Source organism: Paenibacillus sp. VT-400, from assembly GCF_001029205.1.
Taxonomy (GTDB): Bacteria; Bacillota; Bacilli; order Paenibacillales; family Paenibacillaceae; genus Paenibacillus; species Paenibacillus amylolyticus.
Genome location: NZ_LELF01000067.1, coordinates 3,171,926 through 3,402,611 on the forward strand (window position 1 = coordinate 3,171,926; position 230,686 = coordinate 3,402,611).

Genomic DNA, 230,686 nt, shown 5'->3' on the forward strand with positions numbered 1-230,686 from the left:
CTCTGAACTGAGGGTGGTCGGCATTGCCTGATTGAACAGTTACAACCCGATCAATGTATGCGCTTACTTCTTGAACTCATCATAGTACATCTGAACTACGTTTGCAACACTTATTTTTATTAATTTCACAAATACATTTGAGTGACCGAAAATGAAAAAAAGAGACCACTTCGAAAACATCAAAGTGGTCTCTATAAAGCTAATGTTCAGATTAATAAAATTCGCACTAAAGCAGAATTAACCTATAACCGTAACCAATTTATCCTTTTCTTGCACTTCACGACTTGTTGTTGCAACCACGTCCAAATAATCAGCCGTATTAGTTACAATAATCGGTGTTACGGTCTCATAACCCGCCTCAATAATGGCCTGCAGATCAAATTCAACGATCAGATCGCCAACACTCACACGATCCCCATCTTTCACATGTGCAGTGAAATGTTGACCTTTGAGCTGTACCGTATCCTGACCGATATGGATCAAAATCTCTACACCTTGATCATCTACAAGACCAATTGCATGTTTGGTACGATAAATCGTCTGTACCACACCATTAATCGGGGATACAACTCTCCCACTGGTTGGGCGAATAGCGATCCCTTTACCCATATGTTCACCAGCAAATGTAGCATCATTAATTTCTTGCAAAGGAACTACCTCACCCGTCATCGGGCTAGCAATTTCGTAGCGATTGTTAGGATTAGGCTCAAGTGCTGCCTTCTCTTTTTTTACTGGCTCTGGAGCCTGTTTGGCAGCCTCCGGATTAGCAGGATCTTTGAATCCTACAAAATAAACGAGAACAAAACCTAGTACAAAAGCAATGATAGTGGCAATCATGGCCATCCAGAATTCATAGTTGATCCCCTCTGTGGGACTAATCAGCGCTGGAACACCAAAGATTCCTGAAGCAAATACAAACATTTTGGAACCTGCAAATCCAATAATACCACCAGCGGTTGCAGAAGCAATACAACTCATAATAAATGGTTTTTTCAATGGCAAAGTAAGGCCATAAATAGCAGGCTCAGTTACACCAAAAATCCCGGACACAAAGGCAGGAACACCCAGTGTTTTGAGTTTGGTATTTTTCGTTTTAAGCATAACGCCAAGAACCGCACCAATCTGAGCAAACGAAGCAGCAAACATCATAGCCAGAATCGGGTCTGCTTTCAGTGTGGACAGATTCAGCAGCATAATTGGTACGATACCCCAGTGTAACCCGAAGATCACCAACACTTGCCACAATCCACCAACAACAATACCGGTTACCAACGGACTCAAGTCATAGATGCCCGATACCCCGGCACCAATCAGCTGACTTGCCCATGTCGCAATTGGACCAATCAAGAGGAATGTTACAGGGACAACAATCAGAATTGTAAAGAATGGCGTGAGGAACGTTCTCACAACAGATGGAATGATCTTTTTGAAGAACGCTTCTACCTTTGCTCCAAAATAAGCAGCAATAATAATCGGAATGACGGATGAGGAATAACTCATCAAGATAACGGGAATACCCAGGAACGTGATATGAATCGGTGATTCAAACAATGTGCCTGCAAACAGCGTATAGAGCGGTTCCCCACCACTAAGACCGGATAAGGTCGGATATACTAGTGATGCTCCGATGGCCATCCCGAGGAATGGAGATCCACCGAATTTTTTCATAGCTGTGTAACCCAGGAAGATCGGGAAGAAGTAGAACAGACAGTCTCCTGCAGCATTCAACAATTGATATGTTCCTGAAGCCGGGTCCAGCCATTCGAGAGAAGTAAACATGGACAGGAAACCTTTGATCATCCCTGTTGCAGCTAGCAATCCGAGAATTGGTGTAAAGACACCTGAGATCAAGTCAATAAACTGACCCAAGAGACTCTCCTTTTTACCGGAAGATTCTGAATCATCACTTGAGACCGGTTCATCCGCATTCATATTACCCACCTGTAACAAGGCTTTATAAACATCAGACACTTCGTTACCCACAACGACCTGGTATTGCCCCCCGCTTTGCATTACCGTTATGATTCCAGGCAGATTTTTGAGTTCGTCTGTTTTGGCATTATTGTCATTTTTTAATTTGAAACGAAGTCTGGTCGCACAGTGCACCACGCTGTTAATGTTCTGTTTTCCACCAACGCCAGACAGAATGTCTTTGGCTAATTGCTCGTGTTTCATGAAGTCTTTTCTTCCTTTCTGGCTAGACACGGATTCAAAGCATATTGGAGAGAATAAAAAAACCTGAACATCTGAATGTATGGAACAACCGGTTAACGGTATGTTCAGTCATTCAAGCGTTCAGGTTTTGCCCTAGTGGTTGCAACCCTGCAAGCTGATCTATGGGATTATTCAGAAGTTGCATTCACAACTCTCTCAATATGAATCGTTAAGTACATCAATTCTTCGTCAGTTAGTTGATACGTGTAGTTGCTTTCAATGAATTTCTTGATTTTCTCCGAGCACTTGTGCGCTGCTGGATACTTTTTCTGAATCATCAGGAACAATTCATCATCGTTGTTGCTCTTGTAATGTTTTCCCTTAACCAAACGTTGGGCGAAAAACTTCAAATGCGTCACAAAGCGATAAAATGTCAGTGAGTTCTCATCAAAATCAATCTTGAAATGATACTTGATGATTGTCAAGATTTCCTGCATGACCTGCGTCATACTCTTGATGTTGGGCATTTCCTCGTTCAAAGCTGCATTGACAAAGTGAAGTGCCATAAAACCGGCTTCGTCCTCGGGCAAGATCACACCAAATTGATCACAGATCATATTGAGCGCTTCCATTCCGACTTCATATTCCTCTTTGTATAACTGCTTTGTCTCCCAGATTAAGCCGTTGCGTATAGGCAGATTCTTGCGATACCGCTCAATGGCAAAGTGAATATGGTCTGTGAGATGTAAGTAAATGCTCTCATTTAATTTCTTGCCAAGTTTTAATTTGGCGTAAGCGATGATTTCCTCGGATACTTTCATGTATTCCAGAGGAATGCTTGAGATTAATGCCTTGAAGTTTTCCTGAATATCTTCATTCTGTAAAGTAAATATCTTGTCGATATGCTGCTCGGAAACCATATCACCCGCCCGCTTCTGATAAGCAATCCCCCGGCCAATGATAATAACTTCCTGCTCGTCATTCATTGCAACTACAGCATTATTGTTCAGCACCTTCTCGATTTTCACTTTATCACTCCAATATACAGAAAAAGACAAACCAATCCCTTTTCTCAAGGTATACGGCTTTGCCTGATTCAACAGTTACAACCCGATATGTTGTACGCGCTTCCCTCATATTATTACAAATTTCTACACAGTGCAACAAAAAGTTAATATCGAATTAGCATGACTCCTGATCTAGGTAAATATACTCACAGGAGTGAGCAAATCAAGAATTATTTTACAGGTATTCACGGTTTATTGTTTTTGTTGTCTTTCTCCAGGTCTGCTTCAATTTTTCGATTAATCATGTCCATTTCTTCTGAATCCAAACGATCGACTTGAGTGTATTCTTTATCCATTTCGTACTCCTGCGCCTCGCCTTTGTTCATTAGGCCCAGGTGATTCTTAATATCCCGGATATCTTCACGCATATGCATCGTCTGACGGTAATGATCTATCACAAGTGCGAAAACAATGCCCCCAGCCAAAATCGGACCGAATGGGATCAGATAACATAGAACAAGTCCTATGAGCAAAAATATAACAAAGTACATGATGTAGTGCCCCTCTCATATAAAGTAACTTATCTCCTAAGTTAGACGTTTCTCAGATTACAAATTAAAGCGTTCCTGAATTAACTTTGCCACCTCATCCGGGCTCTTGTGTGTGTTCTCAATCCTTATGTAGTGCTCATGCTTGATTTCTCCCGGTTCCGAATTCAATCGATAATGCTTCATCGTATCTAGCAAATCTCGCTCAGACCACGCAATGTCACGCTTTGTTGGTTTATGTAACAGACGATGCGGACTTTTATTGCGCTCTAGTCTTTCCGATGCATCGGCCTCCAGTTCCACATAACAGACCTGACCTCCTTGAGATGTAAACAACTCACTGATCTTACGGATGTATTCACCATCTGACTCTGCGTCCAAAGCCCACACAAATGTAAAAATCAGACCCGGCAAATCACTCTTTGCCACTTCTTCAAAAATCTCCTGCCGGAACAGACTCACCAGTCTTTTGCCTTGTGGTGTGCCATAGCTGAAATAAGGAGACACCAATTCAATGGTCATATGGTTATGAAACAATTTAAGCTTTGTTATCTTCTCCAGTTCTTGCCCAACCGTCATTTTGCCCACAGCCTGCGGACCAAAAATAATCACCAATTTCATTTGATCACTCCTGACAAGGTGGTGTTCATTCCATTAATTCAATTTTATGGACATTAAACTCTATAATAACTTCTTTAGGGCAAATAAAAAAGAGGTTTCAAGTGATTCCCTCAACGCGTGAGGGCTTGAAAACTCTTATCTTTAATTAAATATATTTATTCTAACTTAACGTCCAATCAGTACCCATCCCCACTTCATCCGGCGCAATCCCATCGCGCAGATCCATGAGATCAGGAGCGCCACAATATAAGATAGAATGATGCCCACGCTGAAGTGGCGAGCCAGGTCATCTGTGAATTCACGTCTCCAGAAGAGCAATACGAGTGGATGCATTAAAAATACACCGAACGCAACTGTACCCAAGGAGTCCAGAATACGAGTAGCTTTACGAACCTCGGTATGTTTTCCTGTGCCGATTCGTTCACTAAAGATCAACAGGAGCAAGCAGGCTGACAAGGTAAACAGATTACGGAACAGGAACAGCACGGTATAGGTAATAACCGGGTATGCAGCAAAAGTGGTTTTGATATAAGCATTACCATATATAAAAATGGCACCTCCACCTAACAACGCAGCTATGAGCACATAACGGTGAGTATACAGTTTGTTCAATGCCCACTCAAAGTTCAACCCAACCCATGCGCCAAATCCAATCACGATCAGATAACTGGGTAACAAACTTCCTGTCCGTTCGAAGTGAAACTGCAAATGTAGAGCATAGAAGATCGCTTGGCCCGCAATAAAAAATAATGGCAAGTACCGATTAAACAAACGATGGCGTGTAAGGGACAGAAGCCATGGAAAAACGACATAGAATTGAAGAATAATCAGAAAAAAGTACAAGTGCGTATGAGCGGTTCCCATCACTAATTGTTTGGCAAATTGAACACCATGGGTCAAAGGTTCTTTGCCCGCAAGCAACTGTTTAATGGCAAAATAGATAAGGGACCACACCACATAGGGAACAAATACATTAAATAAACGCTTCTTATAAAAAGCGAGCATCCAACCCTTCTCATTCACCTTGGAGCTGTAGTTGTAGAACAAGACCAGGGATGACAGGAACAGAAACGCTGGAACGGCAAATTGCAAAAACGTGTTCCAGAAGTAATACACATCATGATCTAATGTATGCTTGGGGTAATGCGCAACTGCTGTTGAAGTTGCATGAATAGCTACCACTGCCATGATGGCAAAAGCACGAAAGAGATCCAGATACTCAATTCGCCGGGGCCGATTAACCGGTTGATTCATAAAGATAACCTCACTTGTGCCTGATATGGGATGATAGTTTCCGGCCGCAATCCAGATTCTATGCTTCATTTTAATCAGCACACGAGGGTAATACAATCATAATCCATATTATTTTCGTTTTATTTCATCATTATTCTGCATTATTCGACAATCTCTATCCAGAATCGTTCAACAACGTTGCCATTGGACTCCACATAGTCTTCATCCCGAATGCCACCATTTCGAAGGATAACCCTTCTGGAAGGCTCATTAACCGCATCGCATACGATCAATACTTTGGTGATTCCAAGCTCTCTCGTTTTCTCCAAAGAAAGCCTGAGAATTTCGGAACCATAGCCATTGTGCCGCTCTCCTGGACGAATACCATATCCAATATGTCCTCCACTGTTGAACAATTTATCATTAAGCTCATGCCTTATATTCACAGCACCCACGATTTGTTGACTCTCCGTGACCAGCCAATATGTACTGTCTTTGACCCAGCCCTCCGGGATGTCGATCCCTTGTTCATTACGCTGCAAAAATGCCAACATCTCATCGAACGCATAAGGATCTTTGGAAATGACCCAAGGAACCATCAATTCTCCACTTCTGACCCAGTCTTCATAAAATGCCAAATACGCATCCTTATAGGCTTTTGATGGTTTAATTAATCTAACGTGTTCTTTCCCCATGATCATTACATCCTCCCAATAGATATTGATATTGCCACGTTCTCTCTTCCAAGACACGACGTTCTTGTTCTTCCATCAAAGAGTCATAAAAGATAGCTTTCACTGCATAGGTTGCGGCATGTACCGCATGGCCTTTGACATGGGCCGTTGCAGCTGCGTGTCCCGCCGCACGAGAGGCAGCAGAGGCAGCGACATGATCGGCTTCCCGTGCAGCAGCATGAGCTGCAAAAGCCGCCTTTCGTGCATCAACCATGGCAATCTCTCCACGGATCCAACCTCTTCCTGCATCAATGGCATCATGGGCCCGGAGATCCTTCGTCTTCTTCTCAAATATATACAAGACACGTGCCGCACACTCCGCAGCCCAACAAGCCAATGTATGGTGATCCTGTTGCTTAGCCAAATCCTCTATTTCACTACGTAAAGGTGCATCTTTGAATGCAGGTTTTGCCATGATCATGCTCCTTTCATTGTTCAAAAACTACAAATTCACTCTCAGACAAGTTCGAAAAAGGACCTGCGTGTGTGCAGATCCTCTTCAAGTGTACCTCTTCCCGCTTATTCTATCATTATACGGACTCTGTCAATGCAGACTGTTGAACATCCTGATCCTTCTTAGCGTCTGTGTCTTTGTAAGTGAATTGGTAACTCCCAGATCCAAGTGTGACTTCAACATCGTCTCCAATGTTTTGAATATCCTGAACTCCACTCATCTGATCCAACGGTTTCCCTTGCTCTAGAACGATCTGTGCACCTGCTCCAGGAAGACGTACCGTACCTCTCGTGTTGGCGGGAATATGCACCCGAATCTCCATTTCACCCTCCGCCAGCCGGTGCCAGCTTGAAGCAACTTGACCATACATCGTCTCCAGACTCGCTTCCACCCAATCCAGTCCAGGTCCGGGTTGCGGCTCGATATGCACCATTCGGAATCCTGGCTGATGTTCATCGGACCGAATGCCAGCAACATAACGATACAACCATTCTCCAATCGCACCGTACGCATAGTGGTTAAATGAGTTCATATCAGCACTCCAGAGACTTCCATCCTCTTTGATCCCATCCCAATGTTCCCAGACAGTCGTTGCGCCTTGAGTCACCTGATACAGCCAGGACGGATAATCCTCTTGAAAAAGTAATGTATATGCCAGGTCGTGAAGACCTGCATCACTCAATACCGGATTTAGATAAGGTGTGCCCACAAAGCCTGTAGTAAGATGATTGCCCGCCTCTTTCACGAGTTTTGCCAATTGTCCAACAGCACGAGTTCGAGCAGTGGCGTCCAGCAGGTCAAATTGAAGCGCAAGAACATGCGCTGTTTGCGTTGGAACAGCAATTTTCCCAGCTGGAGTCACAAATTCATTTCGAAACGCATGAACAATGTTTGTATGCAACTGCTTGTAATATTCAGCATCGTCTGTCTTTCCAAGTGCCTCAGCTGCCTTTTGAGTTAAAGAAACCGAATAGGCATAGAATGCTGTTGCCACATAATCCGTGTCCGTTGCGCCGACATAACTATCAGGCTTGGAGTCCAGCCCCAACCAATCGCCAAAGTGGAATCCCGTGTTCCACAGGTACGGATTGTCACCCTGCACGTGAATGTATTCAACCCACCGCTTCATACTCTCATATTGTTCGGCCAGTAATCTGGCATCCCCATACATCTCATAGATAGTCCAAGGACAGATGACTGCTGCATCACCCCAAGCGGCGGAAGAATGACTGGTGTCTCCCCACCCTTCTGAGGTGGAACTTCTCAGATCCGGAACAAAGAATGGAATACCGCCATCTTCTCCCTGATCGGCTTCCAGATCCCGCAGCCATTTAGTGAAGAAGGGAGCCGTATTCATCAGGTAGGAGGACGTGCGGACAAACATCTGTGCATCCCCGGTCCATCCGAGCCGTTCATCCCTCTGTGGACAGTCTGTCGGCACATCAAGGAAATTCCCCTTTTGCCCCCACAATATATTGTGATGCAGTTGGTTTACCAGCGGACTGGAGCATGAGAACTGACCTGTTTGCTCCATATTCGAGTGCAGTACTATTCCGGTGAATTCATCCAGACGAACGTGTTCCGGAAAGCCAACCAGCTTCACATAGCGGAACCCTTGGAACGTAAAATGTGGTTCAAATGATTCCACGCCATCCCCCTTGCACGTGTAGCGAATACACTGCTTGGCGGCGCGAAGATTATCGGTGTAAAAGTTGCCTTCATGATCCAATATCTCAGCATGGTGCAGCTCAACCGTCTGACCCGCCTCACCTTGAATGCTGAATCTCACCCTTCCCACCATATTCTGCCCCATGTCTACTACACGATCTCCCTGTGGGGTTGTTAACAAAGCGATTGGCTGTAGCTGTTCTACTTGGGTAACGGGTACGTTCTCCTGAGCAACGATGATATCTTTGGGATGATCCAGTACGTTCACGGGTGACCAATTCGTCTGAGATGAATCCGACCAGTCGGACTCCATTTGTGCATCATACGTCTCCCCCATATAGATGTCCGACATACGAATGGCACTAGGAGCAGCGGTCCAATCCCCATTGGATATAATACATTCCTCTGATCCATCTGCGTATTTCATATGCAGTTCCAGCAGCAATGCGGACGTTGAACCAAATATCTCCCGTTCTTTGTTCCAGCCAAGATATCCTCGGTACCAGCCATCTCCCAGATTAGCACCTAAAGTATTCTGTCCATCCTGAAGCAGGTGGGTAACATCATAGGTTTGATATTGTAATCGCTTACGATAAGAGGTCCAACCAGGTGTAAAATAATCTTCTCCTACTCTTGTGTTGTTCATATGCAACTCGTATAATCCAAGTGCTGTTACATATATGCGGGCAGAAGTAACAGGTTGTTTCACATTAAACTGCTTGCGCATACGCGGGCATGACGTATCTCCATCATCTGATGGTTTAGCTGTGATCCATTCTGCTTGCCACTTGTTATGACTATCCATAAGTCCCATCTCGAAATAAGCCGATTCGGACCAGCCCGAATCACTTCCTGCATCATCCCATGCCTGAATCCGGTAATAGTATCGCGTTTGCCGGGAAGGCTGAAAATGGTTTAATTCCACATGTATGGATTGATCCGTACTTATCTCGCCAGAATCCCATGCAATTCCATCAAAATCTTCTGACAGGGATAGCTGGATCTGGTATGCGGATTGCATGCAATTTCGACGATCGGATTGCAGCTGCCAGCTTAAACGCGGTGATTTGACATCAAGGCCTATCGGATTAATTCTATACTCACAGCGAAGGTGACTAACGTTGAACATTAGCAGATCGTCCTTTCCATCTTGGCTTCCCATTCGGGGTTACGATATAATTATATCGATCCTGTTGCCCTAAATACCCGGTAATCAGGACTATTTCATCCGGTGATTCAGCCATCTGTGCGAGGAGGTTGCTTGTGAATTCATCTGTACAACTCATGAAAAGTGAATATTTTCTGCATAATCATTTGCAACTTTTTGTCAATCGTTGCTCTGAAGATTTTGTGCTTCCTTTTCACGCACATGATTTTATTGAATATAGCTACGTTGCCGAAGGAAAGGGCTTTCATCATATCGGTGAAGATGTCATTCCGGTGACAAAGGGGATGCTGTTTGTCATTCCTGTCGGCGTTCCTCATGTCTTTCGTCCTGTCAGCACCAACGTAACCGAGCATCCGTTAATTATATATAATTGCTTATTTAATGCTGAATTGATCCACACGCTGACAGCAATCATTCAGGAAAAAGAAATCATTCAACATCTGATGGATCTGGAACAAAATCAGGTTCCTTATATATCCGTTGTGGATCACAACGACCGGATTGAAGAACTAATGGTGAAGCTGTACCGTGAATCCTCCGTTCCGGGAATCGGTTCGTCTACCATGTTATACACCTTGGTAAGCCAGTTGGTATTGATGACCTACAGACAACTTTATCAAAAGGATCATGATGAAGAGCATCATTCCACCGGTTTTGATTACATCCTTCACTATATCAAGGAACACGTGAGCAACCGTATTCGAATGTCTGATCTGGTACGTGTATCGGGCTGGAGCGAGAAGCAAATTGGGCGAATGTTTCTGCGACATACCGGACAGAACTTTAGCGGCCACCTGCAACACCTCCGTATACAAAAAAGCTGTGAACTGCTTAAGAGTTCACAGCACAAAGTCAGCCTGATTGCAGAGCTGGTTGGATATCGGGATTTGGATTCATTCTATGCTGCATTCAAAAAAATAACAGGCGAAACACCTCTCGCCTATCGCAAAAAATCCAGAGCACAGCACTCTGGACAATAAGATTTACTTTCAGACACCAACAACCTGTAACACTTCATCTATGTATGCCTTGGCCTCTTTCCATGAAGACATCAACGGAAAGTTGTATCGCTCACGCTCCTGTATGTTCCATGGATGTGGGATACAGATGACCTTTTTGCCGTCCTCATGCGCGGGAATCAGGTTATGTGCTCCATCATCAATGAGCAAATCAAAAGCGAGCAGGTTTTTTCTTTTGCATGTAATAAACTGTTCTGCGGTTATAAAAGGCATATGCTGCTGAAGCCAGTTCCACTTCTCAACGACTGTTCTTGGTTCTGCTGCCGTCACAACAATAACATCATAAGCATCGTTCAACTTTCGCATCTCATCTACAACATACTCGTCGTATAATTCCAATTCCTCGAACAGACCCGGCCGACCATAAAATACATCATGCGTGCTCTCTGGATGACGCAAATGGGATGTATCCCAATGAATCATATCCTCATAGCGCAACGGATGGGTCGGGAAGTTGAGGTTGTTGTGATATATAGCCCGCTTGACCAGATGACATATCGTGTCATCCATATCTACAGCAATAATAGGCTTCTTCATGGTTATCCCTCCCCCAATACGAACACAGTATACCATCCAGAATGTTATGTAGTCATCTTTTTTACCTTGAAATGCCAATAGCGTTGATGAGAATTCTACCTGATCATATTAAAAAGGCGCCCCGGCGCCGTAATACCAGCTACGCCCGGAGTGCCTTTATAGATTAATCTATTCCAAGTTCTCACCATTCGAGGCAATGACTTTTTGGTACCAGCCAAAGCTCTTTTTCTTATAACGATTCAATGTGCCTTGTCCGTTGTCATCCTGATCCACGTAGATCACGCCATAACGTTTGGACATTTCCGAAGTGGATGCACTGATGATATCAATCGCTCCCCAGTTGGTATATCCCATCAGGTCCACTCCGTCCATAACGGCTTCTTTCATTTGTGTAATATGTTTTCTCAGATAATCAATCCGGTAATCATCGTTGATGGAACCGTCTGCTTCAACGGTATCTTTGGCACCAAGGCCGTTCTCTACCACAAACAATGGCAGTTGATAACGGTCATACAGCTCTTTCAGTGCAACGCGCAGGCCGATCGGATCAAGCTGCCAGCCCCACTCTGTACGCTCCAGATTCGGGTTCTTAATTGTACTGTACAGGTTACCTCCAGTTACTCCATATTCCTCTGGGTTCACTGCGGACACCAAGGATGTGTAATAACTGAACGAGATGAAATCAACCGTGTGCTCACGCAGGATCTGCTCGTCCCCAGGTTCCATGGCAATCGTAATCCCGTTCTCTGCCCAATACCGAGCCATGAACGTTGGATAACTACCACGAACTTGTACATCCGTATGCAACAGGTTCAGCTGATTATCGATCTGTGCTTGCAGCACATCCTCTGGCTTCGATGTCGCCGGGTAGTGAATCATACGCGCAAGCATACATCCGATCTGGAAGTTCGGGTTAATCTGACGTGCTTTTTCTGTCACCAGGCTGCTGGCTACAAATTGATGATGAAGTGCCTGATAAGAAGCCTGCATCGTGTTCTCAACCCGGTCTTCAATAATACCGCCACCTGTGAACGGTTCAATAATGGTTGTGTTAATCTCATTAAACGTCAACCAGTATTTGACCTTGTCCTTGTATCGGTTCATCACGGTTTCCGCATATCTTACAAAATGTCCAATCACTTCGCGCCCAGCCCAGCCGTTGTATTTCAGAACAAGTGCCATAGGCATCTCATAATGCGAGAGGGTTACAAGTGGTTCGATATCGTATTTCCGGAGTTCATCGAACACTTCGTCATAGAAACGCAGTCCCTCTTCATTCGGCTCGGCATCATAACCATTCGGAAAAATACGCGGCCAGTTAATGGACAGACGGAATGTCTTGAAGCCTAGCTCAGCGAACAGCGCAATATCCTCTTTGAAACGGTGGTAAAAATCAATCCCGTAACGCTTCGGATAACCTTCTGCACTGTGATGTGCCATTGCTTTCTCAACCGTTGCACTGGTAACATGCATCAGTTCTCTAAGGTTGGTGTAGTCCTTTTTCTCAAAATAAGGAACCATGTCGGCCGTCGACCATCCTTTGCCGCCAGCGTCGAATCCACCTTCAGCCTGGTTGGCGGCAATAGCGCCGCCCCATAGAAAACCTTCCGGAAACCCTTGTCGATTAATCATTCGAATCTCTCCTTCTTTTGTTGATATGGTTAGTCCTAAGACGAACAGTTTAGATTTCAGCTTTCAAGACGTCTTCACCCATCGTGATTTCGCCCAATTTCACAGGTAAAACCTGCTTGTAATCAGCCGTATTGGTAACAACCATAGCAGTTGTAATGTCGTATTCTTTTGCAATCTCGGCCAGTTCAAACGTGAGTAACTTGTCTCCAGCCTGTACACGTGCTCCTGTAGCAACATGTGCATCAAAATACTGTCCACGCAGCTTCACCGTGTTGATACCAACATGAATCAACAATTCCATTCCGTTATCACTGCGGACAACGATCGCATGTTTTGTTTTGAACACATTCATGATGGTACCTGTCACTGGAGATACCAATTCGCCCACCGTTGGAACAAATGCCACACCTTTACCCATCAACTCATCACCAAATGTTGGATCGTTGACTTCTTTGAGCGGGATGGATTTACCTGTCATCGGTGCAACAGCTACTGCATCACTCGTTGGTGTTGGATCACCCATGTCGTCCACATTTACGGTTGCAGCATCGTTGGAAACAGCTTTCGCTTGTGCTGTAGAAGCACCCGGTGAGAATTGAGCCAACGCCTCTGCGTCTCCTTCTTCTTCCTTGATACCAAATATCGTAGACATGATTGCACCCACGATAAAGGCCAAAATCATACCCCCAAAGGAATACCAGAAGGTTTGTCCGATCAGGGAAGGAAGTCCCGGGAGACCACCGTTACCCGCAAGCACATACGCTTTCGCGCCAAAAGCAAGGGCGAATCCGCCACCCACTGCACTACCAATCATGGCTGCGGCAAATGGTTTTTTGTATTTCATATTTACGCCGTACATAGCCGGCTCCGTTACACCCATGAGTGCGGTGAAGCTCGTTGACAATGCCACGGTTTTGAGTTTTTTATCTTTTGCCCGGAAGAATACGCCGAGTGTTGCACCAGCCTGACCCATATTGGAGATAAAGGTCAATGGCAAGAATTTATCAAAGCCCAGTGTAGCGATATTACTCAGGATGATCGGCACAAGTGCATAGTGCATTCCTGTCATAATAATGAGCGCCATCGCGCCGCCAAGAACAATACCTGCAATCAATCCGCCTTCATTCAGCAGCCAGTTGATGCCGCCAGACAATCCGCTACCTACAAATGTACCCAATGGACCGATCGCAATCAGCGTTACCGGCACCATAACAAGTAAGGTAATCAGCGGCACAAGCAGTAGCTTGAGTGCAGCAGGGATAACACGGTCAACCCATTTCTCAACATAGGACATCAACCATACTGCAAGAAGAATCGGAATTACCGATGAAGCATAACTTACAGCCGTAACCGGGATTCCCAAAAATCCAACCGATTCGCCGCTAGACAACAATGCTGTCATGTCTGGATACATGAGTGCCGTACCTAGTGCAATCGCAACAAACGGGTTACTGCCGAATTTACGAGCAGCGCTGACTGCAATCAGTAAAGGCAGGTAGTGGAATACGCCGTCACCAATTGCTGAAAGAATACGATACGTATCCGTTCCAGCAGACATCCAACCTACGGACACAAATAGTGCAAGTAATCCCTTGAGCATACCTGCCGCAGTAATCGCTGGAAGCATCGGGGCAAAGACACCTGCGATTGTTTCAAAAATTTTCAATACTACATTTTGTTTTTTATCCGACTTTGGCTCTTTGTTTTCTGTAGTTTGCTGGATTGCCGGATTTTCCTTCACCATAGCATCGAATACTTTCGACACGTCATTACCGATAATGACCTGGAATTGATCGCCGGAAATATTCGTTCCCATGACTTTATCCAGTTTTTTGAGTGAGCCGTTATCAACTTTATCGTTGTCTTTCAGATCAAAGCGCAGTCGAGTAACGCAGTGATACACCGAGTTAATATTGTTTGTTCCCCCAACGGCTTTGATGATTTCCTGTGCCGTTTCCTGATGTTTCATGATGTTTTCCTCCTCATTTTTCCAATAAAAAATACCCGAACGAATATAGCGCACATTGATGGCGCCATCTCATTCGGGTATTGCCTGATTGAACAGTAACAAGCCCATAGGATATCCAGTTGTGATTTCATTCTATTGCGCGAACTTTATACGTCCCGCTTGGTTTTCATCAGACGTTCCAGATGGAGCGTTAGATATAACTGCTCAGAGTGAGTCATGTCATACTGATAATTCTTATGGATAAAAGTCTCGATCTTGCCAATACATTTGAATGTCTCCGGATAGTTTTTCCGAACCACTTCATATAAATACTCCTCAGCATCATCATGTGAAGAATGGGTAATGACACGCTGACAGAAATATTTCAAATGGGTGATGAAGCGGAAATAGTTGACGCTATCTTCATCCAATTCGACGTTGAAGTGATATTTGATGATATTCATAATCTCCTGCAACAGCTGCATCAGATGAGTGACATCGTTCATGGAATCATTCACTTCCGCATTGATGAAATGTAAGGCAATATTACAGATTTCATCTTTGGGAAACTCAATATCCAGTCTTTCCTTCAGCAAGGTCAGTGCTTCTCTGGCCACATCATACTCCGCCTTATAGAAGTGCTGAACTTCCCAAGAAAGTGGATTACGAGTAATCATTCCTTTTTCCAAGCGTTGAACAGCAAAGTGAATGTGATCAGACAGCGAGACATAGATCCCGTCACTGATGGTTTTGTTCAATTGCGTTCGTGCCAGTGTCACAATATCATCTGTTGCCTGCAGAATCTCAATCGGCACTTCAGCTACGATGGATTTGAATTTCTCATAAATCGATGCATCCTGAAGACGAAATACCTTCTCAATCCGCTCTTCATCAATCTCATCGCCTGCTTTGAACTTAAATCCGATACCCCGGCCGAGGATCAGTAGTTCCTGATTTTTGTCATCCACGGTACTGACAATATTGTTATTAAATATCTGTTTAATAATCATTATGGACCCACCTGGTTTTTTTTGAGGAATAAAAAAGGGCAAAACCAAAACAGAAATAATAAAATCATTTCCATAGTGGTTTTGCCCGCATTACCGGTAACAAGCCTCGGATATAATTTATCATAACCTGAAAACGGTGTCAACCCAAAAATACTACTATTGCTATTCCACTTCATTCCCTTACATGAGTCTTTTCCCTAAGCTTCCACGTTTAAGGGTACATATGCTTTAGTATTCACATTTTGGAGCAGATTCAAACGAAATCAACCAATAAGCATCACTTGATCACTTGCTTCGAACAAAAAAGACCCTTCTCTCGAAGGGCCCACCGTATTATTACTGAAATGTAACATTAATCTGTACAATCTCCGAACGACTACTAGTACGAATTGGAGGTCCCCAGAATCCAAATCCTGATGTTACGATGGAGTGCATAGAGCCCTTTTGCAGATAACCCCAATCGTTCTCATAAATGGCCTGTGTGATGAACTGAGCCGGTGCGATCTGACCACGATGGGTGTGACCAGATACGACCAGATCTACATTATTCTGCTCCGCAATATCCAGATCATACGGCTGGTGATCCATCATAAGTACCGGTTGGGTCAAATCAGTGCCTTGCATTAAAGTAGCTACTTCTGCCCGATCCTTCTCTGTTCGGTCTTTCCGACCAATGAGGGTGATCTTGTCATTCAGCACGATCTTGTCATCGTACAAAACTTGCATGTTGCTCTTCTCCAGCGCAGCAATCAGATCTTCAATCGGACCATCGAACTTATCGTGATTCCCGAGTGAAGCATAGACGCCGTATGGAGCCTGAATGTCACTGATAATATCGGCAATTCCGCTATTGAGGTACATATCCAGATTGTCATCAATAATATCTCCAGGATACAGCACCAGATCCGGCTTCAGTGCATTAATTTCCTCCACCATGCGTTTGGCATGTGCAGGGCCAGATAGAAGTCCAAAGTGCATATCGGCAGCCATGACAATGTTGAGCTTGTCTACACCTTCTACTTTTTTATCAATCTGGATATTATATGTTCTGACTACAGGGCTGTAAGCGTTGAAAATTCCGTAACCCAATGTGGACACTAACAGCACCAGCGTAACAACTCCCGCCCATTTCTGTGTGTGATGTCTTGGAATACGGGTTAATCTCAGCAACCACATCGTGAGGTGGACGACGGGCAGGATCAACAATAACAACGAGAAGATTGCCAGCCAGTAAGAACCGATGATACCGAGGAACGAAATGCTTCCAAATACCCGTGCCAAAATGAAGGAAACGGCAAGGAACACAATCGCTATAATATAAAACCATCGAAATCTGGCGGACACAACTGGTTTCATCCAACTCCAACCGCTCCAACCTATGTAGAACACTAATAAACCGTATACGACCAAAAACAATATACCTGCTAATACAAACATGCCCGGTCTAACCTCCACGTCAATAAGTTGTATTCTGAATTTTCATCACGGACACAGGTCCGTCTGAACAAGTATAACGTAGTTGAAGGGTCAGTTCATCTGTTTGCCAAACCCAGATTCGTACATTTTATTACAATTTGATGATATTCAAATTCGAACCATTAACGAGAAAAAGCATTCCCGCTTCCGCCCTGAATAGCTAAATTCAAGGGCAACTGCAGGAATGCTATATTTTCGGAATTAAAATTACTCGTTTGTGTCCATCCACTGGAAGTGGAATGAACCTTCTTTGTCCACACGTTTGAATGTGTGAGCACCGAAGTAGTCACGTTGTGCTTGCAGCAAGTTGGCTGGCAAACGTTCTGTACGATAGCTGTCGTAGTAAGACAGTGCGCTGGAGAATCCAGGTACTGGAATACCTTGTTTTACAGCAGCCGCTATAACTTCACGCCATGCACCTTGATAAGATTCAACGATGTTTTGGAAGTAAGGATCCAAGAGCAGGTTTTTGAGTTCTGCATCTTTGTCATATGCTTCTTTAATGTTTTGCAAGAACTGCGAACGGATGATGCAACCACCACGGAAGATCATGGCAATGTTACCGTATTTCAGATCCCAGCCGTATTCATCGGAAGCTGCACGCATTTGTGCAAATCCTTGTGCATAGGATACGATTTTACTTGCAAACAATGCTTTACGCACGTTCTCGATGAACGCTTTTTTGTCGCCAGAGAATGCTTCAGTTGCTGGTCCATTCAGGATTTTGCTAGCTGCTACACGCTCGTCCTTCATCGCAGAGAGGAAACGGGAGAATACGGATTCCGTAATCATGGACAATGGAACGCCGAGATCCAGCGCACTTTGGCTTGTCCATTTACCTGTTCCTTTTTGTCCAGCCGCGTCCAGAATAACGTCAACCATTGGTTTGCCTGTTTCTGGATCGTATTTGGAGAAGATATCTGCCGTGATTTCGATCAGGTAGCTGTCCAGCTCCCCTTGATTCCACTCATTGAAGATCTCATGCAACTCTTCAACGGAAACGTTCAATACGGATTTGAGCAAGTGATAAGCTTCACCAATCAACTGCATATCTCCGTACTCGATACCGTTATGCACCATTTTCACATAGTGTCCGGCACCGTCTGGTCCGATATATGTGCTGCAAGCGTCATCGCCAACTTTGGCAGAGATCGCTGTCAGGATCGGTTCTACCAACTGATAAGCACTTTCCTGACCGCCTGGCATGATTGCCGGGCCTTTCAGTGCGCCTTCTTCACCACCGGATACACCTGCTCCGATGAAGCGGAAACCTTTTTCTTCCAGTTCTTTACTGCGACGTTGTGTGTCAGGGAAGTAAGCATTACCTCCATCGATAATAATGTCGCCTTGATCCAGATGAGGAAGCAGTTGCTCGATCGTTGCATCTGTTGCTTTACCTGCTTGCACCATGATCAGAATTTTACGCGGAGACTCCAGGGATTCCACGAATTCTTCAATAGTGAACGCACCTGTCAGGTTTTTACCTTCTGCTTCTTTCAGAAGATCGTTCGTTTTCTCTGGGGAACGGTTAAATACCGATACCGAGAAACCTTTGCTTTCAATATTCAAAGCCAGGTTTTTACCCATTACTGCCAATCCAATAACACCAATCTGTTGTTTACTCATTATGTCCTCCCAATGCTCCATGATTTATATAGTTTTATTGTAAGTTGAAACGAATATATGTTCAGTGATTATTGTACTGTTTTTTTCCAGTCCGCTGCAAATTTGTCCATACCTTGATCTGTCAGCGGGTGTTTGGAGATCTGTTCAATGACGGAGAATGGAACAGTAGCAATATGTGCTCCAGCCATCGCTACACGTGTAACGTGATCCGGATGTCTTACAGAAGCCGCAATAATCTGTGCATCCAGGTTATGTGTACGGAACAATTCAGCAATTTTGGTAACCAATTGTACGCCATCTTCTGAGATATCATCAAGACGTCCCAGGAATGGGGATACATATGTCGCACCAGCACGAGCAGCCAGAAGCGCCTGGTTCACCGTGAAGATCAACGTTACGTTGGTTTTCACGCCTTTTTTGGTCAAGTAACGGCAAGCTTCAAGTCCTGCAAGTGTCATTGGCAATTTGATCGTGATGTTTTTGTCGCTGTTGTTAATTTTGATCAATTCGTCTGCTTGCGCAATCATTTCTTCAGCAGTAAGGGCATCTGGTGTCACTTCCGCAGAAACGGACTCCACTTCAGGTACCAAACGCAAGATTTCTTCAATACGATCTTCGAATTTCACGCCTTCTTTAGCTACCAAAGATGGGTTTGTTGTTACACCAGACAATACGCCGATTTTGTATGCTTTTTGGATATCTTCCACGTTAGCTGTATCGATAAAAAATTTCATGATTAAATTACCTCCAGATATATTTTTTATTTTGGTTTAGAGATTTGCATTAACCGCCAAGGGTATGCTATTTGTAACTACAGACTCCTGATCCGCCGGCTCATCAAACCACCAGTGGTGACCTTCTTCTTCAAGCATAATATCTGACTCAGTCGGTCCATAGCTACCCGCAGGATACAGGTGAAGTGGTAACAGATTTTCCTGGAATGCATCCAGAATTGGCTGCACCCACGCCCATGACAATTCTACTTCATCCCAGTGGGCAAAGAAGGTTGGATCACCCAGCAAAGCATCACGAATCAGATTCTCGTAAGCTTCCGCAAGGTCACCTTTGTCCGGAGAAAGATCAATATGAACCGGTTTGAATTCACCTTTATTCTCAGGATCACTTGCATTCAGTTGCAATGTCATGCTCTGATCCGGACTCATCTCAATGACGAGCAGATTTGGCTTGGAACCCTTGTTTTTCAGCACATTTGTCTGTCCGGAAGGTTCTTTGAATTCAATCACGATACGTGTTGATTTCTCCTTCATTCTTTTACCCGTGCGAATGTAAAACGGAACACCACGCCAGAAGAAATCATCAATTTGCAATTTGGCAGCAATGAATGTGTCATTCATCGTATTCTCGGCTACACCCGGTTCAGCAGTATAAGCATTTACCGGTTTACCTTGAATGTTACCTGCTGCATACTGTCCACGGATGATGTTTGCGCCCACAGTTTGTTTTTGTAACGGCTGGATCGATTCCATAATGTGTTTTTTCTTCAATCCAACTTTTTCGGAAGTACTGTTGTAAGGAAGCTGAATCGCCATCATCATGAGCAATTGCAACATATGATTCTGGAACATGTCTCGCACTGCACCAACATGATCATAATAGGATGCACGTTCTTCGACACCTACAGTCTCATTCGCCGTAATTTGCACATTGGAGATGTAACGGTTGTTCCATAAAGCCTTCATGATTGGGTTACTCTGATGCAACGTCTCCAGGCGCTGTACCATCGGTTTGCCCAAATAGTGGTCAATCCGATAAATCTCTTCCTCCGTGAACGATTCGCTTAATTTGCGATTAAGGTCTCGGGCGGATTGTAGATCGTGACCAAATGGCTTCTCGATGACGAGGCGTTTCCAGCCCTCTGTGGAACCCAGCCCACTTTCTTGAATATTCTCGGCAATCGGTTCGAAAAATTCCGGACCAACCGAGAGATAAAACAAGCGATTGGACGGAATGCCAAGCTCAGCTTCTCTTTGTTCAACTAATCCCAACAGCTTTATATAATCTTCCTTATGGCTTATATTCAATACACTGTAGCGGAAAGCTTTCACAAATGACTTCACAACTTCAGGATCAGCTTGGCGTCTGGAAAATTCATTAAGTGATTTTTCCACTTGTGCCTGAAAGAATTCATCAGACCAATCTCTACGCCCCAGACCAATCAATGAGAAGGTTTCAGGAAGCTTCTGCTCAAGATATAAGTTATATAAGGCAGGATATATTTTTCTTTTGGCTAAATCGCCAGTAGCACCAAATAAAACAATGGTAGTTGGTTCCATCTCACCGTTCTCCTTCCAAGTAACTCTGGTTTCTTTGTTGTAGTTACACTATAATACGTTTTATAGCTATACAAGTAATTAATATATTTCACAGGAGCTATAGACCACATCTATGACTACAAATTACGAACTATATAAAGTCTTTTATTGGGCCGCCAAAACGGGAAGTTTGACACAGGCTGCGAAAGCACTGTATATCACTCAACCCAGCGTCAGTCATGCCATTAAGCAATTGGAAGAGAGCTTTGGTCTTACCTTGTTTTATCGAAATTCCAAGGGTGTAGCGTTGACACAGGAAGGTGCCAGTCTATATTCCTATATTGAACAATCCCAGATTCTGATCTCACTTGCGGAAGAAAAAATGGCCGCACTGAAGAATCTCGACAATGGTGAATTGAGAATTGGTGGCAGTGACTCCCTGTTCAAGCATTACATGCTGGCGTATCTAGAGGAATTCCACACCTTGTACCCTAACATCAAGCTACATCTGAGTCATGGAACCACGCCGGAAGTGATTACCTTTCTGAAAGAAGGCAAGATTGATCTTGGTGTTGTGCGGATGCCCATTGTTGATCCACAGCTAGAAGTCAGGGAAAGTATTCAGTTGAAGGACTGTTTTGTAGCCGGGGAACGTTATGCTCAGTTGAAGGGGAAAGTCATGACACTTGAGATGCTTCTGGAGCATCAACTGATTCTCTTCTCCCGAAACAGCCGGGTTCGGATGGCTATAACCGAGTTGTTTAACAGCTATAATTACACGTTGAAACCTGAGATTGAGGTTGGTAGCGTTGATCTGTTAATTGAGTTTGCGCGTCGAGGACTGGGGATTTCCTATGTTACACGTGAATTTATATCCAAAGAGCTGGAGGAAGGTTCTCTCTTCGAAATTCAGCTTGATGTCCCGCTCCCCCCTTCCCATGTGGGGATTATGACCAAACGCAATATGCCGATTTCTCTGGCTGCCAACCGGTTTATGGATCTCATTTTCAAATCCTGAGTGGTCACAATGTCAAAAGGTACAACAAAGAGCCCCACCGTCCAGTTATGGAGGATGAGGCTCTTTGGCCTGCATAATGTTTGTGTTTATCTAACGATTAAAGACTCACCAGATAGGACGCATCCAATATAAGGGCAACCTTACCATTACCGAGGATCGTTGCGCCAGATAGATGGTTCAGCGCTCCCAGATACGTACCAAGCGTCTTAATAACGACTTCCTGATTTCCTATAATCTCATCTACTGCGTAAGCTGCAATTTTATCAACAGAACGCACGATCACCAATGGAATAGTTTTGGACTTACGGTCCGTTCGTGGATAGTTGAGCCTGTCGCACAGTCGGTGAAAAGGTACAATTCGCCCATGATTCAGGATCGCTTGTTGCCCCTGAATCATCTGAATATCTTCAGGTGAGATTCGAACAATCTCAGCAACATTATACATCGGCAAGATCAGCACACGGCCCGACACTTTGACTAACAAACCTTTAATAATCGCCAGTGTGAGTGGTAGACGAATCGTAAACGTGGTACCCACACCAACCTCCGTATCAATATCAATGATACCGTTGAGTCGCCCGATCTGACTACGCACGATGTCCATTCCAACGCCGCGTCCTGATACTTCACTGACAGAAGAAGCCGTGGAGAAACCAGGCTCAAATATGAGATGGACAGCTTCCTGTGTTGTTAGGCGTGCAGCCTGTTCCTCACTAATGATACCTTTGCCCAAGGCGGAAGCTTTGATCTTCTCACCATCGATACCTTTGCCATCATCCGAATAACGAATGACAACATGATTTTCTTCATGAAATGAAGTTAAGGTAATTCTTCCTTTGGACGGCTTGCCGAGCTCCGCTCGAATCTCTGCACTTTCAATGCCATGATCTGCACTGTTGCGGATGAGATGGATCAGCGGGTCACTCAATTCTTCAATAATCATACGGTCAAGCTCAGTCTCTCCACCTTGGATAACCAGTTCCAGATCCTTACCCAGCTTCTGTGATAGGTCACGAACCAATCTCGGGAAGCGACTGAATAGTTGATCAATAGGTAACATCCGTGTCTTCATTACACCTTCTTGGAGTTCCTTGATTACCCTGCCCATATGATCGGATACACCACTAATACTCCGGATGAGTGTTGAAGACTCCTTACGCGCACCCGTGCCACTCAGATCTGCAAGGGATGTCTGATCAATTAACAGTTCACCGACCAAATTCATCAAATGGTCCAGACGCTCAACACTCACACGAACTGTAGGTTGAGCAGCTTTCACTTTCTCATCTGGCCCAGTTGTATTCACGGTAGGTAAGCTTTGTTTCGATTGCTCTGTTTCAGAGATTAATTCAAGTGGTGCAGAAGTCGCTGCAACCTCATTGGATTCCAGCAGATATGGATCTATCTCCAGCATATGAATATCCGAGTCTGAAGACAGCTCTGCCTTAAGCTGCTGTGGGTCCTTCGACGTTGCTACGATGATGATGAACTGACCATAATGATCATCTTCATTTTGCGCGCCCGGTTGACTCTCCATGAGCGCAGTAGCGACAACCGTACCACAGATGTCCTCGATACGTTGTCGTAAAATATGATATCTGGCCGCTTTCATCATGCACTTCTGCTCCAGCACAACATGAATGGACAATAACTGCTTGCCTGACACTATAGCCACCTGTGCCACAATCGATTCTGCTGGTTGCAATTGAGGTACTTTAAGTTGCCCGACTACTGCCGGGGTCTGAATTAAATCCTTTATTTCTCGTACTACCGCTCGAAAGTCTGCATAGGCTTCCCCACGGATGTACTGATCACGAAGCACCTTCATGGCGTCCAAAGAGCGGAACAACGTATCAATTAGCTCCGAAGTCATCTCCGGTTTTTTCTCCCGGACCCATTCAAGAGCATACTCCACTTCATGCGTAAGGTCGCTTAATTCACGGAAATCCATAGTGGATGCCGATCCCTTGATGGTATGGGCTGCCCGAAACAGCGTCTGAACCAGTTCTACAGAAGGCGAAAGCTCCAATGCCAATAAAGACTGATCCATACGTTCCAGTTGATCATTCAGTTCTTCGATAAAGATGTCACGGTAGGCAGACAAATCCATCATTCGTATATACCTCCCTAACCGCCCAATATTTCGTCCAGTTTCAAAATGCCCACAAGCTTGTCTTCCTGTTGACCCACACCATGGAATAAACCTTCACGGTTACGACCATATCCGCCGGTTGGCGGATGAATTTCGGAATATGTGGTTACCTTGTTCACCCGATCCACGATCAAGCCAATATATTCTTCCTGATGTCGAACTACGATAATACGCGTCGCTCTGGTGTCCGGTTCATCCGGCATACCCAGCAGGTTCCGCAGGCTCATCACACATACAACCTTGCCACGCAGATTAACTACCCCTTTGATCTCTGGGCGGCTGAATGGGATATCTGTAATGCTAAGCATTTTAATAATTTCGTGAATTTCTTCGATTCGAATGGCGCAAGTCTCTGCACCTACAGACAGTTCAATATATTGTTCCTTCTGAAGTGAAGACATCGATTCACCCTCAATTCAATTTTATTAATTTGTTTTGAAGGCAGCTGCCGAATTCGCCAGTTCTTCCGCAAGATGTGCCAAAGACTGGCATGTTGCCGCTGTCTCTTCAGACGCTGCAGCGGATTCCTCACTGGAAGCCGAGATGGATTCAACAGAGCTCATCACCTCTGCGGCTTGGGCTGCTTCTTCTTCACATGCAGCAGCAATTTCGTTTACTTTCTGTGAAGAGTTATTGACCATATCAATGATCTGATCAAACGCCTGTCCAGTCATGGAAGACTGCTCAACACTGGCCACTACAGCCTGTACACTTTGTCTCGTATTTTCCTGCATTGCTTTGATGATGGCTGTAATTTCTTTGGTCGCCTCGCCACTTCGTTCGGCAAGCTTCCGGACTTCATCTGCTACTACGGCGAATCCTCGTCCTTGTTCTCCGGCACGTGCCGCTTCAATTGCAGCATTCAGCGCTAGCAGATTGGTCTGCTCAGCAATATCGTCAATCACTTCAATGATGTCACCGATTTTACGAGAATCATCTTCAAGTTTAGTCATTTTTGTATTAACAGCTTGCATACCTTCCAATGAAGTCTGTACAACAAGTCCACCTTCACGAGCAGTCTTCACCGTATCGTTGGACAGTTCAGCCGCTTCTTCCGCACTTGCAGCGACGGAGTTAATGGCAAGTGAAAGCTCCTTGAACAATTCGGAGATATTTCCCGCCTCACTGGATTGGCTTGTGCTGGTGCTCGCAATTTCCTGTGTGCTGGCTGAGATCTGTTCCGAAGAAGCAGCAACACTTTGGGAGTTCATCACGATATTGTTAATTAACTCTTTCAGATTATCGACCATCCGATTCAGTGCCGCGGCTAGTTGACCCACTTCATCTTTGCTGGATATGTCTGACTTAAGGGTGAGATTTCCGTTGGCAACTTCCGTAGCTAGACCCAGCATAGCCATGAGCGGCTTCGAAATGGAGCGAGAGATGATATATCCAATGAGAATACTGAAGAGTACGGACAGAACCACAAGAATTATCGTTACTTTAAATGCTTGTGAATAGGCAGCCTGAGATTGTATATTCGCCTGTTCAGCCATACTTTCATTAAGGTCGATCAAATTGGTAAGGAGTTCTACAATCCTGTCTCCTTGTGGTTTAAGCTCAATTTTAAGGTAGGTATTAAAGGCACTTTGATCATCTGCGACAGCCAGATTAGTTGCTCGTTCAAACATTGTTAAATATCCTGGATATTCCGCATCAAAATTACGGAGTAACTCTATTTCTTCAGGGGTTGTTGCAAGCGGACGATAGATGGTCAGGCGATCATTCACACTCTGACGGATCGAAGCGATGTTCTCCGTGATCCGAGTTTTTTCGGTTTCAACGGTTTCAAAGCTCAAATCACGCACGTTCACACGCATTCTTTGATAATCAATCTGAGCAGAGGATAATTCTTTCACAGAGATTAGATTGTTGTTATACATCTCTTGCATTCGTTCATTCGTACTTCTCAATGTTACTACAGAGTAGACGCCAAGCGCCGCAAGGATTATCGACACAACTAAAAACGCTGAGATAATCTTTGTTGCTGTTTTCATATTTCCAAACCACTTCATGTAATCTCCTCCTAGGCATCGTAGTGTCCAGTTATGTATATAACGCTTGGTAAACCCTTCTCTTGGTCGCGCTCCAGACAACTTACGATCTATTTCGACATAAATATATTAAAACTGAATAGGAGATTTTTATTTCTATAAATTTGCACTATTATGAATTTTTATTTCAGATATAAAGAATCTTCTTTTTAATATAAATTATACTTTTTACCTATTAAATTGCTTTTTTCATTTACATATATACGTATAATCAACATTCTGCATTGAATTACACATACATCTCCACACAAAATTTCATGTGACATGATCTTCTTTTATTTATACAAGAAGTTATATAGTTCTTACGTCTAACAAATATCATTTTCCACACAAAAAATTATGTATTTTTTCTGTACAGACTCAACATTTCAAGACCTAAGTCTAATAAATGATTACTTATACTGAGTCCATTTTCCCATAAAAAAACCAAACCCGAATCAACAAAGTTTGGTTCTGAAGCGAAAAAATACACTTTAAATTAACATAAAACCCGTTTAAAACTAATTATTTATGTGTTATATAGCTGCTCCAGTTCCATTAGGCGGTCCTTAATCCTGTGCGGAATAATTCCAAACAGATTATCCCACGTCATGAACATCTCCGGTTTTAGTAAATATTCTTCGAACTCCATGGTAGGTACAAACGCTTTGGTCTGTAGATAACGCTCCACCTGAGCATCGATATGTTCATTCGTTTCAAAATAATCTTGAAACAACTCATTAACAAGTAGTCCATCACATCCAGCTTCGGCACCTGCTGCACTATACAGATTTGGCAATAACTCAAATACAACCGGAAGTGGTGAGAAAGCATGTTTGCCAGGCTGTGAGTACAGACATACATGATGTCCAACCACATTGACCCGTTCCTTCAATAATCCGCGCAGCACCTTCCCATGAAAACTGGCTTCACAGTCTACTACCTCTCCGTCATGACCCACATAAACCCATACATGCTCCATTTCATACAGATGTCCAATCTCATAATCCCACCAGATTGCATATTCAATTACATATTGTACTACCTCGGTCGGAAACTTAATGTCCCTTCTGAACGATGGTGAAGGCCCAGATTGATGCAACACAGAAATGCCAACAAAATCAGGATAAAAGGGTTCGGCTCTGTCAAACATCAAAATCGGTGCATAACTCATTGCAGTTTCAAGCGTTTTCATTTCTGACATGTTCATTCATGAGTCCTCCATTTTTGTTGGATGTTCATACTATACTAACAGAGAACGTAACCCACTGACTCAGGCATTTTGAATTTTTATCATACGATTATTACATCGACACATCAAAAAGCCTGCAACTGATATTCTCCAGTTACAGGCTGTGTATTTTGATAATGAATAAGGAATCTTGACTTAAGATTTCAGCTTATTGGATGGTGACACGGACGTCTTGGAAGGCGAAGTCGATTGATCAGAAACCTGTGTATCACACCCTATTGGCGGGCCCAGAATCGCATCATTTTTAATGGAAGCAATAGCTCTCGCATATGCTTCTTCATCCAAACAGTACGCGCGGTGAGCCACTTCCGGCGGTGTAGCTGCCAAGAAATCCGCTCCAAATACAATATCAGGCGTTGGTTGATCAAAGATTGTTAAGACATATACATCATCTGTCTCAGCGACAAACCAGTGAAACCAGCCTTTCGGAAATACCACAACCTGACCTGGTTTCAGACGATATGTCAATCGTTCACGCGTAAACGGATTGAAGACTGACGCTGTAATTTCACCGGTGATGACCACAACCATCTCCGTGACATTGGTGTGCCAGTGCGGCTGCACAATGATTCCTTTGCTTAAGTATACGTTGAAGAACCCATTCGCAATGGTCGGCAGCTGTTCTCCAAACAACTGGGTTACATAGTTGCGTGAATCCCTCTGATAATTGACAACCGCATTGGAATCGGCTGCCAGCGGAACATTCGGGGCTTGTAAAATCGGATTCATCATTCGATCATTTCTCCTCCTTGGGCATACATCTCATTGTTGTACTGTATGCCGGAGAATAGAAAGATAATACCGTTGACACATGTTATATATTGTTTTTAATCCTGAACTTTAGGTTTCTTAGAATCTTGTATAAACGAACTAGACTTGACCAGGGAATCTGCCTCCGGCTGCAATGCCTTGGGGAGATATGTGATCAATCTGGTTCATCTCATCATCCGTAAGTGAAACCTGTAGCGCTCCCAAGTTCTCGTGAACTCTTTCCAGATTGCGAGTCCCCGGGATCGGAACGATATGTTCTCCCTTTCCAAGCAACCAAGCCAGAGCAAGTTGAGAGACCGTACATCCTTTTTGCTTAGCCATCTCTTGGATCAATCCAACAACCTCCAGATTTTTCTGAAAGTTCTCACCTTGGAAACGCGGATAGTGACGACGATAATCATCCTCCGGCAGATCGTCTATAGATCGGATCTGACCTGTCAGGAAGCCCCGCCCCAATGGACTGTATGGAACCAAGCCAATGTTCAATTCATGCAGGACAGGCATAATCTCATCCTCAAGCTCTCGACTCCATAATGAATATTCGGTCTGCAACGCTGTAATCGGATGAACAGCATGTGCACGCCGAATGATCTCTACTGGCGCTTCGGACAAACCAATATATCGAATCTTCCCCTGTTGAACCAGATCGGCAAGCGTGCCTACCGTCTCTTCAATGGGTGTATTCGGATCAGGACGATGTTGATAATACAGATCGATATAATCCATTCCCAGGTTGTAGAGACTCGCATCTACTGATTTTTTGATGTAGGCTGGATCTCCCTTGGGGCCCTGAGTGTGTGTTATACCAAATTTGGTGGCAACGATTGCCTTGGATCTTCGACCTTGAAGCGCGCGTCCAAGCAGTTTTTCATTCCCTCCAAATCGCTGTTTTTCATACGCTCCGTACAGGTCCGCCGTATCAAACATGGTAACTCCTGCATCCAGCGCACCCTGAATGGTATGTACCGATTCGTCATTATCCGGCATCATCATCACACCCAGGCCAAGCGCAGATATTCGTAATTTATCATTTCCTAGTGTTCTTGTTATGAGCATGAGGCTCCCTCTTTTCATCTTGAAATAGAAACGTTAACTAGATACGTATGAACTTGAGTTCATTCTATTTCACTTCCGAGACCCCAACCACACGCTGTTTATGCTAGTAAAGAAATTACCAGTTTGATTAACTTTCTATATGGCAACAGGAACGTAAATACAACAATGAATGCCTGATTGGCTGTTCAGATTATTCATGGAAAAGATATCGTATGCATGCACAACGCCATCTGCCCGATCCGTCGTTTCAAGCAGGACACGATTGACTTGTTTTAACTCAACTTGGTGCAGGCTCCAGATCGTTCGGAAGTCTACACTTTCGTCAATCAATTGTTTCACGATTCTGCTAAATTCGGGGTCACTCGGATACTTGTCATAATACGTACGGAATACGGCTACCGAGTGCCGCGCGAATTCATCCCAGTTGTGCATACGCTCCCTGAGCGCTGTATCCAGAAATAAAATCCGCATCATTAAACGCTCATTCACATTCATCGACGAGAAGTTGAAAAGGTTCGTATCTGCAGCTTCATTCCAGGCAAGTACCTCAGAACGTTCATTGGTAATAAAGGAAGGATGAGTCAACTGGCCAATAATACTATGCCACCCTGGCTCCAGTTGCGAATACGAAGCAAGGAATTCATGTTCCGTATTAGGGTCCCATAAGTCAAATAGATGACTCTTCTCTTCCAGGGTTAAACGGAGCGCATCCGCTATACTCTGCATCACTTCTCGTGAAGCCGCCAACTCCCTACCCTGTTCGAGCCACGTGTAATACGTTGCACTGACACCAGCCAATACCGCTACCTCTTCCCGCCGTAGACCGGGTGTTCTTCGCTGTCCATAAGATCCTGACAATCCAACCTGTTCCGGTTGAATGCGGCTTCTCCGCGATTTCAAAAACTCACCCAGTTTTTTGTTACGGCTCATACTTGTATCCATAGACATCGTTCCTTTTTATAAAAGTATTCAAGCCTATTCGACCCTATCCCAAAATGGTAGTCTCTGAATGACTTTGATATAATTCATCTATTATTAGTTCTGCAGAATACTTGGTTTACAAGTAGCTTAGCATCGATTGGTGCAGAACGAAAGGAGCATAACATGATCCCCAATGTTGGAGATGTATACTGCGTATACGTCGAAAAATTACAACAATATACAGCCTGCCAGGTGATTGGACTGAAAGAAACGGAGAGTAAAACTTCCGATACGCTCGCCTCAGTTCTTCAGTTGGATTGGACTGGTGATCAACTGCCTAATGAAATGCAGCTTCATCAGATGAAACCGTTGATCTGTAACTTCTATTTCTGGCATGATCGACTTGCCCATAGTTTCGTGAGTGCTAATGTTCCTTCACAGTATGTGCTTGCAGGCAATATCCCTCCTCTCTACACCGAGGAAACAAATACGTATGGCGGAGGCTGGCCGATCGGAGAAAGTCTCTATCTCCAGCGTGAATGGGAAGGTATCGATGCGATCCGAAGAGCGCAGTTCAAACAAGCTGCGGATGATGACAAAGAAGTGATGGTTGGCGATCGTGTAATGCGGCGCAGTACGAGTACACTCCGTGATTTCAGCCCTAGATCTTCTAAAGATGTAGCCGAACTCGCAAAACTACCTTGTCTGACACATATTGAAATGGATGGATATACGGAATCGATCTTTACATTTATAGAAGACAACCCGTTCATTAATGAACTTCATATCATACATCATGGTCAAACGATGCTGGATATCAGCAAGAGCCACCTGACCAGACTTATTGTGGATGTCAGTGGGTTGAAGGAGTTAATTTTGAACACAAAGATGAAAAGTCTGAATTTCACAGGTGAGCTGTCTCCTGATCTGCGTATCGCGGCTTATGAAGACGGTAAATGCATCACTCTCAATGTTCCATCGGGCCTGCCACAGGTTACGGGTATCTCACGACTTGAAGGTCTGTATATCAGAGATATCACGGAGCTCAATCTGAAGCCACTTGTGCAGTATTATCCTGAGCTTTCAGAGTTGCGACTGTGGGGTAAACCCGGCAATGTATCCCATATAGAGTCGATTCAGCATTTGGCAAATTTGCAAATCTTCACTACTTATGACCTGTTCGGCTTCAATGGTGAAGAATTCCCTGATCCAGAGCAACTTCCACAATTGGCTACGCTGTGGCTAACCAGCCTTCCTGCCGATGCAGCCAAATCGATCAAAACAAGATATAAAAAATTCGCTGCTGCCGGACTTGATATGGAGATCACCAAAGCACGCAAACCCGAATGGCTTGCGGAGAACCTGAACAATCCGTTTCGGGATTGGGATGGGCGGGACCACATCAAGGCGGCACACGCCAAAAAAGCAGCTCAATTGTACAAGCAGTGCTTGAAGGAAATCCGTCAGTTAAGTCAAGATTTTAACAATCAGGAAGATATGCACATACGGCTCGTCTCCCTGGTTGAGAACTACACACAGACCTTCAACAAGATGGATGCCAAGACCGGCTTTATTGAAACTGTTGAGCGTGAAGAGATTTATGTTGTTCTAACGGAGTTGCTGGATCAGTTACAGGAGAATTTGGAACTGCGTCAAGATGATTTGATTAAGGTTAATCACGAGGAACTATATGAGATATTTGATCGTTTGAGGGATTTCTAGGTTACGGAAAAAGGGTCCTGTTATGAAAATGGCAGGACCCTCTTTTGCATGAATAGAATTTCTTGCACTCTATTTTCAATAAGACGACGTGACTCGGGTAGAGCCTTGGGTCGCTCGATCCTATGATAAGCCACACAATTTCAAGTAATTCAGGATCGATGCGGTATCATCAATGGAGGTGCGCAAGGCGATGTAACCGTCAGGACGAATCAATACAAGTTCTTTACTTGCGACATCGTAAACTCGATAGGCATTCCCTGCAGTGTCTATTATGCCTTCCGCCCCCTCCACCTTCGATGGAAGGATATAATGCAAATGGAGTGCATCGTTGGTGAAGTTCTTCAGAGAAGGATCAATGTAGTTTGCAAATGCCAAAAGCGTCCAGTGTGGGCCGCGCAAGAGGTCAAAGACACTTCCTGCAAACCCGGTGCCTTGTAGTCCAGTAGCATTAGGAGCACGATCTCCAGGAAGTAAACGGGTAGCATTTGTTCGAGCAGACGGACGGGTAAGCGAACTTGAACGATAGGAAATGAGAAGCCCGCTCGTCAGATCGTCGGATATGGTGCTCAAGGATTGGGACAACCCTCCGCCTTCAGTCGCCGTTCCTATGACGCCTCCCATCTTCTTAGTGCTGTCTTTGAGCACGGCCTGAGCCACTGGGCGGCGCTCCTCATCGTAGGTGTCGAGTAAGGCGGTGTCTGCTCCGTGTATGACAGCCGCCAGCTTCCAGCCGAGGTTGTATGCGTCCTGTATTCCCGTATTCATGCCTTGACCACCGGCCGGCGAATGAACATGAGCAGCATCACCGGCAAGAAAGACCCGGTTGTTTCGGTAACATTCAACCATACGAACGTTGACCCGGTAGATGGACAACCAAGAAGCATCCGTAAGCCGAACACGTCCGGACCCGGCACGACGGTCAAACATGGCTTGATACACCTCTAGCGATGGCTGCTCTGGTTCATCGATGTCTGCCGGAATTGTAGCCTGCAGTTGCCAAATATCGGATTTTGGCAGCGGCGTCACCCCGATCATCCCCTCCGAAGAAGTCCAGATATGGATATGGTCACGATCTAACCCTTCCAATCGTACATCGCCAAGATACCATCGCTCATGATCATGTGTTTCCCCAACCAACGGTAAGTGTATAAATTTGCGGATATTGCTTTTGCCCCCGTCAGCGCCGACTACATAACGAGCACGAATTTGCTCTTCTCCTTGTGCTGTATTGACCGGTATCGATACACCATCCACATCCTGAACAAGCTCTACAGCTTCCATGCCCAACTCAACTTGACCGCCAAGCATTGCATATCGGTCGCGCAACGCTTTTTCCACATCAAATTGAGCAATCCAGACCGGATCACGATAGGGTGTCTCAAGTTCGGCGCTCGCTGCAACGGTAATAGTCGGCTTGTCCACACTTCTGCCATCTGCGGTATAATAACGAACAGGCAAGTCCACAACACCTGTATCAAAAATGTAGTGAACGGCTTCCAAATCATCGATGACTTCAAGCGAGCGAGGCTGGATTCCTTTGGCGCGAGATGCAACGTTATACACGGTGCTTCGTTCAATAATACGATGGTTGACGTTTCGACGGGCAAGGTCGCAGGCAAGTGTAAGCCCTGTGGGTCCGGCCCCGACGATGAGAACATCAACAACAGACGGTATGGTATTCATGGATAAAAACCTCCTTGAGCATTGATTTGATACGCTACATTTTTTACACTACACCGTACAGTGTAGTTTGTAAAGCAGGACTCAATCAATTTCTTAAATATACATCTAAGGGGGAAAACGTAAGAATGGATCATACGGAAAACAAGAAAATCCGCAAAGGCTCTTCAGACAAACGAGCTAAAATTATTGCGGCGGCACGAGAGCTGTTTCTTTCAGACGGGTTTGATCGTTCCAGTGTCGATGCGGTCGCAACTAAAGCGGGAGTTTCCAAACGGACAGTTTATGATTATTATGGCGACAAACAGAATCTACTGCTTGCCGTTGTGGAAGAATCCAGTTCGGCGGTTCTGGTCATGATTGAGCAAGGGATTTCAGACCACCTCTTGAAATTCGAAGATCTTGAGCAGGCGCTCATCTTATTTTGTGAGCAAATCGTAGCTTCTGCAAACGGTTCGGCAGATTACAAGGCTTTGATCCGTCTGGTTATGGTGGAAGCTGCCAACCTGCCAGACTCGTTTTTTGAAAGGCTCGATAACGCAACTGAAGAGGGGATTATCAGGAGGTTTACAGCGTTTGGACAAAACGGACTGCTCGATGTGATTGATCCTAAAATGGCTGCAAAGCACTTCGCTGCATTAACGTTTTTATTGGTATTCAATCAACCGGGAAAAATCGGGACATTAGATGAGGAACAAAATAAACATATCATCACTGAAGGCGTACGCGTCTTTCTTTGCGCTTATGCCCCACAACGCAAGTCTTAAAATCGCCATTGTAAATGCCTTGTCTTTTTCCGGATAAATTCCATAATCTAATCGATCTGCGACTTCATTATCAATGGTAAACGCAAAACCGGAACGAAGCATGCTGATACCCTGCTTCGTTCCGCCCATCTTTTAATCTTCGTCCCATTTCGTTAGTGAACATGCTCTAATCTAAAGCAACCCTTTATTGAATGGAAAACACTTCTTTTCTTAATAATTCTTCTGGCGTCTGCCCTATCACATCACTGTGAAAATAATCGCGGATAACGCCATCTTGAAGATAATTGGCGATCGACACCATAATCATCCCTTGATCCAGTGCCAGATAAGCTTTTGCAAGTTCTCCCGTTTCAACATTGACTGAGTCATAGAACCCATATTTGCCAAACATTTTGAAGCTCTTTAGAGCTTTAATGTTCTTTCGAACTGCTTCAGGGGCATAATCCAGAGCAAGGAATGTTGCGTGTGCTGTTACCGTTGCTCCATCTTTGTAACCTGAGGTACCTAACGGTGTTGCTGCAAACTCACTGTAACCTGTCGGAGTGGCAGAAGGTGAGAAGCCCCATGCGGCATACCCTTTTTCTTTGGCATATTCGATTTGCAATTCGATATGACGCTGGTTGTTCAATCCCAAAGCTTGAGTACCCAGGTCTTTTTCCTTTATGACCATACCGGGCATAAGAGCTTCAAACATACTACCTCCCCAGCTTGGTACGAACTTTTTATCCTTGTATACATAACTTCCTTCAAACACATCCACTCCATCGTACTTAACGGATTTGCCTTGAGGAATCTGAGCTTGCCAATCCCATTCTTGAGGTAATGTGCGATACATCTTCCACCAATGATCTTGAGGAACATCACCTTTCCCAATAGCAATATAGCTGCCTACACGTGGTTCCGTATAAAACATCCCATAATGGTGGTCCGTCAGCGCGCCTTTAGCCACATCATAACCGCCGCGGAATTTGCCGACTTCAGGATCATATAGCGGAGTATAATTCATATTTGTAACCAACTTGCTTGTTTCCCCATGAAGTTCTTCATAGGCTTGCCCAACAACAATTAAACCAGCGGATAACCAGCCATTATCGACTTGGGAAATAAATTGGCCCCAATCTTTCTTCACTGATCCGTCATCCGTGTTATACCAGTTATAAAATAGGCCGTTCCACTTTTCCAACTTCTCGAGGGAATGTATAGTCGTTTGCAGGCGATGTACAGCTTCTTTCTTTGAAATAATGCCCAATTGTTGCGCTGAAACAGTACTCATCATATACATTGCGATGTTTGTGGGCGAAGTACGTTTAGCTTCTTCTGTTCCGTTTTCAGTGTGCCGTACTTCATCGTAAGTCAAGCCAGTGTTCTGATCCGTATAGTCCTCAAAAAACGTATAGGTCTTATATGCAATCGCTTTCAATTCTGCTCGAAATCCAATTAAATTGCTTGAGTCACCTGCTGAAGCCATAGGAGTTAAAGCTAGATTAGCTAACAGACAAAAAGTTAAAATGAAGCTGAATTGTTTTACTTTTTTCATGATTTTCTCCCTTCAAATGGATTCGAAACGTTTCGTGTATATGTTATCATAAATTTCCCATTTTCGTAAACAATAAAATAGAACGCTTACAAATACTGATTATTATGCGGTTTATTAATAAATGTAAATTCGAAACGTTTCATTAAAGGGACTACATTAAGGCAACTCACGTGGAATTATATGACGATTTGATCGTTTGAGGGTCTTTTAGAGATTCTAAATTGAAGAGGTAAAAAGCCTGACTCCATAGGAATCAGGCTTTTACCCTTCACGTATCCATTCTAAACCGTTCTAAGTTGCTACAACTGTTGTTCCGCAATACTCGCAGTCCGTTGATTGCTTAGGAAAAACTTTTGCCTTCGCCCCACATCCCGGGCAACTCACTGAAACAGGCCTTTGTGGCTCTTCAACTTTTTCATCGGCTTTCTCTTCAGTGTTTTCCTTATCCGAGAAATTGATCTCTGTATAGTTAATTGTATTATGACTGCTGTAATTCACGGTGTTGCTATTGTAACTTGAATAAGTACGTGGATTCGGAGTTTCGCGATCAAGATGACCTCCATAGTCTCCTCCATAAAAATTTCGTTCAGGGCCACGCTTTTTCTTAACACGTTTTTTCCTAAGCAATTTAATACCAAAAAACAAAAATAAAAATTCAACGATAATAATTTCAACTACAAGAACTATATTCAATTGATCTAAGAAATTCTCTTCCATAAGTAATCGTATGGGTATAGCAATGGCATAAAACATGAAAAAGAGTCCAAATAACTTCCTTAACAACACGATTCCTCCTATGCAGTTTAAGAGATCCTCATCGTTGTTCCGCAATACTCACAATCCGCAGACAAAGTAGGATATACCCTTACCTTGGCTCCACACCCTGAACAATTCACGGCTACAGTTTCTTGAGGTGCCTCGTCATATTTCACACGATGCTGATCTTCCTGATCTTGCTTATCATTAGAATCATAATGCTGGTATGGATTAGTCTTAGAATGAGATTTAGGTCTACCACACATTTTAATGCCTGTAACAAGTACGATAACCCCAGGGATAAAAAGAATAATTGTACTGATAATGGCCGTTTCTGTTCCTTCGGATATTAATATTAAAGATAACAGGATCGTCACAGACGAAAGGATAATGAATAAAATGCCAAAAAATTTCTTCACCGCGTTTCCTCCTTAAAACATCACACTCTACCTAGCAGTGTATATTACAAGTATCCGTAAAAGAAGTCATTTAGTCCGCTACACGGTTTACGAGATTCTCATCGTTGTTCCGCAATATTCACAATCCGCAGACGAAGTAGGATATACCTTTACTCTAGCTCCACACCCTGAACATATTAAGGATAAAGGTTCTTGAGATTCCTCGACTTCTTCATACTCCTCGTGATAGTTACCTCCGTCATATTGCACATTACTACTAGAATCGTCAACATAATGTTGATCGGCTTTAAGTTGAAATTTAGGTCGACCACACATTTTAATTCCTATTACAAGCAGAACAATTCCAGTTACAAAAAGTACAAATGCATTGATAATTGCCACATCCGTTCCCTCGGATAATTCGAATAAAGAGAACAGAATTGCTATAAATGAAATTATAATGAATATAATCCCAAATTTCTTTTTCAAAGTTTCTCCTCCTGCAATTTATGATTTGCTTGTCATGATCTGTTGATTGCGCTCTTTCAAACGGAACTTTAACTGGGATAGTTGCGAAGCAAAACGTTCACTATTTACCAATTCCCCTGCTTCGTACTGATTTGCAAGCTCACTGTTCATCAATTCAATGTCCAGCAAGATCTGGCGGTCATTTTTCTCAAGGGAATCCGGAGTGATTGGGTCACTATACTTTACAAGTTCAATTAATGACTGAACGGTTTTGCGCTCCTCTTCCACAGTTAGGACGGGTTGTTGCACCATGGTATGAAGCAATTGCTGTAAGGCTTTTTCGATTAATTGTAAGTTTGCGATTTTTGTATGTTCATCTATTTCATGACGGCGCGCACTCTGAATATAGATCATAATGATTCCGCACAAAATAATTGCGATCGCAATCGTTAACGTGTGTAACAATACGAACCAGCGAAGCGCATGATCTGCTGAACCTGTTAACAACGTGTAGATCATCACACAAATCAGATAAATACCCAATACTACACCTAAAGCTGTGTAACCTGGAACAAACCGTTTAAACCGATCCGTATTTTGCATGATGAACCGCGCGTAGATCCAAATAGCCGTAATCGCTACATAAGAAGCAACGAGATTCATCCAAAAAGAAAACGACAGAAGCGCATGATTAAACAGCGTAAAAGAAACGATCGACGATACTAACATGCATATTAAATAGACGACATCCAAAATCAAGAGATTGCTCCGTTTTACCATCACTATGCCTGTCCTCCTTCTTGCAGATTGTTTCCGCAATCGAGACAGAACTTCTGGCCGGGTTTTACTTCATGTTGGCACCGACTACATTTCAAGCTTAAACTTGTGCCACAGTTGCCACAGAATTTTGTATGACCGGAATTCATATGGTTACAATTTGGGCATGGGCTAGGCATCGGTTGATGACATTGGATACATTCCAATGCGTTCTCCGCATTATCCGCCCCACATGAAGGACATGCATGGTATTTGTCACCACAGTTAGGACAGAATTTGGTTCCCTTTGGCAAGGCATGTCCACAATTGTTGCAATCTGTTGTTGCTACCGATTTTTCGGCTAATGAATTGCCACATTTGCTGCAAAAAGAGCTGTTCTCCTGATTCGGATGATGGCACTGCTTACATATACTTACTGCAGGCGTTTCCTTCGTAGACATCACTTTAGACATCTGGGACATCTCGCCACTGAAAGAACCACCCAGACCAACCCCCATGCCCATACCAAGCCCTGCGCCCATAATGTCTGACTGCATGCTTCCTTCATTCTTCGCTGCACCTTCAAGCGTATCAAACGAACGTTCTTGCTGATATGTGTACCCAATAATATCCATCTCAGCTTTGCGTGCCAACGCTTCTCTTAATCGAATGACTGAAGGGTCTTCTTCAGGCAGATTAACATTGTGAATATACAGGTTGATTAACTCAATACCAAATTCTTCAAAAGTAGAAGCTACCGTATCTGCAAAATGTCGTGATATCTCGGCGATATATGCATTGATCTCCAAAACACTTACTTTTCTATGTATTAGATATGATGACAACATGGAGTTAATATTCATGATAATCAACCCACGGAAGTAATTAATCATATTAGCTTGGTTAAACTCAGGCAGTGTTCCCACAAGCTTGACCAAAAATTTTCGTGAATCCGAAATTTTAATTCCCATTTGTCCGAATGTTCTTACGGGAACAATAATATTATACTTGGGATCCTGGATCTGAATCGGATTCGCCGTTCCCCACTTAACATCCAATGCGCTTACTTGATTGACATACCATACTTCTGCTGCAAAAGGTGACTTCCCTCCGAACGGAAGGTTAACGAGACGGTTCAAGATTGGGATATTTGCAGTACTCAACGTATGCCTTCCGGGTCCAAACATATCAAGTGCTCTTCCATCCTTGAAAAGAATTGCTTGTTGAGATTGATTAACAATTAACTGAGTCCATGTTCCCAGTTCAGTCTCGGGATGTTTCCAAGCAAACACATCAGGTGAGCCATCATACTTAATTACGTCAATAATCGCCATGTTCAATTCCTCAATTCAGTATTAGATTACTATAATTTACTATAAAGTTTTTTTGCTAAAACACTGATTCTACACTATTTCCTATATTTAATTGTCTTTAATCTACTTATTCCATGTCTAGGCATTGATATTTTACCATTTCTAACCTTAATACGCACTAACATAGTTCATTTTTCATATGATATTTTTCCTATATTGGCATGTTCATAATGGTAAAAACCTCTTCCATATGTTCATAGGAAAGAGGTTAACTATATAACCACAATTTGTGAAAAACCAGAATATTAGCTTGAGTATCCACTCTCGATCATAATCAACGTCCCAATTTTGAAACCACTCGCAAAAGCCTCTTTTGAATGCATAGAGTGAACTTGATCCGTCATATCTAATAGTTCCTCCAACTGTTTAAAGTCATCCTCCGAAAGCTTGCTCTGAAATTTTTCGATATAAGCTGTAATCTCCTTATTAATAGAACGATACTCCGAATCTTTAGGAACAATATTCTCCTCTGGTCTCAGGTTACCGTAATATAATTCTTCTATTATATTTCCCACATCACAGACCCCTTTCTCTTATACATGTCTGGTACTCTTCTCATGACAATTATATAAGATTGACAGACAATGCTGGGAATTTATGCGATATTCGCATGTGATTCTTATAGCTTTCATAGGATATCGCATTTTGCATGCTTGCTTTGACATAATAATGTAGCGCTTGTTGAGCCCTACCTCGGGAGTATGCTAAGATAATGGACACCTATTTCTACAAAATCCTATAACAAATCAACCGTACAGAAAGGACACTATGAATCCTTCATCACTGTCATCCAAATTACAACAGATCGTTCCGCAGCTGGATCTGCGAAGCTGCCTCGTCAGCATACGCGGTGAGATTATGTACGAACACTACCGCAACCACGAGGCTGCGACTGATATTGCAAAAATCAATTCATGTACCAAGAGTGTGCTATCCGCCCTCATCTGTATAGCGATGGATAAAGGCTTGTTGCCAGAGGCATCAGCCCCAATCTCTACTTTTTTCCCACAGTTGACATCCGATCCTGACCCGCGCAAACCAGCGATCACACTGGAACAACTGCTCACGATGACAGCCGGATTCAACTGGGACGAGTTCGGCGGGCAGAATTCATTCCCTCGCATGACCCGCACCGATCATTGGGTGGATTTTGCGTTGGAACAACGCTTAAGCCATGTACCGGGTACATATATGGAGTACAACTCAGGAGTATCACAGATCCTATCCGCCATCCTGATGCAAAATGCAGGTATGAACGTAGCCGAGTTCGCAGAGCGTTATCTTTTTGACCCGCTCGGAATTAAGCATTACGAATGGGAAAGTGACCCTCAAGGTGTACATACTGGCGGATTCGGTCTTAAGATGTTACCCGTAGATCTGCTGAAATTCGGTCAGCTGTTTCTACAGCAAGGTATGTGGGAGGGGCAGTCTCTCATTTCAAGTGATCTCGTATCTCGTTCGACGCAGCCTTTTATTACAGTCACTCCACCGAATCACGGCAGTTATGCTTGGCATTGGTGGGTGGATGTCTATCCGAACGAAAGGTCTGACTTCGAAAATATTGCTGCTGAAGACGACAAACCCAATCTCCATTATTATTACGCGCGAGGATTTGGTGGTCAGTATGTATATATTGTCCCAGAGCTCGAACTTGTTACGGTGTTAACCAATGACAAACGAAAGAAAGAGAAACCTCCGCTGGATGTTTTCCCTCGATTAATCGCCCCTGAGCTATGGAAAATGTTATAAACACGGGCAGTCCTTCTTTCCTGTTCGATCAATTAACCCCCAACGTTGTGGCCATAACCTGACCATAGGTTGAGGGTTATTCGTCATGCCAAAGCTTCTTCGATAGCAATTGTTATTGGATACGGACCAGACTCTTGATTAGAGAGCACTACCAGTTGTAGGTCATAGTCCGGATACACGGAAGACATGAACGACACCCCTGGATCAAACCCCATGACATGAAATTTGAAAATCACTTCTCCCTTGCGGTCAATCCAGATACCCTGCCCATAATACTCTTCATCCTCTTGATGAGCATGTGGAGTTAATAACTGCTGTGTCATCTCTACATTCAACAATTGGTGACCCAGCAAAGCATCCCAAAACCGAATCATATCTGGTGCCGTAACATAGGCTCCACCATCTGATCCACCTTTGACAGGAATGGAAAACATATTAGTATTCCAAGAGCCATCTTCATGATCGATATACCCTAAAGCTGTGTTACGCGGGAGCTGATCTGTTACGAAATAACCGGATTCCTTCATGCCACACCTTTTGAAAATGTGCTCTTCCACATAATCTGTAAATGACAGTCCTGAATGTTGCTCCACGATAAGTCCCAGCACAATGAAACCCGCATTGTTGTAGTGAAAACGTTCACCCGGAGCAGACTTCATTGGCAGATGCTGAAACATGGGCAGAAAGTCACTTAAACGCCGCATCGAGTAGACGGGTCTGTCTTTCCACAATTCTGAAAAGTCTTCCATTACTTCTTCATCGAAATAATCCGGAATGCCTGACGTGTATGTTAACAACTGCTGGATGGTGATCCCTTTGTCCCACAGTGGAAACTCCACATCCAATACATCCGTAAGCTTGGAATCCGCAGACAATTTACCCGCTTCAATTAGTTGGCATATACTCACTGCCGTGAAAATCTTACATCCAGATGCAATTCCAAAGCGTGTATCCACCTGATTGGCAAGTTCTTCACTGCGATTTGCATAACCACGTTTCATATTCAAAAGGGTTTTCCCGGCTTGCTGGAGTAATACAACACCCGAAAAATTCACGCGTTCCATGACTTCTTCTACTTTTGTTGTCAGCTCTACTGGATTCAACATTTTGTTGTTCACCTACTTGTCTATGTATTCATTACATTCTCATTCTTAATTCTTCGTCATATCCTGCATACCTGCCAAATTTTCATAAAAAGAAGGATTACTCCCTTAAAAGGAAATAACCCTTCTTCAGACAACGTAAGATTAATTTTGACAAAGCATGCTCAAATGCTGTTCAATCACTTGTTCCACTCGTTTTACTGTATGTCTCGAGGCAACATGTGTTAGCGTAACGCTTGCAGGTCCGATTCGGGACTTCCTGCACTCTTCTTCGTTTCACGGGGAGCCCTCGTATTGATCAGATAATACAATGTGGCATAGATTGTAGTGATAAACGTACCAAAAAACAGGCAAAACGCCAGAGAAGGACGGCTTACACTTTCGTGCATCAGTTCAATCAGCGTCTCGCGATTCGTCAGTGCATCCCAGCTATTCAGTCGATATACACGTCCAAGCAATACCCCGTAACTTCCCAAAGCACTGCCAACCAGTACAAAGATCCAGGATGCCCATCGTCCAATTCGGTGATAGATCACTTCCTGAAGCTGATACATCGACAGGAATCCAAGCAGAAGTCCAGTCCAGACAAACATTAATACAACACTTAAGTCGTACCAATACGTGTAGTCCACCCCGTTCCCACCATAATACCGGGAACTTCTCGCTGTCAGATGAACCAGATCCGTAACAATGTAAGAAGAGTTCGGGAAAAATAACAACCACAGCAGACCACTTGCAACTGCAAGCCATGCGGCACCTTTCCATTTCACATCACTTAGAAGATAGGCTGCATAAGAGAACACAAAAGGAATCCAGCCCAAGAACAGATTCCAGATCAGAAAGCGGAAATAACGCTGATCCAGCCAATCTGCGGCTACATAGTACAACCCAAGCGTTACTACAGTAACCACACTAAGGAAAATAAATATGCGAATATAATTCAGTTTTCTCAATGATTCTGACCTCACTTGATAAAATTCAATTAGTTTCGAAAATATCGGATGATTTCTTCCTTATTCTTTTCAACACGCAAATTCAATCCACGTTTATCCTTTAATCCATACTGCTGTAATTCATGCCCTGGATCAAGCACCAACGGTTTAGTCGCCACATCAACCAGCAAATCCATCGTCAGTTGATAGGTTTCCCGTATCTTGTCCATCGGCAGAGAGGATTCATACCGTTTAATCAGCTCAATCAGACGCTCAGCATACACGAGACGAACCATACTGTCTGCACTCTTCAATTGTCTTGAAGCAAATGCTGTAATGGCTTTAATTATACTTGGTTCTGTTCGATGTTTGGCAATCAACGCAAGTTCATCCACCGCATCCCAATTCATGATAGACAGCTCAGAACTTAATTGTTGAATTCGCTCTCCTATCCATTGTTCCTCTAACTCTTGGGGTACGTCCCATCGCTTATAGTCGGCATACACGCCTTCTCGATGCATTTGTATAGCGCTCCCGTAATGTTTGACGAACAAATCCTTTGCTACACCCCAATCGGTCTCTTCCATCCTTAACCACCACCATGCCTGTTCCTATTTGTGCGTATACTCCTAACACTTTACATAAGTTTACTACTTTCCAAGCATACTATAGAAGTTGAACTATACATTTGCACGAGAACGCAGAGGACAGAAAGAACCTGAAGAAGTGAAGCGTTCGCTAAAAGCTTTCTACAAGAAAGCTACTTCGGAAGCATAAGCTTATCACCGGATTTTCACCACTGTAAAATTGAATTAAAAATCTGGGGATAACAGCGATCGGAAGGTTGTTCTGTCATCCGAGTGGCAAGTGTAAATATTCTTTCGTTCAACTTATATAGAATCATACCATTTACCAAAGGAGAATCAAATTTACAATGAATCCAAATTCCATGAACCCTCAGCATGTAGTACAACCTACATTGAACACCAATCCAAATGTCACCCCTAACATGAATCATGGCGGCCATGAGATGTTCGATGTGCATGAGATTCTGTCCTCTACCATTAACGTGCTGGATCAATACATGATCTTTCGTACATTTGTGCAGAGCCAGGAACTGATTGGCATTCTCGACCGGCAGTACAATTTCATATTATCCCAGTACAATCTGACAGCAGAGTGTTTTGCATCCGGACAGAAGCCTCATCAAGAGACAGCTACCTATATGATCCCCAACATGGTACCACCGGTATATGGCCTTAAGCCATCAGCACCGAAAAAACCAAACCAGAGCTTGGCTGATGTAAAGGATGCCGGGATTAGCGGTCATATGCTGGGACTGATCAAGTCACATGCGAGTCTGCTCGGCATGTCCTGTAGCGAGATCACAAATGGAACGGTTCGCCGGGTCATTGCTTCACAGATCCAGCATTTTATCGAGATGGCCTATGAAATTTTCATGTTCCAGAATAAAAACGCCTATTATCAAGTACCTCAACTCACTCCAAGTGATACACAACAGATGCTTCAGGCATACATTCCAACAACCGGAGCACCTCAGATGCCTATTAACAATAAACCACTTCATTAATTAGAAAATAAAGTCCGATTCCCCAGAACAGTCTCTTTAACCCTTTCGGGTTATAGGGGCTGTTCTTTCATTATTTGTAATCATTTTCCTACTGAAGACACTTGATTCGCTTACCAGAAACTGGTTTAATCAAAGACAAACCCGTAATTCAACATACGGAATATACATATAAAATAGGGTGAAATGCTGTTATACGAGAATTCAAATGGCTTTTTCTTCATTAATGGGGAGGTATACAAATGAGATGGAAGCAACCTGCTAAACTTGGTTTACTGGCTATGGCTCTCGGCTGTACTGCCATTGGCGCAATACTCACACCTTCAACAACACTGGCTGCACCTGTTCCCGCTTCCAAAGCGGTGTATCATCAATTCCAAACCTATCGAACAGAAGCAGTAAAGTCCACAGAAAGTCTGGTTAAAGCGCGTAAATACCTGATGAATCATATCGATAAAGTCGGCCCTTGGCAGGCCACACTAATGACGCTGCAACTGGAGAACATGCAAAACGTGAAATTGGCTAATATGGACTACCAAATGTATACGGAACAATTTCAACAGGCCATATCTCAAGCCCATGAACAACTTGGTTACGAACAGAAGCTTACATATAGTCGTCTGCTCAAAGAAATTAAAGATCCGACCGTGAAGAAGCTTCTGCAGGAAGCTTCAGATCTCGGGTTCAAACTGGAAACCAGTGAAGGCTTGTATTACCCCATCATCAATTATGAGATATATCAAAAGTTCAAACCTTTTGTTAAGGCTGATATTGCTGCATACATTAATATTATGGCTACCGAGTCCAACCAAATGACGACTTCAGATGGGGGCATTATCATCTCTTGGAACGAATTAATCCAGCGTGCATTGGAGAAAGAAGCCTTTTTGAACAACTTCCCGAATTCCAATCGCACATCAGCAGTGAAGCAAGGGTTATTTGTGGATTATCTGTTTTACGGAAGTGACAACACGCCTGCTTATGATTGGTACACGGACGAAGAAATTCGCACCATGGACCCTGAGGTGAAACAGGCTTACGAGAAAGCTTTGGCTAAGCGGGAGCCCGATACGCAGAGTGTTCTTCTGGACACTATGGAAAAGATTTTACTGGTTCTCAATCAGAACAATGATGAGCTTACTCCTGAAGTCAGAGCAATCATTGAACCTGTTCAACAACAATTTACCCGTGAATAATCGGATGCTGAATCGCAAAATGTGAATGCCAAAAAAGCGGCAATCCTCGTGACAGAGGTTGTCGCTTTTAAGTTTACATATTAAGTCCTTACGTTTGGATCAAAGAGTTGAAGTGTCTATTGATGTAAGTTTGTTCGGATTTACAACGAGATACACACCCTCAATCCGCTCTCCAGAAGCGTCCAGCTCCAAACAGAGTACCTCGGACAACTGCCCTTCTTTCATCAACGCGAGTTGAAGTTCGCCATTGATCCACATCGGTACCCATTCTCTCTCACGCAATCGCGTAAGGACTCGCCGTGAGGTCAGGAGTGCAAGCACACCTTTGTGCACGTTCATTGTTCTCATAACCGTATGCACAACGCCACCGCCATCTGCTGTAAATACAGGCTGATCCGCCAGTAACTCGAGCATAGCAGAGACATCATAACGAAGGAAAGCCGTTGTAAAACGGCTCAGCAATTCACCTTTGGCTATCATATCCGCATCACTCTGCTCGATCGGCGGAAGTCTTTCGGGCAGATTTCGTCTGGCGCGGCTAAAGATTTGACGACAGTTACTCTCCGTTTTGCCCAGCCAATCCGCTATTTCGGAATAATCATATCGGAACGCTTCACGAAGGACAAAAACAGCCCGTTCCATGGGCGATAGACGCTCCAACATGACCAGATAGGCGTAGGAGATCAGCTCTTTTTTCTCCATCGTTTCCTCTGGCATGTTCTCCTCTTCACTGTCACCCATCGGCTCTGGCAACCACTCACCAACATAACTTTCCCGCTGATTACGGGCGGAATTTAGCAGATTCAAACTTCGGTTCACAATCAATCTGGCGATGTAGGACTTGGCATTACGAATATCCTGAGTAGACGTGCTCTGAATCCCCGCAAAGCAATCCTGCACAATATCTTCAGCTTCTACCACACTGCCAAGCATGCGGTAAGCTATTGAAAATGCATATTTTTTATAACGAATATACAACTCACCAACATCCAGAGAAGACACATCTGGCTCATTGGCGTGGAGATTGGAATTCATAAGAATGGCCCCCTCTGGCATGATGCGTGTATTTTAGTTAAAGCAACCCGGATACATCCCAGTTGTGATCGCAATCCGGTTCCAGTTATTAATCGTGTTAATGGCCAGGATCAGATCCACCAGTTCGGATTCACTGAAATGTTCACGGACCTTATCGTACAACGCAAGGGGTACACCGTGTTCCGAGATTCGGGTCACCGCTTCAGCCAGCTCCAGCATAACACGTTCTTGATCCGTGAAGAAAGGCACTTCACGCCACACACTCAGCAATAAAATATGATCCGCATAATCTCCCAGTTTCATCAGATCTTTGGCATGCATATCGAGACAAAAAGCGCAGCCATTAATCTGGGACACGCGGATTTTTAACAACTCATACAATACTTTATTTTCAAATTGCCCAGAAATATATTGCTCCATCGCCATCATCGCTTTAAATGCGCCTGGACTCGCTACTCTGTAATTCGTTCTTAAATTCATTTCTCATTCGCCTCCGTCATTTGGTTTACATACTGTAGACAAATGACAGCCGGGATCTGTGACATTCTTTGCGAAAATCTTTTTATGCCCACAAGAATGGTTGCTCAACTAACGAATATTCACACTTAGATTCTGATGGTAGGACAACCTCCATGGAGTTAATAATCAGTAATGGAAAAACATACTGAAAGGTTGTTCTCTTTTTACAATCAACATCTAATGTAAGAAAAATCCGCGTTTTTCCGTATTCATGTACGGTTTTTGCTGTAGCGTTTGTGATTTCAACCAAAAGTAGGTTGGATATATTGATATTTTGACCAAAAGAGTAGTAACATACGGCTAATTAAGTTAACTTTTCTAACATAAAAAGAGAATCGTTTATTCATATCGGCAAGGAGTGTTTCCTATGATAACTTCCAATGCAAACCGTAATGTGACGTCCGAATTGCCTAGAGGCTGTACGTTCACCGCCGAAGACTGGCATGTATTATCCCAATATTGGTACCCGGTAGCCCAAGCAACCGAAGTAACAGACAAACCTTTGGCTGCTCAATTACTCGATGTGAAGCTTGTTCTCTACCGCAGTAATGATCAGGTTGTGGTAGCCAAGGATCTTTGTTTTCACCGCGGGGCTCCACTTAGCAAAGGCTGGGTAGAAAATGGCGAGATTGTCTGCCCTTATCACGGTTTCCGTTATAATTGTGAAGGAAAATGTACCGCAGTACCTGCGCACCCAAGCTCCAAAATCTCACCAAAGCTCAAACTCATTGTGTACCCAGCAGTCGAACGTTATGGCTTGATATGGACCACACTGGCAGGAACAGAAGAACAGATCCCCTCCTTCCCTGGATGGGATGATCCGGATTATATCAATATTTTGCCACCCAACTTTGACATTGCTGGATCCTCTGGACGACAAATGGAGGGTTTCCTGGATGTATCCCATTTTGCCTATGTGCATACCGAAACGTTTGGTGATCGAAACAACACAGAAGTCCCCCAATACAAAGTAAAACGCGAAGGTAATGAGTTACTGGCCGAGTATTGGAGTACGGTGAGTAACTATGGCAAAGGGCAAGATCTTGTTGCACCTGAAGGTTTCCAATGGCTGCGCGAGTTTCGAGTGTTCCCACCTTTCGCGGCTTCTCTTACGGTACATTTCCCAGGGGACGACAAGCTGAATATTCTGAATTGTGCTTCGCCGATCTCTGCCCGTTATACACGTTTATTCTGTCCAATCACACGCAACTTTGACAAAGACGCTCCCATTGAAGATACGATCAAGTTCAACTTGCAGGTATTTGAAGAAGACCGCGAGATGGTCGAGTCACAGAAACCGGAGGATCTGCCCCTTGATCTGCATGCCGAGGCCCATATTCCCGCAGACCGTACTTCGATTGCTTATCGTCAATTGTTAACGGAGCTTGGCTTGGGACGAAATTACACATCGTAATTTAAATCATATATAAGTTCAACTAATGAATATATTTACACTGTCACTCCGATGGCAGAATAACTTTACGATCGCTGTTATCCCCAGATTTTTTTATTCCATTTTTTCATAGGGAAAATCCGGTGATAAAGGCGAACGCTCCGCTTCTTCAAGTTATTTCTGCCCTCTCCGTTATCGTATAAATGTTTAGTTGAACACATATAGGTGTTCTACAACCTCAGGCAAATTATCGATGATGGATGTCGCGCCTAAAAAGTCTTGAAGTACTATCCTGCGGTCTCTGGGGAATGGGTTGAAAATTTTCTTAGGAACTCAGGACATCTTATTTGGCCTCTAGGTCCTCATTTAAAATTGTAAGGAACCTCAGACTCGTTATTTCCCAAAATCCCCCGATAAAAACACTTCATACGGCTGTTTATTCTGATATAAGGTGTCTCAGATTCTTTAGATTTCTAGGCACGCTTCAAATCCTTGATGAAGACGCCTACGATTCGTTAGCACTCCATGCTCCGGACTCGTTCATGTATGCATCGGCTTTCAGCAGGTTTGAAGACAACTTTAATCTACAAAAGAAGCGTTCCATTGCGGACGCTTCTTTTGTTATACCTAATTTAACTGAAATACTTATGTGTAATAGATAAACCTCGCCTCATGACCGTCATCTGTCCTCTTGATTATTCGTATTCATAGGAAGCTCTCTATAATACGGACAGCCCGGCTCATGAATAATACGTGGATCAACCCAAGTGCCCCAGTACGGAAGACGGTTTACGTAAGGTTGCATGTTTGGTTGGTTGTTCGGCTGTGAGTTGGGCTGCATGTTTGGTTGTACATTGGGTTGTGTGTTTGGTTGCATGTTTGGCTGTACATTTGGTTGTACATTAGGCATTACGTAAGGCTGATGATTCACATTTGGAGCACCGTTAGAGGCAGGAGCAGTTGAAGGCTGGCAATCTGCCGGCGGGCCAATAATCACTGTTTTTTGAATGGGAGCAAGTGCTTCTTGAACTTTTTTCTCATCCAGACAGTACGTATAAGCCAAAAGTTTTGCAGGTGTAAGACGTAAGGTGTCTGAGCCAAATATCGCTTCAGGAACCGGTGCATCAAAGATTGCGAGTAAATGCGTGTGATCTGCAGTGGCCACTTCATAGTGCCACCAGCCTTGAGGAACGTTAGCCACCTGCCCCGGAGTAATCGGGAAATGAAGAAGCTCGTTGGTAAATGGATTAATGAGGGAAACAACTGCCGCACCGCTGATGCAGTATACCAACTCCGTTGCATTCTGATGCGTATGTGGTTCAACCACATTGCCCGTGTTGAGGAAAATATCCAGTAAAGAAACATTGCCCAGTGTGTTTAACTGCTTGATGGAAAGAGCGTTAATATAGTTGTTCTCATCCTTCTTGAATAACGGGTTATTGCTCAAATCGTAAGTAAATTCGGTGGTTGGTAAAGTGTAATCCATGTATGAGGTTGCCAAAATAAAACGCCTGCCCTTCGCTCTCGGTTTAGGTCATAACCTATATGCCAGCTTATGCCCAGCGCCCAGATACGTGAGCCCATTTCCGCCAAGTTTTCATCGCATAACAAATATCCCTGACTCGGACATCCCGAGCAGGGCTCTATTTGTTACATGTTCTTTTTCATTTCCCAGACTTCTTCCCAATGGGTTCCAAATGGAATATTCATTAAGTCTACATACTTCAGCCAATGCATTCTTGTGACAACATCCGGAGTTCCCTCAATCAGTGCATTTGTCACCAGTAAAGCACGCAGATTCTTCAGTTTTTCCAACTCCGGGGGGAGTTCACGTATACCAGAATATACGATCTCCAAATACTTCAGCTCACTTAATTCACCAATCTCAGGCGGGATACAATTTAATCCCAACTCAGTTTGTGGTTTGGGCCTCCAACCAGGTGCAGATTCAAAAGGGCTACCACAATAAATTCTTAACTCTTGAAGTTGCTTCAATTTCCCGATTTCTGCCGGAATACACTCCAGATCCAGCGTTGTAATGACCAATCTTTCCAATGAAGTAAGTTCAAACAGACTTGCAGGGAGTGAGTACAGATTCTGCTCAAAAATCGTCAACTCCTTCAAGTGCTTCAACTCCCGAATTCGTTCGGGAAGCTCACTTAAACCATGTAAGCTGATATCCAGCTTATCGGTCTGATGTCTGATCGCATCGTCCAGGAGATGATCAATTTCCTTATGACGGTCCAAATCAAAGAACAACCCCGGAATCCGCTCCATAAGTTCACTCGCTTCTTTGTATGTAATCCTCATGCCATACATATGCTCATGGGCAACCGAGAAAAAATAATCATTTCCGTCTTCTGTCATAAAGCAAAGATCGTCCGGCAATGACGGATAACACCAATCATGAAAACGATTGGCTTCTTCTTTGAGCACGTGACCCGATTCCGGCGTACAGCGATATGTATAATAGGTGCCTTCGGAATAATAGGCTCCGCTTTTTAGCATCATTTCTTCCATCGTAGCTCGTTCCACAAGATAGGGCTTCAATCTCTCTAACACACGAACTACTTCCGGTATCTCGTTCTCTTCGTACCTTTGTCTGTCTACCAGCATAAAACGATCTGCCTTCTCGATCAATTCGTCAATCAACAGCTCATAGGCAGTTCCTCTTGGATCAGTGTGAAAAGCTACGGCTACCATATGTTCCCCCTCATTACTCATTATTCATTAATCTTCAATCTGCTGTATCATCTGAAACCACTGTGGCATAGGCTGATATCATCAATCCAGTCATTGGAGGCTTATTACATGGCATACGGCCCTGGTTCAGTATCATCCCCGCAACCTGCGGGTTATCCTTACCCTTATTATCCACCACCTCCGCCACCCTCACCGTACCCTTACCCTTATCCGTATCCATACCCACCCATCGTTCCTGTTCCACTACCATATCCGATCGGTGGTCCTTGGTGGCATGGTGGATATCCCGGCGGTGGTTACCCCGGTGGACACCCTGGTCATTTCCCAGGAGGTGGCTATCCCGGTGGACCTCACGGAGGTGGCTATCCAGGCGGACCTCATGGAGGCGGGCCGGGTGGTCCAGATGGACACGGAGGACCTCCAGGCGGAGGATTTCACGGACATCGTTTCTTCCAGTGGTAATCATTAGACTCATTCAAAGTACTTGTTCAGATAAAGGAGCTGCTTCGGCAGCTTCTTTATTATTGGAGGAATTGTCTACTCGTGCAGGATTTTAATAGGTGATCTCATCCATCATCTTCAGATTACGGTTCGACATGCTGAGGAGATCCGTGAAGGTAGGTGTAAGGTAATAAACAAAGTCCGGATCGTGCACGTACATAATAATCTGCCCATACGTGCCTTCCGCCGTTGGATCAAAATCGAGCATCAGATACAGCGAACCTCCCGCAATTGTTGCAAAAGGAATCCATGTTTTATGGAACAAATATGGTTTGATCTCCGGGTCCAGCTGGCTGATCTCTTCGGCAGAATAATACTCTTCAAGCTTCTCATCCACTTCACAGAAGTATTGTTTGGTCTCTCGAATCTCTTCCAATGACATCAGATAAAAGGGTGTACATCTGCCCGTCTCGGCATCACCCGAGTACAGCACATGTAACCCGTAGCCACTGCCGTCTTTCCTTTGGTAAAAGGCACGAAAATCGCCAGGCAGCCGGACGCCATACTCCTTTTCGAATAGATCCAGACTTTCCTCGGATGCACCTTCCCGATGTTGATATTCTTCAAACAATTGCCGAATCTCTTGATCCTGTATTTTCTCATCTAACAAGTGATTCAGCTCGTCCATTAGCACGTTTAGTGATACATTCGGCTCCAATCTCACCACACCTCCCCTATCTCAGTGCTTCTCTTCTTGTAGATATTGATGATATCCCCAAAACGCTTCTTCCTCTCCGCCGCCTTCAATCAGAATCATGACTGCGTAAGACAACAAATTAAGCCATTGTTCCATCAACGCCACCTGTGCGTCCGAAATGAGGTTGTTGCTGCGAAGCATACCCTCAGGTTCAACAGCCCAAGCACGGGCCATATGAGTAATTCCCCATAGACATGCCATGACTTCCCGATCCAGTGAAGGCCGTGCAAGTTCGGACGCCAGAACACGCAGTATCTCCATCAACTCATGAAAATTCTCCTCAATTAATTGTCCACGGAAAGGCCGCAGACTGCCAATAAAACCGTTCTCCATCTTGGGATGACTCAGATCATCATAGGAAAAGGAGTGACATTTTAATAACGTTACAGCCTCTTCACGTTCCATTCGTTCACCCCTTTGCAGGTTGTCATGCTGCCTCACCAGCGCAGAGGTTCTTCTCCACGCCACAACACATACCGCTCCAGCTCACGAAGAGTGCCTGTACCGATTCCGTACTCGTCCATCTCTTTGGAACGAAGATCCATCACATGCAGCATGCCACCATAGGTACCCACTGCCAGCTTGGACTGCTCTGGCGATACGGCGAGAGAATAGATGGTACTGCCCACAAAATGACGCCACACTTCCTTCCCCTCGCCATTCACACAATACAGATAACCGTATGCATCTCCAAGCACCATGCCTGCCTCTATTTCAACCGCTGCATACACACGTGCATTCTCATCCATCACTGGCCAATCTTCCTTTGTTTCGTTGCCTGCAATTGATTCCAACGGAACCTGTATGGTGACCCCGTTATAGAAATGACATGCGTTAAACCAGACAGTCTGGTTATCACTGGTGAATGCTGCATAATGAGGGTAGCTCGATTCTGGATAGAGAGAGTATGTCTTGTTCAGTTGGCGGTCCATCACCATATGATTGCTTCCTTGGCTACCATAGGCAATCCATCGACCATCCCGAGATACCGCTGCATGCCCCATATCTATCTGTGTATCCTCTAGCTCATATTCTTCGATCTCTGCCAGATCGGGATGAAGCAAGGTCAATTGATCTTGCGTTACAAGATATATCCCGTATCTTGAATGTATAAGTAGTGCTTTGCCTTCATCCATAGGTATAAGTCCTTCAAGTGTCCGTTCGGGATGCTCACAGTCCGCAAGTGATTCAATCCGAGGTAATGCCGACTGTATCCGGGCTTGAATATCTTCCCATCGATATGTCGCTATCTCCTGTCCTTCCAACTTGCGATCTGGCTGACGAATAATACGAATCCCATCCCGTCCTGCAAGCGCAAAGTCAAGTCCATCCGATGAACACCCTGCAAAAGTATATGGAGTGATCAACTGCCATCCGTGCTGATCCATCGTATATATCTGACTATTCTCTGTGAAAATCCCCGTATTACATACAATCGTTTCCTCGTTCAGATAACCTACAACTTTGACCGCTTGCATGGAAGCCTGAAACGCCTCGTTCAATGGCCACGTCGCTGCGGGTAGCTCACGTCGAAGCATCTCCAAGTCACCATGGAGATTGGCCTGTCTCACCATCTGGAATACTTCAGTACTCATTCCGCTTCTGGAGTCTCCCTCCAGCTCGGATTCATCCGGTTGCTCTCCACACATACTTCTCCGGACAAATGCATTAACATCCCTTGCATAACGCTTGCCTTCATTGCGCCATTGTTCCGCAATGTCTTCCTTTAACCAACTCATAGGTTTCCCTCCACTCAAGCCCTATTCATATGCCGTACAATGATGTGCTTGCAAAAACAAACTGATTTCGTTATCCGTCGCCTCCTCCGCACCATTCTTTTCTTCATAGAACAGGGCAACTTCTCTCCCAGCAGCATAGTTAAATCGTAAATATCCTCCCATCGACACCATGAACATCTTGCACATGTACTCATTCTCCAACACAGCGTCCCACTTAAATTCTGTTTTGCATGTATCGGCGAGTTCCTTCATGGAACTTCCCTGTTCCGTGCCTGAAAAATGGTAAAATGTATGTTTCCGCAACTCATTCCACGGCTCAAAGTAAAGTGGCGTTATTGGTTTATCCTGATGGTAATACCCACAATAGATCCGGTCCAGCGTTTCGCCAAATTCAGTCTCCGAGCATGTCCATAAGGTGATATTTTCATCATGACGCGGTAGCCACAACAGCCCCTCAACTTCCGGATGAACAGCAAGGAAATCTCCATCTACAGAACTGCCGATGGAGATGCACTGCTCAAGTTGATGCTGACTTATAGGCGAATCATCCGTATGTATCCAAAAATCATATTCAACAAAAGGCTTCAACACTTCTGGGTCCGGTCTCTGCACATTCATCCACCCCGTATATGTACCTTCCCCGTAGTGCTCAATCCAGGTGCGGTATGACAAAGGTAGCGAGATGCCGTGCTGTTGTTCAAAGTGATCCAGTTCCTCTGCTGGAACCGGCTTAAGTACACGGGATACAATATACATTTTTCGACATCTCCCATCTCAGTTTGTTCATTCGTTTTCAGGATCTAAGCCAGTTCTTCCTGTACAATTTCAGTCCATACTCCTTTACGATTCAGAATGCGAATGGCAAAGGCATCATATCCATCACGCTTGACCTGATCAAAATGCATGCGCTCTCCCGTAATCAGTTCATATGCACCATTTTCATCTACATCTTCGCCAAACTCTTCATCCCAAGGCACATTGTAGTAAGCCGTCAACTCTACCTCAAAGATATCCTCTCCTTCAACATCTAGATAAGGGCGAAGTGGTCTGTCATGTAGTGTTTCTTCCGAATAGGTCTCACATAACATGGCATCATATCCATGCTTGGCGGTATCAATGAGCAGATAGCGCTCACCCGTGACCGTATGCTCCGCATATACAAGAAGAGGTGTCGAATCATGCCAGGCAATCAGATCATCTTCCGTCAAGTCACCATAATAAAAAATATGGAATTTATCATGACCGTCACTCATTTGAAGTTTGCCTTTCCACTCCACTTCATCGGACTTTTTGTCCTCTTCCTTCCTAATTAATCCTTCCAGATAAACAGGTCCGTGTCGTACACCATACTCATTCATCATCTCGCCTCCGATTTGTTCATTCGAATAGTAACCACTTTGTGTTCCTCATCCACCGTCAGTTTCACATCAATGTTAAGCTTGTCGCGAAATAACGCCGTAATATTGATATACGGATCGCGGGCAGCTTCGCTACTACCGCCACTATTACGGCTCATTCCCTGATGAATGATGGATTCTACCAGCTGTTTATCTCCCTTGCCGGTGTTATTGTAGGTGTAGATCACCTGCCCATCCTGATCATACAGATTCAAAACCGTTGTGAATTCATTGGCGTTCTCATACTTTCTCTCGGTCTGCACATAGTTGTGATCTGTGCGTTGATAGTTTACCGTACCAGCCAGATACGGATTGTCCCCGCCGGGCTTCACATCATACTCCTTATAGGCCAGATTAAACAGGTATTGGATATGATTCATATCAATTCGGTAATAAAACTGACGGTTATCTTCCTCTTTGTCCATCGCTGCAAAACTGTTAATCAGCGGCCAGGCCCCATAGGACTTCCCATTAACATCAACGGCCAGAGCATAGTCAGATAATACTGTCTCTTTTTGAAATACACCAAATGTCTGTAAAATAAAATAAGCCGGAATCATCAACATACCCAGAATGACTGCAAAAATAGTAAGTTTAACTCGTAGTTTCATGTCTTCTCTCCTTGCGGCTTTAACTCTTCAATTTCAGTCTCATCCAGTCTTGTGCTGAAGCTTCGACAGTGTACGCACAACTACATCCCTGTTCTTCGCATCCTTGATATAAGAAGGAATACTATGTGAAGCCGTTCGTATAGGCATATTTCCGTATTTTACACGCAGATCTGCGGAGACATAAGCGATGAGATAATTCAGATGCTCCCGATTCACAGCCCATATTATTTTTCCTCTGAAATCATCCAGGAAGTATAATTCCAGCCCGAACACAGGATCTTTCCCAGCACAAATCTCGGAAAAACACCTTTGGTATGTCGGCTTGGCGTGTAATTCAACCTGATTCACAGAACCACAATGCGGGCATTCCACATGCGTCGATCGGTGAGACGTCTTCTTCTCGTCCATGACTTCCACGTTAAACCAACGTTCACATACAGCGCAATTCCCCTTGGCTTTATATTGATATACTGGTTCTTCAAAAGCTTGAGCGTAACATTCGTAACACTTCCACCCCAGTTGACCGTTCCGTTGATCAATCGAAGCGTGCCCACCGCATTTGGGACATTTCACATCAATCCGCTCTCCCCGTCGAAGAACCGAATAGAAACTATACTTATACGCACCTTCATCTTCGAAACGTTTCATCCTGTATCCACCTTTCTTCTAAAAGTACGACACACACAGCGTCAAAATACTCAACATTTACCAATCCATCTCTCTAAAATTATATGAAACTCCGTTGCTCAGCACAACAATTGAAGACAGATTGTTGGAAATGCCTCTAATACGACATACCCAAGTGTGTGCCTCATCACACCCGTCTCCACCTCAATAACGTAATCTATAACTAAATAACTACTGAAATGAAAGAAAACTTGCTTTTTAAATTGTGAAAAATATCACTTGAGTAAAGGTTGTGCAACTATGTTCTCCTTACTGAATGTATATAAATGGTCACTCGTATTCTCTATATTCACAGCAACTCTCTCTCACTGTAGTTCAACCGATACGGTTAAACCTGTTCACCACGATGAAGTCTCCTCCTCCTCTGCGGTCAGTCAACCCCCGGTGGACCCGATCATTCGCAGAGAAGGTACTACGGTATATATTGAAATGACGGCCCAGGTTACAGATGTCGAAATCTCCAAAGGAGTGATATACAACGCTTGGACATTTAATGGTACCGTCCCCGGACCCGTCCTCCGAGTGACCGAGGGAGATACCTTGGTGTTCACGTTGAAAAATAAAGATTCCAGCCTGCCTCACTCCATGGATTTTCACGCTGTACATGCTGCTCCCAGCAGCAAATTTATTGATGTTATGCCAGGCGAGGAAGGCACGTTCACCTATCCCACCTCCTCACCCGGCGTATTCATGTATCACTGTGGAACCAAACCGGTTCTTGCCCATATCGCCAACGGGATGTACGGCATGATTATTGTTGATCCCAAAGCAGGATACCCTTCCGATCACTTGGTTGATCGTGAGTATACCCTTGTTCAGAGTGAATGGTACAAAGAACATGATTATGAAGCTTTTTTGAACGGGGAACCGAATTATGTCGTATTTAACGGCAATGATTATGGATTAATAAAACATCCCCTGTTAGCCAAAGGAGGAGATACGGTGCGAATCTATGTCAGTAATGCAGGACCCAATGAAGTCTCATCCTTCCACGTTGTGGGTACCATTATGGACCGTGTGTATACCGATGGGAATCCACGCAACATCCAGTATGGAATACAGACGGTTATGCTTCCCGCAAGTGGTGGAGCTGTCGTAGAGTTCACCGTGACCGAAGAAGGTGATTATGCGATTGTAACCCATCAGTTCAACCATGTAGCCAAAGGCGCTGCCGCTGTTCTGCGTGTGACCAAGGATGGTACTGATCATGGTGGACCCGCGATGTCTCACTGAGACATGACAATAGATAATGGCTATACCTATCCTGAACCATTCGAGGTGATTAAACGATGATCTGTACACACGAAGCGAAGGATGCCTGTTTCTCCAAAGTATCTCTGTTCCAGCATCTTGATCCATCCGAAGCTGCCTTGTTGACTTCCCTTCTGCATACCCGCAAATATAACAAAGGCGAAGTTGTCATCCAGGAGGGAGAACGCTCAGATACGCTTTATGTGGTTCATCAGGGATGTGTGAAGTTATCCAAATACAATGAAAATGGCAAAGAACATATTATCCGGTTTCTGTTTCCCGGCGATTTCTTCGGACAAGATTCCCTGTTACACCAAAAACCACATGCCGCGAACGCCGAAATTCTGGAGCCTTCAGCCATCTGCTCTATCAGCAAACATGACTTTGACCAATTACTTGAACATGATCCAAAGCTTGCTTATCATTTCCTGCTTGCCATTTCCAAGCTGCTCCGTGAAACAGATGAATGGAACAGCTCGCTAAGTGCGATGACAACGGAACAGAAGATTGCCAAGTTGCTTTTGTATTTCCATACCCGAAATCATGCAAAACATGAGATCCGCTTGCCTGTATTCAAAAAAGATATGGCTCTGTTACTCGGGATCACACCCGAAACACTTAGTCGCAAACTTGCCATGATGCAAACCCAGGGACTGCTTCAGGTTACAGGGAACTGTATCCTTATTCTGCAATTGGAGCAGCTCAGGGAAAGAATTGAACCGCCTGCCCGAAGCCAATGAACTGGGTAAGAAAGCTTGTGGATGCGAGGAAGCTGTTTTGGCAAAAAAGAGTATCCGATCAGAAATCACGCTGTTCGGATACTCTTTTTATATAAATTCAACTCATAGATCGGAAGCTTATTCTGTCATCTACAGATCCAACAACAGCGACACAAGCAATCCCATGGATGCAATCAAACCTACAACAGGCCCACCCTCTTCAAAGGCTTCCGGCATCATCGTCGAGCAGATCATGGCAATGATTCCGCCACCTGCAAATGCACCAATCGCTGCACCCATCTCCTCTGGAAGCTGTTCCAGAAACAGATATCCACCCAGTGCTGCAATCGCGGAGATCAATAGTACACTCAGCCACATTAATATGATTTTGCCACGACTGTATTTGCCCTGTAGTCCAACCGTACTGGACAGACCTTCAGGAATGTTGCTGACAAAGATCGATACTACCAGCACCACACTGACACCGTTACCGGCCAGCAAGCTGGCACCAAGCATGATGGATTCCGGGATAGCATCCATTACTGTTCCTGCAAAGATCCCAAGCCCGCTTTGGTTCGAGTCTCCCGACTTTGCCGAACGTTTACGCCCCGCCCCTCCCTTTGCAGAAACGAGCAAGTCAAACAGCGTGTACACGACGGCACCCGCCGTAAATCCAATGGCGGTAGGTATTATTCCTCCATCATTCAGCGCATCTCCGAGAAGTTCAAAGGTCGCTGCACCAATTAATGTTCCTGTCCCAAAAGCCATGATCCATCCAATGACTCGTTTGGGAATCTTCAGAAACAAGGCTGCGAGTGCGCCAATGACAACCGCTGAGGCAGAGATGCCGCCCCACATGAATGCAGTCCACATCCGGGCCGACCCCTCTCTTGTTCAATCATATTCTATCATTCCATTAACCCAGGTTGAGTAATCAAAAACAGTGATGTGGCTTTACGGTGATCTATATCACCTGATGTGTTCAAAAATCACGCTATGATGAAATGATGTCGTCGTTCAGAACTATGAACACAGAGAGGAGAGATTCTCATGAGTAGGGTAAACAAAGATACAACAGCGGAGTTTCTACAACAGTTCCCCATCTTCCAGGACCTTAGCCCCGAGGAATTAAAGCAAGTCGAAGATATCGCCATTTCCAGAAGCATTCAGAAGAAATCGGTTATTTTCAGCGAAGGAAGCGAAAAAGAAGCTGTCTTTTTCATCCGTACCGGCATTGTAAAGGCCTATAAAACCGATGAGAACGGGCATGAACAGATTGTCTCTTTCCTCAAAACAGGAGATATGTTCCCACACACCGGCTTTTTTAATGCGCACCCTTACCCGGCTACCGCAGAAGCCATTACCCCTACCGAACTACTAGCCATACCTGTCCGACTTTTCGAACGATTAATGCTGAGCACACCTTCAATTGCGATCAAAATTATGCGTGTACTCGGTGACAAAATAAGAGAATTACAGGATAAATTGCAAGTGCTCTCCGGTCAGGATGTACGCAATCGTGTACTTTCCTTCCTTCTTATGCTCGCAGATCAGCACGGACAAATGCATGGAGACCAGATTATCATCAACCTGCCCATGACACATCAGGAGTTTGCCAACTCCATTGGAACTACAAGGGAAACAGCGAATCGGCTTTTAAACCAGCTTACAAAAGAGCATTTGCTCGAAGTGGATCGCAGCCGGATCATCATTCATGATTTGCAAGCTTTGAAGCAACAAAGGGATACGTGACCACCCTGCACCCAGCTACACTGTTTTCTCCTACGCTATTACATTAAACGTGTGTGCACAAAGAGACCTTAACGACCGTAATCAATGTTAAGGTCTCTTTCGCATTCACAATTAGCAATATGCGTATCAGGATATTGTTAGCTTTGGCTTGCCCATGGCAATATTTCCATACAGGATTCTGACTCAAATAAGGCGAGACTATGACATTAAAAAATGTGTGAGCAGGCTCACACAGCCTCCTCCTCACGTTTTCTATAATCAAATTGCAACACCACACTATCCCATTTGGAGGAATGACACATGAACACATACGCAGCAACCATTAATGCCACGGAGTATCCACCGCATTTGAAACATAAAGTTATTTTCGAAACGTTTGATCAGTTGCAACCACAGGAATCCATGTTGCTTATTAACGATCACGATCCTAAGCCACTTCGATTCCAATTCCAGTCCACACATCCTGATGGCTTCAACTGGGAGTATATTGAGCAGGGTCCTACAACCTTCCAAGTCAAAATCAGTAAATTATAGATTGGAGCTGAACGGCTATGGCGCACGTTGAAATCATTGACGATACTACACTTCGCATCACGCTGCGGCTGGAAGACGCCACAACCATGGTTCAATTGGCACAGCGTGAGCAAGCGGAATATGCGCAAGAGATTATCACCATTTACGAAAAAATGCCTGTGTTCGAATACATTCATTTCTGTTTTTACGCCTATGACAGTGCAAGACTATTTGAGCGTGTACTCGGCACGGACCCCAAAGCCTATCTGTCCTTCTCCCTCGATGCGCCGGAGTCATTCTTCTATGCGCTGTACGGTGGAATGACCGCCCTGTATGAATCATCTCTGCAGTTGGTACAGCAGGCGGATGTAGCTAGTGCAGGATCGGATGTGAACGCACATGTCTCCATCTGATGTCCATATTGTTGAATTGGATGTGCGTCCTCATCTGAGTAAAAAGTTGGAGCCGTTTCAACTGATCATGGACACGGTCAAAGGCCTTCAACATGAAGATGTCTTAGTACTCCATGCTCCATTCATACCAACGCCTCTGCTCGGTATTCTCAAGCTGAAAGGATACTCCAGCACATCGGAACGAAAAGGTTCAGATCACTGGGTTACCACGTTTGTGCACAAAAAAAATAAAACCGATGCCAAAGCATTATCTGCAATAGTTTTATCTGGATCGGAAGTCGATTCTGAGCCCGGTTCAGACGAAGAATCAGCTTCATGCAAAGGCCATCCGGAGGAGCAAGCTGTTGCGATTGAAAACTTTGAATCTCTACAGGCGCCCAACGTTATACTGGACAATCGCGGATTGGAACCGCCACAACCCATGATACGAACACTTGCCGCACTGGAGCGTTGCAAACCTGGGGAAGTCGTACTGATTCATAATGACCGTGTGCCAGTCTTCTTGATTGAAGAGTTAAATAATCTCGGTTGCCCCTTCACGGTTGAGGATCAAGCCGATGGTACGGCGAAAGTGAGAATTGAAAAAGGGTAAGGAGGCAAAGGCCATGTCCAGGTTGCCGTTTCTTTTTATCATCACGGGCATCTTTGGATTTGTAATGTATCACGCATTCTCCCTGCTCTCGCTGACAGGCTGGCTTGGTGAGGAACTCAGAGGACCCGAAGGCTGGTTTCATGCCCATCTGTTTGTGCTCGGGTGGGCAACCATGCTGGCTATGGGTGCCGTTTATCAGTTGATACATGTTATTTTGCAATCGAATATCTACAGTCTGGTGCTCGGTTATTGTCATTATTTCTTGTTCAGTATCGGGATCATGGGCATGTTATACGGCTTCATCCGTGCAGATGTGATCTGGATTGCGGGTTCTGCTACACTCGCGCTCTCTGGCATTCTGTTGTTCGGATGGAATATGGCCGTTACCCTCATCCGTGCCTCACAGTGGAATCCGGTAACGATCAGTGCAGCTTGTTCCTGTCTTTATCTGGTTCTAACCGGGCTTTCCGGTATGCTGATGGGTCTGAATTTTGCCTTTGGTGATTGGAATGGTCTGCATGAACGCTTATTCGGTGCACATATCTGGATGGGAACACTTGGCTGGTTTGGCATGTTAATTACCGGCTTCAGTTACAAAATGCTTCCGATGTTCTACCTGTCCCACGATTATTCCATTCGACTGCAAAAAGTGGTCTTGGTTCTGTGGAATGCAGCTGTAGTTACAGGTGTTGTCGCATTTCTGACAGGTATTAAGGGAGGATTGCTCTGGCTTGCGCTCTTACTTCTAACCGCAGCCCTTCTCTTCTATGTGTATCACTTGGAGCAAATTCAGGAGAAACGGCACAAAAGTAACCCAGGTCCGGGCATCCGCTGGTCTGTCTATGTAAGTCGTGCGTTTGCTGTATATGCTGTTGCCCTACTGATCTATTCTTCGCAAGGGGCTGAACTGCTGCTCCATCCACGTGTTGTTCTGCTGTCTGGATGGGTATATCTCGGGGGCTGGGTGTCCCTCACCATACTAGGATATGCTTCCAAAATCGTGCCTTTTCTATGGTGGACCCACAAATATGGCAAACAGGCCGGCAGACCCGGAACACCGCTGATGGCAGGTATGCTGAGTGAACGGTATGTCAATTGGGGTATGCTCGCCATGATCGCTGGAAGCCTTTTGCTTGTCAGTGGAATTCTGATTAATCTGGCTGAGGTCATGATGGTTGGAGGAACGATACTGTCTCTTGTCTCCATCGTTTATATAACAAATATTGCTTTGGTATTCAGACGTTAATGTTAATAAAATGGACTGGAGAGTGAACATGATGGAACAAACCACGCATTTGCTGGAATGTCTTAAGGAAGTGTATGACCCTGAATTAGGTGTCAATATCGTTGACCTGGGTCTGGTGTATGAAGTAAGGGAAGAGTCTGAACGGGTTCATGTACGAATGACGCTGACTACACCAGGTTGCCCGCTGCATGATACAATTGTTGGTGCGGTGAAATGGGTTTTGCAGGAAAATACAAATAAGACCGATATTGATGTTCAAGTCGTGTGGGAGCCACAATGGTCTCCACAGCTGATGTCGAATGAAGCCAAGGAAATGCTGGGATACTTCTAGGCAGAATGAACAGTGACCGGATGAATGAACAAATTGCTGCCGGAATACGAAAAAGCGTACTTAAGATCTGATACTCTCAGACCCAGGTATGCTTTTTGTTTGCTATGAGAACCACACTTGGTCAAGGCATTCTTGAATAAAAAATATAAATAAGGAAACTCCAGAATAGAGTTTCCCTTATATTAGTACCGATCAGTGAATCATTCTATCGATTCCTTGATATTAGATGTTAGATGTTAGATGTCCTTGGCATACGATACTGCTGGCACTTTGTTTAACACCACGAACAAACGAACCTCCTGATCTCCTGTATTTTGGAATGCGAACTCGACCTCACCGCCACAATGGATCACATCCTCTTGTTTCACCGCTTGTTCTTTTCCATCCAGAATAAGTGTACCTGTGCCTTCGACCACCAGCAAAATAACATCTGTGCCCGGATGATTATGAACAGGAAGCTGCTGACCTGGCAGAAAATGAAGTACAAAGGTCACTCCACCACCCTGTTGGAATAAAACTCGTTTCGTAAAACGCTCCTCGCTGAATGCTTTAACTTCTTGCAATGACGTGATAGTCATCATAATCGTCCTCCTCGATAATGTAATCTGTGAATACATTCATCTTATCGCAAGAAAGCCCGCATTTCCTTGATCTGAATCAAGAAATACGGGCAAATGAACATATCATGGTCGATCCATATGATCATTCGTTTCTGGATGATTAAACCATCATTTTGCGCAGAGAAGCGATATATCTCGAACGTATAATGATGAAATAAAACGTCTGTGCAAGTACAAAGGCACCAAATACAGTCAACACCGGCATCGTATAATTGGTAATACCGAATTCAGTCAGGAATGGCTTAACTACGACCAAAGTTTCAATGATAGCTACCCCGATCGGTAAAAAGAACAGAATAGCAATCTGAACGGTGGATGATCGTTTCATTTCCTGGAAACTGAGACCCATTTTCGAAAGAGAATGCACCATCCTTCCATCCGCTTCAAGATCGGTATGCAGTCTGAAATACAGAAAGCTTGCAGAAGAGATGGAGAAGATTAATCCGATAAATATGCCCAGGAAGGTAAAGAGTGCTGTACCCTGTCTGAATCTTTCAAAATCATCGTACCGCGTACTCAGATATCCAGACTGGTTATCCGTTGAAGCGTTGCTGCTTCGGATGGAATCCGCGGAGGATAGAAGCTGATCGCTAACCATGGCTTCCGAAGAGTGGCGATCAGGTACAGCATGACCCCATGCAGGGATCTGATACAGATATTTACCAGATATCATATTATCTTTGATCTGTTGGGCAATCTCTTCATACTTCTCATCCGGTAGGACAACTACACTTGTAGCATAGAGTAGAGTTCCAAACTGTGGATCGATATCTGTATCCGTAACCCTAACTTCCAACGGACTAGCATTCAGACTCAACGTCAACTTGTCTCCCTTCGCATAATTACGAAATCTGTTGCGCTTTATCTGATCCTGACCCTTCTCATTGCGGGTATCCACAAATACAGCGGACCCGGTATCCAATTCGAACATCTTTCTCCCTTGTGTCAGATTGTATTGGTTGTATTGACTAAGCGGCATAACCGAGACTGCACTCTGATCTGCATTAGACCAGAAATATTCAATATAGACTTGCTGATAATCCAAGCCTGCGGCTTCAAGTTTCGAATCAATAGCACTCATATCCAATTGCTCTGTTGGTCTGAATACGTTGTATTGAATTGCAAAATCGTTGTTTGTAAACTGCTCCCGGTTCTCCTGATCCAGTGACAAAATTACAACTGCACTCATTGAAGCAATCGCAATCACTACGGTCACCATGAAGAGCATGCGAGCATTATCCTTCATTTTGTAACTCATCTCTGAGATCCATAACAGCCGTGTACCATGCCATACCGTTTTGCGATTACGCTTCAATAAACGAATGATGAGCACGGAAAGTTGTGAGTAGAAAAAATACGTCCCGGCTATCCCTGTTACTGCTGCAAGCATGATTGTTCCGCCATTTAACCCGTTACGGAGTACCACAAAACCTACTGTAAGTAATGCAAAACCCAGAAGTGAGAAGAACCATGAAGCTTTGGGCTCTTTTTTAGGTTTGTTGGTTCCCGTTAGAAGTTCTAACGTCCGTTTATTTCCGATAAAAAACAATGTGAAGAGTGAAATGCAGAAAAATAATAACAGAAAGGCTCCAATCGTAATCAGAATCGCTTTCACGGGAAAATAAAAGGGCAGATCATCCATCCCGATAAAACGAGTAGTTAACATCAGGAACAACTTGGACAACAACATACCTCCGCCGATACCGGCAATAATGGACAGGCAGCCGATCAACATATTCTCCAGAATGACCAATCTCCGAATCTGTGCGGGTTCTGCACCAAGTATGGTCAGAATGCCAAACTCTTTATTCCGTGATTTGAGAAAAGCACTGATGGAATACATAACAAAGAAAAATGCAAACACATATACGATAATTGAAGCGATCTGCATTCCCGTAGCGGTTGTGTCACCCATCGGTAACTCTGTCACATACGGATGATAAATGAACACCGCATAAGCGAAGAATATCATGACCATAAACACACTACTTAGAAAAAAAGCAATATATGCTCGCCCATTCCGGCGAATATTGTTAAACGCGAACTGAGGAAAGCTCATGTGAATTCCCTCCCCAGAAGGATAAAGTATCAATGATCCGCTGGAAAAACGTCTGTCTATTATCTCCACGGTGTACCTCGGCTGCCAGCTTTCCGTCCTTAATGAACACGATGCGGTTGCAATAACTTGCAGCAAGCGGGTCATGTGTGACCAACATAATGGTCGTTTTCTCCTGCTGGTTCATCTGTTCAAGTGACTCCATGACCGCTTGGGATGACGTAGAATCCAGGGCACCGGTGGGTTCATCCGCCAAAACAATCGAAGGCATATTGATCATGGATCTCGCAATGGCTGTCCGTTGTCGCTGTCCGCCCGAAATTTCGTAGACTCGTTTATCCAGAATATGATCAATCCCGAGCTTCGCTGTAATGCGATGTAGTCTGCTCTCCATCTCCTTCAGTTTGACCTTGTCCAGTGTCAATGGAAGTACAATATTCTCAGCAACAGTCAGCGTGTCCAACAGATTGAAATCCTGAAAGACAAATCCGAGTTCCCGACGTCGGAACATGGCAAGTTCTTTCTTTTTCATATCAAACGGGTTCATGCCATTAATCAGCACCTTGCCCGAGCTGGGTTCATCAATGGTGGAGACCATGTTTAACAATGTAGTTTTGCCACTGCCCGACGGGCCCATAATACCCACAAACTCACCTTGCTTGATTGTCAGATGAATATCACTAAGGGCTTGAGTCTGCACTTTGCCCTGATATACTTTGTTCAGTCCCGATACCTGTAACATTTCCATTCGTAATTCCCTCCTAATCCATCATTCTTTATACGTTAATTCTATTCTTATCCTAACCGACCTCCCCTAACGGTGCTATCGAATTACCTTAAACTTCTCTTACAACGCGTTTAAGGTTTTGTTCCCCTGCCTCCTCTATCACAGTTCTGTGCATTAAAAAAAAGCACCTCGCCCATGGGCAAAGCGCTCTTTACTTCGGATATTTCGAATGAATCCAGCTGAATCTGACCAACGTTCCCTCATTTGGCTCCGAAAACAACTCCACACGGTTATCCAGTCGGGCACTGATCTCACGAACCAGATATAATCCCATTCCAGTAGATTCGTGATATTGTCTGCCCCGTTCGCCTGTAAAATAGGGATTAAACACGCGATGAATATCTTCGGACGAGATGCCGATTCCCTCATCCTGAATGTCCAGGATTGTACGCTCTTCCTGCTTATAGCCTGTAATGATCACTTTTTTGCCTGATTTGCTATCGGAATAGTTCACGGCATTGGTCAAAATCTGGGTGAACATGAACCGCAGCCACTTGGAATCACTGTATATCTGAAGGTCACCCTCCATACGAATATCCGGTGTAATGCCTCTGCGAATAAACAAACGTCGGTTCTCTGCAATGCTACTCCGAAGCACTTCTTGCAAAGACAACAGCTCCACACGAAAATCCCCTTCAAACTGTTCAAGCCTTGATGAATGCAAGACCATTTCAAGTCCTTTGCGCAGCTTATCCAGCTCATCCTGAATACTGCCCGCCGTCTCATCTTCTACATCTTCCAAGGTCAGTTGGATAATGGACAACGGGGTCTTCATCTGATGAACCCAGCGATTCATGAATACCACCTGCTGTTCCTTGCTAGTACGTAACTGCCCCATCTCGTTCTGCCGATTACGCTCCAGTTCATGTAACAATTGCTGGATGGCTTCCGCCACGACCGAATTTCCAAGCGTTTGGAAAGGTTCGTTTACCAGTTTTCGTGGTTGTTCAAGCAGACGATAATACGCTCGCAGCTGGAAGTAACGTATGATCAGATAGACCAACAGCACAACAGTACTGATCAACATGCCATAGAGAACAATCTTCATCGGACGGCCCTCACCAGAGAGCCAGTACACACACGGAACCAGCAGCATCTGTAACACATAAAATCCAACTAACATCTGGTGGTCTTTCAGGAACAGTCTCATTTCCCTTTCCCCTGTGAGGACGATTCCAGATCCAACACACGATAACCCGCTCCGCGAACCGTCTCCAAAATCTCTTCTGCACCCAGCTCCTTCAACTTCCGGCGAACACGTGTAATATAGACATTCAACGTATTATCATCAATAAAATGCTGATCTTCCCACATTTGTTCTAACAATTTTTCTCGGCTGACAACTCGCCCTGCCTTCGCCATCAGCGCTTCCACCAGTATCGCTTCCTTCTGTGTTAGCTCGGTAGAACGCTCATCATATTCCAATACAAATCGCTCAGGATAAAGGATCATGGGACCGTTCTTCACCTTCACTTCCTGTTGAACAGCAGCGTAAGAACCATAGGCTCGGCGCAGCTGACTACGGACTTTGGCAAGAACGACTTCATATTGAAAAGGTTTTGTAATATAATCATCCGCTCCATGTTCCAATGCCATAATCTGATCCATACCACTATCACGAGCCGATATGAATAAAATGGGACATATGGAATGTGTGCGTATCTGTCTGCACCAATAGTAGCCATCATATTGAGGCAAGTTCACATCCATCAGCACCAGATCCGGTTCCATCTTCACGAATTCATCCAATACATGACGAAAATCATCTGTGACCTGTACCTGGAATCCATTTCGGGTCAGATAAGCCGCCAGCAATCCTGCTAGCTTGGCATCATCTTCAACCAACAATATCGACTGCATCGTTAACCCTCTTTCCGTTTCCTGACGTCAGTGTATCACATCTAGTTACCCATTTTAGTCGGAAACGGCTTGAAAATAAAGCTTTAGACCACGAGACGCCCTCTCTTCTCTGCCAACCCAATGATGGCTTCCACCCCTGAGTTAAACTCAAGAAAGTCCTGCTCGACCCCATCGCTGAAAATAACACCATCCTCTGGCATCTGGGATACAATGTGCAGTGGTTGTTTTGAATGGATCTGCCCAAACACGAGATTGACCGCAGTCGTTCGGCTCGGAAAAGGTTCACGTACTGAAAAATATAAGTACGGCGCATCCCAGTTAAAATGATTCAGCTCTTGCCTGCTCCCATGAATGGATGCCGATGCTGTAGCGACCTCTGCTTCAGAATTCATGTTCTGCCATGCACCGGACCCTACAATTCCGGTGGCTCCGGCCAGCACACTTTTGAACCAGCCTGTCGATCCCATGCCTGTGGATACAATGATGCCACTAGAAGATTGTTGTTCTGTGGATGAACCCAAACGCACTTCATAACGAGCCGATACATGCGTCTTCCGACCAATGAACAGATCATTCACACCATATAGATACTGTCCATCATTGAGTTCAACTTTGGCGAGAGTGACTTCTTTCAAGGTTCGTTGCTTTCGAATGACATCAGGAACAATGAAGCTGAGATCCTCCACGGTAAAAGGTAATAATACCCCATCCCAACGCATCGGGTCCGGATTCACACCGATGAGCGGCTGCTCGGTTACGTATTTGAGGGTATTGGCCACAAGCCCATCCTGTCCAACCACGACCACGATATCTTGCTCTCCAAAGATAAAATTGGGTACATGTTCCCGATCAATCGTCTGAACGCGGCCCAATTGTCCCATCTGCTGCTGTGCCTGCTGCACGGATTGTCGATAACGACGGTCTTCCTCCATATAATCACTGAAGTCTGCGCCCAGACGTTCAATATAGAACTGAGCTTGCTGCACCGTGTTATATCGAACTACCAGTTCCTCCAGTCGGGTCCGGCGCTTCACCAGAATCAGCTTGTGTTCGCTCATCCGATCATCTGCCGCAGGCTGCTGACGTCTTGATTTCCCTGCCTGCTCCGCTTGCTCTCTTCTTCCTAATCTCATCTCGCTCGTCCTCCCTGATCTCGGCCCGGCGCAGGAGACATCAATCCCTGCAACAGATCTGGCGAGATATTAAGTTGCCCAATCTTGCCCGCATTTTCAGCCAGTTCCTGGAACGCAAGTGCGATCAGCTTATCAGAATTCATGCCCATGTTCGCCATTGCTTGCAGTACATTCGGCTGTACATTTTGCAATGAATTCATTACGGCAGCAATCTCATAGGCTTTGGCATCTGCTTCGGCATTGTGATTGGCAATGGTTAACTCAATCAGTTGCTGCTTCCGTTCCTCCATCGCTGTATTGAACTGAAGCTGCTCCTGCTCCATCTCATTTTGTTTCTGTTTCACCGAGCGCTCAGCCTGCAATTGGGTCTCACGAATCTGCTGTTTCTTCGTCTCTATGGCAATTTCGGTGTTCAGTTCATTCTCTTTCACTCGTCTTTCCTGTTCAATGGAGGCATTGCGACGTACATAGAGCGCTTCATCTGCCTGACGCAAAATCTCTTCCCGCGCTTGTGCTTCCAATGCACGCATCGTCTCTTTATTAGGCAGAATGGCAAGTATCGATAGACTCATCAACTCAACGCCCAGTTTCTCCAATTCTTCACTTTGCACAACTTCTCGTTTCATGCTGCTAGCCAGACGTTCACTGGATTGAATAGCTTCTTTCAGCGGCATTTGTTCCAGATGTTTCTTGGTCAGTACTTTCGCTGTGGTGATCACCCGTTGATCCAGCTTGCCGGGGTCGTCGGAAATATACCGATTCTTGCGCAAATTGTACGTGTAATTCAGGCTCTGGGTTATTTTCAAATAATCCACAATTCGATAGCTTAATTGCCCCTGCACAGTAACCGTCTGATAGTCCGCTGTAATCTCTTCGAACATGAACGGTACATCCACCGAGGATACGGGTAGAACCACTACCGATGTGGTCGGCTCATAATAATAGAAGGACAATCCGACACCTTGACGTTGTACCTCACCATTTTTCACTTTCATGACATATTCACTGGGTTGAAACTTCGCAAATCGGAATCCAAACATGGCTCATTCCCCATTTCTTAATATTGTCGTTTTGATATTATCGAAATGATAACAAACGGATTCAATATTGTCAATACGACATTAACAAAATGTTTATATGCCTATTTAAAGAAAGCGGGTCCGTTCTATATAAGTTGAACTAAAGATTATTTACACTGACACTCCGATGACAGATTAACCTTCTAATCGCTGTTATCCCCAGATTTTTTCGATTCCCTTTTCTAAAGGGAAAATCCGGTGATAAAGGCGAACGCTTCGCTTTTTCAGTTTTTTCTGTCCTCTCCGTTATCGTGTAAATCAATAGTTAAACTTATATAATCTCTTTTCACAAAAAATAAAGAGACCGAATCCTATGATCCGATCTCTTTACCTGCTTCGTTATTTTCTATTCATACGTGTTAATGATGCCATTAGGCACCTTTCGTAATCAAAAGCGGACTTTTCTAACTATCTCTAATACAGTTGTTCCATCATTCTGGCGACTGCAACAGCCCCTTGTGCACGGTTTGCTGTTTCTTTCGGAGCAAACGTGCCATCAGGCATGCCATTTAGCAGTCCAAGTTGTTGCATCGAGGCTACAGCTTCTTTTGCATATCCGGCGATCTCATCATTGTCTACAAACACCATATTTCCTTGTACAGAATTGGCCGAATCCTCACGCTGGACAACCTTCAGTGCTCTGTTCAGCATAACGGCCATGTCTTCTCGCGAAATACGTTCATTGGCTCCGAAGCTTCCATCTGCCCGGCCTTGAATAATGTTCATTTCAATTCCAAGTCGTACTGAATCGGCATACCACTGCCCTTCCTTCACATCCGTTGGGACTGAGATAGATGGATCCGGCTGGCGTGTATCACCAATACCTTTAATAATCATTTGCAAAAATTGTGCTCTAGTCAGTTCACCTTGCGGGGCAAAACGAGTTGCGCTCATCCCCGTAATAATCCCTTTACCATATAGGTTCTGCACCTCTTGGAGAGCCCAATTGTGATTTTGCAGATCATTTAATGGTACTTCAACTTCTGCAATGACATAACTGCTGGATTCCAGCGGTTTGAACGTCATCGTTTTGGTCTTATCATCGTACTTGGAATACGTAACAGGTTTCATTTCTCCACTTGCAGATATGGAATGCACAACCATAACTAAATCATTCTTTTTAGGTTGCTCTACATTGGATAGGGCAACTTCTACCGCTCTGTTTGTCCATTGCAATGGCTTATTGTTCATTAACAAATTCACATCAACAATCGTATGATTTCCGATCGTTGCTTTTTGCGATGTGGACAATGTATCTGTCGAACCTTTTGCTACTACGATGTCGAACGTTCCCTCAGTCTCCGCAATAGTTAGCGGGAGTGATTTTAGAGGAACACGAACGGTAGTCTGTCCTACAACTACATCCAGGGATTTCACTTCCTCGGAACGAATCCATTCCGCCAGTTGACTTGAAGCCAACTGGAATGTGACTGTCTTGGCTGTGTCGGGTACATCTGCAAACAGTTTCAACGTACGATTTCCTGCATCCATGGATTGCAGTGCCTGGGTTAATTGAGATACATCTGGACGAATCGCATACTTGTCATTCCCGGTTGCTGTTCCTTTTACCGTTATTAGACCCTTAACTGGCGGATTACTAGGTTCAACCGGTGGTGTTACAGCCGGATTCCCCGTTGAAGGAGCTGTTCCCGGGTTGGAAGGTTGTGAAGGTACACTTGGTTCTGATGGCTGGCCAGGGCCAGGTGTTACATCTTGACGTACAAGCTTACTCACAGCATCTTGTAACGCACGATCCGCATTGCTTACATCTTGCGTTGAAGATTCAACATCCAGAATGAATGCTTTCGCTTCAGAAAGTGCCTTACTAAATACATTCCAGCTTGAAGTCGTGTATTCGGTTTGTTTTAATTTCTCAGCGGTATCTACAGTAGCTTGCAGTGCAGATTTGTCCGCCGGGAACGTACCATATGCTTCAAATTCCATGAATCCTACCCAGGTGGGACCTGTTTTAATCGTTACCCGAATATAACGTCCCTCCGTGCCTTCTGGAAGTACATGGCTAGGTGCGGTCGATACAACAACATCACTTGTGGTGTCCACTACTTTCACAAAATTTTTGTTATCGTTGGACACTTCGATCGTATATTTGATGCCGCCACTCCACATCGACATCTCGATCTTGCGCAGGTTTGCGACTTGCCCCAAATCCACTTGCCACAAGCTGTCAATACTCTTATCGGTCCCCCATGAAGTGTTCGGATTGTTGTCAATTGCACCTTCAGGAGAGTTGGCTTGATTACCTCCTGTCCCTGCACTGCTTGAAGCCGTTGCCGTTTTTCCCGTTGTTAAAGCCTCCAGAGAGACCAGATTAGTAAAGGCTTGTTTCAACGTACTCAGTGCTGAATTCACCTCAGACTGGACAACAGCATTGTTATCTCGGACCTGGATCGCTGCCTTCAACGACTCTTCCAATACAGACCAGCTCCGGCGTGTATAGGAAGATTTAGTCTGCTGCTGCATTTGTTGAATGTACTGGTGCAGTTGTGTTTTGTCCACATTGGATAGACCTTGAATGGCATCATGCAAACGTTTAACCGCTGTATTCGCATCCGTCTGTGTTGCTCTTGGATCATTCAAGACCTGCTCAGCGCCTTCCAGCGCTTTGGTCAACACCGCCCAAGTGGCCGCAGACCAGTCAGTCTGCTGATACGTACGCGCTTCCGCTATTTTGGCTCTGAGCTCGTCAAGCTGCGGGGCGATAACCTGCATTTGCTGCATCACACGTTCCAATGCTGCTGTCGCTGCATCTGTATCTGCTTGAGTCACCCCGCCCGGCGTGTATGCCTGTTCGTATATATCATTCGCTGTCGAGATTGCCGGAGCCAGAGTCACCCAGCTATCCAGAGTAAAATCAGTCTGTACCAATGATTCGGCTCGTGTAAGTGCCGCATCAAGTTGCTGGCGGTCTGCGGGCAGAAGCTCCAGTCCACGTTTGTACACATCCAGTGATGGCAAGGCACGTCCTTCGTAGGAGTATCCACCATTCCCCGGAAATTCATCATAGTCGAACATGGCATGATTTTCCCATGCATCTCCCTCGGAATCAATCCAGCCTACATTGGCGGCAATCCACGCGGGCTCCCAATAGAAGAAGCCTGCTCCGCGGTTTTCCGGCACGTCAGCAATCATATCCATAATGCCAGCAATAGCATCATATTGCCCCTGTACCGTTGCAGGGAATGTTGCTCCCCCAACATGAAGCGCTTCATCCGATCCGATGATGTTTCCATGAGCGTCCCCGTTTTTGTAGGAAAACGGATAGGACGTTTCAGCGATAATGACATCTTTGCCAAACTCGGCTGACACTTCATTCATCGTTTTCTGTACATCTGCAAACGTCCCATGCCAGAACGGGTAATACGAAAGTCCGATGATATCGTACTTCAGTTCGCGTTTCTCCAGCTCACTGAAATACCATTTGAACGTATCCACCTTGCCACCTTCAGCCAGATGGATCATAATCTTCACCTTATCCGCGTTATTGGTGCTCTCTCCTTCTACTGCACGTACAGCATCAACTCCGCTTTTTAGCAATGCAACATTTTGCTCGAAATCCACGTCACTGCTCAAGCCGTTCAGAACACCACTGTTGATCTCATTACCGATCTGCACCATATCAGGCATGGCGCCCTTAGCTTTCATTTCTCCCACAACTTCATACGTATAGTTGTATACGGCCTGCTTCAGCTCTTCATGCGAAAGGCCTTCCCAAGCTTTGGGACGAAGCTGCTGACCCGGGTGCGCCCACTCATCCGAGTAGTGGAAATCCAGCAGGATTTTCATACCTTTTTTCTTCACGCGCTCGGCCAAACGAATGACATCGTCCTTGTCGTTGTATCCCCCTGATTTCTGTGGATCATTCCACAGACGAAGACGCACATAATTGACACCGCGGTCCTTGAGTATATCGAGCAAGTCCCTTTCTGTGCCATTACTATCTAAGTATTTGCCGCCGTTATCCTCAATCGCTGTTAAAGTAGAGATATCTACTCCTCTAACATAATCCGTTCGATATCCCCCTACCGTTACATTAGCTTCTGCTGGTAAGAAAGCACCGTATACTGCACCCGTCACGGTAAAGCTGCCCGCATTTGCGTACTCTGAAGGGTCGATACTGTCCCATTTTACTGGAACCGAACCAGATTTGTCGTTCAGATACTGCGCTGTCACTTTTGTCGGCAGAACAGGAGCAACCCCAGCCACTGTATTGACCTTAACGGGATCGTAACTTGTAATGGTTGCTGGATCAATTTCTTCCTCTTCTCCCCAGACTTTAAGCTCGGATATCCCAGGCCACCAAGTTGCTCCCGCATAGTACGGAATCGTAACCTTCACATACTGGACAGATGTACTGGTCTGGAATTCTTCACTAGCAACAGTCTGTTTTATTTCGTTAGTCGTTTGGTCCACAACAGTCGACCAGTTGTTACCATCATCAGATACTTCAATCAAATATTTTACAACTTGGTCTTTGTCCTTCCAAGTCAACTCCGCTCCGGAAAGCTCATATGGCGCACCTAGGTCTATGGTCAACCAATGAGGATTGCTTTCAGAAGAAGGTGAGCTCGCACTCCAGTGAGTATTCACATCACCATCCACCGCCTTTTCTTTTTGTCCCTCATACAATAGATCTTGCTCACTTACCGTAACCGCCTTGTTAAGTGCCACGTTCACTTTTGCATCTTCTGCAGCCGCTGGACGAACCATCAACCCCAGATCACAGAACAGCATCAGTAATACCAGACACCCGCTTATGTACCTCTTATTCACTCTTGATCTCCCCCTTTTTGTGTTTGATTGTGCATGGATCAATGAATGTTATGAATCCTCCTCATTGTAAGCGCTTAATAGTGATGGGTAACACGGCATAATCCAAAGGAAACAGCAGTTATTTTAACAATATGATCCTGTAACAGTTACTTTTGAGCTATATCGATCACACTATTTTGCAAAAGAAACAAAAAAATCTGTCCGTCTACCGTAAGGCAGAACAGAACAGATTTTCAGGTATATGATCATTGTTACACTTATTTAGAAAGTTTTAATTCAAGCTGTACCTGGATATCATTTTCAGTCGAGAGCACAACGGAGTGTGGATTTTCCATTCCGAAATCTTCGAACGTTACCATGGATGTTGCCGACAACAAGACTGCATTATTCTCATAAGCAGCTTTTGCGTCAAAAGTTACTTCTTTTTCAATACCTTTAACCGTAATCGTACCATTCATTTTGATATCAACCGTTTGACCGACAGGCCATTCCGTAGGTACCCCTTCAAATGAAGTCGCTGTAAATGTAGCTTGTGGATATGTAGCAACGTCGAAGAAATCGGCTTGCTTCACGTGACCATCACGCTGTGCATTCCCGGAATCAATTCCGTCCATCTCGATCTGTCCTTCTGCCTTCATCTGAGCAGCATCATCAACATTAATGGTCCAATTCCCTGTTACCTGCTCGTCCACAAAGTTAACGGTCTCCTGTGATGTGGTTACGGAGAAATATACTTTCGAACCTTCGCTGATGCTCCAGTCTCCGTTCAGTTGCTCTGCTCCAGCAGTTTCATTGGCTACAACCGTTCCTGTGCTATCTACAGCTGTGGTGGAAGTCGCTGTGCTCGCAGGAAGCACCTGCTCAATCTCCACGTTGTTCCCCAAGTAACTGTTTGTGATATAGTAACCACCGCCACCGATTACGGCAACCGCCGCTACACCTGTAATAAGCCATGCTTTTGCTTTCTTGTTCATCTCTATGTTTCCTCCAGTACATGATTGTTTAGGTTGCTTCTTGGAGTGAATCATATCAATTGAATGTGTCAGGAAGAAGTCAAGATAAGACAAGTCACATATTTTTTTCAAATCCGTAATACAGGATTGGCTTTACGCTCTGGCTCATGTAAAATCAGTACAAGTTTACAAAGCGAAAGGAGAACGCTTTTTTTGAAATCCATACTTATCGTCGAGGATGAGCAAGCTATTGCACGAGTATTGGCTGCTTATCTGAGAAAAGCAGAATTTGAAGTTCATCATGCAGCAGATGGACCTACTGCACTGACCCTTTTTGATACCGTAACGCCTTCCCTTGTATTACTTGATGTGATGCTACCAGGAATGGACGGATGGGATCTGCTGCGGATTATTCGTGAAAAAAGTGCTTGTCCCGTGATCATGCTAACTGCACTGGATGACATTTCAGACCGTCTCAACGGACTAAATGCCGGTGCTGACGATTATATGAGCAAACCTTTTGTACCGGAAGAAGTGGTCGCCAGAGTTAATGCGGTGTTGCGCCGTAATCCACATTGGACCTCAGGTGGCAAAGAGAAGCGTTCCTTTGGAAATCTCGTCATTGATCTTGCTGCCAAGCAGGTGCTGCTGAACGGTGCAGAGGTTGCACTCACACCTCGTGACCTGTCGTTACTGTTCTTCCTGTCCGATTATCCGAATCGTACATTTACCAGAGATCATCTTATTGAACAGGTATGGGGGATGGACTATGATGGCAGTGACCGTGCTGTGGATCTATCGATTAAACGACTACGTCAAGCCCTCTCCCACTGGTCGCCAGAGACGGGAGAAATTCGGACGTTGCGAGGAATGGGGTATCAATTTTGGATCGCCAACTGAAACAGAAGAAACCCAAACGAACGATATCCATTCTGTCACACTGGACACTGCGATATTTTCTCATTTTGTGCATTGGCTTCACGATTATTGCGGCAGGGGCACTCTACTGGATTCGGACAACTTCCATTGAGAAAAGCCTCAAAACCGCAGAACTGCTTGGGCTGGAGATTGCCGATCGAGTGACCAGTGAAAATAATATGCTTCGGGTTCCACCCGATCTGGACAGACTGGTAACCAAGCGAGAGAAACTATTCAACACAGATAATTATTTTTGTGTCATGATCTTGGACAACAACAATCAATTGATCTTTTCCCAGCCTAAAATGGAGCAAAAAGATGTGCATTATCGACTGTCAGACGATTATCTTGAACCTCGAAACAACAAATATGCAGGTGTAACGGTCAACATATCCGAGGGCGATCAAACCTTGGGTAAAGTGTGGGTCATGCAGTCCAAACAATCCATTACATTTGGTCCAGAGACGATATGGCTCGTGGCTCTAATCCTCGGAGGACTAATCCTCTGTGGATGGTTTACAATCTATCTCCTGTCCAAAAAGTTATCCAGACCGATTCGTCAGGTCGCCTATGCCGCTGAACAGATTCGAGGTGGCAATTATGATGTGAGTCTTGACTTGAATACACGAGAACGTGAGATCAATGAACTTGTAAATTCATTTCGCGATATGGCCACTCGTCTCCAACAACTCGAAGAATGGCGTACACTTTCGCTGGCAGGGGTAAGTCATGAACTCAAGACACCGGTAACTTCCATCAAGGGGCTCGTTATGGCGGTACGTGACGATGTCGTGAGTCCACAGGAAGGTAAAGAATTTTTGGATATCGCTTTGAAGGAATCTGAACGCATGGAGCGAATGGTCGCAGATTTGCTTGACTATAACGCCATGGCTGCAGGAAGTGTTGCCGTTCGCAAGGAACGGACGGATCTGAAACTGTTGGTCGGTGAGATCATCTATCAGTGGAAGATTGCGTATGAGGACAAAATGCCAGAGGTTCAGCTGCACGCCCCTCCAATTAACTTTTTTACCATGGGGGATGCTCTCCGCATTCAGCAGATCATTGTCAATTTGCTTAATAACGCACTTCATGCCACAGCTCCTGAACAGAAGGCTGTCTTCGATATTTATCTAAGTACAGAAGAACAGATGCTTTACGTTGATGTTAAGGACCACGGCACAGGCATCGCAGCCGAAGAACAACCAAAAATCTTCGAACGGTTCTATCGTGGAGAACTCAAAAAACGTCGTAACCGCGGTCTGGGTCTAGGATTAACATATAGCCGCCTACTCGCTCAGGAACAGGGCGGTGAACTGACACTTGTCTCCAGCAGCCCGGAAGGCAGCATGTTCAGATTAAGTCTGCCACGCTGGACTGCAACACAAGAAGCCATGAATACAGAAAAAGCATACGGAGCAGCCGTTAAAGTATAACGCATCACGCTAACATGCCAACTAGCCCAGAACTCCATTCAAGAGACTGGGCTAGTTCAACGTGTTCCTTGTTGCTTTATCCAAAATGGAAGCAATCAACACTCTAATACACGTGGTCTGTATTCATCGTAAGCATCCGAGATCAGTTGCTTATGAAGTACACTACTGACAATGATTGCTTTCCGCTTTGCTTTCAGAACGATCTGCTCTATATCCGCATAACTGCACCCGTTCAAGCGTTCACATATGTAATCTTCCAGCCGAGTCTCCTGTTCAAATGCCCCTACCAATTTGCTGATATACAATTTGCGACTCGAATCATCAGGCATACCGTAGGTCATCTTCGTATCAAACCGCCGCCAGATGGCGTGATCCAGTTGTGTTTCCAGATTCGTTGCAGCCACCAGAATGCTTTCCCCATCGAATTCGTCCAGACATTGCAACAACGTATTGACGACACGAGCCATCTCTTTCACTTCATCATTGCTCTCACGTGTCCGTCCTATGGCATCAAATTCATCGAGAAATAACACACAGGGATTCATTCGTGCATATTCGAATAACTTACGTACGTTACTCCCCGTCTCCCCAAGATGGCTATGAATGATCGCATCTAATCTCACAAGAACCAATGGCAGATCAAGGCGCTCCGCCAGATGTGATGCCGTTAATGTTTTTCCCGTACCGGGAGGCCCGAACATGACCATTTTGTTGGGGATTGATACATCATGCTCTCTGAACTTCTCTTTCATGCCCAGAATGGTGATAAATTCATTAATGATGCGTTCATTTTCAGCGGAAAATACAATATGCTGGGCTTTATGCCTACACTCTTTTGGCGTGTAAAAAGCAGCCATATCGATCCCTTTCGCGCGGGGAATCCGGTTCATATGGTTTATTTTGCTCATGTATACACTTGCTCCTTCATTTATGGTTTCGTGTAAATGTTTAGTTCAATTTGTATAGAACCAATTAGACTTTTAATCGTAATTATTACTATTAAATAATAACATACTACTGCCTTTTTGCAAATATAACCACAGCACGTCCACTATTTTGCCACAGATGGGGGCATTTGGTTGCAAGCATCAAGAAAATTTGCTATTCTGAATATGCATCGTTGTGTATAACGCAAAAAAGCCCTCCGAATTTCGTGAGAGCAAAAATTTTCCAGATTGGCAAGCGGCAACTTGTTTTATCCGGATCTTTATACCAACGACTGTAATCCAATTAAAGTGAGGTTAACAATCATGGCAAAAGACGTATTGTGTGAAGTTAATTCCTGTCGTCACTGGGCTCAAGAGAACAAATGTAACGCTTCTTCGATCTACATTGTGAGTCACAGTTCCAAAGAAGCAAGTCAGTCTGCTGAAACAGACTGCAAGACTTTTGAAGTAAAATAAGTAATTTCAAATGATCCACTAAAAGGAGCCCTTGCCGGTTCCTTTTTTCTTTGTCTATTGTAACAAGAATGATAATTATTATCAAGCCCTATTCTGTAAAAATCCTTCTAACCTCTTCAATGCACATTGGACAGATGACCTACGTACACTACGTAAGAAGTCAGTCTGCCCATGAACGATTAGAACCAAGAGGTGAATAATAATGCCTGTTAAAAGTGGCTCACAGTATCGCGAACGAATTGATGCCCAGTCCGTCCCTTGCTGGTACAAAGGTAAACTTATTACTGGAAAACGCTCTGAACATGTAGCATTTGCTGGTTTAATGGAAACTCAGATGTACATGTATGATCTGCAATCTGATCCTCAATTTGCGGAAAAGATGACGTATGCCTCCCCGGCAGACGGCAAACCTGTGGGCATATCCTTCCTGCCTCCAACGAGTGCCGATGACCTCCGTAAACGCCGGGAAGGGATGAATATCTGGGCAAATGTCCATCATGGCTTTCTTGGTCGCTCACCCGATTACATGAATACAGCCATAATGTCCTTTTACACAGGTGCCGATCTCCTGAACGAATTATCTCCCCAATATGCAGAAAATCTCAAGAATTATTATGCCTACTGCCGTGATCATGATATTACGCTATCCCATGCCTTCATTCAGCCATATGCCAGCAAAATCTCAGGGCAATTGGATGCCACTGAGGATGCTATTGCCGCAAAGGTCGTAGATCGCACTGAGGAAGGCCTCATTATTAGCGGAGCATTTATGATGGCTACACAAGCTGCCACTTCGGATGAGATTTTTGTCTATCCGTCACCTTCTCCTGCCCCATTTGATGACGAAAATCCATTTGCATTCTCTTTTGCTGTCCCCAATGATCTGCCAGGAATCAGTCTGGTATGCAGGGATACTTACGCAGCCGAATCTCACACCAACTATCCTCTGAGTTCCAGATATGAAGAAATGGACAATATCGTCATCTTTGACCGGGTGCTTGTTCCGCATGAACGAATATTTTTTGCAGGAAGTGAGGAAATGTCCTCACGTCTCTTCAGTGGTAGCAACTTTCATATTCACGCAGGTCATCAGGTATTGTGTCGTTATATTGCCAAGACGGAATTTGTTCTCGGTACAATCCAGCTTCTCACGGATACACTGGATCTGAATACGGAAGCACATGTTATAGAGAAATCTGCACGTGTGTTCGCAGGTCTTGAATCGTTAAAAGCATTGGCCTTGGCCGCGGAGGCAGGTGCAATACCAGACGGACGAGGATTTGTATTACCTGCACCCAAACCATTAATGGCAGCCAATCTCCTTTTTCCGAAACTTTATCCTGAGATGATTGAAATTCTGCAACTCTTGGGTTCGAGCGGGGTGATTATGATCCCTCAGGAAGAAGAGTTTCAATCCGATATCGCTCCGTCACTGAATATATATCTGAAAGGGAACGATATGGCTTCTCACGAACGCAACGCTCTGTTTCGCCTGATCTGGGAGCTTGGGGCTGGATCATTCGGGGGCAGGCAGACCCAATTCGAACGATTCTTTTTTGGCAATGTCCTTACGGTGTCCAATCGATTGTTCTCCGTCTACAACAAAGATCAGACGAATCGTCAGCTCGTTCGTGATTTTCTGTCCAACACCAGCAAATAAGAGAACTAATGAATCATTTTTTTATACCAGATGGTCATAGACCGTCATCAGTTCAGAGGCTGGTCTGCTTGCATCTATATCCCGCAATGCAGGCTGGTCTCCGTAACCGATATGGAAGACCCCCAGCACCTTCTCTTCACTTGTCAGTCCCATCAAATTCATAAACACAGGATGTTGTTGATAATCATTGATCTTCCAGACAGCATTCAAACCCTGTTCCGCAGCCAGAATACTAAAACGTTTGCTCCAGGCTTTGGCCGGCAGAAGATCATCCTCACGGGCATTTCTAGGCGCCACGACAACCAGATGGGTAGGGATTGCTTCCGTGTATTGATATGTAGCCCAATCGCCGTAGCGATCAGCTAGGTGGGGTGGATAGCTCTGTCTGACCGCTTCCAGATAAAGCTGTCGTCCTTCGCCAGCAAACAACATAAACCTCCAAGGTTCTGAACTCATTACATATAATGAAGGATCTGCTTCATCAAGCAACTTTCGTATAACCGACTGGGGTACTGGCAACGGACTGAATTCGCAAGTTCCTGCACGTCTCTTGCTGCTGCTTATATCTTGACTTAGACCGGTAGACATGGCAACTTCCCCTCCTCTATCTGCATGATATATCGTTATCCTTCAACTGTCTTCACATCAACCATGTTTTCTTCGGTTCAATGGCTTCCGTTCTCCAGCGATCTACCTCTTCGTGGATGCGCGCCTTATCACGCGTCGTAAACTGTTCTGACTCCGCCACTTCTGCTTGCGGCATGCTGTCACGTATCAAGCGAATGTAGTCCATGGAACGGATCAGAGACTGGCGTCCAGGGATGTACCTGATTTTGCGTCCTTCCAACAAGCAGTATATCTCGATCATACCCGGTAATTTTCCGAAGGCTTCCCAGCAGAATGCACTGACCATATGCTGAAACGCCTCAACTACGTTTGGATCATGGACAACCATATATTTCTGAATAAGCAGCGAATCCCAGCCTTCGGGTTGCCAGGCCGCCTGAAATATCATCGATAAATGCATGGATAATGAAGGTAACTCCGTTCTCCACTGTTCAAAAAGAATGGCTGGATGCTTCAGATCATCGTTCATTGCAATGGCGAGTGACAATTCATCCGTAATCTTGTTCTTCACATCCCAGTAATGGAGAACAGATTCGAAACCATCCGTCTTTCTGGGCCACCACTTCTCAAGTAAATACTGTACGGGTACCTCTTTGCGAACATCGGGGTCGAGACTGTAAAAGGCATTGACCGCATGGCTCACCGCATATTGTACACGGTGCCTCCATTGCAGTGGAAGACGCTGCTCAGACACTGGTTCAGGGCGGATGAATCGGTGTGGGCTGCGCAGCATTTCTTCCAATCTGTAATCTTCAAGCAGACGTTCAGGAAGGTCATTCCTTCCGACTGGCATCGCTGCCTGAACATTATGTCTTAACATGATCTTTAGGATACCTGTAATCCGGCAGCAGCGAAGCGTTTGCCAAAGTCACGGCATGTTTCTTTCTCCTGCTCAAGCGGACTATATTCAATTTTCAACATCTCTGGAGATACCTCCGCCCCACGCTCTTGCAGCTTGGCAGCCGCTAGATCAACTGCACCGCAGAACTGCTCATACGAGGTGTCACCACTACCAAACACCGCAGCCCTCGTACCACTCAGGTCAAGCTCATCCAGCTCCTCATAGAAATCAAGGAATTCATCTGGCAACTCCCCATCTCCCCAAGTGTACACACCGATCATGAATCCGTCATAGTCCAATACATCAGATGCATTACAATCCGTTACGGATTTCAGGTCTGCCTCGTGGCCTCCCTGTGTAATTCCTTCCACAATCAGTTCTGCAATTTCTTCTGTATTTCCTGTCATGCTCGCATAAGCTACTAACAATTTAGCCATCTATTTTTCCCTCACTTTATTTGATCATGTTATATTCTCTCTATGAAGAAAGAATGAATTTTGGATTAACAAAATCATATGTGATAATGATTATCATTGTCAAATTAAATTTTTGGTTATCTTTGTTTTTCAGTATATGGTGCACTCCCGTCCCCCAACTGGCGTCCAAGCCCTTTTTTGTTGTACAATAGTATCCAAATGACTTTTGAAGGATGGATAAATCATTATGTACGTAGCTAAGAATTGGAAGGACTATGAAGTAATCGATACAGGAGGCGGCGAGAAACTGGAGCGTTGGGGAGATGTGATTTTACGCAGACCCGATCCACAGATTATCTGGCCCCTTGAGCAAGAAACCAATGAATGGCGTCAGGTGCATGGTCACTATCATCGCAGTTCTTCCGGTGGCGGTAACTGGGATATGAAAAAGCCCATTCCCGAGCGCTGGACGATCGGATACGAAAACCTGAAATTCCACATTAAACCTACCAGCTTTAAGCACACTGGTCTGTTCCCTGAACAAGCCGCCAACTGGAGCTGGATGATGGATAAAATCTCCAATGCAGGACGCCCTATTTCTGTCTTGAACCTGTTTGCCTATACAGGCGGAGCAACGGTAGCCGCAGCTTACGCAGGCGCTTCTGTTGTGCATGTGGATGCTGCTAAAGGCATGGTTCAATGGGCCAAGGAAAATGTTCAATTATCCGGACTGGCTGATCGCCCTGTTCGTTTTATTACAGATGATGTATTCAAATTTGTACAACGGGAACAACGTCGCGGAAATCGTTACGACGCTATTATTATGGACCCTCCTTCATATGGCCGAGGCCCTAATGGAGAGACATGGAAACTGGAAGAGAACCTATATCCTTTCCTGAAGTCATGTATGACGATCTTGTCGGATAATCCATTATTCATGCTGGTTAACTCCTACACTACGGGCATTTCCTCTACGGTTCTGCGCAACATGTTGACCATGACGATGTCTGCTCAGTACGGTGGTGACATTACTGCAGGTGAAATTGGTCTGCCGATCACACGCAGTGGTCTGGATCTGCCTTGTGGTATTCTGGGCCGTTGGGAGTCTTAATCATGTCAGAACATCGGCATGATCACGATGCGATTCCGATTCTGTTCGAAGACAACCATCTGTTAGGCATTACGAAGCCGGTCAATGTACCTACCCAGGAAGATTCATCAGGTGATCCGGATTTGCTTACATTGCTGAAGCAGGATCTGAAAGAACGATACAACAAACCTGGCAATGTTTATCTCGGGTTAGTACACCGACTTGATCGTCCTGTTGGAGGGGCAATGATTTTTGCCAAGACTTCTAAAGCAGCTTCGAGATTGTCCGAGACTGTGCGGGGACGTCATTTCCGTAAAATATATGCGGCTGTTGTACATGGCAAGTTGCCTGCACAGCAGGGAACGTTAAAACACACGCTCCTGAAAGATGCACGTACAAATACCGTTACTGTTGTACCTAAAGGTACGGCTGGCGGTAAGGATGCCGTTCTGGATTACCGTGTTATCGGCGAGACAGACCGTTACAGCCTCGTCCATATCGAACTGCACACCGGCAGATCTCATCAGATTCGAGTGCAAATGAAAGAAATCGGCTGCCCTCTGTACGGGGATCAGAAGTACGGCGCAAGCGTGAATAAACCCGGGCAACAGATTGCTCTATGGTCTGCGATTGCTGCTTTTCCTCATCCAGTTACTAAGGAAGAAGTTATTCTGCAATCTTTGCCTGCAAGAGAATTCCCCTGGGCAGAATGGCCAGACGCTGTGTACCAAAAAGCTTTTGGACAATCTCAATAAATACGTGTTCAAAAAGACTGGTTTTCAATACCGATAAGATGGGATCAAAAGCGGTTTTATCGAACAACCTCTATAAGTGCACAGGATCAGGTTACATCTGTCCATACAACGTGTCGTTCAGATTCTGTATCTGAACGACACGTTTTCTTATATTTTCAGCTGTATACCTAAAATACAGAGAGGAGACATCATGATGACCCCGTTTACCAAACAAGTCGTTGCGATCATCGCGGCGATTCCCGAAGGTAAAGTGATGACTTACGGTCAGATTGCAGCCCATGCCGGGAGTCCAAGAGCCGCGAGACAAGTCGTACGTATTCTGCACTCGATGAGCCGCAAGGAACGTCTGCCCTGGCACCGTGTCGTCAATGCAAAAGGAGAAATCTCCATACCGGACGAACACTCGCGCATGATGCAGGAAACAGAACTGATTAGCGAAGGTGTGGAGTTTCAACTGAACGGAACCATTAATCTCAAACAGTTCGGTCATGAGCCCGATCCTGTATTTCTTATCGATCCAACGATCCAGCCCGAATAATAAAGTACTCTCCTCCTATCGCGCACACCAAAAAAAGAGAACTCAGGCAGTTAGGGTTACCCCTTCGACTGCTAGAGTTCTCTTTTTGGTTTTCTGATATTCGTTATGCAGTAGCCGTCGCTTTTTCCTGTTCTACAGTAACAGGTTCGACAGCTGGTTTTGTTTTCCGAATAAAGAACGCCATGATCAAAGCAACCACGGTCATTCCGGTAGCCACAATGAATGCATAGTTAACGCCGTAAATCGTTGCATCTGCTGTAGCTGCTAACATCGCTGTCTTATTATTAGGGTCAACTTGGCCAGCAGCCACTGCATCCGCCAGATGTGTTTTGAGCTTACTACTCATGATAGTAACCAGAATGGCTGTACCGATCGCACCGGCAACTGTACGCAATGTATTGGACATCGCTGTACCATGCGCGTTCAGACGTTGAGGCAGTTGATTCAGACCTGCTGTCTGGATTGGCATCATCAGCATCGACATACCGAACATACGAGCCGTGTAGATAAACATCATGTAGCCGTAGGTCGTATCGATTGCCAGACGACTCAGTCCAAAAGTTGTAATTGCCGTAATGGCAAGACCTGCAACCGAAAGCCAGCGTGCGCCCACTTTATCAAATATGCGACCTGTAATTGGGGACATAATCCCCATCAATATCGCACCAGGCATCATCAGAAGTCCTGATTCAATTGGTGAGAATCCACGAATGTTTTGCAGGAAAATAGGGAGCAGGATCATACCTGCAAACATCGCCATGGTCACGAGCATATTGATAATCGTTGTTAATGTATACATGTTGTACTTGAAAATACGGAACTCAAGGAGCGGATGATCTGTTGTCAGTTGACGAATAACGAACAGAATCAGGGATATCGCACCTACGACGAGACATCCAATGACAATTGCACTGCCCCATCCATCGGTACCCGCATCACTGAATCCGTAGAGCAAACTACCAAAACCAAGTGTAGATAAAATTACGCCTGGATAATCCAGTTTAGGTCTGGACTGACGTGTTACGTTTTTGACAAAAGCAATACCAATTGCCGTTGCAATAATAGAGAATGGCAAGATGATGTAGAACAACAATCTCCAGGAATAATGCTCAACCACATAACCTGAAAGTGTAGGACCAATCGCAGGAGCCAGAATCATCGCAATCCCCATGGTTCCCATGGCCTGACCGCGTTTCTCGATTGGGAAGATGGTCAGGAATACAACGGTCATCAGAGGCATCAGGATACCTGCACCTGCCGCTTGAATAACACGACCTACCATCAGAATAGTGAAGGTTGGACTAAGACCACAGACTAACGTTCCTATGGTAAATAGAGTCATGGCTGTAATGAAAATTTGACGTGTTGAAAATTTGGCAATCAGATATGCCGTAACCGGAATAAGTACACCGTTGACGAGCATATAACCCGTAGTTAACCATTGGGCTTTGTTTGCATTGATCGCGAGGTCTTCCATGATTTTAGGAAGCGCTACGTTCATCAGGGTTTGGTTCAGGAATGCCACAAAGGCACCAATTAACAATGCCGCTACAATAGGGCCTTTCTTGATGTTGTCCATCGCTGAGGATGGAGCTGCAGCAGTAGTCGTACTCATATGTTGTTCATCTCTCTTCCTTCTAACTTTTCAATCATTTGACTATGAATTCTAAGTAGGTGCTCAAGGTCTTCCTTCGATATGTCCAGAATGGGTGATACTCTTTCCATCCACAAATGGTGCGTTTCCTGTTGGGCCTGTTCCCCTTTATCCGTAATCTGAAGCTTAACGGATCGGCGGTCAGCATCCGAACGTGTCCGAACGATATACTCGCCTTTGACCAGTCGCTCTACAACAGCGCTCATGGAACTACTGCCCATATGGCATAGCTCAGCCACTTCATTGATGCCAATGGAAGGACGCTCCCTCAGGATGGATAACACCATAAACTGGATCGAAGTCAGCTCGATCTCCTTGTTTTCATTCCAAAATGCTCGAAAAAGCATTTGATTCACTTGGCGGAACGAATTAATAATATAGAATACTTCATACGTATCAGTCATTGTTTCACCCTTTTACTTTTGGAATATAATATTTCGTACACGAAATATCAGGGGAACAATTATTTATTATAACAAAAATATTTACATAGTCAACTCTTTACATATGAATTCACAAAAAAAATATTAGGACATACTAACTGTGTTACATCCATGCCTTTACCCAACTAACCTGGACACAGTGTGTAGCATATGTAATTTGTAAATAAAATAACCATAGGGCTCCTGCATGAAACGAGCAGGAACTCCTATGGTTATTCAGAAGAATCAGCATGGTATCATACCGAAGTAGATAAGGCAGGCTCTTTGGTTTTGGGTGTTGTCATTTTGCCTAACAGATATACCAGCAATTGTTGATTGTGCATCGAAATGTTACTGAGAACAGAGTTCATGAATTCATTCCGGATGGTGATTCCCCGCTCTGTCTCCATTCTTCCTTTCTCTGACAGAGATACCCACACAATGCGTCGATCCTGATTATCCCGATTCCTGCGAATCAGATCATTCTTCTCCATTCGATCGAGCAGCATGGTTACAGCAGCTGGCGTAGTTGACAGATAAGGAATCAGATCCGAAGGTTTCATCTTCTGATGGTCTTCAAGTACCTCCAAAACAGCCAGCTGAGCCTCCGTTAATGAGGGTGCCAGCTCTTGATCCATATGCAATTTATAATCTTTGGTCAACCTGGACCAGCACTTGGCAAAATCGGAATTATACATCTTCCATCGCTCCTCTCTGCAACCAGTTATCACTTCACCTGCTTAAGTTTTCGCGCTCCAAAGCCGCATTCCTGCTGCCTTTTTTCAATTTCCTAGCGATCGACCGTAATCGACGAAGGTTGTTAAACTTTGCATGAATGCCCTCTTCTAATCCGCCTTCGAACAACAAAAAAAGACTTCTCGCATGACAGGATTAGCTGTTCTGCGAAAAGTCTCGTTTGTTTGTTTTTATGAAGATGATGCTGGTTGATTCTCATTGAAGTCCCTTAGAAGTTCAACGATCTCGTCCTGTTTGTCCACATGAACGATCAGCTTGCCAATATGTTTGCGCTCTGTAATCGGAACACCTTCCGAAGAGATCGGGAACACTTGGCCTTCTTTGGTCATTACAGTGATCTTACGTTGCTCTTTGCAATAGAACGCTCCAACAATACGGCTACCATTCGGTTTCACACGTTTGCCTTCTTTGAACTCGAATGTGGCAAGCCCCTTGCCTCCACGACTTTGTATAGCGTAATCCAGAAGTAATGATCGTTTACCATATCCCAGATCGGACAACACGGCAACTTCACCTTCATCTCCTTCTACCCATAAAGCCGATACAACTTCATCTGTATCTCTTAACTGAATACCACGAACACCACCGGATACACGTCCCATTGGATTAACCTCATCCTCTCGGAAACGAATCGCCATGGCTTCTTTTGTAATCAACATAATATCTTGACCACCTGTACTTAAATGTACAGATAACACTTCATCGTCCTTGCCCACTTTACAAGCCGCAACTGCACCGGAACGCTTGGTAACGTAATCCTTCAGCTCCGTTCGTTTCACCTGTCCTCTTCGCGTAACGAAGACGAGACTGTGGTTTGGCTCTTCAAAGGATTTCACAGCAAGCACACTTGCAATACGGTCATCTTTCGCAAGGGGAATGACATTCACAATGGCTGTGCCTGGATCTTTCCACTTGAATTCAGGTACCTGGTGAACAGGTAACAGGAAGTACTGACCTTTCCTCGTAAAGACAAGCAAGTTCTCAAGCGTATTTACTTCCAGAACCTGAGCGATATAATCGCCGTCTTTCACACCACTTCCGCTCCGTTCACCACCAGAACGTGTAAAGGACTGCATGCCTGTCCGTTTCACATATCCCTCTTTGGATAACGTAACAAATACATCTTCCGCATTCACAAGTACTTCGAGATTAACCTTAAGTTCTTCCACTTCACCCTGGATCGCAGAACGACGGTCTATGCCGTATTTCTCACGAATCTCCATCAATTCCTTGCGGATGACTCCGATGAGCTTGCGGTCACTATCCAGAATGGATTGTAATTGTGCAATCTTTTTCATCAGTTCACCGAGTTCCTTCTCCAGAGAATTGATCTCCAGATTCGTCAAACGGTACAATTGCAACGTAAGGATGGAATCCGCTTGGCGTTCCGTGAATCCAAACATCCACATCAGGTTGTTTTGGGCATCTTGACGGTTCTTCGACGCTTTGATGGCCGCAATGACCTCATCAAGGATGTTAAGTGCTTTTACCAAGCCCTCGAGCACATGCGCACGGTCTTGCGCCTTCTCCAGCTCAAACCGGGTACGGAATGTTACAACCTCCCGCTGATGGGCAATGTAAGCCTCGAGAATCGATTTCAATCCTAATTGATGAGGTGCTTTATTCACAATCGCAACCATATTAAAATTATAGGTGACCTGCAGGTCGGTTTTCTTCAGCAAATAAGCCAAAATACCTTGTGCGTCCGCTTCTTTTTTCAACTCAACCACGATTCGCAGACCTTCACGTCCGCTCTCATCACGCACTTCGGCAATACCTTCAACCTTCTTCTCCAGTCGGATGTTCTCCATCGCTGTAACCAGACGAGACTTCACGACCTGATAAGGAATTTCGGTAATGACGATCTGCTGTTTGCCACCGCGCATGTTTTCAATCTCGGTTTTGGACCGGATATAGATCCGTCCCTTACCTGTGCGATAGGCATCCAGAATGCCGTCACCGCCCATAATCAATCCGCCTGTTGGAAAGTCAGGACCCTTCATAAACATCATGATTTCGTCCAGCTCAATCGACGGTTTCTCCATCACAGCGATTGAAGCATCAATGACTTCACGCAAATTGTGTGGAGGAATCTCCGTTGCAAATCCGGAGGAAATACCGCTGACACCATTAACCAGCAAGTTCGGATAACGGGATGGCAATACAACCGGTTCTTTGGCCGTATTATCAAAATTATCCTTAAACAGAACCGTCCGTTTCTCGATATCGCGAAGCATCTCCATCGCGATGGGCGACAAACGGGCCTCCGTATACCGCATCGCCGCTGCTGGGTCATCATCCTGTGATCCCCAGTTACCATGACCGTCCACGAGCATATGGCCCATTTTCCATGGTTGAGCCATCCGCACCATGCCCTCATAGATGGAGGAGTCACCATGTGGATGATAATTACCCATTACGTCCCCAACGGTTTTGGCAGACTTGCGGTAAGTCTTGTCAGGCGTATTACCTGAATCGTACATGGCGTATAGAATACGCCGTTGTACTGGCTTCAACCCATCCCGGACATCCGGAATGGCTCGATCCTGAATAATATATTTGGAGTAGCGACCGAAACGGTCCCCAACGACCTCTTCGAGAAAGGCCGGCATAAATTGTTCTGATGGACTCATTCCAAGCACCTTCTATTCTTCGTACTCTGTAAAGTCGACGTTCTCTACGATCCAGCGTTTCCGCGGATCAACCTTATCACCCATGAGCGTAGATACACGACGTTCTGCTTTTGCTGCATCAACAATCTGTACCTTCAGCATCGCACGAGTTTCCGGATTCATTGTTGTTTCCCACAGTTGATCCGGATTCATCTCACCAAGACCTTTATAACGTTGAAGCTCAACATTATTACCGAATTCCTTCATATAATTCGCCAGTTCTTCATCCGTCCATGCATATCGAACACTCGCAAGCTTACCAGACTTACGAGTAAGTTTGTACAATGGCGGCTGAGCAATATATACTTTGCCTGCATCAATTAAAGGCTTCATATAACGATAAAAGAAGGTCAACAGCAGCACCTGAATATGTGCGCCGTCCGTATCCGCATCGGTCATAATGATAATTTTGGAATAATTGCTGTCTTCAACTGCAAATTCGGTTCCTATGCCCGCACCGATCGCCGCTGTAATGGCGCGGTATTCTTCATTTTTGAGAATGTCGGCCAGCTTTGATTTTTCCGGATTGAGCGGTTTTCCCTTGAGCGGCAGAATAGCCTGAATCTTCGAGTCACGTCCCTGTTTGGCAGAACCACCTGCGGAATCCCCTTCGACAATAAATAACTCATTTCGGGTAAAATCCTTTGATTGCGCCGGCGTTAGTTTGCCGTTCAGGTTGGAACTTTCGCTACGTTTCTTGCCTGTGCGCATATCATCACGTGCTTTGCGGGCTGCTTCTCTGGCTCTGGAGGCTTGAACCGCTTTGCGAATTAAGGTTTGCGCTACCTGCGGGTTTTCTTCCAGGAACCGTTGAATATTTTCGGACACGACCGAATCCACAGCACTTCGAGCGGAAGCGCTGCCGAGCTGATCCTTCGTCTGACCTACGAACTCAACATCTGACATTTTGACACTGATGACGGCCATCATACCTTCACGCAGGTCATTACCTTCGAGGTTTTTGTCTTTTTCCTTAATCATGCTGGTACGCCGTGCGTAATCATTCATTACACGGGTATACGCAGCCCTGAATCCGGTCTCATGAGTACCGCCGCCCCGAGTAGGGATCGAGTTCACGAATGAAGCCAGTGTTTCCGTATAACCCGCGTTATACTGGATTGCCACTTCGACTTCAATGTCATCCTTCTCCGCATAGAAGTGAATAACATCATGCAGCACATCTTTACTTTCGTTAAGAAAAGCAACAAACTGGCTTGCTCCGCCTTCATACATGTATTCATCCTGATTGCCCGAACGTTCGTCCTTGAGCACAATTCTCAGACCCGAATTCAGAAAAGCAATCTCCTGAAGACGTTCTGCCAATGTATCATAATTAAATTGAATACCGCTCTGGAACACCCGAATATCCGGTTTAAATGTAACTTTTGTACCTGTCCGATTGGTATTGCCCAACACATCGAGACCGGAGACCGGTTCACCGACATGTTCAATCCCTTTTTTGTCCTTCCAATACTCGAATCGCTGACGATGAATCTTGCCATCACGGAAAATCTCGACTTCAAGCCACTCGGACAATGCGTTTGTAACTGACGCACCTACACCGTGCAAACCGCCTGATTTTTTGTATCCTGATCCACCGAACTTTCCGCCTGCGTGCAAAATCGTAAACACGACCTGGGGAGTAGGAATCCCTGTTTTATGTATACCTGTCGGAATTCCCCTTCCGTTATCCTGAACCGTAATAGAACCGTCCTTATGCAGCGTGATATCGATTTTGGAGCAGAATTTGGCGAGATGTTCGTCGACAGCGTTGTCGACAATTTCCCATACCAAATGATGTAAACCCGAAGTGCTGGTGCTGCCGATGTACATCCCCGGCCGTTTCCGTACCGCTACCAACCCTTCAAGTACTTGAATGTCGTCCGCGTCGTAGCCTGAAGACCCCTGTCCTCCGCCTGTCGAACCTGCCGACATATCGATTTGCTCGACCATTCATGCTCCCCCTTCTTAACTTGCAACTAAAAAAATGCCTAAAATGCAAACAGATGTTTTCTTATCCTTGTCCATTTTAATTCAAGATATCCCGTTTCGTAAAGACAAGGAATGACACAATGAGTGAAGCAATGCCCCAAACACTAAGCACAATAAGGGAAAAACCTAAATTCATACCCTCGATTGGAGGTAACCCGCCAGACAAATAATTCGGAAGTTCGAGGTTAACCATGAACAAATACTTCGCGGTCTGCCAGGACGCTGCCATACTGGTCAAGATTGTCCCTGCAATCAAAGCGGCCATCATGATAACAATACTTGCAGCAGTACTGCGCACAAGCACAGATACCATAAATGCAAGCATAGCCACAATTACACTCACAAACCAGATCAGTCCTGCCTGCATGAGCATATACAGCCACTGGTCTACAGCATGCACTGCCGACATATCGACATCTGTTCCCACAACTTTGAATCCTGTGAAGATTGGCATGTTGAAGCCTTTATAACCAAAGACCGCACCCGATATGACATAACATATAATGTAGGCTGATACCACTATGATCGAAACAAACATAATCAGCGTAATTAATTTACTCAGAAGCACTTTCCAGCGTCTAACCGGACGCGTTAAAAGCATTTTAATCGTACCTGTCGTACGTTCACCAGAAACAAGATCTGAAGCAATAGCCATGATTAACAGTGGAATAAACAATCCAACCGCGTTGTTCATGAACTCCCGCGTAAAGGTAACACCACCCGGTTCTTTGGGATTGATATCATTCTCAAGATAATACTGCATCTGCTGGATATATACTGTTCTATATTTTTTGTACTCTTCAGGTACCCGATCGCTACCGAGCGAATTTTGATTGTCTGTGATGGCCTGTTGCAGTTCAAGACGCCAATCGCCGCCAAACTTGTCGCGATTATTCTCCGCAGATTTCATCTGGGCATACGTAAACATCGGTACGAGGACCGCAAGTACAATAAATATAATATAAAGCCGTTTTTTCTTCACCATCTTAATCGTTTCATTGCGGATCAGCGGCATGATATTACTCAATGGATTCACCTTCTGTCATTTTTAAGAATAGTTGTTCAAGCGTAGGCTGAATCCGCTGTACCCCTTCAACCTGTACACCAGCTTGAACCATCTGTTGCACCATATCAGGAATTCGATCTTCGTGCATCTCGGCAACCACAGCGTTGGGACCAAGGCCCGCAACAATGGTATCATCCATCACATCCGCAGGTCGACCTACCAGAGCAATGCCTGCATCCTGCAACATTTTTTTGCCTTGCTCCAGTGGTGAAACATGCCATATAGCCAACTTCGAATGATCTTCAATCAGTTCGCTTACACCTCCAACAGCAAGCACACGCCCAGCACTGATAATGGCTACTCTGTCACAGAGAAGCTGGATCTCACTTAACAAGTGACTGCTGACAAATACAGCCATACCTTCACTGGCAAGTTGCTTAATAAAGACACGAAGTTCCTTAATTCCTTTTGGATCAAGACCATTCGTCGGTTCATCCAGAATAAGCAGACGCGGTCGCCCAAGCAGCGCTTGTGCAATACCGAGCCGTTGACGCATACCCAATGAGTACGTTCTGACTTTATCGTGAATCCGCTGATCCAGACGCACAATATCTACAACTTCCTGAATGCGCTCGTTGTCCACACCTGGTTGCATGCGGGCAAAATGCTCCAGGTTCTCCCACCCTGTCAGATATGTATATACCTCCGGATTTTCAACAATGGAGCCTACATACTTCAAAGCACGCTCAGGGTCCCGATTCACATCATAACCACAGACTTTAATTTTTCCTTCTGTTGGTTTGATCAGATCGACCAGCATCCGTATCGTAGTTGTTTTGCCAGCACCGTTGGGACCGAGAAATCCGAAGATTTCACCAGGTTTTACGTCAAATGTAACGTCCTTAATGATCCATTTGCGTCCGATCCGCTTTTTCAGATTCTGTACGGATAGGACGGAATCATACAGTTGCTCTGCCATTTAATTTCCACTCCCTTCTGCGGGTGTATCTGCCTGGAATTCCTGTGCAATCCGAACTGCAATTTGCTCATAACCTTGTCCGTTGGGATGGAAATGATCTGACGAGAGATACTCCCCCAGATGATTTTCAAACAGATCGAATGTAGGGACCAGTGTCATCTTGTCCTCATTGTTCAAAATAGCCAGTGCAGCATCGTTCCATGCAGCCACCACTACATTACCAGGCTTCTCCAGTTCCTTCACATCGCCAAACGGATTGTACAACCCTATGTACGCAATCTGTGCATCGGGATTAATTTCTTTTACTTTCTTCAATATCTCTTGAAGGCGCTTCGACGTTTCCGGCAAAGCCGCTGCCAGCTGCTCTGCTGTTGGCGGATCTTCCCCCTGTAGAACTTGTCCTCCCTGGAACAAATCATTTGCGCCGATCGAGAGCAAAATAAAATTGGATTGTTGCAGGACATAACGCACGCCTTGCTCATCGAGTTTTTCCAATAAAGCATCTGTTCTCAAACCGTTTACACCCAGATTATTAAGAACCTGAACGTCATATCCTTTATCTTTAAGCAGGTTCCCTGCACGTCTCACAAAACCGAGTCCTTCATCATCCCCCGTGCCTCTTGCCAGGGAATCACCGATGACGGCCATCCGAATCTTGCCATCTTCCACGACAGCCGGTTCCCCCTCAATCTCCTTAGATGGAGCAGTTGCCTCCTGGCCTGTCGTTAATGCGGAATCTCCCTCGGGAAAAATCACGTCTTTTATGGCGTATCCAAATCCAAATAACAACAGCAAAGTTGCCAAGATGGATACTGTACTAACAGTTCTCCAGATCCAGGGTGCTGAATCTAGGCTTTTTTTCTTTTTCATCATCACATCTCCACTCATGTACACCAGTTCGGGTACTTTATAATTTTATAATTTATAATGACTTTACATTAAGGCGTGTCTGAAAATCCGCTTACTTCGGAGTTTTCAGACACGCCTTGATGATGCTATTCCTAAATAACATAAATGTTCTGTCGTTAATTTGCAAACTTTGGCGCTGCATTCGCAGAATTCATTTTTTATATGTCATTTTACGGAAAAAAGGTTATGCCATACACAGATATGAACTGTGTACTGGCATAACCTTGTGGAAAAGAAAATCATACTTTCTTCATTATAAATCGATTACTTACCGATAAACTCTTGTGCCCAGTATCCGTTGTAGAAACCTACACCGATATGCGTAAAGTTTTTGCTCAGAATATTGGCACGGTGACCTTCACTATTCATCCAAGCTGTAACCACTTCCTGTGGTGTTTTTTGTCCTTGGGCAATGTTCTCACCTGCATAGCTGTAAGTTACTCCGAATTGTTTCATCATATCAAACGGAGAACCATACGTAGGTGACTGGTGATCAAAATAGTTATTATTACTCATATCTTTTACTTTAGCAACAGCTACTTTGTCCAGAAGTGCATCTGAAGCCAGAGCGTTCAGACCTGCTTTAGCACGCTCAGCGTTCACAAGTTTTACAACTTGAGTAGCAAAGTCGGATTGTGTGCTTTCGCTACCATTATTACTTGTATTGTTACCAGTATTACCTGTGTTACCTGTGTTTGAAGGATCTTTAGCCGGTGTAGTTTCCGGTTTTTCTTCTTGAACTGGTTGTGTTGGTTTAGTCGGTTGCTCAGGCTTAGTTGTAGGCTCAGCAGGTTTTGTTGTTGGTTGAGTTGGTTTTGTGGTCGGCTCAGCAGGTTTCGTCGTTTGATCAGGCTGCGTAGCAGGTTTCTCTACAATTTGCCCCTCGGATACGGTGTATCCATTTTGTTTGAGCCATTTCTCAATATAAGCTTTCAAGCTGTCTGTACTTGTAATTTTGTACGTTGTGATAGTCTTATATGTTGAATCTGCAGCAGACGCGGAAGCAGGAAGCATTACCCCTACGGCCAGTACGGCTGTCAGACTACTCGTTACGACAGTTTTCATCCATTTCTTTTTCAAATTCATTCATCTCCTTAAGATTAGTTATTACAACTTTGTAATTAATACTCTAGCAGTATATCAATTCAACAGGAGATTGTGAACCTATAAAATATGGAAAAGTAACTTTTTTGTCATTTTTTAGAGTGTTACAGATTTTACAAAAGCAAAAAAAAAGACATTCGGACTAAAAATGCTAGTCGAATGTCGCTTCACCATCTATTTATCATTCACCACACCAGAATGTGCAGATCAGGATATCATGAGAATTTCCATGCAATAGAAGAGACTTTATTTATACTATAGAAGAACTTTACTGAACCGATAACCTCTCTTCTGAAAACCAATGTGCTCATAAAAAGAGTACGTTGTTGAAGTCACTTCACGGTTTGCACCTGTGACAAACAGTTGTTTACCACCTTGCTGTCTGCCCCAATCTTCGGCACGAGCCATCAGACGACGGCCAATCCCACCACCACGATGTTCTTGACCTACAATCAGGGAAGTAATTTGTGCGGCAGGTTCTGGATAGGCATGACTTTGCACACATTGCAAGCCAATCACACCAATAATTTGTTCATCCACTTCGGCAACAAGCATGCATGCGTTTGGATTGGTTTCCAAACATTCAATACGTTCTTTCATGACATTGGTTGTTGTCGGATAGCTGACCTCTCGCATCAGTCCCGTTACCGCTTCAGCATCTCGTAGTTCACACTCTCGGATCATCAGTACAGGGGCCTCAACATTATTGGACATGATTTACCTCCACTTTCAGCATATTAGCGGCTTGCACCGCTGTTTTACGAGCTTCTTCCACATCTTGACCAGCACTTAAAGCTACAGCCATTCGGCGTCCTACTTTGGTCTCAGGTTTGCCAAATACACGAATCTGAGTACGAGGAAGAGCCAGTGCTTCTTCAATCCCGCCTACAGTAAAGTCAGATGTTTCATCATTAGCCTTCAGCGTTGCTGAAGCTCCCGGTGTCAACAGATGTACACCTGTGACCGGAAAACCAAGAATTGCACGTACATGCAGCGCAAACTCGGAACTGTCTTGCGTCACCATTGTAACCATACCTGTGTCATGTGGACGAGGAGATACCTCGCTGAACACAACACCATCCGATGTGAGGAACAATTCCACTCCAAACAGTCCATACCCGCCAAGTTCATCCGTGACGGATTTGGCAATATGACAAGCTTGCTGCCATTGCTCAGGAGTCATTGCATGAGGCTGCCAGGATTCGACATAATCCCCATCCTTCTGAATATGACCAATCGGAGGACAAAATACGGTGCCTGAAACAGACCTAACGGTAAGTAATGTAATCTCACTGTCAAATTGCACAAAGCTCTCCACAATAACACGAACGGATTTGCCACGAGCCCCCGAAAGAGCAATGTTCCAGCAATCCTCCACGTCGCCCGGTGTTCGGCATACACTCTGCCCTTTGCCGGAAGAACTCATTAATGGTTTAATGACACAAGGTGTGCCAAGCTCACGTACGGCTTCCTGAAGTTGTTCCAGGTTGTCCGCAAAAAGGTAATCAGCTGTCGGAAGTTTCAATTGTTCGGCTGCAAGCCGACGGATGCCTTCGCGATCCATCGTTAGGCGTGCAGCTCGGGCAGTAGGTACTACACAAAATCCCTCTTCCTCAAGCTCCAGTAAAGCTTCTGTTGCAATAGCTTCAATCTCAGGTACGATGTAATGAGGTTTTTCTTTACGGATCAATTGTTTCAAAGCTTCGGCATCCAGCATGTCGATGCAGTAAGACCGGTGCGCGACCTGCATTGCAGGTGCGTTCTCATAACGATCAACAGCGATCGTCTCTACTCCCAGTCGTTGGGCCTCAATAACGACCTCTTTTCCCAATTCTCCACTGCCTAGTAGCAGCATTTTTTTGGCTTGAGCCGTAAAAGGAGCACCCCACATGTTCTTTCCAATCCTCCCAAAGAGAAATCTTCTATATCTGTCTCTCTATTTTCGGGGTTTTGGTTAAAGATTGCAAGAGTGCTCCCTATTTTTCTTGTGAATTTTACAAGATTTTTTGTGTTTTTTCGATCAAATTTTACAATTACTGCTCACAGATTCGATACTCCTTCCATTCCTCCCAAAATTAAGGAAATGTCAAAAGAGTAGATTTTAATATTCCAGTGAACATGAATAAGCAAACAAACCCCAAGTTTAGAACCTTGGGATTTGCTTGTTTTTTTCTCTGAAAATTTCATTATGGGAGGAGACGTACGCCATCTTGGGAGCATCTGGAGTCAAGTATTTTTTCGCACTATTTACAGCTAAAATCGCATCGTTGAAGGCTCCGGCAATAAGTCTGACTTTGCTATCGTGAGTTGCACAGTCTCCTGCTGCAAAAACACCCGGCAGACTCGTCTGTGCATAGTGACTCATTAGAACCATTCCATCGTCCATTTCTAAGCCACAACTGGCAAGATCACTTAAATTGCTTTTATATCCATGACTAACTACGACTTCATCCACATCTAACAATACATTGTCCTGACTCTCCATATGCGTAATTACAACCTGATGGATACGTTCACCATGATTATGAAGCCGTGTGATGCTATATGGTGTTCTAACATCCGTTACATTGTTCATCTCGCTAACATTGCGTTCCATTGCACGAAACTCATTTTTTCGGTGGACGACCACTACGCTCCGTGCAAGTTGAGCAAGTTCAATTGCCCAATCTACTGCACTGTTGCCTCCTCCTGAAATGAGCACACGCTTCCCGGAAAAATGTTCTGGATTTTGCACGGTGTAATGAAGATTTTCATACTCACATTGAATCGGCTCCTGAAGCTCCAATTTCTGAATTTCTGCGATACCGCGGCCCACTGCAACAATGATTGTACCCGTATAGTGTATGTCTCCTTCAGCAGTATACAGAGCCAAAATCTCGTTGTCCAGTCGAGCGAAACGATCTACTTTGCAATTCAATTCAACCGTTGGATTAAAGGTATTCGCCTGCTGAACCAGATACTCAATCAACTTTGAACACTTCATTGGTGGCAGGCCACCCACATCCCAGATAGGTTTTTCGGAATAGGTATGCAGAAAACCACCAAGTTGGTCTTTGCCGTCAATGATCTTAACTCTCATATCACGCATCCCGGCATAAAAGGCCGCATATAATCCCGCCGGTCCGCCTCCGACGATGGTTACATCATAGATATCTTCCTTATTCATTTTGGACACATCCTGTTATTTAGTAGTGAATTTAGAGATATGTGTAACATGAACCGTTTGCCTTATTTATTTTTCTCTTCAAAAGCAGCAACAATATCATCAATGACATATTCATCGGCAAGTGGAGACATTCCCAGATTAAACCATTCCTTGCCACCCACCATATAGATGTGGTCCTGCTTGACTGCTTTCAGATTTTTCCATAACGATGAAGATAACATATCTTCAAATTTCTTTTTAATTTCCGTATTAGTCTCATCATCCAGCTGAACGATCAGATGATCTGCGTCGTATTCAGGCAGTACTTCCAAGGATACGGACATGGCAGTTTGATCTTTCGGGAAATTAGGAAGTGGATTCATTCCCAATCGTTTGTGGACAAAGTTTCCTCGGTCAAGGTTCTCCCCATGAAGTACGATTTCTTTTTCCATCACTCTAATGTAGAGAACAGTCTCCTCACCAATCAGCTTATCCAATTTGGCAGCAGCTACCTTCTCCTTATCCATCAAATCCTGAATCACCTTTTCTGCCTGTTCTTCTTTGTCCAAAATTTTGGCCATATCCCGCAGTTCATCGCGCCAATCATCACGCTGTGGCAAAAGTACGGTAGGTGCAATCAGAGTAAGCTGATCATAGTCCTTTTTGGACCACCAGTCAGGAGCGATAATTAAATCCGGATCTGCCTCCATGAGGGCTTCAAAGTTAGGCGTTCTTCCTATTCCCATTTTCATCGTGTTTGCGAATGGCTCTTGCAAGTAAGAAGGAAAATCCTCATGGTAGTTCTGTACAGCAATGGGTACGATGCCAAGAGAATATAAAAATTCTGGATATACAACGGACAAACCAACTATTTTTTGTGGGTTCACCGGAATTTCAACTTCTCCCATTTCCGTGTTCACTTTTTTCACCTGACTGGCTTCTGTTGTTGAAGAATTGGCGGTACCCGCTTCTTGACCCTCGCTCGAGGATGCTTCGTTGCCTGCTGCACCGCAAGCCGAAATAATGAGCACCAACATCATGGTGCATAGTACCGTTAACCATCTGAATCTCATTCTTTATGTACCCCCTATATGGCATTTAGTTATGACAACGTCTAATTAATAATAATTATCATTATCATTTGATATAGGAGTAAGTATATTAAAATATGTTCAGGTATGATATTGACTATTCAGACTTTTTGCTATGGACGATCTTGCCATAACTTTAATATTTCATCCAACATAAGCTCATGGGTAAACGCAGTGTAGTCCAGCAGGACGCTCGACAAAAGCATATCCATTCTGCCATTCTGTACCGCTAACAATGCAAGCCATTCCTCAGACTTACGCACAGCAGACCATGTCTGCCTAGATTCCTCATCTTCACCCACAATCAATAATATTCTTTCCACGTTGAGAACAGATAACTCCTTAATGGTCACTGTGCCCCGTTCCCAATAAGTCTCAACTCCTTCGGGACCCTCCATTTGCATATCAACGTAAAAAACGGAAGCAATGCTCCTTGGGCCTAACATCTGCAACGCTTCACCATAAACTTTGAGTACAACTAATCTGTCTTTTCGTATGAAATCCTCAAGCTGATCCTTTATGGTCGTTGCCTTCTCTTCATATCTTTGAAGCCATACCTCTGCAATATCAGACCTGTCCAAAAAGCTTGCAACATATCTCAAATGTTCTCTCCAATCGCCTTTTTCCCACGGGAGGTCACACATAGGAGCAATGGAATGAAGCTGCCTCTGCAAATCCTCAGACTCCGTCCCAACAGTAATAATATAATCAGGTTTAACTAATCGAAGCTGTTCCAGCCAAGTGGTCTCACTCTCTGCGAGTGGCATAACTTTGTCCGTTTCATATTTACGTCGGTAATAGTATGTCCACGGATGACTTGCCGGCGCGGCACAGGGAATGATCTGCAATGCAAGCAGTATACCAATGCTCACAGAATGAATTGCAGCAATTTTTTGTTTGCTATTACGTATAAACGCTGCTGGTGGAATGCCAGAGATTTGCTTGAATTTACGCCGGAAATACGTCTCATCCTGATAACCCACGTACGATGCCACATCCTTGAGTCGATAACTGTGATCATTTCTCATTAAGATCTGGGCTTGTTTAATTCGATATAGCGTTAAATAGTCAACAGGACTGTAACCATACCTTTTCTTGAATAAACGCATGAAATGTCGAGGGCTCATTCGTGCCACATTTGCTAATTCCTCAATGGTTAATCTCTTCGAATAATTCTGCTCCATGTAACCTTTGACATGTTCAATTGGTGAAGCCAGGTCCGTCTTTTCGGTAAAGGCCACGTCGTAAAACATGGTGTACAATAGTTCCTGAAAACGAATCTGACCATAGTACCTTTGCAAACCATCCTTCTTCAATGTGTGGTGGTAAATCATCTGACATATCACGCCAACAGCAACGGGTGAAGATGAGTTGACCTCGCCATTCACTTCATTACGTAAAATTTGCTTCATCATTTCAAGGGCTGTTGCACCCTCCTGCTCCAGTGCGTACATGACATCAAAACTCATGTGATACACGCCTCGTTCATCCAACGAATGCACATTTGCCTCAACCAGTTGCCCCGGGAAGCCTACGTACAGTCCGCCCGCCTTTAATTCAATGAAACTGCCATCTATCTTTAACCACCCTTGCCCACTGGCTACAAATAATAACATGTATGTTTCAATGAAGTGTTTCCTCAGAAGCCACTCCGTCGCAGGATCACTTGTATAATTCACGTGAAGGAGCCTAAAATTCATATGATCCAGGTGATCCAAATGCTTTGAATTTATTTCGTTGTTGTCCATCTGCATTGATCTCCCTCCAGCCATGAACGATTGTATTGATTTCATTCTTCAAAAATATAACATACCACACTAACGAATAAAAAAAACACTCCGGCTATCCTCTAAGCTGTCTTCAATGAATAAAATGCACTTATTATTGAAAGATCAGGCTATAGAACGCCAGAGTGTTATAAGTTCATATGTGTTCAGACGCTTCACAGGCGTCCGAAGGTTTCATCACAAAAATCTGTATTGAGCTTCTATTAATCCATTATAGACGCCTTGTTTTTGGATCAGCTGCTCATGGTTACCCTCTTCTTTAATTTCACCATGATCCAGGACGATAATGTTATCTGCATTCCGGATGGTTGAGAGACGGTGAGCGACCATAAAGGACGTTCTTCCCTGCAACAGCACCTTCAACGCTTCCTGGATTTTGAGCTCTGTCTCCGTATCAATGCTGGCTGTAGCTTCATCCAGAATCAGTATGCGTGGATCAGCAAGCAGCGCACGGGCAAAGGATAACAATTGTCGCTGTCCCATGGATAATACGTTCCCGCGTTCCTCTACTTCGGTATCATATCCGCCAGGCAGCTTCATGATGAACTCATGTGCATTGACTGCTTTGGCTGCGTCCTCCACCTCTTCATTCGTTGCATCCAGTCGTCCAAATCGAATATTGTCACGAATCGTACCCGAGAAGATGAAGGTATCCTGTAATACAATGCTGATCTGGCTGCGTAAACTCTCTACTGTTACATCCCGCACATCCTGTCCGTCAATGGTGAGACGTCCGCCGGATATATCATAGAAACGACTGATCAGATTGATGATCGTACTTTTACCCGAGCCCGTATGACCAACAAGTGCAATCGATTGTCCCGCAGCCGCTGAGAAGCTGATTCCTTTCAGCGCCTGTCTGCCCTTCTCGTATTCGAACACCACATTTTCGAATGCGATATCTCCTTTAATAGAAGGAAGTGGCTTGGCACCTGGTTTATCCGCAATACTTGGTTTTTCATCCATGAATTCGAAGATACGCTCCGATGATGCCATCGCAACCAGCAACTGATTGTACATCTGTCCCAGACGATTGATTGGGTCCCAGAAGTTGCCGACATAGTTGGCAAAAGCAACAAGTAATCCCACGGTTAACTGATCATGTTGAATCAGGTAAGCACCAAACCAGAAAAGGATTAATGTACCGAATCCACCGGTAATCTCAATCAGCGGTCCAAAGCCCTGGTTCATCGCTGATGCTCTATCCCATGACTTTTTGCTGGACAGATTCATGTTGTCAAAATACTTCATGTTCTCTTTTTCCTGTGTGTAAGCCTGAGTCACTCGAATCCCTTGAATGGATTCATTCAAGTGGGAGTTAATCCGAGAGTTCTTCATGCGCACATCCTGCCAAGCCCGACGGATCAGCACCCGCAGTTTGGTCGAGATGATAAACATGATTGGCACCGTAATGATCACAGCAAGACCCAGTTTCCAGTTAATCAACAGCAAGATCACAATGATCCCGAGCAACTGTACGCAGTCGATCATGACGTTAACTGCACCGTTCGTGAATAGATCCTGAAGGGAGTTAATATCATTCGTAACACGTACCAGTACCGAACCTGCTGGTCTTTTGTCAAAAAAGTTAAAGGACAGCTTCTGGATATGCTTGAACAGATCCGAGCGAAGATCATAAATAACGCGCTGTCCGATAATGTTTGTCAGTTTGATCCGGTACGTATTGGCTGCCCATTGAATCAGATACAACACAAATATGGAGCCTGCAATAAGATAAAGCATAGTCATGCTTGGTAACCCTGTTGCCGGTGCGATGGCACGGTCAATCGCCAGACTGATCAGAAAAGGTACGGATAATTTCGTAATGGTACCCAAGATCATCATTAGAATAACGAGTGGTAACAATTGTTTTGCATAAGGTTTCATGTATGCAAATAAACGTCCGAACTCTTTCCAGTTAAACGGTTTTTCAATAATTTCATCATCCTGATACACAAATCGTTCATTCAGTTTCTTCTCAGAGGCCACTTTTGCCTCGCGCCTGTCTGCTATTGTTTCGGCACTCATGAATTCACCTGCTCCCCAGCCTCCCGCTTACCGCGGGCAATATAATCTGCATATTGAATTTTATAAACATCCTGATATGGTCCAGGCACTTCAATGAGTTCGGTATGTTTGCCACGTTGTACCACGCGGCCTTCATCGAGCACCAGAATCTCATCTGCATGTCGTAGTGAAGATATACGGTGTGCAATAATAAATGTCGTTCTGCCGCGCATAACTTCCTGGAAACCGGACTGAATCTCGTGTTCCGTCTCCATGTCCACGGCGCTGGTTGCATCATCAAGTACCAGAATTTTTGGATTTTTCAGCAAAGCCCTTGCGATCGCAATCCGCTGTTTCTGTCCACCCGATAATCCCATACCGCGCTCACCAACCACCGTGTCATATCCGTCCGGGAACTCCATAATGAAGTCATGAGCCTTGGCTAGCTTCGCTGCACGGATAATCTCATCCATGGTGACGTTCTTAAGTCCGTAGGAAATATTATTGCGAATGCTGGATGAGAACAGGAATGTTTCCTGGAAAACAGAAGCGATCTGACTCCGCAAGCTGCGAATACCTATATCTTTGATGTTTTTGCCATCCAGCTTGATCGTTCCCGAGTTTACGTTATAGGCACGCATCAGAAGCTGAATGATGGTCGATTTACCTGACCCTGTTCCCCCGAGGAAACCGATTACAGAACCGGGTGCAGCGTCAAAATTAATATCGGTTACTGCTGGCATTTTGTTGCCGTAGGCAAAGGTAACGGATTCAAATGTCACATGACCGTTCACCTGGTCTGCCTCCACAATGACCGGATCTTGCGTTTCTTCCACATCCACTGGCGTATTCAGCAGTTCGAGCACCCGTTCACCTGAAGCTTTGGATTGCGTATAGTTGTTGATATGGAACCCAAGGTTCCACATTGGACCGATTATGTACCAGATCAAACTGAAAAAGGCAACGAGTTCACCAAGTGTCAGCGTCTTCTGTATAACCATTCTTCCACCGATCACCAGCAACAGCACGATACTCACCGAAGCAAGAATCTCCATGATCGGAAAATAGCGACTCCACAATGTTGCGGCATGAATCTGATTTGTCTTGTAACGCTCATTACGTATGGAGAATTTCTCCACTTCATAAGGCTCACGTGCAAAGGATTTTACCGTACGTACGCCAGTGATATTCTCCTGTACCGCTGTTGTCAGTGAACTGAGCGCCAGTCGCATCTCCTGAAACGCAGGGTGAATTTTGGATTCGAATCTCAGCGCAACGAAGGCAAGTAATGGGATGCATATGAGTGTGAACAGCGTAAGCTGCCAACTCATGGTCATCATCATGATTGCGCCGAATACGACCATGAAAACCATGTTAAGAATCTGGGCGAAACCAAATCCGATAAAGTTACGGATGGCTTCCAAATCTCCCGTGAGGCGGGACATCAGATCACCTGTCTTGGCCGTATCATAATAACGGAAGGATAAAAATTGAAGCTTTTCGTAACATGCATTACGAAGTCTGTACGCCAGGAAGTTACCCAAGCGTCCTCCAAAAAAGCCATGTAAAAACTGCATTCCCGCTTTCAAAATAACTACACCTAACACAGTCAAGGCAATTATGGGAACGTCTTCAAAAGTTCGCGGAACAATGATGTCATCAATCAGTATCCTCAGCATGTACGGATACACTAACCCAAGTGCGGTCGCTAAGGCGAGGAACAAGATTGATACAAATAAATACGTTCGCTTTTCCCAAAAAAAGGTTTGCAGTTGCCTAAGAACATCCATGTTTCTCCTCCTCTTATGTCGTTCAAAAATACTATGAACATTTATGAAGTTTATCACCGTACCCCATTCGCGGCAAAGCGAATAACAGACCATATTCTGCCTGCTTTCAGCTTATTGACGCATTAACGAAGGTAAATACCCACCTTTCAATCAAATGTTTGAATATTCTCTTTATTTCAGGTTGTTCGTACCAAAAAAAGGCTCCCTATATGCCTTTTCGGCAGGGGCCTTTTTGGGTTGATTTTCGCAACATTTTCAATGTGTTGCTGTATCATTCATTTTGTTTTACAAAGACTTCCAGAGAATACGCGTTATGCCGTGATTTTAACTGCGTTCAATCTGTTCCAGTTGGTTAGACAAGCTGGTCCATTGCTCCGCCGGAATTCCGCTCTCCAGTGTATCTTGAATTCCACTCACCGCCTCGTCCAGACGTTCTTCCAACTGACGGGATTGGTGTTGCAACGATTGACAAATCTGGTTGTCATAAAACTGAATCAGTTTTTCTTGCGCAGCAGGAAGAACTTCAATGATCATCTGTTTAAGGACAGGATCAAGTGCCTCCTGTAACCGCTGACGTCCGTCCCCTTCGAAGAACTGTTTCGGATTACGGAAGTAATTCAAATAGCTCTTCCATCCAGACGGTTCTTCCAGACGAACTTCTTCAAGCACAGGTGTACTCCAGCGTTCGTTCAGTGGCAGTGACACATCCACGCCACCCGATAACTGTCTCACATCGTCTATACATTCCGTAACTTGCTTCATCAGCCAGGACTGACCTGCCTGTTCAAGTCTGAGGGTGGTAGCAAGCAGTTCCTGCTCCAGTTCAATGGCAATCATGCGTAACAGTTCACGTCCACAGGCTGCAAAAGCCGTCTTCAGATTGCCCCGATCCTCCCGAAGTACGGAAGGATGGAATGCTTCTGCCATGAATAGACCAAGGCGATAGGCAAGTCGCTGCCGCACATGGAACAGCAACTCTGCTGTTTCCTGTGACAGTTCTTCCTTCATGGATCGCTCTGCAAGTCGCTGTATGCGCTGGCGTGACTGTCCCTGGATCGTCTCCAGTTCATCCCGCCGCTGCTGCAATGCTTCCTCACCCTGAGCTGCATCCTCGGCACGCTTCTTCAACCGCTGAATGACACGTGCCATCTCTTCGGAAGCTCCACCTACGGCAAGATCGGCTAATTCTCTGCCTGCAAATTGGTTGAACTCTTCCTCAAAACGGATAAAACCGGATTGCTCAAGCAGCTTCGAATCACCTGCCATCTTGCCTTCCATCGCCAGTATGCTGGATACCGGGAAGAGTCGTGGTGCCCGAATTCCATTACTGCGCAGTTGGGTGCTCACATGATCGAGAACCTGCTCCAGTTCTTCCTCAGAGGAAGACAAGTCACTGGCATTCACAACAAAGAACATCTGATCCATGGCAGAACTATCTTTAACACGTCCCAACTGATTCAGGAACTGGCGATCTCCTTGGGAGAAAGCATGGTTGTAATACGTTACAAAAATGAGTGCATCCGCATTCTTCATATAATTGAAGGTTACACCCGTATGACGAGCATTCACGGAGTCCGCTCCTGGTGTGTCTACCAGTACAATGCCTTGTTCAGTCACATCGCAACTGTAATAGAGATCGATACTGTCTACAAAACAGGACTTCTTCTCGTTTGCGACAAAGTTACGATAACCGTCCAGATCCACCAGCACATCCTGACCTAACTGGTCCGCTGTTTCTTCCCAGCCGGCTGCCGCTGCCTGCAAAAAGCTGTAATGCGGGCGCCCCGCCGGATGCACATCCTGTGGTGAGAGGGAGCGTACTCGCTTCTGCCACTCCGCTCCAGGCTCACCCAGTCCGAGCAATCGGAAGGAATAGCCGAGATCTTCCTGGAAGGCGTCCCGGGTCTTCATCCGGACCCGGGCTGTTCCATGCTCCGCGCCCCCGGCAGGAGCCATGATTCGGTTAATCGCCGCTGTTGTTGGATGCGGCGAGACGGGTAGTACAGCTTCGCCCAGCAACGCGTTGGCGAAGGAGGATTTGCCGGCGCTGAATGCTCCGAACAGCGCCAGAGTGAACGTGCCGCCCGCAAGCGAAGCCGCGCGGGCACGCAGATCCCGTACCGCCGACCCCATGGCGGGGTACGGCTCCACCAGCGCAGCAGCGGCTTCAAGCCGTGCCGCTGCTGCGTCCAGGCGTCGGCGGCGTTCAGCGCCAGCCGCCGACGATGGCCCAGGCACCGCCGCTGCGGCTGCGCGCTGCGCTGGCGGTGCCTCTGACGTCTGTGGCTGCGCAGCCACAGACGTTGACGTGCCCGCATGCGAACCGGGAGCTTCGCCCGGTTCAGGCACCGCGGGCACGTGCGGGCCCTTCACCTCCGGCAATAGTCCGGAGGGGAGGGGGCCCGCATCGGGCAGCAGGCTGCGCAGCCCTGCTGCCTCTGCGGCGGCGCTGCGCTGGAGCGCCGTGTAGCGCGCCGCCGCCGCGGATTGCGCCAGCAGCGCTGCGCGGCTGGCGTCCAGCGCCTGGAGCGCGGCTTCGCCTCGCGCTGCCAGCGCCTCTAGCATGCGGTCGGCCAGCATCATGGCCGACTTGCGATAGCGGGCCTCAATCTCGCCCCGCACATCTTTACTGAACTGAATCACATACTCTGGAGATACCTCTGCACTGGCACTGCGTTTCATCTCCAATAGTGCTTCATCTACAGCAGGCAGCTCCGTATTAAGCGCCTGCTCCCACTCCGCTCCCCATAGCTGATGGGACTCACCCAGCTGTCTAAGCATCGTACGAATATGTACCTCAACTTGTCCGGAAGCCTGATCCTGTAACAGTCTGACCAGCTCAGAAGCTCGGCGTTGTTTCTCCTGCTCGGTTTTGCCACCTGAGAACAATAAACCCACCCGGAAGCCCGGTTTGCGGCTCTCCAAATAGGCGGCAGCCGACGCACGAATATCCGCAGGAGTAAGATTTGCATTTGCCAGAAGAGGTTCCAGCTCTGCCCGGAATTTCTCACGCACTCTCGAAGGCCCGGTACGAATGTCTGCTGCTTGTTGATCAAGAAGCTCCAGCTCTCGTTCCAAGCGTTCAATTCCTTCCTTGCCACCAATTTCATCCAGCAGGGAATTCTCTTCGTCTTCACGTTTCTCCGCTTCTCTCGTCAGGTGTTGCTCCGTTACATGACTGGCCGAACTTGCCAAACTGTGCGTAATTAACGCTTCCTTCTCTTGCATCATGTGTCCAATGAGTTCCGGAAGCACATCCCACTGGTTGTAGCGATGCTGCTTGTCGCGTAGGGAAGTAAACAACAGTCCGTCATATCTGACTTCCCAGGCCGCAAATATAGCTTCGACACCTTCGGTATATTGGTCAAAAGAGAGCTCACGCTCCCGATGCTTGTCGATCTGGTTCACGATCAAAAACAACGGTTTGCCCCAATCCGACAGACTCTTGGCAAATGAAAGGTTTGTCTCGGACTGGACATGGTTATAGTCCATGACATAGAACACCACATCCGCCAGATGGAGCGCTGAATGGGTTGCGAGACTATGTCCGCGATCTGTTGAATCCACACCTGGTGTATCCAGCAGGACAGCATCATCTTTCAGCAGAGGAATATCATCCCATACCTCAATTGAGCTATAAGCTCCACCATTTTTGCAATACGCCTCCAATTCCTCTGGAGAAACTTCAAGTGTTCCTGCTCCATTGTCAGCGCTTACGTTTGGAGTAGTATAAATAAGCGCTCTTGGCTTACCATTACGTATGGATACCACATTTGCACTAGTTGGCACGGGACTTGAAGGCAGCACCCGCTTACCACATAAACTGTTGATGAGACTCGATTTGCCTGCAGAGAAATGACCACAGAACGCAATCGTCAGATGTTTCATTTCCGCCTTGCTGATTAAATCCGTTATAGCCTGTACAGCTGTATGGTCCCCTGTCTGCTCCATCGCTTCACGCAGCGGAAGCAGAGGTTTGGCCATTTCTTTTGGGTAATCTGTTCTGGACATGACTGGCCTTCCCCCTGGCTCCTCTAATTTGACATCCGTTTCGACGTCTATCTCTTTTACAACATTTATTTTAACATTATCAAGTTTGAATTTGAACGGTTGGAATTGAATATACATAAATGGACGTATAAGTTCTATAATCTAAAAAAAATAAAACCGAACAAGTCGGTTTTATCTGTAATACGTTTTATACTCGGTATTTAGCAAATGCTTACGCCAAGTGTCTGTTGCATGAATGCGATGCGATCATCTTAACCACAACGATCATCATGACATTAATACAACAGAACCAATAGTGTAATCACTTCTTATGAAACTGCGTTCTCCATGGAAGGCAGCAAGATTTCAAATACTTGTCCATGTTGCAGAATTGTAATGTCTCTGCCTTTGTCTCTCATAACAACAACTTCGGGTTTAACGGACATACGCTCCAGATAATGTTCAGGCACGTCGCCAGAGTGGCTTACTGTGATGCCTTCTACTTCTTTTTCTTCATTTTCAGCCATTTCCTGTTCAACGATTTGTTCAAAGATATCGGAGAAGGCCTCAAAATTGTCAGTGTACACGGAAATGCATTTCATGATTATTCATCCTTTTCTGCTCATTAATTTATTTTTCGTTTTCGGGTGGTGACACGTTCCTTATCTTTCCTGATTTGGGACGTTTTCATACGTTTTTTCCCTTCCCTGCATATGTCCAGCAATGGACAGATATGACACGCAGGGTTCTGTGCCTTGCAATGGTAGCGTCCAAAAAATATAAACCGGTGGTGAGTTAAAGTCCACTCGTCCCGGGGTACGCGCTTCATTAGTTTCTTTTCGACTTCAAGTACGGAGTCATCCCAACCTGCAAGCGCCAGCCGCTTGGATACACGTTCAACATGAGTATCTACCGCAATTGCCGGTACTCCAAACGCATTGGAAACAACTACATTCGCGGTTTTCCGCCCGACACCTGGTAGCGTCACAAGCTGATCATGTTCCTGCGGTACATCACCGCCATACTGCTCTATTAAAATTCGGCACATGTTCTGAATATGCTTGGCCTTGTTCCTGTACAAACCGATTCGCCGAATATCCTGTTCCAACTCTTCGAGAGGAACTGCCAGATAATCTGCAGGGCTTCTGTACTTCTGGAACAAATCTGCGGTTACCTTGTTAACCGTTTCATCGGTGCACTGGGCAGACAAAAGGACAGCTACCGTCAATTCAAATGCATTGCTGTGATTTAATTCGCAATGTGCATCAGGAAACATTGCTTCCATAGTTTCGAGTATATGTCTAACCGTCGCTGCATTCATGAAGAGCTACCTCCCACAAAATGACTCCACTCTGCGGAGCCTTACTTCGAAGCTTCATCCGAGTACTTTGCGGGGACCTCAAAAAGCTTGCAAAAAAAACGTCTTGATGCGGGAAAGATCCCGTATCAAGACGGTCATTCTTTTGATCCTCGAAAAGAAACGATTACTGTTTTTGAATCTCCAGAATAACATTGTTCAGGAGATACAATACAATATTATCATTATCTCTGAGAGATTGCACGCTTAAAGTATTGTCACCCTGGTGAACAAATACACTTGATCCGAGTGCAAAACGATAGTTTGTGTCTGCTGTCGTTTCCCGTTTAACCAAAATCTGGTTACCCACGCCATCATAAGACCAGAATTGTTTGCTCATGACAGTTAGTACTCTGAAGCGTGTGGAATTATCCGTATCTTTTGTCATTTCCACACGATCTCCGACCGTAAGACTAGTCAATGAAGTTAATGTGGAGCCAGATTTTACGACTTTAACAGAACCGCTAACAGGCACGGTTTCAGTCTGGCCGTTAAACTGTTTGAGCGTTACAGATGAAGCATCCACCGCTGTAACTTCAGCCAGCGTACGCTTCACGACTTGAACCGCTTTTGGCGTAGCTCCTTCAAACGTTACATTGATCAGGTTGCCTGCTGTCAGTTGTGAAGGCGTGATCGTCTGACCACTCTCTCCTGTCAGTACCGCTTGATCCACGTAGAACTGACTTGTCAACAGATCGGATTTTACTCGAATACGACTATTTGCTTCCAAGGCAACCACTTCGAATTGAGCCACAGTGTTCAGTGCAACCTTCTGCACTACATCCTGATTTGCTCCAAGCGTTACGGTCACTTTGTCACCAATCTTCAAATCTCCCAGACTTGCGCCCGATTTGTTATAGATCTCAACCGTAGGTGCTGTAGTATAAGGCACTGTAATCGTCTGATTACCAGACAACACACTGATTTTTCTGCCCGTTGTGTCAATGTTGCTGATCGTACCTTCATACTTGTAAATCACTTTAACGGACAACGCACGTGTTCCCACATAGGTCAGATCCAATTTGCGACCATCATTTAATATCGACTCCAGACCAGCGAGTGTAGGTTTGGTCGTATTGTAATCCAGTTTGGTTTTCTCATCCAATGTAAATACAAACGGTTTCTTGTTGTTGTCCAACACGGTAAGTACCTTTGTTTTGCTGTTGTAAGATACAACCGTTACTCCGTTCATAGGTTCCATTTGACGTCCAATCACCTGAATACGCGTTACCTGGTCGTCAGAGTTCAATGTCAACTCCACCTGATCCCCGTTCGTTGCATCCGTGATGAGATCATTCAGCGTTGCATCCTGAATGCCATTGATAATAACTTCCGGCTTTTCAGTCAGCAGTTTCGCCTCAAGGGAACCCCCTTCACGTTTGAACGTTAACGTGGACTGGTTACCACCGATCTCAACCAATGTTCCGCGCACAGATTGCTCCACACCTTGAGACAATGTAATAGTTTGCAAAACGCTGTCCTTTACGGTGTATTTCACGGCACTGCCGGCTTTGAGATCAGCCACTGACATGATACGGTTTGAATATGTGATAAGCAGATTGTCATTGTATGCAAACTGTTCTGTAGCACCCGCTGCATTGACAAGTTTGATCGTTTTGCCAGAAGTGGATACTTCAGCAATTACGCCATTGTCACTCTTGTTAACAATGCCGGATTTCACACGAATAGCAACTGTTTTTTTGTCAGTCGAGAACGTCTCACGCTGTACTTCGATGATGCTATCTGCCGTAATATCGGACAGTTTGATTGCATTACCATTCTGATCGATGAATGCAGTTGCCTCATCATAACTGTACGTTTCGTAATTCTCGCCCACAAAGATACCAATTTTATTACCAGACAATGAACGTGCAAATGTACCTTCAACACTTTCCACCTGCGGTGTAGCATCAACAACTTCTACATAGGAAGCCCCACCTGCAGAACCTACAACCATAACTTTTGTATACAGCTTCACATCTGTGGCGGAAGCACGAGTTTCACTGTCTTTCGTAAAGTAAGGCGTACTGCTGTTCACTGCGAAGTTAACGGCTTTGCCGTCCACAACCAGCGTGATCTGCCCATCTTTCAATCCTGTCACATAACCCGTGGATGTGTTCGGGTACGTTGTATCCGTTAACGATTCACCACGACTGAAGAAGGTAGCCAGTTGAGCACGGGTTACGGAACCAGTTGGATTGAATTTGTTGCCTTCCACACCTTTGGCCAGATCCAGGCTAACAGCCAGATTGACATAACCTTTACCACTTTCGGAAATACTTGCATTATCAGCAAATCCGGTAGATTGATTGTTTTGTGCCTTTGCTTCAGCATCCTTGTCCAATGAACGGATTAACAATTTGGTAATCCATTCCCGTGAAGCTGGTTTTTGACCCCAGGAGGTCTTGGATACATCCACCGTTGATTCTTCCGTTTTGTCAATCAGTCCCAGTTGAAGTGCCAGCGCGACATATGGCTTGAAATAATTTCCCACTTCCATGTTTGTCGGTAATGCCGCAGCCGTGTCGGTATTCAACTGGCCCTCTTGATTCATAAAACGGATTGCCATTGTTACAGCTTCTTGCTGTGTTACCGCGTCTCCTGGACGGAACAGGCCGTTGTTACCGAGAAGAATGCCTTGATATGCCAGTTTGTAGACATGTTTTTCAGCCCAGTATCCGACCTTGATGTCACTGAACAAACCAGTTGGTGCAGCCGTATTGGTTATTGCAGCAGTCTGACCCTGCCCCGTTTCTGTTGATTCTGCTGCCATGGCAGCTCCGCCGGCGCTAAGGGCCATCATGCCTGCAAGCACGGCTGATACTACTTTTTTAGAGTGTGATGTATGGTTATATTTAAAAGTCACCTATGATTCCCCTCTCTCATGTAAAACGACCCATATTCCGTGGATTCACGGTACAACAGTATGCTGTACAGCCTATTCGGATCTTGTCATTGGATGTTCAAGATCCACATGGCCCATCAGACTCTCTGTCTGCTGACCATCCACCAGTAAATCAAGTGATTTTACTTCATCAAACTGGAAGAACGTTTGTTTTAGAGCATCCAGTGCATAAGACTCTCCACCTGCTCCAAGACGTGCAGTATCTGGCATATGAATATCCAGCGTAAGAGCTCCATCCTTGAACTGAACAGACTTCAATTCAATTTCTTTAGACCACAGCGGAACAAGTTTAGCGTCTTTGCTCTGTTGCAGTGATTCAAAGGCAGCTTTATATTTGGCATCATCCGATGCGTATGAAATCTCTGCCGAAGCTTTGTGCAACTCCAGTTCTTCTTCATCCGTATAGAATACAGTGATCGTTTTCTTTTCATTACTTTCGGAAGTTGCCGGCTTCTCCGTAGACGTTTCGCTTGGCGGAGTAGTTGTAGTCTCTTCCTCCGAACTGCCTTCCGTCGATTCTATAGGCGTTGTATTCTCTTCAGGCTCAGCAGTTACCGGCTCGGTAATTGTTTCGCCTTCAACCTCGGTCACATTGTTTTCAGTTCCTGCGCCTTGCGTCTGATTCGGAGCAGCTGTTGGCTTGCTTCCACATCCAGCAGCAACTGCCATAACCGTTACCAGCAAGGCTGCAATCCATATTTTCTTGTTCATTCTAACTCCGCCTCCTCAACATAAGGGCTTGTCCCTTATTTAATTCCCAGATACTCCTTGATTCCTGCAACAATCCCTTTGGCAACGCTGTTCTGGAAACTCTCAGTGAACAGGGCTGCTTCGTCGCTCTTATTGCTAAGGAATCCACCTTCCAGCAGAACTGCTGGCATTGTCGTTTCACGGGTCACATGGAGACTTGCCGTTTTCACTCCACGATCTTTCAGTCCGGAAGACTGTAAAAGATACTTGTGCATCACTGTAGCAAGTGCTTTGCTGTTGGAGCGTGTATAGAATGTCTCTACACCGTTCGCAGCAGCAGGGCCACTGTTAGCATGAATGGAGATGAAAATATCCGCTTTTATGTCTTGTGCAATCTTCACACGTTCTTTCAATGCCAAAAATGTATCATCGCTGCGCGTTAACACAACGTCAATTTTGGATTCTTTTTTCAACAAGGCTTCCACTTTCAGAGCCATTGCCAGATTGAAGTCTTTTTCACGTTTACCAGTTACACCGATTGCCCCAGGATCCTGATCTCCGTGACCTGCATCGATAACGACAACTTTTTTGCCATTATTACCAACTGGAGGAGCAGGTGTACCACTTTGATTGTCGAGGTTAATCATAACCAGTCCGGAATCATTTTGCACACTGTACCCTTTTGAACTGGACAGATCGATTACAAAACGAATTGTAGATGGACTGTTGCTGTATAACGAGTAACGAATCTTAGACACATCCGGATAACCGCTAACGACGAGTTGTCCATTCTGGTTGCTGTCTAAAGCCTGTCCTTCACTGAACGAATCAGCAAATGCGGTATTCGGCAAGTCTATAACGATTCGATCTGGTCCTGTCATCGTGAAGACGTTCGGCTTCGTACTTCCGCTTGTTGCAATCATGAAGCGGTTGTCGCTGAAGCTGATGCCGTTCACCAGTACAAGACCTTCTTGATCCGATCCTCCGCCTTCATTGCCAGAGTTCGGAGGTGTGGTTGTCCCGTTTCCGGAACCTGAATTCTGGGTAACTAATGTTACCGTCTTCGTGGTATTGTTCCAACCCACCTTAAGACCCATTTCCTCACCAATAAATCGGAGAGGTACGAGCGTAGTACCATTTTTCACGAGTGGCGGGGCATCCAAGTTTACGTTACTGCCGTTCACCGTTGCCGTCTTCTGTCCAACAATCATCTGCATGGCAGTGTTGTCTTTGCTAATAGTCACTGTTTGCGTTTGCTGCTTCCACTCCACGCTATATCCAAGATTTTCGGACACAACCCGGATCGGAACCATCACCTTGCTGTTGATAATTTCCGCTTTTGTATCCGATGGCTGTACGATTTCTTTTCCGTCTAGGATAATTTTCGTGTCTGTTGCTGCGTGACTATAGCCCGGGAATACGAGCCCAAAGACAAATAACAGTACCAAAAAACCGAACTTCTTCATCCTTCACCCCTACCATTCTCATATTTTTTTGCCGCATGTTGTCATTTTCCAACTCCGACTGACCGCTTGGGCATTACCAGACACCTATTAGACGCCCCTCGCTCTCAAAAGTTGCGAATATATTCCAACATAACAGAAAAAAAACGTTGTCAGATCAAGCTTTTTTTACATTTTAATGTCTTCTTTTTTCCTTATTTATCAAATATACATCTCTAAACAACGTAACACCCTAACCTTCATATTTGCGCAAAATTCAATTTACAGTCCCAAAAATTCAACAATTCCGTCCACAATCGCCTGTGCACATTTGTCCTGGTATTCTTCCGTGAGCATGACTGCTTCATCTGTAGGGTTACTTAAAAAACCAAGTTCAAGTAACACAGCAGGCATGGTTGTTTCACGCGTCACATGCAGACTAGCCGTTTTAACCCCACGATCCTTGAGTCCTGTTACCGGTAACACATATTTGTGAAGAGTGTCAGCCAAAGTTTTGCTTTCTTTACGACTGTAGAGCGTTTCAATGCCGTTTGGTACCGGTGTAGTGAATTTGTTTCCATGAATGGATACAAAAACATCTGCCTGATTCAATTCAGCAATATCCACACGCTGTTTGAGCGAAAGTTCTGTATCATCCTGGCGTGTAATGACCGTTTGAATATTTGGGTATTTTTGAAGGGTTGCCTGTACCTTCAGTCCTACAGCCAGATTGAAATCCTTCTCATAAGCTCCTGACAGGCTCACTGCACCCGATTGACGACCACCATGTCCCGGATCAATGACCACAATCGTTTTACCATCATTGGTAGGTACTGCCGGTTGGCTTGTCGGTTCTCCACTCGTGGCTGTCAGGTCAACGAGCAAGACATTATTATCTCCAACAGACCATTTGGCTGTAGCCGTCTGATTCAGATCCAGAACGACACGCACGGTAGAAGGCGATTTACTGAACATGGCATACCGGACTTTGGAAACTATGGATGAATCCGTAACGAGAATCTGTCCACTGCCATCCGGGTTAGAGGCTTGTCCCTGAATGAATTCCTCAGAAAATGTCGCTGAAGGCAGATCAACAATAATTCGGTCTGGCCCACCAATACTGGATACTTTGGGGCTAATATTACCGTTTGTTGCTACAATCAAGCGATCTCCGCTGTAGCTGATGCCTTGAAGTTCTGTCAAACCATCCGGGACAGGTGCCTCGAGGGGGTCACTGTCACCTTCCGTTTCAACTACGGGAGGAATACTAAATAGGCTTACTGTCTTGGTTCCATTGTCCCAGCCAACACGCAGACCCATGCCTTCCCCAACAAAGCGTAACGGAACAAGCGTAGTTCCCTGTTTGATCAGTGGGGGCGAATCCAAGTTCACCACGTTTCCATTCACTGTAGCTGCATCTTTGCCAGCTGTCATTTGAATCGTACTGTTTCCTTTTTGAACCTGGACTGACTGAGTTTCCTTCTCCCACTTCACCTTATAACCCAGGTTCTCGGATACAATTCGAATGGGAACCATGACCGTTTTCCCGATATTCTCTGCAGGTGCACCCGTCTGCTGGTTAATGGTTACACCGTCGAGTACAATCGAGGGAGTGGTGTCTGCATGCGCCATGATTGGGAATAAACATAGGAACAGAAGAAAAACGACTGCTGCCGACCATTTTTTCATACCTCATCCACCATTCTTTTTGTCTTTTGAACATCCGACCTGATTCTCTGCAGCGTAACATCAATGACAATATGTAACCTTCCATAATCTACTAATCAGTTTATCAGATATTGTCTGATCATCCGGTTACAACGTTGTCATATTTAGTCGGAAACTGAGTGGCAAAAAGGGAACTTTCTCCATTCGTCCAGTACCCGAAATCATATGGAAATTACATTTCTCATCCATTTTTGCTATGCTGAGTTCAAATACTTGAATACAGGAGACTGAGCCTTGATGCCTAAAATACTGATCGTGGACGATGAAGCAGATCTTCGAAAGCTACTGACTGATTATTTTGAAATTAACGGTTATTCCGTCATGACGGCCAAGGACAGCCGGGAAGCGCTGCGGAAAGTGGAAAAACAACCCGATCTCGTTTTGTTAGATATCAACATGCCTGAACAGAACGGCCTTCAATTATGTAAAAAAATTCGCGACTTTGTCTCTTGCCCGATCTTATTCTTAACGGCTCGAATCGAAGATGCTGATAAAATAGCGGGATTTCGTGCCGGAGGCGATGACTATATCCTGAAACCTTTCAGCATTCGCGAGTTGGGCGCCAGGGTCGAAGCACATATACGCAGGGAACAACGAATCCAAACTAAATCTTCGGTAAGGTTTAACAATGAATTGGTCATTGATTATACGGCCAGGGAGCTCTACTACCTGGATAAGCGAATTTCACTGCCCAAAAAAGAGTTTGATATTGTCGAATTGCTGTCCACTCATCCTGATATGGTGTTTGGAAAGGAACGCATATACGAAAAGATTTGGGGCATGGACGAGCAAGGTGACAGTAACGTCATCGCAGAGCATATCCGGCGAATTCGCTACAAATTAAAGGAATACGGCTGTGATAATCAAATCGAGACCGTTTGGGGAGTAGGGTACAAATGGCCAAGTTCATGACTAGACTCCTGTTTTTAAAGCGATTGTCCTTGCTACAATCTTTTATGCTGTTGTGTGTGGTCACACTCATTGCCGTGCTTGCCGTTATAACTTTGGAGTTTGCTTGGGCGGAGAACCTGCGGCTGCGTTTCGGAGAAACGGATTGGGTGATGCCCTCCCTCGTCACGGCGGTTCTGCTCACCGTAGCGACTGGTATTGTCACCATGGCCGTTCTATTTTACAGATGGAAGCTAAAACGTCCGCTGGAGCTATTAAAACGAGCATCCAAGAACATTTCGGCCAACGATCTAGACTTCCGCATTACCTATGACAGCCAGGATGAGATGGGCGAGCTGATCGCGCTATTTGAAAACATGCGCTCACAATTGGAAAAAAACCTTAAGACACTTTGGCGTTCGGTTGAAGAGCGCAAGCAGATCAATGCTATTTTTGCCCATGATCTGAGAACACCCCTGTCCGTGTTAAAAGGAAACGCCGAGCTTCTCTCCACCTATCTTCCTGAGAAGAAGTTGTCAGAAGAAAAGGTGCTGGACTTGATCCATACTATGAACCTTCACATCTTGCGTCTGGAGAGTTATGCAGAGGCCATGAACTCCATTCAGAGGCTGGAGGATGTGCCGTTGAACATCCAATCGATGGATACGATTTCATTGACGGCTTTGCTTGATGGCAGCGCTGAACAAATCGCGAAACAGTTCGGTATACGTTTCGTCTCATCCGTGGAATATGATAATCCCTCAGTACATGTAGATCCCTATCTCGTCATGCAGATTTTCGAGAATATAGTGGCTAATGGGGCGAGATACGCAGCCAGTCAAGTGAACGTCCATTATGACGTTCAGGGAGGCATTATGAAGATTACCGTCTCAGAGGACGGTACTGGTTTCTCTGACGAAGCCCTGAGTAAGGCTATACTCCCTTTTTACCGAGGCGAAGTATGGGATGCGAGCGAACATCGCGGGCTGGGCCTTTACGTTTGCAAGGTGTTTTGCGAAAAACATGAAGGTAGTCTTCAGATTGCAAACGGTCCTAACGGAGGTGGAAGCGTCACGGCAAGTATTCGGACCCAAGTTGATAAATAGTTGAAAATGATCTGATAACATCTCCTTATCTTGAATTCAAGGAGTGTTATCATGCTAAAACTGAAAAAAAGAATGTATATCACAATTAGCTGTTTGTTGTTATGTACCGCGTGGGCGTCCCCCTTATCCGCCAATGAAGCCAGAGACAGGACAGAAGTGCTGCAGGAGATCGACGAATATATGAATCGGAGCATGAAGGCCAATTACATTAAGGCTGCTTCACTGGCGATTGCCAATAACGATGAGGTCTTTTACGCAAAAGGCTACGGGACATTGGCGGACGGCCAGAAGGTTACGGGCAACACCCCTTTTCCCATTGCTTCACTAAGCAAGTCCTTTACTGCATTAGCCGTTCTGCAGCTGGTGGACAAGGGTCAGATCGACTTGGATGCGACTTACGCTTCCTATTTTCCAGAGCTTTCTCCACAGGACCCCCGCGTTCTTGATATCACGGTCCGTCATTTACTGAATCAGACGAGTGGTCTCAATGACAAGATTAATCCCGATATGACAAAGACTCCGCAATTCCAATCACTGGCTGAAGCGAACCAATTATTAAACACGGTTCAACTTGCCCATATCCCCGGAACAGCCTACAGCTATCATAATCCCAATTACGTGCTGCTGGCGAACCTCGTGGACAGTGTTAGCGGAGAGCGCTTTTCGGATTATCTGAAAAAACATATTTTTGAACCGTTAGGAATGAATCATACCTTCAGTGTCAATACAACGCAGCAATTCTATGAGGATAATACTATCCCTCTAGGACATTACCTGAGCTTGGGACGCGCTATAAGTCAATCCGAACCGCTTTGGTTCATTGAGGGCCCCGCTGGCATCGTTTCAACCGCAGAGGACATGTCCCTATGGATGCTTTCCCAATATAATGGCCGCCTCGTTTCCCCTGTGTTGATGAAACAATATCATGCCTCAGGAGCGATCGGTCCGTACGGCATGGGCTGGCTTGCAAACCAAGATGCGTCTAACGGCCAAACGATCTCCCACAGCGGCATTTTCTGGACCTACAAGTCCGAAGAACAGGTTTATTTGAACGAGCAAATGGGCATTGCCGTAATGTTTAATTCTGGTATAAACGCTTATGTGAATTACTCGGCATTTATTGATGGAATAGCGGATATTATGAGGGGGCAGGAACCCCAAACCTCGTTTGTAAACGGTCGGAATATGGAAATGATTATGATTGCGCTGATCATCGCTACGCTTGCATGGGGCATCTACGGCTATTCTCGTATACTTCGGAACTACCACCGCCTAACGATCAGCAAATTTATTCTGATCACGGTCGGAAGACTGATCCCGGTTCTAATTCTCTTATTTCTGTCCCACTTGGTTACGTTTATCGGCGGAGGACGTGTTGTGCCTTTGTTTGGCATCTGGACTACCCTATCAACTCCAATCATATGGCTTATGGTATGGTCACTTGTGAATTTCGTGCATTTGGCTTGTTATATCTATGTCTATTTTCAAAATACAAAAAGCGACCCTTTGGAGTTACCTCAGTAATCGATTTTTAGGTTCCTCTATTTAGTCGGCTGTTATAGTATCTGTTGAAGTATTCGGTCAAGAAAAATCAGGAGTTCTATGTATAGCTGACTTATTAAGCTAATTTAGCTTCTGAAACTACAAAAAGCTTCTGTCTCACCGATGGGAACAAGGTCCCTTGGGCGAGGCAGAAGCTTTTTGCTATGCGATACTTTAACGATTAACCGAACAGTTTTGCCGCGTGGCGTTGTTCGTAAGCAGCGATTTCATCATCATGTTGAAGAGTCAGACCGATATCATCCAATCCTTGCAACAGGAATTGACGACGGTGCTCATCCAGATCAAAATCGATATGCAGTCCGTATGCATCAGTAATCGTTTTGTTTTCCAGATTTACATTCATCTCATAGCCTTCATGTGTCGCTGTACGTTGGAACAAGTCTTCAACTTGCTCTTCTGACAACTTGATTGGCAAGATTCCGTTCTTAAAGCAGTTATTATAGAAGATGTCTGCATAAGAGGGAGCGATGACACAACGGAATCCATAGTCCAAAATCGCCCATGGCGCATGCTCACGGGAAGATCCACAGCCAAAGTTGGCACGTGAGATCAGGATGGATGCCCCTTCATAACGAGGTTTGTTCATTTCGAAGGAAGCATTATTGTTGCCCTCTTCATCGAAACGCCATTCATAGAACAAAAATTGTCCAAATCCGGTACGTTCAATCCGTTTCAGGAACTGTTTCGGAATGATTGCGTCTGTATCTACATTGACCCGGTCTACCGGTGCAACGATGCCTTGTAATGTTTTGAATTCTTCCATATTAAACGTTCTCCCTTCTGTCTGTTATAGATTAGATCGCTGCTTCTGTTTTGAAATTCCAATCCCGTACGTCCACAAAGTGACCCTTAACCGCTGCTGCTGCCGCCATTGCCGGAGAAACCAGATGCGTACGTCCTCCGCGTCCTTGGCGTCCTTCAAAGTTACGGTTGGAAGTCGAAGCACAACGTTGTCCTGGCTTCAATACATCCGGGTTCATCGCCAGACACATACTGCATCCCGCATCCCGCCATTCAAATCCGGCTTCCGTAAAGATTTTATCCAAACCTTCTTGTTCTGCCTGGATTTTAACTCGTCCTGAACCTGGTACAACAATTGCTGTAACCTGACTGGATACCGTGTGACCTTTAGCCACTTGTGCTGCTGCACGCAGATCTTCGATCCGACCATTGGTGCATGAACCGATAAATACATAATCAATTGGAATCTCGGCGATTGGTGTTCCCGGTTCAAGTCCCATATATTCAAGCGCTTTTTCAGCCGCTTTGCGTTCGTTTTCTGTAGGCAATTCAGCTGGAACAGGAACTTTCGAAGAAATGTCGGTTCCCATACCTGGGCTTGTTCCCCAAGTTACTTGCGGAATCAATGTCTCCACATCGATTTCAACAACATGGTCGAACTCGGCACCTTCATCGGTTACAAGTTGTTTCCAACCCTCTACCGCTTCATCAAACTTCGCATCCGCTGGTACGTATTCACGTCCACGCAGATATTCGAATGTTGTTTCATCCGGCGCGATCAATCCTGCTCTTGCTCCACCTTCGATGGACATGTTGCAGACCGTCATACGCTCTTCCATGCTCAACTCACGGATGGATTCGCCTGTGTACTCAATAACATAACCTGTTGCAAAGTCTGTACCGTATTTGGCGATGACTGCGAGGATCATGTCTTTTGCGGTTACACCCGGGTTACGTTTGCCGACAAAACGAACTTCCATCGTTTTGGCTTTAGCTTGTTGCAAACATTGAGTTGCCATAACATGCTCAACTTCACTTGTTCCGATTCCGAATGCCAGTGCGCCAAACGCACCGTGTGTGGACGTATGACTGTCACCACATACAATCGTTTTACCCGGGTGAGTCAGACCCAGTTCAGGTCCCATAACGTGTACAACGCCTTGATCAATCGTGTCCAGATCATACAATTTCACGCCGAAATCACGGCAGTTTTGCGAAAGTGTATCAATTTGTTGTTTGGAGATAGGATCTGTAATGTTGAAACGGTCTTTCGTTGGAACGTTGTGGTCCATTGTTGCAAATGTCAGTTCAGGGCGACGAACTTTACGTCCGCTCAGACGAAGACCTTCAAATGCCTGTGGAGAAGTTACTTCGTGCACCAGATGCAGATCGATATACAGAATGCTTGGTTTGCCTTCTTCTTGATGAATTACGTGGTTTTCCCAAATTTTCTCAAACATCGTTTTTTTACTCATCATTTTCACCTCATTATAAGTTCGTTCCTTGGAAGAGCCTCTGTTTTCTTTAAAAAGTGAAGCTCTTGAATGACATAAATATATCACCCTGTCCTTCATTGTTCCAAGATATAATATCTATAGATGTAATAGGTTTAACCTATAATGAGAGAAAGACAAATAAACCACTGCTCATCGCAGAGGTTTCAATTGATAACAATTATCATTATCAGATAAGTCTTATACTACGTTCCCGCCTCTGCGCTGTCAATGCTTTTTATCTAGAACATAAAAAAGCAGCCCTGAATCCAGAGCTGCTTTGCTAGTTTCTGTTATGAAATGAAAAGAAAAGAAAAGACGCCTTCTATGAGAGTGCTTGTCCGACTACTGTATTACAAACCGTTTTTTGCAATCACATCTTTGTACCAATAGAAACTCTTCTTTCGTTTTCTATCCAGTGTTCCATTGCCGTCATTATCCTGATCTACATAAATAAAGCCATATCGTTTCTCCATCTCTGAAGAAGAATAACTGATCAGATCAATTACTCCCCAACTGGTATAGCCGAGCAGTTCAACACCGTCCAGAATCGCCTCATGCATCTGTTCAATGTGAGAGCGGAAATAATCAATACGATAATCATCCTGAATGCTACCATCAGCTTCAATCGTGTCTACCGCCCCAATTCCATTTTCAACGATAAACAAAGGCACCTCGTAACGACTATACAGTTCATTAAGTGAGATGCGCAGACCTACCGGGTCAATCTGCCAGCCCCAATCATTCGTTTGCAGATACGGGTTCTTCACCCCTCCAGTTGTATTGCCACTCACCTGCTCCAATCGGTCGCCATCCACACTTGATACCAGGGACATATAATAACTGAATGAGATAAAGTCCACAGTGTGTACTTTCAGAATCTCTTCATCCCCCTCAAGCATATCCAGGTTAATCCCTTTTTCGGCAAAAAATCTCTTCGTAAAGTACGGATACGCTCCACGCACCTGTACGTCCGTAAACATAAGATTAAATTGATTATCCCGGGAAGCAACAAGTACGTCTTCGGGATTACATGTATGAGCGTACGTTGTCAGTTTGGTAAGCATACATCCGATCTGGGAACCGGGAATGATCTCATGACAGTATTTCACTGCGAGCGCACTCGCTACAAATTGATGGTGCAACCCCTGATATACAGCCTGCTCCACATTTTCGAAACGCTCCGGCACAAAACCACCACTCGTAAACGGATGACGAACAATGCTGTCAATTTCATTAAATGTAATCCAATACTTCACTTTGTCCTTATAACGGGTGAACACGGTTTTACAAAAGTGAACAAAATACTCGACGACTTTCCGATCCGTCCATCCACCGTGGTGATTCACCAGATACATCGGCATCTCATAATGCGACAACGTAATTAAAGGTTCAATTCCTTGTCTCAGCATGCCATCAATAACGCGGTCATAAAACTGCAAACCGGCTTCATTTGGCTCTGTTTCGTTGCCATTCGGGAAAATTCGGGTCCAAGCAATAGATAAGCGCAACGTTTTGAGACCCATCTCCCCAAACAGGGCCAGATCCTCCTCATAGCGGTGGTAAAAATCAATGCCTCTGCGTTTCGGATATTCTCTGTCCGAGGTAGACTCCATCGCAGTTTTGATCTGTTCTTCATTGATCGCATTATGCTTTTTATACTCACTCTTGGCTACACCTTTTCGATAGATAGCAATGTCGGCTGTAGACAGACCTTTGCCATCCACATTCCACGCTCCTTCTGCCTGATTGGCAGCAATCGCTCCTCCCCATAGAAAATCTTCTGGAAACGTTCTTGTTGTATTGGTCATTGTGTATTCCTCCTTGGATTATCTCTGTAACTCTTTCATTCTTGCTCAATTGCGACTCATGACCCGATTGATATGAATAATCAAATACATCATCTCTTCATTGGAGATCGTATGTTCAAACCGAGCTTCAATATAATCCTTGATTAGCAGTACGCAGGCTTCTTCCTGCGGGTATTTATTCGCGATCTGTTCAAAGAGCTCATGATCCTGCGTGTTTAACGTTTTATATTCAAAAAGCCGTTGAATGAAAAACTGCAAATGGGTCAAAAAGCGTGAATAGTTGATGCTGTGTGTATCCAGCTCCACTTGGTAGTGAATTTTGATAATATTGAGTACATCCTTGACGGTATTGGTCATCATCATGACCTGATTCATATTGTCATCATTCTGCTGCGCATTAACGAGATGAAAGGCAATATTCGCCGCTTCCTCTTCAGGCAGGGAGAGTCCAAGCTGTTTTTGAATGAGAGACAGACCATGCAACCCGATACTGAACTCCTGTGGATAGAACTTTTTCACTTCCCACAACATTCGGTTCTGGATCGTCATATTGTCCTTGAATCGCTTCATGGCCATATACAGGTGATCCGTTAATGCGACATAGAGATGATCACTCAGATGGCGGGACAATGTATGTTTGGCATGGGAGATGATTTCATCAGCCAGAATCAGATATTCTTTTGGCGTTTCCTTCATCAGGGCGGTGAGATCCGAAGAGATCGTTTCATTTTCAAGGACATAGATTTTCTCGATCTCATCCTCCCCCACGACATCTCCCGGTTTGCTCCTGTAGCCGATGCCCTTTCCCATAACAATAATTTCCTTGTCATCCTCACCACGTCTGGCAAGAACAATGCTCGAATTCAGTATTTTTATGACTTCCATATCAGGCTGCCTGCCTTTCATTCATATTTCAGCGAGTTATAACACCGTAATTAATGGTTTCCCCGGTCCTGTTGTCGCCGCAGTTTCATTGCCCAGTATCTCCAGATAATCTGATGAATTGGTCACAATTACAGGGGTCGTGGTGTCATAACCTGCGGCTTGTATAGCTTCAAGATCAAATTCAATCAGGAGCTGACCATGAGAGATCTGTTCTCCTTCGTTCACTTTTACATCAAAATGCTGGCCTTTCAGTTTCACCGTATCCAATCCGACATGAATCAGAATTTCTACACCTTCTACCGATCTCAGACCGATGGAATGTTTAGTGCGGAACACCGTCTCAACGGTACCATCAAACGGGGCAAACACCTTTCCAACACTTGGCTGAATGGCCATACCTTGTCCCATGGCTTCTTGCGAGAAGGCCTCGTCCTTCACCTCTCTTAATGGCAGAACTTTACCTTCCAATGGAGCAAAAACGATCTTTTTCGATTTGATCCCTTTGGATGGCTGGATTTCAGATTCGCCTCTCGCTTTGTTTGTAGGACTGCCTGCTATCGACACTGCTGTTGGAACAACATCCTGAAATCCAATGACATATACAGCGACAAACGCGACAATGGCAGAGATCAGCATGGTAATGATCGCATAGATAATATTCATATGATCTTCACTGATAAACATAGGCATAGATGCAATCCCCGGACCCACGGCAGCATATGCCTTGAGATTCACAACACCTGCGAACAACCCAGCGACTCCGGCGCCGATCATGCAGGCAAACAGCGTTTTCTTGAGCCTTAAATGTACACCGTACAGAGCAGGTTCCGTGATACCGAATACACCTGAAATTCCTGCAGACAAAGCGACTTGTTTCAGCTTGATGTCTTTGGTTTTGAATGACACCGCCAGTGCGCCTGCTCCCTGCGCCATATTGGATGCCAGCATCGCGACCAGCACCAGTGTTTCATTTCCAGGTGAAGCCAAGGCTGCGAAAATAATGGGATAAAATACTTTATGCATACCAAACATGACAATCAGAGGCATCAGTATAGCCATAATGACAACGGTCAACCATCCAATCTTATCCTGAATCCAATAGATCAGGTTGGACATTCCCGTTCCGAGATACATTCCCAGAGGTCCAAGTACAATCAGGGCAACTGGAGCAACAATGAGAATAACAATCAAAGGTTTAAGGAAAATTTTGACCGGTCCTGGTGAGATCTTGTCCGCGAACTTTTCAATGTAAGACATGAACCAGACCGTTAAAATAATCGGTACCACGGATGTCGCATATTGAACGGATGCAACAGGTATGCCAATAAAGGACACCGGATCTTCACCGCCAAGCAGACCAATCATATTCGGGTGTAACATGATTCCACCAAACAGAACGGCAACAAAGGGGTTCGTTTTAAATCTATTTGCACTGGAATAGGCCAGTAGAATCGGAAGAAAGTAAAAGGCAGCATCAGACATGACACTCAAAACGGTATATGTCTGGCTCTCTTTAGACATCAGGCCGGTCACGGTCGCCAGTAGCAACAGTGCCTTAAGCATGCCCGAGGCAGCAATGGCTGGGATAATAGGTTGGAAAATGCCTGCAATGACACTGGCAAAAGTATTAAACAGACCTTTGGGGCTATAATCCGCTTTTTGTTTCTCCTGAATTTCGTTTGATTGCCGAGTATCCATCCTCTTGACCAGTTCATTGTAGACGTACGCGACGTCATTACCGATAATAACCTGATATTGCCCGCCGCTATTCACTGCGCCAATAACACCATCAAGGCTCTTAATTTCTTGGGTCTTCGCCATATCCGGATTCTTCAGGGTAAGTCTGAGCCTGGTAGAGCAATGAATTAACGTGTTGATATTATCATTGCCACCGACCAACTCCATAATCGATTGGGCTAATTGTTTGTGATTCATAACGACACCTCCGCCATTTCTTCTTGATGGGAACAAAAAAAGACCTAAAAAGGGTAGGAAAAAGAAACTCTTTCCCACCCAATCTAGGTCTTGCCTGCCGAACAGTAACACGCCATCGTTGGATGAATGTTATTCAATTATATGAACGAAAAAGAATATGAACATTTTGAAATGGTTCCGTACTAACACTTGAAACTGCTACACATGAAAACGTTGATTTTGTTTTACCCGGGTAAGTGGTTCTTATTAAGCGTTTTCAAAAACAGTATATCAACTCTTCTGATGGAGTGCAAGCGGTTAAGCGAAATTAATGATTTCTTCATCTGTAATGATATAATGGTGGCATAACGAAAGGAATGACCAATGACGATGGAATTCAGACAACTTCAATATACGTTGCAAATTGCGGCCGAACGCAATTTCTCACGAGCAGCAGAGAAATTGCATATTGCCCAACCTTCATTAAGCCAGCAATTATCCAAATTGGAAAAAGAATTGGGTGTACTGCTGTTTCAGCGTAATACAAGTAACGTGGAGTTAACCCATGCCGGTGTTACGTTTGTCGAGCAAGCCCAAAAGATCGTAGATGCCGTGGAGCTATTGCGTCAGGAAATGTCAGACATCTCCCAGCTTCGCAAAGGTAAAGTCGTTGTAGGCAGTATGCCGATCACGGGATCACACCTTCTCCCACATGTGCTTCCTGCGTTTCAACAAGCTTATCCCGAGATTGAGGTTACCTTATTGGAAGACTCCGGGCTTACGCTTGAGAAATTGACAGCAAGCGGCAAAGCAGATCTCAGTCTGTTATCTCTTCCTTTACAAGAGCCAAGTCTCGCCTATGTTGCCATTGGAGAGGAAAAGATTGATCTGGCAGTTCCCCCGAATCACCCTTTGGCACGCAGGGCAGATCCGGAACATCCGCTTCCCGTGCGAATTGAAGAACTTCGGGATGAACCGTTTGTTGTATTGAAAAAAGGACAGGGCTTCCGCAAACTTACATTTGATCTCTGTGAGCAGGCTGGTTTTGATCCCCAAGTTGTGTTTGAAAGCACCAATATTGAAACCGTTCAGTCGCTGGTCGCCACAGGTATGGGTATTACCCTGGTTCCACGCTTTATTGCCCGTGCGCCGCGTAGTGAGTTCGTGCCTGTCTATGTGCCACTTGCTGAGCCTACTCCCAGCAGAACACTTGTTGTGGCTTATCGTCAAGGCAGAGTACTGTCGAAGGCAGCCGAAGCATTCATCCATACGTTTCAACAAACCGTGGCCGAACTGTCAAAGGGAGACTAAGAAATTGCTCTATGGTATAGGTACATTTCTTTAGGTACATTTCATACTGAACCAAAACAAAGGCTTGACCCTTATGGGCCAAGCCTTTGTCCTATACTCGTTTCCCGCATCCGCAGGATAGAGTTCTTACATTGCAATCACAGTAACTGGTTACAGTACAATGTTGCTTGTTAAGTTGTTTAGCTACAATGCTAATTTATAATGTTAACGTAGAAACGTACATAAGAAAACTTCATGTCTGGCGGTTTATTTACGCAAATTACGATCGCTTGTCAGCCTGTTTTGCTGATTCATTACACGGCCTTCGTCCTGAACAGTTGAATCAGGGGGTGATAGCCCTCCTGCTCCATTCTCTAAGAATGCCCTTAAGTGATCTTCCCTTGTGTTATCCTGTTCCAGTCTCCTGAGCGTATCTTTCACATGGTTGTCCATTGATTGATCATCCTCCTTGGTGACGGGATAGTTATCATTACCCGCGTCCTGGAAGAATAAACACTTTTTCTGAAGAATTTTATTTCAGTTTTATTTTCCGCCAAAATAAACGCCAGGTCTACGGTCCTCAAACACGGGAATCCGTCCGCGAACCTCATCTACCAGAGATGGACGAATAATTCCGGTCACGATCTCTTCCCCTTCGCCACCTTCAGCCACAATCTCACCCCAAGGATCAATGATGAGGGAATGTCCGAAAAATTCGGTCTCTCCCCCTTTACCTACACGGTTACATGCGATCACATACATCTGGTTCTCAATCGCTCGTGCCGTAAGTAACGTACGCCAGTGGTGCAAACGAGGGTTCGGCCATTCGGCGGGTACAATCAATGCCTTGGCACCATTCAAAGCAAGGGTGCGGGCAAGTTCCGGAAACCGGATGTCATAACAGATCGAAGCACCCGCTGTAAGACCGTTCTGCAATTCAAAAATTTCAGGTTCTGCACCTGGCTGTAGATATTTCTCCTCATCCATTAGACGAAACAAATGTAATTTATCGTATCGTGTTACCTGTTTTCCTTCACGATCATAAGCGTACATTGTATTGTATATTTGACCATCCCGTTTCTCGGCAATTGAACCGCCAACGATGGAAATTTGATGTTTTTGAGCAAAAGCAGACAGCCATTCCCGAGATTTCTGGCCATCCAGGTCAGCGAGTTCATGAATTTGAGTCAAAGCGTATCCGGTATTCCACATCTCAGGTAACACAGCCAGCCCCAGATCCGGATATTGTTCTACCGCACGCTCAAGCAACGTCTGCATATGTTTATGATTGGCCTCAGGGTCTCCGAGTTGAATATCGCCCTGAATCAGGGCTACACGCATTTCTCCCTGTTGTTTTTCTGTCATGACAAGCACTCCTCTGAACCGTAATACCTGCTATCATAGCTTGATCCTCCTAAGGACTGCAAGCCTGTTGTTGTTATGAACTTGCACATAACAACTCAGGCAGCAGGGTCAGCAATCGATCACTCGTGAGCGCATCACCCACATTCCAGGTCGACTCCTCCACAGGATACACCCGTCCATTCTGCACAGCCGGAAGGGCCCTCCAACTGGGACTTTTCATCAGCATCTCTGTAGCCTGTCTTGCCACGACTTCCTCAGGCAGCATGACAAATACATGATCTCCTGCATACTGACGTACCGACTCAGCCGAAATTTCCTTATAGGCTCTGCCCGCCGCAAGTGCTTCCTTCACTTTGGTAACTGGCCTGAATCCCATCGGATGATATAACAATGGCGCGAGACCAATATTGCCCATAACAAATAATCGTGCACCCCGATGGTATGTAAATACGGATGCCGTTTCCCCCTCTTCAATCACAGTATGGATCTTCGCCCACATCTGCTCAGTACGCTCCGCATAGGAGGTTAGCCATTGTTCAACCTGCGGTTGTCTGCCAAACCAGCTGCCCAATCTGCGCATTCGTTCTTCCAACGTGGCATGTGAATTGTAAGCAAGCGTCGGTGCAATCCGGTAAAGTTGTTCATACTGCTGTTCATTGCTGCTATCAAAAATAATCAAGTCCGGCTTCATAATAACAGCGGCTTCCACATTAACCGGCGCGACCGCGTCATATGTCCGATCTTCCAGCAACTGAATGCCCAGCATCAGCATATCCCCAGCGGAATCTCCATAATACATAATTCGCTCTGGGTTAACTGGAATATTCACATCATGACCCAACCAATCTTGTACTAACGTCTGCTGCTGAATCGATCTGTCATATTGACGAGGAGATAATCCGGTCATTTGGCGAAAACGCCTGCTGAAATAATACTCATCCTTAAACCCCACGCGACTCGCTATATCCCGAAGTGGTTCATCTGATTTGCGAAGCCAGTCCTTGGCATGTTTGATGCGAACATGATTCACATAATCGAGCGGCTTGTGACCCGTGAGTTGTCTGAAAAGGGTCGTATATTGTACAGGTCTGATCTCCGCAAGTCGTGCCAGTTTCTGTACAGTGATTTCTTCAGCATAATGGTCGTCCACATACTGAATCGTACTGTGTAGTCTTGCCTCCATACTCTGTTCCGTCTTTGGAGAAGTGTACCGGGTAATGATCATCTCCATCCATTTTTGGAACTGTGCATTCAGATGACTGTATTCAGCATCCGTTTTATAATTCCGAATGACATACATTTGCTCCAGCAGCCCACTTAACGGAGCATAGGGATAACCATTCAATTGGTTTCTGTGCTCAAATACAGCGCGGGTAAAGAGTTCGGGATCACCCGTCAACACATGAATAACATCAAAAGCCATTATGATATATTTCAATTCCGAGTTATTACGATGTTCAATCTGGTACCCCTCTCCCGGAGAAAGCGGATAAACACATCCCGTAGTAAACGGAAACTGTTCATGTCCAATATATAAACGCCCATCCCCTTCTTCACAGATCAGGAAGGCATGTTTCTCGCAAGCAACTTCCAGCATCACCTGTTCAGGTCGTTCAATTCGTCGTACCAGATGATCCAGCCGAAACATGAATGCTGAAAAGAACAATGCTCCCCCATCGGCATCCAAAGCCTGCATGTCGGTTCACCTCGTTTTTCTGAAATGAGAATAATTATCAATCATTCTGTATGGTCTGATTATAAGCGAGCGATGGTCAATAATCCAGATATGAGTTTAATCAGCAAAAAAGAGCGTTCAACGAAATGTTGAAGGCCCCTTTCACTTTTTTTATAACTGCATTACTCAAAGGTGTTACTGCTGCCTCACTAGCTCGTCACCATTATTGGATCATCTGTTTTGGCAGCTCTTGTAACAGCCACTCCCTGGAAAGAGCATCACTAGAAGCTTTTACGATATTAAAACGATATACTTTTCCTTCTTTCACCGCAGGCAGGTTCTTCCAGATTGTACTATCCAGCAATTCCTTGGTGGATTGTTTCGCATCGTCGGTCACGGGATCCAAAATAAATATCCGATCACCGGCAAATTCAGATAATTTTTCAGTCGAAATCTCTACAAATCCCATGTCTTCATCCAATACTTTCTGGATTTCCGCGGTTGGCTTCAGCCCGTCTTTTCCGTATAACAACTGTGGCAATCCTGCACCCGCCATGACAAACAGACGATTCCCGGGATACATGGTGAATACCGAAGCGGTCTCCCCTTCTTTTAATCCGTTCTCATGAAGTTGCGTCCACATCTCTTCCGTCGCTTTTTGATGAGCTGTAACCCATTCCTCCGCTTCTTGCTTCTTATTCAACAAATCGCCAAGGATACGCATGCGATCTTCTATTAAACCAAATGAATCAAATGTAACCGTGGGTGCAACCTTTGCGATCTGATCATATTGAGCCTCGTCACTGTTGGAAAAAATAATCAGATCGGGATTCAGGTCTAACGCCTTTTCCACACTGATCGGAAATCCTACATCTTCTGCCTGAGCAACCTGATCATCAAATACGGTTCCCTCTTGACGAAGTATGCCGACAGGAACAACACCAAGCGCGAGTAGATCCCCTGTAACTTCTCCATGATAGATAACTCGCTTCGGATTTACAGGAATCTCAACTTCGTGGCCAGTCCAGTCTTTGAATATCCGGGTCTCGCCCTCATTCGTCTCTTCCGTTGCAGTTTGGGTCTCTGTGGTTTCTGTGGCTGCTTTGGAATCATCTGCGCCAGCAGCAGGTGTTGCAGCCTGATTTCCACAAGCCAGTAGCAGGATGGATAACCATGTGATCGTTAATAATACTCCCGTATTTCGTATGCCCTTTTTCATTTCTATTTCTCCCCCTATATCATGTGCGTTGTGCTATAAATTAATGATATTGATTATCATTATCGGATATTATCATAAAACATGGTTTCTCTCTGCTCAATGGACAAAACTAAATGAGCACTTTCAGTTTTGTACAATACTCCGCTCTTTGCTCCTATGTACTGTATATTCAAGTGCATTTCCCTCTATACAGCTCGGGATTGGCGTGATAAATTAATGAGAACTATTTGCCATTTTTAATAAACCGGAGTGATGAATCTAATGACCCATTCAGACCATATAACTGCTCGTTCAGCTTTTAAGATACCGACTTCTGATGTGATGACACAGCTGCCAACGCAATTTTTTGCTACCCTTGTTCAAAATGTAAATCGTGAAATCGCAAGTGGACATGACGTGATTAATCTGGGTCAGGGGAACCCGGATACACCTACACCACCTCATATTGTGAAAACACTACAAGAGTCGGCTGAGAATCCCCTCTACCACAAATACTCCCCTTTTAGAGGGCACTCTTTCCTGAAGGAAGCTGTCGCCAAACGTTATAAGGAAGATTACAATGTTGATCTGGACCCCGAGACTGAAGTAGCCATTCTGTTCGGAGGCAAAACCGGATTGGTTCAGTTACCTCAGGTTCTGCTTAACCCCGGCGATACCGTTCTCGTTCCAGATCCCGGCTACCCGGATTACTGGTCTGGTGTTGCACTCGCCAAAGCAAACATGTCATTTATGCCTTTGCTCGAGTCCAACGCATTCCTGCCGGATTATGAAGCTGTTACAGCCGAAGATCGGGAGAAGGCCAAGCTGATGTTCCTGAACTATCCTAACAATCCAACGTCAGCAACGGCACCACTTTCGTTCTACGAAGATACGGTTGAATTTGCCATTCAAAATCAAATTGTTGTTGCCAGCGATTTTGCTTACGGTGCGATTGGATTTGACGGACATCGTCCCGTAAGTTTCCTGCAAGCCCCTGGTGCCAAAGAAGTGGGCATTGAGTTCTATACGTTATCCAAAACATACAATATGGCTGGATGGCGTGTTGGATTCGCGCTTGGTAATGCAGAGATTGTCTCTAAAATCAATCTGCTTCAGGATCATATCTATGTTAGTCTCTTCGGTGGAATTCAGGCTGCGGCAACGGAAGCACTTACTGGCTCTCAGGAATGTGTTACTTCGCTCGTTTCACGTTACGAATCCCGTCGCAATGCATTTTATGACGCTCTTTCCTCGATTGGCTGGCAAGCTTCGAAACCCGCAGGTTCATTCTTCAGCTGGTTACCTGTACCTCCAGGTTATACCTCCGCTTCATTTGCAGACTTGTTACTGCGAGAAGCCAAGGTAGCCGTAGCCCCAGGTATTGGTTTTGGTTCGCATGGCGAAGGCTATGTGCGCGCGGGGCTGTTAAGTGATGAAAACCGATTACGCGAAGCTGCCCAGCGGATTGGCAAGCTGAATTTATTCAAGTAATTTACAGGACGATAACCCCTTTGCATATGCCAAGTTTCCATGGTATGTTATAAGAAATATTGAACGAAACGTGATGACGGGACCAGTAAGAGAATATCAGTCGCGCCCAGAGAGTAAATTCCACCCTGCTGAAAGAATTTACCGCGGCTCTTCTCTGAAACCTACCCCTGAGCGGCCTGTTACGTGCAGGACAGTGCCTTCTGTTACAGGGCATGAAGCCGGATGATCTAATCATCAATAAAGGTGGTACCGCGGAAGTAACGAACTTTCGTCCTTTTTAACTAAAGGGCGGAAGTTTTTTTTGTACCCGCTAAAGCCTGCTCCAGAAGCACTTATTAATCATGTTTAAGGAAGTGAAACCATGACTTCACGTATTGTAGTTAAAATTGGAAGCAGCTCGCTTACAACGGAAGAAGGCGGTCTGGATCGCAGTTCGATCACTTTTTTTGCCGGAGAAATTGCAGCATTGGCTGATCAGGGCCATGAAGTACTTCTGGTCACCTCAGGAGCGGTAGCGGCCGGATTCCGGGAGATCGGTTACCCTCAGCGCCCCAAACTGCTACATGAGAAACAAGCCGCAGCTGCCGTTGGTCAGGCATTACTGATGCAGGCATATCAACAGGCTTTTGCAGCGCACCGCGTTACTACGGCGCAAATTTTGTTAACTCGTACAGACTTTCACAGTCGTAAACGCATGGGTAACGCAGGTATGACCGTAGAAGAGCTGCTTAAACAGCGAGTGATTCCGATTTTTAATGAGAATGATACGGTATCGGTGGACGAATTGAAGTTTGGTGATAACGATCTGTTGTCCGCATTGGTTGCAAACCTGGTGAAGGCACAGCATCTGATCATTCTTACCGATACCAACGGCCTGTACACCGCAGATCCGCGTAAAGATCCTTCTGCGGTGCGTTACGACCGTATCCCCGAAATCACGGCTGAGATCTACGCTTTTGCCGGTGGTTCAGGATCATCGGTTGGCACAGGTGGCATGCGATCCAAAGTCGATGCAGCCAAGGTTGCTACGCGTGGAGGCGTACCCGTATTTGTGGGAAGTGTTAAAGAACCCGGAGATATGCAGAAGGCAGTTGATGGCACGGGCAAAGGAACTTACTTTGAGACACGACTCGCTTCGCTATCCCGTAAAAAGCAGTGGCTTGGCTTCATGTCTACTCCGCTGGGAACAGTCGTTGTGGATGATGGTGCTGAAGAAGCCCTTGTCCATGGGGGGCACAGTCTTCTACCTGTAGGGGTCAAGCGGGTACTGGGAACTTTCCATGCAGGAGACGTCGTAGAGGTCATTGGTATGGATGAAACCTTGCTCGGTCGCGGTATTGTCAATTATGATGATGACCAGCTTCGACTCATTGCCGGACTTCCCAGTGGTGAAGTGATGAAACAACTCGCTAGCATCCACAGACTTGAAGTTATTCATAGAGACGAATGGATTACGTTAAAATAAACAAGAAGCTATATAGTGGTTGGAATACTCAACTTTATATATATGAGGAGGAATTACGATGAGTGAAGTCAGAGAAAAAGCCAGCAAAGCCCAAGCAGCGGTTCCACAGCTGAACCGATTGAATACAGAACAGAAAAATACGGCCCTGCGTGTCATGGCAGATGCTTTGATTAAGGAGACGGATTCCATCATTACGGCAAACGCCGAAGATCTGGCACGAGGCAGAGAACAAGGCACGCCGGAATCCATGCTGGATCGACTCGCCCTTAATAAGGAGCGGATCGCAGGCATAGCTGAAGGGTTACGTCAGATTGCAGATCTGCCTGATCCAGTCGGCGAAGTGTTAGAGACATTTACCCGTCCAAACGGATTACATGTTGAAAAATTAAGAGTGCCGATTGGCCTGATTGGCATCATCTACGAAGCTCGTCCTAATGTAACTGTAGACGCAGCCGGATTATGTCTCAAAACAGGTAATGCAGTGCTTCTGCGCGGCGGTTCCTCTGCCCTGTCCTCCAATCGTAAAATTGTGGAGGTGCTGCATCAGGCACTCACAACGACAGACATGCCTGCTGATGCTTTGCAACTGGTTGAAGATGCAGATCGTGCTTCCGTAGATGAGATGCTCAAGTTGAACGGACTGCTGGACGTTATCATTCCACGCGGCGGTGCTTCCCTCATTCGTAATGTGGTTGCCAATGCAACGGTACCTGTCATCGAAACTGGGGCGGGCATCTGCCATACCTATGTGGATGAATCAGCCGATCCAGTTATGGCAGCCGAAATTGCCATCAATGCCAAGGCACAACGTCCATCCGTATGTAACTCCATGGAAACGTTGCTACTGCATGCCGCATACGCTGAAGAGCATCTGCCTGCTCTTGCCGAGCAATTCCGTGAGGCCAATGTGGTCTTGAAAGGTTGCGACACGGTGCGCCGTCTTGTTCCTTCTGCCCTTGAGGCAACCGTGGAAGACTATGCGACCGAGTACAACGACTACATTTTAAATATCCGGGTGGTCGAGAACCTGGACGAAGCGATGCAGCACATCGCACATTACGGAACCAAACATTCCGAGTGTATCGTAACCCGGGATACCGCCCATGCAGAGCGCTTCATGCATGATGTGGATGCAGCAGCCGTCTATCACAATGCGTCCACACGTTTCACCGACGGATTTGAATTTGGCTATGGAGCCGAAATCGGAATCAGCACTCAGAAACTGCATGCTCGTGGACCGATGGGACTACCAGCACTGACATCAACCAAATATCGGATTACAGGCAATGGACAGATTCGTCAATAATATCCCAGCACCAGTTATATAGGAGGAACGATAAATATGAGTCAAGAGCAACAGACGTTACTACAACAGAAGATTACTTTCCACGGAGCAGGCGCGATGGCTGAAGCCATCGTGCGCGGACTGATCTCCCGCCTAGTCGTTCGTCCTCAGGATATTACGATGCTGAACCGCAGCAACCAGAAACGTCAGGAGGAGCTCAGCACCCGTTATGCTGTACATACCGGAACTGCCTCGCAATCCTTGGATCACCTTGCCTCCACTCCGGTCATTGTACTCTGTATGAAACCCAAAGATGCTGCCGCAGCGCTGCGCGAGCTTGGTCAGCTGTTATCACCTGATCAACTGATCGTATCTGTCATTGCCGGATTATCAATCCGCACGATGCAGTCCTTGCTTGGTCGTAAACAACCGATCGCGAGAACCATGCCGAACACATCCAGTACCATTGGACTTGGTGCAACCGGGCTTGCCTTCTCTGCGGAGATTACGGATGAACAGCGCAGTACGGTGATGACCATGTTTGAAGCTGTTGGTATCGTGACCATCGTGCCTGAAGATAAACTCGAAGTGCTCACAGGGATTTCCGGAAGCGGCCCTGCTTATGTATACTATTTAATGGAGGCCATGATTGCCGCAGGTATTCGTGGTGGCTTGTCCAGCCAGCAATCTCGTGATCTCACTGTTCAGACGGTGCTGGGCGCATCACGAATGGTACAACAAACCGGTTTGGAACCGATGAAGCTTCGTAGTGATGTGACATCCCCGGGAGGGGCAACCCAGGCAGCACTGAAAACGCTGGACGAAGGAGATTTCTTTGAAAATGTAATCGCAGCCGTCAACCGCTGTGCAGAGCGCTCACGGGAGATGGGAGCTGCTTTGGAAGGGGATTTAAAATGAATAACATGTGCACAGCCACATATCGTCTGCATGATGATCATGCAGACTTTCGCAAGAAGGCTCAGTCTATCGCGATTGGCATGACCGTGGGTAGCTGGACGGAGTTGCCGCAAGCCCAGCGTGAAGCGATGCAGAAACATCTGGGTGAAGTAATCAACGTAGAAGTAAATGAAGCTGAAGGCATGGCTGCGGGTGAGCGTTACGCCGATATTACCATCGGATATCCTGATGTTAACTTCAGCCGTGATATCCCTGCCCTGCTCGTGACGGTCTTTGGCAAAATCTCAATGGATGGCCGGATCAAATTAACAAAGCTTGGTTTCTCGGATGGCTTCCTGAGTGCATTCCCGGGACCCAAGTTTGGACTGAATGGTGTTCGTGATCTGCTTGGTGTGCATGATCGTCCACTGTTAATGAGTATTTTTAAGTCAGTTATCGGACTGGATGCAGATGAACTGCGTGAACAATTTATTCGTCAGGCCCTTGGGGGCGTTGATCTGATCAAGGACGATGAGATTCTGTTCGAAAATAAATTGACACCTATCGAAAAAAGAGTCGAGGTCTGCATGAAAGCTGCCGAACAGGCACGCCAGGAGACCGGCAAGAAACTTCTGTATGCAACCAATCTTACAGGACCTACATCTCGTCTGAAGCAACAAGCTGAACGCGCTATTGGTGCAGGAGCCAATGCCCTGTTATTCAACGTATTGTCTTACGGATATGATGTGCTGCATGAACTCAGCAGTGATCCTGATATTAATGTGCCAATTATGGCTCATCCTGCTCTTGCGGGAGCACTGTATCCTTCACCACATTACGGCATGTCGGCTTCGGTTGTACTTGGTCAGTTGATGCGTCTTGCAGGTGCCGATCTGGTGCTCTTCCCTTCTCCTTATGGTTCGGTTACGATGCCGAAGGAAGAAAATATGGCGATCACGGAGCAATTACTGACAGCTGATCTGCCTGTACGAACCAGTATGCCAGTGCCTTCAGCCGGCATCCATCCAGGCCTTGTACCACTCATTTTGCGCGACTTTGGTACAGATGTCATCGTTAATGCTGGTGGCGGTATTCATGGACATCCTATGGGCACTGAGGCAGGCGGACGTGCATTCCTGCAAGCCATTGAGGCAGCTCAGCGTTCCATTCCTCTCGCGCAATATGCAACCGAGCATCCGGAGCTGAAAAGCGCATTGGACCTGTGGGGTGGCGAACGATGAGAAGTGATAAAAAAACAGTCATTTTCTGTGACTTTGACGGTACGATTACGCTCTCGGACAACATCGTAGCGATCATGAAACATTTCAAACCTGAGGGCATTGAAGCGATTATGAAAGATACGATTGAGCAGAACATCTCGCTGCGTGAAGGCGTTGGAGCCATGTTTGCTCTTCTGCCTGCATCCCAGAAAGATGAAATTGTGGAATTTGTGCTTGGACAAGCGGGGATCCGTGAAGGATTCAGCGAGTTTCTTGACTACGTTCGCAGCGAAGGGATCGAATTCAATGTGACCAGCGGTGGCATGGACTTTTTCATTGAACCGTTACTCGCACCATTTCATATCCCGCAGGATCATGTCTATTGCAACGGAGCTGACTTCTCGGGTGAAACCATTAAGATTGAATGGCCGAATCCCTGCCAGCCTCCTTGTGAGAATGGCTGCGGCATGTGCAAAACAACAGTCATTCGTACCTTCCCGGAAGAACAATACAATCGAATCCTCATTGGAGACAGTCTGACGGATTTTGAAGGTGCCAAAATTGCCGATCTCGTCTACTCCCGCTCCATTTTAACGGACAAATGTATTGAGCTGGGTGTGGACCATGTGCCATTCGCTACCTTTTACGATATCATCGAAGATATGAAACAGAAGCAAACACAAGGAGTGCTGTAAACGATGGGCTTTGAAAAGATTACATTGGAACACAAACGTCAGGTCCTTGAAGAACTGGCTGATATTAAAGCGTTGTTTGCCAGTCGTAACTGGTTCCCTGGAACAAGCGGCAATCTGTCGATGCGTGTAGGAGACTTTGACCCGGAGCAATTTTATTTTGCGGTTACCGCCTCAGGCAAAGACAAATCCCTTCGCACACCGGAAGACTTCCTTTTTGTGGACAAGCACGGCAAAGCGATTGAGACAACCACGTTGAAACCAAGTGCCGAAACATTGATTCATTGCGAAATCTATCGTTTGACTGGTTGTGGTGCTGTATTCCACGTGCATACCGTGTTTAACAACCTGATCAGTGAATTCTTTGGAGCAGATGGACACGTACCGATTCAAGGAATCGAATTGATCAAGGCTTTCAACATTTGGGAAGAAAATGCGGAGATTCGTGTACCCGTTCTGCCTAACTTTGCGGATATTCCATCTATCGCTGAATTGGTGCCAGGTGTACTTGATGCCAACGTACCAGGAATTTTGCTGCGTAACCACGGCATATATGCGTGGGGCAAGGATGCTTTTGAAGCGAAACGTCATCTGGAAGCGTTCGAGTTCTTGTTCGAAGTGATGTACCGTCAACTTCTGCTGAAGGGTGCTACGAAATAGCAATCATTTATTCGAAATCAAAGCTGGATAACAAAAAACACGCCAGAGGCTGATATACATAGCCCTTGGCGTGTTTTTATGTTGTTGGATAACAGCGATTAGAAGGTTGCTCTGTCATCGTAGTGTCAGTGTAAATAATCTTTAATTCAACTTGGATCGTAAATTACAGTCGATCATCCCGATCCTTGAATAAAAAGAGACTGTCTGCTCCCTCATCATTTCGTTGAGCAGCACTTTGGATACCCATCCCCCGTTGCTTGCCAAACAGCAGTTTCAAACCGCCAAAAATGAGCAGCAAGGATACGATGACGGTATTTAAATAGGAACGTATCTCATACGTCATAAATGCATTAGGGAAGAGCTCATTCAGCTGTGGAATGACAAGACGGATCGTCAGGTAATATAGACCCAGCGCGGCAATCCCAAATCCAATCAGACGCTGATGGCGGGCCCAGTCCTTGAAGATCGGTTGATCAACCAATGGTTCGCGTCCATATCGACTGGAGCACTGGAGCCCGTCAAAGAAGCTGTAGAACCAGATCAACGGAATCATGAACAGAAACACCGATAAGTGAAGCAGGTCCAGAACATAGATGCTGCCCAGGAACAGGAACATCAATTGCATGCCTCTTTTCTGCAATCCCAGATATAGGTGACCTGCACCTGGAAAAGCAGATAGCAGCGTTGCAAGCACTTTGCTACGTCGTCCGGCTACTCTGCCCATCTCCAATTCCTCAAATAATGTCCGATCCTGCAACACCTCACCAGCCTGCTTACGGTGGACATGTTGCACCGCATCAAACATGCAGTATACCCATATTACAGGCAGTATGAGTAGGAACATCAAAAATACGGATTCATTGGTGATCGAAGCTACAAAAACCATCATGGCAAATGAACCAAAGAACGCCATCAGAAACGACAATCCGCGATGCAACAATCCCAGATGAAGGTGTCCCAATCCCGGAACAAATGAGAGCAAAATGGTGAAGAATCGTTCACCCTCACTGCCTTTTCGGTACATGGGTTGACCATAGGGCCCCTCAGGATGGCCATATTCACCACCTGGATGTTGATGTAGCTCATCTTCATTCATCTGCTCCATAGGCCCTTGCTGACCCATGTATGCTCCCTGGTAGGCTGCCCCTTGGTGTGGAGGCGCTCCATAAGCCGCACCGTATCCCCTATAATGTGCTTCTCGGGCAGAAGGTGTACGGAGCAGAACAATAACCATATCCAGCATGCTGATCCCCCAGAAGAAAGCAGCAAAAAGTGCACCGAAAATCAATAAATCTTGTTCATTAGTGACCATGGCTAACATGAATGAGCCAACAGCTGTTCCGAAGAAAAGCAATGGATAGATCACAGCCCTTGCAGCCCGTCCCCAATACATGAAACCGAGACCTGGTATCAGGTTTAATAGAAATGCGAGTAATTTGTTACGATCTGAGTGCACAGTCGTCATCCTTTCTTTTCAGGCAATGCGAAACTATTTATGGTTTAGGCTTGAGGTTATCCAGCCATGAAGTGGCTGCCTCCGTCCATTTTTCGGTAAAAGACCCTCTGTGGTCGCCATCCTGGAACTTGTGATATGGTGCTACCTTGTCAAAAAGTCCAGACGAGAGGAAGATCAATGTCAAACAGGCTGCTACCGCGTAATGGAACACTTTATGATCAAGCCAGCGCCGGTTTCGTCCAGCACGGGATTTGCGTTGTACCTTGGGTGATTGAATGCCTTCAATCCGATGCATGACTGAATCCGCAAACCCTGTTGGGTCATGTAGCGGAGGCAGTTCTCCATGGATACCAAGCGCTTCCAGATAGATGTCCATCGCATCCGGATCTTCCATCAGAAGCTGTTCCATTTGGTTCGCTTGAGTTTCACTCATATGGCCTTCAATATAATCAGTCCATTGCGCAGCGGTATACTTCTCCTGTTTACTCACGCCATTCATCCTCCTTCCAATGTTTTCGAATCCACTGCCGAGCACGATACAAGCGGGATTCCACAGTCTTCACAGCCACCTGTGCATCACTGGCAATCTGCTCATAATTTTTTTCGCTTAGATAATACGCAGTGATAATGTCACGATGCTGAGCAGGCAACTGATTAATTCGTTCGCGAAGTTTATCCTGACGTTCTTCACGAACGAGACGGGTAAGAACGTCTTCATCCCGTCCGGGCATATTGATTATTTTTTCTTCTCCACCCAGATCCTCAGCAGTTCGTCTGCCCAGCTTGCGTTTGGCATCAATCGCTTTGTGAAAGGCAATTCGGGTTAACCACGTCTTGAAACCTTCAGAACGGTAGTCGGGGAGAGACTTATACATCTGTATGAACGCCTCCTGAGCTGCATCCTGTGCTTCCTGATCGTTCCTGAGTACGGAATAGGCCACATGGTATACATGCTGGCTATATTTATCAATCAGAGTACGCATCTGGGATGTATCTCCTTGACGGATTTGTTCGATTACACGCGCTTCATCAATAACTCTCCCCTCCTCTCCAATACAATAGACGACAGCTTGTGCGTTAACCCCTGCGTGATCTATCAAATTTTTGTAAAACAAAGTGAAATCATTGCCTGAAAGGTTGATGTTGCTGATCACTCATCCAATCTATAATCCAAAAAAAACAGGCACAGAATGACTTCTGGCCTGTTTCTTGTCCCGCCTACGCTGGAATTAACGTCCACCATTACGAAACCGCTGTGTGTACGCCTTTGCATCTTGAACGGTCTTGACACGATTGCGACTCCACTCAAGCAGTATTCGATCGATATACCGGAAATGTACTTTGCCTGCAAAAACCGCTTCCTTCAGAGCCATTAGAATCAATTCCTCTTGATAACGGTCCTGATCCAACCAGCCGGATATCGTTTCGCACTCCATTGGAGAGAGCGGACGTCCAAATTCTTTTTCAAAGATGGAGAACATGTTCCGTTCTTCCTCTTCTTTTTGAACACTGTTCGAATCTTGACGTGCTGTATTGCTACTATGCTGCTCCGCACGGAATGCGGCTACTTCTTCAGCAGTGCACGCTGCAAGTTTGGCATATAATCCATGTAAATCATATCGCTCGTACTGGATGTCCCGTTCTTCGTCACGGTGCTCGTCAATAGCAATATACCCATCCCTCATCAGACGTTGCAACATTCTGGCAATGCCTTCAGGTGCAAGTCCCATGCGCGCCGCAAGCTCTTCAAGCGTGGGAAACTCATTGAACTCTGCCTGACGGAACCCTAACAGTTGAATCAGAAGAAGCACTTCTGCATCTGATAGACCAAGCTGGTGATAAAAACGTAACAAGGCATACGGCAGATGGGCTGTACCCGAAGTCATGCCATAAGCTGCTCCATCCAACCAAGCTTTGGATGTGGTGTCTTCCATAGACGCTCCTCGGTTAAGCATTAAGGGTACAGACGATAGAGCATACGTGGGAATGCGATTGTTTCACGTACATGATCCAATCCACAGATCCATGCTACCGTCCGCTCCAATCCCAGACCGAAACCGGAGTGAGGAACCGATCCGTATTTACGCAAATCCAGATACCATTGGTAAGCTTCATCCGAGAGATTGTGCTCCTCAAAACGTTGTTGCATCAATTCCGGATCATCGATACGCTGCGAACCGCCAATAATCTCTCCGTAGCCTTCTGGTGCAATCATATCAGCACAGAGAACAACTTCTGGACGATTCGGATCTGGTTTCATATAGAATGCCTTGATTCCAGCAGGGTAATGCGTGATAAAGACCGGTGTATTGTACTTCTCAGCAATTGCTGTTTCGTGTGGTGCACCAAAGTCTTCTCCCCAAGGAATATCGAAGCCTTGTCCATGCAGGAATTCAATTGCTTCATCATACGTAATACGCGGGAATGGAGCTACGATGCCTTCGAGTTTGGATACGTCACGACCGATAGATTCCAGTTCAGCACGACAGTTTTTCACCACGGATTGAACGACATGAGCGATAAATTTCTCTTGCACGCGCAGACTTTCCTCGTGATCTACAAATGCCATTTCCGGCTCAATCATCCAGAACTCAATCAAGTGACGACGTGTTTTGGACTTCTCTGCGCGGAATGTTGGACCAAATGAATATACCTTACCCAGCGCCATGGCTGCGGCTTCCATATACAATTGACCACTTTGTGTCAGATAAGCATCTTCATCAAAGTATTTGATGTGGAACAGGTTCGTTGTTCCTTCCGCAGACGATGGTGTCAAAATCGGAGGATCAACTTGTGTGAATCCGTTACCATCAAAGAACTGCTGAACAGCGCGAATAATCTCTGCACGAATCACCATAACAGCACGTTGCTTCGTGGAACGAAGCCACAGATGACGATGGTCCATCAAGAAATCAACACCATGCTCTTTAGGCGTAATTGGATAGTTTTCAGTCAGGTGAATGATCTCAACCCCTGTAACAGTCATCTCGTAACCGGACGCACTGCGAGGTTCTTCACGGATAATACCTGTAACATACAAAGAGCTTTCTTGTGTCAGGCTCTTGGCATTGTTCCAGATCTCTTCACTAACTTCACTTTTCACAACAACCCCTTGGATATATCCGGTTCCATCACGCAACTGTAAAAACTGAATTTTACCGCTGGAACGTTTGTTGTTAATCCAGGCACCGATTGTTACGGTTTCGCCCACATGCTCGTTCACATTACGAATTACACAATTCGTATTCATGCCCATATCTCCCCTTGGTTCCTGAATTTGAAAATGCAGCGGGCAGGCTTATGCCTGTCCTCTGCACTTCCTTCTCATTCTATATTTACTTTACAGTTAGATTACTGAGAATTCAATACGATTCGGTGTGTATCACGTGCAATTACCAATTCTTCGTTAGTTGGCACAACGAGAACTTCCACTTTGGAATTCGCTGTTGTGATCCGGCGTGGTTCGCCAGAACGAATGGCATTCAACGCTTCATCCAGTTCAACACCCAGATAAGTGAGCTGCTCACATACTTTTTGGCGAAGTACAACGGAGTTCTCACCTACACCAGCCGTAAAGACGATCACGTCTACACCGTTCATTGCAGCTGCATATGAGCCGATGTATTTACGCAGACGGTATTCGTACATTTCAAAAGCAAGCGTGGAGTTGGCATCGCCATTCTCCATACCTTCCGTAATCTCACGCATGTCACTGCTGATTCCGGAGATCGCAAGCAATCCACTGTGTTTGTTCAACATGGAGTTCACTTCGCTTACGCTCAGTTCTTCCTTGTTCATTACATAAGGTACGATGGCTGGGTCAAGGTCACCAGAACGCGTTCCCATCATCAATCCTTCAAGCGGAGTCATACCCATCGAAGTATCAACGGATACGCCACCTTTAACTGCTGTTACACTACCGCCGTTACCGACGTGACAAGTGATAATTTTCAGATCTTCCACTGGACGATCCAGATATTCAGCAGCTGCCTTGCTTACGAAATCATGGGAAGTACCATGTGCGCCGTAGCGACGTACTTTATATTTTTTGTAAAGTACACGCGGAATAGCATACAGGTAAGCTTTTTCAGGCATCGTCTGATGGAACGCTGTATCAAAGACCATAACTTGTGGCACACCAGGCATATTTAATTCAGCCGCACGAATACCCATCATTGCTGCAGGATTATGAAGTGGAGCCAAGTCGAACAAACGACGAATTTCAGCTTTGGCAGCATCATCTACCAATGCAGATTCTTTAAATGCTTCACCACCGTGAACAACACGGTGTCCAACAGCTTGAATTTCACTTACAGAATCCAGTACACCATTTTCTTTGTGAGTCAAAATATCAATGACTTTACGGATCGCTGTTGTATGCTCCAGAATCTCACTAACTTCTGTAACATCCTCACGGCCTGTCGGTTTGTGTGTCAGGATGGAGGAATCCATTCCGATCCGTTCTACCAAACCTTTAGCCAGTACAGATTCGTCAGTCATATTATACAGTTGATATTTGAGCGAGGAACTCCCCGCATTAATTACGAGTACTTTCACAGTCGGTCACCATCCTTGTCGTACTTGAAGAATCCTTCGCCTGTTTTGGCACCCAGGTGTCCTGCACGCACCATTTTCTTCAGGACTGTAGAAGGACGATATTTCAATTCTCCGAATTCACGGAACATTCTTTCGAGTGCAGCTTCAACAGAATCCAATCCGAAACGGTCAGCCATTTCGAGTGGTCCATGTTGGAAGTTGTATCCGATACGCATTGCATCATCGATATCTTCAGCAGATGCAACACCTTCTTGCAATACATGCAACGCTTCGTTAATCAGCAGGCAGATCAGACGGGAAGTTACGAATCCAGGGGATTCATAAATCATGACTCCTTTTTTGTCCGCTACTTCTTCAACAAAACGTCTGGTCTCTTCGAATGTTGTATCCGAAGTTTTCAGTCCACGAATAATCTCTACAAGATCAACCCGGGATACCGGGTGAATAAAGTGCATACCAATAACACGCTCTGGATATTTGGTCGAGCTTGCAAGCTCGGTCAAACTCAGCGTGGATGTATTACTTGCCAGAATGACATTGCTTGGACAAACTTGGTCCAGTTGGCTGAATACTGCTTTTTTCGCATCCAGATCCTCTGAAATTGTCTCAATGACCATGTCGCAAGTTCCAAGTTCAGCTAAATGAGCTACCTTGGTAATGCGGGAAAGAATCAATTTCTTCTCCGCTTTTGTAATCGCCCATTTCTCCAGTTGTTTATCCAGATTGGTTTCGATCATGTCATATGCATGATCCAGCTTTTGTGTTGTATGCTCCACGAGAAGCACATCAAGTCCTTTGGCTGCGAGCATCTGGGAAATACCTTGCCCCATCGTACCGCCGCCGACAACTCCTATTTTTTTGAAAAACATGGTTCTGCTCCATCCTTTCGGTTCTCTATTTCTCTATTGTACCCTGTTCGCCGAAAATTACAAATTTCGACCCAACATATAATAATATCTTAGCACGAGTGAAATGTAAAAAAAAATAACCAGCATAAATAAATTATGCTGGTAGAAGGGCACTGTCACGAAATTGACAACGAAATTGCTCGCCAGACAAAACTTCCTCACGAATCAAAATGTCGAGTGAATTGTCGAAAATTGTCCGTTGTTCTTCAAGTAACCGCTTTGTCTGCTCCATCAGTTCTTGCAGAATTAATTTATTCTCTCGCATCAGTTCCTCGGTTGTGACCATATCCATGTTCACAATCCCAAGTGAAGTCAACCCCGAAGCCATCATCGTCTGTACAACATTGGTTGCCTGATCAAAGTCATTGCGTGAACCCGTGGAACGACCACCGTAGTACATTTCCTCCGCAGCTGCTCCTCCGAGTGCAATCATGATCTGCTCTTCCAGAAAGCGCTTCGTGTAGAGGAACTGTTCCTGTTGCGGGTTATGACGTACATATCCCAGCGCCTGACCACGCGGACTAAGTGCCACCTGACTAACACTGCCTGGACGAACGAGTTCAGCCATAATGGCATGTCCCAACTCATGAATGGCGACCCTTTTCTTCTCTTCCACGCTGGACTCACGGTCTGTCTTCTCACCCATCATGACTTTATCAATAGCCAGGGACAAATGCCGCTGTTCAATGTTTAACAGCCCGTCTCTCATGGCGTATATTGCTGCTTCGTTCATCACACTTTCGAGCTGTGCACCGGAGAAACCATATGATTCTTCCGCTGTTTTCTCCAGATTAACTTCCTTCAACAGAGGTTTGTTTACCGCATGCAGTTCCAGAATATGCTTTCTGCCCTTTTTGTCAGGCAAGTCCACTTGAATGTGGCGGTCAAAACGTCCCGGTCGCGTCAGGGCGCTATCCAGCATCTCTTTACGGTTCGTTGCAGCGATAACCAGAATTCTTGGCGTATCGGAAGAATAGATTCCATCCATTTCCGTCAGGAGCTGATTGAGGGTCTGATCATATTCACGCTGTTGACCACCCTCACGTTTCCCCCCGATGACATCGATTTCATCGATAAAGATAATAGCGTTTTCCTTATTTTCCTTGGTGGCACGGGTTCTCGCGTCCTTGAACAAATCCCGAATTCTGCTGGCACCCACACCAACATACATTTCCACGAACTCACTACCCGATGCTGCTACAAAAATAGAATCGGTGTAATGGGCAGCAGCCTTGGCCATCAACGTTTTCCCTGTCCCTGGAGGGCCCGTCAGCAAGATCCCTTTTAACGGGCGAATCCCGAACTTCCGGATTTCTTCATGTTTGATCAGAAAGTCAAGCGCTTCACGCAATTCCTGCTTGGCACTGTCCTGTCCGCCAATTTCTTCAAAAGTAAGCTTGGAAGGTCCTTTTTTCTTCCGTTTACGTTCCTGTGCAGCGCCTACTGTAATCCCGCCACGCATTTGCATCATGAACAGCAAAGCTCCGACAAGCACTGCTGCAATCAGGATCGGAACAATATTAACACCAGTAAAAGCAAGGAAAATAATCAATACGGGAAAAAATCCGATGGCAACTTCTTTTGTCCACTTAGGCATTAGGCCACACTCCTATCTGACCGGGCACACGCGGCAGAATAATAAACTTGCTGGCATCTCCGTCTCTGAGACTGACATATACATTGTTGTCATCCATCGCTGTATTTACCTTAATTCCATTCGTCGCCATCTTGGACAACGTTGGTGTAATCTCGGTGTATTGCTTGTTCTCCATCGCCTGAGCTACGGTGAACATCGCATCCCCCCACCAACTTTCCAGTGCTTCACTGGAATGATCCACAACATCCAACTTTAGTGAGCGTGTTCCAATCAGGGTCTGTCCTTCTTTGTGAATATATTGTACCAGTCTGCCCAAATCAACATCAGGTTGCAGATCCAGTTTCAATTGTACGTCATTGCGGTTAATAGTTAATTGAACGTCGTTGACTCCATCGTACTGGGTTACCATTTTTTCAATCGGATTCTGCACAGCCACCTGACGATATACAAACCAACCTCCAAACAACACAACGGCTGAAATGACGGCAGTTAAAGCAATAGGCAATACTTTTAGCTTCAAGTGAATTACCCCTCCCAGAATTTGGCCCAACCTACTGGCTTATTGGTATATACGAATATGTGCACATTGACTCCTGCGAGAATTTCGACAGGATTATTTGTTTTTGAATGTAACTTTGAGTACATATCTGAGTATATCACATCGTATATACAATTTCGAAGGCGAAAATATGAATAAATTATTAATTTTAACTATTTAAATCAAATATATTTACAGGCAACACAAAGAACCGGTTCAGTCGGATATCCGTCTGCCGGTTCTTTCATTTCTTTACATTCTCTAGTTATGTCACTCTATTTGTTCTAGCTGTTCGGGAGTGTGTAGACCAGGTCCACCTGTTCTCCGTTGCTAAAACGATAAAAGCGATAGTGGTTATGCGTACCGTCTTTATAATACACTTGCCACACATATATTCCATTCACAACTCCGGGCATGATTCGTTTAATCTCACCGGCAGGAACTTCAGAACTGAAGCGATTGCGTATCTGCGCTTCGGACATGCCATTCTGCAGCAGCTCACTGTGTACAGCGTTTGCACCCTTAACCGGTTGATTGTTTGCGTCGAACTTAACCCAGACCATAACATCCTGGTTATCCTTGTTTTTGCCGATCAGGGTCCAGTAGATGTTGTCAGAGCCTTCTTTGTCTCCCCAGATGTACTTGCGCAATTCATCATAGGATGTAATGCCCAGTTGCTCCTGTGCTGCTTGTATGGCGAGCGCTTCTTCCTTGCGTTGGTCCTGCGTGACATGAACGTAATAACGCTGAAGTCCAAACAGAATCAGAACCAGTGCAAGCAGCGAAATCCATATCCACTTCTTTTTTTTCTTCAAAAGCCGAACTTCCTTTCCCTATGATGCTGTCCTGCAATTAACGAGCAAGCAGACCATCAAATGCCAATTGAGACTCACGCAAAATGCGTTCTTCATCCAGCGTCAGACATTCGCCATGTTTCACTACTTGTTTTCCATCCACCCATACGTGTTCAACATCTTTGGCAGAAGCCGAGTAAATCGTATGTGAGATCAGGTCTGTATGTGGATAGAAATGTGCCTGTTCAATGTTAAGGGCGATAAAATCAGCCTTCATGCCAACCTGAAGTGCTCCGGTATTATTCAAGAAGATGGATTTGGCACCGTATGACGTTCCGAGTAATAACGCTTCGCCTGCTGGCACTGCCGTCGGGTCACCAGATACACCTTTGTGAATCAATGCAGCCAGTCTCATTTCCTCGAACATATCCAGGTTGTTGTTACTTGCTGGACCGTCTGTTCCGAGTGACACGGTAACTCCTGCTTTCAGCAACGCAGGTACCCGCGCAACACCGGAAGCGAGTTTCAGATTACTTCCCGGGTTATGGGATACAGCCACATCATGGCGGGCCAGAATCTCAATCTCTTCGTCATTCAGATGCACCGCATGTGCAACCAGGGATGGACGAGAGAAAAAGCCCAGTTTCTCCAGATGTGCCACAGGACGCAGTCCATAATCAGCCACGTTCTGCTCGACTTCACGAAGCGTTTCCGACATATGTGTATGAAGGGGAAGGTTTAGGTCGTTCGCGACCTGCACAAGCTTCTCTATGTAGTCAGGAGGGCATGTATATGGGGCGTGTGGCGAGATTACGGTTGTAATGCGACCATCTGCCTGTCCATTCCACTCACGTGCAAACGCTGCCGACTCCTCCAGCTTCCGCAATTGTTCTTCTTCCGAGCACAGCCCGATTACACCACGTGCCAGTGCCGCTCTAACGCCGGATTGCTCCACAACTTTGGCAACTTGATCCATGTGATCGTACATGTCCAGGAAAGCTGTAGTTCCGCCTTTCAACATTTCAAGCACTGATAGCGAAGTTCCCCAATATACATCTTCTGAAGTCATTTTCGCTTCCATCGGCCACATTTTTTCCTGCAACCATACTTGCAATGCAAGATCGTCTCCGTGCCCTCTGAGCAACGACATCGCTGCATGACCATGCGTATTGATCAGACCCGGCAGGAAGAACAGTCCTTTTCCATCCACTTTGGTACAATTTTTGTCTTCATCCGGCAATGTCTCACCAATATGCACAATCTTGTCATTCTCAACAACCATGTATCCGTGGACCACGTTCCATGTTGTGCCGCCTTCATTAACGGCAAATTTGCCGTTGTGAATTACCCATCTATTTGTTGTCATCTTCCTCGTCGTCCTTTCCAGTCTCCAAGTAATAGGCCAAACTAAGCAGATCCGTTGTAAAGTCAGCATGGTGAATGCGGATATGCGGCGGTGTTTTTAGAATGGTTGGTGCAAAATTAAGGATCGCTTCAATTCCTGATTCAATAAGCTGATCGGCTACATTTTGGGCTTCCGTATCCGGAACCGTGATAATTCCGATGCGAATATTTTCCGTTTTAACCGCTTCCGTCAATTCATCCATTGGTTTTACCGTCAAACTGTTGATTTGACTACCAATCTTCGGTCCGTATGCATCAAATACTGCAACAATCTTCATGTTGTCTTTCAGATATGCGTTGTAGTTGGACAAGGCCTGTCCTAGGTTACCCGCGCCTACCAGAGCTACATTAATTTGCTGATCAATTTTGAGAATGTGACGAATTTTCTCGATCAGATATGATACATCATACCCGATCCCTTTACGACCAAAATCACCGAAGTAAGCCAGGTCTTTACGAATTTGGGCCGGATTCAGATCCAGCCTCTGTCCAAGCTCTTGAGAAGAAACAGTAGCCACCTCACGCTGATGCAACTCGTTCAAATAACGCAAGTATACAGGCAGACGTCGTACCACCGCTTCCGAAATTTTATCCGATTTCATTCTTGCTCCCCCTTACCAAGGCCACGATAAAATAATAGATGAAAAGATGAGCATTCTGTATAAAACTCAAAGATAAACGTGACATTTTATACAGAATGCTCCTTGTAATTTGGGTTATAAGTTCTTACGTGCAACTGCTTTAATCGGATACGGAAATATCTAATAAAGTTTAACGCCAAACGATAGTGTCATGCAATGATATAACGAACAAAACAACCATTATTTTTGTTCATTAGCAGGTTTTTCCAACCACTCGGTAATTCGTGGAACCATCTGCTCCGTGAGCATGTGTTCCATTTTGGGACCAGGTAATGAATATAAAAAGAATTTACCATAGTACGCTTCAATCACCCGTGTATCATAAACAATGACAATTCCTCTGTCCTTTGCTGTACGCACCAATCGGCCAAATCCCTGTTTGAAACGAATGACCGCTTGTGGCACGGACAGTTTCATGAACGGATTTTTCTTCTGTTCCTGAAGCAGCTCACTCTTGGCTTCCACCAACGGATGATTCGGTGGCTGGAAAGGCAGTCGAACAATAGCGAGACAGGTTAGCGCGTCTCCCGGGATATCTACACCCTCCCAGAAGCTGCTTGTGCCCAGAAGTACCGTTGCTTTGGCATCTTGAAACCTGCGAGTCAATTTGGAACGACTTCCACTGTCAACGCCTTGCCCAAGCAACGAGATGTCGTTGCCAGACAGTGCCTCCTTCAGCGGATCATAGACCTGTCGCAACATCTTGTATGAAGTAAACAGAACCATCATGCGTCCACGCGTAGCAATTGCCGTCTCTGCAAGTGATTGCACCAGCATATTAACAAAGTGCGCATCACCCACACTTCCCTTCACACTCGGGAAATCACGCGGAATCACCAGAAGTGCCTGATCGCGATAGTTGAAAGGTGATGGCAACATCGACGTTAACAGCCGATTGTTCTCGGCCGCTTCCTGCAAGCCAAGCTGTTCAATCATGAACTGGAATGACTTATCTACCGAAAGCGTAGCCGATGTAAGCACAACACTTTTCTTTTTATCAAAAAATAAATCCTTAAGTTGTGCACTCACATCTACAGGTACGGCATACAGCTGGAGAGATTTGCTGCGGAATTGGCCGCTGGCTTCCATCCAGTACACCGTTTTGGCATCATCCATACGCATGAAGAAACGTAGATTCTCCTTCAATGTGGTCAGATCTTTCAGCAGTCCTGTAATGTCCGTGATCAGACTATCCGATTGATAATCATCCTGATCTTCTTTCACCTCAAGCAGCAATTTGTCCCCTTTGCGAACCAAATCGCCCAGAGTCACATAGATCTGGTTCTCCAGATCCTGCAACTCCTGCCATTTTGCAGGTTTCTGAGATGCTTTCAGACGCAGTGAAAATTGCCCCGTCTCTCCCGGTGAAGCATCACTTCGTTCAGGCAACAGACCAAACAAGGCATCGCTCATACGATCCCACAGCTCCTTAACTTCAAGAGCGAGCGGGAACATCTGATCCACCATGGAGCCCCATTGCACCGAATTTTCATGCCCGGATAACTGCGAACGAAGCATAGGCAGCTGACCATTACGACTGTCTTTAAATAGGCGGGTCAGTGTATGAACCAAGGTGAAATATTTCATATGCATTCCAAGATGTTTACCAGCGACATCCTCCAGATGATGTGCCTCATCGATCACAAGACTCTCATAGGCTGGCAGCAGCTGATGCGCGGCTTTCACATCCGTAAATAATTTGGAGTGATTGGTGATTACGATATCAGACAACCCTGCTTCATGTTTGGCACGATGGTAGAAGCATTTACGGAACCATGGACAGGATCTTCCCAGACATGATTCGGATTCACTCTGTACGGTCTCCCAGAAGTCCCCTCCGCGTCCGCTAAGGTTAAGTTCCTCATCATCTCCGGTTTCGGTCTGCGTAAGCCAGACGATCATCTGAGCAGCTGTGAAATAATCCTCTTTCGGTGTGGCGAATTCACGTTTATTGATTTTGTGTTCAAATTTGCGCAGGCACAGGTAATGTCCACGTCCTTTGAATACAGCAGCCTTAAACGGGAACGGAACCACTTGAGTCAGCATCGGAATGTCCCGCTCTCTCAATTGCTCCTGCAGATTGATCGTATGCGTGCTAACCATAACTTTCTGTTCTTGCTTCACACTTTCGTAAATAGCAGGCAACAGATACCCTAGAGATTTACCGGTACCCGTTCCAGCTTCGATCAAGAGATGTTTCTCTTCATCCAGGGCTTGCCTTACACTGCTGAACATCTGAGTCTGCGCTTCACGCTCTTCGTAATGATCCAGTGTATCCTTCAGATTCTCCCGAACCTGGTCCATAAACTGTTCGAAGCTTACACCATCGAGGGGGTTAGCCTCCCGCTCATCGCGTGGTGCACCAATATCGGTCCAATCACTTACATTAAGAGCAAGCTGACGATAATAGGTATGTCCGTCCAGATCCTGAATCGGCTCTGCTTCCTTCTCACTGCGCATTCCGTCCAAAAACCAACCCAAGTCACTGTCTTCTGGTGCAAACAGGTCACTGAGGCGCTGAATCGTTATGAGCGGTAATTCCTTTAACTCATCCAGACACTTGAGCAGCACATAGGCTGTCGCCAGTGCATCGCTGTCTGCCTGATGAGGGCGATCATGTTGAAATCCAAATTCGGAAGACACATAACCAAGTTGATAAGAACCCAGTGATGGGAATGTGATCTTCAGAAAATCAATCGTGTCCAGAATGCGGCCAGTGAACGGCAAATAACCGCAACGGTCAAGAGCATTCTGCAAAAAGTGAAAATCAAAAGCGACGTTGTGTCCAACAAGCACCACATCATTAAGTAGCGGAACCATCTCCATCATCATCTCTTCGAGTGAAGGAGCGTCCGCCACATCTGCATCGGTAATACCCGTCAACCCCGAAATAAACGGGGGGATCGGTACACCAGGGTTCACATAAGAACTATATATTTGAGTTATGCTGTAGTCATGATCTATGATGGCAAGTCCGGCCTGTATAATCTCACCGTCGGACTGCGTGCCGGTTGTTTCGAAATCCAATACGGCAAATTTCATTGCAATGTACGGTCCCTTCCATTCCAGTCTATGTTACAGCATAGCAAAAAAAAGGGGATTTGAAAATTAACTGACAAAAAAGCGGTGTCCCCGCCGCTATGCCAAAGGAGGGAACACCGTTTTTTTGTCGCCGAATTCCCGCTTAATGAAGGGTCGTCAGCTGATTAGCATATTGCAATTTTCCCCTGTTCAACCTGCATGCTTCCATGTTGTACAGGGGTTCGGTCAATGTTGGGTCATACTGAAGGGCCTGTGCAAAGAGTGAACATGCAGCTTCGGGATTGGCAAGCTTGGCTTGAATACAGCCTAGGGCGTTACACACAAGCCCTTTCAAGCGAGGTGAACCTTTAAGGTACATGATCTGCTGTAAATGTGTTCCGGCTTCCGCCATTTGTTCCAGATTCAGATACGCGAGCGCCAGGTAAAAACGAGTCAATGCACTCTCCGGATGGTCGGTCACAACCCGGGAGAACTGCATGATCGCCTGCGGATACATCTGTAATTTGAAATAACCCTGACCTCGACTGAAACATTCCAGATGGATTTCAGGCAGAGCGGTAACAGCTTCCTGTTCCGGTTCAAGGGAAGCAGGCTTATCCATCTCCCGCTCCCTCACCTGGCTCATCTTTTCTTCAAACATCAGCCATTCATCCAGCATTCCGTCACTCATCCGCTTAAGCAAGTTCCACTTTTGCAGCAATTCTTGTTTGTTCAGGCCTTCAGCGGAAGGATAGCTCTTGATAATTTCATCTAACATGTCGTTCATTTCTGCGAAAACATGCTGGAACATCGATGCATCCCCACCCTTGAAAAAATGGATTAGTGCAGTGACCTGTACTCATTTTTTGCTTCAAGGGCCGATTTCATTCTCCTTACCAGTCGATTACATAATTGTTGCGTGGACTTCCTGTTTCATCGTTTGTACAGGTTTATTCTGCCCATCTACAAACACAACGGTTGGTTTGTGAGTATTTGCCTCTTCTTGCGACATCATGGCGTAAGAAATGATAATGACGTTATCTCCTGGCTGTACCAGACGTGCAGCTGCGCCGTTAAGACATATGACTCCGCTTCCGCGTGGTCCTGGAATCACATATGTTTCCAGACGTGCACCATTGTTGTTATTCACAATTTGCACTTTTTCGTTTTCCATTAAGTCGGATGTTTCCATCAAGTCTTCATCTATGGTAATGCTACCCACATAGTTCAAGTTGGCTTCCGTTACCGTAGCCCGGTGAATTTTGGATTTCATCAGTGTTCTAAACATGGGACAGTACCTCCGATTTTTGCAACCTTATATTGTCAATCAATCTTGTTTTTCCGAATTTCACCGCAAGTGCGATGAGCAGATCGTCACGGCCTTGAACTTCTTCCTGATCTGTGAGCGGCTCCAGACTTGGAAAAGCCTGAATCTCGGCGTAGTCGATAACGGCAAGCGGTGAGGTTGCAATGTTCTCGCGCAGAATACGACGGATATCTGCGGCTGTAGTAGCTACACCTGTATCTGCGGCTTCCTGAGCTGCACGCAGTGCCTTCGACAGAACCAAGGCCTGTGTACGCTGTTCTGCGCTAAGATAGACATTACGTGAACTGAGAGCAAGACCATCCTCTTCGCGAACAATCGGACAGGGTACAATTTCTACAGGCATATTCAAATCATTCACCATCTGTTGAATGACCGCAACCTGCTGAGCGTCTTTCATTCCAAAAAATGCACGCTGTGGCTGTACGATGTTGAAGAGCTTGGAGACTACAGTTGTTACTCCGTCAAAATGTCCTGGACGTGAAGCGCCACATAAGCGCTCCGTCAGTTTTGAGACAGATACGGTCGTTTGCGTTGCCTGTGGATACATCTCTTCAACAGAGGGAATAAATACGATATCCACTCCTTGTGAGCGTGCTGTTTCCACATCTCTGGCTTCATCCCGCGGATAACTGTCAAAATCTTCATTAGGGCCAAATTGAATTGGATTAACAAATATGCTTAATACCACGATATCGCTCTGTTGTCTGGCTGCCTGCATCAAGCTTGCATGACCTTGATGAAGATAACCCATTGTTGGTACAAGACCTACAACAGACGCACTGGACCGAATCGCTTGACGCTTCAAGCTTAGTTCCTGTCTTAACTCTGCGATTGTCCGTAATACTTTCATGAGTTACTCCCCACCTTTTCCTTGCGTTGTCCGCCGTACAGTTGATCCAGAACACCATCCGCAGCATTGAATACATGCTCTTCGGCAGGGAACGAACGATCTTTCACTTCTTTCACGTAAGCTTCGATGCTGGTTCTGATTAATGTACCCACATCTCCATAGGTTTTGACAAATCGTTTGGGTGTATACGGAGAGGCGTATTGAACCACATCGTGGAATACCAGTACCTGACCATCACAGCCTCGTCCTGCTCCAATTCCGATGGTAGGGATGGACAGTTCCTCCGAGATCGCCCGTGCAACTTCTTCCGTAACCAGTTCAAGCACAATGCCAAACGCACCTGCAGCTTCCAGAGCTTTGGCTTCGTCCATCAGGCGTTTCGCATCCGCTGCATCCTTGCCCTGAATGCGGTAACCACCAATCTGATTAACCGATTGAGGTGTCAGTCCGATATGTCCAAGAACAGGCACGCCTGCATGCACGACTGCTCTGACGGTGTCCGCTATCTCGACTCCGCCTTCCATTTTAACCGCATGGGCATGCCCCTCTTGCATCAGTCGACGTACACCTTTAAGCGTCTCATCCACGCTGCCATGATAGGTCATAAAAGGCATATCAGCCACAATAAATGTCTTCTCAGCACCGCGCACTACGGAACGTGTGTGGTATACCATGTCGTCGATGGTCACCGGAAGCGTCGAATTATAACCCAGTACTACATTGCCGAGTGAATCACCTACCAGGATCAGATCAATACCTGCTTCCTCTGCTAGGAGCGCTGTTGGATAATCGTAAGCCGTGATCATGGTAAGCGGCACGCCATCCTGCTTATATTTTTTCATTTTCACAATATTCAACGCTTGTTTGTTCGCCATTTTTTTCATGGCTCCTTTCTTCTTTTCAAATAAACGCAACAAAAAAACCTTTTAGTTTTCCACTAAAAAGTCCCGAAAAGTCAAAAAAGAGTCACTTGCGATCGTCCCTTCTGTCTCGGTCCTCTTCGGCTCAGAGCAGAATCCAACAACTCACTTAAACGTATTTCATTCTTGCACTGCGGTCTGCTTACATAAAACACATCAAAGCAGAACAAAGGTTACTGTTACGGGAGTGCAATTCGGTCTGCATTAGCCGATATCGCCTCACGAACACAGTATACCAAAGTTCTGCTCAAACTTCACGTCTTATGTTCATTTTACCAGTGAAAATTCGACAAATTGTTTATGATTTCCAGGAAATCTCACCAGAGATGATTAGCGTATGTTCTCCATCGTGCTTCTCCACGATAAGTGCACCAGAAGGGTCAAGACCAATTGCCTTCCCTTCAATCACACCATGAGGATTCGTCACTGTAATCTCTCGATTCATCGATACGGACAGGGCCTCCCATAGAGCTGAGATCACGCCAAATCCTTCTTTTTGATACAAAAAATACAACTGTTCAAGCTCCGTCAAAATGGCAGCCGTTAGTTTGGTGCGATCAACGGATTGACCCGTCTCCATCTTGAGCGAAGTAGCGATTGTGGTCAGATCTTCCGGATAATCCTCGGGATCAAAGTTCACGTCAACGCCTATACCTGCGATACAGTATCTGACTTCATGATCTTCTACCGTAGATTCAAGCAATATGCCACATACCTTGCGTCCGTCAATCAACACATCATTTGGCCATTTGATGCCCGCATCAGCTCCTGAACAAGCTCGAACGGCACGACATACAGCCACTCCTGTTAATAAAGTTAGCTGCGGCGTATGCTGAAGTGGTAGATCAGGGCGTAACAGGACACTCATCCAGATTCCTTTACCCGGAGGAGAGAACCACTGTCGACCGAAACGTCCTCTTCCTCCTGTTTGTTCTTCCGCAATGACCACAGCGCCTTCTGCCTGCCCTTGCTCAGCTAGCTTGAGAACATCCCCTTGCGTAGACAGGGTCGAAGCCAACAAAACAGCCTTACGGCCAAATACGGTTGTATCCAGGGCCAATTGGAGGCCAGTAGCGTCAATGCTATCCGGCTTCGTTAACAGACGGTATCCTTTGCGGGATACCGCTTCAAACTCATAACCCATGTCTCGCAACTTGTTCACATGTTTCCACACAGCGGTCCGACTGATGGACAGATTACGGCTGATCTCTTCACCCGATACGAATCGTCCTTCTGCATTTAATAACATATGTAACAGATCTTCATGTTTGGTCATCTTGAACCACCCGCTTCACTTCTGCACTTAATGCTTCATGCTGATTCGCTATCGTTCCAATCGCCGTTTCTCGTAACAAATGTTTCATTAGTTGCCCCAGCCAAGGCCCGCCTTTGCGCTGCACCATTTGTAACACTTGTTCCCCTGTAATATCCAACTCTTTCAAGTCATGCACAGGGATCGATTGACTCCATTCGGCTGCAAGCTCTTGTACTAATACAACCTGCATTTCTGCCGGTTCGGACTGATTCCGCCATTCTGCTGGCAGTGCAGACTGTATTCGAAGCCAATCATCCGCCGCCTGAACGCCACAAGCCAGAACAGTAACGATCCAATCGGAACGGAGACTGACCGTATCCTTCGGCTCCTGCACGGAAGTATGAATCAACTGTTCCACCTGGAGGACCCCTGTTATACGAGAACGATGTTCATTGGAAAATGTCCACTGACGTAATAATACATCTGCTTCATCCTTGCTATAACCGCCAGCAATCAGGATGAGTGACCAACGAAGCAACACATGCTGACCTGACAATTGTTCCAGATTGGATAACAACATCTTGTTAAATCGGGTCGAGCTTACCGGCGCTTTGATATGCGCAAGGGAATCACTTCTGTATAACAGCTCCAACCCTCTTAGAGGATGCGGTCCAGACATCATTTTTACCATCTCGGTACGTACCCGTTCCATTGCTATATGTTGAAGCAGGTCTTTCTGCCTTACAAGACCCTTCCACGTGTTATGGGCAATTTTGAAATCAAATACTGAAGCAAACCGGACACAGCGGAGCATCCGCAGTGCATCTTCACCAAATCGTTCCATCGCAGAACCCACACATCTGACTCGCTCTTCCTTGATATCTGCCTGTCCACCGAACGGGTCAACGATTGTCCCAGTGACGTCCATAGCAAGAGCGTTCATCGTGAAGTCACGCCGCTGTAAGTCTTCCTTGATATCCTGAACAAATTGAACCGCAGCAGGTCTGCGATTATCCTGATATTCGGATTCTGTTCGAAATGTGGTCACTTCAAAGTAATAACCGCCTGAACGAACGGTAACCGTACCGTGTTGCAAACCTGTAGGAATACAATCGTCAAACAGTTCCATGACTTGCTCAGGAGAAGCAGATGTCGTGATATCCATATCGTCCACAACACGTTCCAGCAATTCGTCACGAACGCAACCACCTACCCAATATGCCTTGTAGCCATGTTTGTTTAATGTTGTGAGTACATTCTCACTTTGCATTGCCATTTCACGATCTACCTGTGTCCATTGAACCACCACATATCACCTCTTCTCTTGCCTGTTGTGGTATGCACAGTATGATTTCGTCTAAGAAATGATTAACCGCAAACCGGCTTCAGATTCGGAACTTCCCTTCCCAACACCCGGTAATATATCTGTTCATATTCATGCCGAATAGCATCATTGCAAAAGTCGTGATGCGCGCGCTGAAGACATGCTTCCCTGAACTCAGCAGCCAAACGATCGTCCGTCAACAAACGAATGGTGTTCTCGGCCATGGATTGTGTATCCCCAATCGCGGATAAGTAACCCGTCTTACCATGTAAGACCAGTTCCGGAATTCCTCCGGCCTGTGAACCGATCGTGGGTACGCCACAAGCCATTGCTTCGAGCGCCACAAGTCCGAAACTTTCCTTCTCCGATGGAAGCATCAACACGTCCGCCATGGAGATGACCTGAGCAATGTCATCCTGTTTGCCAAGGAAATGAACTTTATCATTCAAGCCGAGATCATTAATCTTCCATTGCATCTTCGGCAAATCAGGTCCTTCACCAACAAATAACAGTTTGGCAGGAACCTGCTCCTGTACCTGACGGAAGACCTCTACCACATCCTGAGTTCTTTTCACCGGTCGGAAATTGGAGATGTGCATTAATATTTTTTCGTCAGGCGTAGCAAAGTCTCTTCGCAGACTGGCAGCATCCCGCGGATAATATATTCGTTTGTCAATAAAATTATAGGTTAGATCGATTGGACGCTGAATATCCAGCAATTCGACCGTTTCTCGAATCAAATCTTGTGATACGGCAGTAACCGCGTCACTTTCATTAATGGCTAGACGGATCAGATCCTTCAGAGATTCATCCTGAGCCAGAACCGTAATATCCGTTCCATGTAACGTGGTAACCACTTTAAGGCCGTCCCCTACCATTTGTTTCGCCAGAAAGGCACATACTGCGTGTGGCACGGCATAATGAACATGCAGCAGATCTAGCTGCTGTGACTTAGCCACCTGAGCCATCTTTGTTGCCAGTGACAGGTCATACGGAGGGTAACGGAAAACATAATAATCATTTACTTCAACTTCGTGATAAAAAATATTTTTCTGGAACGTACCCAGTCTGAACGGGATACTGTTGGCAATAAAATGAACCTGATGCCCCTGTTCGGCAAGTAATTTGCCCAGTTCCGTTGCGACAACGCCAGACCCGCCGAGGGACGGATAACAGGTGATGCCGATTTTTAGCTTTTTATCCATCCTGTGGACGCTCCTTTGATCTCCCGCTTCATGCAGGTTGATATAATGCAATGGAATAATGAAACCCTTCGTTTCATTAAACGTAAAATGTGAAATCGCTTATTGGGCACCCGAGCCAAATTGATGAACCACGTAAGGTGTAATTGTAGCAAAACCTTCTGCAAACGGGATGAGACTGCGTTGTCCGAGCAAGGAATCGCGGGCTCTTACACGATCAATATACCCTTGATTCAATGGCGTTGAGACCGCTCCGTCTCCCAGTTCGAATTGGGAACGATAAGAGAGCAATGATGCTTCTTTTTGCTCATAGTGTTCCGTAATATCAACAATCAAATCCGTAGGTCCGATGTCATTAATAAAGTAAAAATAAAGTTCCTTCACCTGCACGGCAGGCATGTCCGGCAAGTAGTTGCGAAGCTTGGCGTTAAATACAGCCTCCTGCACAAGCTTACTGCAATTGACATGATCCGGATGACGATCTTCCCAATACGGAGCAAACACCATCCGAGGGGCATGACGCCGTATCTCAGCCGTCACCGCCTGTACATGTTCAGGCGTAAGATATAAGCCACGATCAGGAAGCCCCAGATTCGTTCGACACGAAAGACCGAGGACGCGGGAGGCTTGCTCCGCTTCCTCGGTTCTGCGCTCTACTGTTCCGTTGGAAGACATCTCAGCACGAGTCAGATCACACACGCCTACTTTCAAGCCGGCAGCGGTATGTTTGGCAATCGTTCCACCCATACCAATCTCCGCGTCGTCTGCATGTGCTCCAAAGATGAGAATATCCAGACTCATTCGGAATCACCTGAATTCAATCCAGCCTCCGGCTTGTACTTATGTACCAGCTCTCTCCAGGCAAAATCGCCACGATCCAGAGCCTTAACCAGAATCTCAGCGGTTGCGATATTGGTGGCAAGTGGAATTCCCTGCACATCACAAAGACGTAGCAACGCATTAATATCCGGCTCGTGAGGTTGTGCCATCAATGGATCGCGCAAGAAAATAATCAGATCCATCTCATTTTGCGCAACCAATGCTCCGATCTGCTGATCTCCGCCCAATGGGCCTGATTCGAATCGATGAATCTTCAGAGACGTTCCTTCCATAATACGAAGGCCTGTTGTTCCTGTAGAATATAATTGATGGTCCGTAAAAACAGGCTCATATGCCGTCACGAAGTTAACCATCTCTTCTTTTTTACGATCATGGGCGATAAATGCTATTTTCAACATGACAATCTCCTTTAGTCGATAAAGTGGTCAAATCCGTAGATCATTCCTGTATACTCCATAACCTTTTGCACACCAATCTTAACACCAGGCATATAACCTGCGCGCTCGTAGGAGTCATGCCGAATTTTGAGTGACTGTCCATAGTCTCCGAAAACAACTTCCTGCTGCGCGAATACACCAGGCAATCGTACACTGTGAATTCGGAAACCATTGTAATACCCGCCTCGTGATCCTTCAATCGTTTCTTCCTCATTTGGATTACCTTGACGAAGTTCTTCCCGATTGGCAGCAATCAGTTCCGCTGTTTTGATCGCAGTTCCTGAAGGAGCATCCAGCTTCTGATCTCCGTGATATTCGATGATCTCCACATTTGGCATATGTTTGGCAGCTTGTGCTGCGAATCGCATCATCAAAATGGCACCAATCGAGAAGTTAGGGGCAATAAGCCCTCCAATTCCTTTATCCTGGCACTGCTTGTCCAACTGTTCGATCTGCTCCGGCGTGAAGCCGGTAACACCCATGACAGGTCTGACTCCATGACGGATCGCGATCTCAGTATGTGCAAACGCAAATTGTGGTACTGTAAAATCAACCATAACCTGAGGTTTTGTTTCGGCAAAAGCCATTTCGATATCATCAGTCACCAGCACCCCACACTCTGGCAAACCAACAAGGGTTCCTGCATCCGTGCCTGCTCCGGAGCGGTTGACAGCCGCTGCAAGCTCCAATTCCGGGTCCTGAAGTACCAATTTCACAACTTCACGGCCCATACGGCCAGCCGCTCCGATCACGGCAACTCTGATTACTTCACTCATATTGACTGCATCTCCTCACTATGTTGGATCATATCGTAGAATCCATTTCAACTCGAAAGAAATCTTTGCAAAATGAATTCTTATTGAATGGATTTCATACGTTGCTTGATTTCCTGTAACATCTGATGCAGTTGCCCATTCTGCGGATCCAGCAAAATTGCCTCACGCAGCGCCTGAATTGCATAGTCAAATTCATTCAAATCACTGTAAGCCAGCGCAAGCATAACATGAGCTTCCACTGAGAGCGGATCAAGTTTGACCGCTTCTTCCAGAAGCGTAGACGCTTCCACATAGCGCTCCTGTGTTGCAATACCGGCCTGCTCCAACAGCAACTTCGCTCTGGAGGTCAATTGTTTTGCTTCCAACGTCTGCAGATGCAAAATATACTCTTCTGTTCCTGGCGACAATTCAACCGACTTGCGTGCATATTCAAGCGCTGGAACCAGATGTTTGCTGCGGGCGTGTGTAATGGAACAGCGATAATATAACTCCGCATGTTTTGGATGAGCGTGAATGGCTGACTCGAACCAACGAATCGCCTGTTCAAAATCATTTTGCAATATACAGCGGTAAGCCTGCTGCATATATTCTTCCGGTTTCATCATTAAGCTGACCCTCCCCGATCGGGTGATGGTACAGCATATGTAATCTACGCCTAATCGGTGTTTTTGGGAGTCCACCGATTGGCATCGCGGGTGTTAAATTTATGCATGACTTTATCGTGCGCCTCAGCCAGATCAATTCCCAGTGAGTTCGCAAAACAAATCGTGATAAATAAAATATCTCCAAGCTCAAGTTCAATGGAATTGGCTGCTTCGGAAGATTTCTTCGGCTTCTCGCCGAATTCATGATTCACTTCCCTGGCGAGCTCCCCAACCTCTTCAGACATCCGGGCCAACATGGCCAGAGGACTGAAATATCCCTCCTTGAACTGGGAGATATACTGATCAACCTCACGCTGCATTTCTGCGATGCTTTTCTCCATGAGAACGGATTCTCCTTTGAAATGATGTCGTATTTGTTCCTAATAATATCAGTTATTTAGATTCACTTCCACCATCATCAGCGACAAATCATTTTTAAAGAATCAATAAACAGGTATACTAGATGGGAATGATTGCTTCTTCATTCTAATTTATCTACAGCGAGGGATCTTATGAGCACTTCCAAAACCTGGATACAAGTTAAACTGGTTCTTCCCATCGTACTGGGTACAGCCTTATATGCCTTTGGGCTCCTCTATTTCATTATCCCCAACCAGCTTATGGAAGGTGGCCTCACCGGGGTTACGGTGCTGATCAATTACGCTTTTGGCATCTCACCTTCACTTACAACCTTGATTCTGAATGTTCCCCTCTTTCTGATTGGGCTCAAAATTTTGGGCGGCAGACAGATGATCTATACGGGTATCGGCATCGGGGCATTGACCGTTTTTCTATGGTTGTTTGAGAAGTTGATTCATATGGGCTGGATTGAACCATTACATACCGAGAATGACCTCCTGCTCGCAGCCCTATATGCAGGTGTCACCCTCGGAGCCGGCCTTGGCATTGTATTCCGTTGGGGCGGAACGACGGGCGGTTCAGACATCATTGCCCGTATTCTCAACCGCAAGTATGGATGGAGTATGGGCCGAGTATTACTGGGCATCGACTTTGTCATTATCGGGCTCTCTCTCATCTACATCCCCAAAGAAAAAATTCTGTATACGCTTGTAGCTGTATTCATCGCCTCTAAAGTCATCGACTTTATTCAGGAAGGTGCATATTCTGCCCGGGCATTTATGATCATTAGTGACCATGCACCCGAGATTGCGGACCAGATCACACGGGATATGGATCGTGGCGTCACCCTCATTCCAGCCATTGGCGCGTACTCTAAACAGGCCAAACACATGGCCTACTGCGTGATCTCCAGGCAAGAGTTCAGGAGATTGCAGACCATTGTACGTTCCATTGACCCGAGAGCTTTTGTCATCATCAGCGATGTTCACGATGTACATGGCGAAGGTTTCAAAGAAAGCTGATATAACACAGAAACTACAAGAAAACCTCTTTTTACATGAAGAGCCGTTAGCGTGGCTGTTCATGTGGAAAGAGGTCTTTTTTATATACCACTTATAGACCAGGATCCATCAAGTTCATATCCCATTAGCGCCGAAAAGGAAAAATCCCTTGTTGCTGCGCACGATACTTACGGTATCCGGCGTAACTTAACGTTGCCACAATGACCGAACTAATGAGCAGCCCGGCTGCCCTGCGATCAGGACCCTGTACAAACGGTACAAAGGCACTCTCGTCCTTCTCGCGACCAAACAACTTGTTCACCAGTTCCTCCCCATGGCCAACCATGCTCTTTAATTGAGCCAGATCAGGTTGCTTGGCAGCGGTAAGCCCTTTGGTATGAGATAACCAGGCGTCCATCTGAGCAATTTCATACGGTTCACGGCGAATCAGTGCGGCAGGACGAATCGTCTCATAATGCTCCTCCAGAACGGTGTAGCGGTTTGCCAGTACGGCCGCAGTTTGCCCTTGATTTGTAGCAGCGGATAAAGCGTCCAGATCGTTTTTCACGATTTTATAATACTGAAGCCATAAAGGCTTGGTTGGATTCGCGAGACTATCTGCTGCAAGTCTGAGTTTGGCAGAGGACTGCTGAAGAGAAGCGTCGTCATTTTTCACCTTCACAACGGCTTGTTTCACTTCAACTATGGTTTCGGACAAGGCGTGAATGCCCTCGACTGTTGTTTGTCCCTCAAAGGAGATATGCTCCAGACTTTTACTGATACGCAGAATGCTTCCGCGCACTTCTTCAATATTATTCTCGAGCGCCTGACGATACAATATGGCTGCTTCCTCATTCAGTTGTGCAATTGAATTGCTTGTGGACACTTGCTGATCTGAATTCGAATTTAATGCTTCACTTTGCGCGGATACACGATATGCTAAGTTCGTCCAAAGCAGCAGAGCTATGAACGATACCACCAATAAGCCAGTTTTGATCCCAAACGTTCTCTTCATGGACATCCCTCCCACCACCAATGTATGGCGGGGGACAGTTCATTAGAACAAGCTCAAGATCGGATATCAGGTTCGTTTCGCTTGTCTTAAGGCCAGCCACGCGCACAGAATGCTCACCAGTGTCAGTCCGAATGTGAAATTACGCACACCATCTACACGATCATAGAGGGAAGCGGGTAACCATGGGTAAATATCATATGTATAATCCATCGTATCGTTCAACAGCGTCCAGAGACCTGCAACGACAAGGGAAGCCCAGCGGAAGCCGAAAAAGCGTACATAAATAAGAGCTTCAATGGCCATCGCACTATGCGAAGCAATCAACATCCAGTCTTGCCAGTGCTGTGTACCACCTTGCATCCAGCCAGCGAAAATAATGGATACAGCCCACACGCCATATTTCACAGAGGTGACCACGGCAAGCGCCTGAATCACATGTCCGATCCGTTTGATAATGATGGACCGTGGTGGGTACAAGATCCATAACAACGCTAAAGTAAAAAACAAACTCGCTGTTGGACTATCCGGCACAAATACGATCTGCCAAACCGGCTGCTCAGCCAGCGTCAATTTCATTTGCTCTCCGTACCAGATGTATCCGTATACCGTTCCTACCGCATTACACCAAAATAATAGCCACAGGAAATAACGATTGGTTAGAAATTCCCTACTCCAGAAATACGATAAAGCCACATTCCCTGCCCCTTCCTTCATCAATATTGTGCACGATACAGTGCTGTCCAAAAAAAACACTTCAAAAAAACCTGACCGCATAAACGATCAGGTTTCATTGGTTATTTCGATTTTACTGTTCTGCTTTCTGTTTCGCAAGCCATTCGGTCAGATGAGTGATCTCTTCATCCGTGACACCTTGAGCGATGGCGTTATTGTACTGAGGAGGCATCTGGTTATAACCATCTTTAATGATGGTCAGAATCTCTTCCTGGCTGTGCTTGTCACCCACACCCCGAAGTGAAGGTCCACTTGCGCCCTTCATATCAGCCGCATGGCAGCCAATACAACCGGCCTTCTTGTACGTTTCCATTGCAGGATCATCCTGTTCCACGATCGCAACTTCTTCTTGCTGTCCAGGTGCATTGGAAACGGGTGGGAGTCCCTGTTCACGCCTCTCCAGCGCTTCTTCTTCACGTTGAATGTGTTCAGGTTTCTGTCCACTTGCTTCCAACTCATGCTCGTAGTGCGTCCACGCTACATTTGTCAGGTAAAATACAGAAATGACCGACAAAATCATCAGTGATGAAGCAATCGGGCGTTTATAGAAACGCCGCTCCTTGCCTGTATCCAGGAATGGTGCCAGCAGCAAAGCTCCAAAAGCGACTCCGCTGACCCCCAGTACCCCGAGCAGAACGTAATCGCCCGATGCGTAAGGATACTTCAAGTACTGATACAGAAAAAGGAAGTACCAGTCCGGCATAGGAATTACGGATGCGCTCGGATTGGCCGGATAGCCCAAAGGTGCAGGTTCTGAGATCGTGAGAACCAGAATTCCCACCAATACAACGACACCAACCATCCATTCTTTCAGCAGGAAGTTGGGGATAAAGGCTTCTGATTTGCCGGGATACGCCGTGTAATCAGGAGGGGTAATGAATCCCGCCCCTTTACGGACCCGTGAATCACCGACAAAGATAACCTTTTCCTCATCATCCTTCTTATGTCCGTGAGCCATTGCGATTCCTCCCTTCTCAGTTTATAGTGGTCCCGAAATGCCCTGTCTGCGGATCATGATAAAGTGTCCGACCAGAAGCACCAGAAGCACAGCGGGGAGGAAGAATACGTGCAGGGCAAAGAATCGGGTTAGTGTCTGTGCACCAACAATCGTACCGCCTTGCAGGAATTCTTTAATAATCGGTCCCAGCCAAGGAACCGTATTGGCAATCTCCAGTGTTACTTTTGTTGCAAAATAGGCTTTGTTATCCCATGGCAACAAGTACCCTGTCAGCCCCAGGCCCAACATGACGAAAAAGATCAGCATGCCAACAACCCAGTTCATTTCACGCGGTGCCTTGTAAGAGCCTGTAAAGAACACACGCATCGTATGTAAGAACATCATTACGATAACCAGACTGGCTCCCCAGTGGTGCATGCCGCGAACAATTTGGCCGAAGGCTACTTTGGTCTGCAGGTACTCCACACTAGCGTAGGCATTGATAATATCAGGTACATAATACATGGTCAGGAACATGCCTGACAGAATCTGAATAACAGTAATAAAGAACGTCAATCCACCAAAGCAGTACACGAATGCGGAAAAGTGATGAGCCGGATTTACATGCTCTGGAACTTCATGATCCGCAACGTCCCGCCAGATTGGCGTGATGTCAAGACGCTCGTCAATCCAGTCATAGACATTTTTAAACATCTGCGTTCACGCCTCCTAATTCACTCGGGTGTTCGGAACAATGTCGCCCAGATATACCCAACCCTGCTCTTCCTTGACTACGTACTCATCCAGCGGTTTGGGGGCTACGGCAAGATTCTTCCCTTCCTTGTCATAGTGCGCGCCATGGCAGGGGCAATGATACTCGTCAGGGTACTGCTTGTCACTATTCCAGCCTACTGTACATCCCAGATGTTTACAGATAGGTGAGAGTGCATAAATTTTACCCCGCTCGTCTTTGCGAATCCACGCCACTAACGATGCATTACTCAGATACCAACCATCCTGTTGTTTAAGTTCAAAGGTGAATTCTTGAGGCTCATTCGTAATTTTGCTGATTTCAGCTACTTTGACAGAGGTGCCTTCTCCCTTATGTTGCAAAATCGGGTCCACCGCAAAACGGACCATAGGAAGGATTGCACCGGCGGCCATGTAGGCTGTAGCTCCACCAAGCGTGTACGTCAAAAACTGCCTGCGTGACATCTCCATGCGGCTTGGCAATTTCAATGAAGCTTCGTGGTGGTCATGCTCACTGCTCATACTGTCTCCAACCCCCTTTTTCAGCCAACTCTCTCAAACGTTTTCATTTTCATAAATTCCACGACTTACTAGAACATACATAATCATATAGTAGCCCTAGAACACCGTCAAGAATTTGTCACACATTTTTAAGGTTCAATTGTAAGCGTTATTAAAAAATTGTTGTAAAATTGTCACATTTGTCGCTAAAAACTATTTTTTCCACAACTCTCGTATCTTTTCCCCTATAAATCTCGCAATCCCTTCTTCTCCGACCTCATGACTTAAGACGGACCGACTCAAAACCAGATCAGCAGCTGGAATTTCCACGCCGTCCAAATGACCATCTGATGACATAATAACCACATATTTGAATCCTGAGGATTTAAGCTGTGCGGACAAGGAATTTAATGTCATTGACAATTCCGAATTAGCATAATGAAAGGCTGGATAAGTCATGATTCTCCCTTTGAAAGGAATTTCGACCAGATCCAGAAAATCTCTCAGCCGCTCCAACGCCTCGGTAGCTTCAACTGGCGACTGCTCACCGCTAAGAGCTGTGTATGGAATAAGGCATGTATCCAGATAGAGTTGCAGTTCAGCCCAGCTGTCTTGAGTCATCTCACTGAATTTCAATTCCCTATATCCCCTCTCTATCCATTTTATTCCCATATTATATATGACTATATCTTATAAATCCAGACATTCATTTCGGAATTACACATATCAAAAAAAGGAAACACGCATCTGCGCATTCCCTTTTATCTCAGAAAGGAACTATTTTGCTAATCAGTTTATGGTCCTCAGTTCATCCGTCAGACTCCGGAAAGCTACTTCGTCTCCGGTAGCTAACGCTTTATCGATTTCCAAATAGAGCTTCTCGCTGCGCTGTTTGCGAAGCGCTTCGTCCCAAACCATCTCAGCTGCCAGCCCCAACATGACTTCATACGTAACTTTCATTTTATCCAATAGGATGCACCTCCAAAACGGATTTAAGAGCTCCTATATTCTTTTCCTTTGGTAACATAACCCAGTGAAGTTCTGGACATCCGCTCCAGATCGGCATCAGTCAGCTCACGTATCACTTTGGCAGGTGTCCCCAAAGCAAGAGTATAGGGCGGAATTTTACTATTCTCAGTAACAACAGAACCGGCTCCAATCAGCGTATATTCGCCAATATCGGCTCCATTCAGCAGAATGGCTCCCATGCCGATTAATGATCCTGTTCCAATACAACAACCATGAATGATCGCTGTATGTCCTACTGAGACATCATCTCCCACAATCAAAGGTTGATCAGTATTGACATGCCCGACAACGTTATCTTGAATATTACAGCGCTTTCCAATGATAATAGGAGCCAAATCAGCCCGAAGGACTGCATTGAACCAGACGGAAGACTCTTCTCCCATTCTCAAATCACCGATCAGTTTTGCACCTTCAGCCATATATACCGAAGGGTGTAACTGAGGTTGTAGACCTTTGTATGGAATTATCATTATTATCACTCCTTAATTTGGGAGTGATTTTAGCAACTTGTCCTTCACTTGTCAAACATGATAGGCGTAATGTCTCCTGAGATGGAGCGACAGGATGCAGCAAGACGTGTGCCCCAGGCTGTCATTTGTATAGTCCTGCCTTCCTCATGTTCCCCAATACGGACCATGCCAAGATGCAACATCATTTTAACAATTCTGTTATCATAAATGGCCTCGGCCGTATCATAGTAAAACGGCTGAATGAACGGACCGATCTGACGAAACAGCGACTCGGCGGTTGACCATTCTTGGGCACATTCGCCTGTCCAATACACAATAGAGGACAGATTGGGAATAGCACCTTTATACAATCTTAACCAAAACCTAAATAGCTGTATCATTTCGGCTGTTTTCTCAGCTCCCAGCTTGTCTTCTCCAGCTGGTGATAACTTCAGCGTGCCTTGCTCCTCACGAACCAGCCGATGGTGAAATGCATAGTCGTAGAGAAGTGCGAAACGATCCGGGTAATCCTTGAAGGAACGGCCATATCCGAATCTCCATCCACCTTTGCCCACCAATTCCTCACTAATGTGCAGATGCTCCATAATCTGCTGTTGAGAGCGACGGTACATCATGCCTTCAGCGTTAAGGGCAATTTCGTGCTGCTGGACAAACTGCAGGAACAACTTGAGATCATCCGCTAAGAGATGATACTCATCCCGATACATGGGTGGTTCCGTTGTTTTGGTAATCCCTGCTCGCAGATGTGTGGATAACACATCCCTGAATCTTAATTTCAGATCCTGGGGTACCTGATACAAATACCTGGTCTGCTGCGTTGTCCCATTGAACAACCATCCACTCTTATTGAAGCGAACGATGAGATCACGTGGACTCGCGCCAGCCTCACTCTCCTTTTTGTCCATCGATTGACGGGCTATGGCAATGAGTTCTTCCATACCATAATACTGGCGAGGATCAAACAACAAGTTGTTCAAAAAGCGCTGATCTGCTTGATTCAGTTGACGTACCTGCTGCTCAAAAAAGGGTCTGCTGCCCAATGTAGTGAGAATACTCTGGATGAGTTCATGTTTGGAATTGGGCTTGCATTCACATTGGTAATAGTCTGCTATTCGATTAAGCTGGCCAATATCGGCAAAAGTAAGCATATCCGCTAGATTCATGGGTCCATCGCCTCGCCCGTTAACTACTTCGACTGCTGATTCGGAGCCTGAAATAGTTTGGTTTTGTAAACATCGTTGACGGAATTCCCATAATCTAAACCTCTTTTTGGAAATCTTTTATGTTTTAAACCATACTATGCCCCGAGTTGGTCAATCAGAAGAAAAATGAGAGGTTTGAAATCATATACAGTCTTTATTTCCCCATAAAACGCAAAAAAAAAACAACCCAAGTTGGATTACTCAGGTTGTTTCGCTGTGTCCAAAGACAGATGTCGTGTGCAATTATATAACAGTGGACTCCAGTCATCACGTTCCTTTTCCAGGATCGTCAGTGACAGGTTTCCAATCCGTTCTGTATACCGATCTTTAAACAAAGCTGTTAACAGATTGGCTAAGAAAGCTCCGTGAGTGACAATGAGTACGTTTTGGTCCGAATAGGCAGACCATAGATCTTCCAGAAACGCCAGTGCACGAATCTGGATATCCGCTATCTGCTCCTGTCCCAAGTCTAATGTCTCCCAGGCTTGGCCCCAACGGGCAACCCGTTCTTCTGAAGTCAGACCTTCAATCTGACCAAAAGCCCTTTCTTTCAACCGTGCGTCTGGCTCAAGCAAAGGTACATTCAACAGCTTGGAGATAATCTCCCCTGTTTCCTGTGCCCGCGATAATCCACTTGTGATGATATAGTCCCATTGGTATTCTTCCGTCAGCAGACGTCTTCCCAAGCGCTCTGCCTGTTCACGACCTTCTCCATTCAGAGGAATATCCGTCTGACCCTGTATACGGCCCGCCGCATTCCAGTCTGTAAGACCGTGACGAATAAGCCCGATTCGCACTTACATCCCTCATTTCTCCACACGGCGAACGAAAGGTTATTACCTATGCACTCGCACCTTGTTTGCGTTTATTCGTTGTTCGATGCATACGTCCAAGAGAAAATAACGCCATTCCTATTGCAAGTAAAGAGAGGGCCATCCAATACTGTGGATAAGCAGGTCCCATGCTCACAACAAAAGGTTCTATGATACTTCCTCTGTCCGCTCCAGTCATGTTGTACTGATACATGCCAGAGGACGATGGTCCGCTTCCGGCAACCCCTGTCTCCAGGATACCCGTAGTAACAACTTTGGTTTGCTCAGCTTCTGATACGTCTGGCTTAAACATTGCCATATACAGAAAGCTGCATAAAAAAATAGCCAGGAACGCGGCAATCCACAGAGACATATGCTTGCGGATCACAGCAGAGAAACGATTAACCTTTACCTCTTCCGGCAGTAACCATGGAGACTCCGCGTAGATCCGGTCCATAACGTTACGGTTCACTCTCTCTGCTTGTTGTTCTGTCACTGGAACCGGAATGCTGTGCAGCAAGATCTGAGCTTCTTCCCAGACCTCAAACTGCTCGGAGCACTCTTCACAACCAGCGAGATGAGCATGAAATGCAATCCGCTGAGGATGAGTTTCCGGCAAGTCCCAGACCAGTGCAAACAGTTCCTGGGCTTCATTGCAATTCATCGGTTCTTCATCCCTTCATATGGCTCGTACACCGGTTCGAAGAAATAAGGTTCCAATTGAGTTTTTACGCTTGATCTTGCTCTGAATAATAGCGATTTCACAGAACTGACGCTCTGCCCAAGAATATTCGCAATCTCTTGGTAGTCTAGTTGATCATACTCACGGAGTATAATCGCAGAACGCTGCTTCTCCGGCAAATTGTTAATCGCATCCCTAACCAGCATCACCCGCTCGCTGCGTAGTACAGCATACTCCGGTGTATTCTCCGAAGGAGCAACGGGAACAATCCCGCTCTCTTCAAGTGGGACATTTCCGCTGCGCTGTTTGCGAAGCTCACTCAGTACCGTATTTCTCGCAATGGTATATAACCAGGTTGAGAATGAGGCATCCACCTCACGGAAAGAGTGCAGACTGCGGAACGCCTTATAGAAAGTCTCAGAACAGAGATCTTCCGCAAGCAGCTCCATATTGGAACTTTTCAACATATGATATACGAAAGCCAGTATTTTACGCTGATAACGACTCATCAGCTCGGAATATAACTCCAGGTTACCTTCCTTGATCTCTCGAATCAACTGGGAATCCGTCATTTGAGTGCGACCCCTCCTCGCCCATCCATGTGCTTCTCCCCGTTCGACTCTATCCATGTATTACCGAACAGGCACAAAAAAGTTGCGGTTCTCACCGCATATAAAAAGCGTTCAGCGCCATAACTGGCCTTCCCGCCAAATTCCCCTATGTAATGGCAATTTCCCCAACGTTTCTACATTAACAGTATTTATTGTACAACGGTCTGCATCATCCTGGCAAATCCATTGGTATCCACAGAACCCGACCTGTCATTCATATGCAGTCATTTTCACGTTCATGACTTCATTTTGAGCCTTTTTGGTAACTCTTGCTTATATAGACGGACGACATACCGAAAAGGTTACAAAAATGTGATATTTATTGGATCTAAGGTATCCTAACAGATTAAGGAGGGAGATGTAAATAGAGGATGTAAGTTCAAATGTAACTATTAACATATCAATGCCTTTCCCATAACTTTTTAAGACAAAAAAAAGACCGCTTACATAAGCGGCCATTGCTCACGTGGAGCAATACAGTTATTGGATAGGAGTGGAGAGAAACCATACTGTACCCTTATTATATGTATACGTTTTCATTTTGTCAACACTTTCAGTAAAATTGTTTGAATTAATTATATCTTTCGGTAAATCAGGATAATACATCCTTTTTTTGTGTGACTGAAAATCAAATAACAACTCCAATATAACCTCACAAAAAAGAGGGCTTTCGCCCTCTTTCTCGTCTTATATCCACACTTGATAGCCTAAGGAATCCAATAACGTCTTGGCTCGTTCCATATCTTCTTCCTGACGGAAAGACAGACGCATAATGCCCGGCACATCCACCCGGTTTTCGATAATCTCCAAGTTGCTCAAGTTGATATCATTCGCCCCAAGCTCAGTTGCGATCTTACCGATCATACCCGGTGCATCCTGGACATCAGTATATAGATCAAATAACGGAGAAATCATGCCTTTGCGTCGTTCTGGTAATATACTGCGGAACTCGCGGGCCTGACGGAATGCCTCCTCTATGCCTTCACCGTTCTTATGCTCCAACATATCCGTAAAGGCCGTCATCTGGCTATTCCAGTCCTTAAGCAAGCCCAGCAGTACATCACGGTTGCTAAGCAAGATATCTCTCCACACAATCGCATCACTGGACGCAATCCGGGTAATATCCCGAAAACCGCCTGCAGCCAGCATTTTATACAGTGGATTCGACTCATTATATTCACGCACCTGATTCACCAGCGCAACAGCAATAACATGTGGCAGATGACTAATCGCCCCCACGATGTCATCGTGCAACAGAGGCTCCACACGCACGATCTGTGCCCGCGTATACGCAAGCAGCTCAGACAACCTGCTGTAGGCTTCCTCAGGTACATGTTCTGAAGGGGTTAAGACATAGTATGCATTCTCAAACAACACGGCTGAGGCCGCATCTACGCCTGCACGCTCCGACCCCGCCATAGGGTGACCACCAATGAAGTAAGCGTCAGTTAACCGCACATGCTCGGCACAAGCGGCAATGGAAGCTTTAGTGCTTCCTACGTCCGTGATGATACATCCTTTTTTCAATGGCAGCTTGGAGAGCTTTTCGAAATAGGATTCAAGCAAACCTACGGGAACGCACAAAAAAATAAAGTCGGCATCCTCTACCGCTTCTTCCAGAGAGAGCGTAGCATCATCCACTACACCGCTCGCTATGTACTTGTCCTTCAGTTCATCCAAGTGGGCGTAGCCCATCACGGTTACATCTGGCTTGCCTTTGAAGCAGAGCGCCAGTGAACCGCCGATGAGTCCTACACCAATCATTGCAATTTTTAGTTTCATGGGTCCTCACTCTTTCATCGCCAGTCTTAAGGGCGTGCTACCGCCTTCTCAGCCAGCGTGTTCTCCAGTGCCGTGACAAATGCACGGTTCTGTTCTGATGTTCCGACGGACACACGAATGTAAGTTGGGTATACGTGGAATCCTGAGCGAACGATAATGCCTTGTTTGAGCAAGGATTGGAACGCATTTGCCGAAGGCATATTCAGGTCAACCATAATGAAATTACCCTGTGAAGGGAAATACGACAATCCGAGGCGTGCAAATTCATTTTGCAGGTAATCCCGATCCGTTGCATTCCGCTTCGAGCACTCTTGAACAAAATCCTGATCCAGTAGTGCAGCTTTTGCCGCAACCTGTCCAAAACGGGAGGTGTTAAACGGTTCACGTACACGGTTAATCAAATCAATAATTTCGGGACGTGCAATACCATACCCGATCCGGAGCGAAGCCAAACCGTAAATTTTGGAGAATGTCCGCAGGATAACCAAGTTCGGATACCGTTCGATCAATGGTATACTTTGCGGGTATGCTTCATCGGTTACGAATTCATAATAAGCTTCGTCCAGTATGACCATCACATGAGCAGGCACACGGTCCATAAAGGCTGTAAGTTCCTGCTCGGAGATAATCGTACCTGTCGGATTATTTGGATTACACACCCATACTGCTTTGGTTTTGTCGTTAATTTGCGCGAGCATCGCGCTCAGATCATGCGTGCCATCTTTCAGAGGCACTTCGATGGACACGGCACCCTCAATATCTGCATTGCTTTTATATACAGAAAATGTCTGATCTGCCATAATGGTCTCGTCACCCGGCAAGAAGAAAGCTCTCGTGATCAAAGCAATAATCTCATCGGAACCACAACCAAATATTAAGTTGTTCCGTTCAACGCCAAGATGCTTGGCAAGAACTCCCGTCAGCTCAACCGAGCTACCGTCTGGGTATATGCTTATATTCGTCATTTCTCTCGTAATGGCTTCCAGGGCGGCAGGAGAACTGCCGTACGGGTTTTCGTTGGAGGCCAGCTTGATGACTTGTTCAAGCCCCAGTTCACGTTTCACTTCTTCAATCGGTTTGCCCGGCTGGTACACAGGCAGATTGACAATCTGGGATTTCGGTTTCAACCCGACCGCCTCCTGTTATTGAAATAATGTTAGACACGAATCAGCGTGCACCTCATGTGTCCAAAGATGTCCTTTCAGGACAACTCTATCCCTTTAATTGTGCCACAAAGTTGCGAATTTGCAACAGTCCCGCTGCACGCGTATCCGGATTTTCAAGCAGAGGAATCGCATCTTCCACCTGACGAACAATGGCACTACCTACAACAACGCCATCGCAGATGCGGGAGAAATGTGCCACCTGCTCATGACTGGAGATACCAAAACCTACAGCTACAGGGAGGTCTGTCAGACTTTTCACCGTCTCAATAAAGCTCTCTACTCCATCAAAGAAAGAAGCTCTCTCTCCGGTTACCCCAAGGGATGATACACAATAGATAAAGCCCCTCGCGCCCGTTACAATCCGCTCAATCCGGGCATTAGATGTAGGTGCAACAAGCGGCACCAGATGCACACCAGCACGATTTGCGCGTTCTCGCATCTCTTCCGCTTCCTCAATCGGCAGGTCCGGAATGATCATGCCACTAATATCGTGTTTGACCAATTCATCAAAGAATACATCCAGGCCTGTCTGCAATACCGGATTATAATAGGTGAACAGTACAAACGGCAGTTTCACACCTGCCTTACGAGCATTTGCAGCGGTTTCCATAACAGTACGAATGGTAATCTGGCTCTTCAGCGCACGTTCGGAAGCGCGCTGAATGACTGGGCCATCTGCAAGCGGATCGGAATAGGGAACACCCAGTTCCAAAATATCCGCTCCAGCCTGTTCAAGCTCCTTGATGATATCAATCGTTGTGTCCACATCCGGGTCTCCCACGGTTAAAAATGGAATAAGTGCCGTACGATTCTGTTCCTTCAATTGCTGGAAGGTCTGGTCCATCAGATTCATCCCAAGTCACCTCCCGTGTATTTCATGATGGATTCAACATCCTTGTCTCCACGTCCCGACAGACAAATGACTACAATATCATTTGCTGTAAGTTCAGGCGCCAGTTTGACAACTTGGGCAACCGCATGTGCAGACTCCAGAGCAGGAATGATTCCCTCCGTCCGACATAGGAGTTGCAGGGCATCCAGTGCTTCCTGATCCGTGATCGGTACATATTTTGCCCGTTCAATATCCTTGAGATAGGAATGCTCCGGACCAACACCCGGATAATCAAGTCCGGCCGAGATGGAATGCGCTGGCTGAACCTGTCCATACTCATCCTGCAACAGGTAACTCATAGAGCCCTGGAATACACCATGCGTGCCTTTGGTCATCGTTGCAGCGTGATACTCGGTTTCGACCCCTTTGCCTGCGGCTTCAACACCAACAAGCTTCACATCCTGATCACCGATAAATGGATAGAACATACCGATCGCATTACTTCCTCCACCAACAGCGGCTACAATTACATCCGGCAAACGCCCTTCGATCTCCTGAATCTGACGACGGGTCTCATCACCAATCACACGTTGGAAATTCCGCACCATCATCGGATATGGATGAGGACCAACCACTGATCCGAGCACATAGAACGTATCCTCTACATTGCTGACCCAGTAGCGAAGTGCTTCATTACCAGCATCCTTCAGTGTCCGTGTTCCGGACGTCACCGGAATTACTTCTGCTCCGAGCAGCTTCATCCGAAATACGTTTAACTGCTGACGTTCTGTATCTTCTTCGCCCATAAATACTTTGCATTCCAGTCCAAGCAATGCGGCTACGGTTGCGGTCGCAACGCCATGTTGACCTGCACCCGTTTCGGCAATAACTTTCTTTTTGCCCATCCGTTTGGCAAGCAAACCTTGTCCAATGGCGTTATTAATTTTGTGCGCGCCTGTATGATTGAGATCTTCACGTTTCAGATAAATTTTCGGTCCGCCCAATCGGCGTGACAATTGCTCTGCATGATACAATGGCGTTTCACGTCCAGAATACTCGCTTAGCAGATAGTTCAGTTCCTTGTTAAATTCCTCATCTTCAGAGAAGTGGCTGTATGCCTCCTCCAACTCAATAAGTGCGTTCATTAGTGTCTCAGGTACAAAGCGGCCTCCGAAGTGACCGAAACGCCCGTGTTGATCCGGCAATTGATGTGTCATGCCTGCTTCACCCTTTCTACGAATGCTGTAATTTTGGCAATATCCTTCACACCTTCAGTCTCCACGCCGCTGGATACATCGACGCCGAAAGGTGCATATGTCTGTATTAGTTGTTGTACATTGTCCGGCTGCAACCCTCCTGCAACGAACAGAGCAATTCCGCGACTTTTCGCCCATTCAGCATAGGCAGGGATTCGCTCCCAGGCAAACGTTTTCCCGGAGCCCCCTCCATATAGAGGATCATGGGTATCAAGCAATATCGCATCCACGTATTTATCATAAGTATCAAGAGCCCTTATGGCTGCATCATCAGCTTCCGGTCCCGTTTCATCTTTGGGAAAAGAAAAAACTTTGAACACTGCGGCATTCCACCGTTGCTTCACCTGCTGGCAAAATTCCGCAGTCTCCTGTCCATGCAGTTGAATAACATCCAGCTGAGCAATATCCATAATGTGTTCCAGTTCTTCGAGCGTAGGATTCACAAATACACCCGCAAGCTTCGGCCGATCATAGGTAGACCATTCGAACAACACCGTTCTTAATGCAGCAGCCTGCTCGGGTTCGATTCGGCGGCGTGATTTGGCAAAAACAACACCAATGTAATCCACAGGCAAGTTTATCATCGATTTTAGCACTTCAACGTCCTGAAGTCCACATATTTTTACGGCCGCTGGCAGCGGGTTTCTCAGTTCTGACATACTGTCGCCTGTGCCATCGTGTAAGGAAGTATTCATCATTTGGGTCCCATCAGATCATATACAGCCGCCTCGACATCATCCTTGCGCATGAGATGCTCACCTACGAGAATACCATGAACACCGGCCTGGATCAGAGGTACTGTTGATTCTGGTCCGTCAATACCACTTTCGCTAATCAAGGTAACGCCACTTGGAATCAATTCCGTCAAATCCAGTGTCGTGTTCAGGCTGGTTTCGAATGTTTTCAAATTACGATTGTTGATGCCCACAAGTGTTGCCTGCGGAATCTCCAATACCTGCTCCAGTTCTGTTCGATCATGGACTTCAATCAAGGCATCCAGCCCCAAACTTTTGGCAAATTCCAGATATTGACGAATCTGTTCAGGTGTCAGAATGCTGGCAATCAACAGTATCGCATCCGCACCCAGTAATCTTGCCTCGGCAATCTGTCGTTCATCTATAATAAAATCCTTGCGCAATAGCGGAATGTTCACTGCTTGATGGATAGCCTGCAAGTACTCGTTGCTGCCTTGAAAATACGACACATCTGTTAATACGGAGATGCAGTCTGCACCCGCTCGCTCATAAGCAGCAGCAATCTCTACCGGATGAAAATCCGGACGAATTAACCCTTTGGATGGCGAAGCCTTCTTCACTTCAGCAATAAGGCCGAGTTTGCGATTGCGTCCGCTTGATAATGCTTTTTCAAACCCCCGAGTTGCGGGTAGTTGTTCGATTTTTTGGATAGCTTCATCCATGCGAAATGTCTGTGCAAGAACTTCAACTTCTTTATGTTTGGTTGCAACGATTCGATCAAGATACATGACTGTACGCCTCCGTTGTATGAATTAACTGTTCAAGCTTCCCGGCAGCTTTGCCCGAATCTACCGCTTCTGCAGCAAGTGTCACCCCTTCAGCAATGCTATCTGCAAGACCGGATACATAGATGCACGCTCCGGCGTTCAACAGAACGACATCACGATAGGCACTCTGCTCACCCTGGAAGATCCTCTTAATAATTTCGGCATTCTGTGCCGCATCTCCTCCAAGTACCGCTTCGAGCGGATGCAGAGACAAACCCATATCACGTGGATCAATATCATAGGTGTGCACTTCACCATTGCGAAGTTCAGATACCTGAGTTGGTGCCGAGATACTGATTTCATCCAGACCATCATGGCTGGCCACAACCAACGCTCTTTTGAGACCAAGACGATTCAGTACTTCAGCAATCATCGGCGTCCGGGAACGATCATACAGGCCAAGCAGTTGGCGATCTGCTCCCGCAGGATTCGTTAACGGTCCGAGCATATTGAAAATGGTACGAACCCCCAGCTCTTTTCTTGGTCCTGCTGCATGTCGCATGGAAGGGTGATATACCTGGGCAAAACAGAAGCAGATTCCGATATCATCCAGACATTGTCTGGCCTGCTCCCCGTTCAGATGGATATTTACACCGAGTGCCTCTAATACATCTGCACTACCCGCTTTGCCTGAAGCTGAACGGTTGCCATGTTTGGCGACCCGAACCGAGACGGCCGAAGCAATGATCGCGGATGCTGTGGAAATGTTGAATTTGTGAATACCCGATCCACCTGTTCCACAAGTGTCCAGCAAGCCGCTGCCATCCGTTAGAATTCGTCCGCCCTGACCACGCATGGCTTCAGCAAAACCGGTGATCTCATCTACCGTTTCACCCTTCATCCGTAGCGCCATCAGCAAACCTCCGATTTGAGCCGGCGTTGCCTCACCTCTCATGATCGAGTACATCAAATCTCTTGCTTCGGCTTGCTCCAGATGGCTGCCCTCTAGAATCTTCGCCAGGCCATTTTTCATGCCTTCCTCACGAGTAATCTCAGCAATAGGGGTTACAGGGTTCTCATTCATTATTGGGTTTATGTTCATCTCCGGTCTCTCCTCTCTCAGTTCTTAGCGGCCGCTGGTGTGAAAAAGTAGTCTGCATTCGCCAGTCTCAACGTGCTGTCCTTTTCTTTGGCAGGAAACATTGCTTCTGCTGTTCGAATCGCTTTGAGCAACGCTTTAGCTTTGTTAACCGTTTCCTCATATTCATTCTCAGGCACAGAATCCCATACGATTCCCGCTCCGGCCTGTACATAAGCTTTTCCTTTTTTGAAAATAATCGTACGAATCGTAATACAGGAGTCCATGTTACCCGAGAATCCGAGGTATCCGATCGCTCCGGCATAAGCACCCCGTGCCTCTTTCTCCAGTTCCGCGATAATCTCCATTGCACGCAGTTTCGGTGCTCCGGATACAGTACCCGCTGGCAAGCATGAGAGAAACGCATCGAAGAAATCCTTGTCTTCTCTAAGCTCGCCCGTAACGTTGGATACCATGTGCATAACGTGAGAATACCGTTCAATCTCCATGAACATGTCACACTTCACACTGCCGAAGCTGGATACCCGGCCCAGATCGTTACGACCCAGATCAACCAGCATCAGATGCTCCGCGCGTTCCTTCTCATCCTGGAGCAGATCAGCAGCGAGTGCACGATCTTCCGCTTCTGTTGCCCCTCTTGGACGTGTGCCTGCAATCGGTCGTGTTTCCACACGATTTCCATCCACCTTGACCAAAGCTTCAGGCGAAGTACCAACAATAATCTCATCATCCATTTTGAGGTAGTACATATAAGGTGATGGATTCAGGGTCCGAAGCACACGATACACGTGAAGCGGAGAAACTTCCGTATCAATGTGGAAACGCTGGGATAATACCACTTGAAAAATATCACCTGCGCGAATGTAATCTTTGGCTTGCTCCACATTACCGATAAACTGCTCTTTCGTGAGGTTGGAGCGGATGTCCCCCAGCTCCACGTCTCCCGGAATGGAACGCGGATTCAGGTTCTCCCCTGGTCCTTGCTGTTGCAAACGTTCTGCGGCCTGCTCCAGCTTCTCCGAAGTCACTGCATACGCTTGACGTATCTCGTCATCCGTTGCACCGTCCTTGACGTGTACATTACCAACGAGCAGCATCTGCTGCTTCACATGGTCAAACACGATAATCTGGTCACAGAACATAAAGCGAATGTCATCCATATTCAGGTCATCCAGCGCGTGAGCTGGAAGTTTCTCATAATAGGACAGCAGATCATATCCGAAGAAACCAATTGCCCCACCTGTGAATGGTGGCAGTTCATCATCTTTGGGACTGCGGTACTTACGCAGCAGTGCTTTCAGTTCTTCGATCGGTTTGCCTGGCAATTCACGAGTCTTCCCTGCTTCTTCTACAACAATCCGGCCTTTCTTGGCCGAAATCATCAGGAACGGATCTGTACCGATGAACGAGTATCTCGCCCATTGGATACCGCCCTCTACACTTTCCAACAGGAATGCCCGGTCGTTGTCAGCATAACGGCGGAATATTCGAATCGGAGTCTCCATATCTGCCAGAATCCGTTTGACTACCGGAATCAGATTATACTCATTCGACATTTTCAGTACTTGATTAACGTTTGGCGTTATCATCAGATCACGTCCTTTCAGATTTAGGTAGAAGAAACAATTCAATGTACAAAAAAACCTCTACCATCAGGTAGAGGTTTGGTTATAAGCTGTATTTAACAGGGTGATGCTTCATAAATAACAAGTCTCTATACTTCGCTGTCGGATTATTCACAGGTTGCTGAATTGATGCATCTCACATCATCCAAATCGGGAAAATAAATTAGTTATAACACTTCAACTACTCATTCCAATATTTCGTAAAATATAGGAGAGTGCATTGATTGTGTTTGTACCAAAATATATCAAAACAAAAGATGTCCTATGACACATTTGTTTTCCCTGTTCCTGTTACCTATTCCGTAGCACGACGTACCGTGAATCAGTTGACCGGTTTCTGTTGCCCCGGTTACCACCCACTGGACTCTGCTATATACTCCACTAGCTCAGCTGCTCTCAGCTCAATCTCTACTCTACTCAACTGGTTCTCACTATACATCATTATGATCGGTTTGACAACCCACTACTTAAGAGCCAGAAGGTGCTGCCAGATCCGGACGTAATGCCTGTGCACCGTTCAGATACACATGGTTGATTTCATTCTGAGCTTTGTTTGTATTGACATGCACCATGAAACGAATGCACTGCGCCAAGGCACCTTTAACAGGAACCTCCAGTGCACACATTAGTGGTACGAGTTCCCAGCCATCCAGTTGGCGAATAGCTTTTGCCGGGAATGCAGCATCCAGATCCCCAGTTAACGTAATCCACACACTGCAGATATCTTCCGGTTGGATCTCATTACGATCCACGATCTCCTGCAACAATACAGCCGTTTCCTTCAAAATCTGTTCTTCGTTGTTCTGCGTGACTGTTGTAGCCCCGCGAATTCCCCGTGTGACCATTGCTGTTATTCTCCCTTCCTGAGCATTTCAATGACGTCCCGAACTGCCGACACAGGTACGTCCTTCACAATTCTTGCAGCCCCAATCCGATCAGGAATGATAAACACCATATGACCTTCACGGAACTTTTTGTCATGCATCATCGCTTCCATTAATGCATCCGTGTCGAGATGTGCAGGCATCGTTGTTGGAAGGCGAAGTGAACGCAGCATGCGGACCGTATCTTCATAGAGCCCTGCTGGCGCACCAAGCTTCTCACCAAGCAATGCTGATCCAGCCATACCGATCGAGATCGCTTCTCCGTGCAGGAATTCTCCATAACCGGCAATCGCTTCAATGGCATGACCAATCGTATGTCCCAGGTTCAACAACGCACGTTCTCCATTTTCACGTTCGTCTCTGGATACAATCTCTGCCTTAATACCACAACCGCGCTCCAAGCCGTATCCCAATGCTTCCGGATTAAGTGCAAGCAACTCCTCCGCATGCTCCTCACACCAATGTGCAAAAGCCTCATCACGGATCAGCCCGTGCTTCAGCATCTCTGACAACCCTGCCGAAACATCTCGTGGCGGCAAGGATTGAAGTGTGTCCACATCATAGAGTACAAGCTCGGGCTGGTGGAATGCACCGATCATATTTTTGGCCAGCGGATGATTGACAGCCACCTTGCCGCCTACACTGCTGTCATGCGCCAAAATCGTTGTAGGTACTTGAACAAACTTGATTCCTCGCATATATGTAGCAGCAACAAAGCCAGCCAGATCACCTACGACACCACCACCTAGGGCCAGAATCGCAGAACTCCGATCCAGTTTGCCTTCGATCGCAACGGTCATCATATCCTGGTACACCGAAAGGGATTTCGATGTTTCACCAGAGGGCACAACCGCAGATACGACTGTATAACCAGCCGTACGCAGCGTTTGCTCCAAACCTGACAAGTATTTGGGAGCCACATGTTCATCTGTAATGATGAGTAACGGACTTTTTTTGGTCAAGCCATATTGCTCAAAATATTGAGGGGCTTGTGCCAATAGACCGCTGCCAATCAGAATCGGATATGAGCGTTCCTCCAACTGTACCGTCAGCTGACGCATATTAGTAATTCTCCAGTTGGGCGTTATAGCTAGCAACATTAGCACGGATCTCTTCCATGGAATCCCCGCCGAATTTCTCCAGGAATGCTTTGGCAATTTCCCACGCTACAACATGCTCCATAACGACACTCGCTGCTGGTACAGCACAAGCGTCCGAGCGCTCAACCTGAGCCGTAAATGCTTCTTTTGTATCAATATCGACACTTTGCAGTGGCTTATACAACGTTGGGATCGGCTTCATTACACCACGTACAACGACTGGCATACCGTTTGTCATACCACCTTCGAATCCACCCAGACGGTTGGTTGCCCGGTGGTAGCCGCGCTCATCCGTATGCATGATTTCATCATGTACCTGTGATCCCCGAATGACTCCGGCTTCGAATCCGATACCAATCTCTACACCTTTGAATGCATTAATGGACATTACGCCTTGAGCGATTCGTGCATCCAGCTTGCGATCGTATTGAACATAACTACCAAGACCAATAGGTACACCTTCAACGATACATTCCACTATTCCTCCGATGGAATCGCCTTCTTGTTTAATCTGGTCGATGTAGGCTTCCATCTTCTTCTCTGTCTCAGCATCCGTAACACGTACAGAGGAAGCTTCTGTCACAGCGATCAGTTCATCAATCGGAAGGTCCTGATACGGAGCCTCGATCTCTCCAATACGAAGTACACGTCCAGCTACCTTGATTCCGAATTCAGCCAGGAATTGACGTGCAATGGCGCCACATGCCACACGTACCGTTGTCTCACGTGCACTGGAGCGCTCCAGTACGTTACGCAAGTCTTTAAGATTATACTTGAGTCCACCGTTCAGATCAGCGTGTCCGGGACGTGGACGATGAACGCGACGTTTCTCTTCGTCACTGCCTTCAATCGGCTCAATATTCATAATATTCTGCCAATGTTTCCAGTCGTTATTTTGAACAACCAGCGCTACCGGAGCACCTGTTGTATATCCGTGACGGATACCACCAACAAAATTCGCCTGATCCTTCTCGATCTGCATCCGGCGTCCACGGCCATATCCCTTTTGGCGGCGGTGAAGCTGGAAATTCAGTTCTTCAAAGTCAATCGTCAAATTACTTGGCAATCCTTCAATAATAGCGGTCAATTGGGGTCCGTGCGTCTCCCCTGCGGTTAAATAGCGTAAACTCATAATACGTTCCCCCTTTAAACTGTTAAACTTCACATTGCTAAAATCCCATAATTTCTTTGCTTATTATAGTATAGCTGACCGGCTTTGACAAGAAAGTCGGCGCTTTCTTGTACTTGGTATACAAATAACCGCCTGAACACATGTACATGCGCTTCAGACGGCTGAACAACCATTATCATTATTTTTTCCGATAGAAGAATGTCTCTGCTGTCTCCAGACCATATTGTCCCGGGGAGAAGATCTGCTCCGTACTACCCACAAACAAAATACCGCCTGGACGCAAACTTGCTGCAAATTTGTGATACAACAGGTTTTTGGCTTCCTCGGTAAAATAGATCATGACATTTCGGCACACAATCAGATCGTACCCATCGTCAAAACGGTCCACCAGCAAATTTTGTTTCATGAACTTGATCGAATTTTTGAGTTGCTCATCAATACGGTATACCAAGCCATCCTGCTTGAAGTAACGGTTCGCCGTTTCCTTTGGCACATCCTTAAGCGAGCGTTCCATATAACGCCCTTCCTTGGCTTTGGCCAATGCACCTTCATCCAGATCACTTGCCGTAATGGAGCTGTCCTTCAAAATGCCCATCGTGTCCAGAATCATGGCAAGTGTATAAGGTTCTTCACCTGTTGAACAGGCCGCACTCCAAACTTTAGCACGACGCTTGGACCCCAGCAGCTCAGGCAGGATCTCGTCCCGCAGCACTTCCCAACGATTGGGATTACGCCAGAATTCCGACACGTTAATCGTCATACGATCAAGGAATTCGTAAAACAATGATTTATCTTTCTGCATAGCTTCAAAAAAGTTAGAAAATGTATGAAACCCGTTTTTGTTGCGAAGTGTGGTCAGCCTTCTTTTCATCTGGCCTTCCTTGTATTGAGCAAGATCAATGCCTGTGCTCTCTTTGATTTTACGAATGAATCCGGTGTAATCCGGGTCTAGTAGTTGTTCTTGCTCCAGCATCGTGTATCACCCTTTTGGCTAATAATTACAACCAGGCTGCGATGCTCTTGTCGTATACCACCAGTTCATCTGAAGCAAAGAAATTTGCTGCTTCACGGGAAGCACTTTCCGGTGAATCTGCCCCATGAATCAGATTATGTGGTGTGTGGCTGGCGAAGTCTCCGCGAATGGTACCCGGAGCTGCTTCCTTCACATTGGTTTTTCCGATGACGATGCGCGCAAGCGCCACAATATCGTCGCCTTCCCACACCATGGCAAATACAGGCCCCGATGTGATAAAACGAACCAGATCATCGAAAAATGGTTTACCCTCATGTTCAGCATAATGGCGTTTTGCCTGATCCTCAGACATCTGCACCAATTTGCCTGCCACCAACTTAAATCCTTTGTCTTCCAGACGGCTAATAATTCGACCGATCAATCCACGCTGCACACCATCCGGCTTCACCATCAAAAATGTACGATCCATCAGCTCACTCCTCACTCACGGTTCAAAGTTAATCACTATGTAAACGCAATCCCTCTGATTGTAACATACATGTCCAAATCCTCCCAATGAGGAATCTCACAGTTCTGTTCAACTTTGGGTATGAGTAATCTGAGAGTCGAAGGTCATACATTGTTTAATGCGTACGTTTAACCACAAAATGAGCGATATCACGCAGGTTTTTGGTCGTCTTGATGTTAGGTAGCTGATCGAGAGCATCGAGCGCTTTCTTCATATATCGGTCAGCAAGGGCTTCTGCTTTAGCAATTCCTTGACTTTGTCGAATCATTCCAATTGCATCCGATGCACTTGCCCGTCCTTCTTCATGCTGGACACGGGAAATCTCCTTAAGCAAAGGTTCCCGCAGATCGGATTCTTCCAGGGCATAAAGTACAGGAAGAGTAATATTTCCTTGCTTCATGTCACTGCCAGGTGGCTTCCCAAGTTGTTTCTCGGTACCTACCAGATCAAGTACATCATCTTGAATCTGGAAGGCCATCCCCACATTGTATCCGTACGTATACAGCAGGGAAGATACATGCTCAGGCGCACGTGTAGCCAATGCCCCTAACTGACAGCTAACTGCAATCAGAAGTGCTGTTTTGCGGCGAATCCGCAGCAGATAGTTACGAACACTTTGTCCCGTATTGAAAAAGTCGCGAATTTGCTCCATCTCACCAATGGACATTTGTACCATAGCTTTGGCAAGAATACGATGAATCGCTGGATCGGATAATCCGGCAGTCATTTCAAGTGCCTTACCGTAGATATAGTCTCCAGTGTACATGGCAATCCGGTTATCCCATTTTGACTTCACCGTGGGTTTGCCTCGGCGTGTCTCCGCATTATCAATGACATCATCATGAACGAGGGATGCCGAATGGATGAGTTCCAGCGGAACCGCAACCAGCTTCAGACGTTCAATGTCGTATGTACCAAATTTCCCACCAAGTAACACAAAAACGGGCCGCAACCGTTTTCCTCCTGCTTTGAGCAAATGAAGTGACGTTTCACTCAGCAGCTTCTGTTCTCCTCGAACACTGCGATACAACTCTTTCTCAATGTAATCCATGTCCTTTTTTAACAACCCGAAAATATCCAATAGTTTCATTCGTTCACCCGTATCAGCGTATTGTCAGTCCATAAATTCATGCTTACCTTCCCCTCCAGCAAGTCGGGCCTGCAGGCATTACGAGAAACCCGGCTTACCGTTCTTGCTTGTGTTGTTCTATAAGGTAATCTAACGTGTTTTTCTTCTCCGAATGTCATAGCCAACACCCGAAAATTAAACTCTGCGACTTGTTCTGAAACAAAATACAGAAGTTGCCGGAGCATGGGTCAAGACTGTGGTTCATGAAGACTCACCATCAGTGCTCACCAATACCCCGGGATTCGGGGGACAAATAAACCGAGCAACACTTTGGCAAAAAACAGCCTTGTATCGAACTCAGTCGTTATCCCCGTTCATCCGGTTCTCCCCATCTTGTAAACAGTTGATGTGGGATGCGCAAGCTATCCAGCACTTTACCCACTAAAAACAGAATCAACTCATCCATAGTCTGAGGTTTGTAATAAAAAGCAGGCATAGCCGGTATCATTCGTACACCAAGACGAGAAAGCTTCAGCATGTTCTCCAGATGGATTGCATGAAGAGGCGTCTCACGTGGTACGAGAATCAATGTTCTTCCCTCTTTCATCATAACATCCGCTGCGCGAGACATCAGATTATCCGACGATCCCTGCGCGATGGACGAAAGAGTTCCCATCGAACATGGCATGATAATCATGCCGTCGGCCAGATAAGAACCACTTGCAATGGAGGCCCCTATATCACTCACAGGATGATAGATCAGAGAACCGGCACGGTTGCCGAATTTTTCTTCCAGCACCGCGTCCCGATTCGTCACATCCCAGTCCAATTCTTCTTTCAGTACACGCCACCCTGCATTGGATATGACCAGATGAACGTTATATTCCAAATCAAGCAGCGTTTCAATTAATCGAATGCCATATATGCTGCCACTCGCTCCGGTAATTCCGACAACCAGTCGTTTATTGTCCGGCTGCTGCACCATTTATTTCACCGCCAGATCAATCAGAGTGAACGTAAATACAATTAAACTAAGCAAACTGTTCATGGTAAAAAATGCCGTTTGAACACGGCTCATATCATTAGGCGATACAATATAGTGTTGATAGAACAGAATTCCATACGTCACCAACATGCCTGCGCCATACCACCAGCTCAGATCTGTCATCAACAATAACGCAAGAAAACCAATTGCAGTAATCACATGGAAGAACTTAGCGATCTGCAAGGATTTAACCAGGCCAAAACGGGAAGGTATGGAGTGAAGACCCTCTCCCTGATCAAATTCCAGATCCTGACATGCATAGATAATATCAAAGCCCGCTGTCCAGAACACAATCGTAACGTACAGCACAATCGCTGTCCAATCCATCGTTCCTGTTACTGCTACCCAGCCACCAAGTGGTGCCAAACCAATCGTCATTCCGAGAACAATGTGGCATAACCATGTGAATCGTTTGGTGTACGAATACAGTACCAACATAAACACAGCTATAGGCAACAGCTGCATCGATAATACATTAAGATTGGATGAGGCCCAGAATAACAATATAAATGAGATAATGACAAATATAACAACTTCCCCATTTTTCAACAGTCCTGCCGGGATGGCTCTCATCGCGGTACGCGGGTTTTTGCTATCAATCGCTTGGTCGATAATTCGGTTCAAACCAAAAGCCGCACTACGTGCGCCGACCATCGCAAGCAATACCCACATAATCTGCATCCAGCTTGGGAAGGTATCATTCACTACCATGGAGCCGAGGATCGCCCCCATAAATGCAAAAGGTAAAGCAAAAAGCGTGTGTTCAATCTTGATCATTTCTAAAAAGATGCGAATTTTCCTAAACATGCTGATTCTCCTTGGTTCCAATATGCAGTGCCGCGATACCTCCGGTCAGAGGGTAGGCCTGCACTTGTTGTAATCCAGTTTCTGCAAAAATGTCTGCCAGTTCCTGCCTTCCCGGGAAAATGGCCAGTGAGTCCGGTAGCCATTTGTACTGCTCAAAACTTTTAGCAAACACTTTGGCAAGATTCGGTAAAACCTTCTCAAAATAAAAATAATAAATGCCTTTGAACGGCTGCCATGTTGGCTTGGACAATTCCAGGCATACAACCATACCGCCCGGTTTGACCACACGTTTCATTTCAGACAACACTTGTCTGAGATCAGGTACATTACGCAACCCAAACCCGATCGTCACATAATCAAACGAATTGTCTTCATAAGGAAGTGACATGGCATTTCCCTGTGTCAGGGTAATCTGTTTTTGACGTTGCACCGCATTGATCTTTGTCTGGCCGACCTCCAGCATGTTGCTACTGAAATCAAGTCCGTGCATGTGCCCCGTTTCACTTGCCTCTGCCATAGCAAGCGTCCAGTCACATGTGCCGCAGCACAAATCAAGACCGGTATCGCCTTTGGACATATTCATCTTTTTCATGGTGAATTTACGCCAAGCCTTATGCCTGCGGAAACTTAAAATATCATTCATGACATCATATTTTCCGGCTATACTCTGAAAAACCGAATGGACATATTCTTCTTTCGGTTTGGTCTCTCCGCTCCCCATTCGTCTGTCTCCCCCTCAATCTTCCCTTACTGCCGCATGTGAAGGCTGCAAATATGCCAAGTAAGGCTCTAGAATTGCATGTATCTCATGCAAGCCCATCCGCCCTTCCTCATCTTGCAACAACAGTTGAATGCGGTGTGTACACTCGCGAAGCTTGTCCAGCAAAACCTCGCCAACCCTATGCTTCAGCACCATAGTGTTCCATGCACGTGCATCCAATTCAGATTGACGCAACACATTGCGCTCATCGTCATTACCATGCTCGTATATGTGCCAATATGCATAGCTGTGAAGATATCGTTTTGCGTCATTCATCCGCTTCAGTTCTTCCACGATCGTTTCGCAGGAGCTGAATTCGGTCAACAGGCTGTTCCATAAAGACTCTTCGTTATGTTGAATCATGCCTGTAAATGAAAGAAACAGCTGCATTCTCAGCTGTACCGTTTCACGCAAGTATTCGTCAGCCGAAACGAGAAGCTTCTTCATCCGTTCATACAGCGTCATCTTGCGTGCGTTCACTCCGGATACAGCACCACTGAGTTTGCCAATCATTTCAATTCTGCCCGCTTGGGCAAGCAATTGATAAAAACGGCTACTTAAATAATCCCCGGCGAGTACATTCAATTGACGTGAACGCATCTCCTGCTCTTTCCGCTCACCGGAAATGGTATCGATTCGATCATGCGTATCCATGGCCAACTGAACGAGCGAAGTTGCAAGAGCATATAACTCTTGATGCACCTTTTCGTCTGTGCGGCCCACAAATACTTGCAACAGACGTGCCCGGCTATCCGGAAATGATGGGATTTCCGTATGTTGTCGAATCATGTCGTAATCCGTATATTTCTTTGCTAGTTGGGGTACGCGATATGAATTCATTCTCAGCCTCCGAGCCTTAACATTGTTAAACCTTTTCTGCACTACAATCTTATATATTATAGCATATGTTGAACGGGCACGCACTGAATCCTGCTATTCTAATACCCCTGACTTGTCATTTCGAATTGCTTCTTCCAGAGTTCGGTCTCCATCAAATGAAACCAGTCCTTCAATTCATCTGAAAAGGCCGCACTTTTCCAGTTCCGTAATGTTTCAATCGCATACAGAGGCCACTCTCCACGCCGAATATCAGCAGCAAGTAACAAATGTCGTTTATGCATCCATTCATCTTCTGCCATCACACGTAGCAGCACCTGATCCACGTTATCCAGACTCCGAAAGCCCAGATCTGCCACAGCTGCCATATTCTCATAGATTTCAGTGTAACTTGTACCCGTGCCTTTAACTTTGAGGTCCAGTGTCAAAATGGACTGTTTCCATTCCACTCTTGCAATGGGCGTTGATAGTTGCACGGAGCTTAGCACATCAACCAGATTGTCATTCGTTAGCTGAACTGGATGATGTGATGCAGAGGCAGGCTGTACGTTGTCCCCGCCCCATGTACGCATATGTAAGGTTTGTATCGCAACAAGCAGAAAGACCGCCGCAACCGTTGCCAGCATTGAAGCAGTAACAATCATCCGCGGTTTCATATACGCCTCCCTGCCTTTACCTGTTAGTGTAGTCTGTCCGGTAAAGGCTCATACCTCATTGTACAATGAAAAAAAGCAGGCTATGCCTGCAATCTTCATTTGAATGTATTCAATCCGTCCATTACTCCGATTCAATCTGTCCATGCTTGGTAATCAGCGTGGCTTTGCCCCGGATTTTAATAGCTGAAGTATGGGTGGTAAATTGGGCAAACATCACTTCACCTTTGTCCAATTTCTCGGTGTGGTGAAAACGTGTATCCTGACCTCGGGTTAATCCGATCACCTGGACACCATTTTCCTCTGCCTTAATTACAATATAATCATTGCCGGTTGGATGATCCATCACGCATGTCCCCTTCTTTAGTTCGATAGCGTTAATGATGATTAAGATTGTTTCATTTGTCAACCTGCGCCTTATACGAATGAACCGCAAGAATCATCGTTAAAGGGCAAAAGAAAAGGCCGTGAACAAGTCACGGTCTTTTTGTCGACATATGGAATATGTAGAAATCTTATTTAATTCCGTCTTTGAGCGCTTTACCTGGTTTGAATGCAGGAATTTTGCTCGCAGGAATTTCGATTTCTTCACCTGTTTGCGGGTTGCGTCCTTTACGTGCAGAGCGCTCGCGAACTTCGAAGTTCCCAAAACCAACCAATTGTACTTTATCTCCGCTTTGAAGAGCCTCAGAGATTGCTTCGAATACGGCATCAACCGCTTTCGTTACATCTTTCTTGGACAATTCAGTCGCTTCAGATACGTGTGTAATCAAGTCTGATTTGTTCATTTGTTTTTCACCTCCTGTATCAATGTCCTGAATGTTATACTGTGTTTCCGTTTTATAGCGAAATATACGTTCATACGCAAAAAATCTACGTACATCTTGAGCGCTGAACACAAATCTCCGCCTGCGGTCAACAGTCATTTTCGGCAGAATGTCGTCTGAAACCACTGGCATTTCAGACGCCGAACAAATTTCATACTAATACAGACAGCCCACAATTTCAAGTCCGGTTGCGGTTTAAGACGTAAAATGTAACCGCCAAGGCAAGCACGAGAACCCCACCTTTTACAATATCATGTGTGAAATACTGTACGTTCATCATCGTTAAACCGTTCACAAGTACACCAATCAGAACCGAACCAATGAAGGTTCCGATGACATTGGGTTTACCCGCACCAAACACAGAGAAACCGACAAATACTGCAGCTACGGATTCCATTAACAACGGTGATCCAGCATCGATTTGCCCAGATCCTACTTTGGAGGCATAGATGATACCCCCGATTGCTGCAAACACTCCAGCGGCTACATAGGCGAGTGTACGCACCTTTTTCACCTTGATTCCAGACAACCGTGCAGCTTCCTCATTACCACCTGTAATGTACATCTGGCGCCCATATTTCGTATACGTCAAAAAGATATGCACACCTATTACCGCAATAAGTAGCATGATAACCGATATCGGCATACCAAGCCATTTACCCTGCCCTATTAGCAGGAATGTCGGGTCCATCTCTCCCGCAGCTTTGCTCCCATCAGGGAACTGCATGTGATTGTAAATGGTATAGCCCTGTGCATACGTTTTGTGAATACCTCCGATAATGTACATCGTGGCAAGGGTTGCGAGCAAATCCGGAATACGCAATTTTACAATGAGCAAAGCGTTAAGTAAACCAATAACAGCGCCAATGATTAGTGGCACAATAATTACAATTGCTAGTGGTTGTTGATACCAAATCATTAACGAAGCAGTAACGACGGTAGTTAATGAGACAGTCGCCCCAACCGAGAGATCGAATCCATCAACAATGAGAGATAACGTAACACCGATCGCTACAAAAGTAACGATAGAGATCGAGCCCAAAATATCGGTCAAGTTACTGTACGTAAAGAAATAAGGCAATTTAATGCCGAAAAATGCGATAACACCTATGATGACTATAATCGCCCCGTAACGGAACGCAAAATCCAATGATTTATCCTTCATGATTGCACCTCTTGTCCACCGCTTGCATAGTATAGCAGCTGTTCTTGGTTAGTCTCGCCTCGTTTGAACTCTTTTACAATAACACCTTCGCACATGACAGCGATTCGGTCACCAATTCCCATGCCTTCATCCAGTTCACAGGTGAAATAGATTACACCCTTGCCCGCCAAAGCCAGTTCATTAATGATGCGGAAAATGTCACTTTTTGCCCCAATATCTACGCCTTTGGTTGGCTCATCAAATATAAATACATCCGCATCCGCATTAAGCCATTTACCAATGGCTACCTTTTGCTGATTACCACCGCTTAGATATTTCACTTCCTGTTTCACGGACGATGTTTTAATTCCAAGCTGTTTCACCAATGACTCTGCATTCAGACGTTCCCGCTTGCGGCTTACGAAACCTAATGTACTAAGACGGCTTAGCAAAGGCAGACTTAAATTCCGTTCCACGTTCTCCTGAATCAGGATTCCTTGTTTACGTCGCTCCTCCGGTACAGAAACAATCCCCAGAGCCACCGCATCCGCAGGCTGAGACAGGCGGAGGTTGCGGTTGTTAAGCCGGATCTCGCCTCCCTCCAGCCGATCTGCACCAATCAGCAAACGAGAGCTTTCCGTTTTACCCGCGCCTACCAGACCCACCACAGCGAGGACTTCACCTCGGCGTACAGAGAGGTTAACACCTTTAACCTTCACTCCACGACGAAGCCCACGTGCCTCCAACAGCAACTCCCCCACGGGCGCTTCCGTCTTTGGAAATTCTTCTTCGAATGGTTTGCCCAGCATCTGTGTAACCAAATCGTTGATCGTCAGTCCCTTTGCTTCACCGGTAAATACGTGTTGCCCATCTCTCATAACCGTAACGCGATCACAGTGACCCGTCACTTCAGCAAGACGATGGGTAATGAAAATACAGGCAACGCCCCGATCCTTCAGCAGATGTACAATCCGGAAAAATGCATCCGTTTCTTCCTGACTCAGCGGTGCAGTAGGCTCGTCAAAAATGATGACCTTGGCATCCTGAATCAAAATCCGTGCCAGCAAAATCATCTGTTTTTCTGCAAGTGTCAGATCGGCCACTTTTTGGTGAACGGATATGTCCGCCCCTAATTGCTTCAATGCCTCAACCGCACGCTGTTGCAGCTTCCGTGGACTTTTCCACCAACCTCCAGCAGATGAAGCCAACTGATCCAGCATGATGTTCTCCGCAGCCGTCAGCTGTGGCACCAGTGCCGCATCCACTTCCTGATAGACACAGTGAATCCCACTTGCCTTTGCGTCTCCCGGAGAACTTAAATGAAGCGCTTGTCCACTCAATTGAATCGTCCCCTGATCCAATGGATAGGCACCAGACAAAATTTTCATTAACGTGCTTTTACCGGCACCATTGGCACCCAGCAGCGCATGAATCTCCCCACCTTTTACAGAGAAATCCACATCCTTCAGTGCAGGAATACCTGAAAACTGCTTGTGGATATGTTCCATTTGAAGCAGTATCGGTGCAGTGCTCATGATGTTAACCTCCAATCGTTCCCATACGGGAGTATCCCATTTCTCATCCAGACTCGCTCATCTTCATTATGGTAGAAAAAGCCCGCCTTGCGGCGCGCTTCCCATACGCTGCTTATTTAGCAGTAATTCCGTATTCACTCATCCAGTCCTTGATTCCTTGTGTGCTACCACCCCAACCTTCAACAAACTCTGACAGCTCCGAAGTGGAGATTTGTTTATCTGGCAGAGCTTCACGTTGAACATAGACCGGGTTAAGGACAACTGCATCTTCCGTCTCGTCCCCGTTCAGTTTCTGATAAGCATAACGTACCTGGACGCGACCAATATCCGTTGGGTCCACAGCCGCAGAAGCAACCCAAGGATTTTTCGGGTCCTGAATCATTTGCAGGTCCTCGTCACTCATATCGATACCATACACTTTGATCTCATCACGTCCAGCTTGTTGAATGGCACGTGCTGCGCCTTTGGCGAACTCATCCCATGCAGTCCATACAGCTGTAATCTCACCTTTTGGATATTGCTTGAGAATAGCTTCCATTTTGGCTTGAGTATCCAGCGCAGGGTTCTGTGCAGAACCGAATGTTGCTATTTCCTTGATGTCCGGATTTGCTTTCATGAATTCACCGTATGCAATCTGACGGCGTTCCATCGGTGCGAAACCAGCTACCCATACTTTGACAATATTGCCTTGTCCATTGATATCTTTTTTCATTTGCTCCAGTGTCAGTTCAGCCATCTTCTGGTCATCCTGCGACAGGACTGTAGCTCCTGGAACACTGATAGCTGCGTCAAACACAACCACTGGAATATTTTGTTCTACTGCCTTCTTCACGCCTGGCTCTAATAGGGAATCACCGTGATCCGTGAGAATGGCATCGAACTTCTGGTTAATAGCGCTATCAAGCAAGGATACCATCTTTGCTTTGTCATTATCGGCAACAAACGTTGTCAGTTCTCCACCGAATTTTTCGATTTCTTCTTTTACACCTTGTACATATTGCTGCGAGAAAGTACCTGTATTAAACTCCATAATAAGTGCAATCCGTTTGCCGCTTAGAGGGCCTGTAACTGCTTCCGTTTTTGGTGTATCATCTGATGCACCCGAAGCTGGAGTGGCTGCCGGTTCTTTTTTGATTCCGCAAGCGGACAGCGCCAATGTAAATACTAATAACACACTCAACCATACCCATTTAGTCTCTTTTCTTTTCATCTCTGTATCCCCCTGTCCACTCTCTGTGATCTCGATCACAATAGTTGAATATTAATATAACGGCTAATTCCTAGTATGTAAATGGGTTTTAGCAATTTAAAGCTAAAACTCGCTAAGTTTTTTCGAAAGTACTATTCTTCCTATCCATTTCATCCAAAATAAAGAAATCACGTAAAAAAGACCGCGAGGGGATGCCCCCTTACGGTCTTTTGATGTTTTACAGAATGATAGCGATCAAGCCGCCCGAACCTTCGTTAATGATTCTTCCCAGCGTCTCTTGCAATTTGTATCTTGCATTATCCGGCATCATGGCAATCTTGCCCTGGATACCTTCTCGCACGATGGAGTGCAGTGAACGACCAAACATGTCTGAATCCCATACCTTGATCGGATCGTTCTCGAAGTCCTGCATCAGGTATCTCACCAGTTCCTCACTTTGTTTCTCCGTACCGATAATTGGTGCGAATTCAGATTCTACATCAACCCGGATCATGTGAATGGACGGTGCCGTTGCTTTCAGACGTACGCCAAATTTGGTGCCCTGACGAATGAGCTCAGGTTCATCCAGAGCCATCTCGGCGAGAGATGGAGCAGCAATGCCATATCCGGTCGTTTTGACCATCTCCAGCGCTTCTGCGAAGCGGTCGTATTCTCTCTTCGCATGCGAGAATTCCTGCATCAATTGCAGCAGATGATCCTTACCGCGAATCTCGATGCCAACCACTTCCACGAGAATCTGATCATACAGTTCATCCGGCGCGTACAGGTCAATTTCGGCTACACCTTGCCCCATATTCATGCCACTCAGGCCTGCGCGATCAATGAATTCATATTCCATGAACTGTGCGACAACCCGATCCACGTCACGAAGTCTGCGAATGTCCTTAACGGTATCCCGTACGGAATTTTCGTAGTTGCTACGCAGCCAGTGAGTCTCATTGAGTACCATAACCCAGCTCGGCAAGTTTACATTCACTTCATGCACAGGGAACTCATAGAGCACTTCACGAAGTACACCCGTCACATCATCTTCCGTCATGGTCGCTGCACTGAGTGTCATCACCGGAATATCGTATTTGGCAGCAAGCTCACTGCGCAATTGCAGGGCTTCTTCACTGCGAGGACGAGTAGAGTTGATGACCAGGACAAACGGTTTACCCACTTCTTTTAATTCCGCAATGACCCGTTCTTCGGATTCCACATAGGAACTGCGGGCAATTTCGGCGATTGTGCCGTCTGTTGTTACCACAACACCCAGTGTGGAATGCTCCTGAATGACTTTGCGAGTACCAATCTCGGCGGCTTCCTGGAACGGAATTGGTTCCTCGAACCAAGGCGTGGAGATCATGCGTGGACCATTCTCATCCTCGTATCCCTTGGCTCCTTCCACCGCGTAACCTACACAATCCACAAGGCGCACATTGACATCAAGTCCTTCTGCCACCTTGATCTGGACTGCGTTATTTGGTACAAATTTTGGTTCGGTAGTCATGATGGTTTTACCTGCTGCACTCTGTGGAAGTTCATCCACCGCTCGACCACGGTCAGCCTCGTTAGTGATGTTTGGCAACACAATGGTTTCCATGAATCGTTTAATAAATGTTGATTTTCCCGTCCGGACTGCGCCGACAACCCCGAGATAAATATCCCCTCCGGTCCGCTCAGCTATGTCCTTAAAAATGTCCACTTTCTCCAATGAAATCCCCTCCCTAAATTACTCCGAAGGAAAAATGCTAAAGAGCATCCGCTTCGTTTTTTCAATCAGAAGACTGAAATCCCTGCAACGGTAGAGCCGCCTTTGTGAGTGCCCGGAAGTCGTCCGCCGCCGAACGTTGCATTCTGATGAAACCGGCGAGAGCGGCGTTAACTCGTACATGCAATTGGACTAGTATCATCTTATGTATCCGTATGCGGCAATATGACGCGTATTTTTGTTTTTTTATCTTAAGGTGATGACATTAGGAGAATCCCCCGATCTCGGACTGCGCGTCTTTATTTCAATCTACTTTATGTGATCCGCGAAGCTTTTATGACGGTTATTGTTCATACTGACAAAAGAAAAAGAGATATCCCTTATTTGGAATATCTCTTTTTGAACCATTAGAGCCATGGTGGTCATACAGCTAAATCATTTGAATTGCAACCATGCTTATTTTACGGGCTGGGCAATCGGCGCATTATTTTTCCAAGCGTAGAAAACCGATTTTACAGGTACGAAGTAGGAGTGTTCCACCAGCAAATCCCGAACATCTTCAGTCTCTGCTGGAGACACGTCAGACTTTTCCACTGCCTGCATAATATCAAAAGCATAATCTACATAGACCTTGCCTTCGTCATCCATCATAAACGGTAACGCCTGACCTGAATATACACTATTCAGCGTAATGGAAGGAGTACCTGCCTGAGCAGCCTGCTCCATATTCACAGCATATAACCCCGGATACAGTTCTTCCCCGCTTGGCAGCTTATTGTTATGTACGGACTTATATTGATTAACCATTCGTTGCACATCGTTTACTTTCTGTACGGTCAGAAGATCCATCACTTTAATGGTCGGATTCACTTCTTCGTCCTGAATAAGGAAGTAAGCGCTCCCACCACTTTCAAAAGCAGTCCCCGGTATTTCATCCAGATACCCCAGTTGTTTCAACTTGGGCAGATCCACTCTGAACTTTTCATATTTTGGCGTTTCCATATCTGCATTGATGATTGGCAAAATCCCCTCATCTTGCTGGAATGCCTCGACCGCACTCTGGATACGGCTCACGCTTTCCCGATAGGCTATCTTAGGGTCCGAATTACTCTGGGATGGATACATACAACCACTTGCTGTAAAAGCAAACAACAGGAATAACAGCAGACCGCCCGTCTGATGTTTCAGACGCTGCTGTCCGCTTCCTTCCACACATTTTGGCTTGTTCCTAATCATTCGTGTCCTCCTTGAATAACTCATTAGAGAATCAATGTCATAACGCTCAGAACCAGTCGTCTTCCTGTTGTTGACGTTCCAGTTGTTTCCGAATGGCTGCCTTCAGCGGGTCCTCTGGAACATGAACCGATAGAGATCCACACACCTTGGCCTGACAGGACAGTCGTGTACCTGCTTCCAACAGTGAACCCAGCTTGCGCTTTTCTGCATCTGTTGGTGGATACAGTTCCGTCCGATGTTCTTCATCCACGTTCACTTTGCACATCAGGCAAGCCGCTTTGCCATCACATCGGGTCGTAATCTTGACTCCAGCACGTCGTGCTGCATGCAGAAGTGTTGCCCCTGGTTTGAGCGCTATCGATTTGTTCATAGGTAAAAAAGTAACTTTATAGTCCATCATTTTCCTCCCTCAACCTACTGGGGCCATGTAAAGCCAACAAGCTCTTCCACTTCGGCTCTGAAGTGGCTTGCCCAGACATTCTGTTGACTTAACAGCATCATTATAGGTTGATGTGCATCTGGCTGCTCGCGCATCTGTTTCGCAATGGGGACATAACGATCTTCACGACCTCGTAGCAGATTAAACAAAAGCTCATGCGCAAGCGGCATCAGTCGCAGGCTATATGAACCCACTTGTGCTACTGGTGCATGCGGAGCAAGTACATGTTCAATCTCAATACGGTACCAACTTTTGCGAGCCCATATTTCGAAACCACCAACCAGTTCCAGCGCACATTCACCCACCTGATAGTGGCTCAGCAGAGAAGCATACGGTCCTGTCTTATCCACTGTAGGCTCGTCAAGCATTTCCCCCGGAGCGCTACGGTGAAGTTCTTTAGCAGCAGCAACATCCGCATAGATATCAATATCTCTCGGAGCCTGTTGCAACTCCACCCCTTGAAGTAGCAACCCACAACTTCCTCCAAGTAACCATGTCTGTGGCTGTGTGTTCCAGGCTTTGGCCGTTTCCAGCAAAGCCGCGTGTAATTCCGGATAACGCTCTGTCCGACCCTCCGTATCATGCGGCCCCATAGGCTCACACTCCCCTCATCCGTGTTCATTGTGTCAGTTCTTATGATGTGCTTATGCGGATGTTATCCTTCAGGCATGGGAAATCAGGTCAGAGAAGCGATTCCACCGAAAAAGCCAATCAGCATAATCAAAAATGCAATCAGAGAAAGAATCCCCCGTACAATACCTTTTGTTTTGGCACGAGCAAACGTAATCAGGAATACAGATAGTCCCATAATGAGGATGGCCACCAATGACAGCCACATCTTGTCCATTGCGCTCATAATCCAGCAGTCTCCCCTTCAGTCCGATATTCATCACTGACACTGTGACAATTGCAACCATTATAACACGAAATTCAGCTCAACTTTCCAAAAAAAAGACAAAAAAGCAAGCCGGCAGAAGCCGACTCGTCTTTTTGTCTTACTGGATCACCTGCACATGCAGGTGTGATCTATTATTTTTTCATCATCATTTTCATTAACGATTCCATACTGCTCGGATTCAATCCGCTTTTCTTGACCGCACTCACAATATCCTTAACCGTATCCTCAGATACCGGAACTTTCGCCATGGCGGATACTTGTTTGATCAATTGGCGCAACTGAGCTTCATTTTGAATCGTCGTTGGTTTCACCGTGCTTGCCAATTTCTTAACGGCACCTTCCGTTATCGTTTTACCCGTTTTCTTGTTGATTGCATTCAGTGCGTCTTTGGAAATGTTGTTACCCATTCGTCTCCCCTCCTCCGGCAATACTCATGTGTATAGTATGAGTCTGCTACAGAAAAGGTGAATAAGCTTCTTATTTCACAAGGTACGTTTAAGCTGATTACAATCAGGAATGCCACTGCTCCCAGGTTTCAAGCTTCATGACTTCCATTTCAGTCTTCGGGTCACGTCCCATCAAGGCTTCAACAGCATCACGCGGCTGTCTCTCCTGGAATAAAACGTGATATAACTGATCCGCAATTGGCATTTGTACACCGTATTTTTGTGAGATGAAATAGGCAGCTTGCGTAGTTCGAATGCCTTCTACCACCATGCCCATGGACTTCAGAACATCATCCAGCTTCTGTCCCTGGCCCAACATGGAACCTGCTCTCCAGTTCCGACTGTGCTGACTTGTAGCCGTTACAACCAGATCCCCGATTCCAGCAAGTCCCGAAAACGTTAGCGGATTTGCTCCCATCTCAACACCAATACGTGTGATCTCTGCCAAACCGCGTGTTAGCAAAGCAGCTTTGGCATTATCACCAAATTGAAGACCATCAGACATGCCTGCACCAAGAGCAATGATATTTTTGAATGCGCCCGCCAGCTCAACACCGATCATATCCCGATTCGTGTAAACCCGGAAATAAGCATTCATAAACAAAGCTTGGGCAGACTCGGCAGATGCCTTATCCAGTGAAGCTACAACCACCGTCGTTGGACAACGCTTCACCACTTCTTCCGCATGGCTTGGACCAGAAAGAACAACCACACGTCCTTCTTCACATTCAAGCTCTTCTGAAATGACTGTGGACATCCGTTTGAGGCTTTCTGTCTCAAAACCTTTGGTTGCATGAATGACTAACATCTCAGGCTTGTAATAAGCCTTAAGCTGATTCGTAACTGCACGCATGGCTGATGAAGGCGCAACAATTAACACAGCTATAGCGCCTTCCACCGCAGCTTCCATATCAGTTGTTGCTTGAATCCGTGGTGAAAGCTCCGCATCCGGAAGATAGCGAGTATTAGTGTGCTTGTTATTGATTTCGTTAGCCTGGTCTTCACCACGTGTCCACATCATCACATCCAACTGATTGGCGGCGAGTACACTGGCGAGAGCTGTTCCCCAGCTCCCAGCGACCAGAACAGCAACTTTTTTAGACAACTCGTTTACCCCCTCCAGGGTTTTTCGATCCCAATTTATTTTCCTGTCCTTTGGCGAGCTTCGCAATATTGGTACGATGTCTCCAGAACGCAAACAGACAAATAATCAGACTCCCCCAGAAGATATTCATTGAATATCCGGGTAATACCATGATAAAGATGGGTGTAAATGCTACAAAAATCAGAGACCCCAATGAAACATAGCGTGTCAATACAATAGACAGAATGGCGATCACCCCAGCACATAACGCAGGCAGGAAAGCAAGACTTACCAAAACACCAATGGCTGTGGCAACGCCTTTTCCTCCACGAAAATGGAAGTAAAGCGGCCAGTTATGTCCTGCAATGGCTGCTATACCACTGAGTGCAGGAGTCCAGGCAGAACCGTCGCTCAGCCAGATTCCAATCCATACAGCTGCAACACCCTTAAGTACATCAAGTAACAGAACAGCAATTGCCGGTCCTTTACCCAAAATACGCAATGTATTGGTAGCTCCCGCGTTTCCGCTTCCGTGCTGACGAATATCGATCCCCCGTATCGCTTTGGCAAGGAGGACACTAAAGCTGATCGAACCGAGCAGATAACTCAGTACAATCGCTGCGATTTGTAAAATCACACACTTCTCCCCTAACTTTCGTCGGACTTCTTCCGAGTAAATATGCGAATTGGTGTTCCTTCGAAATCAAACGCTGCACGGATTTTATTCTCCAGGTAGCGCTCATATGAGAAGTGCATCAACTCAGGGTCGTTCACAAAAATAACCATGGTCGGCGGTTTAACTGCAACCTGAGTCACATAGTTAATTCTCATTCTCCGTCCTTTATCTGTTGGCGGAGGATTAATTGCAACCGCATCAGACACCACATCGTTAAGCAGATGTGTCTGCACACGTAACGTGTGTTGCTCTGCAACACGTTGCACAACCGGCAACAGTTTTTGTAAGCGTTGTTTTGTGAGGGCTGACAAGAATACGACCGGAGCATAAGTCATAAACAGGAAGTGATCCCGAATTTTTCTCTCAAACTCTTTCATCGTTTTGTCATGCTTCTCTACCACGTCCCATTTGTTCACAACAAACAATGACGCTTTACCAGCTTCGAATGCATATCCTGCAATATGCTTGTCCTGTTCAATAATGCCTTCTTCACCATTAATGACAATCAGAACAACATCTGCACGCTCAATCGCACGCATCGCACGCATTACACTGTATTTCTCAGTTGTTTCATATACTTTACCACGCTTACGCATACCTGCTGTATCAATCAGCACGTAACGTTGGCCGTCTTTTTCAAAAGGTGTATCAATCGCATCCCGGGTCGTTCCAGCCACGTCACTTACAATGACACGCTCTTCACCCAGAATAGCGTTCACCAGTGAAGATTTACCCACATTAGGACGTCCGATCAGAGCTACACGAATGACATCTTCATCGTAAGTCTCTTCCTCAAGTTCTGGCAACTTCTCCACAATTGCATCAAGCAAATCACCTACACCTGTACCGTGACTTCCGGATACGCCGATGGGATCACCGAAACCAAATCCATAAAACTCATAAATGAGCTCACTTCGTCCGATATTATCCACTTTGTTAACGGCTACAACAATAGGCTTGCCTGAGCGGTAGAGCATCTCTGCTACCTCTTCATCCGATTGCGTAATACCTGCTTTTGCATCACACATGAATACAATAACATCCGCTTCTTCAATAGCGAGCTCTGCTTGCATCCGAATCGATTTTAAGATTACATCTTCACCATCAATTTCGATACCACCTGTATCAATGATACTAAATGGTTTACCGTTCCATTCACCGATTCCATATATGCGGTCACGGGTAATGCCCGGCTTGTCTTCCACAATGGCCAGTCTGTCGCCGATGATCCGATTGAAAATGGTGGATTTACCCACGTTCGGTCGTCCGACAATTGCCACAACGGGTCTTGCCATACATTCCACTCCTCCTGTCCATACTTACGATACTCATCATAGCAAAAAAGATATATCTTGGCTAACGTTTCATGCCAAATTACTCGCAATAAAAACAATCGGCGAACCCGCCTTGGGCTCGCCGATCTTGCTTTTGTTATTCAGCAAAATATGCAGTATATAACTTAGAACCATGCATTGTTAACTTATTTAAATTTGCTGAGTTTGTCTCCAAACAGTTCGCCAAGCGTAGTGCTCATACCTTGATTGTTCAAGGAAACGTTTGGATTGTTGATTTCTTCACGCGGAGCGTTGTTTCTTGAAGGTCTTTCTGATTTTTGTGGTTGAGCTGGAGCTTCTTCTGTTTCTTTGATGCTCAAGCTTACACGTTGCTCAGAAGGGTTCATGTCCAAGATTTTAACTTGAACTTCTTGTCCTTCTTTCAGCACTTCATGAGGAGTGCCGATGTGTTTGTGGGAGATTTGCGAGATATGCACAAGTCCCTCAACACCAGGAGCGATTTCAACAAATGCACCGAAGTCTACCAGACGTTTTACAACACCTGTTACGATATCACTGGAATTGAATTTTTCGCTTGCTGTTTCCCAAGGACCTGGTTGAACAGCTTTCATGCTCAGGCTGATTTTGCCTTTTTCAGGGTCAACTTTCAGCACTTTCACACTAACTTTATCACCTTCAGACAGTACGTCGGATGGTTTTTCAACGTGTGTCCAAGCCAGCTCGGATACGTGAACCAAACCGTCAACTCCGCCCACATCAACAAATGCACCGAATTGAGTCAAACGTTGTACTGTACCTTCGATCACTTGACCTTCTTGCAAACCAGCCATTACTGTAGCTTTGTTTGCTTCGAATTCTTGCTCCAGTACGTCTTTTTGGGAAAGGATCACTTTGTTGTTCTCACGGTCGATCTCTTTCACTTTAACACGCAGTGTGCGTCCTTTGTAGTCGCTGAAGTCTTCAACGAAATGGCGTTCAACCATGGAAGCCGGGATAAATCCACGTACGCCCACGTCTGCTACCAGACCGCCTTTAACAACATCACCTACAACAACTTCGAATACGTCTTGGTCTTCAAAATGCTTTTGCAATTGATCCCATGCGTTTTCGCTGTCGATTGCACGTTTGGACAGAACGAGTTTTTCTTTCTCGTCGTCGATGCTAAGAACTTTAGCTTCAACTTCTTGTCCAACTTCTACTGCGTCAGACGCGCTGTCAACATGTAATGAAGACAGTTCACGAATTGGAATGACACCGTCATATTTATATCCAATGCTCACATAGGCTTGGTTATCTTCCAATTTGACGATGGTTCCTTTTACGGTATCTCCTTTTTTCAAGGAAACGAATTGATCCAACTCATCTTGGGTTGCTTCTTGATTTTTCATTTCTTCCGACATGTCAAATACCCTCCTCAATTCAAAAACCCCATTATATTCAAACCTGCCTGTAGCAGAGTTCAAAACACTTTCATCACTGAGTGCTCAAACTTTAGTCTCCCTCAAAAATATGGAAACATGCACTCAGCTACTGACGAAGCCATTACTTGCTTGGCACGCCCGTTTGCACCATTTCGTTAATCTTGGACATAATCTTTTCAGTCGCCTTCTCCAGAGCTTCTCCAGATGGGTCTTCCTTGAACTCGTCCAAACTTACTGGTGCTCCATATACAACTTTCATCTTACGAAAAACTTTGTAGTTACCGATAATAGCAGTAGGAATAACTGTAGCGCCACTGCGGAGAGCAAAACTCGCTGCCCCTTTTTTGCCGATACCTCCATCATTGTGACGGCTTCCCGAGGGGAAGATTCCAAGCACTTGGCCACCACGCAAAATATTGAGTGAGGTTTTGATGGATTCCTTGCTGACACCTCCACGTTTAACGGGGAAAGCGCCCACGGCTTTAATAATTCGGCCGAGTACCGGAATGTCAAACAATTCGCTTTTGGCCATGAAACGTACTTGACGGCGAAGTTTGATACCAACGGTTGGAGGATCGAAGTTACTAATATGATTGGAACATAAAAGTACGCCGCCTTCTTTCGGAATATTCTCCCGTCCAACGGCCTCCAAGCGGAAAAGAATGGTATAAATGATCCGCAGTAATGTGCTGCAAAATGTGTAAATCATAGACCGATCTCTCCTCTGACCATTGTGCAATAAGATACGATTTTGTCAACCACTTCATGAATGTTCATCTCCGTTGTATCAAGGACGATAGCATCCTCAGCACAACGCAATGGGGAAATTTCCCGATTCTCATCCAATCTGTCACGGGTGGCAATGTCTCGCTCCAGCTGTTGCAACGTCAGTCCTTCAGAGGGGTCCAGTTCTTTGAAGCGGCGAAGCGCACGCTCTTCCACACTGGCAGTCATGAAGATTTTCACTTCCGCATCGGGCAATACTGTCGTTCCGATATCGCGTCCATCCATGACGACGCCCTTGCGCAAAGCCATTTGCCGCTGAGTATCCACTAATTGCGTACGCAGCCCCTCGATTTGCGCATATCGGGACACGATTCCCGTCACTTCACGGGAGCGGATTTCCGAGGTTACTTCTTCCCCATTACAGAACACTTTCTGTCCGTCGGGATCCGGTTGTAAATCAATGACCAGCTTTTGGGCTTCCTGAAGTACCTGTGTCACATCTTCCGGTGTAATACCTTTCCGAAGCATATGCAAGGTTACCGCACGGTACATTGCGCCTGTGTCGACGTAAACATACGCGAGCGCCTCTGCAACCAATCGGGCCACCGTGCTTTTCCCGGCACCGGCAGGTCCGTCAATTGCAACGTTCATTTTCCCGTTCTCTGATGTGTTCTGGCTTGCCAACGGGGCATTCCTCCTCAAACGATAAACCTCAATAAAAAAACAGGCATTGCCTGCATCGTGAAAATTATACCACACTCTACACATGGATGCAAAAACAGACAAATCAACGACGTTTGTAATCATTCATCGTTTGCACTTCAATTGGCGTTCCTTCCAGGCGGTCAATGGTGGTCAAATTCTTTTTGAAGCCTGGTACCAACAGCAGCAATTGATATACCACAAGCAGGATTAGAAGGACTGTAATCAGAATCGTAACCTTTCGTTCCATTCGCCTGGAGAAAACATAATAAAGTCGTTCATATCTGTGGGTTGCATGACGACGATTCAAGGCAATACCTCCGTTTTTTTCATTACGGTACCCGCAGTTCCCTCTCTTTATGCCACAACATTCCTATTTCGTGCGATAGTCAAGTTGCCGCTCAAAACAAAACTTGATAATTTTCTGGCGCTCCGAATCTGAAATCTGCACAAATTTCAGCATGCATAGCTGTCTGCCGGTTTCCAGGGTTTTGATCCGCACAACTTCAGCTTCAAAATTCACATGTTCAATGGTTGAATTCCGGTAGGGAACCAGCAACCAGCATTTCAATTTTTGACCTTCAGCTATTGAAAAACCTGTTTCGCCGTAGATGGACAATCCACCGCCACCAATATCTTCAGTCAATCCGACGGCACGGGTCAGATCTTCACTCTGGATGGCCAATTCGAGGTTTGCATGAACACGAAGAAAGCTGCGCCGTTGTATTTTGGATATATCGCTCGGAAGCGGTTTGCGGATACGGACAAGACGGACCACATCTTCCTCAAATCCCGTGACATAGGTATTAAAATAATGCCGGACCCCATCCTCCGTAATATATGAAATGGACAATTCCTCTCCAAAAAAGAGCCTTTTCAGACGGCTGCTTCCTTGTTGCATTGGGACCTCAATCAGAAAACTGCTGTCATCCATATCTGCAATGCGTGATTTGTACTCTTTGTGTTCCTCTTTTTCATCTGCAGAAGCAATCTGGATGTATAAAATTTCATTTATTTTCGGAAACAAGCTGTTCACCGCCACTTTATGTATTTATCTTCGTATGTACAAGGACTATTATACCATGACCTTTCTCACATTGAACAAGAAAAAAACAGACCACATCGTGGTCTGCCGCAGTTATTCGCTCAACTTCAAATTCAAATTATCCATCTTTTTATGAGGTTGCATTGACCGGTTTGATCTCTTCAACCGCTTCTTCTATTCCTGTATTCGCATTAATGTATATCCGGTAACGAGAACCGTTAATTTTCCCTCCGAATTCATAACACAATACTTCTTTGCTGTAATCATTCTCAATCAGGGATTTGCGAACATAATTTTCTTCGAACTCAGAATTAAGCTTTTTCCGCGCCTGTTGCTCCGTAAGAGTTGCTTTCGGAATTTTGCGCATGTCATTATGTTCGTAAACAAAGTCACTCGCCTGGAAGCCGGTTACTTCGCCTGTATCCAAACCTACACGAACTGACATTTTCTCGGGATAAATCAAGGTGTCCCCTTGCTTACGCACATAAGTAAGGTTACCCAGATTACCATATTCATCGTAGTTTACAGCCTTCATATCCTTATAGCCTTTGTTCATTAGAAATTGATCTGCTTTAGCCATGGCATTCTGACGAGACACTTTTTTGGTTCCGATTGGACGCGTATCACTGTAAGAGATCAGCATTCCGCCATTACGGGTGAAATCCATCATCAGTTTGCCATTGTTGGCATGATCAATCGTGGCAGTGTAGGACTCCCAGTCTGTTCCTTTGCCGTTCTCCTGCACTTGAATTTTGTTACGATCCGCATCAGAGAATTTTGCAGCCTTGCTCTGAATCTGTTCTTTGGTCACCGGCAAGCCGTCCAGTTTCTTGACTGATCGTTTTGCATAGATGTTGGATACGGAAGGACCCCAATCAAGCTCCGGGTATTCCTGTACCTTTTTGTTTACAGTACGAAAACCATCAACGATCGTGTTGTCCATGGTTTGCTCTTGTGTTGCCATGGCAGTCTCTGCATCCATCCAGCGCAATCGGTCCGTCAGGACTTTCTGCTGCACATCCTGCAGATTCTTGGTAATCTCGGATGAATTCTGATACAGCTTTTTCAGGTTGCCCATTTCCTTCTCACTTAGCGGTTCGTTCGTCAAGTCACGCATCGACGCCCGATAGGCAAAGTTGGAAATACGCGAGAGAAACTCCTCTGTCTCGTTAAATGGTAGCATGGTGAGTGGCAGTTGGTTGATCTCATTCTGCGCTTCACTGGTGAGTCGCCATACATTCATCAGACCTTTGCGATGCATCCCCTGTGATGTAGAGTGAACTGCCAAGGTGTTACCAATCTCCGAATGCAATTTGTCCATATGAAAAGATAAATCGTGAAAGGCACGCTGATATTGATTCTCTGCCTTGATCAGAATTGCATTCTTCTCCTGATTCTCCTGATAGCCCCACACGAGCGCACCGACCAGTAGAACCGCAAATATCGGAAACATAACTGAACTTAATCGTTTATACATCGGTAGAGTCTCCTTTCTTCTAAACCACTACCTCTATTGTGGATCGAAGAAAGATCTCTTATGCATGCGATTTCCAGTCCTTACACAAGCAGGCTGCTAAAGTACTGTCTGGGTCCTCCTTTTAATTCAGCTGGACCCCAGTTGCCATGCCCTCTTCTTCAATTTCGAACTGGTCTCTGTTATCACATAGGCACTGCTTGAATCCCGTCTCAATCCGGCCCCGATCTTTCTTGCCTCGTAATGTAAATCGTTCACCGCATTGTTTGCATCTGATTTTAATTTTAATTCTCATCACAACGATCTCCGTTTCTGTCGGTCATTCCCCGGGAGTTTATCTGTAAAAATAAAAACACACCGGAGTCATAGGCGCAATATGCGCTTTATGTCCACCAGTGTGTCCGTATTTTTATAATTTAACCTCTTCCTCCCGCTTCACAAAACGAAAAGGAGAACGGTTATTAGCTCGTGTGATTTTACCCATTGCCCCATACCACAGGCCCGCCATTAGCGGCGCTATAAACCACAACCAATGATTCACCATGGTGTTCATGATGACATCGTACAATGCATGCCAGAAAAAAGGTAACACCAGAGAAAGAACCAGATACCACCGCTTTTTCTTACCACCGATAAACTTGGCTTTACCCATATAATAACCCATGATTACCGCAAACATAGCGTGCCCTGAAACAGGGAGCAGTGCCCGAAGGAACATGGCTGAGACGGATGCATTCCCCGCAAAGGCATACAACACATTCTCAACAGTGGCAAATCCAAGTGAAACAGCGACTGCATATAAGATCCCGTCATACGGCTCATCAAATTCGGTGTGATTATAGATGATATGATAAAGTACGAACCATTTAACGAATTCCTCCACACCACCTGAGATCATAATGGCCTCAAGATAAGGATTATCCCCGAGCCACATCATCATGCCACGCTGAATAATCATCACAGGCAGTACCATCAGAATACCCATGAGGAAAACCCGCAGTACCATATGAAGTGGCTCATAATCATAACGGTCTTTCAGGTAAAAGTATGTTAACAAGGCGAGACCCGGAGCAACTGCTGCCGCTAAGACCGAAAACAAAAGCACCGAAATTCCCTCCTCTGACTAAAGACGCGATTACAACTAGAGATTAATCCTGGCGTTTGAAGTGGGTGCAGATAACATCAATCGCTTGTGCAGGAATAACAACCTTACCATACTCTTCCATGACTGCTGGAGTAACTGAGGAGCCTTCGCCAAATTCAGCAAGCAAGGCAATCAATGCCGCATGTTTGGTGGAATCTACCTCATCTGGCTCCAAATGCAAGAACCACTTGTCTTTATAGGAATAAAGTCTCCCAGCATCCGTAACATGCTGACGCAACATATGTGCAGCTTCAATGAGCACTTCAAAGTCCTTGAATGCATAAACAATGGAATCGCTTTGCTCGAGTGTAACTTCCATTTCATATACTTCTTCAGGAAGATCATCTTCATGACCTAAACCATATTGTTGCGGATCATATTTTCCACGTGTGACAATGACAACCATCCCTTGAGCGGGAAGTGCGAATACTTCGACAGCGAGTGGACCTGTGGCATCAAATCCAAGTTCGGAATAGGCCTGATCCATCATTTCAGTGAACAGTTCATGAACCTTAGGTATTTCCTGCCACATATCTTCTTTTTGTATTCCGCGCTCGCTCAGATCGTCAAAGGTCAGGAAAATCCGTATCTTATCGTGACTTAGTCGTTCTATTTTCATACAGGATCTCCCCTTTATAAGCAAGTCTTATAACAGATTATGAAGCACAAAACAATATGTGCTGAAAATAAATCTATGTAGTTATGTTATCATTTTATACCTCTAAATGCACGAAGTAAAATCGACAAAAAAAGAATCATTCCACAGCAAATCAAGACTGTGGATGATTCTAATTGGAGGTTTTGGTTTATAAACCCGGTACTGTTGTGTTTGTTTGGCTTAAAATTTGCTCAACTTCATGCTTCACATCGGGATTGGTGCGAATAAAATCTTTGAGCATGCTCATATTCGCTTCTTTTTCCTGCGGTGTGATTGCTCTTGCTGTCTTTGCTGCCGGATTTTTGTGGGATTCACCATGTTGATTTTGCTTGCTTGTGAACCCGTCCATACCCGGGAAAGTCATTTCCATCATCTTATGTTTTGCCTGATCCATCATATTTCTTGATGAACCCGATGACATCATGGGCAATTTGCCTTTGGACAGCCATGAACTGGCTGCAACACCAATGACAATGCCCCAAAAAAAGGATGACGTCTTCATTACACCAACCTCCTTCAAGTGTTAAAATCATATTTAGTGTTTGCGGTAGTGAGCGATCTCATTCCGTATAAATACAGGAAAGCGAGTTGAAATCATGTTTAGACATACCGCCGCATTGATCATTGTTGCAAGTTTGCTGCTGTCAGCTTGTGGGACAGCAGAAGAAAAAACATCTGATAATTCCACACCAGCGGGCGAATCAACTACCACGGTTCAAGAAGAGCAAGGTAACTCTAACCCAACTGAAACAGGAGAACCCGGAACTGGTGTGCCCGAGCCTTCAACGGAAGATTCAACTGTGACAGAAGAAGAACCTGAATCTTCGGAGAAGGTTTCTACAGAAGAGAAAGTGGAAAAGACGTATCATATGAATGAAAATTATTATATTAAACCAAACGATGAAGCGAGCCCAAACAAAGTGGTCTTGTTAACTTTTGATGATGGACCCAAAGAAGAAAAAATGATTACTTCACTGATCGACACTTTAGATAAACATAACGCTAAAGCGATATTTTTCGTCAATGGATATCGGGTGAAAAGCCATCCGGAATTACTCAAACTCATACATGATCGGGGTCAGATTGTAGGCAATCATGCCTGGGATCATGAGGATCTCAAAAAAATGTCCAACGCTGAGGCGGCAAAACAGGTTACAGATGTCCAAAAAATAGTGAAGGATACCATTGGTGAGGAACCGCAATTCTTCCGTCCACCTTTTGGGTCGGGAAATGATGCACTGAAGGCTGCTGTGAAGAAAAATGGCATGTTATATATGACTTGGTCTAATGGTTCTCTCGATTGGGATAAAAGCACCAAAGACAACCCGGAAAAAGTCATCCAAAATGTACTCGATCAGTTAAATCCCGGAAGCAATATTTTGATGCATGAGTTGCCATGGACGGTTGAAGCATTGGATGAGTTGCTGACCAAGCTCGAAAAGAAAGGTTATTCCTTTGTTGATCCGCGTGCAATTGAATTGGAAGCTCGTTAAATTGTAATTTTGCGCATTAAAATAAAACAGCCCTGATCCAATGGATCAAGGCTGTTTCTCTGTGAGTGCTTTTTCCGCGGGCACTCTTAACGTGATGATATGCATCTCCGCAGGACAACTTAGTCGGAGAGGAAGATGATTTGTACCGTATCCTCTGCTAACAAGCATTTTGCCTTCTTGGTGAATGTCCTCCGGACTTCGCTTCAGGGAGTACCACCCGTTCGATACCGGACGATACGCTTTGCTCAGGAACACAGGTCCGAAAAATGGAAAAACCAATTGTCCGCCATGTGTATGACCACTTAAAATAAGATCTGCATTTTCTTCCAAGCGAAGGGCCTGCAAAGGATCATGAACGATAGCAATTTTGCAAAAACGGTTACCGATCTGCTGTAGTAATACATCGCCCTGTTTGGAACGATAGTCTATGCCGATCAGGCTCAATCTGTCGTTGCCCCTTTGCAGATATTCTACATTATCCTGCAGGAGCCTAACGTCCGATTCCCGAAGGATTCGCGCAAGTTGAGCGGTACCAGCCCTCTTGTCATGGTTGCCATACACCGTAAATGAAGGAGCAATGTTCGATAAAATTTTCATGTTATGTCTAACTAAAGACCATGAGATTCCTTTTTCCGCAACATCCCCACCGATGAGAACCCAGTCCACTTTGTTTTTAACGTTTGCCAGATTCTTCTGCTTCAGCTTGCGCTTGTGCGTGTCGGATACATACAAAATCTTAGCCCCGTCAAAGGATGTTGGCAGATGAGGCACTTCAACCTCTTCTTCAATCATTAGATGAATATGGGCTTCACGCCACATATGAAAAAGTAGTAAAACTCCCATCAAAATGATTAAACCTGCGAGTAAAAGCATTACCACGGCAAGGGAAGGAACGTATTCAGAGCGGGTGCCCCTTCAACCCCCCACCAAACCAGACTAATCGTTAACATGACAAAAATAAAAATGAGTGAATTCACAAACCTCTTGCTCAATTTTAACCGACGTGAAGGATGTAATTCTGTCCGTGTAGGAAGCGAACCCGCTTCGGGGATCGATTCTTCCGTTGAATTTGGCGTTTTTTTGGAGCGTGATGGTGCCCTTTGAGGAAGTACTGGACTTTCCAGTTTTTCTGTATAAGGCTTGCGCTGTGATCTAGGTAAAGAAACGGAAGTAATTGGTGTGATTCCGCCAACCTCAGCAGCTGCTGCCGTTTCAGCAACGATGCTTACTTGAGAAGCCACCTGACGCTCGGATTTCTCTTTTTTATCCGATTGACGATGGCGCTGACTGCCATATGTCTTCATTCTACTTAATGGCTGATTCATGATCCCCTCCGAAAACGTATCGCTAATCCGGACACCAAATCAATAATAAAGTGACATAATATAGGCGCCCATAATGTGCCGGACTGCAAGTAAATCCAACCCAATCCATAACTTGAGACAAACACCCAGCCTGTTGGAATCCAGTGGCGCAAATAACGAATATGGATAACTGCAAATAAAATACTTGTCCAGTAAGGACCGATGGCATGTTGGATGGCTCCACGGAATAATAATTCCTCACACACAGCAACAATGGCTGCTATACATACAATGTGCCAGATCGGACGCCCACGGAACAACATCTCGTTAATTCCACCGTCATCCATGCTTTCCTGAGGTATAACATACGACAGTACCAAGTCCATAACAAGCATTATTCCTGCAAGACCCAGACCCCACCATATAAATTGGTAATTGTCAGGCCATGCGAGTACATCCAACAAGTTTCGTTTCTGCAATAAGATCCACACAACTCCGATAATCAGTGTCAGACCTTGTGTAAAGTATAGATTGATTAAAAGCAAACGCTCGGTAAGCTGCTGTGGCTCAGCCTTCTGAATCTTGAACTTGGGAAACTTGAATTTTTTCATCGGATGCGTCTGTCCTCTTGAGTTAAATTTGATGGATAACAATTACGTTGTCCAATCGGATAGTATACTAAATGATAGCCAAAAAACCAATTAGGTTCAAGACCTGCCCCAAGTCCTGGTTATATGTCCGTGCCATTACTTCATTAAAGCAGTAAAATTCAGTTCACCAAACAGCTTACTTTCCATCTTCTTGTGATAGGTATATTAACTATTGTATTACTTATGGTGACTCTGTTTATGTGTGAATCTAAAGACATCTGCAAAACATTTTAAAACATTTAAACCTATTGACATGCTCATGTCAGCCATGATACATTATGAAAAAATTAGTCACGTTAAACACGATGATGGAAAAAAGACGTTGCTTCGTCTTACAGAGAGCCGATGGTAGGTGTGAATCGGTGGCAGGCAAATGGTCTTGAGCGCTCCTGAGTTATTGCATTGAAATTGGAGTAGGTGCAATCGGTTTAGACCCGTTATCCTCTTCGGTCTTCATTGACCGCTAAGACTGTCGTTGCGAAACGGCGGTGAATTAGGGTGGTACCACGACAACTCTCGTCCCTTATTGCGCAAGCAGTATGTGGATTGAGAGTTTTTTGATTTATTTTAAAGGATATCTGTGGGATCACTCTATTTGCTTCACCTTCCCCCTCTGTTGCGACACCGCGTTGTTGGGCGGAAGAATCAACCTGGTTTTAAGGAATACCTCTTCGCTGAGGTCAGACCTTGACGATATAGATACACATACCTAAGGAGGAAGAAACCATGTACAAAGTGTTAGTGTCGGACCCAATCAGTGATCTGGGGATCCAGCAACTGGTGGATGCAAATGATGTTGTTGTTGAGAAGAAAACCGGTCTTAGTGAAGATGAACTTGTTGCCATTATTGGTGATTATGATGCCCTCTTGGTTCGCAGCCAGACTCGTGTTACAGATCGTATTATGACGGCTGGTACCAACCTTAAGGTGATCGGACGTGCAGGTGTTGGTGTAGATAACATTGATCTGGAAGCTGCTACACAGCGCGGTATCATCGTTATTAATGCACCTGATGGCAATACCATCACAACCTGTGAGCACACGTTTGCCATGATGATGGCATTGGCACGACACATTCCTCAGGCATATGCCAAGACTATTCAGGGTACGTGGGATCGTAAAACCTTCCTGGGTGTGGAATTAAGAAATAAAACGCTCGGTGTACTGGGTATGGGACGGATCGGTAGTGAAGTTGCCAAGCGCGCCAAAGCATTTGGAATGGACATTCTTGCTTACGACCCGTTCCTCACGGAGGAGCGTGCCGAGAAGCTGCAAGTGAAGCTGGCTAGTGTAGATGATATCATTCGCAATGCGGACTTCATGACCGTTCACACGCCATTAACACCGGAAACACGGCATATGATTTCACGTCCACAATTCGAAGTGATGAAAAAAGGCATGCGTATCATCAACTGTGCTCGTGGTGGTGTAGTTGACGAGATGGCACTTGTCGAAGCCATTGATCAAGGTATTGTGGCTGGTGCAGCATTTGACGTATTCGAAAGCGAGCCGCCAGCCGCTGATCACCCGTTCCTGAATCACCCAAGCATTATCGTTACGCCTCACCTTGGTGCGTCCACAGTAGAAGCGCAAGAGAACGTGGCTATCGATGTGTCGGAACAGGTGCTTCACATTTTGCGTAACGAACCGTTTAAAAACGCAGTTAACATGCCGGCTGTTGCACCAACCGTGATGAACAAATTGCAGCCGTATTTCAAACTGGGTGAAACGTTGGGTAGTTTTGCAGCACAGATTACACAAAATGCAGTGCAGGAGATTCGGATCGACTATGCTGGTGAACTTTCTGAAGTAGATACTTCTCCTCTCACACGTTACATTGTGAAAGGGATTCTCGCCAGACATTTGGGTGGGGAAGCCAACATCGTCAACTCCATGCATCTGGCCAAAATCCGTGATCTGAATGTGGTTGTAAGCCAAACCTCAACAACTAAAGGATTTACTAACCTGATTACCGTAACATTGGTTACAACTCAGGATGCTGAGGAACGTCGTGTAGCAGGTACATTGCTTGCAGGTTATGGAGAACGTATTGTTCGTCTGGACAAATTCCCGGTAGATATCGCTCCGGAAAGTCATCAAATTTTGATCTCCCACAACGATAAACCAGGTATTATCGGACGTGTAGGAACCCTGCTTGGACAAAACGATGTCAACATCGCATCCATGCAGGTTGGACGTAAAATTATTGGTGGTGCAGCGATCATGATTCTGACCGTAGATAAAGCTGTTCCAAAAGATGTTCTTGTGCAGCTTGCTGCGTTGCCTGAAATCAATACTGCTGTTGAAATTGTTCTGGAATAATTAAACTTATTTCTATATGTAAAAGGAAAGACGGGACCCTCGTGGTTCCCGTCTTTTTTCATGTACTCGCTGAAATATCGGTGATGAAGTTTGCAAACAAAATATTTGTGGAATTGGAAAAGGGGTGCCCATCACCCCCATATGAACTCCGCTTCTTTTGGTCAATGGAAATAGTCTAATACGAAATCGAACTATTAACTTAACTGAATAATGTTTAGTGTAGACCCCGGAGGAGACAGAACGGCTGCGCCAACAAGCCCGAATAATTGTAACTGTATTGTTGAACCAGCGGTAACGGTAACCATAAAGTCAGACTGCAGCTGACTGAGAGAAAGTACTGGAGATACTACACTCGCTGGAATTGCTGCACCGTTAAGTAAAACCCTAGATTGGATAGCAAGTGCAGCTGTCAGATTTATTTTGTATGAGATATAGTAGCGACCTGCGTTGGTCAGTGTGAAGGTGTCATTTGTCCCATTGACGGTTATACCTGTGCCAATATTTTGGTTATTCGGTAATGGAACGAGTGTACCACCCAATATTACAACAATCGTACCATTAGTGTTCTCAGCAAAAGCCGAGTTAGATGTTACAGATGTTCCGGTTGCACCGGTTGCTCCAGTAACTCCTGTACTTCCGGTACTTCCGGTTACGCCGACTCCCGTTGCTCCCGTTATACCTGTGACTCCGGTTTCCCCCGTCGCACCAGTAACTCCAGTACTTCCCGTTACGCCAGTCGCACCAGTTGCTCCGGTACTTCCCGTTACGCCCACTCCCGTGGCTCCTGTTACACCTGTCGCTCCTGTTCCCCCAGTCGCACCAGTAACTCCGGTACTTCCCGTTACGCCGACTCCCGTGGCTCCTGTTATACCTGTGACTCCTGTTCCACCCGTCACACCAGTTGCTCCGGTACTTCCCGTTACGCCCACTCCCGTTGCACCGGTTATACCTGTGACTCCGGTCTCCCCCGTGACACCAGTTGCTCCGGTACTTCCCGTTATGCCGACTCCCGTTGCTCCTGTTTCACCGGTTACGCTTACTCCCGTTACGCCTGTTGCTCCTGTTTCCCCTGTAGCTCCAGTACTACCTGTTACACTTACTCCTGTGGCTCCTGTGATCCCCGTCGCCCCAGTCAACCCTGCAACACCAGTCGCTCCTGTTTCACCAGTTGCCCCGGTTCCTCCAGTTACTCCTGTTGATCCTGTTACGCTTAGTCCCGTGGCTCCTGTAATTCCCGTCGCCCCGGTTAACCCTGCAACACCGGTCGCTCCTGTTTCACCAGTTGCCCCGGTTCCTCCAGTTACTCCTGTTGATCCCGTTACGCTTAGTCCCGTCGCTCCTGTAATTCCCGTCGCCCCGGTCAACCCTGCAACACCGGTCGCTCCTGTTTCACCAGTTGCCCCGGTTAACCCTGTAAGACCAGTCGCTCCTGTCACTCCGGTACTTCCCGTTACTCCAACACCAGTTGCACCCGTCACACCTGTTGCTCCTACGCCAGCAAGCAACGTGTAATCTGGTGAAGTCCCCGGCGTTCCGGTTGGTGATGCCACATTTGCAATATACGTACTGCCGTTGAACGTTACAACCTGACCGGCTGGATACGTCGGGGCTACGGCTGGATCAAATGGTACGATACCACTTAAACCTACGCCTGTCGCTCCTGTTACGCCTGATGCTCCTGTTACTCCGGTACTTCCTGTTACTCCAACTCCAGTTGCACCGGTCACACCCGTCGCTCCTGCGCCCGCAAGCAATGTGTAATCCGGTGAAGTCCCCGGCGTTCCGGTTGGTGATGCCACATTTGCAATATACGTACTACCGTTAAACGTTACGACTTGACCTGTAGGATACGTCAGGGCTACGGCTGGATCAAATGGTACAATACCACTTAAACCTACGCCGGTCGCTCCCGTTACCCCTGATGCCCCTGTGACTCCGGTACTTCCTGTTACTCCAACTCCAGTTGCACCCGTCACACCCGTTGCTCCTGCGCCCGCAAGCAATGTGTAATCCGGCGAAGTCCCCGGCGTTCCGGTTGGTGATGCCACATTTGCAATATACGTACTACCGTTAAACGTTACAACCTGACCTGCTGGATACGTCGGGGCTACGGCTGGATCGAATGGCACGATACCACTTAAACCTACACCTGTCGCTCCTGTTACGCCCGATGCTCCTGTCACTCCGGTACTTCCTGTTACTCCAACTCCAGTTGCACCGGTCACACCTGTTGCTCCAGCGCCAGCAAGCAACGTGTAATCTGGCGATGTGCCCGGCGTTCCGGTTGGCGATGCCACATTTGCAATATACGTATTGCCGTTGAACGTTACAACCTGACCGGCTGGATACGTCGGGGCTACGGCTGGATCAAATGGTACGATACCACTTAAACCTACGCCTGTCGCTCCTGTTACGCCGGATGCTCCTGTTACTCCGGTACTTCCTGTTACTCCAACTCCAGTTGCACCGGTCACACCAGTCGCTCCTGTTACGCCCGATGCTCCTGTAGCTCCGGTACTTCCCGTTCCACCAATGCCGGTTGCTCCTGTAACTCCCGTTGCTCCTGCGCCCGCAAGCAATGTGTAATCCGGCGATGTCCCCGGCGTTCCGGTTGGTGATGCCACATTTGCAATATACGTACTGCCGTTGAACGTTACAACCTGACCGGCTGGATACGTCGGGGCTACGGCTGGATCAAATGGTACGATACCACTTAAACCTACGCCTGTCGCTCCTGTTACGCCGGATGCTCCTGTTACTCCGGTACTTCCTGTTACTCCAACTCCAGTTGCACCTGTCACACCCGTTGCTCCTGCTCCAGCAAGCAATGTGTAATCCGGCGATGTGCCCGGCGTTCCCGTTGGTGATGCTACATTTGCAATATACGTACTGCCGTTAAACGTTACAACTTGACCCGCTGGATATGTCGGGGCTACGGCTGGATCAAATGGCACTAGGCCTGTCAATCCCGCCCCGGTTGCTCCCGTTACACCTGATGCACCTGTGGCTCCTGTAGGTCCTGCACCTGCAAGCAATGTATAGTCTGGAGAACTTCCTGGCGTACCCGTTGGCGAAGCGACATTTGTAATGTAAGTACTGCCACCAAACGTGACGATCTGTCCAGCTGGATATGTTGGGGCTAATGCGGGATCGAATGGCACGATGCCACTTAATCCTGCACCTGTGGCTCCAGTTGCACCAGTCGCCCCCGCAGCAGCGATTAATGTGTAATCCGATGAAGATCCTGGTGTTCCTAGAGGACCAGCTACACTCGTAATGTAAGTACTACCGTTATACGTAATTACTTGACCTGCTGGATAACCCGGGGCGAGCGCTGGATTAAATGCCACAGCTCCTGTCAAACCAGCTCCGGTTGTTCCGGTTGTTCCGGTTGCTCCCGTTTCTCCATTGGTTCCACCCGACAGTAAAAGAGTGTAGTCTGGAGAACTTCCAGGTGTACCCAAGGGACCGTTTACATTGGCAACATAAAGACTACCCTCGTAGCTTACTACTTGACCTTGAGCATAAGTTGGTCCCAGTGCAGGATCAAATGCAGTAATATTGTTCAAACCCACACCAGGTGCTCCTGCCGGACCCTGTGCTCCCTGTGGACCAACTGGGCCAACCGGTCCTACTGGTCCAATTCCTCCCGGTGTGCCAGTAGCCCCTTTCACTCCAGGGACTCCTGGGACACCTGGTACCCCCGGGACTCCTGGCACTCCCTGTGGGCCGGCTGGTCCGGTAATTCCTCCAGTTCCAAGAGTTGTCGTCGCCCTGCTTAACGATATGGAGATCGATCGAATTAATCCCACAAGTTTATCTTTTTCTGCAGGTGGTACTTCCAGAAGCAGCGTCACACTTAACAAGTCATCCAGTAAGTTTTGCAAGTTACCTGCGAGATTAATAAGAGGAACAGGGACAACCTCTGAACCTGCAATCGTTAATTCCAATACGGCTTGTAATTCTGCCTTTACTCCGGCACGAAATCCGGATTGATTTACAAAAGTAAGTAACTGGCGTAATCCATTCTGTAATGACAGTATATTGGCTGAAGTCGGCTGACTGATTGCAGCAGGAATAGCCACAGCCAAAGAACGCAGTATGGATTCAAACTGCTCCAGTTCGCTTGTGGTTATTGGAATAAACGGAGAGCCTGCTCTAAAAGATCTGCCTTCCAGGAAAGCTTTAATATTGACCCTTTTTCGATCATCGGACATGCTTAACTCAATCCTCCTCTATCTTGCTTGCTTTTCAAGCTTATGTCACATAGGAAGGAAAATTATCTTGGACACTCTTTTTAGTCAAAAAAAGACCATTCTTGTTCCACGTTGAACAAGATTAAACGGTAGTCTTCAACAAAAAAACACCCTCCATAAGAGGGTGTTTCCGCACTTTTTGTATGAAATTCAGGCTATTTCGATGAATCCAAGGGAAATTGCAAAATAAACTCTGTCCCTTCGCCAAGCACACTATTGACGGTAATCATGCCTTGATGCGCATCAACAATATTTTTCACAATCGCTAAACCAAGCCCCGTACCTACACTTTCTCCCCGAACACGAGCCTTATCTGCTTTGTAGAATCGTTCGAAAATAAATGGCAAGTCGGATGAAGGGATACCTACACCCTGATCCTTCACAGAAACTCTAACAAATGGAGCACGAAGATAAGTGACCCGCTCGGCTGAGATCATTACATTTTTGCCAGTAGGTGTATGTCTGAACGCATTATCCAGCAAATTCGTAAATACTTGCTCAAGTCGATCCTCATCTGCCTGTTGAAGTTCAATGGTTGGTTGTTCGAACTTAAATTGCAGTTGAATTCCCTGTTCTTTTGAACGCACAGAGAACTTCCGATATACACGTTCAAGTAGTTCTCCGAGGTCAACTTCCTTCATCACCATGTCCGTGTGTCCAGCTTCCATCCGCGCAAGATCAAGCAAGTCTTTAACCAGTCTGCCCATCCGCAGGGACTCATCATGAATGACCTGGATCAGTTCTTCGCTCTCTTCCGGTGATGTTGCCATCCCGTCCAAAAGAGCTTCACTGTAGCCTTGCATCATGGATAGCGGAGTTCGTATCTCATGAGATACATTAGCCACGAAATCACGCCGCATTTTCTCCAGTCGCACTTCTTCTGTTACATCTCTTAAAACAGCCACAGCCCCTCTGACAACACTGTCAGCATACAACGGTGCCATCTGAACAGACCAGACACCTTGCTGTACGTGAACATTGGAGTTCTGGTCCCCACCTTGCTCCATCACCATTCTGAACAAAGGAAGAAGGGGCTCAGGTACATCACGCGAAGTCTTGTCAGACTGCTCGGATTCTTGTCCTTCGTCCATTTTCGCCCAATCGAGATCATACCATGTCTGCATGATCTTCTCTCCAGGCGGATTCGTCAGAATAACTTTGCCTTCACCATCAAATGTAACCACCGCATCGGTCATGCTGCGAAGCACACTCGCCAAATGTTCCTTCTCATGGTTAAGGTTTCGAATATTATCTTCCAGTTGGGCAGCCATATGATTAAATGTGTTCGCAAGTTCACCAATCTCATCACTCGTTACCAGGGAGAGACGTGTTCCGTAGTTCCCTTTGCGAATCGCATTGGCTGCCTGAATCAATTGCTGCATGGGCTGCGTTATTTTGGTGAATAGAAACAATGCAAAAAAAGTGGTTAAACTGAATCCGATAATACAGATATAGGTGAACAACCGCTTAATATCTCTGGATTCGGATTCTGCAAAGTTCGTATCAATGTAGGGCAGCAAAAAAAGACCCAGCGCTATAAGTACACAACCCACAAGGCAGATAATAGTGATCCATAACTTCCCGACCAGTGATCTCCAGAAACTAAAACTACTTCGGTACTTCCAGTTTATAACCCACACCCCACACCGTCGTAATCATGGCCGCCGATTCAGGCGATACCTTGTTAAGTTTCTCGCGAAGACGCTTCACGTGCGTATCCACGGTACGAAGATCGCCAAAGAATTCGTAATTCCATACATCTTTGAGCAATTCTTCTCTGGAGAAAACTTTGTCGGGAGATGTTGCCAGGTAGTGCAGCAATTCATATTCTTTTGGTGTAAGACTAATCTCTTCGCCACCAGCGGTTACCCGGTGGGCATCATGTTCAATAACCAGATGCGGGAACACGATGTTGTTACTCGAATTGCTCTCCTTGGAGAGATAAGCTGTCGCGGAAGCTCGACGCAAAATCGCTTTGACTCGATAAATCACTTCACGCGGGCTGAATGGTTTTACAACATAATCATCAGCGCCAACTTCGAAACCTTGAACCCGGTTAATCTCTTCACCTTTTGCAGTGAGCATCAAAACCGGCGTTGATTTCACCTGACGAAGACGGGTACACACTTCAACTCCATCCATACCCGGCAACATCACATCAAGCAAAATCAGCCCGTAGTCCCCTGCTGTTGCTTTACGCAGCGCGGTTTCCCCATCCTCAGCTTCATCGATTTCATAACCTTCTTTTTCAAGATACATTTTCAAAAGCCTGCGGATTCTCTCTTCGTCATCCACGACCAGTATTCGATTCTCATGTTCAGCCATGCCTCTCCAGCCCCTTTGCAATAACTCCTCATCACTTCTATTATGTTCGATCTGGCGAACAATATTTGAATACCCTTCAATAAAAAGGTACATTTGTGTTTCCCGCTTCTAAACTCAACCTTTGCAATACGAGTCTGTCCTAGTCAGCTCCAGCATAAGAATGTAATCCGGCAATGATCAGATTCACTCCAACCAGCGTAAACATGACCACCAGGAAGCCAAGAACTGCAAGCCATGCAGACTTCTGACCTTGCCAACCTCTGGATAAACGCAAATGCAGATACACACTATAATATAGCCATGTAATCAATGCCCACACCTCTTTGGGGTCCCAACCCCAAAAGCGACTCCAGGCAATCTGAGCCCAGATCATGGCAAAAATTAATGCTCCCAGCGTAAATATCGGAAAACCAATGGCAATCGCGCGATAACTTATCTCATCCAGATCATCAGCATCGATTCCATCCATCATTGGCTGTAACGCTTGTCCAAGTGGTCTGCGCACAAGAAGTCGTACAATTCCATACAGGATCAGACCTACAATAAGTGACCAAACCACCGTATTCAGCTTGCGCCCGGCATTTACCCCGTTCATCCAGGAAGGCGTCTCAAGTAAAGGTTTTTCCATGCCAAGAAACGG

216 protein-coding genes and 2 other annotated features (1 of these 218 only partly in view) are annotated in these 230,686 nt (G+C 45.7%); of the genes, 38 read left to right on the plus strand and 178 right to left on the minus strand.

All coding sequences use genetic code 11. The features are described 5' to 3' along the window. Positions 1-237: 237 nt before the first annotated feature. The 8 genes from EL84_RS24525 to EL84_RS24560 all read right to left on the minus strand — a co-directional run bounded on the left by EL84_RS24525 (position 238) and on the right by EL84_RS24560 (position 9,548). Entirely contained in the window at positions 238-2,175 is a 1,938-nt protein-coding gene (locus EL84_RS24525) for a beta-glucoside-specific PTS transporter subunit IIABC (protein WP_047843453.1), read from the minus strand. Positions 2,176-2,342: 167 nt separating this feature from the next. Continuing rightward, positions 2,343-3,182 (minus strand): BglG family transcription antiterminator LicT, encoded by an 840-nt coding sequence (licT, locus tag EL84_RS24530; protein WP_036613486.1) that lies wholly within the window; start codon positions 3,180-3,182, stop codon positions 2,343-2,345. Positions 3,183-3,406: 224 nt separating this feature from the next. Then, positions 3,407-3,712, minus strand: coding sequence for a hypothetical protein (locus EL84_RS24535; protein WP_036613484.1), 306 nt, complete (start codon positions 3,710-3,712; stop codon positions 3,407-3,409). A gap of 57 nt (positions 3,713-3,769) precedes the next feature. Further along, positions 3,770-4,330: an AAA family ATPase gene (locus tag EL84_RS24540; protein WP_047843454.1), complete on the minus strand. Its 561-nt coding sequence runs from the start codon at positions 4,328-4,330 to the stop codon at positions 3,770-3,772. A gap of 165 nt (positions 4,331-4,495) precedes the next feature. Next, the gene (locus EL84_RS24545) at positions 4,496-5,584 is read right to left on the minus strand and encodes an acyltransferase (RefSeq protein ID WP_047843455.1); all 1,089 of its coding nucleotides are present in this window, start codon (positions 5,582-5,584) and stop codon (positions 4,496-4,498) included. Between the two features lie 140 nt (positions 5,585-5,724). After that, positions 5,725-6,264: a GNAT family N-acetyltransferase gene (locus tag EL84_RS24550; protein WP_047843456.1), complete on the minus strand. Its 540-nt coding sequence runs from the start codon at positions 6,262-6,264 to the stop codon at positions 5,725-5,727. Then, complete coding sequence (locus tag EL84_RS24555) at positions 6,239-6,712, minus strand: putative immunity protein (RefSeq protein WP_047843457.1); 474 nt, start codon at positions 6,710-6,712, stop codon at positions 6,239-6,241. The genes EL84_RS24550 and EL84_RS24555 overlap by 26 nt, the downstream gene beginning before the upstream one ends. A 115-nt stretch (positions 6,713-6,827) precedes the next feature. Beyond that, positions 6,828-9,548: an alpha-L-rhamnosidase gene (locus EL84_RS24560; RefSeq protein ID WP_047843458.1), complete on the minus strand. Its 2,721-nt coding sequence runs from the start codon at positions 9,546-9,548 to the stop codon at positions 6,828-6,830. Positions 9,549-9,682: 134 nt separating this feature from the next. On the opposite strand from EL84_RS24560, the gene EL84_RS24565 reads away from it, so the two are divergent. After that, entirely contained in the window at positions 9,683-10,567 is an 885-nt protein-coding gene (locus EL84_RS24565) for an AraC family transcriptional regulator (RefSeq protein ID WP_053061602.1), read from the plus strand. A gap of 9 nt (positions 10,568-10,576) precedes the next feature. On the opposite strand, the gene EL84_RS24570 is transcribed toward EL84_RS24565, so the two are convergent. From EL84_RS24570 to zwf, 8 genes are all read right to left on the minus strand, one after another. Next, positions 10,577-11,143, minus strand: coding sequence for a 5' nucleotidase, NT5C type (locus EL84_RS24570; RefSeq protein WP_047843459.1), 567 nt, complete (start codon positions 11,141-11,143; stop codon positions 10,577-10,579). Between the two features lie 168 nt (positions 11,144-11,311). Continuing rightward, on the minus strand, positions 11,312-12,775 hold the full coding sequence (locus tag EL84_RS24575) for a glycoside hydrolase family 1 protein (RefSeq protein ID WP_017687861.1): 1,464 nt from the start codon (positions 12,773-12,775) through the stop codon (positions 11,312-11,314). 49 nt (positions 12,776-12,824) lie between these two features. Further along, a complete protein-coding gene (locus EL84_RS24580; protein WP_047843460.1) occupies positions 12,825-14,744 on the minus strand; it encodes a beta-glucoside-specific PTS transporter subunit IIABC in 1,920 nt (639 codons plus the stop codon). Between the two features lie 146 nt (positions 14,745-14,890). Further along, the gene (gene licT / locus EL84_RS24585; protein WP_047843461.1) at positions 14,891-15,733 is read right to left on the minus strand and encodes a BglG family transcription antiterminator LicT; all 843 of its coding nucleotides are present in this window, start codon (positions 15,731-15,733) and stop codon (positions 14,891-14,893) included. Positions 15,734-16,069: 336 nt separating this feature from the next. Beyond that, positions 16,070-17,170: a metallophosphoesterase gene (locus EL84_RS24590; protein ID WP_047843462.1), complete on the minus strand. Its 1,101-nt coding sequence runs from the start codon at positions 17,168-17,170 to the stop codon at positions 16,070-16,072. Positions 17,171-17,416: 246 nt separating this feature from the next. Beyond that, positions 17,417-18,835, minus strand: a complete 1,419-nt coding sequence (gene gndA, locus EL84_RS24595) for an NADP-dependent phosphogluconate dehydrogenase (RefSeq protein WP_047843463.1) — start codon at positions 18,833-18,835, stop codon at positions 17,417-17,419. A 68-nt stretch (positions 18,836-18,903) separates the two neighbouring features. Then, entirely contained in the window at positions 18,904-19,569 is a 666-nt protein-coding gene (fsa, locus tag EL84_RS24600) for a fructose-6-phosphate aldolase (RefSeq protein WP_036613461.1), read from the minus strand. A gap of 36 nt (positions 19,570-19,605) precedes the next feature. Beyond that, positions 19,606-21,129 carry a glucose-6-phosphate dehydrogenase gene (gene zwf, locus EL84_RS24605; RefSeq protein ID WP_047843464.1) on the minus strand — a complete coding sequence of 508 codons (1,524 nt, stop codon included), beginning with the start codon at positions 21,127-21,129 and terminating at the stop codon, positions 19,606-19,608. Between the two features lie 112 nt (positions 21,130-21,241). Between zwf and EL84_RS24610 the strand changes: the two genes are divergently transcribed. Beyond that, entirely contained in the window at positions 21,242-22,126 is an 885-nt protein-coding gene (locus EL84_RS24610) for a LysR family transcriptional regulator (protein ID WP_036672843.1), read from the plus strand. A 97-nt stretch (positions 22,127-22,223) separates the two neighbouring features. On the opposite strand, the gene EL84_RS24615 is transcribed toward EL84_RS24610, so the two are convergent. From EL84_RS24615 to EL84_RS24645, 7 genes are all read right to left on the minus strand, one after another. Beyond that, complete coding sequence (locus EL84_RS24615; RefSeq protein WP_047843465.1) at positions 22,224-24,239, minus strand: chemotaxis protein CheA; 2,016 nt, start codon at positions 24,237-24,239, stop codon at positions 22,224-22,226. Positions 24,240-24,253: 14 nt separating this feature from the next. Then, positions 24,254-24,679, minus strand: coding sequence for a chemotaxis protein CheW (locus EL84_RS24620; RefSeq protein WP_017687852.1), 426 nt, complete (start codon positions 24,677-24,679; stop codon positions 24,254-24,256). Positions 24,680-24,703: 24 nt separating this feature from the next. Beyond that, positions 24,704-26,293 carry a methyl-accepting chemotaxis protein gene (locus EL84_RS24625; RefSeq protein WP_047843466.1) on the minus strand — a complete coding sequence of 530 codons (1,590 nt, stop codon included), beginning with the start codon at positions 26,291-26,293 and terminating at the stop codon, positions 24,704-24,706. Positions 26,294-26,840: 547 nt separating this feature from the next. After that, positions 26,841-27,521: a hypothetical protein gene (locus tag EL84_RS24630; RefSeq protein ID WP_047843467.1), complete on the minus strand. Its 681-nt coding sequence runs from the start codon at positions 27,519-27,521 to the stop codon at positions 26,841-26,843. 177 nt (positions 27,522-27,698) lie between these two features. Continuing rightward, on the minus strand, positions 27,699-28,295 hold the full coding sequence (locus EL84_RS24635) for a cupin domain-containing protein (protein WP_047843468.1): 597 nt from the start codon (positions 28,293-28,295) through the stop codon (positions 27,699-27,701). A 138-nt stretch (positions 28,296-28,433) separates the two neighbouring features. After that, positions 28,434-29,390, minus strand: coding sequence for an aldo/keto reductase (locus EL84_RS24640; protein WP_047843469.1), 957 nt, complete (start codon positions 29,388-29,390; stop codon positions 28,434-28,436). 135 nt (positions 29,391-29,525) lie between these two features. Further along, the gene (locus EL84_RS24645; protein WP_235431589.1) at positions 29,526-30,332 is read right to left on the minus strand and encodes a helix-turn-helix transcriptional regulator; all 807 of its coding nucleotides are present in this window, start codon (positions 30,330-30,332) and stop codon (positions 29,526-29,528) included. 162 nt (positions 30,333-30,494) lie between these two features. Between EL84_RS24645 and EL84_RS24650 the strand changes: the two genes are divergently transcribed. Next, entirely contained in the window at positions 30,495-32,033 is a 1,539-nt protein-coding gene (locus EL84_RS24650; RefSeq protein ID WP_047843471.1) for a hypothetical protein, read from the plus strand. A gap of 120 nt (positions 32,034-32,153) precedes the next feature. On the opposite strand, the gene EL84_RS24655 is transcribed toward EL84_RS24650, so the two are convergent. Continuing rightward, a complete protein-coding gene (locus tag EL84_RS24655; protein ID WP_047843472.1) occupies positions 32,154-33,716 on the minus strand; it encodes an FAD-dependent monooxygenase in 1,563 nt (520 codons plus the stop codon). Between the two features lie 125 nt (positions 33,717-33,841). Here EL84_RS24655 and EL84_RS24660 point away from each other — a divergent pair, with 125 nt between their 5' ends. Beyond that, the gene (locus tag EL84_RS24660) at positions 33,842-34,480 is read left to right on the plus strand and encodes a TetR/AcrR family transcriptional regulator (protein WP_047843473.1); all 639 of its coding nucleotides are present in this window, start codon (positions 33,842-33,844) and stop codon (positions 34,478-34,480) included. Positions 34,481-34,664: 184 nt separating this feature from the next. On the opposite strand, the gene EL84_RS24665 is transcribed toward EL84_RS24660, so the two are convergent. The 7 genes from EL84_RS24665 to EL84_RS24695 form a co-directional block, all read right to left on the minus strand. Next, complete coding sequence (locus EL84_RS24665; protein WP_047843474.1) at positions 34,665-36,017, minus strand: glucoamylase family protein; 1,353 nt, start codon at positions 36,015-36,017, stop codon at positions 34,665-34,667. Between the two features lie 291 nt (positions 36,018-36,308). After that, positions 36,309-36,800 carry a hypothetical protein gene (locus tag EL84_RS24670; RefSeq protein WP_047843475.1) on the minus strand — a complete coding sequence of 164 codons (492 nt, stop codon included), beginning with the start codon at positions 36,798-36,800 and terminating at the stop codon, positions 36,309-36,311. A 20-nt stretch (positions 36,801-36,820) separates the two neighbouring features. Continuing rightward, on the minus strand, positions 36,821-37,192 hold the full coding sequence (locus tag EL84_RS24675; RefSeq protein ID WP_047843476.1) for a DUF3784 domain-containing protein: 372 nt from the start codon (positions 37,190-37,192) through the stop codon (positions 36,821-36,823). A gap of 87 nt (positions 37,193-37,279) precedes the next feature. Then, positions 37,280-37,660 carry a hypothetical protein gene (locus EL84_RS24680; RefSeq protein ID WP_047843477.1) on the minus strand — a complete coding sequence of 127 codons (381 nt, stop codon included), beginning with the start codon at positions 37,658-37,660 and terminating at the stop codon, positions 37,280-37,282. Between the two features lie 18 nt (positions 37,661-37,678). Beyond that, positions 37,679-38,422, minus strand: a complete 744-nt coding sequence (locus EL84_RS24685) for a hypothetical protein (RefSeq protein ID WP_152683068.1) — start codon at positions 38,420-38,422, stop codon at positions 37,679-37,681. Continuing rightward, complete coding sequence (locus EL84_RS24690; protein WP_047843479.1) at positions 38,422-39,729, minus strand: SPFH domain-containing protein; 1,308 nt, start codon at positions 39,727-39,729, stop codon at positions 38,422-38,424. Before EL84_RS24690 ends, EL84_RS24685 begins: the two co-directional genes overlap by 1 nt. A 284-nt stretch (positions 39,730-40,013) precedes the next feature. Then, complete coding sequence (locus EL84_RS24695) at positions 40,014-40,283, minus strand: DUF6809 family protein (protein ID WP_047843480.1); 270 nt, start codon at positions 40,281-40,283, stop codon at positions 40,014-40,016. A gap of 253 nt (positions 40,284-40,536) precedes the next feature. On the opposite strand from EL84_RS24695, the gene EL84_RS24700 reads away from it, so the two are divergent. Continuing rightward, entirely contained in the window at positions 40,537-41,517 is a 981-nt protein-coding gene (locus tag EL84_RS24700; protein ID WP_047843481.1) for a serine hydrolase domain-containing protein, read from the plus strand. An 83-nt stretch (positions 41,518-41,600) separates the two neighbouring features. Here the strand turns inward: EL84_RS24700 and EL84_RS24705 are convergent, their stop codons facing one another. The 3 genes from EL84_RS24705 to EL84_RS24715 form a co-directional block, all read right to left on the minus strand. Further along, entirely contained in the window at positions 41,601-42,623 is a 1,023-nt protein-coding gene (locus EL84_RS24705) for a serine hydrolase domain-containing protein (protein ID WP_047843482.1), read from the minus strand. 221 nt (positions 42,624-42,844) lie between these two features. Then, positions 42,845-43,573, minus strand: a complete 729-nt coding sequence (locus EL84_RS24710; protein ID WP_047843483.1) for a DUF1361 domain-containing protein — start codon at positions 43,571-43,573, stop codon at positions 42,845-42,847. A gap of 29 nt (positions 43,574-43,602) precedes the next feature. Further along, positions 43,603-44,139 carry a hypothetical protein gene (locus EL84_RS24715; RefSeq protein WP_047843484.1) on the minus strand — a complete coding sequence of 179 codons (537 nt, stop codon included), beginning with the start codon at positions 44,137-44,139 and terminating at the stop codon, positions 43,603-43,605. Between the two features lie 362 nt (positions 44,140-44,501). Here EL84_RS24715 and EL84_RS24720 point away from each other — a divergent pair, with 362 nt between their 5' ends. Further along, positions 44,502-45,143 carry a spore coat protein gene (locus EL84_RS24720; protein WP_047844396.1) on the plus strand — a complete coding sequence of 214 codons (642 nt, stop codon included), beginning with the start codon at positions 44,502-44,504 and terminating at the stop codon, positions 45,141-45,143. Positions 45,144-45,382: 239 nt separating this feature from the next. Beyond that, complete coding sequence (locus EL84_RS24725; protein ID WP_047843485.1) at positions 45,383-46,336, plus strand: hypothetical protein; 954 nt, start codon at positions 45,383-45,385, stop codon at positions 46,334-46,336. 99 nt (positions 46,337-46,435) lie between these two features. Here EL84_RS24725 and EL84_RS24730 read toward each other — a convergent pair whose 3' ends face one another. Continuing rightward, complete coding sequence (locus EL84_RS24730) at positions 46,436-47,371, minus strand: sigma-70 family RNA polymerase sigma factor (protein ID WP_047843486.1); 936 nt, start codon at positions 47,369-47,371, stop codon at positions 46,436-46,438. A gap of 33 nt (positions 47,372-47,404) precedes the next feature. Next, positions 47,405-47,851 carry a carboxymuconolactone decarboxylase family protein gene (locus EL84_RS24735; protein WP_036672879.1) on the minus strand — a complete coding sequence of 149 codons (447 nt, stop codon included), beginning with the start codon at positions 47,849-47,851 and terminating at the stop codon, positions 47,405-47,407. Between the two features lie 406 nt (positions 47,852-48,257). On the opposite strand from EL84_RS24735, the gene EL84_RS24740 reads away from it, so the two are divergent. Continuing rightward, on the plus strand, positions 48,258-49,304 hold the full coding sequence (locus tag EL84_RS24740; protein WP_047843487.1) for an aromatic ring-hydroxylating oxygenase subunit alpha: 1,047 nt from the start codon (positions 48,258-48,260) through the stop codon (positions 49,302-49,304). Positions 49,305-49,962: 658 nt separating this feature from the next. Here EL84_RS24740 and EL84_RS24745 read toward each other — a convergent pair. After that, a complete protein-coding gene (locus tag EL84_RS24745) occupies positions 49,963-50,784 on the minus strand; it encodes a cupin domain-containing protein (protein WP_053061603.1) in 822 nt (273 codons plus the stop codon). 149 nt (positions 50,785-50,933) lie between these two features. Beyond that, positions 50,934-51,986: a leucine-rich repeat domain-containing protein gene (locus EL84_RS24750; protein WP_047843488.1), complete on the minus strand. Its 1,053-nt coding sequence runs from the start codon at positions 51,984-51,986 to the stop codon at positions 50,934-50,936. Between the two features lie 108 nt (positions 51,987-52,094). Between EL84_RS24750 and EL84_RS31490 the strand changes: the two genes are divergently transcribed. Further along, entirely contained in the window at positions 52,095-52,448 is a 354-nt protein-coding gene (locus EL84_RS31490; RefSeq protein WP_082219123.1) for a hypothetical protein, read from the plus strand. A 91-nt stretch (positions 52,449-52,539) separates the two neighbouring features. Here the strand turns inward: EL84_RS31490 and EL84_RS24765 are convergent, their stop codons facing one another. From EL84_RS24765 to EL84_RS24795, 7 genes are read right to left on the minus strand one after another with little or no spacing between them, the layout of a single operon-like run. Then, positions 52,540-53,145 (minus strand): SMI1/KNR4 family protein, encoded by a 606-nt coding sequence (locus EL84_RS24765; RefSeq protein WP_235431590.1) that lies wholly within the window; start codon positions 53,143-53,145, stop codon positions 52,540-52,542. Between the two features lie 21 nt (positions 53,146-53,166). Continuing rightward, positions 53,167-53,589, minus strand: coding sequence for a hypothetical protein (locus EL84_RS24770; RefSeq protein ID WP_047843491.1), 423 nt, complete (start codon positions 53,587-53,589; stop codon positions 53,167-53,169). Positions 53,590-53,621: 32 nt separating this feature from the next. Then, positions 53,622-54,923, minus strand: coding sequence for a hypothetical protein (locus tag EL84_RS24775; RefSeq protein WP_047843492.1), 1,302 nt, complete (start codon positions 54,921-54,923; stop codon positions 53,622-53,624). Between the two features lie 21 nt (positions 54,924-54,944). After that, entirely contained in the window at positions 54,945-55,679 is a 735-nt protein-coding gene (locus tag EL84_RS24780) for an SMI1/KNR4 family protein (protein WP_047843493.1), read from the minus strand. Positions 55,680-55,723: 44 nt separating this feature from the next. Next, entirely contained in the window at positions 55,724-56,284 is a 561-nt protein-coding gene (locus tag EL84_RS24785) for a hypothetical protein (RefSeq protein WP_047843494.1), read from the minus strand. Continuing rightward, positions 56,281-56,931, minus strand: a complete 651-nt coding sequence (locus tag EL84_RS24790; RefSeq protein ID WP_047843495.1) for a hypothetical protein — start codon at positions 56,929-56,931, stop codon at positions 56,281-56,283. The genes EL84_RS24785 and EL84_RS24790 overlap by 4 nt, the downstream gene beginning before the upstream one ends. Before the next feature lie 39 nt (positions 56,932-56,970). Further along, complete coding sequence (locus EL84_RS24795; RefSeq protein ID WP_047843496.1) at positions 56,971-57,579, minus strand: hypothetical protein; 609 nt, start codon at positions 57,577-57,579, stop codon at positions 56,971-56,973. A 279-nt stretch (positions 57,580-57,858) separates the two neighbouring features. Here EL84_RS24795 and EL84_RS24800 point away from each other — a divergent pair, with 279 nt between their 5' ends. Together EL84_RS24800 and EL84_RS24805 are read left to right on the plus strand one after the other, a co-directional pair. Then, on the plus strand, positions 57,859-58,851 hold the full coding sequence (locus tag EL84_RS24800) for a multicopper oxidase domain-containing protein (protein WP_053061604.1): 993 nt from the start codon (positions 57,859-57,861) through the stop codon (positions 58,849-58,851). A gap of 56 nt (positions 58,852-58,907) precedes the next feature. After that, positions 58,908-59,609 carry a Crp/Fnr family transcriptional regulator gene (locus tag EL84_RS24805; protein ID WP_047843497.1) on the plus strand — a complete coding sequence of 234 codons (702 nt, stop codon included), beginning with the start codon at positions 58,908-58,910 and terminating at the stop codon, positions 59,607-59,609. A gap of 129 nt (positions 59,610-59,738) precedes the next feature. On the opposite strand, the gene EL84_RS24810 is transcribed toward EL84_RS24805, so the two are convergent. Beyond that, entirely contained in the window at positions 59,739-60,461 is a 723-nt protein-coding gene (locus tag EL84_RS24810; RefSeq protein WP_017687819.1) for a ZIP family metal transporter, read from the minus strand. A 177-nt stretch (positions 60,462-60,638) separates the two neighbouring features. On the opposite strand from EL84_RS24810, the gene EL84_RS24815 reads away from it, so the two are divergent. The 6 genes from EL84_RS24815 to EL84_RS24840 all read left to right on the plus strand — a co-directional run bounded on the left by EL84_RS24815 (position 60,639) and on the right by EL84_RS24840 (position 64,435). Next, positions 60,639-61,340, plus strand: a complete 702-nt coding sequence (locus EL84_RS24815; protein WP_047843498.1) for a Crp/Fnr family transcriptional regulator — start codon at positions 60,639-60,641, stop codon at positions 61,338-61,340. Positions 61,341-61,640: 300 nt separating this feature from the next. Next, positions 61,641-61,874 (plus strand): DUF2249 domain-containing protein, encoded by a 234-nt coding sequence (locus tag EL84_RS24820; RefSeq protein ID WP_036613358.1) that lies wholly within the window; start codon positions 61,641-61,643, stop codon positions 61,872-61,874. 17 nt (positions 61,875-61,891) lie between these two features. After that, positions 61,892-62,266 carry a hypothetical protein gene (locus tag EL84_RS24825; RefSeq protein ID WP_047843499.1) on the plus strand — a complete coding sequence of 125 codons (375 nt, stop codon included), beginning with the start codon at positions 61,892-61,894 and terminating at the stop codon, positions 62,264-62,266. Beyond that, positions 62,253-62,858 carry a DUF2249 domain-containing protein gene (locus EL84_RS24830; protein ID WP_047843500.1) on the plus strand — a complete coding sequence of 202 codons (606 nt, stop codon included), beginning with the start codon at positions 62,253-62,255 and terminating at the stop codon, positions 62,856-62,858. The genes EL84_RS24825 and EL84_RS24830 overlap by 14 nt, the downstream gene beginning before the upstream one ends. Positions 62,859-62,871: 13 nt before the next feature. Next, positions 62,872-64,104, plus strand: coding sequence for a hypothetical protein (locus EL84_RS24835; RefSeq protein ID WP_047843501.1), 1,233 nt, complete (start codon positions 62,872-62,874; stop codon positions 64,102-64,104). Between the two features lie 31 nt (positions 64,105-64,135). Beyond that, the gene (locus EL84_RS24840) at positions 64,136-64,435 is read left to right on the plus strand and encodes a metal-sulfur cluster assembly factor (protein ID WP_047844400.1); all 300 of its coding nucleotides are present in this window, start codon (positions 64,136-64,138) and stop codon (positions 64,433-64,435) included. 236 nt (positions 64,436-64,671) lie between these two features. Here the strand turns inward: EL84_RS24840 and EL84_RS24845 are convergent, their stop codons facing one another. The 9 genes from EL84_RS24845 to EL84_RS24885 all read right to left on the minus strand — a co-directional run bounded on the left by EL84_RS24845 (position 64,672) and on the right by EL84_RS24885 (position 77,735). After that, entirely contained in the window at positions 64,672-65,016 is a 345-nt protein-coding gene (locus EL84_RS24845; protein WP_321163450.1) for a cupin domain-containing protein, read from the minus strand. 139 nt (positions 65,017-65,155) lie between these two features. After that, entirely contained in the window at positions 65,156-67,114 is a 1,959-nt protein-coding gene (locus EL84_RS24850; RefSeq protein ID WP_047843503.1) for an ABC transporter permease, read from the minus strand. Continuing rightward, positions 67,089-67,859, minus strand: a complete 771-nt coding sequence (locus EL84_RS24855; RefSeq protein ID WP_036613332.1) for an ABC transporter ATP-binding protein — start codon at positions 67,857-67,859, stop codon at positions 67,089-67,091. Before EL84_RS24855 ends, EL84_RS24850 begins: the two co-directional genes overlap by 26 nt. Before the next feature lie 190 nt (positions 67,860-68,049). Beyond that, a complete protein-coding gene (locus tag EL84_RS24860; RefSeq protein WP_047843504.1) occupies positions 68,050-69,048 on the minus strand; it encodes a sensor histidine kinase in 999 nt (332 codons plus the stop codon). After that, positions 69,045-69,758: a response regulator transcription factor gene (locus tag EL84_RS24865; protein WP_047843505.1), complete on the minus strand. Its 714-nt coding sequence runs from the start codon at positions 69,756-69,758 to the stop codon at positions 69,045-69,047. Before EL84_RS24865 ends, EL84_RS24860 begins: the two co-directional genes overlap by 4 nt. Before the next feature lie 83 nt (positions 69,759-69,841). Continuing rightward, positions 69,842-70,816: a sugar kinase gene (locus EL84_RS24870; RefSeq protein ID WP_047844401.1), complete on the minus strand. Its 975-nt coding sequence runs from the start codon at positions 70,814-70,816 to the stop codon at positions 69,842-69,844. A gap of 71 nt (positions 70,817-70,887) precedes the next feature. Beyond that, positions 70,888-71,931 carry an SPFH domain-containing protein gene (locus EL84_RS24875; protein WP_036613328.1) on the minus strand — a complete coding sequence of 348 codons (1,044 nt, stop codon included), beginning with the start codon at positions 71,929-71,931 and terminating at the stop codon, positions 70,888-70,890. 453 nt (positions 71,932-72,384) lie between these two features. After that, positions 72,385-76,761 carry a glycosyl hydrolase 53 family protein gene (locus tag EL84_RS30975; RefSeq protein ID WP_053061605.1) on the minus strand — a complete coding sequence of 1,459 codons (4,377 nt, stop codon included), beginning with the start codon at positions 76,759-76,761 and terminating at the stop codon, positions 72,385-72,387. Positions 76,762-77,018: 257 nt separating this feature from the next. Then, positions 77,019-77,735: a YceI family protein gene (locus EL84_RS24885; protein ID WP_047843506.1), complete on the minus strand. Its 717-nt coding sequence runs from the start codon at positions 77,733-77,735 to the stop codon at positions 77,019-77,021. Between the two features lie 192 nt (positions 77,736-77,927). Here EL84_RS24885 and EL84_RS24890 point away from each other — a divergent pair, with 192 nt between their 5' ends. Continuing rightward, on the plus strand, positions 77,928-78,614 hold the full coding sequence (locus EL84_RS24890) for a response regulator transcription factor (RefSeq protein WP_036672909.1): 687 nt from the start codon (positions 77,928-77,930) through the stop codon (positions 78,612-78,614). After that, on the plus strand, positions 78,599-80,065 hold the full coding sequence (locus EL84_RS24895) for a sensor histidine kinase (protein WP_047843507.1): 1,467 nt from the start codon (positions 78,599-78,601) through the stop codon (positions 80,063-80,065). Before EL84_RS24890 ends, EL84_RS24895 begins: the two co-directional genes overlap by 16 nt. Positions 80,066-80,160: 95 nt before the next feature. Here the strand turns inward: EL84_RS24895 and EL84_RS24900 are convergent, their stop codons facing one another. Continuing rightward, positions 80,161-80,973, minus strand: a complete 813-nt coding sequence (locus EL84_RS24900; RefSeq protein ID WP_047843508.1) for an AAA family ATPase — start codon at positions 80,971-80,973, stop codon at positions 80,161-80,163. 342 nt (positions 80,974-81,315) lie between these two features. Here EL84_RS24900 and EL84_RS31495 point away from each other — a divergent pair, with 342 nt between their 5' ends. Both EL84_RS31495 and EL84_RS24905 read left to right on the plus strand, forming a co-directional pair. Beyond that, on the plus strand, positions 81,316-81,468 hold the full coding sequence (locus tag EL84_RS31495) for a DUF1540 domain-containing protein (RefSeq protein WP_074095586.1): 153 nt from the start codon (positions 81,316-81,318) through the stop codon (positions 81,466-81,468). Positions 81,469-81,670: 202 nt separating this feature from the next. Then, entirely contained in the window at positions 81,671-83,128 is a 1,458-nt protein-coding gene (locus tag EL84_RS24905; RefSeq protein WP_047843509.1) for a 4-hydroxyphenylacetate 3-hydroxylase family protein, read from the plus strand. Between the two features lie 21 nt (positions 83,129-83,149). Here the strand turns inward: EL84_RS24905 and EL84_RS24910 are convergent, their stop codons facing one another. Genes EL84_RS24910 through EL84_RS24920 form a run of 3 tightly spaced genes read right to left on the minus strand, consistent with a single transcriptional unit; the run spans position 83,150 to position 85,033 of the window. Further along, the gene (locus tag EL84_RS24910; protein WP_047843510.1) at positions 83,150-83,716 is read right to left on the minus strand and encodes a nitroreductase family protein; all 567 of its coding nucleotides are present in this window, start codon (positions 83,714-83,716) and stop codon (positions 83,150-83,152) included. A 52-nt stretch (positions 83,717-83,768) separates the two neighbouring features. Beyond that, positions 83,769-84,575 carry a hypothetical protein gene (locus EL84_RS24915; protein ID WP_053061606.1) on the minus strand — a complete coding sequence of 269 codons (807 nt, stop codon included), beginning with the start codon at positions 84,573-84,575 and terminating at the stop codon, positions 83,769-83,771. A gap of 5 nt (positions 84,576-84,580) precedes the next feature. After that, complete coding sequence (locus EL84_RS24920) at positions 84,581-85,033, minus strand: flavodoxin (protein ID WP_047843511.1); 453 nt, start codon at positions 85,031-85,033, stop codon at positions 84,581-84,583. A 226-nt stretch (positions 85,034-85,259) separates the two neighbouring features. Here EL84_RS24920 and EL84_RS24925 point away from each other — a divergent pair, with 226 nt between their 5' ends. The 3 genes from EL84_RS24925 to EL84_RS24935 all read left to right on the plus strand — a co-directional run bounded on the left by EL84_RS24925 (position 85,260) and on the right by EL84_RS24935 (position 87,395). Beyond that, entirely contained in the window at positions 85,260-86,123 is an 864-nt protein-coding gene (locus EL84_RS24925; protein WP_017687801.1) for a class I SAM-dependent methyltransferase, read from the plus strand. 2 nt (positions 86,124-86,125) lie between these two features. Further along, positions 86,126-86,857 (plus strand): RluA family pseudouridine synthase, encoded by a 732-nt coding sequence (locus tag EL84_RS24930; protein ID WP_036672914.1) that lies wholly within the window; start codon positions 86,126-86,128, stop codon positions 86,855-86,857. Between the two features lie 193 nt (positions 86,858-87,050). Beyond that, on the plus strand, positions 87,051-87,395 hold the full coding sequence (locus tag EL84_RS24935; RefSeq protein WP_036613313.1) for an MGMT family protein: 345 nt from the start codon (positions 87,051-87,053) through the stop codon (positions 87,393-87,395). Positions 87,396-87,498: 103 nt separating this feature from the next. Here EL84_RS24935 and EL84_RS24940 read toward each other — a convergent pair whose 3' ends face one another. The 23 genes from EL84_RS24940 to EL84_RS25050 form a co-directional block, all read right to left on the minus strand. After that, on the minus strand, positions 87,499-89,010 hold the full coding sequence (locus EL84_RS24940; RefSeq protein WP_047843512.1) for a DHA2 family efflux MFS transporter permease subunit: 1,512 nt from the start codon (positions 89,008-89,010) through the stop codon (positions 87,499-87,501). Then, on the minus strand, positions 89,007-89,453 hold the full coding sequence (locus EL84_RS24945) for a MarR family winged helix-turn-helix transcriptional regulator (protein WP_036613308.1): 447 nt from the start codon (positions 89,451-89,453) through the stop codon (positions 89,007-89,009). The genes EL84_RS24940 and EL84_RS24945 overlap by 4 nt, the downstream gene beginning before the upstream one ends. A 275-nt stretch (positions 89,454-89,728) precedes the next feature. Continuing rightward, positions 89,729-90,169, minus strand: a complete 441-nt coding sequence (locus EL84_RS24950; RefSeq protein WP_036613306.1) for a MarR family winged helix-turn-helix transcriptional regulator — start codon at positions 90,167-90,169, stop codon at positions 89,729-89,731. A 228-nt stretch (positions 90,170-90,397) separates the two neighbouring features. Beyond that, on the minus strand, positions 90,398-92,860 hold the full coding sequence (gene gyrA, locus EL84_RS24955) for a DNA gyrase subunit A (RefSeq protein ID WP_047843513.1): 2,463 nt from the start codon (positions 92,858-92,860) through the stop codon (positions 90,398-90,400). Between the two features lie 12 nt (positions 92,861-92,872). Further along, on the minus strand, positions 92,873-94,852 hold the full coding sequence (gene parE / locus EL84_RS24960) for a DNA topoisomerase IV subunit B (RefSeq protein WP_047843514.1): 1,980 nt from the start codon (positions 94,850-94,852) through the stop codon (positions 92,873-92,875). 76 nt (positions 94,853-94,928) lie between these two features. Continuing rightward, positions 94,929-95,918: an ABC transporter permease gene (locus tag EL84_RS24965; protein ID WP_036613298.1), complete on the minus strand. Its 990-nt coding sequence runs from the start codon at positions 95,916-95,918 to the stop codon at positions 94,929-94,931. Continuing rightward, positions 95,911-96,876, minus strand: coding sequence for an ABC transporter ATP-binding protein (locus tag EL84_RS24970; RefSeq protein WP_036672918.1), 966 nt, complete (start codon positions 96,874-96,876; stop codon positions 95,911-95,913). Before EL84_RS24970 ends, EL84_RS24965 begins: the two co-directional genes overlap by 8 nt. Then, on the minus strand, positions 96,877-97,749 hold the full coding sequence (locus EL84_RS24975; protein ID WP_321163452.1) for a GDSL-type esterase/lipase family protein: 873 nt from the start codon (positions 97,747-97,749) through the stop codon (positions 96,877-96,879). 300 nt (positions 97,750-98,049) lie between these two features. Further along, positions 98,050-98,865 (minus strand): CAP domain-containing protein, encoded by an 816-nt coding sequence (locus tag EL84_RS24980; protein WP_053061607.1) that lies wholly within the window; start codon positions 98,863-98,865, stop codon positions 98,050-98,052. A gap of 279 nt (positions 98,866-99,144) precedes the next feature. Continuing rightward, the gene (locus EL84_RS24985; protein WP_017687788.1) at positions 99,145-99,603 is read right to left on the minus strand and encodes a GNAT family N-acetyltransferase; all 459 of its coding nucleotides are present in this window, start codon (positions 99,601-99,603) and stop codon (positions 99,145-99,147) included. After that, positions 99,593-100,780, minus strand: coding sequence for a formate-dependent phosphoribosylglycinamide formyltransferase (gene purT, locus EL84_RS24990; protein WP_047843517.1), 1,188 nt, complete (start codon positions 100,778-100,780; stop codon positions 99,593-99,595). Before purT ends, EL84_RS24985 begins: the two co-directional genes overlap by 11 nt. Positions 100,781-101,032: 252 nt before the next feature. Beyond that, positions 101,033-102,055, minus strand: a complete 1,023-nt coding sequence (locus EL84_RS24995) for an NAD(P)/FAD-dependent oxidoreductase (RefSeq protein WP_047843518.1) — start codon at positions 102,053-102,055, stop codon at positions 101,033-101,035. Positions 102,056-102,117: 62 nt separating this feature from the next. Beyond that, positions 102,118-103,107 (minus strand): ABC transporter substrate-binding protein, encoded by a 990-nt coding sequence (locus EL84_RS25000; RefSeq protein WP_047843519.1) that lies wholly within the window; start codon positions 103,105-103,107, stop codon positions 102,118-102,120. Positions 103,108-103,238: 131 nt separating this feature from the next. Beyond that, complete coding sequence (locus tag EL84_RS25005) at positions 103,239-104,879, minus strand: AraC family transcriptional regulator (RefSeq protein WP_047843520.1); 1,641 nt, start codon at positions 104,877-104,879, stop codon at positions 103,239-103,241. Positions 104,880-105,089: 210 nt separating this feature from the next. After that, positions 105,090-106,940: an ABC transporter ATP-binding protein gene (locus tag EL84_RS25010; protein WP_036672925.1), complete on the minus strand. Its 1,851-nt coding sequence runs from the start codon at positions 106,938-106,940 to the stop codon at positions 105,090-105,092. Further along, positions 106,937-108,709 carry an ABC transporter ATP-binding protein gene (locus EL84_RS25015; protein WP_036613268.1) on the minus strand — a complete coding sequence of 591 codons (1,773 nt, stop codon included), beginning with the start codon at positions 108,707-108,709 and terminating at the stop codon, positions 106,937-106,939. Before EL84_RS25015 ends, EL84_RS25010 begins: the two co-directional genes overlap by 4 nt. Before the next feature lie 324 nt (positions 108,710-109,033). Further along, positions 109,034-112,720: a dynamin family protein gene (locus EL84_RS25020; protein ID WP_047843521.1), complete on the minus strand. Its 3,687-nt coding sequence runs from the start codon at positions 112,718-112,720 to the stop codon at positions 109,034-109,036. A gap of 308 nt (positions 112,721-113,028) precedes the next feature. Continuing rightward, positions 113,029-113,301 carry a hypothetical protein gene (locus EL84_RS25025; protein WP_017687779.1) on the minus strand — a complete coding sequence of 91 codons (273 nt, stop codon included), beginning with the start codon at positions 113,299-113,301 and terminating at the stop codon, positions 113,029-113,031. A 23-nt stretch (positions 113,302-113,324) separates the two neighbouring features. Next, positions 113,325-114,020 (minus strand): endonuclease III, encoded by a 696-nt coding sequence (nth, locus tag EL84_RS25030; protein ID WP_036607558.1) that lies wholly within the window; start codon positions 114,018-114,020, stop codon positions 113,325-113,327. A gap of 163 nt (positions 114,021-114,183) precedes the next feature. Then, the gene (locus EL84_RS25035; RefSeq protein ID WP_047843522.1) at positions 114,184-116,922 is read right to left on the minus strand and encodes an S-layer homology domain-containing protein; all 2,739 of its coding nucleotides are present in this window, start codon (positions 116,920-116,922) and stop codon (positions 114,184-114,186) included. 72 nt (positions 116,923-116,994) lie between these two features. Next, positions 116,995-117,672, minus strand: a complete 678-nt coding sequence (locus tag EL84_RS25040; RefSeq protein WP_047843523.1) for a GerMN domain-containing protein — start codon at positions 117,670-117,672, stop codon at positions 116,995-116,997. Positions 117,673-117,707: 35 nt separating this feature from the next. Beyond that, positions 117,708-119,117, minus strand: a complete 1,410-nt coding sequence (locus EL84_RS25045) for an N-acetylmuramoyl-L-alanine amidase family protein (protein WP_047843524.1) — start codon at positions 119,115-119,117, stop codon at positions 117,708-117,710. Positions 119,118-119,375: 258 nt separating this feature from the next. Beyond that, entirely contained in the window at positions 119,376-120,782 is a 1,407-nt protein-coding gene (locus tag EL84_RS25050; protein ID WP_047843525.1) for an N-acetylmuramoyl-L-alanine amidase family protein, read from the minus strand. 276 nt (positions 120,783-121,058) lie between these two features. Here EL84_RS25050 and EL84_RS25055 point away from each other — a divergent pair, with 276 nt between their 5' ends. Genes EL84_RS25055 through EL84_RS25065 form a run of 3 tightly spaced genes read left to right on the plus strand, consistent with a single transcriptional unit; the run spans position 121,059 to position 124,339 of the window. Next, a complete protein-coding gene (locus tag EL84_RS25055; RefSeq protein WP_047843526.1) occupies positions 121,059-121,733 on the plus strand; it encodes a response regulator transcription factor in 675 nt (224 codons plus the stop codon). Beyond that, complete coding sequence (locus tag EL84_RS25060; RefSeq protein WP_047843527.1) at positions 121,718-122,815, plus strand: ATP-binding protein; 1,098 nt, start codon at positions 121,718-121,720, stop codon at positions 122,813-122,815. Before EL84_RS25055 ends, EL84_RS25060 begins: the two co-directional genes overlap by 16 nt. 51 nt (positions 122,816-122,866) lie before the next feature. Beyond that, positions 122,867-124,339, plus strand: coding sequence for a serine hydrolase domain-containing protein (locus tag EL84_RS25065; protein ID WP_047843528.1), 1,473 nt, complete (start codon positions 122,867-122,869; stop codon positions 124,337-124,339). Positions 124,340-124,538: 199 nt separating this feature from the next. On the opposite strand, the gene leuD is transcribed toward EL84_RS25065, so the two are convergent. The 5 genes from leuD to EL84_RS25090 form a co-directional block, all read right to left on the minus strand. Then, complete coding sequence (gene leuD / locus EL84_RS25070; protein WP_036607574.1) at positions 124,539-125,141, minus strand: 3-isopropylmalate dehydratase small subunit; 603 nt, start codon at positions 125,139-125,141, stop codon at positions 124,539-124,541. A gap of 31 nt (positions 125,142-125,172) precedes the next feature. Continuing rightward, positions 125,173-126,594 carry a 3-isopropylmalate dehydratase large subunit gene (gene leuC / locus EL84_RS25075; protein WP_036607575.1) on the minus strand — a complete coding sequence of 474 codons (1,422 nt, stop codon included), beginning with the start codon at positions 126,592-126,594 and terminating at the stop codon, positions 125,173-125,175. Between the two features lie 371 nt (positions 126,595-126,965). Next, entirely contained in the window at positions 126,966-128,423 is a 1,458-nt protein-coding gene (locus tag EL84_RS25080) for a glycoside hydrolase family 1 protein (protein ID WP_047843529.1), read from the minus strand. A gap of 45 nt (positions 128,424-128,468) precedes the next feature. Next, positions 128,469-129,308 carry a BglG family transcription antiterminator LicT gene (gene licT / locus EL84_RS25085; protein ID WP_047843530.1) on the minus strand — a complete coding sequence of 280 codons (840 nt, stop codon included), beginning with the start codon at positions 129,306-129,308 and terminating at the stop codon, positions 128,469-128,471. A gap of 36 nt (positions 129,309-129,344) precedes the next feature. Then, positions 129,345-131,243 (minus strand): beta-glucoside-specific PTS transporter subunit IIABC, encoded by a 1,899-nt coding sequence (locus EL84_RS25090; RefSeq protein ID WP_047843531.1) that lies wholly within the window; start codon positions 131,241-131,243, stop codon positions 129,345-129,347. 369 nt (positions 131,244-131,612) lie between these two features. Between EL84_RS25090 and EL84_RS25095 the strand changes: the two genes are divergently transcribed. Beyond that, complete coding sequence (locus EL84_RS25095; RefSeq protein ID WP_047844404.1) at positions 131,613-132,533, plus strand: LysR family transcriptional regulator; 921 nt, start codon at positions 131,613-131,615, stop codon at positions 132,531-132,533. 246 nt (positions 132,534-132,779) lie between these two features. Here the strand turns inward: EL84_RS25095 and EL84_RS25100 are convergent, their stop codons facing one another. From EL84_RS25100 to EL84_RS25115, 4 genes are all read right to left on the minus strand, one after another. Continuing rightward, positions 132,780-132,965 (minus strand): hypothetical protein, encoded by a 186-nt coding sequence (locus tag EL84_RS25100; protein WP_017687767.1) that lies wholly within the window; start codon positions 132,963-132,965, stop codon positions 132,780-132,782. A gap of 90 nt (positions 132,966-133,055) precedes the next feature. Then, on the minus strand, positions 133,056-133,877 hold the full coding sequence (locus EL84_RS25105; RefSeq protein WP_036607584.1) for a carbon-nitrogen family hydrolase: 822 nt from the start codon (positions 133,875-133,877) through the stop codon (positions 133,056-133,058). A 73-nt stretch (positions 133,878-133,950) separates the two neighbouring features. Next, positions 133,951-135,573, minus strand: coding sequence for an AraC family transcriptional regulator (locus EL84_RS25110; protein ID WP_053061608.1), 1,623 nt, complete (start codon positions 135,571-135,573; stop codon positions 133,951-133,953). Positions 135,574-135,775: 202 nt separating this feature from the next. After that, positions 135,776-136,771 carry an ABC transporter substrate-binding protein gene (locus EL84_RS25115; protein ID WP_053061609.1) on the minus strand — a complete coding sequence of 332 codons (996 nt, stop codon included), beginning with the start codon at positions 136,769-136,771 and terminating at the stop codon, positions 135,776-135,778. A gap of 261 nt (positions 136,772-137,032) precedes the next feature. Here EL84_RS25115 and EL84_RS25120 point away from each other — a divergent pair, with 261 nt between their 5' ends. The 7 genes from EL84_RS25120 (at position 137,033) to EL84_RS25150 (ending at position 144,460) form a co-directional block, all read left to right on the plus strand. Next, the gene (locus tag EL84_RS25120; RefSeq protein WP_047843532.1) at positions 137,033-138,241 is read left to right on the plus strand and encodes a pyridoxal phosphate-dependent aminotransferase; all 1,209 of its coding nucleotides are present in this window, start codon (positions 137,033-137,035) and stop codon (positions 138,239-138,241) included. A gap of 64 nt (positions 138,242-138,305) precedes the next feature. Continuing rightward, positions 138,306-138,520 (plus strand) — a binding site (T-box leader). A gap of 82 nt (positions 138,521-138,602) precedes the next feature. Continuing rightward, positions 138,603-139,706, plus strand: coding sequence for a glutamate 5-kinase (proB, locus tag EL84_RS25125; protein WP_047843533.1), 1,104 nt, complete (start codon positions 138,603-138,605; stop codon positions 139,704-139,706). Positions 139,707-139,764: 58 nt separating this feature from the next. Next, a complete protein-coding gene (locus EL84_RS25130) occupies positions 139,765-141,012 on the plus strand; it encodes a glutamate-5-semialdehyde dehydrogenase (protein WP_047843534.1) in 1,248 nt (415 codons plus the stop codon). Positions 141,013-141,048: 36 nt separating this feature from the next. Continuing rightward, a complete protein-coding gene (gene proC / locus EL84_RS25135) occupies positions 141,049-141,909 on the plus strand; it encodes a pyrroline-5-carboxylate reductase (protein ID WP_047843535.1) in 861 nt (286 codons plus the stop codon). Continuing rightward, positions 141,906-143,129 carry a 2,3-diketo-5-methylthiopentyl-1-phosphate enolase gene (locus tag EL84_RS25140; RefSeq protein WP_047843536.1) on the plus strand — a complete coding sequence of 408 codons (1,224 nt, stop codon included), beginning with the start codon at positions 141,906-141,908 and terminating at the stop codon, positions 143,127-143,129. Before proC ends, EL84_RS25140 begins: the two co-directional genes overlap by 4 nt. Continuing rightward, positions 143,126-143,803: a 2-hydroxy-3-keto-5-methylthiopentenyl-1-phosphate phosphatase gene (locus EL84_RS25145; RefSeq protein ID WP_036671978.1), complete on the plus strand. Its 678-nt coding sequence runs from the start codon at positions 143,126-143,128 to the stop codon at positions 143,801-143,803. Before EL84_RS25140 ends, EL84_RS25145 begins: the two co-directional genes overlap by 4 nt. 3 nt (positions 143,804-143,806) lie before the next feature. Next, complete coding sequence (locus EL84_RS25150) at positions 143,807-144,460, plus strand: methylthioribulose 1-phosphate dehydratase (protein WP_036607600.1); 654 nt, start codon at positions 143,807-143,809, stop codon at positions 144,458-144,460. 163 nt (positions 144,461-144,623) lie between these two features. On the opposite strand, the gene EL84_RS25155 is transcribed toward EL84_RS25150, so the two are convergent. The 25 genes from EL84_RS25155 to EL84_RS25275 all read right to left on the minus strand — a co-directional run bounded on the left by EL84_RS25155 (position 144,624) and on the right by EL84_RS25275 (position 169,292). Continuing rightward, entirely contained in the window at positions 144,624-145,925 is a 1,302-nt protein-coding gene (locus EL84_RS25155) for a hypothetical protein (RefSeq protein ID WP_047843537.1), read from the minus strand. Between the two features lie 28 nt (positions 145,926-145,953). Then, a complete protein-coding gene (locus tag EL84_RS25160) occupies positions 145,954-146,406 on the minus strand; it encodes a hypothetical protein (protein WP_047843538.1) in 453 nt (150 codons plus the stop codon). Continuing rightward, positions 146,399-146,899: an RNA polymerase sigma factor gene (locus tag EL84_RS25165; protein WP_152416945.1), complete on the minus strand. Its 501-nt coding sequence runs from the start codon at positions 146,897-146,899 to the stop codon at positions 146,399-146,401. The genes EL84_RS25160 and EL84_RS25165 overlap by 8 nt, the downstream gene beginning before the upstream one ends. Positions 146,900-147,145: 246 nt before the next feature. After that, positions 147,146-147,850: a DnaD domain-containing protein gene (locus EL84_RS25170; RefSeq protein ID WP_082219126.1), complete on the minus strand. Its 705-nt coding sequence runs from the start codon at positions 147,848-147,850 to the stop codon at positions 147,146-147,148. Between the two features lie 20 nt (positions 147,851-147,870). Beyond that, complete coding sequence (gene asnS / locus EL84_RS25175; RefSeq protein WP_017687752.1) at positions 147,871-149,166, minus strand: asparagine--tRNA ligase; 1,296 nt, start codon at positions 149,164-149,166, stop codon at positions 147,871-147,873. A 101-nt stretch (positions 149,167-149,267) separates the two neighbouring features. Beyond that, complete coding sequence (locus EL84_RS25180; RefSeq protein ID WP_036671987.1) at positions 149,268-150,473, minus strand: acetate/propionate family kinase; 1,206 nt, start codon at positions 150,471-150,473, stop codon at positions 149,268-149,270. Then, a complete protein-coding gene (locus tag EL84_RS25185) occupies positions 150,470-151,342 on the minus strand; it encodes a 3-hydroxyacyl-CoA dehydrogenase family protein (RefSeq protein WP_017687750.1) in 873 nt (290 codons plus the stop codon). The genes EL84_RS25180 and EL84_RS25185 overlap by 4 nt, the downstream gene beginning before the upstream one ends. 133 nt (positions 151,343-151,475) lie before the next feature. Continuing rightward, a complete protein-coding gene (locus EL84_RS25190) occupies positions 151,476-152,978 on the minus strand; it encodes an AAA family ATPase (RefSeq protein ID WP_047843540.1) in 1,503 nt (500 codons plus the stop codon). Continuing rightward, a complete protein-coding gene (locus EL84_RS25195; RefSeq protein ID WP_017687748.1) occupies positions 152,971-153,498 on the minus strand; it encodes a hypothetical protein in 528 nt (175 codons plus the stop codon). Before EL84_RS25195 ends, EL84_RS25190 begins: the two co-directional genes overlap by 8 nt. 302 nt (positions 153,499-153,800) lie before the next feature. Next, positions 153,801-154,331, minus strand: coding sequence for a DUF5590 domain-containing protein (locus tag EL84_RS25200; RefSeq protein ID WP_047843541.1), 531 nt, complete (start codon positions 154,329-154,331; stop codon positions 153,801-153,803). A gap of 37 nt (positions 154,332-154,368) precedes the next feature. Next, a complete protein-coding gene (locus EL84_RS25205) occupies positions 154,369-155,676 on the minus strand; it encodes an amidohydrolase (protein WP_047843542.1) in 1,308 nt (435 codons plus the stop codon). After that, positions 155,663-156,316 carry a redox-sensing transcriptional repressor Rex gene (locus EL84_RS25210; RefSeq protein WP_036671997.1) on the minus strand — a complete coding sequence of 218 codons (654 nt, stop codon included), beginning with the start codon at positions 156,314-156,316 and terminating at the stop codon, positions 155,663-155,665. The genes EL84_RS25205 and EL84_RS25210 overlap by 14 nt, the downstream gene beginning before the upstream one ends. Before the next feature lie 219 nt (positions 156,317-156,535). Further along, complete coding sequence (gene dinG, locus EL84_RS25215) at positions 156,536-159,397, minus strand: ATP-dependent DNA helicase DinG (protein ID WP_047843543.1); 2,862 nt, start codon at positions 159,395-159,397, stop codon at positions 156,536-156,538. 142 nt (positions 159,398-159,539) lie between these two features. Further along, positions 159,540-160,187 carry a tetratricopeptide repeat protein gene (locus tag EL84_RS25220; RefSeq protein ID WP_047843544.1) on the minus strand — a complete coding sequence of 216 codons (648 nt, stop codon included), beginning with the start codon at positions 160,185-160,187 and terminating at the stop codon, positions 159,540-159,542. Positions 160,188-160,280: 93 nt separating this feature from the next. Further along, positions 160,281-160,664, minus strand: a complete 384-nt coding sequence (panD, locus tag EL84_RS25225) for an aspartate 1-decarboxylase (RefSeq protein ID WP_017687742.1) — start codon at positions 160,662-160,664, stop codon at positions 160,281-160,283. Then, positions 160,657-161,553: a pantoate--beta-alanine ligase gene (gene panC / locus EL84_RS25230; protein ID WP_047843545.1), complete on the minus strand. Its 897-nt coding sequence runs from the start codon at positions 161,551-161,553 to the stop codon at positions 160,657-160,659. The genes panD and panC overlap by 8 nt, the downstream gene beginning before the upstream one ends. Then, positions 161,550-162,428, minus strand: coding sequence for a 3-methyl-2-oxobutanoate hydroxymethyltransferase (gene panB, locus EL84_RS25235; protein WP_047843546.1), 879 nt, complete (start codon positions 162,426-162,428; stop codon positions 161,550-161,552). Before panB ends, panC begins: the two co-directional genes overlap by 4 nt. Before the next feature lie 343 nt (positions 162,429-162,771). Continuing rightward, a complete protein-coding gene (locus tag EL84_RS25240) occupies positions 162,772-163,749 on the minus strand; it encodes a biotin--[acetyl-CoA-carboxylase] ligase (protein WP_047843547.1) in 978 nt (325 codons plus the stop codon). Beyond that, the gene (locus EL84_RS25245) at positions 163,736-165,034 is read right to left on the minus strand and encodes a CCA tRNA nucleotidyltransferase (RefSeq protein ID WP_036672006.1); all 1,299 of its coding nucleotides are present in this window, start codon (positions 165,032-165,034) and stop codon (positions 163,736-163,738) included. Before EL84_RS25245 ends, EL84_RS25240 begins: the two co-directional genes overlap by 14 nt. Positions 165,035-165,096: 62 nt before the next feature. Beyond that, positions 165,097-166,257, minus strand: a complete 1,161-nt coding sequence (gene bshA, locus EL84_RS25250; protein WP_036672009.1) for an N-acetyl-alpha-D-glucosaminyl L-malate synthase BshA — start codon at positions 166,255-166,257, stop codon at positions 165,097-165,099. Between the two features lie 99 nt (positions 166,258-166,356). After that, positions 166,357-167,055: a bacillithiol biosynthesis deacetylase BshB1 gene (bshB1, locus tag EL84_RS25255; protein WP_047843548.1), complete on the minus strand. Its 699-nt coding sequence runs from the start codon at positions 167,053-167,055 to the stop codon at positions 166,357-166,359. Continuing rightward, positions 167,052-167,492: a methylglyoxal synthase gene (gene mgsA, locus EL84_RS25260; RefSeq protein ID WP_017687735.1), complete on the minus strand. Its 441-nt coding sequence runs from the start codon at positions 167,490-167,492 to the stop codon at positions 167,052-167,054. The genes bshB1 and mgsA overlap by 4 nt, the downstream gene beginning before the upstream one ends. Before the next feature lie 11 nt (positions 167,493-167,503). After that, entirely contained in the window at positions 167,504-168,307 is an 804-nt protein-coding gene (dapB, locus tag EL84_RS25265) for a 4-hydroxy-tetrahydrodipicolinate reductase (RefSeq protein ID WP_036607633.1), read from the minus strand. Positions 168,308-168,387: 80 nt separating this feature from the next. Continuing rightward, positions 168,388-168,912 (minus strand): tetratricopeptide repeat protein, encoded by a 525-nt coding sequence (locus EL84_RS25270; RefSeq protein ID WP_082219127.1) that lies wholly within the window; start codon positions 168,910-168,912, stop codon positions 168,388-168,390. 50 nt (positions 168,913-168,962) lie between these two features. Then, on the minus strand, positions 168,963-169,292 hold the full coding sequence (locus EL84_RS25275) for a nucleotide pyrophosphohydrolase (protein WP_017687732.1): 330 nt from the start codon (positions 169,290-169,292) through the stop codon (positions 168,963-168,965). A 171-nt stretch (positions 169,293-169,463) separates the two neighbouring features. On the opposite strand from EL84_RS25275, the gene EL84_RS25280 reads away from it, so the two are divergent. Next, positions 169,464-170,333: a YitT family protein gene (locus EL84_RS25280; protein ID WP_047843549.1), complete on the plus strand. Its 870-nt coding sequence runs from the start codon at positions 169,464-169,466 to the stop codon at positions 170,331-170,333. Positions 170,334-170,457: 124 nt separating this feature from the next. Here EL84_RS25280 and EL84_RS25285 read toward each other — a convergent pair whose 3' ends face one another. The 55 genes from EL84_RS25285 to EL84_RS25550 all read right to left on the minus strand — a co-directional run bounded on the left by EL84_RS25285 (position 170,458) and on the right by EL84_RS25550 (position 218,198). Beyond that, positions 170,458-171,327: a sporulation protein YpjB gene (locus tag EL84_RS25285; protein ID WP_053061610.1), complete on the minus strand. Its 870-nt coding sequence runs from the start codon at positions 171,325-171,327 to the stop codon at positions 170,458-170,460. A 66-nt stretch (positions 171,328-171,393) separates the two neighbouring features. Then, on the minus strand, positions 171,394-172,020 hold the full coding sequence (locus tag EL84_RS25290; RefSeq protein WP_047843550.1) for a DUF1405 domain-containing protein: 627 nt from the start codon (positions 172,018-172,020) through the stop codon (positions 171,394-171,396). Between the two features lie 112 nt (positions 172,021-172,132). Further along, positions 172,133-173,017, minus strand: coding sequence for a menaquinol-cytochrome c reductase cytochrome b/c subunit (locus EL84_RS25295; protein WP_047843551.1), 885 nt, complete (start codon positions 173,015-173,017; stop codon positions 172,133-172,135). A 21-nt stretch (positions 173,018-173,038) separates the two neighbouring features. Beyond that, positions 173,039-173,710, minus strand: coding sequence for a menaquinol-cytochrome c reductase cytochrome b subunit (gene qcrB, locus EL84_RS25300; RefSeq protein ID WP_017687726.1), 672 nt, complete (start codon positions 173,708-173,710; stop codon positions 173,039-173,041). A 15-nt stretch (positions 173,711-173,725) separates the two neighbouring features. Beyond that, positions 173,726-174,268 (minus strand): ubiquinol-cytochrome c reductase iron-sulfur subunit, encoded by a 543-nt coding sequence (locus tag EL84_RS25305; protein ID WP_047843552.1) that lies wholly within the window; start codon positions 174,266-174,268, stop codon positions 173,726-173,728. Between the two features lie 192 nt (positions 174,269-174,460). Beyond that, complete coding sequence (locus EL84_RS25310; RefSeq protein WP_047843553.1) at positions 174,461-174,883, minus strand: DUF2487 family protein; 423 nt, start codon at positions 174,881-174,883, stop codon at positions 174,461-174,463. A gap of 153 nt (positions 174,884-175,036) precedes the next feature. Beyond that, the gene (locus EL84_RS25315) at positions 175,037-175,216 is read right to left on the minus strand and encodes an IDEAL domain-containing protein (RefSeq protein WP_017687723.1); all 180 of its coding nucleotides are present in this window, start codon (positions 175,214-175,216) and stop codon (positions 175,037-175,039) included. Between the two features lie 23 nt (positions 175,217-175,239). Then, complete coding sequence (locus tag EL84_RS25320; RefSeq protein ID WP_036607653.1) at positions 175,240-175,746, minus strand: gamma carbonic anhydrase family protein; 507 nt, start codon at positions 175,744-175,746, stop codon at positions 175,240-175,242. A gap of 44 nt (positions 175,747-175,790) precedes the next feature. After that, entirely contained in the window at positions 175,791-176,909 is a 1,119-nt protein-coding gene (locus EL84_RS25325; RefSeq protein ID WP_036607656.1) for a hypothetical protein, read from the minus strand. Between the two features lie 236 nt (positions 176,910-177,145). Continuing rightward, complete coding sequence (locus tag EL84_RS25330; RefSeq protein ID WP_036607658.1) at positions 177,146-177,745, minus strand: histidine phosphatase family protein; 600 nt, start codon at positions 177,743-177,745, stop codon at positions 177,146-177,148. 43 nt (positions 177,746-177,788) lie between these two features. Beyond that, the gene (locus tag EL84_RS25335) at positions 177,789-178,424 is read right to left on the minus strand and encodes an anti-sigma factor family protein (protein ID WP_036607660.1); all 636 of its coding nucleotides are present in this window, start codon (positions 178,422-178,424) and stop codon (positions 177,789-177,791) included. Continuing rightward, positions 178,421-179,014: an RNA polymerase sigma factor gene (locus tag EL84_RS25340; protein ID WP_036607662.1), complete on the minus strand. Its 594-nt coding sequence runs from the start codon at positions 179,012-179,014 to the stop codon at positions 178,421-178,423. The genes EL84_RS25335 and EL84_RS25340 overlap by 4 nt, the downstream gene beginning before the upstream one ends. Positions 179,015-179,740: 726 nt before the next feature. Beyond that, positions 179,741-180,835 (minus strand): prephenate dehydrogenase, encoded by a 1,095-nt coding sequence (locus tag EL84_RS25345; RefSeq protein ID WP_017687717.1) that lies wholly within the window; start codon positions 180,833-180,835, stop codon positions 179,741-179,743. 26 nt (positions 180,836-180,861) lie between these two features. Next, a complete protein-coding gene (gene hisC / locus EL84_RS25350; protein ID WP_047843554.1) occupies positions 180,862-181,962 on the minus strand; it encodes a histidinol-phosphate transaminase in 1,101 nt (366 codons plus the stop codon). An 85-nt stretch (positions 181,963-182,047) separates the two neighbouring features. Continuing rightward, positions 182,048-182,854 (minus strand): tryptophan synthase subunit alpha, encoded by an 807-nt coding sequence (gene trpA, locus EL84_RS25355; protein ID WP_047843555.1) that lies wholly within the window; start codon positions 182,852-182,854, stop codon positions 182,048-182,050. Continuing rightward, positions 182,851-184,050, minus strand: a complete 1,200-nt coding sequence (gene trpB, locus EL84_RS25360; protein WP_047843556.1) for a tryptophan synthase subunit beta — start codon at positions 184,048-184,050, stop codon at positions 182,851-182,853. Before trpB ends, trpA begins: the two co-directional genes overlap by 4 nt. Beyond that, positions 184,047-184,748, minus strand: a complete 702-nt coding sequence (locus tag EL84_RS25365) for a phosphoribosylanthranilate isomerase (RefSeq protein WP_047844410.1) — start codon at positions 184,746-184,748, stop codon at positions 184,047-184,049. Before EL84_RS25365 ends, trpB begins: the two co-directional genes overlap by 4 nt. A gap of 35 nt (positions 184,749-184,783) precedes the next feature. After that, positions 184,784-185,572 (minus strand): indole-3-glycerol phosphate synthase TrpC, encoded by a 789-nt coding sequence (gene trpC, locus EL84_RS25370; protein ID WP_047843557.1) that lies wholly within the window; start codon positions 185,570-185,572, stop codon positions 184,784-184,786. Continuing rightward, positions 185,562-186,602 carry an anthranilate phosphoribosyltransferase gene (gene trpD, locus EL84_RS25375; protein WP_091034830.1) on the minus strand — a complete coding sequence of 347 codons (1,041 nt, stop codon included), beginning with the start codon at positions 186,600-186,602 and terminating at the stop codon, positions 185,562-185,564. The genes trpC and trpD overlap by 11 nt, the downstream gene beginning before the upstream one ends. Positions 186,603-186,670: 68 nt before the next feature. Then, positions 186,671-188,239: an anthranilate synthase component I gene (gene trpE, locus EL84_RS25380; RefSeq protein ID WP_047844412.1), complete on the minus strand. Its 1,569-nt coding sequence runs from the start codon at positions 188,237-188,239 to the stop codon at positions 186,671-186,673. A 503-nt stretch (positions 188,240-188,742) separates the two neighbouring features. Next, positions 188,743-189,120 (minus strand): chorismate mutase, encoded by a 378-nt coding sequence (aroH, locus tag EL84_RS25385; RefSeq protein WP_047843558.1) that lies wholly within the window; start codon positions 189,118-189,120, stop codon positions 188,743-188,745. A 5-nt stretch (positions 189,121-189,125) separates the two neighbouring features. After that, entirely contained in the window at positions 189,126-190,220 is a 1,095-nt protein-coding gene (gene aroB, locus EL84_RS25390) for a 3-dehydroquinate synthase (protein WP_047843559.1), read from the minus strand. A 1-nt stretch (position 190,221) separates the two neighbouring features. Next, positions 190,222-191,391, minus strand: a complete 1,170-nt coding sequence (gene aroC, locus EL84_RS25395; RefSeq protein WP_017687707.1) for a chorismate synthase — start codon at positions 191,389-191,391, stop codon at positions 190,222-190,224. Between the two features lie 178 nt (positions 191,392-191,569). Then, a complete protein-coding gene (locus tag EL84_RS25400; RefSeq protein ID WP_047843560.1) occupies positions 191,570-192,364 on the minus strand; it encodes a CheR family methyltransferase in 795 nt (264 codons plus the stop codon). Between the two features lie 25 nt (positions 192,365-192,389). After that, positions 192,390-192,833 carry a nucleoside-diphosphate kinase gene (gene ndk, locus EL84_RS25405; protein WP_017687704.1) on the minus strand — a complete coding sequence of 148 codons (444 nt, stop codon included), beginning with the start codon at positions 192,831-192,833 and terminating at the stop codon, positions 192,390-192,392. 154 nt (positions 192,834-192,987) lie between these two features. Then, positions 192,988-193,962, minus strand: a complete 975-nt coding sequence (locus EL84_RS25410) for a polyprenyl synthetase family protein (protein ID WP_017687703.1) — start codon at positions 193,960-193,962, stop codon at positions 192,988-192,990. Positions 193,963-194,305: 343 nt separating this feature from the next. Then, complete coding sequence (locus EL84_RS25415; RefSeq protein WP_017687702.1) at positions 194,306-194,926, minus strand: UbiX family flavin prenyltransferase; 621 nt, start codon at positions 194,924-194,926, stop codon at positions 194,306-194,308. After that, positions 194,927-195,793: a UbiA-like polyprenyltransferase gene (locus tag EL84_RS25420; RefSeq protein WP_047843561.1), complete on the minus strand. Its 867-nt coding sequence runs from the start codon at positions 195,791-195,793 to the stop codon at positions 194,927-194,929. Then, the gene (locus EL84_RS25425; RefSeq protein WP_017687700.1) at positions 195,786-196,514 is read right to left on the minus strand and encodes a demethylmenaquinone methyltransferase; all 729 of its coding nucleotides are present in this window, start codon (positions 196,512-196,514) and stop codon (positions 195,786-195,788) included. The genes EL84_RS25420 and EL84_RS25425 overlap by 8 nt, the downstream gene beginning before the upstream one ends. A 15-nt stretch (positions 196,515-196,529) precedes the next feature. Then, entirely contained in the window at positions 196,530-197,393 is an 864-nt protein-coding gene (locus EL84_RS25430) for a heptaprenyl diphosphate synthase component 1 (protein ID WP_047843562.1), read from the minus strand. Positions 197,394-197,491: 98 nt separating this feature from the next. After that, positions 197,492-198,046, minus strand: a complete 555-nt coding sequence (locus EL84_RS25435) for a hypothetical protein (RefSeq protein WP_047843563.1) — start codon at positions 198,044-198,046, stop codon at positions 197,492-197,494. A gap of 121 nt (positions 198,047-198,167) precedes the next feature. Next, on the minus strand, positions 198,168-198,389 hold the full coding sequence (mtrB, locus tag EL84_RS25440; RefSeq protein ID WP_017687697.1) for a trp RNA-binding attenuation protein MtrB: 222 nt from the start codon (positions 198,387-198,389) through the stop codon (positions 198,168-198,170). A 169-nt stretch (positions 198,390-198,558) separates the two neighbouring features. Further along, positions 198,559-198,831, minus strand: coding sequence for an HU family DNA-binding protein (locus tag EL84_RS25445; RefSeq protein WP_024630670.1), 273 nt, complete (start codon positions 198,829-198,831; stop codon positions 198,559-198,561). A gap of 217 nt (positions 198,832-199,048) precedes the next feature. Beyond that, on the minus strand, positions 199,049-200,035 hold the full coding sequence (locus EL84_RS25450; protein WP_017687695.1) for an ABC transporter permease: 987 nt from the start codon (positions 200,033-200,035) through the stop codon (positions 199,049-199,051). Then, on the minus strand, positions 200,032-201,549 hold the full coding sequence (locus EL84_RS25455; protein ID WP_047843564.1) for a sugar ABC transporter ATP-binding protein: 1,518 nt from the start codon (positions 201,547-201,549) through the stop codon (positions 200,032-200,034). Before EL84_RS25455 ends, EL84_RS25450 begins: the two co-directional genes overlap by 4 nt. 112 nt (positions 201,550-201,661) lie before the next feature. Beyond that, complete coding sequence (locus EL84_RS25460; RefSeq protein ID WP_036672016.1) at positions 201,662-202,759, minus strand: sugar ABC transporter substrate-binding protein; 1,098 nt, start codon at positions 202,757-202,759, stop codon at positions 201,662-201,664. Between the two features lie 217 nt (positions 202,760-202,976). After that, on the minus strand, positions 202,977-204,455 hold the full coding sequence (spoIVA, locus tag EL84_RS25465) for a stage IV sporulation protein A (RefSeq protein ID WP_036607700.1): 1,479 nt from the start codon (positions 204,453-204,455) through the stop codon (positions 202,977-202,979). 453 nt (positions 204,456-204,908) lie between these two features. Further along, entirely contained in the window at positions 204,909-205,688 is a 780-nt protein-coding gene (locus tag EL84_RS25470; RefSeq protein ID WP_047843565.1) for a hypothetical protein, read from the minus strand. Positions 205,689-205,734: 46 nt separating this feature from the next. Continuing rightward, on the minus strand, positions 205,735-206,085 hold the full coding sequence (locus tag EL84_RS25475) for a 2Fe-2S iron-sulfur cluster-binding protein (protein WP_036607701.1): 351 nt from the start codon (positions 206,083-206,085) through the stop codon (positions 205,735-205,737). Positions 206,086-206,102: 17 nt separating this feature from the next. Further along, a complete protein-coding gene (locus EL84_RS25480) occupies positions 206,103-206,720 on the minus strand; it encodes a hypothetical protein (RefSeq protein WP_047843566.1) in 618 nt (205 codons plus the stop codon). Between the two features lie 83 nt (positions 206,721-206,803). Continuing rightward, positions 206,804-206,983 carry a DUF2768 family protein gene (locus EL84_RS25485; protein WP_017687688.1) on the minus strand — a complete coding sequence of 60 codons (180 nt, stop codon included), beginning with the start codon at positions 206,981-206,983 and terminating at the stop codon, positions 206,804-206,806. 173 nt (positions 206,984-207,156) lie between these two features. Further along, positions 207,157-207,432 carry a stage VI sporulation protein F gene (locus EL84_RS25490; protein ID WP_017687687.1) on the minus strand — a complete coding sequence of 92 codons (276 nt, stop codon included), beginning with the start codon at positions 207,430-207,432 and terminating at the stop codon, positions 207,157-207,159. Between the two features lie 103 nt (positions 207,433-207,535). Continuing rightward, on the minus strand, positions 207,536-208,576 hold the full coding sequence (locus EL84_RS25495; protein ID WP_036607707.1) for an NAD(P)H-dependent glycerol-3-phosphate dehydrogenase: 1,041 nt from the start codon (positions 208,574-208,576) through the stop codon (positions 207,536-207,538). After that, positions 208,569-209,192, minus strand: coding sequence for a glycerol-3-phosphate 1-O-acyltransferase PlsY (gene plsY / locus EL84_RS25500; RefSeq protein ID WP_047843567.1), 624 nt, complete (start codon positions 209,190-209,192; stop codon positions 208,569-208,571). The genes EL84_RS25495 and plsY overlap by 8 nt, the downstream gene beginning before the upstream one ends. A gap of 11 nt (positions 209,193-209,203) precedes the next feature. Continuing rightward, positions 209,204-210,526 (minus strand): ribosome biogenesis GTPase Der, encoded by a 1,323-nt coding sequence (gene der / locus EL84_RS25505; RefSeq protein WP_047843568.1) that lies wholly within the window; start codon positions 210,524-210,526, stop codon positions 209,204-209,206. Between the two features lie 185 nt (positions 210,527-210,711). Continuing rightward, positions 210,712-211,926, minus strand: coding sequence for a 30S ribosomal protein S1 (rpsA, locus tag EL84_RS25510; protein WP_036607712.1), 1,215 nt, complete (start codon positions 211,924-211,926; stop codon positions 210,712-210,714). A gap of 142 nt (positions 211,927-212,068) precedes the next feature. Further along, a complete protein-coding gene (locus EL84_RS25515; protein WP_047843569.1) occupies positions 212,069-212,656 on the minus strand; it encodes a lysophospholipid acyltransferase family protein in 588 nt (195 codons plus the stop codon). Next, positions 212,653-213,357, minus strand: coding sequence for a (d)CMP kinase (cmk, locus tag EL84_RS25520; RefSeq protein ID WP_036607714.1), 705 nt, complete (start codon positions 213,355-213,357; stop codon positions 212,653-212,655). The genes EL84_RS25515 and cmk overlap by 4 nt, the downstream gene beginning before the upstream one ends. 103 nt (positions 213,358-213,460) lie before the next feature. Continuing rightward, positions 213,461-213,685 (minus strand): hypothetical protein, encoded by a 225-nt coding sequence (locus tag EL84_RS25525; RefSeq protein WP_047843570.1) that lies wholly within the window; start codon positions 213,683-213,685, stop codon positions 213,461-213,463. 63 nt (positions 213,686-213,748) lie between these two features. Then, positions 213,749-214,402: a flagellar brake protein gene (locus EL84_RS25530; protein ID WP_017687679.1), complete on the minus strand. Its 654-nt coding sequence runs from the start codon at positions 214,400-214,402 to the stop codon at positions 213,749-213,751. 148 nt (positions 214,403-214,550) lie between these two features. Next, entirely contained in the window at positions 214,551-215,897 is a 1,347-nt protein-coding gene (gene ypeB, locus EL84_RS25535; RefSeq protein WP_047843571.1) for a germination protein YpeB, read from the minus strand. A gap of 121 nt (positions 215,898-216,018) precedes the next feature. Next, entirely contained in the window at positions 216,019-216,189 is a 171-nt protein-coding gene (locus tag EL84_RS32335) for a hypothetical protein (protein WP_179087834.1), read from the minus strand. Positions 216,190-216,303: 114 nt separating this feature from the next. Further along, positions 216,304-216,999, minus strand: a complete 696-nt coding sequence (prsW, locus tag EL84_RS25540) for a glutamic-type intramembrane protease PrsW (RefSeq protein ID WP_017687676.1) — start codon at positions 216,997-216,999, stop codon at positions 216,304-216,306. A gap of 43 nt (positions 217,000-217,042) precedes the next feature. Then, the gene (locus tag EL84_RS25545) at positions 217,043-217,657 is read right to left on the minus strand and encodes a genetic competence negative regulator (RefSeq protein ID WP_017687675.1); all 615 of its coding nucleotides are present in this window, start codon (positions 217,655-217,657) and stop codon (positions 217,043-217,045) included. A 187-nt stretch (positions 217,658-217,844) separates the two neighbouring features. Further along, positions 217,845-218,198, minus strand: coding sequence for a hypothetical protein (locus EL84_RS25550; RefSeq protein WP_047843572.1), 354 nt, complete (start codon positions 218,196-218,198; stop codon positions 217,845-217,847). Between the two features lie 94 nt (positions 218,199-218,292). Between EL84_RS25550 and EL84_RS25555 the strand changes: the two genes are divergently transcribed. Further along, positions 218,293-219,189 (plus strand): polysaccharide deacetylase family protein, encoded by an 897-nt coding sequence (locus EL84_RS25555; RefSeq protein ID WP_047843573.1) that lies wholly within the window; start codon positions 218,293-218,295, stop codon positions 219,187-219,189. Positions 219,190-219,234: 45 nt separating this feature from the next. On the opposite strand, the gene EL84_RS25560 is transcribed toward EL84_RS25555, so the two are convergent. From EL84_RS25560 to EL84_RS25570, 3 genes are read right to left on the minus strand one after another with little or no spacing between them, the layout of a single operon-like run. After that, positions 219,235-220,032, minus strand: a complete 798-nt coding sequence (locus tag EL84_RS25560) for a metallophosphoesterase (RefSeq protein WP_235431630.1) — start codon at positions 220,030-220,032, stop codon at positions 219,235-219,237. A gap of 29 nt (positions 220,033-220,061) precedes the next feature. Then, a complete protein-coding gene (locus EL84_RS25565; RefSeq protein ID WP_017687671.1) occupies positions 220,062-220,514 on the minus strand; it encodes a hypothetical protein in 453 nt (150 codons plus the stop codon). After that, positions 220,511-221,104, minus strand: coding sequence for a CPBP family intramembrane glutamic endopeptidase (locus EL84_RS25570; RefSeq protein WP_036607728.1), 594 nt, complete (start codon positions 221,102-221,104; stop codon positions 220,511-220,513). Before EL84_RS25570 ends, EL84_RS25565 begins: the two co-directional genes overlap by 4 nt. Before the next feature lie 335 nt (positions 221,105-221,439). After that, positions 221,440-221,670: a binding site (T-box leader), on the plus strand. Between the two features lie 199 nt (positions 221,671-221,869). Here EL84_RS25570 and serA point away from each other — a divergent pair. Then, the gene (serA, locus tag EL84_RS25575; protein ID WP_047843574.1) at positions 221,870-223,465 is read left to right on the plus strand and encodes a phosphoglycerate dehydrogenase; all 1,596 of its coding nucleotides are present in this window, start codon (positions 221,870-221,872) and stop codon (positions 223,463-223,465) included. A gap of 194 nt (positions 223,466-223,659) precedes the next feature. On the opposite strand, the gene EL84_RS32860 is transcribed toward serA, so the two are convergent. From EL84_RS32860 to ccsA, 4 genes are all read right to left on the minus strand, one after another. Then, positions 223,660-227,682 (minus strand): BclA C-terminal domain-containing protein, encoded by a 4,023-nt coding sequence (locus EL84_RS32860; RefSeq protein WP_053061612.1) that lies wholly within the window; start codon positions 227,680-227,682, stop codon positions 223,660-223,662. Positions 227,683-227,876: 194 nt separating this feature from the next. Then, positions 227,877-229,274, minus strand: coding sequence for a HAMP domain-containing histidine kinase (locus EL84_RS25585; protein WP_017687665.1), 1,398 nt, complete (start codon positions 229,272-229,274; stop codon positions 227,877-227,879). Between the two features lie 55 nt (positions 229,275-229,329). Then, positions 229,330-230,046, minus strand: a complete 717-nt coding sequence (locus tag EL84_RS25590; RefSeq protein WP_036607918.1) for a response regulator transcription factor — start codon at positions 230,044-230,046, stop codon at positions 229,330-229,332. A gap of 139 nt (positions 230,047-230,185) precedes the next feature. Then, a protein-coding gene (gene ccsA / locus EL84_RS25595) for a cytochrome c biogenesis protein CcsA (protein WP_047843575.1) crosses the window boundary here: on the minus strand, positions 230,186-230,686 show its 3' portion. 762 nt of this gene lie beyond the right edge of the window; 501 of the gene's 1,263 nt are visible here — the last part of the coding sequence; its start codon lies off the right edge, out of view — the gene reads right to left on this strand; its stop codon occupies positions 230,186-230,188.

Excerpts from the sequence above, each read along its gene's own strand:
- EL84_RS24525 (WP_047843453.1), bottom strand. The coding sequence starts at position 2,175 with ATGAAACACGAGCAATTAGCCAAAGACATTCTGTCTGGCGTTGGTGGA.
- EL84_RS24535 (WP_036613484.1), bottom strand. The coding sequence starts at position 3,712 with ATGTACTTTGTTATATTTTTGCTCATAGGACTTGTTCTATGTTATCTG.
- EL84_RS24540 (WP_047843454.1), bottom strand. The coding sequence starts at position 4,330 with ATGAAATTGGTGATTATTTTTGGTCCGCAGGCTGTGGGCAAAATGACG.
- EL84_RS24545 (WP_047843455.1), bottom strand. The coding sequence starts at position 5,584 with ATGAATCAACCGGTTAATCGGCCCCGGCGAATTGAGTATCTGGATCTC.
- EL84_RS24550 (WP_047843456.1), bottom strand. The coding sequence starts at position 6,264 with ATGATCATGGGGAAAGAACACGTTAGATTAATTAAACCATCAAAAGCC.
- EL84_RS24555 (WP_047843457.1), bottom strand. The coding sequence starts at position 6,712 with ATGGCAAAACCTGCATTCAAAGATGCACCTTTACGTAGTGAAATAGAG.
- EL84_RS24560 (WP_047843458.1), bottom strand. The coding sequence starts at position 9,548 with ATGTTCAACGTTAGTCACCTTCGCTGTGAGTATAGAATTAATCCGATA.
- EL84_RS24570 (WP_047843459.1), bottom strand. The coding sequence starts at position 11,143 with ATGAAGAAGCCTATTATTGCTGTAGATATGGATGACACGATATGTCAT.
- EL84_RS24575 (WP_017687861.1), bottom strand. The coding sequence starts at position 12,775 with ATGATTAATCGACAAGGGTTTCCGGAAGGTTTTCTATGGGGCGGCGCT.
- EL84_RS24580 (WP_047843460.1), bottom strand. The coding sequence starts at position 14,744 with ATGAAACATCAGGAAACGGCACAGGAAATCATCAAAGCCGTTGGGGGA.
- licT (WP_047843461.1), bottom strand. The coding sequence starts at position 15,733 with ATGATTATTAAACAGATATTTAATAACAATATTGTCAGTACCGTGGAT.
- EL84_RS24590 (WP_047843462.1), bottom strand. The coding sequence starts at position 17,170 with ATGTTTGTATTAGCAGGTATATTGTTTTTGGTCGTATACGGTTTATTA.
- gndA (WP_047843463.1), bottom strand. The coding sequence starts at position 18,835 with ATGAGTAAACAACAGATTGGTGTTATTGGATTGGCAGTAATGGGTAAA.
- fsa (WP_036613461.1), bottom strand. The coding sequence starts at position 19,569 with ATGAAATTTTTTATCGATACAGCTAACGTGGAAGATATCCAAAAAGCA.
- zwf (WP_047843464.1), bottom strand. The coding sequence starts at position 21,129 with ATGGAACCAACTACCATTGTTTTATTTGGTGCTACTGGCGATTTAGCC.
- EL84_RS24610 (WP_036672843.1), top strand. The coding sequence starts at position 21,242 with ATGACTACAAATTACGAACTATATAAAGTCTTTTATTGGGCCGCCAAA.
- EL84_RS24615 (WP_047843465.1), bottom strand. The coding sequence starts at position 24,239 with ATGATGGATTTGTCTGCCTACCGTGACATCTTTATCGAAGAACTGAAT.
- EL84_RS24620 (WP_017687852.1), bottom strand. The coding sequence starts at position 24,679 with ATGTCTTCACTTCAGAAGGAACAATATATTGAACTGTCTGTAGGTGCA.
- EL84_RS24625 (WP_047843466.1), bottom strand. The coding sequence starts at position 26,293 with ATGAAGTGGTTTGGAAATATGAAAACAGCAACAAAGATTATCTCAGCG.
- EL84_RS24630 (WP_047843467.1), bottom strand. The coding sequence starts at position 27,521 with ATGAACATGTCAGAAATGAAAACGCTTGAAACTGCAATGAGTTATGCA.
- EL84_RS24635 (WP_047843468.1), bottom strand. The coding sequence starts at position 28,295 with ATGATGAATCCGATTTTACAAGCCCCGAATGTTCCGCTGGCAGCCGAT.
- EL84_RS24640 (WP_047843469.1), bottom strand. The coding sequence starts at position 29,390 with ATGCTCATAACAAGAACACTAGGAAATGATAAATTACGAATATCTGCG.
- EL84_RS24645 (WP_235431589.1), bottom strand. The coding sequence starts at position 30,332 with ATGGATACAAGTATGAGCCGTAACAAAAAACTGGGTGAGTTTTTGAAA.
- EL84_RS24650 (WP_047843471.1), top strand. The coding sequence starts at position 30,495 with ATGATCCCCAATGTTGGAGATGTATACTGCGTATACGTCGAAAAATTA.
- EL84_RS24655 (WP_047843472.1), bottom strand. The coding sequence starts at position 33,716 with ATGAATACCATACCGTCTGTTGTTGATGTTCTCATCGTCGGGGCCGGA.
- EL84_RS24660 (WP_047843473.1), top strand. The coding sequence starts at position 33,842 with ATGGATCATACGGAAAACAAGAAAATCCGCAAAGGCTCTTCAGACAAA.
- EL84_RS24665 (WP_047843474.1), bottom strand. The coding sequence starts at position 36,017 with ATGAAAAAAGTAAAACAATTCAGCTTCATTTTAACTTTTTGTCTGTTA.
- EL84_RS24690 (WP_047843479.1), bottom strand. The coding sequence starts at position 39,729 with ATGGCGATTATTGACGTAATTAAGTATGATGGCTCACCTGATGTGTTT.
- EL84_RS24700 (WP_047843481.1), top strand. The coding sequence starts at position 40,537 with ATGAATCCTTCATCACTGTCATCCAAATTACAACAGATCGTTCCGCAG.
- EL84_RS24705 (WP_047843482.1), bottom strand. The coding sequence starts at position 42,623 with ATGTTGAATCCAGTAGAGCTGACAACAAAAGTAGAAGAAGTCATGGAA.
- EL84_RS24715 (WP_047843484.1), bottom strand. The coding sequence starts at position 44,139 with ATGGAAGAGACCGATTGGGGTGTAGCAAAGGATTTGTTCGTCAAACAT.
- EL84_RS24720 (WP_047844396.1), top strand. The coding sequence starts at position 44,502 with ATGAACCCTCAGCATGTAGTACAACCTACATTGAACACCAATCCAAAT.
- EL84_RS24725 (WP_047843485.1), top strand. The coding sequence starts at position 45,383 with ATGAGATGGAAGCAACCTGCTAAACTTGGTTTACTGGCTATGGCTCTC.
- EL84_RS24730 (WP_047843486.1), bottom strand. The coding sequence starts at position 47,371 with ATGAATTCCAATCTCCACGCCAATGAGCCAGATGTGTCTTCTCTGGAT.
- EL84_RS24735 (WP_036672879.1), bottom strand. The coding sequence starts at position 47,851 with ATGAATTTAAGAACGAATTACAGAGTAGCGAGTCCAGGCGCATTTAAA.
- EL84_RS24740 (WP_047843487.1), top strand. The coding sequence starts at position 48,258 with ATGATAACTTCCAATGCAAACCGTAATGTGACGTCCGAATTGCCTAGA.
- EL84_RS24750 (WP_047843488.1), bottom strand. The coding sequence starts at position 51,986 with ATGGTAGCCGTAGCTTTTCACACTGATCCAAGAGGAACTGCCTATGAG.
- EL84_RS31490 (WP_082219123.1), top strand. The coding sequence starts at position 52,095 with ATGGCATACGGCCCTGGTTCAGTATCATCCCCGCAACCTGCGGGTTAT.
- EL84_RS24770 (WP_047843491.1), bottom strand. The coding sequence starts at position 53,589 with ATGGAACGTGAAGAGGCTGTAACGTTATTAAAATGTCACTCCTTTTCC.
- EL84_RS24775 (WP_047843492.1), bottom strand. The coding sequence starts at position 54,923 with ATGAGTTGGTTAAAGGAAGACATTGCGGAACAATGGCGCAATGAAGGC.
- EL84_RS24780 (WP_047843493.1), bottom strand. The coding sequence starts at position 55,679 with ATGTATATTGTATCCCGTGTACTTAAGCCGGTTCCAGCAGAGGAACTG.
- EL84_RS24785 (WP_047843494.1), bottom strand. The coding sequence starts at position 56,284 with ATGATGAATGAGTATGGTGTACGACACGGACCTGTTTATCTGGAAGGA.
- EL84_RS24790 (WP_047843495.1), bottom strand. The coding sequence starts at position 56,931 with ATGAAACTACGAGTTAAACTTACTATTTTTGCAGTCATTCTGGGTATG.
- EL84_RS24795 (WP_047843496.1), bottom strand. The coding sequence starts at position 57,579 with ATGAAACGTTTCGAAGATGAAGGTGCGTATAAGTATAGTTTCTATTCG.
- EL84_RS24800 (WP_053061604.1), top strand. The coding sequence starts at position 57,859 with ATGTTCTCCTTACTGAATGTATATAAATGGTCACTCGTATTCTCTATA.
- EL84_RS24805 (WP_047843497.1), top strand. The coding sequence starts at position 58,908 with ATGATCTGTACACACGAAGCGAAGGATGCCTGTTTCTCCAAAGTATCT.
- EL84_RS24810 (WP_017687819.1), bottom strand. The coding sequence starts at position 60,461 with ATGTGGACTGCATTCATGTGGGGCGGCATCTCTGCCTCAGCGGTTGTC.
- EL84_RS24815 (WP_047843498.1), top strand. The coding sequence starts at position 60,639 with ATGAGTAGGGTAAACAAAGATACAACAGCGGAGTTTCTACAACAGTTC.
- EL84_RS24820 (WP_036613358.1), top strand. The coding sequence starts at position 61,641 with ATGAACACATACGCAGCAACCATTAATGCCACGGAGTATCCACCGCAT.
- EL84_RS24825 (WP_047843499.1), top strand. The coding sequence starts at position 61,892 with ATGGCGCACGTTGAAATCATTGACGATACTACACTTCGCATCACGCTG.
- EL84_RS24830 (WP_047843500.1), top strand. The coding sequence starts at position 62,253 with ATGTCTCCATCTGATGTCCATATTGTTGAATTGGATGTGCGTCCTCAT.
- EL84_RS24835 (WP_047843501.1), top strand. The coding sequence starts at position 62,872 with ATGTCCAGGTTGCCGTTTCTTTTTATCATCACGGGCATCTTTGGATTT.
- EL84_RS24840 (WP_047844400.1), top strand. The coding sequence starts at position 64,136 with ATGGAACAAACCACGCATTTGCTGGAATGTCTTAAGGAAGTGTATGAC.
- EL84_RS24845 (WP_321163450.1), bottom strand. The coding sequence starts at position 65,016 with ATGATGACTATCACGTCATTGCAAGAAGTTAAAGCATTCAGCGAGGAG.
- EL84_RS24850 (WP_047843503.1), bottom strand. The coding sequence starts at position 67,114 with ATGAGCTTTCCTCAGTTCGCGTTTAACAATATTCGCCGGAATGGGCGA.
- EL84_RS24855 (WP_036613332.1), bottom strand. The coding sequence starts at position 67,859 with ATGGAAATGTTACAGGTATCGGGACTGAACAAAGTATATCAGGGCAAA.
- EL84_RS24860 (WP_047843504.1), bottom strand. The coding sequence starts at position 69,048 with ATGAGACTGTTCCTGAAAGACCACCAGATGTTAGTTGGATTTTATGTG.
- EL84_RS24865 (WP_047843505.1), bottom strand. The coding sequence starts at position 69,758 with ATGCAGTCGATATTGTTGGTTGAAGATGATGCCAAGCTAGCAGGATTG.
- EL84_RS24870 (WP_047844401.1), bottom strand. The coding sequence starts at position 70,816 with ATGAGCGAACACAAGCTGATTCTGGTGAAGCGCCGGACCCGACTGGAG.
- EL84_RS24875 (WP_036613328.1), bottom strand. The coding sequence starts at position 71,931 with ATGTTTGGATTCCGATTTGCGAAGTTTCAACCCAGTGAATATGTCATG.
- EL84_RS24885 (WP_047843506.1), bottom strand. The coding sequence starts at position 77,735 with ATGAACAAGAAAGCAAAAGCATGGCTTATTACAGGTGTAGCGGCGGTT.
- EL84_RS24900 (WP_047843508.1), bottom strand. The coding sequence starts at position 80,973 with ATGAGCAAAATAAACCATATGAACCGGATTCCCCGCGCGAAAGGGATC.
- EL84_RS31495 (WP_074095586.1), top strand. The coding sequence starts at position 81,316 with ATGGCAAAAGACGTATTGTGTGAAGTTAATTCCTGTCGTCACTGGGCT.
- EL84_RS24905 (WP_047843509.1), top strand. The coding sequence starts at position 81,671 with ATGCCTGTTAAAAGTGGCTCACAGTATCGCGAACGAATTGATGCCCAG.
- EL84_RS24910 (WP_047843510.1), bottom strand. The coding sequence starts at position 83,716 with ATGTCTACCGGTCTAAGTCAAGATATAAGCAGCAGCAAGAGACGTGCA.
- EL84_RS24915 (WP_053061606.1), bottom strand. The coding sequence starts at position 84,575 with ATGTTAAGACATAATGTTCAGGCAGCGATGCCAGTCGGAAGGAATGAC.
- EL84_RS24920 (WP_047843511.1), bottom strand. The coding sequence starts at position 85,033 with ATGGCTAAATTGTTAGTAGCTTATGCGAGCATGACAGGAAATACAGAA.
- EL84_RS24925 (WP_017687801.1), top strand. The coding sequence starts at position 85,260 with ATGTACGTAGCTAAGAATTGGAAGGACTATGAAGTAATCGATACAGGA.
- EL84_RS24930 (WP_036672914.1), top strand. The coding sequence starts at position 86,126 with ATGTCAGAACATCGGCATGATCACGATGCGATTCCGATTCTGTTCGAA.
- EL84_RS24935 (WP_036613313.1), top strand. The coding sequence starts at position 87,051 with ATGACCCCGTTTACCAAACAAGTCGTTGCGATCATCGCGGCGATTCCC.
- EL84_RS24940 (WP_047843512.1), bottom strand. The coding sequence starts at position 89,010 with ATGAGTACGACTACTGCTGCAGCTCCATCCTCAGCGATGGACAACATC.
- EL84_RS24945 (WP_036613308.1), bottom strand. The coding sequence starts at position 89,453 with ATGACTGATACGTATGAAGTATTCTATATTATTAATTCGTTCCGCCAA.
- EL84_RS24950 (WP_036613306.1), bottom strand. The coding sequence starts at position 90,169 with ATGTATAATTCCGATTTTGCCAAGTGCTGGTCCAGGTTGACCAAAGAT.
- gyrA (WP_047843513.1), bottom strand. The coding sequence starts at position 92,860 with ATGAGTCCATCAGAACAATTTATGCCGGCCTTTCTCGAAGAGGTCGTT.
- parE (WP_047843514.1), bottom strand. The coding sequence starts at position 94,852 with ATGGTCGAGCAAATCGATATGTCGGCAGGTTCGACAGGCGGAGGACAG.
- EL84_RS24970 (WP_036672918.1), bottom strand. The coding sequence starts at position 96,876 with ATGGCAGAGCAACTGTATGATTCCGTCCTATCCGTACAGAATCTGAAA.
- EL84_RS24975 (WP_321163452.1), bottom strand. The coding sequence starts at position 97,749 with ATGATGAAAAAGAAAAAAAGCCTAGATTCAGCACCCTGGATCTGGAGA.
- EL84_RS24985 (WP_017687788.1), bottom strand. The coding sequence starts at position 99,603 with ATGTCCAATAATGTTGAGGCCCCTGTACTGATGATCCGAGAGTGTGAA.
- purT (WP_047843517.1), bottom strand. The coding sequence starts at position 100,780 with ATGTGGGGTGCTCCTTTTACGGCTCAAGCCAAAAAAATGCTGCTACTA.
- EL84_RS24995 (WP_047843518.1), bottom strand. The coding sequence starts at position 102,055 with ATGAATAAGGAAGATATCTATGATGTAACCATCGTCGGAGGCGGACCG.
- EL84_RS25000 (WP_047843519.1), bottom strand. The coding sequence starts at position 103,107 with ATGAGATTCAGATGGTTAACGGTACTATGCACCATGATGTTGGTGCTC.
- EL84_RS25005 (WP_047843520.1), bottom strand. The coding sequence starts at position 104,879 with ATGCAGATGGACAACAACGAAATAAATTCAAAGCATTTGGATCACCTG.
- EL84_RS25010 (WP_036672925.1), bottom strand. The coding sequence starts at position 106,940 with ATGAGTGCCGAAACAATAGCAGACAGGCGCGAGGCAAAAGTGGCCTCT.
- EL84_RS25015 (WP_036613268.1), bottom strand. The coding sequence starts at position 108,709 with ATGGATGTTCTTAGGCAACTGCAAACCTTTTTTTGGGAAAAGCGAACG.
- EL84_RS25020 (WP_047843521.1), bottom strand. The coding sequence starts at position 112,720 with ATGTCCAGAACAGATTACCCAAAAGAAATGGCCAAACCTCTGCTTCCG.
- EL84_RS25025 (WP_017687779.1), bottom strand. The coding sequence starts at position 113,301 with ATGAAATGCATTTCCGTGTACACTGACAATTTTGAGGCCTTCTCCGAT.
- nth (WP_036607558.1), bottom strand. The coding sequence starts at position 114,020 with ATGAATGCAGCGACGGTTAGACATATACTCGAAACTATGGAAGCAATG.
- EL84_RS25040 (WP_047843523.1), bottom strand. The coding sequence starts at position 117,672 with ATGAACAAGAAAATATGGATTGCAGCCTTGCTGGTAACGGTTATGGCA.
- EL84_RS25045 (WP_047843524.1), bottom strand. The coding sequence starts at position 119,117 with ATGAAGAAGTTCGGTTTTTTGGTACTGTTATTTGTCTTTGGGCTCGTA.
- EL84_RS25050 (WP_047843525.1), bottom strand. The coding sequence starts at position 120,782 with ATGAAAAAATGGTCGGCAGCAGTCGTTTTTCTTCTGTTCCTATGTTTA.
- EL84_RS25055 (WP_047843526.1), top strand. The coding sequence starts at position 121,059 with ATGCCTAAAATACTGATCGTGGACGATGAAGCAGATCTTCGAAAGCTA.
- EL84_RS25060 (WP_047843527.1), top strand. The coding sequence starts at position 121,718 with ATGGCCAAGTTCATGACTAGACTCCTGTTTTTAAAGCGATTGTCCTTG.
- EL84_RS25065 (WP_047843528.1), top strand. The coding sequence starts at position 122,867 with ATGCTAAAACTGAAAAAAAGAATGTATATCACAATTAGCTGTTTGTTG.
- leuD (WP_036607574.1), bottom strand. The coding sequence starts at position 125,141 with ATGGAAGAATTCAAAACATTACAAGGCATCGTTGCACCGGTAGACCGG.
- leuC (WP_036607575.1), bottom strand. The coding sequence starts at position 126,594 with ATGAGTAAAAAAACGATGTTTGAGAAAATTTGGGAAAACCACGTAATT.
- EL84_RS25080 (WP_047843529.1), bottom strand. The coding sequence starts at position 128,423 with ATGACCAATACAACAAGAACGTTTCCAGAAGATTTTCTATGGGGAGGA.
- licT (WP_047843530.1), bottom strand. The coding sequence starts at position 129,308 with ATGGAAGTCATAAAAATACTGAATTCGAGCATTGTTCTTGCCAGACGT.
- EL84_RS25090 (WP_047843531.1), bottom strand. The coding sequence starts at position 131,243 with ATGAATCACAAACAATTAGCCCAATCGATTATGGAGTTGGTCGGTGGC.
- EL84_RS25095 (WP_047844404.1), top strand. The coding sequence starts at position 131,613 with ATGGAATTCAGACAACTTCAATATACGTTGCAAATTGCGGCCGAACGC.
- EL84_RS25100 (WP_017687767.1), bottom strand. The coding sequence starts at position 132,965 with ATGGACAACCATGTGAAAGATACGCTCAGGAGACTGGAACAGGATAAC.
- EL84_RS25105 (WP_036607584.1), bottom strand. The coding sequence starts at position 133,877 with ATGACAGAAAAACAACAGGGAGAAATGCGTGTAGCCCTGATTCAGGGC.
- EL84_RS25110 (WP_053061608.1), bottom strand. The coding sequence starts at position 135,573 with ATGCAGGCTTTGGATGCCGATGGGGGAGCATTGTTCTTTTCAGCATTC.
- EL84_RS25115 (WP_053061609.1), bottom strand. The coding sequence starts at position 136,771 with ATGAAAAAGGGCATACGAAATACGGGAGTATTATTAACGATCACATGG.
- EL84_RS25120 (WP_047843532.1), top strand. The coding sequence starts at position 137,033 with ATGACCCATTCAGACCATATAACTGCTCGTTCAGCTTTTAAGATACCG.
- proB (WP_047843533.1), top strand. The coding sequence starts at position 138,603 with ATGACTTCACGTATTGTAGTTAAAATTGGAAGCAGCTCGCTTACAACG.
- EL84_RS25130 (WP_047843534.1), top strand. The coding sequence starts at position 139,765 with ATGAGTGAAGTCAGAGAAAAAGCCAGCAAAGCCCAAGCAGCGGTTCCA.
- proC (WP_047843535.1), top strand. The coding sequence starts at position 141,049 with ATGAGTCAAGAGCAACAGACGTTACTACAACAGAAGATTACTTTCCAC.
- EL84_RS25140 (WP_047843536.1), top strand. The coding sequence starts at position 141,906 with ATGAATAACATGTGCACAGCCACATATCGTCTGCATGATGATCATGCA.
- EL84_RS25145 (WP_036671978.1), top strand. The coding sequence starts at position 143,126 with ATGAGAAGTGATAAAAAAACAGTCATTTTCTGTGACTTTGACGGTACG.
- EL84_RS25150 (WP_036607600.1), top strand. The coding sequence starts at position 143,807 with ATGGGCTTTGAAAAGATTACATTGGAACACAAACGTCAGGTCCTTGAA.
- EL84_RS25155 (WP_047843537.1), bottom strand. The coding sequence starts at position 145,925 with ATGACGACTGTGCACTCAGATCGTAACAAATTACTCGCATTTCTATTA.
- EL84_RS25165 (WP_152416945.1), bottom strand. The coding sequence starts at position 146,899 with ATGCGTACTCTGATTGATAAATATAGCCAGCATGTATACCATGTGGCC.
- EL84_RS25170 (WP_082219126.1), bottom strand. The coding sequence starts at position 147,850 with ATGGAAGACACCACATCCAAAGCTTGGTTGGATGGAGCAGCTTATGGC.
- asnS (WP_017687752.1), bottom strand. The coding sequence starts at position 149,166 with ATGAATACGAATTGTGTAATTCGTAATGTGAACGAGCATGTGGGCGAA.
- EL84_RS25185 (WP_017687750.1), bottom strand. The coding sequence starts at position 151,342 with ATGTTTTTCAAAAAAATAGGAGTTGTCGGCGGCGGTACGATGGGGCAA.
- EL84_RS25190 (WP_047843540.1), bottom strand. The coding sequence starts at position 152,978 with ATGCCTAAGTGGACAAAAGAAGTTGCCATCGGATTTTTTCCCGTATTG.
- EL84_RS25205 (WP_047843542.1), bottom strand. The coding sequence starts at position 155,676 with ATGACAACAAATAGATGGGTAATTCACAACGGCAAATTTGCCGTTAAT.
- EL84_RS25210 (WP_036671997.1), bottom strand. The coding sequence starts at position 156,316 with ATGAAATCGGATAAAATTTCGGAAGCGGTGGTACGACGTCTGCCTGTA.
- dinG (WP_047843543.1), bottom strand. The coding sequence starts at position 159,397 with ATGAAATTTGCCGTATTGGATTTCGAAACAACCGGCACGCAGTCCGAC.
- EL84_RS25220 (WP_047843544.1), bottom strand. The coding sequence starts at position 160,187 with ATGTTCCAGCATGTTTTCGCAGAAATGAACGACATGTTAGATGAAATT.
- panD (WP_017687742.1), bottom strand. The coding sequence starts at position 160,664 with ATGTTTAGAACACTGATGAAATCCAAAATTCACCGGGCTACGGTAACG.
- panC (WP_047843545.1), bottom strand. The coding sequence starts at position 161,553 with ATGAAAGTATTACGGACAATCGCAGAGTTAAGACAGGAACTAAGCTTG.
- panB (WP_047843546.1), bottom strand. The coding sequence starts at position 162,428 with ATGGCGAACAAACAAGCGTTGAATATTGTGAAAATGAAAAAATATAAG.
- EL84_RS25240 (WP_047843547.1), bottom strand. The coding sequence starts at position 163,749 with ATGACCAAACATGAAGATCTGTTACATATGTTATTAAATGCAGAAGGA.
- bshA (WP_036672009.1), bottom strand. The coding sequence starts at position 166,257 with ATGGATAAAAAGCTAAAAATCGGCATCACCTGTTATCCGTCCCTCGGC.
- bshB1 (WP_047843548.1), bottom strand. The coding sequence starts at position 167,055 with ATGAGTCTGGATATTCTCATCTTTGGAGCACATGCAGACGACGCGGAG.
- mgsA (WP_017687735.1), bottom strand. The coding sequence starts at position 167,492 with ATGTTGAAAATAGCATTTATCGCCCATGATCGTAAAAAAGAAGAGATG.
- dapB (WP_036607633.1), bottom strand. The coding sequence starts at position 168,307 with ATGAGTGAAGTAATCAGAGTTGCCGTGATCGGAGCGGCTGGCCGTATG.
- EL84_RS25270 (WP_082219127.1), bottom strand. The coding sequence starts at position 168,912 with ATGATGAAACCGGAAGAATATATGCAGCAGGCTTACCGCTGTATATTG.
- EL84_RS25275 (WP_017687732.1), bottom strand. The coding sequence starts at position 169,292 with ATGGAGAAAAGCATCGCAGAAATGCAGCGTGAGGTTGATCAGTATATC.
- EL84_RS25280 (WP_047843549.1), top strand. The coding sequence starts at position 169,464 with ATGAGCACTTCCAAAACCTGGATACAAGTTAAACTGGTTCTTCCCATC.
- EL84_RS25285 (WP_053061610.1), bottom strand. The coding sequence starts at position 171,327 with ATGAAGAGAACGTTTGGGATCAAAACTGGCTTATTGGTGGTATCGTTC.
- EL84_RS25295 (WP_047843551.1), bottom strand. The coding sequence starts at position 173,017 with ATGGCTCACGGACATAAGAAGGATGATGAGGAAAAGGTTATCTTTGTC.
- qcrB (WP_017687726.1), bottom strand. The coding sequence starts at position 173,710 with ATGTTTAAAAATGTCTATGACTGGATTGACGAGCGTCTTGACATCACG.
- EL84_RS25305 (WP_047843552.1), bottom strand. The coding sequence starts at position 174,268 with ATGAGCAGTGAGCATGACCACCACGAAGCTTCATTGAAATTGCCAAGC.
- EL84_RS25320 (WP_036607653.1), bottom strand. The coding sequence starts at position 175,746 with ATGATAATTCCATACAAAGGTCTACAACCTCAGTTACACCCTTCGGTA.
- EL84_RS25325 (WP_036607656.1), bottom strand. The coding sequence starts at position 176,909 with ATGAATCTAGCGGATATGCTTACTTTTGCCGATATTGGCCAGCTTAAT.
- EL84_RS25335 (WP_036607660.1), bottom strand. The coding sequence starts at position 178,424 with ATGAATTGCAATGAAGCCCAGGAACTGTTTGCACTGGTCTGGGACTTG.
- EL84_RS25340 (WP_036607662.1), bottom strand. The coding sequence starts at position 179,014 with ATGACGGATTCCCAGTTGATTCGAGAGATCAAGGAAGGTAACCTGGAG.
- EL84_RS25345 (WP_017687717.1), bottom strand. The coding sequence starts at position 180,835 with ATGAAACTAAAAATTGCAATGATTGGTGTAGGACTCATCGGCGGTTCA.
- trpA (WP_047843555.1), bottom strand. The coding sequence starts at position 182,854 with ATGAATCTGATGGACCAGACCTTCCAGCAATTGAAGGAACAGAATCGT.
- trpB (WP_047843556.1), bottom strand. The coding sequence starts at position 184,050 with ATGACACATCAATTGCCGGATCAACACGGGCGTTTCGGTCACTTCGGA.
- EL84_RS25365 (WP_047844410.1), bottom strand. The coding sequence starts at position 184,748 with ATGTCAGAACTGAGAAACCCGCTGCCAGCGGCCGTAAAAATATGTGGA.
- trpC (WP_047843557.1), bottom strand. The coding sequence starts at position 185,572 with ATGTATCTTGATCGAATCGTTGCAACCAAACATAAAGAAGTTGAAGTT.
- trpE (WP_047844412.1), bottom strand. The coding sequence starts at position 188,239 with ATGATAACGCCAAACGTTAATCAAGTACTGAAAATGTCGAATGAGTAT.
- aroH (WP_047843558.1), bottom strand. The coding sequence starts at position 189,120 with ATGGTCACACGGGGAATTCGCGGGGCTACAACAGTCACGCAGAACAAC.
- aroB (WP_047843559.1), bottom strand. The coding sequence starts at position 190,220 with ATGCGTCAGCTGACGGTACAGTTGGAGGAACGCTCATATCCGATTCTG.
- aroC (WP_017687707.1), bottom strand. The coding sequence starts at position 191,391 with ATGAGTTTACGCTATTTAACCGCAGGGGAGACGCACGGACCCCAATTG.
- EL84_RS25400 (WP_047843560.1), bottom strand. The coding sequence starts at position 192,364 with ATGCTGGAGCAAGAACAACTACTAGACCCGGATTACACCGGATTCATT.
- ndk (WP_017687704.1), bottom strand. The coding sequence starts at position 192,833 with ATGGATCGTACATTTTTGATGGTGAAGCCGGATGGTGTGCAGCGTGGA.
- EL84_RS25410 (WP_017687703.1), bottom strand. The coding sequence starts at position 193,962 with ATGAAACTATTGGATATTTTCGGGTTGTTAAAAAAGGACATGGATTAC.
- EL84_RS25415 (WP_017687702.1), bottom strand. The coding sequence starts at position 194,926 with ATGGTGCAGCAGCCGGACAATAAACGACTGGTTGTCGGAATTACCGGA.
- EL84_RS25420 (WP_047843561.1), bottom strand. The coding sequence starts at position 195,793 with ATGTTTAGGAAAATTCGCATCTTTTTAGAAATGATCAAGATTGAACAC.
- EL84_RS25425 (WP_017687700.1), bottom strand. The coding sequence starts at position 196,514 with ATGGGGAGCGGAGAGACCAAACCGAAAGAAGAATATGTCCATTCGGTT.
- EL84_RS25430 (WP_047843562.1), bottom strand. The coding sequence starts at position 197,393 with ATGAATTCATATCGCGTACCCCAACTAGCAAAGAAATATACGGATTAC.
- EL84_RS25435 (WP_047843563.1), bottom strand. The coding sequence starts at position 198,046 with ATGAAACCGCGGATGATTGTTACTGCTTCAATGCTGGCAACGGTTGCG.
- mtrB (WP_017687697.1), bottom strand. The coding sequence starts at position 198,389 with ATGGATCATCCAACCGGCAATGATTATATTGTAATTAAGGCAGAGGAA.
- EL84_RS25445 (WP_024630670.1), bottom strand. The coding sequence starts at position 198,831 with ATGAACAAATCAGACTTGATTACACACGTATCTGAAGCGACTGAATTG.
- EL84_RS25450 (WP_017687695.1), bottom strand. The coding sequence starts at position 200,035 with ATGAAGGATAAATCATTGGATTTTGCGTTCCGTTACGGGGCGATTATA.
- EL84_RS25455 (WP_047843564.1), bottom strand. The coding sequence starts at position 201,549 with ATGAGCACTGCACCGATACTGCTTCAAATGGAACATATCCACAAGCAG.
- EL84_RS25460 (WP_036672016.1), bottom strand. The coding sequence starts at position 202,759 with ATGAAAAGAAAAGAGACTAAATGGGTATGGTTGAGTGTGTTATTAGTA.
- EL84_RS25470 (WP_047843565.1), bottom strand. The coding sequence starts at position 205,688 with ATGATTAGGAACAAGCCAAAATGTGTGGAAGGAAGCGGACAGCAGCGT.
- EL84_RS25475 (WP_036607701.1), bottom strand. The coding sequence starts at position 206,085 with ATGGACTATAAAGTTACTTTTTTACCTATGAACAAATCGATAGCGCTC.
- EL84_RS25480 (WP_047843566.1), bottom strand. The coding sequence starts at position 206,720 with ATGGGGCCGCATGATACGGAGGGTCGGACAGAGCGTTATCCGGAATTA.
- EL84_RS25485 (WP_017687688.1), bottom strand. The coding sequence starts at position 206,983 with ATGAGCGCAATGGACAAGATGTGGCTGTCATTGGTGGCCATCCTCATT.
- EL84_RS25490 (WP_017687687.1), bottom strand. The coding sequence starts at position 207,432 with ATGGGTAACAACATTTCCAAAGACGCACTGAATGCAATCAACAAGAAA.
- der (WP_047843568.1), bottom strand. The coding sequence starts at position 210,526 with ATGGCAAGACCCGTTGTGGCAATTGTCGGACGACCGAACGTGGGTAAA.
- rpsA (WP_036607712.1), bottom strand. The coding sequence starts at position 211,926 with ATGTCGGAAGAAATGAAAAATCAAGAAGCAACCCAAGATGAGTTGGAT.
- EL84_RS25515 (WP_047843569.1), bottom strand. The coding sequence starts at position 212,656 with ATGATTTACACATTTTGCAGCACATTACTGCGGATCATTTATACCATT.
- ypeB (WP_047843571.1), bottom strand. The coding sequence starts at position 215,897 with ATGTATAAACGATTAAGTTCAGTTATGTTTCCGATATTTGCGGTTCTA.
- EL84_RS32335 (WP_179087834.1), bottom strand. The coding sequence starts at position 216,189 with ATGAGAATTAAAATTAAAATCAGATGCAAACAATGCGGTGAACGATTT.
- EL84_RS25545 (WP_017687675.1), bottom strand. The coding sequence starts at position 217,657 with ATGAAAATAGAACGACTAAGTCACGATAAGATACGGATTTTCCTGACC.
- EL84_RS25550 (WP_047843572.1), bottom strand. The coding sequence starts at position 218,198 with ATGAAGACGTCATCCTTTTTTTGGGGCATTGTCATTGGTGTTGCAGCC.
- EL84_RS25555 (WP_047843573.1), top strand. The coding sequence starts at position 218,293 with ATGTTTAGACATACCGCCGCATTGATCATTGTTGCAAGTTTGCTGCTG.
- EL84_RS25560 (WP_235431630.1), bottom strand. The coding sequence starts at position 220,032 with ATGGGAGTTTTACTACTTTTTCATATGTGGCGTGAAGCCCATATTCAT.
- EL84_RS25565 (WP_017687671.1), bottom strand. The coding sequence starts at position 220,514 with ATGAATCAGCCATTAAGTAGAATGAAGACATATGGCAGTCAGCGCCAT.
- EL84_RS25570 (WP_036607728.1), bottom strand. The coding sequence starts at position 221,104 with ATGAAAAAATTCAAGTTTCCCAAGTTCAAGATTCAGAAGGCTGAGCCA.
- serA (WP_047843574.1), top strand. The coding sequence starts at position 221,870 with ATGTACAAAGTGTTAGTGTCGGACCCAATCAGTGATCTGGGGATCCAG.
- EL84_RS32860 (WP_053061612.1), bottom strand. The coding sequence starts at position 227,682 with ATGTCCGATGATCGAAAAAGGGTCAATATTAAAGCTTTCCTGGAAGGC.
- EL84_RS25590 (WP_036607918.1), bottom strand. The coding sequence starts at position 230,046 with ATGGCTGAACATGAGAATCGAATACTGGTCGTGGATGACGAAGAGAGA.